This window comes from Halomarina ordinaria, from assembly GCF_030553305.1.
Lineage (GTDB): Archaea > Halobacteriota > Halobacteria > Halobacteriales > Haloarculaceae > Halomarina > Halomarina ordinaria.
This window is the reverse complement of sequence record NZ_JARRAH010000001.1, coordinates 2,188,040-2,408,073: the sequence shown is the minus strand read 5'-3', so window position 1 is coordinate 2,408,073 and position 220,034 is coordinate 2,188,040. Positions and strand designations below refer to the sequence as shown.

The 220,034-nt window shown below is 68.5% G+C and carries 234 protein-coding genes, 3 tRNA genes and 2 pseudogenes (2 of these 239 running past the window's edge); 113 read left to right on the top strand and 126 right to left on the bottom strand.

Going from position 1 to position 220,034, the window contains the following annotated elements; genetic code table 11:
• Positions 1–77: the beginning of a hypothetical protein gene (locus tag P1Y20_RS12970; RefSeq protein ID WP_304449084.1), read on the bottom strand. It extends 328 nt beyond the left edge of the window; 77 of the gene's 405 nt are visible here — the first part of the coding sequence; its start codon is at positions 75–77; its stop codon lies off the left edge, out of view.
• Positions 78–215: 138 nt separating this feature from the next.
• On the opposite strand from P1Y20_RS12970, the gene P1Y20_RS12965 reads away from it, so the two are divergent.
• Positions 216–1,739, top strand: coding sequence for a Na+/H+ antiporter NhaC family protein (locus P1Y20_RS12965; protein ID WP_304449083.1), 1,524 nt, complete (start codon positions 216–218; stop codon positions 1,737–1,739).
• 132 nt (positions 1,740–1,871) lie between these two features.
• Here P1Y20_RS12965 and P1Y20_RS12960 read toward each other — a convergent pair whose 3' ends face one another.
• Positions 1,872–5,339, bottom strand: a complete 3,468-nt coding sequence (locus P1Y20_RS12960) for a hypothetical protein (protein ID WP_304449082.1) — start codon at positions 5,337–5,339, stop codon at positions 1,872–1,874.
• A 693-nt stretch (positions 5,340–6,032) separates the two neighbouring features.
• Positions 6,033–6,107 (bottom strand) — tRNA-Arg (locus tag P1Y20_RS12955).
• A gap of 99 nt (positions 6,108–6,206) precedes the next feature.
• Between P1Y20_RS12955 and P1Y20_RS12950 the strand changes: the two genes are divergently transcribed.
• Genes P1Y20_RS12950 through P1Y20_RS12940 form a run of 3 tightly spaced genes read left to right on the top strand, consistent with a single transcriptional unit; the run spans position 6,207 to position 7,806 of the window.
• Entirely contained in the window at positions 6,207–6,755 is a 549-nt protein-coding gene (locus tag P1Y20_RS12950; protein ID WP_304449081.1) for an AAA family ATPase, read from the top strand.
• Complete coding sequence (locus P1Y20_RS12945; protein WP_304449080.1) at positions 6,752–7,186, top strand: RNA-binding domain-containing protein; 435 nt, start codon at positions 6,752–6,754, stop codon at positions 7,184–7,186. The genes P1Y20_RS12950 and P1Y20_RS12945 overlap by 4 nt, the downstream gene beginning before the upstream one ends.
• Positions 7,183–7,806 (top strand): HAD family hydrolase, encoded by a 624-nt coding sequence (locus P1Y20_RS12940; protein WP_304449079.1) that lies wholly within the window; start codon positions 7,183–7,185, stop codon positions 7,804–7,806. Before P1Y20_RS12945 ends, P1Y20_RS12940 begins: the two co-directional genes overlap by 4 nt.
• On the opposite strand, the gene P1Y20_RS12935 is transcribed toward P1Y20_RS12940, so the two are convergent.
• On the bottom strand, positions 7,803–8,846 hold the full coding sequence (locus P1Y20_RS12935) for a molybdopterin-dependent oxidoreductase (protein ID WP_304449078.1): 1,044 nt from the start codon (positions 8,844–8,846) through the stop codon (positions 7,803–7,805). The genes P1Y20_RS12940 and P1Y20_RS12935 overlap by 4 nt on opposite strands.
• Positions 8,847–8,954: 108 nt before the next feature.
• Here P1Y20_RS12935 and P1Y20_RS12930 point away from each other — a divergent pair, with 108 nt between their 5' ends.
• On the top strand, positions 8,955–9,878 hold the full coding sequence (locus P1Y20_RS12930; protein ID WP_304449077.1) for a CBS domain-containing protein: 924 nt from the start codon (positions 8,955–8,957) through the stop codon (positions 9,876–9,878).
• A 1-nt stretch (position 9,879) separates the two neighbouring features.
• On the opposite strand, the gene P1Y20_RS12925 is transcribed toward P1Y20_RS12930, so the two are convergent.
• Complete coding sequence (locus tag P1Y20_RS12925) at positions 9,880–10,113, bottom strand: hypothetical protein (protein ID WP_304449076.1); 234 nt, start codon at positions 10,111–10,113, stop codon at positions 9,880–9,882.
• Between the two features lie 165 nt (positions 10,114–10,278).
• Positions 10,279–11,262, bottom strand: a complete 984-nt coding sequence (locus P1Y20_RS12920; RefSeq protein ID WP_304449075.1) for a nucleoside recognition domain-containing protein — start codon at positions 11,260–11,262, stop codon at positions 10,279–10,281.
• Positions 11,263–11,378: 116 nt separating this feature from the next.
• Here P1Y20_RS12920 and P1Y20_RS12915 point away from each other — a divergent pair, with 116 nt between their 5' ends.
• Together P1Y20_RS12915 and P1Y20_RS12910 are read left to right on the top strand one after the other, a co-directional pair.
• A complete protein-coding gene (locus P1Y20_RS12915) occupies positions 11,379–11,987 on the top strand; it encodes a metal-dependent hydrolase (protein ID WP_304449074.1) in 609 nt (202 codons plus the stop codon).
• A gap of 36 nt (positions 11,988–12,023) precedes the next feature.
• Positions 12,024–12,866: a YihY/virulence factor BrkB family protein gene (locus P1Y20_RS12910; RefSeq protein ID WP_304449073.1), complete on the top strand. Its 843-nt coding sequence runs from the start codon at positions 12,024–12,026 to the stop codon at positions 12,864–12,866.
• Between the two features lies 1 nt (position 12,867).
• On the opposite strand, the gene P1Y20_RS12905 is transcribed toward P1Y20_RS12910, so the two are convergent.
• The 13 genes from P1Y20_RS12905 to thpR form a co-directional block, all read right to left on the bottom strand.
• On the bottom strand, positions 12,868–13,422 hold the full coding sequence (locus P1Y20_RS12905) for a magnesium transporter (protein WP_304449072.1): 555 nt from the start codon (positions 13,420–13,422) through the stop codon (positions 12,868–12,870).
• The gene (locus tag P1Y20_RS12900) at positions 13,419–13,994 is read right to left on the bottom strand and encodes a magnesium transporter (RefSeq protein WP_304449071.1); all 576 of its coding nucleotides are present in this window, start codon (positions 13,992–13,994) and stop codon (positions 13,419–13,421) included. The genes P1Y20_RS12905 and P1Y20_RS12900 overlap by 4 nt, the downstream gene beginning before the upstream one ends.
• Positions 13,995–14,048: 54 nt before the next feature.
• Entirely contained in the window at positions 14,049–15,440 is a 1,392-nt protein-coding gene (locus P1Y20_RS12895) for a signal recognition particle protein Srp54 (RefSeq protein WP_304449070.1), read from the bottom strand.
• Between the two features lie 59 nt (positions 15,441–15,499).
• Complete coding sequence (locus tag P1Y20_RS12890; protein WP_304449069.1) at positions 15,500–16,951, bottom strand: S8 family peptidase; 1,452 nt, start codon at positions 16,949–16,951, stop codon at positions 15,500–15,502.
• Positions 16,952–17,072: 121 nt separating this feature from the next.
• Complete coding sequence (locus P1Y20_RS12885; RefSeq protein ID WP_304449068.1) at positions 17,073–18,965, bottom strand: bacterio-opsin activator domain-containing protein; 1,893 nt, start codon at positions 18,963–18,965, stop codon at positions 17,073–17,075.
• An 84-nt stretch (positions 18,966–19,049) separates the two neighbouring features.
• Entirely contained in the window at positions 19,050–20,360 is a 1,311-nt protein-coding gene (gene ftsY, locus P1Y20_RS12880; protein WP_304449067.1) for a signal recognition particle-docking protein FtsY, read from the bottom strand.
• Between the two features lie 3 nt (positions 20,361–20,363).
• Complete coding sequence (pfdA, locus tag P1Y20_RS12875) at positions 20,364–20,834, bottom strand: prefoldin subunit alpha (protein ID WP_379737814.1); 471 nt, start codon at positions 20,832–20,834, stop codon at positions 20,364–20,366.
• Positions 20,835–20,836: 2 nt separating this feature from the next.
• Positions 20,837–21,010, bottom strand: coding sequence for a 50S ribosomal protein L18Ae (gene rpl18a / locus P1Y20_RS12870; protein ID WP_304449065.1), 174 nt, complete (start codon positions 21,008–21,010; stop codon positions 20,837–20,839).
• Positions 21,011–21,049: 39 nt separating this feature from the next.
• Complete coding sequence (locus P1Y20_RS12865) at positions 21,050–21,715, bottom strand: translation initiation factor IF-6 (RefSeq protein WP_304449064.1); 666 nt, start codon at positions 21,713–21,715, stop codon at positions 21,050–21,052.
• A gap of 2 nt (positions 21,716–21,717) precedes the next feature.
• Positions 21,718–21,993, bottom strand: a complete 276-nt coding sequence (locus P1Y20_RS12860; protein ID WP_304449063.1) for a 50S ribosomal protein L31e — start codon at positions 21,991–21,993, stop codon at positions 21,718–21,720.
• Positions 21,990–22,142 (bottom strand): 50S ribosomal protein L39e, encoded by a 153-nt coding sequence (locus P1Y20_RS12855; protein WP_304449062.1) that lies wholly within the window; start codon positions 22,140–22,142, stop codon positions 21,990–21,992. The genes P1Y20_RS12860 and P1Y20_RS12855 overlap by 4 nt, the downstream gene beginning before the upstream one ends.
• A 54-nt stretch (positions 22,143–22,196) precedes the next feature.
• On the bottom strand, positions 22,197–23,000 hold the full coding sequence (locus P1Y20_RS12850) for a ZIP family metal transporter (protein ID WP_304449061.1): 804 nt from the start codon (positions 22,998–23,000) through the stop codon (positions 22,197–22,199).
• Between the two features lie 78 nt (positions 23,001–23,078).
• Positions 23,079–23,636: an RNA 2',3'-cyclic phosphodiesterase gene (thpR, locus tag P1Y20_RS12845; protein ID WP_304449060.1), complete on the bottom strand. Its 558-nt coding sequence runs from the start codon at positions 23,634–23,636 to the stop codon at positions 23,079–23,081.
• A gap of 54 nt (positions 23,637–23,690) precedes the next feature.
• On the opposite strand from thpR, the gene P1Y20_RS12840 reads away from it, so the two are divergent.
• The 4 genes from P1Y20_RS12840 to sufU all read left to right on the top strand — a co-directional run bounded on the left by P1Y20_RS12840 (position 23,691) and on the right by sufU (position 26,554).
• Positions 23,691–24,419, top strand: a complete 729-nt coding sequence (locus P1Y20_RS12840) for a tetratricopeptide repeat protein (protein ID WP_304449059.1) — start codon at positions 23,691–23,693, stop codon at positions 24,417–24,419.
• A gap of 1 nt (position 24,420) precedes the next feature.
• Positions 24,421–24,711, top strand: a complete 291-nt coding sequence (locus tag P1Y20_RS12835) for a DUF424 domain-containing protein (protein ID WP_304449058.1) — start codon at positions 24,421–24,423, stop codon at positions 24,709–24,711.
• A 50-nt stretch (positions 24,712–24,761) separates the two neighbouring features.
• Complete coding sequence (locus P1Y20_RS12830; protein ID WP_304449057.1) at positions 24,762–26,039, top strand: aminotransferase class V-fold PLP-dependent enzyme; 1,278 nt, start codon at positions 24,762–24,764, stop codon at positions 26,037–26,039.
• Positions 26,040–26,137: 98 nt separating this feature from the next.
• Positions 26,138–26,554, top strand: coding sequence for a Fe-S cluster assembly sulfur transfer protein SufU (gene sufU, locus P1Y20_RS12825; RefSeq protein WP_304449056.1), 417 nt, complete (start codon positions 26,138–26,140; stop codon positions 26,552–26,554).
• A gap of 325 nt (positions 26,555–26,879) precedes the next feature.
• Here sufU and radA read toward each other — a convergent pair whose 3' ends face one another.
• The 4 genes from radA to htpX form a co-directional block, all read right to left on the bottom strand.
• On the bottom strand, positions 26,880–27,908 hold the full coding sequence (gene radA / locus P1Y20_RS12820) for a DNA repair and recombination protein RadA (protein WP_304449055.1): 1,029 nt from the start codon (positions 27,906–27,908) through the stop codon (positions 26,880–26,882).
• Positions 27,909–28,035: 127 nt separating this feature from the next.
• Positions 28,036–28,638, bottom strand: coding sequence for a PspA-associated protein PspAB (gene pspAB, locus P1Y20_RS12815; RefSeq protein WP_304449054.1), 603 nt, complete (start codon positions 28,636–28,638; stop codon positions 28,036–28,038).
• A gap of 24 nt (positions 28,639–28,662) precedes the next feature.
• A complete protein-coding gene (locus tag P1Y20_RS12810; RefSeq protein ID WP_304449053.1) occupies positions 28,663–29,562 on the bottom strand; it encodes a M48 family metalloprotease in 900 nt (299 codons plus the stop codon).
• A 92-nt stretch (positions 29,563–29,654) separates the two neighbouring features.
• A complete protein-coding gene (gene htpX, locus P1Y20_RS12805) occupies positions 29,655–30,524 on the bottom strand; it encodes a zinc metalloprotease HtpX (RefSeq protein WP_304449052.1) in 870 nt (289 codons plus the stop codon).
• Positions 30,525–30,984: 460 nt separating this feature from the next.
• Between htpX and P1Y20_RS12800 the strand changes: the two genes are divergently transcribed.
• The 3 genes from P1Y20_RS12800 to P1Y20_RS12790 are packed head-to-tail and all read left to right on the top strand — an operon-like array spanning position 30,985 to position 32,767.
• Positions 30,985–31,239 carry a hypothetical protein gene (locus P1Y20_RS12800; RefSeq protein WP_304449051.1) on the top strand — a complete coding sequence of 85 codons (255 nt, stop codon included), beginning with the start codon at positions 30,985–30,987 and terminating at the stop codon, positions 31,237–31,239.
• Positions 31,240–31,272: 33 nt separating this feature from the next.
• The gene (locus P1Y20_RS12795; protein WP_304449050.1) at positions 31,273–31,596 is read left to right on the top strand and encodes a hypothetical protein; all 324 of its coding nucleotides are present in this window, start codon (positions 31,273–31,275) and stop codon (positions 31,594–31,596) included.
• Positions 31,597–31,645: 49 nt separating this feature from the next.
• On the top strand, positions 31,646–32,767 hold the full coding sequence (locus P1Y20_RS12790) for a 60S ribosomal export protein NMD3 (protein ID WP_304449049.1): 1,122 nt from the start codon (positions 31,646–31,648) through the stop codon (positions 32,765–32,767).
• Between the two features lie 270 nt (positions 32,768–33,037).
• On the opposite strand, the gene P1Y20_RS12785 is transcribed toward P1Y20_RS12790, so the two are convergent.
• Positions 33,038–34,750, bottom strand: coding sequence for a helicase C-terminal domain-containing protein (locus tag P1Y20_RS12785; RefSeq protein WP_304449048.1), 1,713 nt, complete (start codon positions 34,748–34,750; stop codon positions 33,038–33,040).
• A gap of 30 nt (positions 34,751–34,780) precedes the next feature.
• A complete protein-coding gene (locus tag P1Y20_RS12780; RefSeq protein WP_304449047.1) occupies positions 34,781–34,987 on the bottom strand; it encodes a DUF7561 family protein in 207 nt (68 codons plus the stop codon).
• 75 nt (positions 34,988–35,062) lie between these two features.
• Here P1Y20_RS12780 and P1Y20_RS12775 point away from each other — a divergent pair, with 75 nt between their 5' ends.
• Both P1Y20_RS12775 and P1Y20_RS12770 read left to right on the top strand, forming a co-directional pair.
• Complete coding sequence (locus P1Y20_RS12775) at positions 35,063–36,058, top strand: NAD(P)H-binding protein (RefSeq protein ID WP_304449046.1); 996 nt, start codon at positions 35,063–35,065, stop codon at positions 36,056–36,058.
• Positions 36,059–36,796, top strand: coding sequence for a DUF7530 family protein (locus P1Y20_RS12770; protein WP_304449045.1), 738 nt, complete (start codon positions 36,059–36,061; stop codon positions 36,794–36,796).
• A 96-nt stretch (positions 36,797–36,892) separates the two neighbouring features.
• Here P1Y20_RS12770 and P1Y20_RS12765 read toward each other — a convergent pair whose 3' ends face one another.
• Positions 36,893–37,066, bottom strand: a complete 174-nt coding sequence (locus tag P1Y20_RS12765; RefSeq protein WP_304449044.1) for a DUF5786 family protein — start codon at positions 37,064–37,066, stop codon at positions 36,893–36,895.
• Positions 37,067–37,281: 215 nt separating this feature from the next.
• On the opposite strand from P1Y20_RS12765, the gene P1Y20_RS12760 reads away from it, so the two are divergent.
• The gene (locus tag P1Y20_RS12760) at positions 37,282–38,325 is read left to right on the top strand and encodes a DUF5784 family protein (protein ID WP_304449043.1); all 1,044 of its coding nucleotides are present in this window, start codon (positions 37,282–37,284) and stop codon (positions 38,323–38,325) included.
• A gap of 63 nt (positions 38,326–38,388) precedes the next feature.
• Here P1Y20_RS12760 and P1Y20_RS12755 read toward each other — a convergent pair whose 3' ends face one another.
• Entirely contained in the window at positions 38,389–38,676 is a 288-nt protein-coding gene (locus tag P1Y20_RS12755; RefSeq protein WP_304449042.1) for a DUF5789 family protein, read from the bottom strand.
• 96 nt (positions 38,677–38,772) lie between these two features.
• On the opposite strand from P1Y20_RS12755, the gene P1Y20_RS12750 reads away from it, so the two are divergent.
• Both P1Y20_RS12750 and P1Y20_RS12745 read left to right on the top strand, forming a co-directional pair.
• Positions 38,773–39,558 (top strand): PHP domain-containing protein, encoded by a 786-nt coding sequence (locus tag P1Y20_RS12750; protein ID WP_304449041.1) that lies wholly within the window; start codon positions 38,773–38,775, stop codon positions 39,556–39,558.
• Positions 39,559–39,589: 31 nt separating this feature from the next.
• Positions 39,590–39,766, top strand: a complete 177-nt coding sequence (locus P1Y20_RS12745) for a DUF6757 family protein (RefSeq protein ID WP_304449040.1) — start codon at positions 39,590–39,592, stop codon at positions 39,764–39,766.
• On the opposite strand, the gene P1Y20_RS12740 is transcribed toward P1Y20_RS12745, so the two are convergent.
• On the bottom strand, positions 39,767–40,105 hold the full coding sequence (locus P1Y20_RS12740; RefSeq protein ID WP_304449039.1) for a 4Fe-4S dicluster domain-containing protein: 339 nt from the start codon (positions 40,103–40,105) through the stop codon (positions 39,767–39,769). It abuts the gene before it with no gap.
• 90 nt (positions 40,106–40,195) lie between these two features.
• Between P1Y20_RS12740 and P1Y20_RS12735 the strand changes: the two genes are divergently transcribed.
• From P1Y20_RS12735 to P1Y20_RS12725, 3 genes are read left to right on the top strand one after another with little or no spacing between them, the layout of a single operon-like run.
• Complete coding sequence (locus P1Y20_RS12735; protein ID WP_304449038.1) at positions 40,196–40,741, top strand: cupin domain-containing protein; 546 nt, start codon at positions 40,196–40,198, stop codon at positions 40,739–40,741.
• A gap of 56 nt (positions 40,742–40,797) precedes the next feature.
• A complete protein-coding gene (locus tag P1Y20_RS12730) occupies positions 40,798–41,169 on the top strand; it encodes a DCC1-like thiol-disulfide oxidoreductase family protein (RefSeq protein ID WP_304449037.1) in 372 nt (123 codons plus the stop codon).
• A gap of 47 nt (positions 41,170–41,216) precedes the next feature.
• The gene (locus P1Y20_RS12725; protein ID WP_304449036.1) at positions 41,217–41,444 is read left to right on the top strand and encodes a YgaP family membrane protein; all 228 of its coding nucleotides are present in this window, start codon (positions 41,217–41,219) and stop codon (positions 41,442–41,444) included.
• Positions 41,445–41,612: 168 nt separating this feature from the next.
• On the opposite strand, the gene P1Y20_RS12720 is transcribed toward P1Y20_RS12725, so the two are convergent.
• Positions 41,613–42,776 (bottom strand): acyl-CoA dehydrogenase family protein, encoded by a 1,164-nt coding sequence (locus tag P1Y20_RS12720; protein ID WP_304449035.1) that lies wholly within the window; start codon positions 42,774–42,776, stop codon positions 41,613–41,615.
• Between the two features lie 86 nt (positions 42,777–42,862).
• On the opposite strand from P1Y20_RS12720, the gene P1Y20_RS12715 reads away from it, so the two are divergent.
• A complete protein-coding gene (locus P1Y20_RS12715; RefSeq protein ID WP_304449034.1) occupies positions 42,863–43,393 on the top strand; it encodes an HPP family protein in 531 nt (176 codons plus the stop codon).
• Positions 43,394–43,421: 28 nt separating this feature from the next.
• On the opposite strand, the gene P1Y20_RS12710 is transcribed toward P1Y20_RS12715, so the two are convergent.
• The 4 genes from P1Y20_RS12710 to alaS form a co-directional block, all read right to left on the bottom strand.
• The gene (locus P1Y20_RS12710) at positions 43,422–44,153 is read right to left on the bottom strand and encodes a type 1 glutamine amidotransferase (protein ID WP_304449033.1); all 732 of its coding nucleotides are present in this window, start codon (positions 44,151–44,153) and stop codon (positions 43,422–43,424) included.
• A 123-nt stretch (positions 44,154–44,276) separates the two neighbouring features.
• On the bottom strand, positions 44,277–46,499 hold the full coding sequence (locus P1Y20_RS12705; RefSeq protein WP_304449032.1) for a hypothetical protein: 2,223 nt from the start codon (positions 46,497–46,499) through the stop codon (positions 44,277–44,279).
• A gap of 285 nt (positions 46,500–46,784) precedes the next feature.
• Positions 46,785–47,546, bottom strand: a complete 762-nt coding sequence (locus tag P1Y20_RS12700; protein WP_304449031.1) for an alpha/beta fold hydrolase — start codon at positions 47,544–47,546, stop codon at positions 46,785–46,787.
• Positions 47,547–47,594: 48 nt separating this feature from the next.
• A complete protein-coding gene (alaS, locus tag P1Y20_RS12695) occupies positions 47,595–50,369 on the bottom strand; it encodes an alanine--tRNA ligase (protein ID WP_304449030.1) in 2,775 nt (924 codons plus the stop codon).
• 133 nt (positions 50,370–50,502) lie between these two features.
• Between alaS and P1Y20_RS12690 the strand changes: the two genes are divergently transcribed.
• The gene (locus tag P1Y20_RS12690) at positions 50,503–51,003 is read left to right on the top strand and encodes a TspO/MBR family protein (protein ID WP_304449029.1); all 501 of its coding nucleotides are present in this window, start codon (positions 50,503–50,505) and stop codon (positions 51,001–51,003) included.
• A gap of 22 nt (positions 51,004–51,025) precedes the next feature.
• Here the strand turns inward: P1Y20_RS12690 and P1Y20_RS12685 are convergent, their stop codons facing one another.
• Entirely contained in the window at positions 51,026–52,009 is a 984-nt protein-coding gene (locus tag P1Y20_RS12685) for a replication factor C small subunit (RefSeq protein ID WP_304449028.1), read from the bottom strand.
• Between the two features lie 107 nt (positions 52,010–52,116).
• On the opposite strand from P1Y20_RS12685, the gene P1Y20_RS12680 reads away from it, so the two are divergent.
• From P1Y20_RS12680 to P1Y20_RS12670, 3 genes are read left to right on the top strand one after another with little or no spacing between them, the layout of a single operon-like run.
• Complete coding sequence (locus P1Y20_RS12680; protein ID WP_304449027.1) at positions 52,117–53,157, top strand: bactofilin family protein; 1,041 nt, start codon at positions 52,117–52,119, stop codon at positions 53,155–53,157.
• Between the two features lie 47 nt (positions 53,158–53,204).
• Positions 53,205–53,402 (top strand): ubiquitin-like small modifier protein SAMP2, encoded by a 198-nt coding sequence (gene samp2, locus P1Y20_RS12675; protein ID WP_304449026.1) that lies wholly within the window; start codon positions 53,205–53,207, stop codon positions 53,400–53,402.
• A complete protein-coding gene (locus P1Y20_RS12670; protein ID WP_304449025.1) occupies positions 53,399–53,779 on the top strand; it encodes a GNAT family N-acetyltransferase in 381 nt (126 codons plus the stop codon). The genes samp2 and P1Y20_RS12670 overlap by 4 nt, the downstream gene beginning before the upstream one ends.
• 116 nt (positions 53,780–53,895) lie before the next feature.
• Here the strand turns inward: P1Y20_RS12670 and P1Y20_RS12665 are convergent, their stop codons facing one another.
• The 4 genes from P1Y20_RS12665 to larB form a co-directional block, all read right to left on the bottom strand.
• Complete coding sequence (locus P1Y20_RS12665; RefSeq protein ID WP_304449024.1) at positions 53,896–55,272, bottom strand: phosphoglucomutase/phosphomannomutase family protein; 1,377 nt, start codon at positions 55,270–55,272, stop codon at positions 53,896–53,898.
• 35 nt (positions 55,273–55,307) lie between these two features.
• On the bottom strand, positions 55,308–55,574 hold the full coding sequence (locus P1Y20_RS12660) for a GIY-YIG nuclease family protein (RefSeq protein ID WP_304449023.1): 267 nt from the start codon (positions 55,572–55,574) through the stop codon (positions 55,308–55,310).
• A 57-nt stretch (positions 55,575–55,631) separates the two neighbouring features.
• Positions 55,632–55,781, bottom strand: a complete 150-nt coding sequence (locus P1Y20_RS18855; RefSeq protein ID WP_438359932.1) for a DUF7563 family protein — start codon at positions 55,779–55,781, stop codon at positions 55,632–55,634.
• Between the two features lie 79 nt (positions 55,782–55,860).
• A complete protein-coding gene (gene larB, locus P1Y20_RS12655; protein WP_304449022.1) occupies positions 55,861–56,646 on the bottom strand; it encodes a nickel pincer cofactor biosynthesis protein LarB in 786 nt (261 codons plus the stop codon).
• 176 nt (positions 56,647–56,822) lie between these two features.
• Here larB and P1Y20_RS12650 point away from each other — a divergent pair, with 176 nt between their 5' ends.
• Positions 56,823–56,990 (top strand): DUF1931 domain-containing protein, encoded by a 168-nt coding sequence (locus P1Y20_RS12650; RefSeq protein ID WP_304449021.1) that lies wholly within the window; start codon positions 56,823–56,825, stop codon positions 56,988–56,990.
• A 67-nt stretch (positions 56,991–57,057) separates the two neighbouring features.
• Here P1Y20_RS12650 and rpiA read toward each other — a convergent pair whose 3' ends face one another.
• On the bottom strand, positions 57,058–57,744 hold the full coding sequence (rpiA, locus tag P1Y20_RS12645) for a ribose-5-phosphate isomerase RpiA (protein ID WP_304449020.1): 687 nt from the start codon (positions 57,742–57,744) through the stop codon (positions 57,058–57,060).
• Positions 57,745–57,912: 168 nt separating this feature from the next.
• Between rpiA and glmM (P1Y20_RS12640) the strand changes: the two genes are divergently transcribed.
• On the top strand, positions 57,913–59,205 hold the full coding sequence (gene glmM, locus P1Y20_RS12640; RefSeq protein WP_304449019.1) for a phosphoglucosamine mutase: 1,293 nt from the start codon (positions 57,913–57,915) through the stop codon (positions 59,203–59,205).
• Between the two features lie 9 nt (positions 59,206–59,214).
• Here glmM (P1Y20_RS12640) and P1Y20_RS18850 read toward each other — a convergent pair whose 3' ends face one another.
• Positions 59,215–59,373 (bottom strand): DUF7563 family protein, encoded by a 159-nt coding sequence (locus P1Y20_RS18850; protein ID WP_438359928.1) that lies wholly within the window; start codon positions 59,371–59,373, stop codon positions 59,215–59,217.
• Between the two features lie 195 nt (positions 59,374–59,568).
• Here P1Y20_RS18850 and P1Y20_RS12635 point away from each other — a divergent pair, with 195 nt between their 5' ends.
• Positions 59,569–60,456: a ketopantoate reductase family protein gene (locus P1Y20_RS12635; RefSeq protein WP_304449018.1), complete on the top strand. Its 888-nt coding sequence runs from the start codon at positions 59,569–59,571 to the stop codon at positions 60,454–60,456.
• A gap of 44 nt (positions 60,457–60,500) precedes the next feature.
• On the opposite strand, the gene P1Y20_RS12630 is transcribed toward P1Y20_RS12635, so the two are convergent.
• The 4 genes from P1Y20_RS12630 to P1Y20_RS12615 all read right to left on the bottom strand — a co-directional run bounded on the left by P1Y20_RS12630 (position 60,501) and on the right by P1Y20_RS12615 (position 62,990).
• Positions 60,501–60,860, bottom strand: a complete 360-nt coding sequence (locus tag P1Y20_RS12630; RefSeq protein WP_304449017.1) for a NifU family protein — start codon at positions 60,858–60,860, stop codon at positions 60,501–60,503.
• Positions 60,861–60,911: 51 nt separating this feature from the next.
• A complete protein-coding gene (locus P1Y20_RS12625) occupies positions 60,912–61,253 on the bottom strand; it encodes a DUF5783 family protein (RefSeq protein ID WP_304449016.1) in 342 nt (113 codons plus the stop codon).
• A 136-nt stretch (positions 61,254–61,389) separates the two neighbouring features.
• Entirely contained in the window at positions 61,390–62,043 is a 654-nt protein-coding gene (locus P1Y20_RS12620) for an alpha/beta hydrolase (protein ID WP_304449015.1), read from the bottom strand.
• On the bottom strand, positions 62,040–62,990 hold the full coding sequence (locus P1Y20_RS12615) for a ring-cleaving dioxygenase (RefSeq protein WP_304449014.1): 951 nt from the start codon (positions 62,988–62,990) through the stop codon (positions 62,040–62,042). Before P1Y20_RS12615 ends, P1Y20_RS12620 begins: the two co-directional genes overlap by 4 nt.
• 114 nt (positions 62,991–63,104) lie before the next feature.
• On the opposite strand from P1Y20_RS12615, the gene P1Y20_RS12610 reads away from it, so the two are divergent.
• Positions 63,105–63,455 carry a winged helix-turn-helix transcriptional regulator gene (locus P1Y20_RS12610; protein ID WP_304449013.1) on the top strand — a complete coding sequence of 117 codons (351 nt, stop codon included), beginning with the start codon at positions 63,105–63,107 and terminating at the stop codon, positions 63,453–63,455.
• 68 nt (positions 63,456–63,523) lie between these two features.
• On the opposite strand, the gene P1Y20_RS12605 is transcribed toward P1Y20_RS12610, so the two are convergent.
• The 7 genes from P1Y20_RS12605 to P1Y20_RS12575 form a co-directional block, all read right to left on the bottom strand.
• Positions 63,524–64,420, bottom strand: a complete 897-nt coding sequence (locus tag P1Y20_RS12605) for a universal stress protein (protein WP_304449012.1) — start codon at positions 64,418–64,420, stop codon at positions 63,524–63,526.
• A gap of 281 nt (positions 64,421–64,701) precedes the next feature.
• Positions 64,702–66,108 (bottom strand): RecJ family nuclease, encoded by a 1,407-nt coding sequence (gene recJ / locus P1Y20_RS12600; protein WP_304449011.1) that lies wholly within the window; start codon positions 66,106–66,108, stop codon positions 64,702–64,704.
• 26 nt (positions 66,109–66,134) lie between these two features.
• Positions 66,135–67,337 (bottom strand): MFS transporter, encoded by a 1,203-nt coding sequence (locus P1Y20_RS12595; protein ID WP_304449010.1) that lies wholly within the window; start codon positions 67,335–67,337, stop codon positions 66,135–66,137.
• 66 nt (positions 67,338–67,403) lie between these two features.
• Positions 67,404–68,132, bottom strand: coding sequence for a uroporphyrinogen-III synthase (locus P1Y20_RS12590; protein ID WP_304449009.1), 729 nt, complete (start codon positions 68,130–68,132; stop codon positions 67,404–67,406).
• Positions 68,129–68,920, bottom strand: a complete 792-nt coding sequence (gene cobA / locus P1Y20_RS12585; RefSeq protein ID WP_304449008.1) for a uroporphyrinogen-III C-methyltransferase — start codon at positions 68,918–68,920, stop codon at positions 68,129–68,131. Before cobA ends, P1Y20_RS12590 begins: the two co-directional genes overlap by 4 nt.
• A 1-nt stretch (position 68,921) precedes the next feature.
• Positions 68,922–70,034: a hydroxymethylbilane synthase gene (gene hemC / locus P1Y20_RS12580; protein ID WP_304449007.1), complete on the bottom strand. Its 1,113-nt coding sequence runs from the start codon at positions 70,032–70,034 to the stop codon at positions 68,922–68,924.
• Positions 70,035–70,114: 80 nt separating this feature from the next.
• Complete coding sequence (locus P1Y20_RS12575; protein WP_304449006.1) at positions 70,115–70,549, bottom strand: hypothetical protein; 435 nt, start codon at positions 70,547–70,549, stop codon at positions 70,115–70,117.
• Between the two features lie 218 nt (positions 70,550–70,767).
• Between P1Y20_RS12575 and P1Y20_RS12570 the strand changes: the two genes are divergently transcribed.
• The 3 genes from P1Y20_RS12570 to P1Y20_RS12560 are packed head-to-tail and all read left to right on the top strand — an operon-like array spanning position 70,768 to position 73,070.
• Positions 70,768–71,805 carry a DUF7972 family membrane protein gene (locus P1Y20_RS12570; RefSeq protein WP_304449005.1) on the top strand — a complete coding sequence of 346 codons (1,038 nt, stop codon included), beginning with the start codon at positions 70,768–70,770 and terminating at the stop codon, positions 71,803–71,805.
• On the top strand, positions 71,802–72,308 hold the full coding sequence (locus P1Y20_RS12565) for an FxLYD domain-containing protein (RefSeq protein ID WP_304449004.1): 507 nt from the start codon (positions 71,802–71,804) through the stop codon (positions 72,306–72,308). Before P1Y20_RS12570 ends, P1Y20_RS12565 begins: the two co-directional genes overlap by 4 nt.
• A 45-nt stretch (positions 72,309–72,353) precedes the next feature.
• A complete protein-coding gene (locus P1Y20_RS12560; protein WP_304449003.1) occupies positions 72,354–73,070 on the top strand; it encodes a helix-turn-helix domain-containing protein in 717 nt (238 codons plus the stop codon).
• Here P1Y20_RS12560 and hemL read toward each other — a convergent pair.
• From hemL to P1Y20_RS12525, 7 genes are all read right to left on the bottom strand, one after another.
• Positions 73,060–74,403, bottom strand: a complete 1,344-nt coding sequence (hemL, locus tag P1Y20_RS12555; RefSeq protein WP_304449002.1) for a glutamate-1-semialdehyde 2,1-aminomutase — start codon at positions 74,401–74,403, stop codon at positions 73,060–73,062. The genes P1Y20_RS12560 and hemL overlap by 11 nt on opposite strands.
• 268 nt (positions 74,404–74,671) lie before the next feature.
• Entirely contained in the window at positions 74,672–76,327 is a 1,656-nt protein-coding gene (locus P1Y20_RS12550; RefSeq protein ID WP_304449001.1) for an ammonium transporter, read from the bottom strand.
• A 302-nt stretch (positions 76,328–76,629) separates the two neighbouring features.
• Positions 76,630–77,664, bottom strand: a complete 1,035-nt coding sequence (gene hemB, locus P1Y20_RS12545) for a porphobilinogen synthase (protein ID WP_304449000.1) — start codon at positions 77,662–77,664, stop codon at positions 76,630–76,632.
• A gap of 84 nt (positions 77,665–77,748) precedes the next feature.
• Positions 77,749–79,926 carry a heterodisulfide reductase-related iron-sulfur binding cluster gene (locus P1Y20_RS12540; protein ID WP_304448999.1) on the bottom strand — a complete coding sequence of 726 codons (2,178 nt, stop codon included), beginning with the start codon at positions 79,924–79,926 and terminating at the stop codon, positions 77,749–77,751.
• 77 nt (positions 79,927–80,003) lie between these two features.
• On the bottom strand, positions 80,004–80,708 hold the full coding sequence (locus tag P1Y20_RS12535) for an energy-coupling factor transporter transmembrane component T family protein (protein WP_304448998.1): 705 nt from the start codon (positions 80,706–80,708) through the stop codon (positions 80,004–80,006).
• A gap of 3 nt (positions 80,709–80,711) precedes the next feature.
• Entirely contained in the window at positions 80,712–81,428 is a 717-nt protein-coding gene (locus tag P1Y20_RS12530; protein ID WP_304448997.1) for an energy-coupling factor ABC transporter ATP-binding protein, read from the bottom strand.
• Positions 81,425–82,006, bottom strand: a complete 582-nt coding sequence (locus P1Y20_RS12525) for a biotin transporter BioY (protein ID WP_304448996.1) — start codon at positions 82,004–82,006, stop codon at positions 81,425–81,427. The genes P1Y20_RS12530 and P1Y20_RS12525 overlap by 4 nt, the downstream gene beginning before the upstream one ends.
• A 101-nt stretch (positions 82,007–82,107) precedes the next feature.
• On the opposite strand from P1Y20_RS12525, the gene P1Y20_RS12520 reads away from it, so the two are divergent.
• A complete protein-coding gene (locus P1Y20_RS12520) occupies positions 82,108–82,704 on the top strand; it encodes a conditioned medium-induced protein 4 (RefSeq protein ID WP_304448995.1) in 597 nt (198 codons plus the stop codon).
• Positions 82,705–82,926: 222 nt separating this feature from the next.
• Positions 82,927–83,571 (top strand): CRISPR-associated protein Cas4, encoded by a 645-nt coding sequence (locus P1Y20_RS12515; protein ID WP_304448994.1) that lies wholly within the window; start codon positions 82,927–82,929, stop codon positions 83,569–83,571.
• A 16-nt stretch (positions 83,572–83,587) separates the two neighbouring features.
• Here P1Y20_RS12515 and P1Y20_RS12510 read toward each other — a convergent pair whose 3' ends face one another.
• Genes P1Y20_RS12510 through P1Y20_RS12500 form a run of 3 tightly spaced genes read right to left on the bottom strand, consistent with a single transcriptional unit; the run spans position 83,588 to position 85,017 of the window.
• A complete protein-coding gene (locus P1Y20_RS12510) occupies positions 83,588–84,190 on the bottom strand; it encodes an L-threonylcarbamoyladenylate synthase (RefSeq protein ID WP_304448993.1) in 603 nt (200 codons plus the stop codon).
• A gap of 54 nt (positions 84,191–84,244) precedes the next feature.
• Positions 84,245–84,757, bottom strand: coding sequence for a redoxin domain-containing protein (locus tag P1Y20_RS12505; RefSeq protein ID WP_304448992.1), 513 nt, complete (start codon positions 84,755–84,757; stop codon positions 84,245–84,247).
• The gene (locus P1Y20_RS12500; RefSeq protein ID WP_304449494.1) at positions 84,757–85,017 is read right to left on the bottom strand and encodes a glutathione S-transferase N-terminal domain-containing protein; all 261 of its coding nucleotides are present in this window, start codon (positions 85,015–85,017) and stop codon (positions 84,757–84,759) included. The genes P1Y20_RS12505 and P1Y20_RS12500 overlap by 1 nt, the downstream gene beginning before the upstream one ends.
• 163 nt (positions 85,018–85,180) lie before the next feature.
• Here P1Y20_RS12500 and P1Y20_RS12495 point away from each other — a divergent pair, with 163 nt between their 5' ends.
• Positions 85,181–86,473 (top strand): hemolysin family protein, encoded by a 1,293-nt coding sequence (locus tag P1Y20_RS12495; RefSeq protein ID WP_304449493.1) that lies wholly within the window; start codon positions 85,181–85,183, stop codon positions 86,471–86,473.
• A 6-nt stretch (positions 86,474–86,479) separates the two neighbouring features.
• Here the strand turns inward: P1Y20_RS12495 and P1Y20_RS12490 are convergent, their stop codons facing one another.
• The 3 genes from P1Y20_RS12490 to P1Y20_RS12480 form a co-directional block, all read right to left on the bottom strand.
• Positions 86,480–87,685 carry an inorganic phosphate transporter gene (locus P1Y20_RS12490; RefSeq protein ID WP_304448991.1) on the bottom strand — a complete coding sequence of 402 codons (1,206 nt, stop codon included), beginning with the start codon at positions 87,683–87,685 and terminating at the stop codon, positions 86,480–86,482.
• An 87-nt stretch (positions 87,686–87,772) separates the two neighbouring features.
• Entirely contained in the window at positions 87,773–88,462 is a 690-nt protein-coding gene (locus P1Y20_RS12485; RefSeq protein WP_304448990.1) for a DUF5828 family protein, read from the bottom strand.
• Positions 88,463–88,547: 85 nt separating this feature from the next.
• Positions 88,548–88,763: a DUF8007 family protein gene (locus P1Y20_RS12480; protein WP_304448989.1), complete on the bottom strand. Its 216-nt coding sequence runs from the start codon at positions 88,761–88,763 to the stop codon at positions 88,548–88,550.
• A 79-nt stretch (positions 88,764–88,842) separates the two neighbouring features.
• Between P1Y20_RS12480 and P1Y20_RS12475 the strand changes: the two genes are divergently transcribed.
• Together P1Y20_RS12475 and P1Y20_RS12470 are read left to right on the top strand one after the other, a co-directional pair.
• The gene (locus tag P1Y20_RS12475; RefSeq protein ID WP_304448988.1) at positions 88,843–89,241 is read left to right on the top strand and encodes a cupin domain-containing protein; all 399 of its coding nucleotides are present in this window, start codon (positions 88,843–88,845) and stop codon (positions 89,239–89,241) included.
• The gene (locus tag P1Y20_RS12470) at positions 89,238–89,879 is read left to right on the top strand and encodes a DUF8052 family protein (protein ID WP_304448987.1); all 642 of its coding nucleotides are present in this window, start codon (positions 89,238–89,240) and stop codon (positions 89,877–89,879) included. Before P1Y20_RS12475 ends, P1Y20_RS12470 begins: the two co-directional genes overlap by 4 nt.
• Before the next feature lie 99 nt (positions 89,880–89,978).
• Here P1Y20_RS12470 and P1Y20_RS12465 read toward each other — a convergent pair whose 3' ends face one another.
• The 3 genes from P1Y20_RS12465 to P1Y20_RS12455 all read right to left on the bottom strand — a co-directional run bounded on the left by P1Y20_RS12465 (position 89,979) and on the right by P1Y20_RS12455 (position 93,221).
• The gene (locus tag P1Y20_RS12465) at positions 89,979–91,802 is read right to left on the bottom strand and encodes a carbon starvation CstA family protein (protein ID WP_304448986.1); all 1,824 of its coding nucleotides are present in this window, start codon (positions 91,800–91,802) and stop codon (positions 89,979–89,981) included.
• Positions 91,803–91,938: 136 nt separating this feature from the next.
• Positions 91,939–92,925 carry an ArsA family ATPase gene (locus P1Y20_RS12460; protein ID WP_304448985.1) on the bottom strand — a complete coding sequence of 329 codons (987 nt, stop codon included), beginning with the start codon at positions 92,923–92,925 and terminating at the stop codon, positions 91,939–91,941.
• Positions 92,925–93,221 (bottom strand): DUF7990 family protein, encoded by a 297-nt coding sequence (locus P1Y20_RS12455; protein ID WP_304448984.1) that lies wholly within the window; start codon positions 93,219–93,221, stop codon positions 92,925–92,927. Before P1Y20_RS12455 ends, P1Y20_RS12460 begins: the two co-directional genes overlap by 1 nt.
• Before the next feature lie 110 nt (positions 93,222–93,331).
• On the opposite strand from P1Y20_RS12455, the gene P1Y20_RS12450 reads away from it, so the two are divergent.
• Positions 93,332–94,528 carry a CobW family GTP-binding protein gene (locus tag P1Y20_RS12450; RefSeq protein WP_304448983.1) on the top strand — a complete coding sequence of 399 codons (1,197 nt, stop codon included), beginning with the start codon at positions 93,332–93,334 and terminating at the stop codon, positions 94,526–94,528.
• A 10-nt stretch (positions 94,529–94,538) separates the two neighbouring features.
• Here P1Y20_RS12450 and P1Y20_RS12445 read toward each other — a convergent pair whose 3' ends face one another.
• Together P1Y20_RS12445 and P1Y20_RS12440 are read right to left on the bottom strand one after the other, a co-directional pair.
• Positions 94,539–94,943 carry an SRPBCC family protein gene (locus P1Y20_RS12445; protein ID WP_304448982.1) on the bottom strand — a complete coding sequence of 135 codons (405 nt, stop codon included), beginning with the start codon at positions 94,941–94,943 and terminating at the stop codon, positions 94,539–94,541.
• Between the two features lie 16 nt (positions 94,944–94,959).
• Positions 94,960–95,280: a hypothetical protein gene (locus P1Y20_RS12440; protein WP_304448981.1), complete on the bottom strand. Its 321-nt coding sequence runs from the start codon at positions 95,278–95,280 to the stop codon at positions 94,960–94,962.
• Between the two features lie 18 nt (positions 95,281–95,298).
• Between P1Y20_RS12440 and P1Y20_RS12435 the strand changes: the two genes are divergently transcribed.
• The 3 genes from P1Y20_RS12435 (at position 95,299) to P1Y20_RS12425 (ending at position 96,774) form a co-directional block, all read left to right on the top strand.
• Positions 95,299–95,514 (top strand): DUF8107 family protein, encoded by a 216-nt coding sequence (locus P1Y20_RS12435; RefSeq protein WP_368662152.1) that lies wholly within the window; start codon positions 95,299–95,301, stop codon positions 95,512–95,514.
• A 34-nt stretch (positions 95,515–95,548) separates the two neighbouring features.
• Positions 95,549–96,226 carry a uracil phosphoribosyltransferase gene (upp, locus tag P1Y20_RS12430; RefSeq protein WP_304448979.1) on the top strand — a complete coding sequence of 226 codons (678 nt, stop codon included), beginning with the start codon at positions 95,549–95,551 and terminating at the stop codon, positions 96,224–96,226.
• 314 nt (positions 96,227–96,540) lie between these two features.
• On the top strand, positions 96,541–96,774 hold the full coding sequence (locus tag P1Y20_RS12425) for a hypothetical protein (RefSeq protein WP_304448978.1): 234 nt from the start codon (positions 96,541–96,543) through the stop codon (positions 96,772–96,774).
• A 6-nt stretch (positions 96,775–96,780) separates the two neighbouring features.
• Here the strand turns inward: P1Y20_RS12425 and P1Y20_RS12420 are convergent, their stop codons facing one another.
• Positions 96,781–97,398 (bottom strand): IMPACT family protein, encoded by a 618-nt coding sequence (locus P1Y20_RS12420; protein WP_304448977.1) that lies wholly within the window; start codon positions 97,396–97,398, stop codon positions 96,781–96,783.
• A 108-nt stretch (positions 97,399–97,506) separates the two neighbouring features.
• Between P1Y20_RS12420 and P1Y20_RS12415 the strand changes: the two genes are divergently transcribed.
• Positions 97,507–97,707, top strand: coding sequence for a DUF8147 domain-containing protein (locus P1Y20_RS12415; protein ID WP_304448976.1), 201 nt, complete (start codon positions 97,507–97,509; stop codon positions 97,705–97,707).
• Between the two features lies 1 nt (position 97,708).
• Here the strand turns inward: P1Y20_RS12415 and trpY are convergent, their stop codons facing one another.
• Positions 97,709–98,212, bottom strand: coding sequence for a TrpY family transcription regulator (gene trpY / locus P1Y20_RS12410; protein ID WP_304448975.1), 504 nt, complete (start codon positions 98,210–98,212; stop codon positions 97,709–97,711).
• A 266-nt stretch (positions 98,213–98,478) separates the two neighbouring features.
• Between trpY and P1Y20_RS12405 the strand changes: the two genes are divergently transcribed.
• The gene (locus tag P1Y20_RS12405) at positions 98,479–99,327 is read left to right on the top strand and encodes an alpha/beta fold hydrolase (RefSeq protein WP_304448974.1); all 849 of its coding nucleotides are present in this window, start codon (positions 98,479–98,481) and stop codon (positions 99,325–99,327) included.
• Between the two features lie 21 nt (positions 99,328–99,348).
• Here the strand turns inward: P1Y20_RS12405 and hisB are convergent, their stop codons facing one another.
• The 3 genes from hisB to hisA all read right to left on the bottom strand — a co-directional run bounded on the left by hisB (position 99,349) and on the right by hisA (position 102,202).
• The gene (hisB, locus tag P1Y20_RS12400) at positions 99,349–99,939 is read right to left on the bottom strand and encodes an imidazoleglycerol-phosphate dehydratase HisB (protein ID WP_304448973.1); all 591 of its coding nucleotides are present in this window, start codon (positions 99,937–99,939) and stop codon (positions 99,349–99,351) included.
• A gap of 49 nt (positions 99,940–99,988) precedes the next feature.
• On the bottom strand, positions 99,989–101,362 hold the full coding sequence (locus P1Y20_RS12395; RefSeq protein WP_304448972.1) for a tryptophanase: 1,374 nt from the start codon (positions 101,360–101,362) through the stop codon (positions 99,989–99,991).
• Between the two features lie 108 nt (positions 101,363–101,470).
• Entirely contained in the window at positions 101,471–102,202 is a 732-nt protein-coding gene (hisA, locus tag P1Y20_RS12390) for a 1-(5-phosphoribosyl)-5-[(5-phosphoribosylamino)methylideneamino]imidazole-4-carboxamide isomerase (RefSeq protein WP_304448971.1), read from the bottom strand.
• A gap of 137 nt (positions 102,203–102,339) precedes the next feature.
• Between hisA and P1Y20_RS12385 the strand changes: the two genes are divergently transcribed.
• Together P1Y20_RS12385 and fer are read left to right on the top strand one after the other, a co-directional pair.
• Entirely contained in the window at positions 102,340–103,491 is a 1,152-nt protein-coding gene (locus tag P1Y20_RS12385) for an inorganic phosphate transporter (protein WP_304448970.1), read from the top strand.
• Positions 103,492–103,551: 60 nt separating this feature from the next.
• Positions 103,552–103,941: a ferredoxin Fer gene (fer, locus tag P1Y20_RS12380; RefSeq protein WP_304448969.1), complete on the top strand. Its 390-nt coding sequence runs from the start codon at positions 103,552–103,554 to the stop codon at positions 103,939–103,941.
• A gap of 117 nt (positions 103,942–104,058) precedes the next feature.
• On the opposite strand, the gene P1Y20_RS12375 is transcribed toward fer, so the two are convergent.
• The 4 genes from P1Y20_RS12375 to prf1 all read right to left on the bottom strand — a co-directional run bounded on the left by P1Y20_RS12375 (position 104,059) and on the right by prf1 (position 108,441).
• A complete protein-coding gene (locus P1Y20_RS12375; protein WP_304448968.1) occupies positions 104,059–105,306 on the bottom strand; it encodes a magnesium transporter in 1,248 nt (415 codons plus the stop codon).
• 43 nt (positions 105,307–105,349) lie between these two features.
• Positions 105,350–105,910 carry a DoxX family protein gene (locus P1Y20_RS12370; RefSeq protein WP_304448967.1) on the bottom strand — a complete coding sequence of 187 codons (561 nt, stop codon included), beginning with the start codon at positions 105,908–105,910 and terminating at the stop codon, positions 105,350–105,352.
• Between the two features lie 123 nt (positions 105,911–106,033).
• Positions 106,034–106,885 carry a formyltransferase family protein gene (locus P1Y20_RS12365; protein WP_304448966.1) on the bottom strand — a complete coding sequence of 284 codons (852 nt, stop codon included), beginning with the start codon at positions 106,883–106,885 and terminating at the stop codon, positions 106,034–106,036.
• Positions 106,886–107,187: 302 nt separating this feature from the next.
• Positions 107,188–108,441 carry a peptide chain release factor aRF-1 gene (gene prf1 / locus P1Y20_RS12360; RefSeq protein WP_304448965.1) on the bottom strand — a complete coding sequence of 418 codons (1,254 nt, stop codon included), beginning with the start codon at positions 108,439–108,441 and terminating at the stop codon, positions 107,188–107,190.
• A 173-nt stretch (positions 108,442–108,614) separates the two neighbouring features.
• Here prf1 and P1Y20_RS12355 point away from each other — a divergent pair, with 173 nt between their 5' ends.
• A complete protein-coding gene (locus tag P1Y20_RS12355; RefSeq protein WP_304448964.1) occupies positions 108,615–108,749 on the top strand; it encodes a hypothetical protein in 135 nt (44 codons plus the stop codon).
• On the opposite strand, the gene argS is transcribed toward P1Y20_RS12355, so the two are convergent.
• Complete coding sequence (argS, locus tag P1Y20_RS12350) at positions 108,741–110,498, bottom strand: arginine--tRNA ligase (protein ID WP_304448963.1); 1,758 nt, start codon at positions 110,496–110,498, stop codon at positions 108,741–108,743. The two genes, P1Y20_RS12355 and argS, sit on opposite strands and share 9 nt — an antisense overlap.
• A gap of 181 nt (positions 110,499–110,679) precedes the next feature.
• Here argS and P1Y20_RS12345 point away from each other — a divergent pair, with 181 nt between their 5' ends.
• From P1Y20_RS12345 to P1Y20_RS12335, 3 genes are all read left to right on the top strand, one after another.
• Entirely contained in the window at positions 110,680–111,399 is a 720-nt protein-coding gene (locus P1Y20_RS12345) for a DUF120 domain-containing protein (protein ID WP_304448962.1), read from the top strand.
• A 1-nt stretch (position 111,400) separates the two neighbouring features.
• Positions 111,401–112,054, top strand: a complete 654-nt coding sequence (gene ribB / locus P1Y20_RS12340; RefSeq protein WP_304448961.1) for a 3,4-dihydroxy-2-butanone-4-phosphate synthase — start codon at positions 111,401–111,403, stop codon at positions 112,052–112,054.
• Between the two features lie 117 nt (positions 112,055–112,171).
• Positions 112,172–113,107, top strand: coding sequence for a branched-chain amino acid transaminase (locus tag P1Y20_RS12335; RefSeq protein WP_304448960.1), 936 nt, complete (start codon positions 112,172–112,174; stop codon positions 113,105–113,107).
• A gap of 29 nt (positions 113,108–113,136) precedes the next feature.
• Here the strand turns inward: P1Y20_RS12335 and P1Y20_RS12330 are convergent, their stop codons facing one another.
• Both P1Y20_RS12330 and P1Y20_RS12325 read right to left on the bottom strand, forming a co-directional pair.
• Positions 113,137–114,234: a DUF373 family protein gene (locus tag P1Y20_RS12330; protein WP_304448959.1), complete on the bottom strand. Its 1,098-nt coding sequence runs from the start codon at positions 114,232–114,234 to the stop codon at positions 113,137–113,139.
• Between the two features lie 50 nt (positions 114,235–114,284).
• Complete coding sequence (locus P1Y20_RS12325) at positions 114,285–114,944, bottom strand: DUF6517 family protein (protein ID WP_304448958.1); 660 nt, start codon at positions 114,942–114,944, stop codon at positions 114,285–114,287.
• A gap of 89 nt (positions 114,945–115,033) precedes the next feature.
• Between P1Y20_RS12325 and P1Y20_RS12320 the strand changes: the two genes are divergently transcribed.
• From P1Y20_RS12320 to P1Y20_RS12300, 5 genes are all read left to right on the top strand, one after another.
• Positions 115,034–115,669, top strand: a complete 636-nt coding sequence (locus P1Y20_RS12320) for a YbhB/YbcL family Raf kinase inhibitor-like protein (RefSeq protein ID WP_304448957.1) — start codon at positions 115,034–115,036, stop codon at positions 115,667–115,669.
• 38 nt (positions 115,670–115,707) lie between these two features.
• The gene (locus P1Y20_RS12315; RefSeq protein ID WP_304448956.1) at positions 115,708–116,700 is read left to right on the top strand and encodes a radical SAM protein; all 993 of its coding nucleotides are present in this window, start codon (positions 115,708–115,710) and stop codon (positions 116,698–116,700) included.
• Between the two features lie 79 nt (positions 116,701–116,779).
• Positions 116,780–116,905, top strand: coding sequence for a DUF8061 domain-containing protein (locus P1Y20_RS12310; RefSeq protein WP_304448955.1), 126 nt, complete (start codon positions 116,780–116,782; stop codon positions 116,903–116,905).
• 141 nt (positions 116,906–117,046) lie between these two features.
• Positions 117,047–117,289, top strand: a complete 243-nt coding sequence (locus P1Y20_RS12305) for a DUF8593 domain-containing protein (RefSeq protein ID WP_304448954.1) — start codon at positions 117,047–117,049, stop codon at positions 117,287–117,289.
• Between the two features lie 5 nt (positions 117,290–117,294).
• The gene (locus tag P1Y20_RS12300; RefSeq protein WP_304448953.1) at positions 117,295–117,540 is read left to right on the top strand and encodes a hypothetical protein; all 246 of its coding nucleotides are present in this window, start codon (positions 117,295–117,297) and stop codon (positions 117,538–117,540) included.
• Positions 117,541–117,544: 4 nt separating this feature from the next.
• On the opposite strand, the gene P1Y20_RS12295 is transcribed toward P1Y20_RS12300, so the two are convergent.
• From P1Y20_RS12295 to P1Y20_RS12285, 3 genes are all read right to left on the bottom strand, one after another.
• Positions 117,545–119,575, bottom strand: coding sequence for a DEAD/DEAH box helicase (locus P1Y20_RS12295; RefSeq protein WP_304448952.1), 2,031 nt, complete (start codon positions 119,573–119,575; stop codon positions 117,545–117,547).
• 74 nt (positions 119,576–119,649) lie between these two features.
• On the bottom strand, positions 119,650–120,018 hold the full coding sequence (locus tag P1Y20_RS12290; RefSeq protein ID WP_304448951.1) for a cupin domain-containing protein: 369 nt from the start codon (positions 120,016–120,018) through the stop codon (positions 119,650–119,652).
• Between the two features lie 32 nt (positions 120,019–120,050).
• The gene (locus P1Y20_RS12285; RefSeq protein WP_304448950.1) at positions 120,051–120,299 is read right to left on the bottom strand and encodes a hypothetical protein; all 249 of its coding nucleotides are present in this window, start codon (positions 120,297–120,299) and stop codon (positions 120,051–120,053) included.
• Positions 120,300–120,432: 133 nt separating this feature from the next.
• Here P1Y20_RS12285 and P1Y20_RS12280 point away from each other — a divergent pair, with 133 nt between their 5' ends.
• Complete coding sequence (locus P1Y20_RS12280; RefSeq protein WP_304448949.1) at positions 120,433–121,662, top strand: site-2 protease family protein; 1,230 nt, start codon at positions 120,433–120,435, stop codon at positions 121,660–121,662.
• Positions 121,663–121,669: 7 nt separating this feature from the next.
• On the opposite strand, the gene P1Y20_RS12275 is transcribed toward P1Y20_RS12280, so the two are convergent.
• A complete protein-coding gene (locus P1Y20_RS12275; RefSeq protein ID WP_304448948.1) occupies positions 121,670–122,410 on the bottom strand; it encodes a competence/damage-inducible protein A in 741 nt (246 codons plus the stop codon).
• 40 nt (positions 122,411–122,450) lie between these two features.
• The gene (locus tag P1Y20_RS12270; RefSeq protein WP_304448947.1) at positions 122,451–122,591 is read right to left on the bottom strand and encodes a hypothetical protein; all 141 of its coding nucleotides are present in this window, start codon (positions 122,589–122,591) and stop codon (positions 122,451–122,453) included.
• Positions 122,592–122,709: 118 nt separating this feature from the next.
• Between P1Y20_RS12270 and P1Y20_RS12265 the strand changes: the two genes are divergently transcribed.
• The 3 genes from P1Y20_RS12265 (at position 122,710) to P1Y20_RS12255 (ending at position 125,650) form a co-directional block, all read left to right on the top strand.
• A complete protein-coding gene (locus P1Y20_RS12265; protein ID WP_304448946.1) occupies positions 122,710–123,594 on the top strand; it encodes a hypothetical protein in 885 nt (294 codons plus the stop codon).
• A gap of 120 nt (positions 123,595–123,714) precedes the next feature.
• A complete protein-coding gene (locus P1Y20_RS12260) occupies positions 123,715–124,458 on the top strand; it encodes a phosphocholine cytidylyltransferase family protein (protein WP_304448945.1) in 744 nt (247 codons plus the stop codon).
• Positions 124,448–125,650 (top strand): CDP-glycerol glycerophosphotransferase family protein, encoded by a 1,203-nt coding sequence (locus P1Y20_RS12255; protein ID WP_304448944.1) that lies wholly within the window; start codon positions 124,448–124,450, stop codon positions 125,648–125,650. Before P1Y20_RS12260 ends, P1Y20_RS12255 begins: the two co-directional genes overlap by 11 nt.
• Before the next feature lie 193 nt (positions 125,651–125,843).
• On the opposite strand, the gene P1Y20_RS12250 is transcribed toward P1Y20_RS12255, so the two are convergent.
• Both P1Y20_RS12250 and P1Y20_RS12245 read right to left on the bottom strand, forming a co-directional pair.
• Positions 125,844–125,916, bottom strand: a tRNA-His gene (locus tag P1Y20_RS12250).
• 53 nt (positions 125,917–125,969) lie between these two features.
• Entirely contained in the window at positions 125,970–129,071 is a 3,102-nt protein-coding gene (locus P1Y20_RS12245; RefSeq protein ID WP_304448943.1) for an FAD-binding and (Fe-S)-binding domain-containing protein, read from the bottom strand.
• Between the two features lie 355 nt (positions 129,072–129,426).
• Between P1Y20_RS12245 and P1Y20_RS12240 the strand changes: the two genes are divergently transcribed.
• From P1Y20_RS12240 to P1Y20_RS12225, 4 genes are all read left to right on the top strand, one after another.
• Complete coding sequence (locus tag P1Y20_RS12240) at positions 129,427–129,933, top strand: LUD domain-containing protein (protein ID WP_465261618.1); 507 nt, start codon at positions 129,427–129,429, stop codon at positions 129,931–129,933.
• Positions 129,926–132,151, top strand: coding sequence for an LUD domain-containing protein (locus P1Y20_RS12235; protein ID WP_304448941.1), 2,226 nt, complete (start codon positions 129,926–129,928; stop codon positions 132,149–132,151). The genes P1Y20_RS12240 and P1Y20_RS12235 overlap by 8 nt, the downstream gene beginning before the upstream one ends.
• Before the next feature lie 46 nt (positions 132,152–132,197).
• A complete protein-coding gene (locus P1Y20_RS12230) occupies positions 132,198–132,650 on the top strand; it encodes a DUF5814 domain-containing protein (RefSeq protein ID WP_304448940.1) in 453 nt (150 codons plus the stop codon).
• A 107-nt stretch (positions 132,651–132,757) separates the two neighbouring features.
• Positions 132,758–134,005, top strand: coding sequence for a glycosyltransferase (locus P1Y20_RS12225; RefSeq protein WP_304448939.1), 1,248 nt, complete (start codon positions 132,758–132,760; stop codon positions 134,003–134,005).
• Positions 134,006–134,092: 87 nt separating this feature from the next.
• Here the strand turns inward: P1Y20_RS12225 and P1Y20_RS12220 are convergent, their stop codons facing one another.
• Complete coding sequence (locus tag P1Y20_RS12220) at positions 134,093–134,497, bottom strand: DUF8146 domain-containing protein (RefSeq protein WP_304448938.1); 405 nt, start codon at positions 134,495–134,497, stop codon at positions 134,093–134,095.
• Between the two features lie 168 nt (positions 134,498–134,665).
• Between P1Y20_RS12220 and P1Y20_RS12215 the strand changes: the two genes are divergently transcribed.
• The gene (locus tag P1Y20_RS12215; RefSeq protein ID WP_304448937.1) at positions 134,666–135,364 is read left to right on the top strand and encodes an SPRY domain-containing protein; all 699 of its coding nucleotides are present in this window, start codon (positions 134,666–134,668) and stop codon (positions 135,362–135,364) included.
• A gap of 5 nt (positions 135,365–135,369) precedes the next feature.
• Here P1Y20_RS12215 and P1Y20_RS12210 read toward each other — a convergent pair whose 3' ends face one another.
• Positions 135,370–136,017, bottom strand: a complete 648-nt coding sequence (locus P1Y20_RS12210) for a helix-turn-helix domain-containing protein (RefSeq protein ID WP_304448936.1) — start codon at positions 136,015–136,017, stop codon at positions 135,370–135,372.
• An 85-nt stretch (positions 136,018–136,102) separates the two neighbouring features.
• On the opposite strand from P1Y20_RS12210, the gene hutU reads away from it, so the two are divergent.
• Genes hutU through hutH form a run of 4 tightly spaced genes read left to right on the top strand, consistent with a single transcriptional unit; the run spans position 136,103 to position 141,618 of the window.
• Positions 136,103–137,890: a urocanate hydratase gene (gene hutU / locus P1Y20_RS12205; protein ID WP_304448935.1), complete on the top strand. Its 1,788-nt coding sequence runs from the start codon at positions 136,103–136,105 to the stop codon at positions 137,888–137,890.
• The gene (hutG, locus tag P1Y20_RS12200; RefSeq protein WP_304448934.1) at positions 137,887–138,816 is read left to right on the top strand and encodes a formimidoylglutamase; all 930 of its coding nucleotides are present in this window, start codon (positions 137,887–137,889) and stop codon (positions 138,814–138,816) included. Before hutU ends, hutG begins: the two co-directional genes overlap by 4 nt.
• Positions 138,813–140,015, top strand: coding sequence for an imidazolonepropionase (gene hutI / locus P1Y20_RS12195; protein WP_304448933.1), 1,203 nt, complete (start codon positions 138,813–138,815; stop codon positions 140,013–140,015). The genes hutG and hutI overlap by 4 nt, the downstream gene beginning before the upstream one ends.
• Positions 140,005–141,618 (top strand): histidine ammonia-lyase, encoded by a 1,614-nt coding sequence (gene hutH / locus P1Y20_RS12190; protein ID WP_304448932.1) that lies wholly within the window; start codon positions 140,005–140,007, stop codon positions 141,616–141,618. The genes hutI and hutH overlap by 11 nt, the downstream gene beginning before the upstream one ends.
• Positions 141,619–141,629: 11 nt before the next feature.
• Here the strand turns inward: hutH and P1Y20_RS12185 are convergent, their stop codons facing one another.
• Both P1Y20_RS12185 and P1Y20_RS12180 read right to left on the bottom strand, forming a co-directional pair.
• Complete coding sequence (locus P1Y20_RS12185) at positions 141,630–142,244, bottom strand: RPA family protein (RefSeq protein WP_304448931.1); 615 nt, start codon at positions 142,242–142,244, stop codon at positions 141,630–141,632.
• A complete protein-coding gene (locus P1Y20_RS12180; RefSeq protein WP_304448930.1) occupies positions 142,245–143,174 on the bottom strand; it encodes a replication factor A in 930 nt (309 codons plus the stop codon). It abuts the gene before it with no gap.
• Positions 143,175–143,445: 271 nt separating this feature from the next.
• On the opposite strand from P1Y20_RS12180, the gene P1Y20_RS12175 reads away from it, so the two are divergent.
• Both P1Y20_RS12175 and P1Y20_RS12170 read left to right on the top strand, forming a co-directional pair.
• Positions 143,446–143,730, top strand: coding sequence for a DUF7091 family protein (locus P1Y20_RS12175; RefSeq protein ID WP_304448929.1), 285 nt, complete (start codon positions 143,446–143,448; stop codon positions 143,728–143,730).
• 57 nt (positions 143,731–143,787) lie between these two features.
• The gene (locus P1Y20_RS12170) at positions 143,788–144,777 is read left to right on the top strand and encodes a mannose-1-phosphate guanylyltransferase (RefSeq protein ID WP_304448928.1); all 990 of its coding nucleotides are present in this window, start codon (positions 143,788–143,790) and stop codon (positions 144,775–144,777) included.
• A gap of 16 nt (positions 144,778–144,793) precedes the next feature.
• Here P1Y20_RS12170 and P1Y20_RS12165 read toward each other — a convergent pair whose 3' ends face one another.
• Genes P1Y20_RS12165 through P1Y20_RS12155 form a run of 3 tightly spaced genes read right to left on the bottom strand, consistent with a single transcriptional unit; the run spans position 144,794 to position 146,583 of the window.
• Positions 144,794–145,576 (bottom strand): SDR family oxidoreductase, encoded by a 783-nt coding sequence (locus P1Y20_RS12165; protein WP_304448927.1) that lies wholly within the window; start codon positions 145,574–145,576, stop codon positions 144,794–144,796.
• 45 nt (positions 145,577–145,621) lie between these two features.
• The gene (locus P1Y20_RS12160) at positions 145,622–146,083 is read right to left on the bottom strand and encodes a Tfx family DNA-binding protein (protein WP_304448926.1); all 462 of its coding nucleotides are present in this window, start codon (positions 146,081–146,083) and stop codon (positions 145,622–145,624) included.
• Positions 146,080–146,583 (bottom strand): TRAM domain-containing protein, encoded by a 504-nt coding sequence (locus P1Y20_RS12155; protein WP_304448925.1) that lies wholly within the window; start codon positions 146,581–146,583, stop codon positions 146,080–146,082. The genes P1Y20_RS12160 and P1Y20_RS12155 overlap by 4 nt, the downstream gene beginning before the upstream one ends.
• Positions 146,584–146,687: 104 nt before the next feature.
• On the opposite strand from P1Y20_RS12155, the gene P1Y20_RS12150 reads away from it, so the two are divergent.
• The 5 genes from P1Y20_RS12150 (at position 146,688) to P1Y20_RS12130 (ending at position 151,115) form a co-directional block, all read left to right on the top strand.
• A complete protein-coding gene (locus P1Y20_RS12150) occupies positions 146,688–147,368 on the top strand; it encodes a hypothetical protein (RefSeq protein ID WP_304448924.1) in 681 nt (226 codons plus the stop codon).
• A 23-nt stretch (positions 147,369–147,391) separates the two neighbouring features.
• Positions 147,392–147,464, top strand: a tRNA-Pro gene (locus tag P1Y20_RS12145).
• Between the two features lie 280 nt (positions 147,465–147,744).
• Positions 147,745–148,557: a helix-turn-helix transcriptional regulator gene (locus tag P1Y20_RS12140; protein WP_304448923.1), complete on the top strand. Its 813-nt coding sequence runs from the start codon at positions 147,745–147,747 to the stop codon at positions 148,555–148,557.
• 157 nt (positions 148,558–148,714) lie between these two features.
• Positions 148,715–149,890, top strand: coding sequence for a flavin-containing monooxygenase (locus tag P1Y20_RS12135; protein WP_304448922.1), 1,176 nt, complete (start codon positions 148,715–148,717; stop codon positions 149,888–149,890).
• Position 149,891: 1 nt separating this feature from the next.
• Complete coding sequence (locus tag P1Y20_RS12130) at positions 149,892–151,115, top strand: FAD-dependent oxidoreductase (RefSeq protein ID WP_304448921.1); 1,224 nt, start codon at positions 149,892–149,894, stop codon at positions 151,113–151,115.
• A gap of 449 nt (positions 151,116–151,564) precedes the next feature.
• Here the strand turns inward: P1Y20_RS12130 and P1Y20_RS12125 are convergent, their stop codons facing one another.
• From P1Y20_RS12125 to P1Y20_RS12115, 3 genes are all read right to left on the bottom strand, one after another.
• Positions 151,565–152,263 carry a hypothetical protein gene (locus P1Y20_RS12125; RefSeq protein WP_304448920.1) on the bottom strand — a complete coding sequence of 233 codons (699 nt, stop codon included), beginning with the start codon at positions 152,261–152,263 and terminating at the stop codon, positions 151,565–151,567.
• 349 nt (positions 152,264–152,612) lie between these two features.
• Entirely contained in the window at positions 152,613–155,792 is a 3,180-nt protein-coding gene (locus P1Y20_RS12120) for a PAS domain S-box protein (RefSeq protein WP_304448919.1), read from the bottom strand.
• Between the two features lie 352 nt (positions 155,793–156,144).
• Positions 156,145–157,389, bottom strand: coding sequence for a S8 family peptidase (locus P1Y20_RS12115; protein ID WP_304448918.1), 1,245 nt, complete (start codon positions 157,387–157,389; stop codon positions 156,145–156,147).
• A 422-nt stretch (positions 157,390–157,811) separates the two neighbouring features.
• On the opposite strand from P1Y20_RS12115, the gene P1Y20_RS12110 reads away from it, so the two are divergent.
• Entirely contained in the window at positions 157,812–157,976 is a 165-nt protein-coding gene (locus P1Y20_RS12110) for a hypothetical protein (RefSeq protein WP_304448917.1), read from the top strand.
• Between the two features lie 70 nt (positions 157,977–158,046).
• Here P1Y20_RS12110 and P1Y20_RS12105 read toward each other — a convergent pair whose 3' ends face one another.
• On the bottom strand, positions 158,047–158,811 hold the full coding sequence (locus P1Y20_RS12105) for an Lrp/AsnC family transcriptional regulator (protein WP_304448916.1): 765 nt from the start codon (positions 158,809–158,811) through the stop codon (positions 158,047–158,049).
• A gap of 275 nt (positions 158,812–159,086) precedes the next feature.
• On the opposite strand from P1Y20_RS12105, the gene P1Y20_RS12100 reads away from it, so the two are divergent.
• A complete protein-coding gene (locus tag P1Y20_RS12100; RefSeq protein WP_304448915.1) occupies positions 159,087–159,533 on the top strand; it encodes a universal stress protein in 447 nt (148 codons plus the stop codon).
• A gap of 51 nt (positions 159,534–159,584) precedes the next feature.
• Positions 159,585–161,837, top strand: a complete 2,253-nt coding sequence (locus tag P1Y20_RS12095) for an amino acid permease (protein ID WP_304448914.1) — start codon at positions 159,585–159,587, stop codon at positions 161,835–161,837.
• Between the two features lie 54 nt (positions 161,838–161,891).
• Here the strand turns inward: P1Y20_RS12095 and P1Y20_RS12090 are convergent, their stop codons facing one another.
• The gene (locus tag P1Y20_RS12090) at positions 161,892–163,427 is read right to left on the bottom strand and encodes a TrkH family potassium uptake protein (RefSeq protein WP_304448913.1); all 1,536 of its coding nucleotides are present in this window, start codon (positions 163,425–163,427) and stop codon (positions 161,892–161,894) included.
• A gap of 146 nt (positions 163,428–163,573) precedes the next feature.
• On the opposite strand from P1Y20_RS12090, the gene P1Y20_RS12085 reads away from it, so the two are divergent.
• Entirely contained in the window at positions 163,574–164,020 is a 447-nt protein-coding gene (locus P1Y20_RS12085) for a hypothetical protein (RefSeq protein ID WP_304448912.1), read from the top strand.
• Between the two features lie 7 nt (positions 164,021–164,027).
• On the opposite strand, the gene P1Y20_RS12080 is transcribed toward P1Y20_RS12085, so the two are convergent.
• The gene (locus tag P1Y20_RS12080; RefSeq protein ID WP_304448911.1) at positions 164,028–164,813 is read right to left on the bottom strand and encodes a hypothetical protein; all 786 of its coding nucleotides are present in this window, start codon (positions 164,811–164,813) and stop codon (positions 164,028–164,030) included.
• 117 nt (positions 164,814–164,930) lie between these two features.
• On the opposite strand from P1Y20_RS12080, the gene P1Y20_RS12075 reads away from it, so the two are divergent.
• Positions 164,931–167,027 carry a minichromosome maintenance protein MCM gene (locus P1Y20_RS12075; protein WP_304448910.1) on the top strand — a complete coding sequence of 699 codons (2,097 nt, stop codon included), beginning with the start codon at positions 164,931–164,933 and terminating at the stop codon, positions 167,025–167,027.
• Here the strand turns inward: P1Y20_RS12075 and P1Y20_RS12070 are convergent.
• Positions 167,024–167,788 carry an SDR family oxidoreductase gene (locus P1Y20_RS12070; RefSeq protein WP_304448909.1) on the bottom strand — a complete coding sequence of 255 codons (765 nt, stop codon included), beginning with the start codon at positions 167,786–167,788 and terminating at the stop codon, positions 167,024–167,026. The two genes, P1Y20_RS12075 and P1Y20_RS12070, sit on opposite strands and share 4 nt — an antisense overlap.
• Positions 167,789–167,896: 108 nt before the next feature.
• Between P1Y20_RS12070 and P1Y20_RS12065 the strand changes: the two genes are divergently transcribed.
• Genes P1Y20_RS12065 through P1Y20_RS12040 form a run of 6 tightly spaced genes read left to right on the top strand, consistent with a single transcriptional unit; the run spans position 167,897 to position 171,187 of the window.
• Positions 167,897–168,205 (top strand): DUF7968 family protein, encoded by a 309-nt coding sequence (locus P1Y20_RS12065; protein WP_304448908.1) that lies wholly within the window; start codon positions 167,897–167,899, stop codon positions 168,203–168,205.
• 44 nt (positions 168,206–168,249) lie between these two features.
• Positions 168,250–168,522 carry a DUF7854 family protein gene (locus P1Y20_RS12060; protein ID WP_304448907.1) on the top strand — a complete coding sequence of 91 codons (273 nt, stop codon included), beginning with the start codon at positions 168,250–168,252 and terminating at the stop codon, positions 168,520–168,522.
• A gap of 47 nt (positions 168,523–168,569) precedes the next feature.
• Complete coding sequence (locus P1Y20_RS12055) at positions 168,570–168,908, top strand: DUF7855 family protein (RefSeq protein WP_304448906.1); 339 nt, start codon at positions 168,570–168,572, stop codon at positions 168,906–168,908.
• A 3-nt stretch (positions 168,909–168,911) separates the two neighbouring features.
• Positions 168,912–169,760, top strand: a complete 849-nt coding sequence (locus tag P1Y20_RS12050) for a DUF7856 family protein (protein ID WP_304448905.1) — start codon at positions 168,912–168,914, stop codon at positions 169,758–169,760.
• Positions 169,761–169,790: 30 nt separating this feature from the next.
• The gene (locus tag P1Y20_RS12045; protein ID WP_304448904.1) at positions 169,791–170,531 is read left to right on the top strand and encodes a DUF7857 domain-containing protein; all 741 of its coding nucleotides are present in this window, start codon (positions 169,791–169,793) and stop codon (positions 170,529–170,531) included.
• Positions 170,528–171,187 carry a nucleotide-binding protein gene (locus P1Y20_RS12040; protein ID WP_304448903.1) on the top strand — a complete coding sequence of 220 codons (660 nt, stop codon included), beginning with the start codon at positions 170,528–170,530 and terminating at the stop codon, positions 171,185–171,187. Before P1Y20_RS12045 ends, P1Y20_RS12040 begins: the two co-directional genes overlap by 4 nt.
• On the opposite strand, the pseudogene P1Y20_RS12035 reads toward P1Y20_RS12040, so the two are convergent.
• Positions 171,166–171,753, bottom strand: a pseudogene (locus tag P1Y20_RS12035) (transcription initiation factor IIB); the annotation flags it as partial. The gene P1Y20_RS12040 and the pseudogene P1Y20_RS12035 overlap by 22 nt on opposite strands.
• A gap of 83 nt (positions 171,754–171,836) precedes the next feature.
• On the opposite strand from P1Y20_RS12035, the gene P1Y20_RS12030 reads away from it, so the two are divergent.
• The gene (locus P1Y20_RS12030) at positions 171,837–172,100 is read left to right on the top strand and encodes a hypothetical protein (RefSeq protein ID WP_304448902.1); all 264 of its coding nucleotides are present in this window, start codon (positions 171,837–171,839) and stop codon (positions 172,098–172,100) included.
• Here P1Y20_RS12030 and P1Y20_RS12025 read toward each other — a convergent pair.
• Complete coding sequence (locus tag P1Y20_RS12025) at positions 172,097–173,308, bottom strand: hypothetical protein (RefSeq protein ID WP_304448901.1); 1,212 nt, start codon at positions 173,306–173,308, stop codon at positions 172,097–172,099. The genes P1Y20_RS12030 and P1Y20_RS12025 overlap by 4 nt on opposite strands.
• 224 nt (positions 173,309–173,532) lie before the next feature.
• Between P1Y20_RS12025 and P1Y20_RS12020 the strand changes: the two genes are divergently transcribed.
• The 4 genes from P1Y20_RS12020 (at position 173,533) to P1Y20_RS12005 (ending at position 178,580) form a co-directional block, all read left to right on the top strand.
• Complete coding sequence (locus tag P1Y20_RS12020; protein ID WP_304448900.1) at positions 173,533–173,739, top strand: hypothetical protein; 207 nt, start codon at positions 173,533–173,535, stop codon at positions 173,737–173,739.
• Positions 173,732–174,703, top strand: coding sequence for a hypothetical protein (locus tag P1Y20_RS12015; protein WP_304448899.1), 972 nt, complete (start codon positions 173,732–173,734; stop codon positions 174,701–174,703). Before P1Y20_RS12020 ends, P1Y20_RS12015 begins: the two co-directional genes overlap by 8 nt.
• A gap of 2 nt (positions 174,704–174,705) precedes the next feature.
• Complete coding sequence (locus P1Y20_RS12010; protein WP_304448898.1) at positions 174,706–176,409, top strand: UvrD-helicase domain-containing protein; 1,704 nt, start codon at positions 174,706–174,708, stop codon at positions 176,407–176,409.
• Positions 176,410–176,717: 308 nt separating this feature from the next.
• The gene (locus P1Y20_RS12005; protein ID WP_304448897.1) at positions 176,718–178,580 is read left to right on the top strand and encodes a hypothetical protein; all 1,863 of its coding nucleotides are present in this window, start codon (positions 176,718–176,720) and stop codon (positions 178,578–178,580) included.
• A gap of 1,183 nt (positions 178,581–179,763) precedes the next feature.
• Here the strand turns inward: P1Y20_RS12005 and P1Y20_RS18890 are convergent.
• A complete protein-coding gene (locus P1Y20_RS18890; RefSeq protein ID WP_465261617.1) occupies positions 179,764–179,991 on the bottom strand; it encodes a DUF8118 domain-containing protein in 228 nt (75 codons plus the stop codon).
• 225 nt (positions 179,992–180,216) lie between these two features.
• On the opposite strand from P1Y20_RS18890, the gene P1Y20_RS12000 reads away from it, so the two are divergent.
• The 4 genes from P1Y20_RS12000 (at position 180,217) to P1Y20_RS11985 (ending at position 182,476) form a co-directional block, all read left to right on the top strand.
• Positions 180,217–180,432: a hypothetical protein gene (locus tag P1Y20_RS12000; RefSeq protein ID WP_304448896.1), complete on the top strand. Its 216-nt coding sequence runs from the start codon at positions 180,217–180,219 to the stop codon at positions 180,430–180,432.
• Positions 180,422–180,886 carry a hypothetical protein gene (locus tag P1Y20_RS11995; protein ID WP_304448895.1) on the top strand — a complete coding sequence of 155 codons (465 nt, stop codon included), beginning with the start codon at positions 180,422–180,424 and terminating at the stop codon, positions 180,884–180,886. The genes P1Y20_RS12000 and P1Y20_RS11995 overlap by 11 nt, the downstream gene beginning before the upstream one ends.
• A 212-nt stretch (positions 180,887–181,098) precedes the next feature.
• The gene (locus P1Y20_RS11990) at positions 181,099–181,365 is read left to right on the top strand and encodes a hypothetical protein (protein WP_304448894.1); all 267 of its coding nucleotides are present in this window, start codon (positions 181,099–181,101) and stop codon (positions 181,363–181,365) included.
• Entirely contained in the window at positions 181,358–182,476 is a 1,119-nt protein-coding gene (locus tag P1Y20_RS11985; protein WP_304448893.1) for a tyrosine-type recombinase/integrase, read from the top strand. Before P1Y20_RS11990 ends, P1Y20_RS11985 begins: the two co-directional genes overlap by 8 nt.
• Positions 182,477–182,705: 229 nt before the next feature.
• On the opposite strand, the gene P1Y20_RS11980 is transcribed toward P1Y20_RS11985, so the two are convergent.
• The 3 genes from P1Y20_RS11980 to P1Y20_RS11970 are packed head-to-tail and all read right to left on the bottom strand — an operon-like array spanning position 182,706 to position 187,510.
• Positions 182,706–183,893 (bottom strand): restriction endonuclease subunit S, encoded by a 1,188-nt coding sequence (locus P1Y20_RS11980; protein WP_304448892.1) that lies wholly within the window; start codon positions 183,891–183,893, stop codon positions 182,706–182,708.
• Positions 183,894–185,291, bottom strand: a complete 1,398-nt coding sequence (locus P1Y20_RS11975; protein ID WP_304448891.1) for a type I restriction-modification system subunit M — start codon at positions 185,289–185,291, stop codon at positions 183,894–183,896.
• Entirely contained in the window at positions 185,288–187,510 is a 2,223-nt protein-coding gene (locus tag P1Y20_RS11970) for a type I restriction endonuclease subunit R (protein ID WP_304448890.1), read from the bottom strand. The genes P1Y20_RS11975 and P1Y20_RS11970 overlap by 4 nt, the downstream gene beginning before the upstream one ends.
• Positions 187,511–187,653: 143 nt before the next feature.
• Between P1Y20_RS11970 and P1Y20_RS11965 the strand changes: the two genes are divergently transcribed.
• From P1Y20_RS11965 to P1Y20_RS11950, 4 genes are all read left to right on the top strand, one after another.
• Complete coding sequence (locus P1Y20_RS11965) at positions 187,654–188,196, top strand: TATA-box-binding protein (RefSeq protein WP_304448889.1); 543 nt, start codon at positions 187,654–187,656, stop codon at positions 188,194–188,196.
• Positions 188,197–188,709: 513 nt separating this feature from the next.
• Positions 188,710–189,762, top strand: coding sequence for a nucleoid-associated protein (locus P1Y20_RS11960; RefSeq protein WP_304448888.1), 1,053 nt, complete (start codon positions 188,710–188,712; stop codon positions 189,760–189,762).
• Between the two features lie 10 nt (positions 189,763–189,772).
• Positions 189,773–191,521 carry a hypothetical protein gene (locus P1Y20_RS11955; RefSeq protein WP_304448887.1) on the top strand — a complete coding sequence of 583 codons (1,749 nt, stop codon included), beginning with the start codon at positions 189,773–189,775 and terminating at the stop codon, positions 191,519–191,521.
• Positions 191,522–191,663: 142 nt separating this feature from the next.
• Complete coding sequence (locus P1Y20_RS11950) at positions 191,664–191,810, top strand: hypothetical protein (RefSeq protein ID WP_304448886.1); 147 nt, start codon at positions 191,664–191,666, stop codon at positions 191,808–191,810.
• Positions 191,811–191,872: 62 nt separating this feature from the next.
• Here P1Y20_RS11950 and P1Y20_RS11945 read toward each other — a convergent pair.
• A pseudogene (locus P1Y20_RS11945) lies at positions 191,873–192,169 on the bottom strand (TFIIB-type zinc ribbon-containing protein); the annotation flags it as partial.
• Positions 192,170–192,339: 170 nt separating this feature from the next.
• On the opposite strand from P1Y20_RS11945, the gene P1Y20_RS11940 reads away from it, so the two are divergent.
• Positions 192,340–192,852 carry a DUF7858 family protein gene (locus tag P1Y20_RS11940; RefSeq protein ID WP_304448885.1) on the top strand — a complete coding sequence of 171 codons (513 nt, stop codon included), beginning with the start codon at positions 192,340–192,342 and terminating at the stop codon, positions 192,850–192,852.
• Here P1Y20_RS11940 and P1Y20_RS11935 read toward each other — a convergent pair whose 3' ends face one another.
• From P1Y20_RS11935 to P1Y20_RS11925, 3 genes are all read right to left on the bottom strand, one after another.
• Positions 192,853–193,593, bottom strand: a complete 741-nt coding sequence (locus tag P1Y20_RS11935; protein ID WP_304448884.1) for a ParA family protein — start codon at positions 193,591–193,593, stop codon at positions 192,853–192,855.
• Positions 193,594–193,764: 171 nt separating this feature from the next.
• Complete coding sequence (locus tag P1Y20_RS11930) at positions 193,765–194,835, bottom strand: hypothetical protein (RefSeq protein WP_304448883.1); 1,071 nt, start codon at positions 194,833–194,835, stop codon at positions 193,765–193,767.
• 62 nt (positions 194,836–194,897) lie between these two features.
• Positions 194,898–195,332 (bottom strand): HIT family protein, encoded by a 435-nt coding sequence (locus tag P1Y20_RS11925; RefSeq protein ID WP_304448882.1) that lies wholly within the window; start codon positions 195,330–195,332, stop codon positions 194,898–194,900.
• 91 nt (positions 195,333–195,423) lie between these two features.
• Here P1Y20_RS11925 and P1Y20_RS11920 point away from each other — a divergent pair, with 91 nt between their 5' ends.
• The 4 genes from P1Y20_RS11920 to P1Y20_RS11905 are packed head-to-tail and all read left to right on the top strand — an operon-like array spanning position 195,424 to position 199,009.
• Positions 195,424–196,422, top strand: a complete 999-nt coding sequence (locus P1Y20_RS11920; RefSeq protein ID WP_304448881.1) for a hypothetical protein — start codon at positions 195,424–195,426, stop codon at positions 196,420–196,422.
• The gene (locus tag P1Y20_RS11915; protein WP_304448880.1) at positions 196,422–196,814 is read left to right on the top strand and encodes a methylated-DNA--[protein]-cysteine S-methyltransferase; all 393 of its coding nucleotides are present in this window, start codon (positions 196,422–196,424) and stop codon (positions 196,812–196,814) included. Before P1Y20_RS11920 ends, P1Y20_RS11915 begins: the two co-directional genes overlap by 1 nt.
• Entirely contained in the window at positions 196,811–197,650 is an 840-nt protein-coding gene (locus tag P1Y20_RS11910; protein ID WP_304448879.1) for an amidohydrolase family protein, read from the top strand. Before P1Y20_RS11915 ends, P1Y20_RS11910 begins: the two co-directional genes overlap by 4 nt.
• A gap of 48 nt (positions 197,651–197,698) precedes the next feature.
• Positions 197,699–199,009, top strand: a complete 1,311-nt coding sequence (locus tag P1Y20_RS11905) for an MFS transporter (protein ID WP_304448878.1) — start codon at positions 197,699–197,701, stop codon at positions 199,007–199,009.
• A 1-nt stretch (position 199,010) separates the two neighbouring features.
• Here P1Y20_RS11905 and P1Y20_RS11900 read toward each other — a convergent pair whose 3' ends face one another.
• Positions 199,011–199,886: a halocarboxylic acid dehydrogenase DehI family protein gene (locus P1Y20_RS11900; protein WP_304448877.1), complete on the bottom strand. Its 876-nt coding sequence runs from the start codon at positions 199,884–199,886 to the stop codon at positions 199,011–199,013.
• Between the two features lie 79 nt (positions 199,887–199,965).
• Between P1Y20_RS11900 and P1Y20_RS11895 the strand changes: the two genes are divergently transcribed.
• Positions 199,966–200,511, top strand: coding sequence for a lamin tail domain-containing protein (locus P1Y20_RS11895; RefSeq protein WP_304448876.1), 546 nt, complete (start codon positions 199,966–199,968; stop codon positions 200,509–200,511).
• Here P1Y20_RS11895 and P1Y20_RS11890 read toward each other — a convergent pair whose 3' ends face one another.
• Both P1Y20_RS11890 and P1Y20_RS11885 read right to left on the bottom strand, forming a co-directional pair.
• Positions 200,512–200,946, bottom strand: a complete 435-nt coding sequence (locus P1Y20_RS11890) for a thioesterase, FlK family (protein WP_304448875.1) — start codon at positions 200,944–200,946, stop codon at positions 200,512–200,514.
• A 24-nt stretch (positions 200,947–200,970) separates the two neighbouring features.
• Positions 200,971–201,648, bottom strand: coding sequence for a uracil-DNA glycosylase (locus P1Y20_RS11885; protein ID WP_304448874.1), 678 nt, complete (start codon positions 201,646–201,648; stop codon positions 200,971–200,973).
• A 161-nt stretch (positions 201,649–201,809) separates the two neighbouring features.
• On the opposite strand from P1Y20_RS11885, the gene P1Y20_RS11880 reads away from it, so the two are divergent.
• From P1Y20_RS11880 to P1Y20_RS11860, 5 genes are all read left to right on the top strand, one after another.
• Entirely contained in the window at positions 201,810–202,418 is a 609-nt protein-coding gene (locus P1Y20_RS11880) for a hypothetical protein (protein WP_304448873.1), read from the top strand.
• On the top strand, positions 202,415–203,077 hold the full coding sequence (locus tag P1Y20_RS11875) for a DUF2238 domain-containing protein (RefSeq protein WP_304448872.1): 663 nt from the start codon (positions 202,415–202,417) through the stop codon (positions 203,075–203,077). Before P1Y20_RS11880 ends, P1Y20_RS11875 begins: the two co-directional genes overlap by 4 nt.
• A gap of 226 nt (positions 203,078–203,303) precedes the next feature.
• Positions 203,304–203,540, top strand: coding sequence for a DUF8151 family protein (locus tag P1Y20_RS11870; RefSeq protein ID WP_304448871.1), 237 nt, complete (start codon positions 203,304–203,306; stop codon positions 203,538–203,540).
• A gap of 90 nt (positions 203,541–203,630) precedes the next feature.
• On the top strand, positions 203,631–206,882 hold the full coding sequence (gene ileS, locus P1Y20_RS11865) for an isoleucine--tRNA ligase (protein ID WP_304448870.1): 3,252 nt from the start codon (positions 203,631–203,633) through the stop codon (positions 206,880–206,882).
• A gap of 43 nt (positions 206,883–206,925) precedes the next feature.
• A complete protein-coding gene (locus tag P1Y20_RS11860; RefSeq protein ID WP_304448869.1) occupies positions 206,926–207,153 on the top strand; it encodes a hypothetical protein in 228 nt (75 codons plus the stop codon).
• 175 nt (positions 207,154–207,328) lie between these two features.
• Here P1Y20_RS11860 and P1Y20_RS11855 read toward each other — a convergent pair whose 3' ends face one another.
• The 3 genes from P1Y20_RS11855 to P1Y20_RS11845 form a co-directional block, all read right to left on the bottom strand.
• Positions 207,329–207,505 (bottom strand): hypothetical protein, encoded by a 177-nt coding sequence (locus P1Y20_RS11855; protein ID WP_304448868.1) that lies wholly within the window; start codon positions 207,503–207,505, stop codon positions 207,329–207,331.
• Positions 207,506–207,653: 148 nt separating this feature from the next.
• Positions 207,654–208,499, bottom strand: coding sequence for a ribose-phosphate diphosphokinase (gene prs / locus P1Y20_RS11850; protein ID WP_304448867.1), 846 nt, complete (start codon positions 208,497–208,499; stop codon positions 207,654–207,656).
• A gap of 45 nt (positions 208,500–208,544) precedes the next feature.
• Complete coding sequence (locus P1Y20_RS11845; RefSeq protein WP_304448866.1) at positions 208,545–209,327, bottom strand: HVO_0234 family beta-propeller protein; 783 nt, start codon at positions 209,325–209,327, stop codon at positions 208,545–208,547.
• Between the two features lie 30 nt (positions 209,328–209,357).
• Here P1Y20_RS11845 and P1Y20_RS11840 point away from each other — a divergent pair, with 30 nt between their 5' ends.
• Entirely contained in the window at positions 209,358–210,506 is a 1,149-nt protein-coding gene (locus P1Y20_RS11840; RefSeq protein WP_304448865.1) for a pyridoxal phosphate-dependent aminotransferase, read from the top strand.
• 77 nt (positions 210,507–210,583) lie between these two features.
• A complete protein-coding gene (gene glmM, locus P1Y20_RS11835; protein ID WP_304448864.1) occupies positions 210,584–211,954 on the top strand; it encodes a phosphoglucosamine mutase in 1,371 nt (456 codons plus the stop codon).
• Between the two features lie 373 nt (positions 211,955–212,327).
• Here the strand turns inward: glmM (P1Y20_RS11835) and P1Y20_RS11830 are convergent, their stop codons facing one another.
• From P1Y20_RS11830 to P1Y20_RS11795, 8 genes are all read right to left on the bottom strand, one after another.
• On the bottom strand, positions 212,328–213,467 hold the full coding sequence (locus P1Y20_RS11830; RefSeq protein ID WP_304448863.1) for a DUF7118 family protein: 1,140 nt from the start codon (positions 213,465–213,467) through the stop codon (positions 212,328–212,330).
• Complete coding sequence (gene hisI / locus P1Y20_RS11825; RefSeq protein WP_304448862.1) at positions 213,460–213,825, bottom strand: phosphoribosyl-AMP cyclohydrolase; 366 nt, start codon at positions 213,823–213,825, stop codon at positions 213,460–213,462. The genes P1Y20_RS11830 and hisI overlap by 8 nt, the downstream gene beginning before the upstream one ends.
• A gap of 102 nt (positions 213,826–213,927) precedes the next feature.
• Positions 213,928–214,938, bottom strand: coding sequence for an A24 family peptidase (locus tag P1Y20_RS11820; protein WP_304448861.1), 1,011 nt, complete (start codon positions 214,936–214,938; stop codon positions 213,928–213,930).
• 54 nt (positions 214,939–214,992) lie between these two features.
• Positions 214,993–215,382 (bottom strand): DUF6276 family protein, encoded by a 390-nt coding sequence (locus P1Y20_RS11815; RefSeq protein ID WP_304448860.1) that lies wholly within the window; start codon positions 215,380–215,382, stop codon positions 214,993–214,995.
• An 80-nt stretch (positions 215,383–215,462) separates the two neighbouring features.
• The gene (locus P1Y20_RS11810) at positions 215,463–216,545 is read right to left on the bottom strand and encodes a phosphotransferase family protein (protein ID WP_304448859.1); all 1,083 of its coding nucleotides are present in this window, start codon (positions 216,543–216,545) and stop codon (positions 215,463–215,465) included.
• Between the two features lie 125 nt (positions 216,546–216,670).
• Positions 216,671–217,360 (bottom strand): V-type ATP synthase subunit D, encoded by a 690-nt coding sequence (locus P1Y20_RS11805; protein WP_304448858.1) that lies wholly within the window; start codon positions 217,358–217,360, stop codon positions 216,671–216,673.
• A gap of 315 nt (positions 217,361–217,675) precedes the next feature.
• Positions 217,676–219,094: an ATP synthase subunit B gene (locus P1Y20_RS11800; RefSeq protein ID WP_304448857.1), complete on the bottom strand. Its 1,419-nt coding sequence runs from the start codon at positions 219,092–219,094 to the stop codon at positions 217,676–217,678.
• Positions 219,094–220,034: the 3' portion of an ATP synthase subunit A gene (locus P1Y20_RS11795; RefSeq protein WP_304448856.1), read on the bottom strand. 823 nt of this gene lie beyond the right edge of the window; only the last 941 of its 1,764 coding nucleotides appear in the window; the start codon falls outside the window, past its right edge; its stop codon occupies positions 219,094–219,096. Before P1Y20_RS11795 ends, P1Y20_RS11800 begins: the two co-directional genes overlap by 1 nt.

Sequence of the window (220,034 nt, the reverse complement as noted above, 5' to 3'; positions counted from 1 at the left end):
GAGAAGGCGTCCACGAGCGGGACGAGCGCGACGGCGCTGACGACGGCTCCGACGGCAGCGTGTTCCGGTGACTGCATGGCGATGTGGAGTTCGCGAGCACACTTCCCTGTCGGTATTCGCCGTCGGGCGGACGACGGATTCGTGCAGGCGAGTTGAGATATGCGTGGTATTCATTGTGAGAGACATACAAATGTCTCGGGCGGATACGGCGGGTAATGGCTGACCTGTCGTTCGAGCCGCTCACCTACGACGACCTGGCGCCGGAGGAGCGTCCGTCGCTGGTGCAGGCGCTCGTCCCGCTGGTCGGGATGCTGACCTTCCTCGGGGTCGGGAAACTCGTCTTCGGTCTCGACCCGCAACTCCCCCTGCTGTGGGGTATCGCACTGACCGGCGCCGTCGGGCGCTACTGGCTCGGCATCCCGTGGCGCCGGTTGTACGAGGGCATCGTCGACGGTCTCGTGATGGGGATGCAGGCCATCCTCATCATCTTCGTCATCTACGCGCTCATCGCCACCTGGATGGGCGCGGGGACCATCCCGGCGCTCATCTACTACGGCCTCGACCTGCTCTCCCCACGGGTGTTCCTCCCGGCCGCCGCGCTGTTCGCGGCCGTGGTCGCCTTCGCCGTCGGCTCCTCGTGGACCACGGCCGGGACGCTCGGCGTCGCGTTCATCGGCATCGGGGTGGGCCTCGGCGTCCCCGAACCGATGACCGCCGGCGCGGTGCTCTCGGGGGCGTACACCGGCGACAAGATATCCCCCCTCTCGGACACGACGAACCTCGCCGCCGCCGTCACCAACACCGACCTGATGAGTCACGTCCGGACGATGCGCGTCGGGACGAGCATCGCCCTCGGTATCTCGGTGCTCGGCTACGCCGCCCTCGGCCTCGGGTTCGACGGCGCCGTCCCGCCGGGGCGCATCGAGGCCATCCAGGGGGCCATCGCGGGCAGTTTCACCGTCCACCCGCTCGTGTTCGTCCCCCTCCTCCTGACGTTCGGCCTCGCGCTCCGCGGCTACCCGGCGCTCCCCACGCTGGGGATGGGCGCCATCGTCGGCGCCCTCGTCCAGATTCTCGTCCAGGGCGGCCCGTTCGTCGGGACGTGGACGCTCGCGTCGCTCGCCCAGACGGTGACCGCGGAGTCGTTCACCGCCGCGTGGGAGGTGGCACAGAGCGGTACCGCCCCCGAGACGGGCGTCGAGCAGGTGAACAGCCTGCTCGCGACCGACGGCCTCGTCGGGTCGGCGTGGACCATCACCATCATCGTCGCGGCGCTCGCGCTCGGCGGACTGCTCGAACGCACGGGCATCCTCGCGGTGGTCGCCCACGCCATCGGCCGCGCCGTCTCGAGCGTCGCCGGCCTCACCGCGGGCACCGTCGCCGCCGCGTTCTCGATGAACGTGCTCTCGGCCGACCAGTACATGAGCATCGTCGTCCCCGGCATCAGCCTGCGGAACATCTACGACGAGTTCGACCTGGAGACGCGCAACCTCTCGCGGGCCGTCGAAGCCGGCGGGACGACGACGAGCGCGCTCGTCCCCTGGAACTCCGGGGGGGTCTACATGGCGACGGTCCTCGGCGTCCCGACGCTCGCGTACGCGCCGTACTACTTCTTCGGCTTCCTCTCGCCGCTGGTCGTCGTCGTGATGGGTCTCACCGGCTGGCGCATCGCCCGACGCGGCGAGGAGACCGAGGCGGGTATCGCGGCCGCCGCCCGCTCGCTGGCCGAGGACGACTGAGCCGGAGCCGCCACGCGGCGGAGCCGTCGCTCGCGGGCGGTGAAACCGGTCCGCGCGGCGTCGCGCCGGCACGGACGTGAGAGGGTGTGAGACGACAGCAGTCGTGGCGACGGCGCGTCGGTCGTCGCCTCGTTACTCGGTGAACGAGAGCTGTGCGGTGCCGTCCATCGCGAGTTCGGTGAGGTCGCCGCGGAAGTGGTAGGCGTCGACGCCGCCGTCGACGCGCCCGGAGACGCTCGTCCCCTCGACGACGTCCGTCGCGGCGTCGTCGCTCCCCCACGGGTGCTTGACCACGAGGCCGTCGACCGTCAGGTCGTACGAGCAGGGGTCGCTGTCCGTGCCGTCGACGACGAACGTGTGCGTCAGCGCGGCGCCGGCGAGCCCCTTCGTCGCGAGCAGGTCGGGGTCGACCTGCTGGCCGTCGACGTAGACCGCCGCCGGCCCGTCGAGCTGGAAGTCGGTGACGGAGCCGGAGAACAGGTAGGCGTCGGTGCCGACCGAGACGGCACCTTCGGCGCTGCTGCCGGAGACGTTGTCGCCCGCGTCGAACGTCCCGGTGTCCGTGTCGGGGGCGACGTCGCCGCCCACGGTGAACTCGTAGCTCGCGACGGTGTCGAGACCGACGATGGCGATGCTGTGCGGGTAGTCGTCGTCCGTGTCGGCGTCCGACTCGTCGTCGCCGCCCGACTCGGTCTCGTCGGTGACCGAGCGAACCACGTCCGGGGTGACGGTCGCTCCGTCGAGTTCGATGGTGGCGTCGCCCTCGACGTCGAACTCCGTCACCGACCCCGTGAAGTAGTAGGCGTCGGTGCCGCCGGCGAGCACGCCCCACGTGCTGTTGCCGTCGAGGTGGTCTTCGCTCCCCCACCGTGTGTCGAACCGCAGGTCGCCCGTCACCGTGAGGTCGTAGCGCGACTTCTCCGGCGAGTAGAGCTTCAGGTGGTGCTCGACCGGTTCCGAGTCCTCCGAACCGTCCGACTCGTCGTTCGAGTCCTCCGAGCCGTCGGACCCCGAGTCACCGTCGGAGCCGTCCGAGTCGTTCGAACCATCGTCGTCGCCCGATTCGGGTGCGTCCGGTTCCTCGGTCTCGTCGGTGATCGCACGCACGTCCTCGGCAGTGACGACCTTCCCGTCGAGTTCGATGGTGGCGTCGCCCTCGATGTCGAACTCCGTCACCGACCCCGTGAAGTAGTAGGCGTCGGTGCCGCCGGCGAGGACACCCCACGTGCTGTTGCCGTCGAGGTGGTCTTCGCTCCCCCACCGTGTGTCGAATCGCAGGTCGCCCGTCACCGTGAGGTCGTAGCGCGACTTCTCCGGCGAGTAGAGCTTCAGGTGGTGCTCGACCGGTTCCGAGTCCTCCGAACCGTCGGACCCCGAGTCGTCGTTCGAGTCCTCCGAACCGTCGGAGTCGCCCGAACTGCCATCGCCCGAGTCGTCCGAACCGGAGTCGTCGGACCCGTCGTCGTCCGCGTCACCGACGGAGGCGGGGTCGACCGGTCGCCCCTCGACGTACGCCGTCGCGTTGGCGTCGATGTCGATGGCCACGATGTCGCCGGTGAAGTCGAAGATGTCGCGGTAGCCGGCGACCGTCCCGCTGACGGTCGAGCCGTCGTCGGAGATGCTGTCCTCGGCGTTGAGCGTCTCGGGCGAGTCGAACGTCCCGTCGGCGGAGACCGTGTAGGAGGCCACGTCGTCGCCGCTCCCACCCTCGATGCGCAGGCGGCGGGTGGTGGCGTCGGGGCCGTCGTCGGTCGAGTCGTCGTCGGAGTCCGACCCGCCGGACCCCGACTCGCCCATCGAGCGCAGTTCCTCGGGCGTGACAGCCCCGCCGTCGAGTTCGATAGTCGCGTCGCCGTCGAGTTCGAAGTCGGTGACGACGCCGGTGAAGTAGTAGGCGTCGGTGCCCCCGACGAGGAAGCCGCGGGCGCTGTCGCCCTCGATGTAGTCCTCGGTCCCCCAGCGCGGGTCGAACTCGAGGTCGCCGCTCACCGTGAACCGGTACGGCGCCTTCTCCGTCGAGTGGAGCTTCAGGTGGTGGGTCGACCCGTCGTCGACCAGGTCGCCATCGTCGGCATCGCCGTCGTCAGTGCCCTCGGAGTCCGTCGGTTCGTCCTCGTCGGCGCGCCGCCAGGTCTCGCTCGGGACCGGACAGCTCTCGCCGTACTGGAGACCGCTCGTGTCCGCCGACGACCGGGTGTAGTCGATGGCCTTGCCGGGGACGTTGATGGTCGTGTTCTCGACGACGCAGTCCGGCGATTCGCGCAGGTGGATGCCGTCGTCGTTCTCCATCTGGATGCAGCAGTCGCGGATGACCGTCTCGGGCCGCGTGTCGAGGAAGACGGCGCCCTTCGTCGAGCGCCCCGATCCGGTGATGGAGACGTTCTCGAGGGTCAACCCCCAGTCGGACTCGGGAGGCGTGCCGTGCGAGGAGAAGCGCTCGCCGGGAGCCCACGCGTAGATGGCCGCCTGGCCGTCGACGTCGTTCTGGATGCGGGTGTCCTTGATGGTGACGTCGCCGTCGGAGGCGTTGATGAAGACGGACCCGAGGGCGTCGTTGTTCCCGTCCTGCTTGCGGGTGATGATGTCGCAGTTGTAGATGCCGCCGCCGGACTTGCCGAACTGGCCGCTGGAGAAGTAGAGGCCGTTGACGCCGCCGACGTCACCTGTGTTCTCCGGATGGGCGTCGTCCCAGTCGAGGACGATGGTGGAGTCGCGGATGTACGACCCGGCACCCATGCGCATCACACACATGTCGTTGTTCTTGAAGAAACAGTTCTCGAAGTTCGTCGACCCCTCGTGTTTCCCGGTGTAGAGGCCGCCGTCGCCGGCCGCGTTCTCGATGTGACAGTTCCGGTAGATGAGTTTCCCGTTGTGTCCCTCGAAGACGCCGCCCGCGCCGTCGTTGATGCCGTGGGGTTTGAAATCGGAGGGGCCGGTGTGGACGAAGCCCGTGATGAGGCCCTCGCCGTCGGGGTCCGTCAGTTTCGGGAGGAGCGCCCAGCGGTCCGCCGAGCCCGAGGAGTTGAACCCCGCGAACTCGATGTCGTGGACCTGCAGGTTGTCCTCGATGACGATGACGTTCCCGATGTCGCCGGCGTCCTTCCGGGCACGCTGTTGGAACGTGACGTTCTCGAGCAGGATGTCGCTCCCGCCGCGGACGAACAGGAAGTAACTGGACCGTCCCGGCGGGGTGATGAACTCGACGTCGTTACGGTGGGCGCCGAGTCCGCGGACGCCGAAGCGGCGGAGTCCGCGCTGGAGGGTGTAGTCCTCGAAGAGGTACTGCCCCGGGGGGAACTCGATGAGGGTGCCGTTCTCCATCGCGCCGTAGAGCGCGTCGTCGATCGGTTCGTTCCCGTCCGGGTCCATCCCGAGGTCCTCGACCGCGTTCAGTACCCGGTCGAAGTCGATGCCGTGACGGCCCGTCGTCGCCGCGCGGCCGGCCCGACTGCCGACCGCGACGACGCCCGCCGCCGCCGCTCCGAGTTTCAGGTACGCGCGGCGGTCGAGCATCGACCGCCCGGAGTCTCGCTCCCCCTCCATCGAGGAGCCGTGTTCTGCTGTCTGATCGCTCACGTTCTCACGTGCCAATTCGTCCATGCCAGTTTCATTCATCGATTACGATGTAATAAGTATTTTGTTGTAAATCAATATCTGATGAAAGTTACAAAATAAGATATGTTCGATTATGTATCTATGGAGTTTAGGCCACTATCTCATCCGAATTCCGCTATATTTGACACTCCAAGACGTTTAGGAGCGTTCACACGAACGGAGTACCTCGAGCCTTCGGGCCATCCTATAAGATAGAGTACCTATCATAAATAATATATTACCAAATAGAATATCATTGTGGAGAGGACTTCGTTACGCAGTAAGCCACAAGATTCAATACTGATAATCGAGGTCGGCCGGGAGTCGGTCGACGGAACGACCGAGAAATCGAGCGCAGGGGCCCTCGTATCGCCGATATAGGGGGAACGTATATAAACAGGTCGCGGAGAGCGAACCTGAGTGGCAGGACGTGAAATCGTTCGCCTCGCATCGGACCGACGACCATTCTATCGGCGACACGAGACGCCTACCGCCCCAGTGACGGTCGTCGGAACGTGATGCAGGGGAGGGATTCGCTCGCAGTCGCGGTCGTCGACGGAGAGTGAGCGCGGTAGGGATCGAAGGAGGGCACGACTCCTCGCAGACGAGTAGGGGGGTCGAACTCCGGTCGGACGAGTCCTCACTTCGCTCGAACTACGTGCTCCCTGCTTCGAATCCCTTCTCGGTTGTTCACCACGCCGAGCACGATGGGATTCGAACCCACGACCATCGGATTAGAAGTCCGACGCTCTATCCTGGCTGAGCTACGTGCCCTGGAGGGGGATTCACGCGTAGGCATCAAAAGGAGTCGGTTTCCTCGCCACCACGGCCGGAACACAGGCGTTAAGGGCGCATCGAACGGACTCCGTGGCGATGCGAGTCATCGGGACCGTCGGGTTGCCGGGAAGCGGCAAGGGCGAAGCCGCGACCGTCGCCCGGGAACTTGGCATACCCGTCGTCACCATGGGCGACGTCATCCGCGCGGAGTGCCGTCGCCGCGGCCTCGACCCGGCCGACCACCACGGCGAAATCGCACAGCGCCTCCGCGAGGAGGAGGGCGTCACGGCCATCGCCGAGCGTTCGCTCCCGCTCGTCGAGGAAGCCCTCAACGACGCCGGCACCGTCCTCGTCGACGGCATCCGCTCCGACGTCGAGGTCGAGCGCTTCGAGGAGCGCTTCGGCGAGGACTTCACCCTCGTCGCCGTCACCGCGCCGTTCGACCTCCGCGTCGAGCGGGTCGGCGTCCGCGGGCGCGACAACGTCGGCGACGGCGGCGAGGCGCTCGAGGCGCGCGACGAGCGCGAACTCGGCTTCGGGATGGGCGCGGCCATCGACCGCGCGGACGTGACCGTCGAGAACACCGGCACGCTGGCCGCCTTCCGCCGTCGCGTGCGGTCGATTCTGGAGGGCGAGCGAGCATGAGTACCGTCTACAGCGTCGACGTGACGATTCGCGCGCCGGTCGCCGCCACCGAGGTGACCGACCGGGTCGTAGACGCCGTCGAGCACGTCTTCCCCGGCGTCACCGTCGAGGAACACCCCGGCGAGGTGCGGGCGACGACCCACTCCCTCGAGTCCTTCTCCGAACGCCTCCACGAGGCCGAGATACTCGACAGCGCGCGGATGACGTTCCTCCAGACGCTCTCCGGCGACACGTTCACCTTCCGGCTGAACAAGCAGGCCGCGTACGCGGGCCGGCTCACCTTCGCCGTCGGCGACCCGGCCGAACTCGGCGACATCGAGGTGGAGGTGACGGTGCGCGACCCCGACCCCGAGACGTACGTCGACCACGTCGCACCGCCGACCGAGGACGGCGTCCCCATCGACCCCGCCGACCGACGGGACGAGCGGTGACCGACTCGACCGCGGTCCACTTCGACCTCGACGGGACACTCCTCACGTTCGACGACTACGCGGCCGTCGTCGAGGGCGCGTTCCGCGACCGACTCGACCGGGTCGAACCGGCGTGGTGCGAGCACTACAGCGACCGCTTCTTCGAGGGCTTCGAGGCGCTCCGTCCCGACCCCTACCGCCGCGCGATGGCCGACGTCTGCGAGGCGTTCGGCCTCGACGCCGACCCGACCGCTCTCGTCGACGCGCTGGTCGAGCGCGAGTGCGCCGAGAGCGCCGTCGTCCCCGGCGCACGCGACCTGCTCGCGACCCTCGACTGTCCGCTCGGCGTCCTCACGAACGGCGTCGGCCGCGTCCAGCGCGCGAAACTCGCCCACCACGGTCTGCTCGACGCGCTCGACGCCGTCGTCGTCTCCTACGACGTGGGCGCGCACAAGCCCGACGCGGCCGCCTTCGACGCGGCCCGCGAGGCGCTCCCGGCGGACCGCCACGTCCTCGTCGGCGACGACGAGCGCGCGGACGTCGCGGGCGGCCGGGCGGCGGGGTTCGAGACGGTCCACGTCCGCGGGGGCGACCCCGGCGTGACCGTCTCGGGACTCGACGACCTCGCACGAGTCCTCTAGTCGAGCCCGCTGACGAAGATAGCGAGCCACTGCCCCCAGTCGCGTTCCTCGCGCACCTCGACGGCCGTCACCCACTTCACCCACTGGAAGCCGCGCTTGCCCGGCGCGACGAGTCGGAGGGGGAAGCCGTGGCCGTGGGTCAGGCGCTCGCCGTCGACGTGTGTCGCGAGGAGCATCCCGCGCGCGACGTCGACGGGGAAGCCGAAGCGATAGCCCGTCACGGAGTGGAACGTCACCCACCGTGCCTCCCCGGTCACCCCGGCGTCGTCGAGCAGGTCCGCGACCGGCACCCCCCGCCAGTCGCGCTCGACGAACCAGCCGCTGGTGCAGTCGAGGAGCGCGCGCTCCTCGCGGCGGGCGTCGAGCGCGTCGTAGCCCAGTTCGAGGGGACGCTCGACCGCGCCGGCGACGTGCAGGCGCCACGTCTCCGGCGCTATCGGGTCCGGGTCGTCGAGTACCCAGCTCGTGACGGGAAAGCGATTCCCGCTCCCCTCGTGGGGTTTCGACCCGGTGAAGCGCCGGTCGGCGCCGGCCGTGTCGAGCACCGCGACGAGCGCCTGCTGGGCGCGCCAGGCGAGCGCGCCGAACAGCACCAGCGCGCCGTACTGGAGGACGGTCCGACGCCCCTCCCAGTCGGCGGTCGTCGGCGTCCGGAACCGCGCGGCGAGGTGGACGAGGAGGACGGGGACGACGACGAGGCCGAGACCGATGTGGAGGTTGAGCAGCGTCCACCCCCAGAGGTCGAGGTCGTAGCCGAGCACCCACGCGATGCCCGTCGCGAGCGCGCTCAGCGCGAGGAACGCCAGGAGGACGGAGAGCGCGACGGTCCGGTTCCACCGCCCGGTCACCCGCCGGCGGACGCGCCTGAGCTTCCAGAAAAGGAGGACGACGAGCACCAGCGCGCCCGCCCCGTGGAGGACGAACACCCAGCCGAACCGCGGCGTCCCGACGCCGAGGCTGACGACGCCCGTGACGAGCGCCAGCGCGACCGCGAGGAGGATGGTCCAGTCGACCAGCCGCGGACGGGGTTCGAATCGCACGGTCGCCCTAGGGGCGCGAGCGGTTTAGCCTGACGGGCGGGCGACGCGGCGGCACGGGACGGGACGGGACAACGGTGATATGGCGGGCGCGACAGGGGACAGACGACAATGCTCGTTCCGCTGCGCGTGCGCGACGTGATGACGGAGACGGTGGAGACGACGACCCCCGAGACGACGGTGACGACGGCGGCGACCCGGCTGACGGAGGCGGACATCGGGTCGCTGGTCGTCGTCGACGGCGGAACGCCGGTCGGTATCGTGACGCGGAGCGACCTCGTCGCGGTGCTTGCGGCGGACGGAGACCCGGAGGCGACCACGGTGGAGACCGTGATGTCGACGTCGCTGGAGACGGTGGCGGCGGACGCGGGCCTCGGCCGGGCGGCGGAGACGCTCCGCGACCACGGCATCACGCACCTCCCGGTGACGGCGGACGGCGAACTCGTCGGTATCCTCACGGCCACCGACCTCTCGTACTACCTCCCGAAGCTCTCGCCCGCGAGCGACTGGCACGAGCGCGGGGGGCGCGCGCGCCTCGGGAGCGACGAGGTGGCCTACGAGTCGGCCGAGTGGGAGTTCACCCACAGCCGCGAGAACGGCGCGCCGGTCGGCGTCGGCGACGTCGTCCGGTTCAGCAAGGACCTCTCGGACGACGACGTCCGCTCGTTCGCGGGGGCGAGCGGCGACACGAACCGCCTCCACCTCGACGACGGGTTCGCCGCGGACACCCGCTTCGGGCGGCGCATCGCCCACGGGACGCTCGTCGCGGGCGTCATCAGCGCGGCGCTCGCGCGCATCCCCGGTCTCACGGTCTACCTCTCGCAGGACCTGCGCTTCCTCGGCCCCGTGGGGGTCGGCGAGACGGTCACCGCCGTCTGCGAGGTGGCGGAGGAACTCGACGAGGGTCGCTACCGGTTACTGACCGCCGTCTACGACGAGGACGGCGAGCGCGTCGTCGAGGGCGAGGCGGTGGTCCTCGTCGACGAGTTACCCTACAGCGAGGAGGAGAAACTGGAACCGGTCGAGGACGACTGACTCAGTCGCGCCGGCCGACCATCGCCCCGTTGTCGGCGTCCATCAGGTTACGGAGGCGCTGGCTCCCGCCCGCGTCGAACGAGAGCTGTGCGCCCGCGCGGCGGGCGAACGAGAGCGTGTCCGAGGCGGGGGCGGGGGCCGTCGCGTCGGCCCACCTGCCGGCGGTCGTGGTGGGGGTGGTCGAAGTCGGTGTCGGTCGATACGTCGCGGAACTCGGTCGTGGATTCGTGCTCATGGAGCGGCAGGGTCGTGTCGTGGTCGGTGGGCGGGACTGGGTCGAACCGTCACCGAGCGCGTACGGGGAACATGACTGTACGACACCCGACGGCCGTATTCATCATAAACGTTCATGTATGACTCGTCGTTGCCGCGACTCGGCCGTGTTCACACGACACACCGCTCAGAACGGGACGTAGAGGAGCACGACGAGCGCGACGGCGATCCAGGCCACCTTCAGGGCGGTGTTGACGACGATGACCTTCGAGCCGAAGTCGGCCCCCCAGATGCCGTACTGGAAGGGGATGGAGCGCTTGAACGTCGAGACGGTGAACGAGACGATGCCGCCGACGAGCATCGTCGCCACCGCCGTCCGCGGGGTGAACACGCCCTCCTCGACCAGCGGCGAGAGCACGAGCGCCCCGTTCGTCGTATCGAGCGTGAACACCGCGACGACGGGCACCGCGGCCGCCGGCAGGCCGACGGTCCCCGCGAGCGGGTCGGCCGCCCCCGCCCCGGCGACGCGCGCGACGTCGTAGCGCGACGTGAGGAAGGCGACGGCGGTGTAGATGACCAGCAGGCGCGGGAGGATGTCGCGGGTCTTCGCGAGGCCGCTCTCGACGGCGTCGCGGACCACCGCGCCGGCCGACTGCCCCTCGGCCGCCCGTCCCCCGTCGGCCTCGACCGCGGGCGTCGCCGCCCGGTCGACGTTGTCCCCGTCGAGCAGGAGCGCCCCCGCGAGGACGCCCGTGGCGGTGATGGCGAGGGCGACGGCCGCGCGCGTGCCGACGTAGAGCAGGCCCACCTCCAGGCCGAGGATGGGAATCAACACGGGCGCGTAGAAGGTGAAGACGTGCTGGGCGAAGCCGAAGAACGTGTTGATGGTGACGGCGACGAGCGTCGCCCGGTCGTCGAGCGCGCCCGACTCGCGGAACTCCGCGAGCATCCCGTAGCCCGCCGTCGTGGAGGCGGTGGTGGTGAGGATGGCGGTACCGACCTCCTCGGGGAGGTTCGCGGGGCGCGTCAGGGGCCGCGAGAGGCGGGCGATGGCCCGCACCGCGCCGAACCCGACGAGCAGGTTCGCGAGCGCCACCCCGAACGCGATGAACAGGGCGATGTTCGCCACCCGCGGGAGCACCGTCGCGAGGAGGTCGAGCAGTTCCTGCACGCCTCCTCGTAGGGGGACGCGGGGCAAGTGCGCGTCGGTTCCACCGCCAGACACGGGGTCGCACGCTCGACTCCCACACGGAACGCGTTTATCCGACACGACCGTACGGGGGGTGAATGATGGCAGTGACGCACGTGCTCGTGGGGATGGCGCTCGCGAGCGCCGTCGTGTGGGTCGCCCCCGAGTTCGCCCCGCTGGCGGTCGTCGCCGGCGCCCTCGGGGGCGCGTTCCCCGACTTCGACCTCTACGTCGGCCACCGCAGAACGCTCCACTACCCCGTCTACGGGTCGGTCGCGGGGGTCGGCGCGCTCGCCGGGGCGCTCACCCGACCGAGCGCCCTCACCGTCGCCCTCGCCTGCTTCCTGCTCGCCGCGGGCGCCCACGCCGCGATGGACGCCCTCGGAGGGGGCCTCGAGCTGAAACCCTGGGAACGCACCTCGGAACGGGCCGTCTACAGCCACTTCCACGACACCTGGCTCCGCCCCCGGCGCTGGGTCCCCTACGACGGCGCGCCGGAGGACCTCGTGCTGTCGGCGGCCGTCGCCCTCCCGTTGCTCGCGCTCCACGGGCCGCTCCTCTCGCGCCCGGTCGTCGTCCTCCTGCTCGTCGGCGCCGGCTACACCCTCCTCCGTCGCCGCCTCGCCGACGTCTGGGCGGCGCTGGTCGCGGCCGCACCGCCCGCGCTGGTCGCATACCTCCCCGAGCGGTTCGTCGCGGCGCGCTGAGACCGTCTATTTGTACCCGGGGGGTGAACGGGAGGCGTGGGCACCACAGAACGCCTCCGCAGCGCGCTCGACTCCGAGCGCCTCCCAGAGACGGTCCGCGCCGTCGTCGGCCTCGCACACGAACGAAGGGTGACGACCGCCGCGGCGAGCCTCGGCTACCACGCGTTCAACACGCTCGTCCCGCTGGCGCTGTTCCTCGTCATCGGCCTCTCGCTGTTCGGCGAGGCCGAGACCCTCACCCGGCTCGTCTCGACCGCCCTCGGCGTCGGGTCTGCGAGCGCCGAGTCGGCCGTCAGGTCGCTCTCGGAGAACGCGAGCGGTCGGCGGCGGGCCGCCGTCCTCGCCTTCCTCATCCTCGCCTGGAGCGCCGTGCGCACCTTCCGGGCGACCAACGCCGCGTTCGTCTCCATCTACGGCGAGCGTGACGGCCTCTCCGTCGTCGAACGGGCGGTCGACGTCGGCCTCGCGACGGTCACCATCCCCCTCGCGCTGGCGCTGGTCGCCGGCCTCGGCGTCGCGTTCACCCTCGCCGTCGACGGCGTGTTCTGGCGACTCGCCAGTCCGTTCCTCCTGTTCGCCGCGCTCGCCGTCGCGTTCTTCCCCATGTACTACCTCTTCCCGACCGACCGCGTCACCGTCCGGGAGGTGGTCCCGGGGACGCTGCTCGCCGCGGGCGCGTGGACGCTCTCGGCGCTCCTCTTTCGCGTGTACGCGAGCGTCTCACAGACCGTCCACTTCTACGGCGTCGTCGGCGGCCTGTTGCTCCTGCTCACCTGGCTCTACCTCGGCGGCCTCGCCATCCTGCTCGGCGCGGTGGTGAACGCCGTCCTCGCCGGTCGGGCCGCGCCGAGCGACGAGTGGCTCCCCGAACTGCAGTGACTCAGACGAGCAGTTGCACGACGACGAACAGCACGACGACGCCGAGGACGTCACAGGTGTTCGTCACGACGGGGATGACCACGTCGTCCGGGTCGAGTTCGAACCGGTAGGCGGCGTACGTCGCCACCACCGTCACGACGACGGCGAGGACGGCGAGGACGCCGCCGCTGAGTGCCGCCACGACGACGACCGTGAGCGGCGGGAGTCGCGCCCCGCCGGTCAGCGTCGAGAGCGCCCACGCACCCACCCCCACCAGCGGGAAGACGGTGAGCGCGAGGGCGACCGTCGCCACGCCGTTGCCGAGGAGCGTCTCGTCGGCGCCGAACGAGAGCGTCCCCAGGTGGAAGGCCGTCGAGAGGCGCGCCGCGAGGATGCTCCCGAGGTTCCCCGCCGTCCCGATGGTGACGGGGACGAGCACCAGCAGCGACGGGTAGCGGAGCAGCGTCGCCTCGAACCCGCCGAGGACGAGGCCGCTCCCGATCTCGACGAGCGTGAGCACGAGCAGGACGGGGAGCATCGCCCTGGTGATGGCCCGGACGGTCCACTCGGTCGTCACCCGCCCACCTCCAGCACGAGGCGGACGGCGAGAAAGAGGAAGGTGACGCCGAAGACGTCGCCGGCGGTGGTCACGATGGGGCCCACGAGCGTGTCGGGGTTGTACCCCCGGCGGTAGCCGGCGAACACCACGGCCACGACGATGGCGGCGAGGACGGTCCCCGAGAGCAGGGAGGCGACCAGCGAGATGGCGACGAGCGTCGAGAGCGGCGCGGCGGGCATGGCGAGCAGTCGCAGGACGAGGAACGCCGCCGTCGCCGCGAAGACGCTCGCGACGATGCCGTTGCCGATGGCCGCCACCACCGCCGCCCGGAGGCGGTCGTCCGCCTCGCCGACGGACGGGGTGATGAGCCCCTGGTGGAGCGCGGTCGAGACGCGCGCGCCCAGCGCGCCGTAGACGTTGCCGCGCGTGGCGAGCAGCGCCGGGACGAGCACGAGGAGCCCCGGGACGGCCTCGAACTCCGCGCGCATCCCGCCGAGGACGACCCCCGCCAGCAGGCCGCCGACCGCACTCGCCGCGAGCGCGGACACCCCCTCCCGGTAGGCCTCACGGGCCACGTCGCGGACGGTCATTCGTCCGGGACATTGCGGTCGGTGACCAAAAAGCAGGCGGGCACGGGGACGAGGTCAGTCGCCGAACGGCCCCATGCCGCCCATCCCGCCGCCGCCGCCACCGCCGCGCTGTTCCATCTGCTTCATCATCCGCTGCATGTCGCCGTCGCCCATCCCCTGGAACTGCTTTATCATCCGCTCCATCATGCGGTGCTGTTCGAGCAGTTCGCCGACCCGTTCGGCGGGTTTGCCGGAGCCGCGGGCGATGCGCTCGGTGCGCTCGGCGCCGATGACGCGGGGGTTGCGCAGTTCCTCGTCGGTCATCGAGTCCATGATGACCTCGAAGTCGCGCAGGCGGTCCTGGGTGACGTCCATCGCGTCGTCGGGTAACTGGTCCATCAGCCCGCCCCCGAGCCCGGGAATCATGTCGAGGACCTGGTCGAGCGGCCCCATGTTGTTCATCGCCTGCATCTGCTTTCGCATGTCGTGCAGGGTGAACTGCCCCTTCATCATGTCCTCGGGGTCCCAGTCGTCGTCCTCGCCCGTCGACTGCATCGCCCGCTCGACGCGCTCGGCGAGCTGTTTCAGGTCGCCCATGCCGAGCAGCCGGGAGATGAAGCCGTTGGGCTCGAAGCGCTCGATGTCCTGGACCGTCTCGCCGGTCCCGAGGAAGGCGATAGTCGAGTCCGTCTCGTTGACCGCCGCGAGGGCGCCACCACCCTTCGCCGTCCCGTCGAGCTTCGTGATGACGACGCCGTCGATACCGACCGCGTCGCCGAACGCCTGGGCCTGGTCCTTCGCGCCCTGCCCGATGGCCGCGTCGAGCACCAGCAGGTTGGAGTCCGGCTGGACGAACGACTCGATGTCCTTCAGTTCCTCGATGAGTTCCTCGTTCAGCCCGGAGCGCCCCGAGGTGTCGACGATGCGGACGTCGGCGTCCTCGGCCTCTTCGAGGCCGTCGCGGGCGATGGCGACGGGGTCCTCCTCGTCGGGGTCGCCGTAGAACTGCACCTCCGCGCGTTCACACATCTGTCTGGACTGCTCGTACGCCCCCGGTCGGAACGTGTCGGTCTGGATGACCGCCGGGCGCAGTCCCTTCTTCGAGAACCACCACGCCATCTTCGCCGCGGTGGTCGTCTTCCCCGACCCCTGGAGGCCGGCGAGGAGGATGGTCTGGGGTTCGAGCGGGAGCTGCGTGCTGTCGCCGATGAGCGCGACGAGTTCCTCGTAGACGATGCGGAGGACGTGGTCGCGGGCGGAGGTGCCGGCCGGCGGGTCCTCCTCCAGCGCGCGGGTGCGGATGGACTCCGAGAGGTCCATCACGATGTCGATGTCGACGTCGGCCTGCAACAGCGACCGCTGGATCTCCTTGACCACCTCGTCGACGTCCTCCTTGCTCAGGCGGGTCTTCCCCTGGAGCTTGTCCAGGGTCCCGCGGAGAGAACTGCCGAGATTGTCGAGTACCATTGTGCCCGGATATGCGATGCAATCGGTAAAGGCTTCGCTCCCGGTTCGTGGCCGTCGGCCTACGGTTCGACGAGCCTCACGTCGTCGAAGTCGGCGAGCGACCCCGACGCCGCGCGTTCGACCGCCGCCAGCGCGTCGATGAACCCCGCGCCCGTGCTCGCGGGGGTGTACGACTCGTGGGCCTCGTACGCGGTCGCCTCCACCGTGTTCAGCACGTCGACGGGAGTCGGGTCGTCACCCGTCGCCGTCCGGTAGGCGTCGACGACGAGGGCGGCCGTCCCGCTGACGACCGGACAGGACATCGACGTCCCCGAGATGGTGGCGTAGTAGCGGTCGCCGTCGGGGCTGGTCGCATTGAGCACGTCGAGGGGCGACATCGTGCTCGTCACCGCGTTCCCCGGGGCCCCCACCCCATTACGGTAGAGGCCGACGGGGCCGTCGACCGTCCCGCCGTCGTAGTGCGCCCGGAGGTTTCCGAGCGCGGTCTCGCGGTCGTAGTTCGCACCGGCGTCGGCCGACCGCCCCCGCGAGGAGAAGTCGGTGACGGCCCGGTCGTCGTCGGTGGCCGCCACCGAGAGGACGTGCGGGGCCTTCGCGTAGTCGTTGAGCGTGTCGTGGTCGGGTCCGCTGTTACCCGCCGAGAACACCGGGAGCATCCCGGCGTCGAACGCCGCCCACGTCGCCGTCTGGAGTGCCCCGTCGGGGTTGTAGTCGTCGGCGCTGGCCGCCCCGTAGGAGTTCGAGACGACGCTCACCTCCCCGGCGTGATTCGCCAACAGGTGGTCGTAGGCGGCGGCCGCTTTCAGGATGGAGACGGCGGCTCCCGAGGAGTACGAGGTGAGCGAGGCCGCGGGAGCCATCCCCCGGTCCTCGCCGTTGCTCTCGGAGCCGTCGCCCGCGACGGTGCCCGAACAGTGCGTCCCGTGGCCGATGTCGTCCGAGTCGAGGTCGCCGACGGGAAGCCACAGCGTCGGGTCGTCGAGGGGGTTGCCCGCCCACTGGTAGTTGCGCTCGACGGCACCCGCGAGGTCGGGGTGGTCGCCGTCGATACCCGAGTCGACGACGGCGACGTGGACGCCCTCACCGTCGTAGCCGAGGTCCGACTGCACCTCGTCGACGTCGGTCACCGCACGGGCGTCGGCGTTGTGGTAGTCGAGGTCCCGGTTCGCCTCGACGTAGCGCACGCCCGCCCGGTCGGCGAGCGCCGCCGCTTGCGCCCCGGTCAGGAGCGTGTAGGCGACCGGCAGGACCTCGAACTCGAGGACCCCCTCCGCGAGGTCGAACTCCGAGAGCAGCGAAAACCGGTCGCGGGAGTCGAAGACGACGAGCGCCTCCTGGAGCGCGTCGTCCGTCGTATCGAGCGCGTCGTCCGTCGTATCGAGCGCGTCGTCGACGAGCGTCGAGGCGCCCGCGGGACGACTGAGCGGGACCAGCGATGCGACCCCGAGTGCCCCGGTCGTCTTCAGTACTGTTCGCCGCGAAACGGTGAGTGTCGAACGTTTCTCCGTCATTGACTCAATCCGACGCCGGACGGCAGACCCGTCGGTTCGCCCCGACGTCATTCGTTCCTTGCGTTGGTGTTAGAAAATAACGGCCCCTCATCAGTCAGGGGAGCAGGGTGGCGGCCGGCGATTACCCGACCTCGGGAGAGCCATCCGCGAACACCCGCTCGACGAGTTTCCGCTCCGCGACCCGGAGGTGCTCGTGGAACGTCGCCGTCGAGATACCGAGCGAGTCGGCGAGGTCGGCACCGGTGTTGGCCCGCGGCGAGTCGAAGTACCCCGAGAGGTAGGCCCGCCGGAGCACCTCTCGCTGGCGGTCGGTCAGCCCCGCGAGGAGGCCGTCGGCCGCCAGCGAGTCGCGCGTGCGCTCGCGACGGGCGGCGAGCGTCGCGGCCGGACACCACGCCTCGACGGCGGCGACCGCCGACCTGGCGTCGGTACCGGGCGGGAAGACGGTGACGGCACGGGCGTCGTCCCCCTCGGCGTGGAGGTCGTCGACGACGCCGCCGTGGTCGACCAGCGCGTCGGCGAGCGTGCGTCCGACCGTCACCCGGACGACACCCCCATCGCGGTCGGTGCGGGCGACGTGCGCGTCCAGACAGGTGTCGTCCGTCGCGGCGACGACGTGCTCCGGGGCGACGCCCTCGACGCGGTAGAACTGCACCGACGTGCCGTCCCCGTTCGGGACCGTCCCGACGAGGTCGACCGTCGCCCCCTCGCGGGCGGCGGCGACCGGGAACAGCGACCCGTCGGGCAGGTCGAACGCCAGTTCGAGGACGGTGTCGGCGATGAGCGCGCGCCGCCGGTCGAGCGCGCTCATCGCGTAGGCGACGGTCCGGCCCAGTTCCGCGAGCACGTCGCGTTCGGTCGCGTCGAAGGCGTCGGGGCGGTCGGCGTAGACGCAGAGGACGCCGTGAGTCACCCCCCGGTACCGGAGCGGGATGGCGGCGGCCGAGGCGAAGTCGGCGGCCAGCGCCGCCGGTCGCCACCGCTCGGTTCCGTCGCCGTCGGCGATGTGCTGGGCGACCACCACCTCGCCCGTCCGGGCGGCCGTCTCGGCGGTCCGGTCGCCGTCGTCGAACTCGAGGTCCCCACGGGCGTCGAGGTACGCGGTCCCCTCCCCGGCGTGGGCGACGGGCGTCACCCGGTCGCGGCCGGGGCTGTACTCGCCGAGCCACGCGAAGCGGTAGGGCTCCTCGTCGGCGAGGCGACCGCACACCGACTGGACGACCTCCTCGCGCGTCGACGCCCGGACCAGGTCGCCGTTGACGTTGCGGATGACCTCGTTGATGCGGTTGAGCGTCCGCAGACGGTCGGTCCGGCGTTCGAGCGTCCGCTCGCGCCGGCGCCGCTCGGTGATATCGCGCCCGATGCCACAGACGCCGACGACGTCGTCCCGGTCGTCGGTGAGCGCCGTCCCGGTGAACTCGTAGGGGACGTGTTCGCCGTCGCGCGTCACGAGGTGGCCCTCCTCGGTGGCGCGGCCGGTCCGGACCGCGCGCCGAATCGCGGCGGCGATGGCCGCCTCGTCCTCGTCGGCGACGAAGTCGGTCGGCTCCATCGTCACCACCTCGCTCGCGTCGTAGCCGGTGACCGTTATCAACCGACGGTTCCACGCGAGGAACCGCATGTCGGTGTCGAAGAGGAAGAACACGTCCGCGAGCGCGTCGACGGACTCGCGGACGAGCGTCTCGCGTCGGGACGGCGGGTCGCCGGTCAGCGCGGAACGGACGACGGCCGCCACCGTCGCGGCGTCGGCGCTCGCGTCGCCCGTCAGGTGGACGCAGCGGTCGGCGCCCGCGGCGAGCGCTCGCGGCGGCGTCTCCGGCGACTCGTAGAGGACGACGTGCGGGGAGACGGCCGCCCCCTCCACCACGGGACGGTCGCGGAGCGGTCCGGCGTCGAGCAGGCAGTCGGCGGTGGTCGGGGTGTCGGTCCGCCGAATCCGGTGGTCGCGCGCCAGACGGCGGCCGAGACGTTCACCCACCGGTCCGACGACCAGTGCGTGAATCGGTGCTGCCATCGGTGTACCTACGCCAGGACCGTCATGAACGTTACGCCGCGCGGCGGACCCGCGCGGGAAGGAAGAGAACCGGGGGAGAGCGCCTCACTCGGCGCCGAGGAGGCGGTCGACGATGCGCTCGGGGTCGAACCGTTCGAGGTCGGCGTACCCCTGGCCGGTCCCGAGGAAGAGGATGGGGCGACCCGTCACGTGGGCGATGGAGATGGCCGCGCCGCCCTGGGAGTCGGCGTCGGCCTTCGTGAGGACGGCGCCGTCGATGGCTGCCGCCTCGTTGAACTGCCGGGCGCGCTGGGTCGCGTCCTGACCGGCGACCGCCTCGTCGACGAACAGCGTCATGTCGGGGTCGACGACCCGGTCTATCTTCTCCAGCTGGGCCATCAGGTCGTTGCTCGTGTGGAGCCGACCCGCCGTGTCGCCGAGGACGACGTCGATGTCGTTGGCCTTCGCGTACTCGACGGCGTCGTAGATGACGGCCGCCGGGTCGCCGCCCTGCTCGTGGGCGATGAGCTTCCGGTCGAGCGCCGCCGCGTGCTCGCGCAACTGCTCGTTGGCCCCGGCGCGGTAGGTGTCGCCGTTGGCGAGCACCGACGAGATACCGCGTTCCTCGAGGTACCGCGAGAGCTTCGCGATGGAGGTGGTCTTGCCGACGCCGTTGACCCCGGTGAAGATGATGACCATCGGCTTCTCCGCCGCCGCGATGCGCTGCTCGAAGTCGAACTGGCCGACGCTGATGACGTCCACGAGCGCCTCGCGGAGCGCCATCTCGACGACCTGGCCGGTCGACTGGACCTGCGCGCGCGTCGTCCCCTCGACCTCCTCGCGGATGGTCCGGAGGATCTCCTGGGCGACGCTCATCTCGACGTCGCTCGACAGCAGGGCGAGTTCGAGGTCGTCGAGCGGCTCGTCGAGGTGTTCCGGGCGGATGACGACGCCGCCGGTGGCGAACGCCTTCGCCCGCGCGCCGAAGCTCGCCCTGAACTCCTCCTCGTCCTCGGCCTCGTCGCGCGAGAGACCGAGCCCGCCGGCGGGCTCCTCCTCACCCGCGCCCTCGAGGTCGCCGGCGGCGTCAGCGTCGACACCGGCGTCGTGGTCGGTCGTGGCGGACGGCTCCTCGACCTCGGCCTCCGCGTCGCGGTCGGCGGGCGGTGCGGCCGGCTCGGCGGGCGTCGGGTCGTCCGTCTCGACGGCGTCGGTATCGGAACCGGGGACCGCGTCGCCCGCGGACGCCTCGCTCTCGGTCGCGGGAGGGGCGTCGTCGGCCTCCGGTGCCGTCGCGGCCTCCGCCTCGGCGTCGGCATCGGCCCGGGCGTCGGCTTCCTCGGCCGCCGCCTCCTCCGCGGCCTCCTCGGCGTCCTCGCGGAACCGGCTGAGCTTCTCCTTCAGTCCGTCGAACATCGCTTACTCGTCGTCCTGGTCGCCCTGCTGCTGCTGCTGTTGCTGCATCTGCTGTTGCATCTGCTGCATCTGCTGCTGTTGCATCTGCTGGGCGCGCTGTTCGAGCTGGTCGCTCTCGTCTTCGAGGTCGGAGATGTCCTCGCGCACCTCGTCGATGCGGTCGTCGAGGAGCTCCTGCTTGCGTTCGAGGCTGGCCTTCGCGCCCTCCTCGTCGCGCTCGGCGGAGTAGCCGCCGCCGAGACCGACGACGATGCGGCTCATGTCCTGGACCTCCGCGCGGAGGTAGGCGCCGCCGCCGAGGGGCACCTGGACGGTGTCGCCGTCGTCGAGCGTCTCGATGGCCTCGACGGCGTCGTCGATCTCGGTCTGCTCGGTCTGGAACTCGTCGATTTCCTCGCGCAGCGCCTCGATCTCCTGGTCGATGAGCTGGAGCTGCTGCTGGAGTTCCTGCATCTGACCGCCGCCACCACCCAGACTCATGCTTCCACCCCGGAGACCTCGAGCTGCGTTCGCTTCAGGCCGTGTTTCGACCCGAACTCGGCGTAGGTGTGCTCGACCGCGACGTCCTCGTTGGGCGCCTCGACGGACTTCGAGAAGTCCTTCCATCCGTCACGGGCCTGGAACCGGCCGGTCACCGTGTACTGACTCATAGAACAGCGTCGGGCGGGAAGCGGGAAGAAAGTTCCCTTTTAGTCGATGAAGCCGAGCGCGTCCTCGATGCGCCCGAGCTCCGGTCCCGTGGTGTCGCGACCGGCGATGTAGCCGTAGTCGTTGGCGACCAGCCCGGAGCCGACGAGCGGCGCGCCGTAGTTGATGGTGCCGATGTCGGCGGGGACCGAGAGGAGGTCCTCGAGGAAATCGAGTTCGGCGTCGGTCGACTGGGGGTGACAGAGCACGCCGTCGTTCGTGGCGACCGCGGCCGTCCCGACCGTCCGGACGCCCGCGAGGTCGCCGCGCTCGACGGGCACCGAGAGCCCGTCCTCGACCGCCTCGACCGCCTCGTCGGAGAGGTCGGGGTGGACGTACGCCCCGCTGTCGTTGGCGAGGACGACGTTCCCGGCGGCGTTGATGCGCCCGGGGAGGCGCGTCACCGGGCGGTCGGTCGCCCCCTCGATGGCGTCGCGCTCGGCGTCGGTGAGGCGGCCGCTGGCGAGCAACCCGTGGCGGTTGCCGGCGACGAGCGCGCCGACGGTCGAGGAGCCGCCGATAGTCGTCGCGAGGGCGGACACCTCGAGTTCCTCGGCGAACTCCGCGACGAGGTCGTCGTCCGCGTCGGGTCGGATGAGCAGGCAGTCGTCGGTCGCCCGGGCGAAGACGCCAACGTAGGCGGAACCGGAGAGGGCCGCGCGAAGCACCCTTATGCGGTCTCGGCTTCGACGACGGCCTGGCCGTCCTCCTCGAACCGGGCGGCGCGGACGCGGAGCTTGCGCGGGGGCTGCTTGCGCCCGCGCGACCAGACGGCCTCGTTGATGGAGGGGTCGAGGCGGACGTCGTCCTCGTCGACCCGGAAGTGCTTCGCGAGGTGCGCCCGGACGGCGGTCATCGCCTTGCCGGCGCGCTTGTGCTTGGCCTCCGCGAGTACGTCACGGAGCGGGACGGTCACGACGCGCTCCTCGAAGTCGCTCGCACTCATTCGTCCGTGTCACCCCGCCGCCAGCTCCGTCGCTTCGGGTTCATCATCACGTCGCGGTCGGTCTTCATGATGACCCACGCCGGAACGCGGCGGTTCTGCCGCTGGAGCTTGCCCAGCCGCTTCTTCTTCGCCTTCGATTTCTTCCCCATAGTACGCCGGAGTACCGTCGCGGTCTTTAAATCGTTGTTCCTTTGGCCCACTCGTCAGACGAACGCCAGCGGGACCATCAGGAGCGCGCCCGCGAGCAACCCGACGGCGAGTTCGGGGAGGCCGCGACTCGGCAACGCCCCGCCCACGTCGATGGCCTCGGGGATGAACTCCGAGAGCACGAGATATATCATCGCGCCGGCGGCGAAGCCGAAGCCGACGGGGAGGAACGCCCGCGCGAGCGTGACGAAGTAGAACGCGAGCACCGCGCCGATGGGCTGGGGAAGGCTGGAGAACACCGCCCACCACACCATCCGCCAGGGCGGGACGTCCATCGCCCGCAGGGGGATGGAGACGGCGACGCCCTCGGGCACGTTGTGGATGGAGATGGCGACGGTCATGAACACCGCGAGCAGCGGGACGGTGTAGCCGAACAGCGCGATACCGGCGACGCCATCGAAGTTCAGGTCGGCGAAGGAGACGCCGATGGCGACCCCCTCCGGGAAGCTGTGGACCGTGAGGATACCGAGGATGAGCGCCAGTTTCCGCACGCTCGCCTCCTCGTAGCGCCGGGGGTGTATCTCCCGGCCCTCGATGACCTCGTGGGCGACGACGACGAGGCCGACGCCGGCCAGCAGGCCGACGCCCACCGGGAGGGGGCCGCCCGCGGCGAGCCCCTCGGAGACGAGGCCGAAGCCGGACGCCGAGAGCATGATGCCCGAGGCCAGCCCCCAGAGGACGACGTTCACGCGGTCGGACATCTCGTCGACGAGGAAGAAGGGGAGCGCGCCGAGGCCCGTCGCCAGCGCGGTGACGAGGCCGGCGAGGAAGACGAGCGCGAAGTCGGCGGGCGAGGCCATAGACGGTGTACCCCGCCCGACGGGATAAATATATCACTCATCCTATAGTTTTGGCGGGCCTAAATCGGTCGGGCCCGGCTACTCCCGGAGGTCGACGACCTCGACCGTCTCGTGGACCGGCCCCGAGGACGTGAGGCGGCTCTCGGTGAGACGGACGGCCTCGACGCGGAGGCGGCCGACGTCGGGGTCGCGCTCGCGGACGATCCGCTGGACGCGCGACTTGCCGCCGGCGTCGTCCATGCGGGCGACCGTGACGTGGGGGGTGAACTCGTGGTCTTCCGGGGCGAACCCGAGGTCCGCGAGCCGTGACTCGATGGCCTCGTGGAGGCGCGTGAGGCGCTCGTTGCCCTCGCGGACGCCGACCCAGACGACGCTGATGTACGCCGGCGAGGGGAAGACGCCGTAGCCGCCGAGGTGGACGTCGAAGGGACCGACGCCGGCGGCCGCGACGGCGTCGCGGAGCGCGGCGGCCACGGACGGGACGCGCGCCTCGGGGACCTCCCCGAGGAACGAGAGCGTGAGGTGGGCCTGCTCCGGGTCGGTGAGTCGGAGGTCGTCGGCGTCGGCCAGCGGTTGCTGCGCGTCGCGGAGCGCGTCGGCCAGCGGGTCGAGGTCGACACTGACGAAGAGTCGCATGGTTGTACAACCGAGGGCGTAGCCCTTAACCCTGCCAGTCGCCAACCCCGAGCCATGACAGACGAGAGGGACGACCACCGCTTCTCCGAGAGCCGGGGGTTCGGCGACCCCTACGAGGGGTTCGACCTCGACCCACCGGAACTCGAGGTGGACCCGTCGATGGTCGACCCGGTCGACTCGCGCGCGCTCGCCGACATGCTCGACCGGCGCCAGATACCGAAGGGCGCAATCGACGTCGAATCGCTCGTCGAAGTGGGCATCTCCTACATGCAGATCAACCGCTTCGAACAGGCGACCGATGCGCTCGAACGCGCCGCCCGCCTCGCCGACGACCCATCGCTCGAACAGGAAGCGTGGGTGAACAAGGGGGCCGCCCACGCCGAACTGGAGGAGTACGACGACGCCATCGGCGCCTACCGCGAGGCGCTGACGGTCGACGACGACTCCGAACACGCCGCCACCGCGGAGACGAACCTCGCGTACGCGCTCTGGGAGGACGGCCGGACCGAACAGGCGCTCGAACACGCCGAGCGGGCCGTCGAGATCGACCCGCGCTTCGGCCAGGCGTGGTACAACCGCGGGTTCTTCCTCGCCGAGCGAGGGCTGAACGAGGAGGCCGTCAACTGCTTCGACAACGCCATCCGCCTCGGCTTCCGCACGCCCGAACTGCTGGAGGAGAAGGGCGCCGCGCTCGAACACCTCGGCGAGGACGAGGAGGCCGAACGCCTGGCGGAGGAGGCCGACGAGATACGCCAGCGCGCCGAACAGCGCCTGGTCGAGTGAGATGCTGCTGACCGAACGTCGGACCGAGGAGGGCCTGCTCGTCTCCGTCTGCGACGCCGACATCCTCGGCGAGACGTTCGAGAACGGGGAGGTGTCGCTCACCGTCGAGACCGACTTCTACGACGGCGAGGAGGCCGACGAGGAGCGCGTCGTCGGCGCGCTCGCCCGGGCGACGGTCGCCAACATCGTCGGCACCCGGGCGGTGAGCGTCGCCGTCGAACACGGCTTCGTCGACGAGACGACCGTCCTCGACGTCGGTGAGACGCGCCACGCGCAGTTGCTCCGGCTCTGAGCGGCGGACGACCGAAGGAGTGTTTTGTCCGCGTCCCCTCTCTCCCGGCAATGAGTACGCAAACCACGGAGCCGCTCGACGTCGAGCGACTCCGCGAGGACTTCCCCATCCTGGGACGGAAGGTCGGCGGTGACGTCTCCGTCCCGGGGGAGGGTCCCGGCGACGACACGCCGCTCGTCTACCTCGACAACGCCGCGACGAGCCACACGCCCGAACAGGTCGTCGACGTCATCGCCGACTACTACCGCTCGTACAACTCGAACGTCCACCGCGGCATCCACAGCCTCAGCCAGGAGGCGAGCGTCGCCTACGAGGAGGCCCACGACCGCGTCGCCGAGTTCATCGGTGCCGACGGCCGCGAGGAGGTCGTCTTCACGAAGAACACCACCGAGGCGATGAACACCGTCGCGTACGCCTGGGGGCTCGCCGAACTCGGCCCCGGCGACGAGGTGGTCCTCACGCAGATGGAACACCACGCCTCGCTGGTCACCTGGCAGCAGATAGGCAAGAAGACCGGCGCCGACGTGAAGTACGTCCGCGTCACCGACGACGGCTACCTCGACATGGACCACGCCCGCGAACTCGTCGGCGACGACACGCGGATGGTGAGCGCCGTCCACGTCTCGAACACGCTCGGGACGGTCAACCCCATCGCCGACCTCGCCGACCTCGCGCACGACCACGGCGCGTACGTCTTCGTCGACGGCGCCCAGTCCGTCCCGAACCGCCCGGTCGACGTGACGGACCTCGACGCCGACTTCTTCGCCTTCTCCGGGCACAAGATGTGCGGCCCGACCGGCGTCGGCGTCCTCTACGGCAAGCGCCACCTCCTCGAGGAGATGCAGCCGTACCTCTACGGCGGCGAGATGATACGGAAGGTCACCTTCGAGGACGCGACCTGGGAGGACCTCCCCTGGAAGTTCGAGGCCGGCACGCCCGTCATCTGTCAGGGCATCGCGCTGGCGGCGGCCTGCGACTACCTCGACGACATCGGCCTCGAACGCATCCGCGCCCACGAGGAGGGGCTGGCCGAGTACGCCTACGACCGCCTCACCGAACACGACGACGTGACGGTGTACGGCCCGCCGGGCGACGACCGCGGCGGCCTCGTCGCGTTCAACCTCGACGGCGTCCACGCCCACGACCTCTCGTCCATCCTCAACGACCACGGCGTCGCCATCCGCGCGGGCGACCACTGCACCCAGCCGCTCCACCAGGAGATGGGCGTCGCCGCCTCCGCCCGGGCATCCTTCTACCTCTACAACACCGAGGCGGAGGTCGACGCGCTCGTCGAGGCGGTCGACAGCGCCCGCCAGCTGTTCGCGTAACGTCGCCGCCCCGGTCCTCTTTCGGTCGTTCCCTTCGTCGACGACCCGGGAACCCAGGGACAACCCTTTTCGTCGCCACTCGCATACGGGCGACAACAATGGGACTCGGCTCGGACATGTACCGACAGCAGATTCTGGACCACTACAAGAACCCCCGGAACCACGGCGAGGTGGCGGACCCAACGTTCTCGCACGAGGGGGAGAACCCGTCGTGTGGCGACACCATCCGGATGGACGTCGTGCTCGAGGACGACGGCGAGACCATCGAGTTCGTGGCGTTCAGCGGCGACGGCTGCGCCATCAGCCAGGCCAGCGCCTCGATGCTCACCCAGCGGCTGCCGGGCATGACCCTCGACGAACTCGACGCGATGGACCGCGACGACGTCGTCGAGATGCTCGGCGTCGACATCAGCCCGATGCGCATCAAGTGCGCCGTCCTCGCGGAGAAGGTGGCCCAGGACGGCGCAAGGATACACACCGGCGACATCGACGTCGAGACGACGAAGACCGAGTAAAAGCTCGACGAAAAGCACTCCTCCTTCACTTCACTCACGCCTTCGGCGTTCGTTCCGTTCAGTCGTCGGCCCGCTCCTTCGCTCGCGTCGCTCGCTCAGTCGCGGAGAGGTACGTGGGGGTGCGATGAAAAGCTCGCTCGGTGGCGATTGCTGCGTTCGGGTGGCGCCAGCGCGCTCACCGCGAGCGAACGCAGTGAGCGAGCGGACCAAGGAACCCCCGAGCGTAGCGAGGGGGTGACGTAGTGCTTTTACCCGAGCTTTTGTCAGGGAGCCATCAGCGACCGCGAAGCGGGTCGCTGATAGGCGACCGCAACAAAAGGTCGTTTTACTCGGGCTTCAGGCCCTCGTTCTCGACGCGCATGACGGCTTCGCCGTCGGGGAGGTTCGGCGCGTCGACGAGCTTCACGATGCGCTTGTTCCCCTTCGACTTGCGGAGGTACATCCGGAAGGTGGACTTGTGGCCGAGGATGTTCCCGCCGATGGGCTTGGTCGGGTCGCCGAAGAAGGCGTCGGGGTTCGACTGCACCTGGTTGGTGACGAGGACGGCGGCGTTGTAGAGGTTGCCGACCCGGTCGATGTCGTGGAGGTGCTTGTTGAGCTTCTGCTGTCGGGGGGCGAGCTGCCCGCGCCCGACGTACTCCGCGCGGAAGTGAGCGGTCAGCGAGTCGACGCAGAGCAGGCGGACGGGGAAGTCGGACTCCTGGTGTTCCTTCGCGATCTCGTTGGCCTTCTCGGCGAGGAGTATCTGGTGGTTGGAGTTGAACGCCTTCGCGACGTGTATCTTGTCGAGGAACGACTCGAGGAGCTGTTCGCGCGCCGCCTCGTCGTCGGGCGTCCCCTCGATCTCGCGGTCGTCGAGCGCCGCCTGGAGGATGTCGTCGTCGAGCCCGAAGAGCATCTCCTCGATGCGCTCGGGGCGGAAGGTGTCCTCGGAGTCGATGAAGATGGCGCTGCCGCCGAGGCCGCCGGCCTCCGGCGGGAGCTGGACGTTGACCGAGAGCTGGTGGGAGATCTGGGACTTGCCGGCGCCGAACTCGCCGTACACCTCGGTGATGGACTGGGTCTCGACGCCGCCGCCGAGCATCTCGTCTATCTCCGGGACGAGCATCTTCAGCTTCCCGATGCGCTCGCGGCGTTCGAGCACCTGCGACCCGGTCTCGAACCCACCGATGTCGGCACCCTCACGGGCGGCCTGGATGATGTCGTGGGCGGTGCTCTCGCCTACGTCCGCGGTGTTCGACAGTTCGCCGGGGGAGGCGACGGCGATGGACTGGTAGGAGTCGTAGCCGTTCTCGCGGAGCTTCTCTGCGGTGGCCGGACCCACGCCGGGGAGGTCCTCAAGGTCACTTGCCATGGAAGTGGCTTGCGCCCATCCGGGTATAAACCCTCGTTAACAGGTGAGTGAAAGTGAAACCGAAGTACGGGAGCGTGGTCGACCGTTCGGAGGAACGAAGGGTCAAGTACGGGAGGGAGTACGAGCGCTACTCCCAGGGGTGGCGGCCGCGGTCCGGCCAGAGGGGGAACCAGTAGTCCTTGTCCTGCTCGACCGTAAGTTCGCCGTCGAGGACGCTCTCCAGTTTGAACTCGACACCCGAGTCGCGCTCGTGCCCGGGGCGCGGCGCGAAGGGGTAGTACGTGCCGCGGCGGAAGGAGTAGACCCAGTAGACGGGCTGGCCGTCCTTCTCGAAGGCGAACAGCGCCGCGAGCAGGCGGTTGCCGAACCCCTCCTCGATGAAGGTGTCGGCGGCGAAGTGGATGCTCGTCACGAGGTCCTCGGGGTCCGTGTCCTCGAGGACGACCCACTGGTAACCGTGGGAGTCCGTCTCGAAGCGCGCCTGCGTCCCGGTCTCAATCTCGCCGGCTTCGAGGATGCGCTCGACCTCGCGCTCGGTCTCCGCGAAGGCGGTGCTGTCGACGCCGGAGAAACAGAGCGCCGCCGCGCCGCCCTGGTCGTACCCGAGGTCGGCCTCCATCGTCATGTACGCCGTGCTCATCCCGAAGAGGTCCTCGGGGCTGGCCTCGCGGGTGGCGTCCGTCTCGGCGCTCATCCCGAGGGCCTGCCGGAGGGAGTCGAAGATGCCCATGGCGCGGCTACGGACGCCGACGGTTTATGCCTGCTCGATTTCGCGGGCGAGGTCGCCGAGCCGACGGATGCGCTCGGCCGTCGGCGGGTGTGTCGAGGGGAGCCACGCCGGGAGGGAGGCCGTCGGGACGATACAGAAGGCGTTGAACGTCGCGACCCGTCTGAGGTCCGCGGTCGGCGGTCGCGGCGCGCCGTAGAGCGTGCCGAGCGCCTCCGCGAGACCCACCGGGTCGCCGGTGATGGCGACGGCGCCGCGGTCGGCGGCGAACTCGCGGTAGCGCGAGAGGACGAGCGTCCCCGGGAGGCTGGCGAGCAGCAGGGGTGCGCCGACCACCGCGACGAGTAGCGCGAGGCCGAGCGCCTGCCCGAAGAACCAGAACCGGAGGACGCTCCCGGTCGACGCGCGGGCGAGAGAGCCCGCCGAGGAGAGCAGGAACAGCGCGACGGCGGTGGGGAACGCGGCGACCGTGAGCACCGTCGAGTCGCCGTTCTTCAGGTGGGCGAGTTCGTGGGCGACGACGGCCTCCAGTTCCCGCTCGTCGAGCGCCTTCAGCAGACCGAGCGTCACGCAGACGACGGTCCGCTTCCCGGTGCCCGCGGCGAAGGCGTTTCGTTCCTCGGTCGGGACGACCGCCACCGCCGGCATCGGCATGTCCGCCCCCCGGGCGACGCGGCCGACGGTGTCGTACACCGGCGGGTACGTCTCGCGAGAGAGGGCGATGCCCCGCGTGAGCAGGTAGGCGATGCGGTCGGCCTCCCGCACCTGCACGACGAGCGCAAGCACCAGGAGCGCACCGGCGGGGAGGGCGAGCGACCGGGGGAGCAGCCAGTAGAGGCCGCCGAGGAGGGCCGCGTACCCGACGAGCGTCAGGGCGAGCGACCCGACCATCCGGCGCTGGAGGCGGCGGTCGGAGGACCAGTCCATACCTCGGAGTGGCCGAACGAGTAGATAACTGTTGGGTCGCCGTCAGCTCCGGGTGTGGGAAGAGGGTGGGACGTCGAGCGGCGACCGGCGACTCAGGCTTCGAGTTCGCGTTCCATCGCGCGCAGGCGTTCGACGCGCTTCTCGGTGCTCGGGTGGGTGCTGAACAGGCGCCCGACGACCCCGCTCTTGATGGGGATGATGAAGAACGCGTTCATCTCCGACTCCTCGCGGAGGTCGTTCTTCGGGACGTTGTCCATCTCCCCGGATATCTTCAGCAGGGCGCTGGCGAGGGCGCTCGGCCGGCCGGTGATGACCGCCCCGCCGCGGTCGGCGGCGAACTCGCGGTAGCGCGAGAGCGTCCGGATGAGCAGGAACGAGATGATCCAGACGACGAGCGACGCGAGGATGGCGACGACCACGCCGCCGCTGTTGCGGTCGCGCCCGCCGGTGAACAGCCACCCCCAGCGCACGACGAGGAACGCGAGCGTCGAGAGGAACGACGCGATGGTCATCACCATCACGTCGCGGTTCTTCACGTGCGCGAGTTCGTGGGCGAGGACGCCCTCCAGTTCGTCGCGGTCGAGCGTGCGCATGATGCCCGTCGTGACGCAGACGGCGGAGTTCTTCTGCGAGCGCCCGGTCGCGAAGGCGTTCGGGACACGCGAGTCCACCACCGCCACCTTCGGCTTCGGGAGGTCGGCCTGCTGGCTGAGTCGCCCGACCATCGCGTGCAGTTCGGGGTACTCGTCCTCGTCGACGACTGTCGCGCCCATGCTGTAGAGCGCGAGCTTGTCGCTGAAGAAGAACTGTCCGAGCGAGAACGCCCCCATGACGAGGACGATCGTCAGGAGGCCGACACCCGCCGCGGCGAGAACCCCGATGAACACGATGTAGAGGGCGAAGAGCAGGAACATCGTGAGCGCCATGCGCCCACGCAGTCCCCAGTCGGGTTTCCAGTCCATGGGTGGTCTAGACGGTGGACGGATTTAATATCTCTTCTCTCGGGAGGTCTCCGACCCGCCGGCCCTCCCGACAGGGTTCGACACGCGGTCGACACGCGATGGGCAGCCCCGAGACGGCAGCAGGACCGCTCGAACAGTCGTGCTTCGTGATAGTAGGCGTCGGAAGCGCTTCTCACCGCTCCTCGGACGACGTATCCCCCCGATTCCGGTTGCCTCACAGGTCGAGAGCGTGTTCCAGCGTCGCTCGACCGCGTCGATTTCACTTTCACTCTCGTGTTGGTGGGGCGGGAACGGTCGCCTCGGGCGGCCGGGAGCGCGAATCCGGGCGAATCGAGGCCCCCACGAGCGCCCGTGTTCGGAGTCGTATCCCGGCGCCGTCGGTCACTTTCGGGGTCCGGTCCAGTTTCACTCCGCCCGTGAATTCCGGTTAATATCCCGATGGCGGTACTCGAAGGTAACCATGCCCACACTGGGAGCGTTCGCGGACGGGAGCGGCGAGGGTGACGCCTACCACCGCGTCGTCGTCGACCGCGGCGACCCGCTGGTCCGCTGGCGGTTCGTCTGTCCGAACGGCCACGTCGACTGGGACCCCACGAACAACCACATCTGGTGCGCCGCCTGCGCACAGTTGCACGGCGTCGAACCGGAGTACTGGGAGCTGTTCGACAAGAAGACCGGCGAGACGGTCCCGTGGGCGGCCGTCGACCTCCGGTAGTCCGGCCTCGAACGCGTCCGCACCGCCACAGCCATGTCAGAGCCACAGCCACCGACCACGTCCGACGACGAACCGCCCCGGTCCGAGGGGACCGAACCACAGCCCGTCCGTACTGGCGGCGTTCGCGCGGTGCTCGCGGCGGCTGCGCTGCGCGCCGCCGCAGTGCTGTTCGAGAGCGCCGTCCCCCTGGCGACGCTCTCGCTGCTGGCGCTCGTCGAGGCGCTGGCGACGACGGTGCCCACCGTCGCCGTCGCCACCCCCGGCGGGTCGGTGGCGCTGCCGGTGACGGAGGCGCTCGCGGCGGCCGTCGTCCTCGAACTCGCGCGCCGCCTCGCCGCGCTGAACGCCGCGGGGTGAGGGCGCCGAACACGCGGAACTTAACCGCCCGAGGGGGGTACTCGGGGTAATGAGTACATCGCGCGAGTTCTGCCCGCGCTGTGGCGACCCCGTCGACCCGCGGGACGGACCGCGGGTGGGGGACCCCGCCGGCCGCCGGGCGCAACTGTGTGACGCCTGCTACTTCGAGGACTTCGAACTGGTGTCGGCACCCGAGGAGCTGACGGTCCGGGTCTGTCCGCGCTGTGGCGCCGTCCACCGGGGCAACCGGTGGGTCGACGTCGGTGCGGAGGACTACACCGACGTCGCCATCGAGGCGGTGACCGAGGAGCTGTCGGTCCACCTCGACGCCGACGAGTTCTCGTGGCTGGTCGACCCCGAACAGGTCGACCAGAACACGGTGTTGATGCACTGTCACTTCACGGGCGTCGTCCGCGAGACGCCCCTCGAGGCCGACCGCGACGTCCGCGTGCGCTTCAGCCGCGAGACCTGTACGCGCTGTTCGCGCATCGCCGGCGACTACTTCGCCGCCGTCGTCCAGGTACGCGCCGAGGGGCGCGACCCGAGCGACGCGGAGTGCGACGCCGCCGTCGACATCGCCGAGGAGTACGTCGCCGCCCGCGACGACAAGGGCGACCGCAACGCCTTCATCAGCGAGATAGACCACGGCCCCGAGGGCGTGACCATCAAGATATCGACCACACAGATGGGCCGGGCGGTCGCCCAGCGCATCCAGCGGCGCTTCGGCGGCGAGGTCACCGACTCGCGGACGCTCGTCACCGAGGACTCGGACGGCAACGAGGTGTACCGCGTCACCTACGCGGTCCGCCTGCCGCCCTATCCCGCTGGCACCGTCCTCGAACCCGAGGACGACGACCCCGTCCTCGTCCGGAGCGCCCACGGCAACCTGAAGGGCGACTACCTCACCACCGGTGAGCGCTACGAGGCCGACAGCGACGACGGCGTCTCGCCGCCCGCCCGACGCCTCGGCACCGTCGACGACGCCCGGGAGACCACGCTCGTCGCCGTCGAGGACGAACACGCGGTACAGGTGCTCGACCCGGAGACCTACGAGACGAAGACCATCGCCCGCCCGAGCTACCTCGACACGAGCGCGGAGACGGTCCACGTCATCAAGAGCCGCGCCGGCCTCCACGTCCTCCCCGAAGACGCCGTCGAGAACGCCGAGTGAGAACGGTCAGTCCGCTCGCTCGTCGCGCTCGAAGGGGGCCTCGCCCCGCCCGCGGAGGGTCGCGAGGCGCTCGTCGACCGCGCGGTCGAGCCTGTCTAGCGGCCCCGCGACACGAGAGACCACGGCACGGTACGAGACCGTTGCGACCAGAACGCCTATGCCGGGCGCTCCGCAGTGGGGAGGTATGACACGACAACAGTGGTTCGCGGTCGTGTTCACCCTCCTCATGGTCGGCTCGTCCGTCGTCTACGGGATGTCGGCGCTGCTCATCTAGCGCCAGACGTCGCCCAGCGGGTGGTCGTCGATGGAGCGCGGGCGCCGCCGTCGGGTCGATGTTCCCCCACCGCCGAGCGCCGCGTCCGGGTCGAACGCCGGGAGGTCGGGGGCGCTCATCCGGTCGACCTGTTCGGCGAACCAGTCGGGGACGTCGCTCCGCGCCCGCTCGAAGAGGTCGAGCAGGCTCGAATCGGCGAGGTAGGTCGCCCCGCGGTCGTCGGGCGCGCGGACCACCCGACCGCAGGCCTGGATGACCGTCCGGAGCGCGCTCCGGTAGTACCACGCCCACTGGCCGTCGGCCAGTCGGCTGGCGACCCGCGAGTCGCGCGTGTTCGGGTAGGGTGCCTTACACAGTACCTGCCAGCGACAGAGGTCGCCCGTCAGGTCGAGCGCCTCCTCCATCTTCACCGAGACGAAGACGTCCGCGCCGTCGCTCCGCTTCCAGGAGTCGAGCGCCGCGTCGCGCGTCGAGGCGTCGTGCGTCCGGACGCGGCTGTCGACGCCGAAGTCCGCGAGCAGGGCGGCGAGGCGCTCGGCGATGGCGTAGGAGTGGGCGTGAATCAGCCCCTTCTCCTCGGGGTGGCGCTGCATCAGGCGGACGACGAGGCGGGCGACCTTCGGGAGGGTCTCGTCCCGGTGCTCGTAGGTCATCTTCCCCTGGGTCACGTCGTACAGCGGGCGGTGCTCGACGGGGAAGGTGTGGTCGACGTCGACGAGCGCGACCCGCGAGGGGTCGAGGCCGGAGCTCCGGCAGAACGCCTCCTTGTTGAGGATGGTCGCCGAGAGGAGCGCGAAGCGCTGGCCGCGGTCCCAGAGGGTGTAGTGGAGGTAGCGCTCGGGGTCCATCGGCTTGACGACGACGCGCGACCCCGCGCCGTCGGGCTGGTCGACGACCCACGTCGTCGCGCTCTCGGGGTCGCGGGCGTCCTCGACGAACCAGCCCAGTTCCCGGACGAGTTCCGCGAGTCGGTCGCGCTCGGCGGCCTCCTCGGGCGTCAGCTCCTCCTTCCCGCGCAGTTCGGTCTGGCGGCGCGAACAGACCGTCGAGAGGCCGTCGGCGTAGCGGGCGGCGTCCTCGGTGTCCGTTACCTCGGGGGCGGGCTTGTCCTCCCACAGCGGCACCGTGTCGGGGCCGAGGTCGATGGTGGCGTACATCTCGGCCCACTCCGCGAGGCCGTGGGCCTCGTCGACGACGACGACGTCGCGCTGGCCGAATACGTCGGAGCCGGCCATCTGCATGAAGTACGCGAGCGTCATCGCGGCGATGGGCCGGTTGGCGGCGACGTCGCGGTCGGAGAAGTACGGACAGCGGTGCATCACCGGGCAGTCGAATCCGCGCTCGCGCGCGCAGGGGGCACGGTCGACGGGCGTCGTCGTCTCGCCGGGGAGCAGACAGGAGTAGTTGCGCTTCCCCCGGATGACCGAGAGGTCCGAGAGGAGGTCGTCGCCCGCCACGTCGTCCAGTTGCGAGACCTGCGGGGTGGTGTAGTACGCGCCGATGGGTTCGGTCGGGGCGGCCTCGCCGGGGCGGCGGGCGCAGCCGGCGATGGCTCGCGCGAGCAGCGACTTGCCGCTCCCCGTGGGCGCTCGTACCAGCACCACCTCGTTGCCGGCCTCGAAGGCCGCGCGGATGTCCCGGACCGCCTGCGCCTGGGCCCCGCGATAGGAGGGCGCGGGGAACTCCTCGTCGATGCGGGCGGGGTTCACAGTCGGGTCAACGACCCCGCGAGGGTAAACTCACCGGTCGTCGAGGGCGTGGACGTCGCCCGGCGTGGGGTCCTCGGGGAGCGCCCCGAGACAGTCGAAACAGAGGAAGTACTCGGTGCCGTTCGAGAGTTCGAGGGTCATCCCGCCGGTCGGTCCGCTGTCGGTGGTCAGGATGTCGCCGACGCCGCCCGCGATGCGGACACGCCGTCCGCACCCGTCGCAGGGTTCACTCGCCATGGGCGGGGTTGGCCAGTCACCGGTAAAGCCTTTCTCCGGGTTCGGACTTATACGCCCGCCGCGCGTTGGTCCGGTATGCGTGTTCTGGTGACCGGCGCGACCGGGTTCGTCGGCGGACGACTCGTCCCCGCACTGCTCGCGGCCGGCGAGGACGAAGACGACGGGGAGACGGCGGCCTCGGACACCGGGGGACCCCACGACGTGCGGGTGCTCGTGCGCGACCCCTCGGACTACGACGCGCCCGATGGCGTCGAGGTGTTCGAGGGGGACCTGCTCGACGCCGGGAGCTTCGACGACGCGCTCGCGGACGTCGACGCCGTCTACTACCTCGTCCACTCGATGCAGTCGGGCGACGAGTTCGAGGAACGCGACCGGCGCGCGGCGCGCAACTTCGTCCGCGCCGCGGACGCCGCCGGCGTCGAGCGCGTCGTCTACCTCGGCGGGCTGGGCGAGGAGCGCGACCAGCTCTCCGAGCACCTCCGCTCCCGGCGCGAGGTGGAGTACATCCTCGGCGAGGGCGAGTTCGACCTCACGACGCTCCGGGCGGCCATCGTCATCGGCGACGGGAGCACGAGCTTCGAGCTCATCGAACAGCTCGTCGACCGCCTCCCGGTGATGGTGACCCCCGAGTGGGTCCGGACGCGGTGTCAGCCCATCGGCATCGACGACGTCATCGCCTACCTCGTCGGCGTCCTCGACGTGCCCGAGACGGCCGACGAGACGTTCGAGATCGGCGGTCCGGACGTGCTCACCTATCAGGAGATACTCCAGCGGACCTCACAGCTCGACCGTGGCCGGGAGCTCTTCATCGTCCCCGTACCGGTGCTCTCGCCGGAGCTGTCGTCGTACTGGGTCGGGCTGGTCACCGACCTCCCGCGCAGCGTCGCGCGCCCCCTCATCGAGGGGCTCCGCAACCCGGTTGTCGTCGACGACGACCGCATCGAGGAACTCGTCCCCATCGAGCTGACGCCGTTCGACGAGGCGGTCCGGAGGGCCCTCGGCGTCGAGGACGCGGGGGACGACGGCGACGACGCGGACGCGGAGCGCAGCGCGCCGGAGGACGCCGCGTAGATGGCACGGGTCGAGTTCGGGGAGACCTGGGTCTACGAGAGCATCGTCAGCGCCCTGCCGGGCATCGACGTCTCGCGGCGCCTCGCCATCGCGATTCAGCTGGGAATCTTCGAGGTGGGCGTCCTCCTCTCGGCGTGGTACTACGACCTCTGGGGGGCGGCGCTCGCCGGGACGGCCGCCGTCTTCGTCGCCGCGCTGGGGAGCGTCGAGATGCTCCGCATCTCCTCGCTGGTCCGCTCGGAGTCGCTCCCCCACACCTACCGGCAGCTCCTGTTCGGTTCCAGCATCGAGGTGGTCCTCGGGGTGCTGGCGTACGTCGCGCTCATCACGCAGATATTCGTCTTCGCCCCCCAGCGCGGCGGCGACTCGCTGCTCGACACACTCATCGGGCCGGAGCCGCCCGTCGTCGTCGTCTACCTGATACTGCTCGTCCTCTGGGACGTCTGCTATCGCATCGGGACGGCGTGGTGGGCGAGCGTCGTCGCGCTGTGGCGCTCGGTACGCTACCGCTTCGACCCGCGGACCGCGCGCGCGCTCCGGCGCTCGGACCTCGAAATCGTCGCCTTCGCGACCGCACAGCTCGTCCTCTACCCGTTCGTCGCCGACCAGCCGGTCATCCAGACCGTCATCCTCGGGCACGTCGCGGCCGTCTGGGGCGTCTCGGGGCTGTCAGCGGTACTCGTGACGGTGCGCGCGCGCGACGAGGCGGAGAACCGCCGGGAGAGCGCCGCCCGCTGAGGGGAAGGGGACCGCCCGCAGCGAGGCCCCCGAGCCGTCGGCTCCCGGCGAAGCGGTCGCGAGAGAAGCACGGTCCGCGAGCGGGACCGTCCGCACTTACTGGGACTTGATGCGCTTGAACTGGTCGAGGAGCGCCTCCGCCGACTCCCCCGAGTCGAACGTCAACTTCCCGTGGTACTGCACGCGTTCGTCGTCGAAGTCCGTATCGACGGTGGTCGACTTGGCTTCGCGGCGTTCGTGCTCGTCGTCGTCATAGGCTCCCATTGACATGGTATACCGTCACTTGCAAATTATCGATTATCAATGTAACGGATAATCGCCTTTTTTCCAGACCTGTGTTAAACGAATCCAGATTCGTTCCGAACACGTCGGTTCGAAACGGTCGGAACGTCGAGCGACCGACGGCCGGTGACCGGTGGCCCACACCCCGCGACGGGGCCGTCGTCGGTCGCAACCGATAACCGCCTGCGCGCGAACTGACACCCGTGGCAGGTCCCCTCCGCTTTCGCCGGTCGAACGCACGCTGGAGCGAACAGCGCGTCCGGCAGTCGCTCCTCTCGTCGCTCGACGACGTCCACGGCGCGCGCATGAGCGCGGGCCGGTTCGACCCGCCCCGCGGATTCGACGCGCGCCGGTTCGACATGGACAACGGCGACGTGGCGCTGTTCCTGTGGCGCCAGGACCCCCAGCAGGGGTTCTGGCTCGGGAACACGACGACGCCGGAGACGCTGTGGCGCACCGAGAAGTTCGGCTTCGACGAGGTCCCCTACCCCGTCGCGCGCTGGACGCAGCGCGAACTGCTCGCGGACCTCACCGAACAGGACCCGTGGCTCCGCCCCTACCGCCACGTCACCTGGTTCTTCCTCCCGGTGTTCTTCTCGAAGGACGGCCGGTCGAGCACCCGCGAGTTCTTCCGCGAGCGCGCGGCGGGGTTCCCCGACGCCGACTCCGAGCGCGCGCTCGCGTTCTACGACGACTTCCTCCGGACCGGCGTGCTCGACCCCTACCGCGAGACGATGGCGGGCAAACTCGGCACCAGTTCCCACGTCGACCCCGTGCGCATGAACGCCGCGATGGGCGAGTTCAACGCCGCGAAACTCCTCTTCGACGCCGGCTACGAGTTCGTCCCCGAGGTCGCACTCGACAGCGGTCACGCCCTCGACTTCGCCGTCGGGAGCGGCGTCCGGTCGGTGCGCGCCGACGGCGGCGGCCACCGGACCTCCGACGTCCTGGTGGAGGTGACGCGTCCGCTCCCCCCGGCGCGCCGGAGTGCCGACACCCCCGTCGCGGCCGTGCGCGCCACCGCCAACGCCAAGACCGACGACCAGCTCGACGCCCACCCCGACGCCCTCCTGCTCGTCGACTGCTCGTCGTTCCGCGACGACGACTGGAACACCGTCCGCGCGGAGCAACCCGCCGTCAAGCACACCCCGGCGGTCGTCTACCGCACGCGTCCGAACGGCTCCGTCGAGGCGTACGCTCACGGGACGCCGCAACTGGACCTCAGCGGTGCGCTTCGCTGGGTGTAACGGAGAAGACGGCCGGCGGCGCCGGCCGCCATGAGCACGCGTCGGAGTAACTGAACTCGCGGGTTAGAACGACACCTGGTCCGGGCCGAACTCGCCGACCGCAGTCGGGTCGCGGTCCGAGTAGAACTTGCGCCCGATGGCCTTGCTCGACACCGTGCTGTAGAGCGCGTACCGGGCGTCCTGGGCGTCCGAGAACGTCTCGTTCGGCACGCACGAGAGCGCCTCGCCGACCGTCTCGCTCCCGTTGGGGAGGTCGAGTTCGACCTGCCCGTACGCGTCGATGAGGTCCTGCGTCGTCGCAGGGTAGTTGTGCGCGTCGAACTTCTCTTCAGCGTCGGTGAACAGACGCATACGAGAACGAAGCCCGCTATTCATCATAAACGTTCACTATAGATTCCTAGCCCGAATATAAGGAACTTACATGTCCTCCCAACGTAGGAGCGAGCGATGGTCGTCGCGGACCTGCACGTACACACGACGAACTCGGACGGGACACTGACCCTCGAGGAGATTCCGGCGGCGGCGCGCGCGGCGGACGTGCGCGTCGTCGCCGTCACCGACCACGACCGACTGCACCCCGACCTCCGGACGCCGGTGGCGCACGTCGACGGCGTCACGCTCGTCAGCGGGCTGGAGCTGCGCGTCGAGAGCGACGCCGGCCGGGTGGACCTCCTCGGCTACGGCGCGCGCCGGACCGACGCGCTGACGCGCGAACTCGACCGCCTCCAGGTGAACCGCGTCGAGCGCGCGCGCGCCATCGTCGAGCGCTGTGAGGGCGAGACGGGCGTCGCCCTCGACGTCGCGCTCGAACCCGGCGTCGGCCGCCCACACATCGCCCGCGCCGTCGACGAGAGCGACGCCCCCTACGACTACCAGGGCGCCTTCGACCACCTCATCGGGAACGGGGGACCGTGCTACGTCCCGCGCGACCTCCCGACGTTCGAGACGGGCGTCGACCTCCTCGCGGACGCCTGCGGGCTGGTCGGCCTCGCTCACCCCCTCCGGTACGACGACCCGGCGGCCGCGCTCGCGCTCACGTCGGAGCTGGGCGCCGTGGAGTACCACTACCCCTACGGGCACGAGGTCGACCACCGCCCCGTCGAGCGCGCCATCGACGCCCACGGACTGGTGGTGACGGGGGGGAGCGACGCCCACGACCGGACGCTCGGACGGGCGGGGCTCGACCGCGAGGAGTACCGACTGTTCCGCAACCGCGTCCGACTCCACCCGTAGGGTTCAGTACCGTCCAGCCCCGAGAGGGAGTATGCAGTGTCACTACTGCAGTGAGGACGCGGACATCGCCGTCGAGCGCGGCGGCGTGAAGGTCGGCCTCTGCCAGACGCACTTCCGCGAGCGACTCGACGAACTGCAGGAGGAAGGGTGGCTCGACGACCTCAAGAGCGAACTCGAGATGGACCGATTCGACGGGCCGACGGACTGACTACCGGCTACCGTCGACGTCGATGGCGTCGACCGGACAGATGTCCACACAGAGCATACAGTCGATACACTGCGCCTCGTTGACCGGCGCCGCCTTCTCCTCGCTGGCCGGGTGCCCGGGCGTGTCGACCCACTCGAACACGTCGACGGGACAGTTCTCCAGACACGGCCCTTCCCCGGTGCAGACGTCGAAGTCGACGGCGACGTGCGTCCCGTGGATACCGAGGCGGTCGGGTTCGTCGACGTCACCCCACACGTCGTAGTCGGCGTCGATGTCGAGGTCGGTCTCCGCGAGGGGCGTCCGCTCGCGGCTCTCGGCGAAGTTCGGGTCGATAGCCATGGGCGCGGTTGGTCGCTTTCGCACTTAAACCGCACGCGAGAGGCCGACCGAGAGGGTAGAGCTATCACCCCCCGCACCGACCGCCCGGCCATGCGACACGTGCGCGTGAGCGACCTCGATAGCTGGATGGGCCCCGCCGACGTGAAGCGACCGCTCGGGCGCGAACTCGGCACCGAGGGGCTAGCGCTGAACTACTACGAACTGGCACCGGGCGAGAGCTTCGCCTTCGGCTACCACCGCCACGCCGACCAGGAGGAGGTCTTCTACGTGCTGTCGGGAGCCGTGGCGTTCGAGACGAGCGCGAGCGCGGACCGAGAGTCCGCGTCCAGTGGAGCGAACGACCGCGAGCCGAGTGCGGAGGAGCCGAGCGAGACGGGGCGGGAGGAGGTCGTCGTGAGCGCGGGCGAGGCCGTCCGGTTCGAACCGGGCGAGTGGCAGCAGGGGTGGAACCGCGGCGACGAGCGGTGCGTCGCGCTGGCGCTGGGCGCTCCGAGCGACACCGGGGAGACCACCATCCTGCGCGAGTGCGCCGACTGCGGCGAGGCGACCCCCCAGCGCATCGAGGCGACCGACGACCGCGACGCGCTCGTCACGCTCTGCGAGGACTGCGGCGCCGAGACCGGGCGGTTCGACTGAACCGGACGGGACGCGACCCTCGCGCCTGTTTTGTGCCCAGAACCCCTAGCGCACGCATGACCGACCGTCCGACCCTCGTCTACGACGACGACTGCGGGTTCTGTACGTGGTGCGCGCGCGTCGCCGTCCGCCACTGCGACGTCGACGCCCTCGGGTTCTCCGACCTCGACGAACCGCTCCTCGCGCGCCTCCCGTCGGACTACGAGCGCGGGGCGCACCTCCTCGCCGACGGCGAGACGTACTCCTTCGGGGCGTCCATCGAGCGGACGCTGGCCCGCGCCCACCCCGCCCTCAGCGCCCTGTTCGCCGGCCTCCGGCGCGTGCCGGGCTACGCCGCCCTCCGCGAGCGTCTCTACCGCTGGGGCGCCGACCGCCGGGCCTGGTGGGGACGCATCGTCCGCTCGAAGTCCGTCTACGGGCCGGCGTAGGCGTCCGCGAAGTCGGCTTTTTGTCGTCCGCGCCCATAGGGACGGGTATGGAACTGAAACGCAACGTCGGCGGTGTCGACCGGACCGCACGCGGCGTCCTCGGTGCGCTACTGGCCGTCGTCGCGCTGGTCGCACTCCTGCGCGGCCAGCGCCGCGTCGCAGGTCTGACCGTCCTCGCGAGCGCGGGCCTGCTGTTCAACGCGGTGACGTGCTTCTGCGGGCTGAACGCCGCACTCGGCCTCGACACGACCGACGGTGAGGAGACCGAGGAATAGGACGAGAAACGAAAGCCGCTGCGCAGTACTCCAGAGGTGGCGTCCGCGCCGCTTCGCGGCGCGGTTCACCGGTTCCAAGCGCGGAGCGCGAGGAACCGGCCCTTTTTAGCGTAGCTTTGTGCGCCGAGCGGTGCGCCTCCGGCGCACCCGAGGCGTAAAAAGGTCCGACTACTGGAACGCCTGGATGCCCGTGAGGTCCGCCCCGAGGATGAGGGTGTGGATGTCGTGGGTGCCCTCGTAGGTGTAGACGGTCTCGAGGTTCGCCATGTGGCGCATCGGCGAGTAGTCGGCGGTGATGCCGTTGCCGCCGAGTATCTCGCGGGCGATGCGCGACTGGTCGCGCGCCATGCGGACGTTGTTGCGCTTGGCCATCGAGACGTGCTGGGGGCGCAGGTCGCCGCGCTCCTTCAGTTCGGCGAGACGGTGTGCGAGCAGTTGACTCGTGGTAATCTGGGTGGCCATCTCCGCGAGCTTCCGCTGTTGCAGCTGGAAGCGGGCGATGGGGCCGCCGAACTGCTCGCGGTCGAGCGCGTACTGGCGGGCGGTCTCGAAGGCGTCGCGGGCGGCGCCGACGGCGCCCCAGGCGATGCCGTAGCGCGCCTGCGTGAGACACGAGAGCGGCCCCTTCATCCCCTCGACGTTCGGGAGGACGTTCTCCTCGGGGACGTAGACGTCGTTGAGCGCTATCTCGCCCGTGATGGAGGCGCGAAGCGAGAGCTTCTCGTCGAGCTTGTTCGTCGTGACGCCGTCGCGGTCCGTCTCGACGAGGAACCCGCGAACGGGAGCGTCGTCGGCCGAGCGGTCGCGCGCCCAGACGACCGCGACGTCCGCGATGGGCGAGTTGGTGATCCACGTCTTGGCGCCGTTGAGCAGGTAGCCCCGGTCCTCGCGCTCGGCGCGCGTCTCCATGCTGGAGGGGTCCGAGCCGTGGTTGGGTTCGGTGAGACCGAAGCAGCCGACGGCCTCGCCGGTGCCGAGTCGCGGGAGCCACTCCTCCTTCTGTTCGTCGCTGCCGAAGGCGTGGATGGGGTACATGACGAGCGCGCCCTGCACGCTGGCCATCGAGCGCAGGCCCGAGTCGCCCGCCTCCAGTTCCTGCATCAGCAGGCCGTAGGCCGTCTCGCTGACGCCGGGCAGGCCGTACCCCTCCAGGTTCGGTGCGTAGAACCCCATCTCGCCCATCTCGCCGATGAGGTCGGTCGGGAACGTCCCCTCGATCCAGTGCTCGCCGATGTCGGGTTTGACGCGCTCCTCGACGAAGTCGCGGGCGGTGTCGCGGATCATCCGCTCTTCGGCGTCGAGGTCGGCACCCAGTTCCACGTAATCGAGCATGATACACCTCGGAAGGGGGGACGTAAAAACGCTCCTCCCGAGGCGAACCGGAGGTCGTTATGTGCGCGGCGGTCGCACGTCCGGCCGTGACCAGTCGACGCGTCGTCCAGTTCCGGGCCGGGGTGCGCGCGAGCGTCGTCGCAGCCGGTCTCCTGACGGTGCTCGGCGCGTTCGCGTGGGCGTCGGGACTGACCGGCCTGTTCCCGAGTCTCGGCCCCTCCGCGTACGTCCTCGCGGTCGAACCGGAGGCCGAGACCTCCGCGCCGAAACGCGTGGTCGGCAGCCACGCCGTCGGCGCCCTCGCGGGGTTCCTCGCCTACCACGCGGTCGCCGACGGGTTGACCGTCGTGCGCCCGCACGTCCCGTGGTCGGCGGCGTCGATGGCGCTCGCCGCGAGCGGCGTCCTCGCGCTCGCGATTACGGTGGTCGTGATGGAGGCGGCGGACCTCAGACACGCCCCGGCGTGCGCGACGACGCTCATCGTCGCGCTCGGCCTGCTCACGACCGCCACCCAGGCGGCCGTCATCGTCGTCGCCGTCGTGGTGCTGGTCGTCGCCCAGCGCCTCCTCTTTCGCGTCCAGTATCGCGCCGCGGCGTGGCTGTCGAGGGGCGACTGAACCCCACGGCGAGCGGCGACGCCGCCGGTCAGACCCGACCGTCCACGGTCGCGCTCGTCCCGTCGGCACGGACCGTGCGGACGTAGTCGGTGAAGTTCTCGAACAGTCGCTTCGCCTCGCACGCGCGGGCGTAGTTCTGGTCGGTGATGTCGTCGAGGACCCGTTCGATTCGCTCGTCGCCGAGGAAGGCCTTCCCGCGGGCCACCGCGCGGGCCATCTCCTGGTCGTACTCGGGGTGGAACTGTACCCCGAAGGCGTGACCGAGGCGGAAGGCGTGGATGCCGTAGTCGTTCTCCGCGAAGACCTCCGCGCCGGGCGGGAGCGTCGCCACGGTGTCACCGTGGGACGTGAAGACCGTGAACCGGTCCTCGAGACCGGCCAGCAGCGGTCCGTCGGCGGTCTGCGTGACCGTCCGGTAGCCGAGTTCGAAGTCGTCCATCGCCGCGACGTCACCGCCGAGCGCCCGGGCGAGGAGCTGGTGGCCGAAACAGACACCGAGAACCGGGAGACCGGCCGCGTGGGCGTCGTGGAGCCACGCGGCGGCGTCCGCTATCCACTGGTCGTCCCAGTACGCGGAGGCGCGCGACCCCGTGACGACGACGCCGTCGACGTCCTCGACGCCGACTGCGGGGGGGAGCTGTCCGTCGCTGACGACGTACTCGACGAGGTCGGCGTCGAGTTCGCGTCGGAAGTTTCGCGTCGTGCTGTCGCGTGTACCGTCGAGCGCCGCGTTGAGCAGCACGAGCCGCAACCGTGTCATGTCATCGGGGGTGCTAGGAGGGTCGTCGGTTTCTGCGTTGCGCTTGTGACAGTATGACGTACCGTTCGCCGGCGGCGCCGGTCGTCGAGTCCCGAAAAAAGGTCGCGTGGTTCGTCGACGGGGTCAGCCGTCGAGGTCGATCTCGAGCGTGGTGTGCTCGCCACCGTCGAGCGTGACCGTGTTGTGGTCCGCGAGCTCCTGCTCGTCGGCGCGGTCACGGTCGAACTCCTCGGTGCCGGCGGGCAGTTCGTAGCCCGCGAGCGTGAGGGTGACGTCCTCGCACTCCTCGTCGGCCACGACGTCCACCGTCAGGACGCCGCTGTCGGCGTCGTAGTGGTACGCGCCGTAGCTGACCGCGCACTCGCCGTGGTCGACGGTACGCGTGTCGTCACCGTGGGCGGTGCGGAACGTCCGGGTGAGGTCGCCGTCCTCGGTCATCGAGGCGGCCGAGATGAGCCGCCCCTGGGTGCCGTAGAACGCGTCGTCGGACTCGCCGAGGTCCTCGATGGCCTCACCGTAGGCGAGGTCGACCTGGTAGGCGTCCATCGGCTGTTCGGCACCGTCGTCGCCGTTGTTGGCGTCGTCGTCGGAGTCACCGTCGTCCGAGTCGTGGTCGTCGCCGTCACCGGCGTCACCGTCGTCGGAGTCGTGGTCGTCCGAGTCGTCCGAGTCGCCATCGTCGGAGTCGTGGTCGTCGCCGTCGTCCGAGTCACCGTCGTCGGCGTCACCGTCGTTCGGTTCGCCGAGGTCACAGTGGTCGGGGTTCGACGACTTCACGTCGACCTGTTCACCCTCGTAGTCGAGGGTTACGGTGGTCGGGCCGTCGTCGTTGGCCGGGACGGTGAAGAACTCCTGGGACTCACCGTCGACGGTCAGTTCGCCACCCTCGTCGGTCCCGTACAGCGAGTACGAGACGTCCACGGGTGCGGCGTTGTCGTTCGTGACACGGAACTGCGCGAGGCCGTCTTCACCGTCGGTGCAGATGGCCGTCAGCGTGATGTCCTCGGTGTCGACGTTCGGTTCACCGAGGTCACAGTCCTCCTCCGTGTTCGAGGCCTTCACGTCGACCTGTTCACCCTCGTACTCGAGGGTGACGGTCGCCGAGCCGTCGTCGCTCGTGTCGACCGTGAAGTACTCCTCCGAATCGGCGTCGACCGTCAGGTCGCCCGACTCGTCGCCGCCGTAGACGCTGTAGGAGACGTCGACGGCCGCGTCGTTCGCGTTGCTGACACGGAACTTCGCGAGGTCGTCCTCGCTGTCCGTGCAGATGGCGGTCAGTTCGATGTCCTCGGTGTCGACGTTCGGTTCACCGAGGTCACAGTCGTTCGGGTTCGATGCCTTCACGTCGATCTCCTCCCCCTCGTAGAGGAGTTTGACCGTCGTGGGACCGTCCTGGTTCTCCGGGACGGTGAAGTACGTCTGGTCGTTCGCGTCGGCCGTCAGCTCCGTCTTCTCGCTGGAGCCGGCGAGCTGGTACTCGACGTCGACCGCGACGTCGTTCGCGTTGTCCACGCGGAACTGCGCGAGGTCGTCCTCGCTATCGGTGCAGATAGCGACCAGGCCGAGGTCGTCGGCGTCGACGGCGTCGCCGTCGTCCGAGTCGTCGTCACAGTCGCCGGTGTTCGAGGCCTTCACGTCGACCTGCTCGCCGTCGACGAAGAGCCGAACCGTCACCGATTCACCGTCGGGAGCGTCCACCGTGAACGTCTCCTCCGAGTCGGCGTCGACCGTCAGGTCGCCCGCCTGGTCGCCACCGTAGACGTCGTAGGAGACGTTCACGGACTCGTCGTTCGGGTTGTCCACGCGGAACTCGGCCTCCCCGTCGTCGTTCGTACAGACCGGAACGAGGTTCGGAGCCTCGAGTTCGCCGTCGTCGCTGTCACCGTCGTCCGAGTCACACTCGTCGAGTTCACCGGGGACGATGTCGCCGACGGTGACGTCGAGCTGCGCGAGCAACTCGGCGCCGATGCTCGGGAGGTCGACGCCGGGCAGGGCGTACATCGTCACGTCCTCGCCCTCGGGGACGTCGACCGTCGCGTCGGAGTTCGCGTCGATCTCGACGGTCTCGACGTCGCCGTCACCGTCGACGTACGCGAGCGTCACGCCGAAGTCGTTCGTGTTCGTGACGGTGACCTCCGCGAGGTCGGCCTCCGCGTCGAGACACGCCACGACGTTCACGTTCGCGGCGACGTCCTCGAGCGACTCGCGCTCGTCGTCGTCGAGCACGTCGTCGAGGGCGCCGTTGCCGACAGCCTGCTGGTTCTGATTACCCAGCACGCCCGCCATCGCCACGGAGGACGAGAGGACGAGCATGAACGCGAACGCGACCGCGAGCACTCGCTTCACGCGAGCACCCCGCGTCGATACCGTACCGTGCCGCCGTCAAGCGGCTGGAGTCTACATACCATGCACCCCGACCCACACCGTATCGGATGTTAGTTATACATCACGTTAGAGACGTTCACGAGTTGCTACGAGAATTGCCGACGCGAGCCGTGAAAACCCACCGACGGAGCGTCATTATACGGAGACATTCAACGGTATAACACTGAGTTGAGCGGTGATACATCGAGTATAATCGACCCTTCAATCGCCTAAATCGTTCGTAGAGTCCGGACGAGAATTAGCAGCTCACCCCATCACGTCCTCGAAAAATCCCGCGAGCGCGTCGTTCGCGGGACGGGAGGCCTCGACGTGTGCGAGGTGCCGACCGGGGAGCGCGACGAACCGGGCGTCGGGGAGCGCGTCGGCGAGGCGCTCACCGGCGGCGGCGGGGACGACGGGGTCGGCCTCGCCGTGGAGGACGAGCGTCGGCACCCCCACCTCGTAGGGGGCGTCGCACGCGAAGGTCCGCATCGCGTCCGCCTGCGCCGCGCGCACGGGGGGCGGCGCGTCGTCCGTCTCGCGCCACGCCGCGATGCCCTCGACGACGTCCGACTGGGCGGCGCGGAACGCGTCGGTGAGACACGGCGCGAGCGCGTCCGGCCCGTCGCTGGTCATCGCGTCGAGGGCGTCGTCGTCGACGGCGTCTCCGGAGAGCGCCATCCCCAGGAGGGCGAGGGCGCGGACGCGGTCGTATCGACGCGCGTAGTCCAGTGCGACCATCCCGCCGAGTCCCGAGCCGACGAGCGCGACCCGCCGAGCGCCGTGGTCGCGCAGGACCGCCTCGAGGTCGTCCGCCAGCCGCTCGACGCGCACTGCGTCGGCCGTCCCGCCGGAACGACCCGTCCCCCGCGGGTCGGAGACGAGCGTCTCGAAGGGGCCGGCGAGGGCGGCGTGTTGCCACCCCCACTGCCACGCGCCGAAGCCGACGTCGTTCAGGAGCGCGACCGTCTCGCCGGCGCCCGCCGTCTCGTAGTGGAGGTCGACGCCGTCGCTGGTGGCGAAGGGCATGGGAGGACTCGTCCCGCGAAGGGGTTAGCTACTGCGGCGTCCCGGGCGTCAGGCGTTCAGTACCTGCCGGAGGACGTCGGGGGCGTCGTCCAGCGCGTCGTCCAGCGCGTCGACGTCGGGGCCGCCGCCCTGGGCGAAGTCCGCGGGGCCGCCGCCGCCGCCGCCGACGCGCCCGGCGAGTTCGCCGACCACCTCGCCGGCGTTGATGGGGACGCCGTCCGGGACGGCCACGACGAACTGGGCGCTGTCGCGGCCGCTGCCGATGACGGCCACCTTGCCCTCCTCGGCGATGGCGTTGGCGGTGGCGCGCAGTTCGCCCATGTCGGCGTCGAGGCGCTGGACGACGGCGGTCGTGTCGCCGACGTCGACCGCCTCGCCCTCGCTCGCCTCCGCGCGGACGACGGCGAGTTGCTCTTTGAGGTCCGCTATCTCCTTGCCGCGGGCCTTCCACTCCTCGAAGAAGCGCGCCGCCGTCTCGGGCACCTCCGTCGGCGAGACGTCGAGGACGGTCGCGGCCTCGGCGAGGGCGTCCTCGGTGCGCTGGGTGGCCTCGATGGCCGCGTCGCCCGCCGCGAAGACGATGCGCTCGACGCCGTCCTGGACGCGCTCGGTCGAGAGGACCTTGATGGCACCGACGTCACCCGTCCGCCCGACGTGCGTGCCGCCGCAGGCCTGCACGTCGGAGGCGACGTGGATGAGCCGGACGTTCGTTCCCGGCGGGATACCCCCCTGGTAGAGGTCGAAGCCGTACTTCTCCTCGGCCTCGTGACGGTCGGGCCACTCCTGCATGACGGGCGTGTTGTCCGTCACGATGGTGTTGGCGACCAGTTCTATCCGTCGTACCTGCTCGCGGGAGATGCGCTCGTAGTGCTGGACGTCGATGCGCGAACTGTCGACGCCCTTCTGGGCGCCCGCCTGCCGGATGTGCTCGCCGAGCACCTGCCGGGCGGCGTGGACGACGATGTGCGTCGCGGTGTGGTGCGCCATCAGGCGTCGCCGTCGGGTGGCGTCGATACGCCCGCGGACGAACTCGCCCTTCCCGAGCGGGGCGTCCGTCCGGTGGAGGATGACGCCGTCGCGGCGCTGGACGTCCTCCACCTCGGCCGTCTCGTCGTCGGTCGAGAGCGTCCCGTGGTCGGCCGGCTGACCCCCGCCCTCGGGGTAGAACATCGTCTGGTCGAGGACCACGTCGTAGGCGTCGCCGGCCTCGCGTTCGATGACGTCGAGGACGACTGCCTCGAAGTCGGTGCGGTCCTGGTCGTCGTAGTAGAGGCGCTCGGTCTCCGGCAGGTCGGCGACGCGTTCGTCGGCCTCGCTCGCGGCCGCGCCGCCGGCGTCCTCGCTCCCGTGGCGGGCGGCGACCTGCCCGTGGAAGTCCTCGGGGATGTCGACGGTCGCGCCGCGCTCGGCCGCTATCTCCTCGACCATGTCCGGCTGGATGCCGTGGGAGTCGTACAGTTCGACCACCTCGTCGAGCGGGATGGGGTCGTCGCGCTCGGCGTACTCGTCGGCCAGCTGGCGGACGCGGCGCCCCCCGCGGTCGAGCGTCTCGCGGTACTTCGCCACCTCGGTCCGGACGATGTCGCGGACGGTGTCGCGGTTGCGGTAGCCGAGGCGTTCGGCCTGCATGTCGACGAGTTCGTCGAGCGGCGCGTCGACGCCCACCTCGTCGACGAGGCGCTTCGTCCGCCGGAGGACCATCCGCACGAGGTAGCCCGAACCGACGCTGGAGGGGACGATGCCGTCGCCGAGCATGTACGCGAGCGTCCGGCAGTGGTCCGCGATGGCGTAGATGGTCTCCAGCGGCTCCATCAGCGCCGTCAGTTCCTCGGCATCGACGCCGAGTTCGTCGGCGATGCCCGCGCGGGCGCTCTCCATGTCCTCCGCCTCGTCGATGTCGAGGTTGCCCGCCAGTTTCGCGGCGTCGTGGACGAGGCGCTGTTCCTCCTCCGTGAGTTCGATGCCGGCGTTCTCCTTCAGGAACGAGATGGCGTCGGGGTAGACCGCCTCGTACACCGTCGGCGTCCCCTGGCTGACCCACGTCCAGCGTTCGAGGCCGTAGCCGGTGTCGACGATGTACGTGTCCATCTTCGAGTACCGGTTGCCGTCTTTCATCTCGTAGTCGCCGTCGGGGTCCTGCTCCATCGACATGAAGACGAGCGTCGCGAGTTCGACGCCGCGGTAGATGACCTCGATGGCCGGCCCGGCGTTCCCGCCGCCGACCCACGGGTCCTCGATGTAGGTGATGTCCTCGATGTCGGCGCCCATCGACTCGAAGAACTGGTCGCAGTAGCGCACCGTCTCGTCCTTCCAGTAGACCTCGCCGTGGTAGGCGTAGCCCTCGGCGTCCTCGCGGGTGTTGAACGCGTGGTGGGCCATCATCTCGAAGGCCATCGTGTGCCGGCCCGTCTTGCCGACGTTGTCGATGTCCTGCATCCGGATACACGGCTGGCTGATGCACAGCGGGTTGGCCGGCGGGGGGGTCTGCCCGCTGGTCACGAGCGGCTGGAAGTCGTAGATGGACGCCTGTGTCAGCAACACGTCGTCGCGCCAGCGGTTGGCCGCGACGGGGTAGGGGTCGATGCGCTCGTGGCCGTTCGCCTCGAAGAACGAGAGGAACGCCTCGCGCATCTCCTCGAGCGTGTACTCCTCGGCGAAGCCGGGCGCATCGATGAAGTCGTACTGCGCGCACGGCGGCTCGCCGCAGGTCTCGCGCTCGGGGTCGCGACTCCAGAAGTGGGCCCCGCAGGAGGAGCACTCGCCTCGCGTGAAGTCCTCCTCGTCGAAGTACGCAAGTTGGTACTCCTCGTCGAGTTCACTCATTGCACTCACGTTGGCCTACCACCGCCTAAAACCCTTCCGAACGAACGGATGAGCGACTCGAACCGCCGGGCGTGACGGTCGGTGCGTCGACGCCCGCCACACCGTTATGTCGCTCGCGCACGTTCCGGGAACCATGGAAGCCGTCTCCTCCCGTCGACTCCCCGACCTCCGGGCGCTCGCGGGGCTGGTCCTCGCCGTTCTCGCCTGCGAACTCGTCGGCATCACCGCCGCCGTGTTCACGCAGACGGGACTCAGCACGTGGTACGGAACGCTCACGCGTCCGGAACTCGCCCCGCCGAACTGGGTGTTCGGTCCCGTCTGGACGACGCTGTACGCGCTGATGGGCGTCGCCGTCTGGCTCGCCTGGCGCAACGGGACCGGGCGCGCTCGAACCGTCGCCGTCTCGCTGTTCGTCGTCCAGCTCGCGCTCAACTTCTCGTGGTCGTTCGTCTTCTTCGGCGCCCAGGAGATACTCGCCGCGCTCGCCGTCATCGTCGCCCTGCTCGTCGCCATCGTGGCGACCATGGCCGCGTTCTGGCGCGTCGACCGCCGTGCCGCGCCGCTGATGGTCCCCTACCTCGCGTGGGTCGCGTTCGCCACGTACCTGAACTACGGGTTCTGGACGCTGAACTGACCGCGCCCGGACCACCGAGCGCCTACGCCTCGTTCTCCAGCGCGATGCTCGCGAGCAGCGCCTCCAGCTGGACCTGCTCGTTCGCCCCGACGGTGATGCGGTAGTCGGCCTCGCCGATGCGGTCCATCACGCGCACCGCCTCGCGGTCCGAGAGGCCGAAGTCCCACACCGAGCGGTGGAGCTGGTCGATGACGTCGCCGCCGGCGATGCCCTCCTCGACGAGCAACGAGTCGAGTTGCGAACGGGCGGCGATGAAGTCGCCGTCGAGGGCCTTCCGGACCATCTCCTCGATGGCCTCCGGGCGGGCGGTCGAGGTGATGGCGAAGACCGCCTCCTCGTCGACGGTGTCGCCGACGACGCTCGCCGCCTGCAGGCCGTTGATGCCCTTGCGCATGTCGCCAGCGGCGGCGTACACCAGCGCGTCGAGGCCGTCGTCGGTCAGCTCGATGCCCTCCTCGTCGGCGATGGCGCGCAACTGGTCGGCGACGGCGTCGTCCGACAGCGGCGCGAACCGGAACACCGCACACCGCGACTGGATGGGGTCGATAATCTGACTGGAGTAGTTACACGAGAGGATGAAGCGCGTGTTGTTCGAGAACTGCTCCATCGTCCGGCGCAGCGCCGACTGGGCGTCGCTCGTCAGCGCGTCGGCCTCGTCGAGGAAGATGATGCGGTAGTCGTGCCCGCCGAACGACGAGCGTGCGAAGTTCTTGATGCGGTCGCGGACCACGTCGATGCCGCGCTCGTCGCTCGCGTTCAGCTCGAGGAAGTTCTCCCGCCAGTTCTCGCCGTAGAGTTCCTTCGCGATGGCCGTCGCGCTCGTCGTCTTCCCCACGCCCGCGGGGCCGGCGAACAGCAGGTGCGGCAGGTCGTCCTTCGCGATGTAGCTCTGCAGGCGACCGACGATGTCCTCCTGCCCGAACACCTCGTCGAGCGACTGGGGACGGTACTTCTCTATCCAGACCTCGCGCCCGCGCGCCCGCGGTTCGGCCTCGGCCTCGCTCATACCGAACACTGCTCCCCTCGTCACTTAACTACCGCGAGAGCGGCGGCTCACTCCATCGAGGATGGGTGACACATTCAATACCGTTGACACTCATAGGGCGACTCGTCATGGGTTCCAGCAGACAGGTTCGAACGGGGGCGGTGGTCGTCGCGCTCGTCGTACTCCTCGCGGCGCTCCCGGGGGTGGTCGCCGCCGAGACGCGAACCGGCGGGTCGGTCGTCGTCGGCGAGAACGAGGTGGTCGACGGCGACCTCGACGTCTTCGCCGGGTCGGTGGTGGTTCGCGGGACCGTCACGGGAGACGTCAACGCCTTCGGGGGGTCCGTCGACGTCGACGGCCGCGTGGACGGCGACGTGAACGCCTTCGGCGGGACGGTCGACGTCGGTCCCGAGGGGGTCGTCGGCGGGTCGCTGGAGGCCGCCGGCGGCGACGTCACCATCGCCGGACAGGTCGACGGCGACGCCACCGTCGGCGCCGAGACCGTCCGCCTGACCGACACCGCCGCCATCGGCGGCGACCTGGAGTACGACGGCACGCTCGAACGGAGCGAGGGAGCGACCGTCGACGGGACCGTCACGCAGAGCGATAGCGTGAGCGTCGAACCGGTGCCGGTCGACCCGCGCGTCGCCGACCTCGTCGGGACGGTGTACACGTTCCTCGCGTCGCTGCTGTTCGGCGCGCTCCTCCTGCTCGTCCTCCCGGGGTTCTCGCGACGGGTCGCGACGACGGCACTCGACGCGCCGCTACGCTCGGGGGGAGTCGGCCTCCTCGTCCTCTTCGCGGTGCCCCTCGTCCTCGTGCTGTTCGCCATCACCATCGTCGGCCTCCCCATCACGTTCCTCGGGGCGTTCCTGTTCGTCCTCGTCGCGTGGATGGGCAGCGTCTACGGGCGGGTCGCGGTCGGCGCGTGGCTGTTGCGGTTCGCCGACGTGCGCAACCGCTGGGCGGCGCTGGTCGTCGGCCTCCTCGTCGTCGGCGTCCTCACGCTCGTGCCGATACTCGGGGGGCTCGTCGAGTTCGTCGTCACGTTGCTGGGGCTCGGTGCGCTCGCGACGGTCCTCTATCGCGCTGCACGCGGGGGGAACGAGGGGCGCACGACCGCGACGGCCGCGAGCGACGAGGAGCCGGAACACCCGGGGACGGCCTGAGTGACGCCACTCGACAGGCTGAAACCGCCGCCGGCCGTCCTGCGGGCATGCGCGTGACCGTCGAGGTCGTCGGCGAGGCGACCCACACCGTCGAACTGGACGCGCCCACCTACGGCGACCTGCTCCGCGAGGTGGGACTGAACCACCACGAGGCGACGGCACTGGTCGACGGCCGGCCCGTCCCCGAGGACGCACCGGCCGACGCGGAGCGCGTGCGAGTCCTGCGGCTCATCAAGGGCGGGTGAGCGACGCGACAGTGGGCCGCGCCCGCCCGGACGAGGCGCTCGCGGTGCGTCGCGTCCTCGACGCGGCGCTCCTCGACGTCGACGACCTCGACGACGCCATCCGACGAGGGGCCGTGTTCGTCGCCCGACGCAAGGACCGCGTGGTCGGGGCGCTGGTGCTCGACGACGAGCACGTGACCGCCGTGGCGGTGCGGCGACGACGACGAGCGCGGGGCGTCGGGACGGCCCTGGTCGAGCGGGCGCTCTCGGAGCGCGGACGGCTCACCGCCGACTTCCGCGAGGCGGTCCGCCCCTTCTACGCGTCGCTCGGCTTCACCATCGAGGAACGCGAGGACGGACGGCTGTGGGGCCGACTGGACGAGTCGGCGAGGGATTGACAGGCGACACGGCCGGTGGAACACGGGCCGGCGTGTCGCGCTCCCGCGGACGGCCCGTGGCGGTGCTCAGCGCACGGGGTCGCTGGCCGCGTCCCGGTACAAGAAGGTTCGTCGCCTCAGACCCGCGGTTCGACGAGGTCGCTCCCCGCGGCGAGCAGTTCCTCGACGCGTTCTGCGGAGTCGGCCTCGGCGTACACTCGGAGTTTGGGTTCGGTCCCGCTGGGTCGGACGAGCAGCCACGTCCCGTCCTCGAGGAAGACCTTGAAGCCGTCGGCGGTGCCCACGTCGGCGACGGCGACGCCCGCGATGGTCTCCGGCAGGTCACCGTCGAGGGAGTCGAGGACGGCCGCCTTCCGGTCGTCGGGACAGGTGACGCTCACCCGTCCCTGGTGAATCTCGCCGAACTCGGCCTCGATGTCGTCGGCGCGCTCGTCGAGCGGGCGCTCGGCGTGGGCGGCCGCGAGCACGAGCGCCAGGAGGACGCCGTCCTTGTTACGGAGGTGGGCGGTGATGCCGAAGCCGCCGGACTCCTCGCCGCCGACGAGCGCGTCGTGCTCGCGCATCCCCTCCGCGACCCACTTGAAGCCGACGGGCACCTCGACGGCTCGCTCGCCGTGCGCCTCGGCGATGCGGTCGATGACGGACGTCGTCGAGACGGTGCGGACCGCCCCTCCGGTACCGGAGTCGAGCAGGTAGTCGTAGAGGACGGCGTAGAGGAGGTTCGGGTCGAGGGAGCCCCGTTCCGGCGTGATGACCCCGAGACGGTCGGCGTCGCCGTCGTTGGCGAACCCGAGGTCGGCGTCGCCCTCGGTCACGCGCGCGACGAGGTCGCCCAGGCGCTCGGCGGTCGGTTCGGGCGACTCGCCCCCGAAGGTCGGGTCGCGGTCGGTCCGCAGGCGCTCGACGCTCGCGCCCGCCGCCGCGAGCAGGTCGTCGGTGACGCCGCGGCCGCTGCCGTGCATGGCGTCGTAGGCGATGCGAAGCCCGTCGAGGTCGGGGTCGGCCGCGAAGTCGACCGCGTGCTGGCAGTAGGCGGCCGTGAACGTGTCCTCGCGCACCGTCCCGCGGTCGGCCTCGGGGAGCGCCGTCGGCTCCGCGAGCCGGTCTTCGAGGTCGTCGGTCACCTCCGGGAGGGCGGGAGCACCCCCGGGCGGGAGGAACTTCACGCCGTTGTACTCCGGCGGGTTGTGACTCGCCGTCACCATCAACCCGCCCGCGAGGCCGCGGTCCCGGACGGTCCACGCGAGCACCGGCGTCGGGCAGTCGCGCTCGCTGACGAGCACCTCGAAGCCGTTGTCCGCGAGCACCTCGGCGAGGGCGTCCGCGAACCCGCGGGAGGTGTCGCGGGCGTCGTAGCCGACGGCGACCGCGCCCGGGTCGCCCGCGGCGCGCAGGTGGTCGGCGACGGCCTGACCGACCATCCGGACGCGAGGTTCGGTGAAGGTGTCGAGCGTCGCCCGCCAGCCGTCGGTCCCGAACGAGATGTGCTCCATACGTTCCGGAGCGACGGCGGAGGGTAAAAAACCAGTTACCCCGTCGGTCGGTCGTCGTCGCAGAGGCGTTCCTTCCCCCGTCGCGAGAGCTGTTTCACCTCGTACTCGCGGGCCATCGCGGCCGACCGACTCCCGTAGGACTCGACGTGGACGACCGAGAGCGGCCCGCGACCGCGGGTGTACTTCGCGCCCGTTCCCGAGCGGTGCTCGCGCAGGCGGCGCTCGACGTCGGTGGTGTAGCCGGTGTAGAGCGTGTCGTCGCCGCAGCGCAGGACGTAGACGTAGTGAGTGTCAGTCGGCACGGGTCGGAAGTGGGCTTCGCGTGGTGGTTGACACCACGGTTCGATGGACGTTCGCCATCACGCGTTGTTTGCGCGATCTCGTGAGACTTCAGCTATACCGGCGTTCGCCGAACAACTCGGACAGGCGAGAAGCCGTCCGTACTCGTCGGCGAACACCCGCGCGAAGCGCTCCGAGACATGCGCGTCACAGTGGTCGCACTTGGCCATTACTGCCAGCATGTTACTGCCGGCGTTCCCCCTTACTCGGTAGACCGTCATATACCCTCGCTCTCCTCTCAGGGAATCGTCATACTCGGTCGCCCTCGTCGCCACGCCGCGCGCCGTCGAGCGCCCGCGCGACGAGCGTCGCCTGGACGCCCGCCGCGAACCCCGCGTCCACGTTGACGACGGTGACGGGGGCACACGACTGGAGCATCCCCGCGAGCGCCGCCTCGCCCGCCCCGCCGTGGCCGTAACCCGTCGAGACGGGGAGCCCGACGATGGGTACGTCGACGAGGCCGGCGAGTACCGTCGGCAGCGCCCCTTCCCGCCCCGCAGCCACTATCAGGAGGTCCTGTTCGCGCAGCGTCGCCAACTGGTCGAACAGGCGCACCAGCCCCGCGACGCCCACGTCGTCGACCCGGGTCACGCCGACGCCGGCCTCCCGGAGGACCGTCGCCGCCTCGCCCGCCGGGACGGCGTCGGAGGTACCGGCCGTGACGACGCCCACGCGCGCGTCGAGCGAGGGGCACTCGTAGTCGGCGGCGTGGACGACGACGGTCCCGACCCGCGTGTCGGCGTCGACGCTCGCGTCCGGTCGCGTCGCGTCGAAGTGGGTCCGAACCGCCTCGACGTCCCGCTCGTCGGCGCGGGTGACGAGCGCGTGACCGGTCGTCTCGACGGCCGTCGCGGCGAGGTCCGCGACCTCCTCCGGGGTCTTGCCCGGCGCCAGGATGCCCTCCGGGACGCCCGCCCGTCGCTCGCGGGCGGCGTCGAACCGCCCGGCCTCGCTGGTCGCGTACCCGGCGAGGCGCGCCTCCGCCGCCGCCGGCGAGAGGTCGCCGGCCGCCACCGCCTCCAGTAGTTCGCGCATACGGGCGTCTGCGCGCCCGAGCCTCACGTACCCATCGAAAGCCGGGGACTTACCTCACGTCACCCGGCTGACGGACTTTCTCTCATCAATCTATCGGCCTGAAAAGCCCGCAGACCGGGTCGAGAGGGCCCAATATTGAGAAAGTTTATAAAGTATCTCCGAGAACGGGCGCTTGCATGGCAGACCTAATCGTCAAAGCGGCTGTCAAGGACGCGCTCAACGACATGAACGTAGCGTCGGACTTCTACGACGCACTGGACTCGGAAGTCCAGGAACTGCTCGAGGACGCGGCCCGCCGCGCCTCCGAGAACGACCGCAAGACCGTCCAGCCCCGCGACCTGTAGAGCGGAGCTACCTCGCGTTCCTCGATTTTTCCCGACGGCGAGCGACGACCACGAGCCGTCGGCTCGCTCACCGGAACCGCTCGACGTCGACGCCCGTCGCCGTCCCGACGTGAACCTCGTCCGCGAGGCCGACGAACAGGCCGTGCTCGACGACGCCGGGGAGCGGCGAGAGGGTCGCCGCGAGCGTGGCCGGGTCCGCGACGGTCCCGAAGTCGCAGTCGAGGACGAGGTTGCCGTTGTCGGTGACGACGGGACCGTCCTTGTGGACGGCGGCCCGGAGCGTCGGGTCGCCCCCTTCCTCGCGCAGACGCGCCTCGACCGTCGGGACGGCGTCGGGGAGCACCTCGACGGGGACCGGGTGCGAGAGCGCGTCGGCGCGCTTGCTCTCGTCGGCGACGACGACGAACCGCTCGGCGCTCGAATCGACCACCTTCTCGCGGGCGTGGGCCGCCCCGCCGCCCTTCACGAGGTCACCGTCGGCGACCTGGTCGGCGCCGTCGATGGCGACGGTGGGCGTCGCGTCCTCGAGCGTCACCAGCGGGATGCCGACCTCTCGCGCGAGCGCGCGCGACTGGTAGGAGGTGGGTATCCCCCGTATCGAGAGCCCCTCCGCCACCCGGTCGCCGAGGGCGCGAATCGCGTACGCGGTCGTACTCCCCGTGCCGAGGCCGACCACCGTCCCGTCCTCGACGAGGGCGGCCGCCGACTCGCCGGCGCGGCGCTTCGCCCCGTCGTTCCCGGACGTCGACTTCATGCGCGGCGCTTCGCCGAGCGGGGACAAAAATCGGTCCATCGCGTCCCTCGCCCCGGTTCGGGACCGACGGACACCCGACTGGCCACCAACCGACACTCGATAGACACCCGACCACCGCCCCGTCCGTCGGTCGCAGTAGCTATGGTGTCGGTCGCTGTCTCGTGAGGTATGTTCGGCACCAGCGGTATCCGCGGACCGGTCGGTGACGTCGTGACGGCGGACCTCGCGCTCGCCGTGGGGCGGGCAGTGGGCGTCGACGCCGACCGCGTTGTCGTCGGGCGCGACCCGCGCGAGAGCGGTCGCCTGCTCGTCGACGCCCTCGCCGCCGGGGCCCGCGAGGTCGGCACCGACGTCGTCGACCTCGGCCCCGCGGCGACCCCCACCGTCGCCCGGGGCGTCGAGTGGTACGACGCCGACGCGGGCGTCTCCGTCACCGCGAGTCACAACCCGGCCGAGGACAACGGCATCAAACTCTGGCGTCCCGACGGCCGGGCGTTCGGCGAGCGCCGCCGGGCGACCGTCGAGGGACGGGTCCGCGAGGACGCGTTCGACCTGCGGGCGTGGGACGCCCAGGGGGACCGCGAGCGCGTCACCGACGCCGACGCGCGCCACGTCGAGGCGCTCGTCGAGGGGCGGTCGCTCCCGGACCCGCCCTCGGTCGTCGTCGACCTCGGGAACGGGGCGGGCCGGGTGAGCGTCGAGGCCCTGCTCGAACTCGGCTGTTCGGTCGAGACGCTCAACGCACAGCCCGACGGGCGCTTCCCCGGCCGGCCGAGCGAACCGAACGAGGAGACGCTCTCGTCGCTCTGCGCGCTCGTCGGCACGACCGACGCCGACCTCGGCATCGCCCACGACGGCGACGCCGACCGGATGATGGCCGTCGACGGGAGGGGGGAGTTCGTCCCGAAGGACGCCCTCCTCGCGCTGCTCGCCGCCGAGAGCGCCGCACCCGGCGAGCGCGTCGCCGTCCCCGTCGACACGAGCCTCGCCGTCGAGGACTACCTCGCCGAGCGCGACGTGGGCGTCGAGCGAACCCCGGTCGGCGACGTCTACGTCGCCGAGGCACTCGGCGGCGACGTCACCTTCGGCGGCGAACCGAGCGGGGCGTGGATCTGGCCCGACCAGACGCTCTGCCCGGACGGCCCGCAGGCGGCGGTCGAACTGGTCGCACTCGCCGCCGAGCGCCCGCTCGAAGCACGCGTCGGCGACATCCCGAACTACCCCATCCGGCGGACGAGCGTCGAGGTGGACGACAAGGAGCGGACGATGGCCGCGATTCGGGAGACGGTCGAGGCGCGCTACGACGACGTGACGACGCTCGACGGCGTCCGCGTCGACCTCGGGGACGCCTGGTTCCTCGTGCGCGCCAGCGGGACGCAGCCGCTGGTCCGCGTCACCGCCGAGGCCCGGGAGGAAGAACGAACGCGCGCCGCGTTCGAGGAAGCGACCGAGTTGTTGTAGTACGACGCCTCAGACCCGTCGAGTCGAGCGCGCCTCGCGTACGCCCGCGCCGTCGCGGATCTTGTCCTCACAGTTGGGGCAGACCCGCGGGCTCTCGACATCGTCCGGCGTGAAGACTCGTGCGTACGCTGTCGTCACGAAAGAACCGCAGTTCTGGCATTCCGGCATACGGAGCGGTGTACGCGGGCGACCACCATAACGATGGGTGTCCCAGCAACGACCAGCGCTCGAATCCGGTGAGTAGGGGCCCGAGCGCGCGATCGTGGTCTCACAGAAAGGTCGGGAGTGTCCAGAACGACCGTGAGAGACACGCTGCCCGGAATCGAGCGGTGGGCTGAAGTCGCCATCTCGGGTAGGAGAACCATGGACGTCGTCGTGTTCGGGGCCGGCAGTCTCGGGAGCCTCGTCGGTGGCCTGCTCGCGCGCGAACACGACGTCACGCTCGTCGGGCGCGCCGCACACGTCGAGCGCGTCCGGGCGTCGGGCCTGCGAATCGAGGGCGAGGTCGAGGCGACCGTCCACCCCGCCGCGCGGACGACGCTCCCGGCCCGCGCGGACCTCGCGCTCGTCACCGTGAAGTCGTTCGACACGGAGCGCGCCGCACGCGCGCTCGCTCGGTGCGACGTGCCGACGGTCCTCTCGCTCCAGAACGGCCTCGACAACGAGGCGACCCTCGCGGCCCACCTCGACGGGAGGACGGTGCTCGCGGGGACCTGCACCTACGGCGCGCGCCTGCTCGGCCCCGGCCGGGTCGCCTGTACGGGCGTCGGCGAGGTGGCGCTCGGCGCGCGCGAGGGCGGACCCTCGGTCGCCGCCGACCGGACGGGTCGGGCGTTCGAGCGGGCGGGGGTCGAGCACGTCGTCGCCGAGGACATGCCCCGGCGCGTGTGGGAAAAACTCGCCGTCAACGCCGGCGTCAATGCCGCGACGGCGCTCGCGCGCGTCCCGAACGGCGCGCTCTCCGACCCGCCCGGTCGCGACGTGGCGCACGCGGCCGCCCGAGAGGTCGCCCAGTCGGCCCGAGGCGAGGGCATCGACCTCACCGAGGCGCGGGCCGTCGCGAGCGTCGACCGTGTCGTCCGTGCGACGGCCTCGAACCGCTCCTCGATGCTTCAGGACGTCGAGCGAGGGACGCGAACGGAAATCGACGCCATCAACGGCCGAATCGCGGGACCCGACGCGCCGGTGAACGCGACGCTCGCGGCTCTCGTCCGGACCTGGGAGGACGCGGAAGGACTGCGGGAGTCGTAGCGTCGCCACTCGGTGGCGGGTCGAAAATCGGAGGAAGTGCGCGCTCAGAAGGGGGCCTGTGGGCCTTCGTCGTCGTCGCTGTCGAGGTCGCCGCCGCGGGTCTCGCCGGGGAACGACGGCGACATCCCGCCACCGCCGCCACCCATGCCGGTGTCGGCGTGGACCTGCGTGATCTCGGGTATCTCCTTGGTCATGCGGGTCTTGATGGCCTGGATGGTCATCGGCGAGATGCCACAGCCACTGCAGGCGCCGCCCAGCTGGAGCGAGACGGACCCCGACTCCACGTCGAGGTTCGTGATGGCCGCACTCCCGCCGTGCATCTGAATCTGCGGGAAGTTGCGCCGCAGGAAGTTCGTCACTTCCTCGCGCAGGTCGTCCTCGGTCTTGGCGGATTCCGTACTCATACTAACGTGTATCGTGCCGGTCGTCTTAGGGCTTTGGAACGCGCGGACCTGTCACCGCTCCTCGAACCCGAACACCCGGCGGTGCTGGGCGCGCAGTTCGTCGACGTACTCCTCCAGGATGGCGTCGAACCGCTCGCGCTCGACGACCACGCCGTCCAGTCGCTCGTAGGGGTTCGGCGGCAGGTCGATGCGGAACTCCCCGGCGAAGGGGCCCCCCTCCCCGCGCTCGTAGAACGGTTCGGACTCGTTGAGCACCTGCTGGTCGATGGCGTGAATCAGCGTCGAGTCGTAGCGCTCGTTCATCCGCTCGAACGCGTGCCTGTAGGCCTCCTGGAGCTCCGTGAAGTAGTGGACGTACTTGTCCTCGAACCGCTCGGGGTCGAACTCGCTCATATCGCCCCGTCCGCCCCGGAGGGTAAAAACCGGGCGGTCACGGGGTCGTGAACCGTATGCCGCGATAGGAAATCGACTGTCGGCCGAATCGACGGCCGTTTAATGGCGTCGGGAAGCGCCGGCCCCCACCGAACCGTCACTCGCTCGGCGCTACCGCCTCGACCAACTCGCGCACCGCGTCGAGTTCGTCCTCGTTGACGCCGTGGCCCATCCCGGGGTAGATGCGCTCGTCGACGTCGGCGTCCATGGCCTCGAACACTCGAACGGTCTCCTTCACCCGTTCGAGCGGGATGTGGGGGTCGGTGTCGCTACAGCCGAGGAAGACGGGCGTCCCGTCGAACGACCCCTCGTACTCCCTCGGGGTCCCCTCCGGACCGACGAGGCCGCCGCTCAGCGCCGCGAACCCGCCGTAGCGCCGTGCGTGACGTGCGAGGAACTCCGAGGAGAGACAGGCCCCCTGCGAGAAGCCGACGACGACGACTCGCTCGTGGGGGATGCCCGCCTCGACCGCCGTCTCGACGGCGTTCCCGACCGCCCGGAGGGCGGAGTCCAGTTTCGGCTGGTTCTGTTCGGTCGGCGCGAGGAAGGAGTAGGGATACCAGGTGTTGCCGGCGGCCTGCGGGGCGAGGTAGGCGACGCCGCGGGCGTGGAACTCACCGGCCATGTCGAGGATGCTCTCGGCGGTGGCACCCCGGCCGTGCACGAGGACGACGGCTGCCTCGGCGGCGGGGAGCGGCGCGCCCGAACTGGCGAGGCGCTGGCTACCGTGGGGGTCGTCGGGCGCGCTCACGCCGTCTCACCCGCCGGGAGCGGCGGGAGTTGCGACTCGATGGTCTCGCGGTCCTCCTCCAGCCACGGCGGGAGTTGCAGGTCGCTCCCGAGGGCCTCGACCGACTCGTCGCGGGTGAACCCCGGCCCGTCGGTGGCGATTTCGAACAGGACGCCGCCGGGTTCGCGGAAGTAGATGGAGCGGAAGTACTGGCGGTCCTTGACGGGGGTGACCGACATGCCGGCGTCGACGAGTCGGTCGCGCCACGCCTCCTGGGAGGCGTCGTCGTCGGTCCGGAAGGCGACGTGGTGGACCGTGCCGACGCCCTGCCGACCGCGCTCGCCGCCGCCCACGAGGTCGACGAACTCGGCGCGCTCGCCGGGTGCGACGTAACGGACGCGCTCACCCGCTCCGTCGCCCGCGTCCTCGCTCGCGAGGCGCTCGTAGCCCATCGTCTCGAGGACGGCGGCCGTCGCGTCGACGTCGAGCGAGTGGAGCGTCACGCCGTGGAAACCTCGAATCGCGTGCTCGGCCGGGACGGGACCGTCCGCCCACGGCTCGACGTCGGACTCGCCGGTGACGAGTTCGAACGGCTGGCCGTCGTGGTCGCGGAAGGGGACAACCGTCTCCTCGAAGCGCTCCGCGGGCGCGTCGCGGTCGACCCCCAGGTCGTCGAGTCGGTCGACCCAGTAGTCGACCGACTCCGGGGGGACGACGAACACCGTGGCGCTCGTCTGCCCGGCGCCGACGCGTCCCCCGACGGCCCCCGCGAACGGGAAGAACGTCAGGACGGTGCCCGGCGTGCCCGTCTCGTCGCCGTAGTAGAGGTGGTAGGTGAACTTGTCGTCGAAGTTGACGGTACGCTTGACGAGGCGCAGGCCGAGGACGTCGGTGTAGAAGTCGACGTTCGCCTGCGGGTCGCTCGCGATGGCCGTCACGTGGTGGAGTCCGGGGATGGTGTCTGTCATGGTGTGAGTGGTGAGTAGTGCGTCGGGTCGCCCCGACTGGTTTCACGACGTTACCAGATACGCATCCGAACCGCTATATGCGTTCGCGGACGTAGCCGTCACCAGGTGACACCAGTGCCATCTGACCCCGGCGAACGATACAGCGAGGAGGCGTGTTTCGTCATCGACTCGCTCCAGCAGATCGGTTCCCAGTGGCGACTCATCGTCCTCCACGACCTCCAGGACGGCGAGAAGCGGTTCAACGAACTGAAGCGCTCGACCGGCGCGAGTTCGCGCACCCTCTCGCGCGTGCTCGACGACCTCCAGGAACTGGGCTTCGTGAACCGCCGCATGGAGGAGGACGCCCCCGTGGCGACGTTCTACAGCCTCACCGAGAAGGGGAGTTCGCTCTGTCCGGTCTTCGACCAGATAGAGGCCTGGGCCGAGGAGTGGCTGGGCGAGTCCATCGTCGACGCCGAAGCGTAGGCGCGAGCGGTCGGGGAGCAGAGGCACCGAACGACGCGAGTTCGTGTGACCGTACGTCCGCGTGACCCCTACGACTCCCGTTTGACGACCAGGACCGGGACGTCGACCGTCCGCAGGACCGTCGAGGCGACGCTGCCGAGCAACTGACGCCCGAGATTCGACCGGCCGTGCGACCCCATCACCACCGCGTCGATCGCCTGGTCGGCGACGTACTCGCGAATCTCCGGAGCGACACCGTCGAACGACGTCGTCCGAACGACGGCAGTCTCGACGTCCAGCTCGGGGGCGGTCTCGCCGACGGCTCGTTCGACTCGCTGGACGGCGTCTCTCCCCCTCGACTCGAGTCGGTCGACGAACTCCTTCTCGAGACCACCCGCACTGAACAGCCCGCCGGCCGCCTGGATATCGACGACGTTCAGGACGTGGACGGCAGCCCCGTACTGCCGAGCGAGCGACGTCCCGTGCCGGGCGGCGGCGTCGGCGTTTTCGCTCCCGTCGGTCGGGAGGAGGAGACGGGTGTAGGTGCTCGACGTGACGGGTCCCTGGTCACCGTCGGGCACGACGAACACGGGGACGTCACTCCGGTGGAGGACCTGCTCGGTGACGCCGCCGAGGAGGCGTCTTCCGAGGCCGGTCGTCCCCTGTCGTCCCACGACGACGAGGTCGGCACCCCGCTCCGAGGCGAAGTCGCTCACCTCGGCTGCGGGCTTTCCCTCGCGGAGTTCCGTCTCCACGGGCTGGCCGAGGTCCGACGCGAGGTCCGCTATCTCGGTGAGGACGGCCCGGCCCCGTTCTCGAAGCCGGTCCCGCTCGTCGCCCGCCGTCGTCAACCGGAGTGCCTTCCGCTCGACGACGTGGAGAACGTCGACGGATGCCTCGAAGACACGCGCGAGTTCGAGACCACGCCTCGCCGCCTCCTTCGCCTCGTCGCTCCCGTCGACGGCGATTACGATTCGGGTGTACATCTCACAGCACCTGCCTTCGCTTCCCACGCTCTTCATCGTTTGCCGGTGCGCAGGGAGTAGCGGAAACACACGCGCGATTCGGCGTGCTCGTCACGGGCCGCAACGGGGTCCGCGGGAGCGGTCTCGCTACCGACCCCTCTCAAGTCGGCACGCTCTGGTCGTGTGCACTCCGGCAACGGCCCGTCGCAACTGATTTCGTATCGTCGGATAGGGTGTATCGCCATCGGCCCGGTGACGACCGTTCACGTCCGAGGAGCCGACAGAACCCGCCGATGGACGCCCTACTCCAGCTGTTCGCCGATAATCCGGTTCGCGCACTCGACGAACGCCCGCTCGCTCCCGGCGGGGATGGTCGCGCCGGCGGCGACGTCGTGGCCGCCGCCCTTTCCGCCGACGCTCGCGCTCGCCTCGCCCATCACCGTCGAGAGGTCGAGGCCACGTCGCACGAGTGCGTGCGTCCCGCGGGCGGAGACCTTCGTCTCCTCGTCGCTCTTCGAGGCGAAGGCGACGATGGGCGCGTCGCGGTCGATGCCCTCCGTGCCGACGGCCATCCCGGCGACGATGCCGACGATGGTCTCGCGGATGCGGGTCCCGGCGTCGAACCACTGGAGGTGCTCCTCGCGGGTGACGCCCTCGTTCTGCACCCAGCGCAGGCCCTCCGAGAGGTTGCGCCGGTGGTTGCGCAGCAGGTCGCGCGCGCGGTCGAGCGCCCCGTCCCGGTCGCCGAGACAGACCGCGAGGCCGACGTCGGCGCGCTCGTAGCGCGCGGTGGCGTTGAGGAGCGTCGAGTACTCGCTGGCGTCGCGCAGTTCGGTCCCTACCGTCTCGTCGAGCAGGGTGTAGGAGGTGCCGACGAGGTCGTCGATACGGTGGGCGGGGACGCCGCGCGTGACGGCGCGCCGGAGGAGCGCGCTGACGACCGTCCGTCGTTCGTCGTCGTCGAGGGCGGCCCAGGTCCGCCACTCGCCGTCGCGCTTGAGGTCGACGTCGAGTTCCGAGAGGAAGGCGACGCTCCCCGCCTCGTTGTTCGCGATGCCGGGGATGGGGACGTCGGCGTACTGGAGGAGCTTCGGGAGCGGGCGGGTCTGGCGGCCGTAGAGCGCGAGGTCCGTCGCCTCCCCGATGACGTCCGCCTCGACCCCCTCGCAGACGATGCCCTCGTTAGCGCCGTGGAGCGCGCCCTCCGAGGCCTGCATGTCGCCGACGGCGCCGACGACGGCGAGTGCGGCGAGGTCGCGGTTGTCGCCCTCGCCTTCGAGCGCCCGCGCGAGGACGTACGCCGCGCCCGCACCGGAGAGTTCGCTCGCGCCGTCGAGGCCGAACAGCAGCGGGTTGAGGTGGAACTCGGTCTCGGCGTCCGCCGGTCGGTGGTGGTCGGCGACGATGGGCGTGAAGTCGCCGGCCGCCTCGTGTCGGGCGATGTCGTCGAGCTGGCCGCTGCCGAAGTCGGTGAACAGCACCGTCTCGTGGTCGGTCGCGGCGATGGTGGCGACCTCGTGGGCGTCGAGTTGCTTCTTGAACACCGTCTCGAAGTCGATGCCGGCGCGCGCGAGGGCCGCGCTCGCGACGGCGGCGCTCGTGAGGCCGTCGGCGTCGATGTGGGAGGCGAGCAGGACGGAGTCGGCCTCGCGCAGTCGGTCGGCACAGGCGGCGGCGGCGTCGTCGAGGGCGGGAACGGGGCCGGTCACGGTGTGGCGTAGGTCCCTCCCGCGATTTAAACTCTCGTTCCGGGACCGCGGAGGTCGCGCCTGACCGCGACGAGCAACAGCGTCGCGGCGACCGAACAGCCCGCAAGCAGCCACCACCCGGCAGCGTACCCTACCCCGTCGGCGAGGAGGCCGAACAGCGGCGGGGCAGCGAGGCCGCCGACGTTGATGGCCGTCTGCCCGCCGGCGGTCGCCGCGCCGATGTCCTCCGCGCGCACGAGGTCGCTCAGGCAGGAGTAGAAGACGCCCGTCGACCCGAGGACGGAGACGCCGACGCCGGCGAACAGGAGCGACGCGACGGCGAGCGAGGCGGTGCCGCGCGCGAGCAGGACGAACAGGCCGGCGGCGACGCCCACCTGGACGAGCGCGACGGTGGCGGCGCCGCGCGCCCCGCCCAGTCGGTCGGCGAGGCCGCCCGCGGCGACGCGCCCGACGCTCCCGGTCACCTGCGCGAGCGCGAGGACGACCCCACCCGCGGCGACGCTCCCCCCGACCACGTCCTCGACGTAGAGGACGACGTAGCCGAGCGTGGTGAAGATGGTCGCGCCGACGAACAGCCCCGCGACGACCAGGAGGACGTAGGGACGGTTCGCACCGAGGCCGGAGAGGTCCGGCCACGCGAGTCGCCCGGACCCCTCGGTGCCGTCGTACAGCGCGACGAAGCCGAGGGCGTAGCCGCCGGCGAGCGCCGCGACCACCCAGAACCCGGCCTGCCAGGCGGCGACGGCCGCGACGCCCGTCACGACGAGCGACGCCGCGCCGCTCCCGGCGGTGACGCCGACCTGCTTCACCCCCATGGCGAGGTTCTCGCGGCCGGCCGGCGCGCTGGCGACGATCCCCCGGTTCGACCCCGGCATCGCCGTCGAGTAGGCCGACCCGAGGAGGGTGCCCGCGAGCAACAACAGGGCGTACGACGGGGCGACCGAGACGCAGAGGGCGGCGACGCTCAGCGCGACCAGCCCCGCGACCATCACGCGCTTCTCGCCGAGGGCGTCGACGGCCGCGCCGCTCGGGAAGAGCGCCACCGTGTACCCGAGGAGCGCCGCCGTGAGGAAGACGCCGACGAGCGTCGCCGAGAGGTCGAACGCCTCCCGGACGAACCCCGTCGCGGCGAAGATACTGTAGTAACAGAGGCTCGCGGCGGTCTGCCAGCCGGCGACCGCCGCGACCGACCGCCAACTCCCCGACGCGCCTCGCGAACGCCGACTCACGCGGACCGTCTCAACGCTGTCACCGAACCCCGATACCCCTGACGGGCCCGGCAATCGGGGTGGGACTCACGACCCGTCGAGGCGGGCGAGCGCCGCCCGCGCGAGCGCCTCGAACGTCGCCCGGTCGGGGACGACGTCGACCGCGATGCCCGCTCCCTCGGCCTGCACCCGCGTCGGTTCGCCGATGGCGCCGACGACGGCCCCGTTCAGCCCCTCCACGGCCGCTTCCCGAACGCCGCGTGCCTCGGCGGCCTCGAGGAAGTGCGCGACGGTGAGCGAGGAGGTGAACAGCGCCGCGTCGAGGTCGCCAGTCGCCGCGAAGTCCGCCGAGTCGCCCGCCTCGGGCGGACGGACGAGTTCGTACAGCACCGTCTCGTGGACGTACGCCCCCGCGTCGTTCAGTCCGTCGGTGAGCACGGGCGAGCCGTGGTCGCTACGGGCGACCTCGACGCGCGCCCCGTCGATCCGGTCGCGGAGCGTCGCCACCAGCCCCGACGAGGAGAACTCCGCCGGGACGACGTCCACACTGTAGCCGTGCTCGCGGAGGACGGCCGCCGTCCGGTCGCCGATGGCACAGACCGTCGTCCCGTCTGCCGGTTCCCACCCGCCCTCGCTCGCGAGTTCGACGCCCGTCTTGCTCGTGAGGACGGCGGCGTCGGCGTCGGTCCGGGGGGTCGCGCCGGTCGGTTCGACGGCCAGCATCGGGTCGGCGACGGGGGTGGCGCCCAGTTCCGAGAGGAGCGCTTCCGCACGGGTGCGGCGCTCGTCGTCGGGCCGGAAGAACGCGACCCTCACGCCCCGAACACCTCGTCGTCCGCGCCGCGTCCGTTCGCGAGGAAGTCGAGCAGGCGTTCGCGCGTCCCCGCCACCTCGCCGACGACGGTGATGGCCGGCGGCGAGATGCCCTCACGGTCCCGGACGTCGACGATGTCGGCCAGGGTGCCGACCGCGACGCGCTGGTCGGGCCACGTCGCACGCTCGACGAGCGCCACCGGGGTGTCGTCGCTCAGGCCCGCCTCGCGGAGTTCGCGGGTGTACTCGGGGAGTTTGCCGACCCCCATCAGCACGACGAGCGTCCCGCCGGTGGCGGCGAGCGCCCCCCAGTCGACCGCCGACTCGGGCTTCGTCGGGTCCTCGTGGCCCGTCACGAACGTCACCGAGGAGGCGTGGTCGCGGTGGGTCACCGGGATGCCGGCGACGGCCGGCCCGGCGACGGCGCTCGTCACGCCGGGGACCACCTCGAAGGGGACGCCGCTGGCCGCGAGGTGTTCGGCCTCCTCGCCGCCGCGGCCGAAGACGAACGGGTCGCCGCCCTTCAACCGGACGACGTGCTTTCCCTCGCGTGCGAGTTCGACCAGCCGGTCGTTCGTGTATTCCTGGGAGGTGCGCTCGCCGCCGGCGCGCTTACCCACGTCCTCGCGGCGGTCCTCTGGTATCAGGTCGAGTATCGCCGGACCGGGGAGTTTGTCGTGGAGGACGACGTCGGCGTCCTCCAGCAGTCGACGGGCCTTCACCGTCAGCAGGTCGGGGTCGCCGGGACCGCTCCCGACGAGGGAGACCCGACCCGGAGTGTCCTCGCTCATCTCACTCGCCCCCGTCCTCGCGGGCGGCCGTGTCGCGCTCGTCCGCGTCCGCCTCCTCGCGGGCCGCGTCGACGAGGTCGGCCGCCCCCCGTTCGCGGAGGTCCTCGGCGAACCGGCGGGCGGCGGTGTGGTGGTCCTCGACGGGGAGCGACCGGCTCTCGCGCACCTCCTCGGTTCCGTCCGTGCTGAGCACGCGGGCGACGACGTCGACCTGCTCGCCGCGCAGGCGGGCGTAGACGCCGATGGGGGCGATACAGCCGCCGCCGAGGTGTTTCAGCACCGTCCGCTCGACGGTGGTAGTGACGCGCGTCGGCGGGTGGTCGAGGTGCGAGCGAATCGTCGCCGCCCCCTCGCCCTCCAGCGCGGTGATGGCGAGCGCCCCCTGTCCCGGCGCGGGGACGAACGACGTCGGCGAGAACTGCGCGAACTCCAGCGACCCCGTGAGGCCGGAGCGGTGGAGGCCCGCCTCCGCGAGGACGATGGCGTCGAACTCGACGTCCACCTCGCGCCCGAGCGCGCGACGTTCGAGTTCCGAGAGGTCGTCGAACCACTCCTCGGGGCTGCGCTCGTAGGTCCCCTCGTCCTCCTCCTCGGCGTCGAAGCGTGCCTCGTGGCGGCGCTGGAGCGACGGCGCGAGCAGTTTCTCCGCGCGGGTATCGACGTTCCCCCGGAGCGGCCTGACGTCGAGGTCCGGGCGTTCGGCGAGCAACTGGGCCTTCCGCCGGAGGCTTCCCGTCCCGACCGTCGCCCCGGAGGGGAGGTCGGCGAGCGGGGCCCCGTCGGGCGTGACGAGGACGTCGCGGGCGCTCGCGCGGGCGGGGACGCCGGCGACGACGAGGTCCGGGGGGAACTCGGTCGGCATGTCCTTCATCGAGTGGACGGCCGCGTCCACCGACCCGTCGAGCACCTGTTCGTCGAGGCTCCGGACGAACGCGCCGGTCTTCCCGAGGCGGTGGATGAGTTCGTCCCGTATCTGGTCGCCCCGCGTCTCCACCTCGACGAGTTCCACGTCGCGTCGGCTGGATTCGAGGGCGGCCCGTACCTCTCCCGCCTGTCGGAGCGCGAGGTCGGACCCGCGCGTCGCGAGGCGGAGCGTCTGGCCGCGTGGAGTCATACCCGTCACTCGACCGTGCGGACGGAAAAGCGGTTCTATGGCCGCTTCACCGCGTCAGGGCGTCACGCCGTCGCACGGGGTCACGGCGTCCCGACGTGCCGTCGGCGCAGGTAGAGGTAGTAGACCGCCACCGCCGGCTGGACCGGGAGGCCCTGGGCGAACAGTCCCACGGCGGCCACCAGCGCGTACAGCACGGGGTCCGGCTCCCAGCCGACGCCCGCCTCGCCCACCGCCTCGGCGTCGAGGTAGAGCGCCACCGGCAACACGAGCGAGACGAGGAGGCCGAACAGCACGAGCGGGACGACGACGACGAACAGCAGGCCGAACGCCCCCGGCACGAACACCGTCGGGTCGAAGAACACCCCGCCGAGGAACGCCCCCACGCCGAGGACGAACCCCACGACGCCGAGGACGTACGCGAGGACCCAGAACGCCGCCGCGGCGGCTATCCAGTACCACCAGCGCGACTCGACGCGCCCGGGCGCGGGTCGAGCCGTCGGTCGAGCGGTCTCCATACGTCCACCTCGCCCGAGCGACCGGATAAGTCTTCGTGGGCGCGCCCCGACCCGGGCGTTCGCGTCGAGGCGCCTCGGCGGACACACGTCTACGCACCCGTGTGACGGGTCGTCAGGGACCTCGGGCAGGCCGGCAGGTCGACCTCCCGACCCGACCGGCCGTCCGTGTTTGCGCACGCCGGCAGGGGGTTTTCCGCGACGACCTCGGTACTGCGCGTATGAGTGAGTTCGAGCCGAGCGAGACGGTCTACGAGCGGCCCGACGGCGGGCGGGTGCGGAACTGGTTGTTGCTCACCGGGAACCGGAACGTCCTGGCGGGGGTGCTGACGGTCGGGCTGTTCCTCGTGCTGGTCGGCGGCGGCTGGGTCAACGTCGTCCCCCTCCGGACGGTCATCCAGACCGGGACGCACGTCGAGCGGCTGTTCCAGGCGTTCATCGGCTCGCTCATCACGGGCATCACGCTGGTCGTCACGCTCAACCAGCTCGTGCTCTCGCGGGAACTCGGCCCCCTCGGCGACCAGCGCGAACGGATGGCGGGGTCGCTGTCGTTCCGGGAGGAGATCGAGGACCTGAGCGGGTCGGTCGCGCCGCCGGACCCCGCGTCGTTCCTCGCGGTGTTCATGGCGCAGAGCAAGGAACGAGCGGACCGCCTCCGGGAGGCGACCGCGACCGACGCGGACGAGGCGCTCCGCGACCGCGCCGAGACGCTCGCCGACCGGATACACGCGCACGCCGACGAGGTCGAGAGCCGGCTGTCGGACGCCCGGTTCGGCCGGTTCGACGTCCTGCGGACGGTCCTCGACTACGACTACTCGTGGAACACGTACGCCTTGCGCCGGCTCCGCTCCGAGCACGACGACTCGCTGAGCGAGGCGGAGCGGGCCGCCTTCGACGACCTCGTCGAGGTGTTGCAGCTGTTCGGCCCCGCCCGCGAGCACTTCAAGACGCTGTACTTCCGCTGGGAACTGGTCAACTTCTCGCGGGGCATCCTCTACACCGGCATCCCGGCGCTCGCCGTCTCGATGCTCGGGCTGCTGTACATCGACCCGAACTCGTTCGCCGGGACGACGGCGGGCGTGGACACCATCGTCGTCGTGGTCAGCGCCGCCGCCGCCGTCGCCACGACGCCGTTCTTCCTGCTCGCGGCGTACATCGTCCGCCTGGGGACGGTCGCACAGCGGACGCTCGCCATCGGCCCGTTCGTCCTCCGCGAGGCGGAGCGGCCGGACGACGTCGACCTCGGGGGGTCCCGATGAGCCGGTCCACCCGGACGACGAGCAGACGGCGGGTCCTCGCCCTCCTCGGTGCGGGTGCGTCGACCGTCGTCGCCGGCTGCGGGGGTCGCGCCAGCCGCGAGGTCGAGTACGGGGAGCGCAGGGCCGTGGGGAACCTGTCGACGCCCGCGAACGGCTCGACCGCCGAGGCGGCGGCCGCCGCCGGCGTGCGGGCCGAGACGTCGGGCAACGAGTACGCGGCCGTCCTCGCCGCGCTGGCGCTCCGCGAGGACGACCTCGTGGTGAAGGACGACTACCGGGGCGCCGTCGTCGAGGGGGTCGTCGAGAACACCGGCCGGGAGCGCATCGAGCACGTCGAGGTCCGGACCCGCGTCTACGACGAGGGCGGCGCACACCTCGGTCGCTACCTCGACAGTACCGACGACCTCGCCGCCGGGACGACGTGGCGCTTCGGGGCCGTCGTCCTCGAGGACCCGGGAGACATCGGGGCGTACGACGTCGCCGTCCTCGGCGTGCTGGGGTGAGGGGACCGCCCGAACCTACTTGTAATCGCGCGAGTACCTTCGGCCATGCTCGGTGCCCTCCTCCGCACTGCCCGGGAACGCTACACGCTCCGTCACCTGGCGGGCTACGCCGCCGTCTTCGGCGGCTGTTACGTCGTGTTCGACCTCTCGACCGCCGGACTGCTGACGTTCCTGTACGCGTTCTGCATCGCCGAACTGTTCGTCCTCGTCCAGGAGACGGCCGACGCCCCGCCGTGGAAGGAGAAGGTCGGCATCGGCGTCGTGGTCCTCGTCGGGAGCGCCGTGATGGGCTACGGTATCGCCACCGGCGGGGAGGGCGCCCGCTGGTTCCCCGTCCTGACGGCGCTCGCCGGGTGCTGGCTGTTCCTCGACGCCGCGTACGACCGGCGACACGCGACGCCGGACGACGCCCGCGGGGTCGACGCCCTCGACGACGCCGACCTCGACGTCGACGACATGGACTACGGCGAGTTCATGCTCCACTCGACGCACTGGAATCTCGTGATGGAAGAGCTACGCGAGGAACCGAAGACGGTCGCGGAACTCGCGGCGGCGTGCGACCTCACCGAGACGCGCGTCCGCGAGGCGCTGGCGATGGCGAAGGCCGGCGACCTGGTCGAGCGCCGGGGCGAGCGCTACGCCGTCGACGAGTCGAAACTCGGAACCGGGGCGTTCGTCCGCGACACCGGCCGGGGACTGGTCGGACTCCCCGCGAAGGCGCTTCGCCGCCTCGCCCGGCCGTTCGGCCTCCTCAGCCCGTGAAGAACGCCTCGTAGGCGTCGAGCGTCTCCTCGATATCCGCCTCGGTGTGCGCGTAGCTGACGAACTGCGTCTCGAACTGGTTGGCGGGGAGGAGGACGCCCTGCTCGCGCATGAACGGTCGGAAGAGGCGCTCCCAGCGCTCCGTCTCGGCGTTGCCCACGTCGGCACCGGTCTTCGGGCAGGCCTCGAAGCGTGCGCAGTCGGGGCGCTGTGCACAGCCGGTCGAACAGGCGCCGTCCTGTGCGGGCGTGTTCGCCCGGGTGAACACCACCTTGAACGTGCTGTCGGTCCCGACGACCGTGTACTCGGGCGCGTGGTCCGCCAGCACGTCGACGAGCCCCGACCGGAGGCGCTCGCCGAGGGCGTCGACGTGGTCGTAGACGTCCTCGTCGGCGGCGAACCGGAGCGTCTCCAGGCCGGCGGCCATCGTGACGGGGTGGCCCGAGAAGGTGCCCGACTGGAAGACGTCGCCGCTCGGGGTGAACGCCTCGAGTATCTCGGCCCGACCGCCGATGGCACCGACGGGGAAGCCCCCGCCGACGATCTTCCCGAACGTGGTGAGGTCGGGCGTGACGCCGAACTTCCCCTGGGCGCACTGGAGGCCGCCGACGCGGAAGCCCGTGATGACCTCGTCGAATATCAGGAGCGAACCGTACTCGTCACAGAGGTCGCGCAGGGTGTCGTGGTAGCCGTCGACGGGCAGGACGATGCCGTTGTTGCCGAGCATCGGTTCGACGAGGACGCCCGCGATGTCGTCGCCGTGGCGCTCGAACACCTCGCGGACGGCCGCCTCGTCGTTGAACGGGACGGGAAGCGTCTCGCGGGCGAACGACTGGGGGATGCCGCTGGTGGACGGTCGGGGGTGTTCGGCGTCGCCCTCGACGAGCGTCGACTCCTGGGCGCCGTGGTAGCCCCCCTGCATGACGACGAGCTTGTTCCGCCCCGTGTGTCCGCGCGCGAGGCGGACCGCCGACACCGTCGCCTCGGTGCCGGAGTTGACGAAGCGGACCATCTCCACGCTCGGGACGTGCCGGACGACGAACTCCGCGAGGTCGACTTCGACCTCGGTGGGGGCGCCGTACATCGGCCCCTCGCTCGCGGCGCGCTGGACGGCCGACTGCACCTGCTGGGGGAGGTCGTGGCCGAGCAGGAGCGGGCCGTAGCCCATCACGTAGTCGAGGTAGCGGTTGCCGTCCACGTCGACGACGTGCGCGCCGTCGCCCCGGCGGACGAACGTCGGGTAGGGCTGGGTCGCCCGCACCGAGGAGTTGACGCCGCCGGGCAGGACGGAGAGCGCCCGGTCGTAGAGGTCACGAGACGTCTCGCGGTTCATGGCTGGAGGTTCACGCGGGGGCGAAAAGTAGCTACCGTCCGCGCTGCGCGGCCGCTGGTCGGTGCGAGCATGGACCGTCGTGGAGGACACGACGGTCGCGAGCAGGAAGTAGCGAACCATCGGCGGCGACTGTCGGGTCGGTCGACCCGACTCGTCTACGGTTCCCACCTACGACGCCGCCGGTGGGCGGCCCGACCGCGAGCACTGGGTTGAGCACGCACGCGCTCGCGGGTCGCGCCGGCGTATCGTCCGGAACCCACCCGTCGGCCTAGACCGCTTCCACCCCCACCTCGCCCGTGCGGATCTGGTAGGCGTTCTCCACGGGGAGGATGAACACCTTGCCGTCGCCGGGTTCGCCGGTCTTGGCCGCGTCGCGGACGGCCTCGGCGACCTCGGCGGCGGGCACCTCGGCGACGACGCACTCGACTTTCACCTTCTGGTGGAGGTCGACGACGTACTCCTCGCCGCGCCACTGGCTCTTCTTCGCGGGCTGGGAGCCGCGGCCGCTGACGTTCGTGACCGTGATGGAGGGGGCGCCGACCTCCGCGAGCGCGCGCTTCACGTCGGCGAGTTTGTCCGGGCGGATGTACGCCATGACGAGCTTGATGCCGCCCGTCTCGACGCCGCCGTCGGTCCGGACGATACCGCCGTCGGCGACGACGGGTTCGTCACCGAGGCTGAACTCGGGGTAGGTCTCGACGCCGTGTTCGGAGATGTCGAGGCCCTCGATCTCGTGTTCGCGGGTGACGCGCAGTTGCCCGGCCGCCTTGAACACGCCCAGGACGACCGCGGTGGCGAGGACGGTCCAGCCGGCGATGACGACGACGCCGACGAGTTGGCTCACGAAGCTCACGCCCGCGTCGGGGACGGTGAAGATGGGCACGCCGACCAGCAGCGCGCCGAGGATGCCGGCGCTCCCGTGGACCGGGAAGACCGCACAGACGTCGTCGATGTTGAGGCGCTTCTCGACGAACTCGAACACCAGCGGGAGTTGCGCGCCGGCGAGGCCGCCGATGACGAGCGCGCCGGCCCACGTGATGAGGTCGGTGTTGCTCGTGATGCCGACGAGGCCGGCGAGCATGCCGTTGGCGACGTACAGCGTGTCGACCTTGCGGTTCCTCGCCAGCGACATCGCGCTGGCACCCATGGCGCCCGCGGCCATGCCGAGAGTGGTCGTCAGCGCGACGCGGCCGACGTAGCTGAAGTCGGCCAGTTCGGTGGCGCCCTCGGCCAGCGGGGCCGCGGCGGTGCCGACGTTGAAGCCGTACCAGCCGAAACAGAGGATGAGCGTCCCCAGCACCGCGAAGGTGATGGAGTGGCCGGGGATGACGTTGACCGAGCCGTCGTCGTTGAACCGGCCGATGCGCGGGCCGACCATCGCGGCGGCGGTCAGCGCGGCGACGCCGCCCATCGCGTGGACGATCATGCCGCCCGCGAAGTCGGTGAAGCCGAGCGTGGAGAGCCAGCCGCCGGCCCACGTCAGGCCGGTGACGACGGGGTAGATGACCGCGGCGAGCACGACGGTGTAGCCCACGTACGCGCGGAGTTTCATCCGGCCCGCGACGGCGCCGGAGACGATGGTCGCGGCGGTCATGGCGAAGACGGCGCCGAACAGCCAGTCGACCCACGCGAGCGAGTCGGTGGCGCTCAGCAGCGCGAAGAAGCCGCCGTAGTCGGCGCCGCCGGTCACGGAGGCGACCAGCGCCTCGGTGCCCGCGCCGAGCAGGAAGAACACCGTCACGCCCACCGACCAGGTGAGCATGTTCTTCGTCAACTGGTTGGCGACGTTCTTGGCGCGGACCTGCCCCGCCTCCAGCATCGCGAACCCCGCGTGCATGAAGAAGATGAGGAAGGTCACCACCAGCACCCACACGTAGTTGACGGACTGGACGATGGCGGTCGGGTCGGCCTGGAGCAGCGCCATCAGCGGCTCACCCCAGGGCTATCGGATACACTTTCGTCCAACTTTCCCCCGAATTTCGGAAGACCGTGATTCCAAATCACGATAGAACCCCACGGAGTACCACTACATAAGCGCTTGCTTGAATATTACAAAATATTGCCCGCATTAAAACCGACTCGTCCAAAATACGGTACGATATTATCGATATAAGGTCGTCTACCGTCCAGAAACCCCACGTCTACACCGATTCTATCCGGACGTTCGTCCAGTGCAAATGTTGCCAGACAGTCAATTCGGCCTCGCGCGCGCCGGGGTATCGCGACTCAGGGGGTCGACAGGTCCTCGGCGAGACGTTCGGCGAAGTACGTCACCACCAGGTCGGCCCCGGCGCGCTTGATGGAGAGGACCGACTCGCGGGCGACGGCGTCGAGGTCGAGCCACCCCTTCTCGGCGGCGGCGTGGAGCATGGCGTACTCCCCGCTGACGTTGTAGGCGGCGACGGGGTGGTCGTACGTCTCGCGGACGGCCCGGACCACGTCGAGGTAGGGGAGCGCTGGTTTGACCATCAGCACGTCCGCGCCCTGTTCGACGTCGAGGCGCACCTCGCGCATCGCCTCGCGGGCGTTCGCGGGGTCCATCTGGTAGTGGCTCCGGTCGCCGAAGGCGGGCGCGCCGTCGGCGGCGTCGCGGAACGGGCCGTAGAACGCCGACTCGAACTTCGCGGCGTAGCTCATCACCGGGACGTCCTCGTGGCCCGCGTCGTCGAGCGCCGCCCGAATCGCGCCGACCATCCCGTCGGTCATGCTGGAGGGGGCGACCATGTCCGCGCCCGCGTCGGCCTGCGACACGGCCGTGCGCGCGAGCAGGTCGAGCGTCCGGTCGTTCTCGACGGTGAGCGACGAGTCGGTGACGTGCGCCGGGTCGTCGCCGCGGTGGAGGCGCTCCCACCGCCCGCGGGCCTCGTCGGTGAGCACGCCGCAGTGGCCGTGGCTCGTGTACTCACAGAGACAGACGTCGCCGACGACGTAGGCGTCGGTCTCCTCGCTCACGGCGCGCATCGCCCGCTGGACGACGCCGTCCTCGGCGTAGGCGCGCGACCCGACCTCGTCCTTCGACTCGGGGATGCCGAACAGCATGACGGCCTCGACGCCCGTCTCCAGCACCTCCTCGACGCGGTCGACGATGCCCGAGACGGGGACCCGGACGTGCCCGGGCATCGACCCGATGGGGACGCGCTCGTCGGTCGTCGCGTCGACGAAGACGGGGGCGATGAGGTCCGACGGCGACAGCGTCGTCTCGCGCACCAGCGGCCGAATCCCGTCGGTCCGGAGCCGGCGGGGGCGGTGAGTGAGGTCCATACCGGACCGTCGAGGGGGGCGGTGAAAGCCGTTGTCGATGCGCGCCGACGGGAGCGAGGCGGTCGATGGAGGAAGGGTCGACGCTCAGTCGTCGGCGGGGGCGGCCGACTCCGACGTCGAGGGCTGTGCGGCGGTTCCGCCGGCCTCGACGGCCTCGGCGAGCAGTTCCGAGAGGCCGACGATTTCGATGTGCTCCTCGAAGCCGCCGGTCTTGCGGCCGTCCTCGTACATCGTCAGGCACATCGGGCAGGCGACGACGAACTTCTCGACGCTCGCGCCCGCGTCGGTGTCCTCGAGCGCCTCGCGGAGGCGTTCCTCCGAGGGTTTGGTGTCCTCCTCCAGGTCCATCCAGAGGCCGCCGCCGCCGCCGCCACAGCAGAAGGAGTTGGCGCGGTTACGCGGCATCTCGTGGAGGGCACAGCCCGTCGCGCGCACGAGGTCGCGGGGCGCCTCGTACTCGTCGTTGTACCGCCCGAGGTGACAGGGGTCGTGGTAGGTGACGGTGTAGTCGAGTTCCGTCCCCGACAGCGGGAGGCGGCCCTCGGCGACGAGTTCCTGGACGACCTGCGTGTAGTGATACACCTCCACCTCCCCCTCGGCGTTCCAGAAGCCCTCGATGTCGAAGTCCATCATCGGGTCGTCGGCGAACTCCTCGAAGTCGACCTCCGGGTACTCGTTCTTGAACGTGTTGTAGGAGTGGGGGTCGGTGCAGACCAGCTTCTCGAAGTCGCAGGCCTCGAAGGACTCGATGAGCGTGCCGGCCTGTTCGAGGTAGAGGAACTCCTCGCCGACGCGCCGGATGTCGTTACCGTCGTACACCTCGTCGTCGTAGAGGATGCCGACGGAGGCGTCGGCGTGTTCGAACAGCGTGGCCAGCGAGCGGGCGACGCGCTTGTTGCGGTCGTCGAAGCTCGGGTAGTCGCCGACGTACCAGAGGTACTCGACCGTCTCCTCGCGGGCGTCGGTCACCTCGAAGTCGAGGTCGTCGGTCCAGTCGGCGCGCTTGCGTGCGGGGTCGCCGAACGTGTTGCCCTTCTGCATCACGTTCTGGAAGACCTCCTGCATGCTCGGCTTGATGGCCCCCTCGTCGGTCATCTGGCGGTTCATCCGCGTGAAGGAGTTGAGGTGCTCGATGTCGACCGGGCAGGCGTCCATGCAGGCCATGCAGGCCATACACGACTCCATCGTCTCCGTGTCAATGACGGAGCCGCCGTCGGCGACGATGGGTCGCTCCTCGCCGCCGGCGTCGAGCGACTCGCGGTACGCCTTCAGGTCGAGGATGACGTCGCGCGGGTCGAGCGGCCGGCCGGACGCCTTCGCCGGACAGACCGACGAACAGCGCCCGCACTTCGTACAGGCGTCCTGGTCGAGCAGTTCCTTCCAGGTGAAGTCGTCGATGGACTCGGCGTTGGTGTGTTCGAAGTCCGCCGGGATGCCGGGCAGGCGCTGGCCGGCCATCTCGTCGTGCGTGACGACGTTGGCGAAACTCGATATCATGTGGAACGGCTTCGCGTAGGGGACGGCCGCGATGAAGACGAACGCGAGCAGCGCGTGCGACCACCACGTGAGGGGGTAGACGGCCCGCGCCATCGCCTCGTCCATGCCGGCGACGCGGAGGACGTCGGCGACGAACCAGCCGACGAAGCTCACCGTCTCGAAGTCGGGAAAGCCCGTCCCGAGGATGCGAATCCCCTCGACGAGGTAGCCGCCGACGCCGAGGAAGAACAGCGTCCAGACGAGGAAGGCGTCCTCCCAGTCGGTGTGTTTCCCCCAGAGGCGCTCCTTGTTGACGACGTAGCGCCGGTAGAGCGCGACGCCGAGGCCGACGACGAACAGCAGCCCCATCGCGTCCATCACCAGCGAGTACGAGAGGTAGAAGTCACCGACGAAGAAGGAGGGCTGACCGAGCGCCTTCGTCCAGATGTCCATGTCGATGGCGAGGATGGTCGTCCCGATGAGCAGCGTCAGGAAGCCCCAGAGGATGAACGCGTGCATCACGCCGCCGACGAAGTCGCGGTCGAAGAGCTTCTCGTTCGACCCGACGGCCTTCGCGGAGCGGGCGATGCGGCCGGGCAGGTCACTCAGGCGGTCGAAGGGGTCGGCGCTCCCCCGCGCGTAGCGGGCGAAGCGGTCGTAGACCCCCCAGAGGAAGACGGCGATGGTGAGAACCGCGAGGTAGTAGAACACCAGCTCACCGACCGGACCGATGAGCCAGAACGTCTCGCGCGTCACCTCCGTCCCTCCCTGTAGCGGGTATGTCATACTCTATCAGCAACGAAGCAGGGGGTTAAGTCTTACCAACGGAATCCGCGTCGCGTCGGGTTGTTTTCGCTGGTAGCTCAGAGCAGCCCCCAGGTGAACAGGGTACACGCGAGCGCGAGCACCGGCACGTCCACGCGCGCGAGGGCGAGCGGCGGGAGCGTGGGGTTCCACGAGAGACAGCGCGCGCGCATGGCGAGCGAGAGCGTCTCGGTCCGTCCGAGCGCGCGCGCCAGCCCCGCCGTCGCCACGAGACGCATCCGGTCGACGAGCGGGCGTTCGTCCCCCAGTCGCGCCGCCGACGCCTCGCGGGCGCGCCGGAGGTCACCCCGGAACACCGCGAGGTTCCGGAAGACGAGCGCGACACCCGTCCCGAGGACCCGACCGGGCTTACCGGGGACGAGTCGCTGGACCGCCGCCCGTGACTCCCTGACGGGCGTCGTCCGGACGTACGCGACGCTCACGAGGACGACCAGCAGCGTCCGGTAGCTGGCGAGGGCGGGCGCGCGAGCGTCGGCGACCGAGAACCACGGCGGCCCCAGCGTGGCTCCCTCGACCACCGGCAGGAGGACGAGGAAGGGGAGCAACAGCCGGAGGTCCGCGAGCGCGCGCGCCGGGTGCGTCCGGGCGGCGAGGAGTATCGCTGCACAGACCCCGGTCAGGACCGCGAGTCCCGGGACGGTCGTGTGTGCCAGCGCGGCGACGGCGAAGCCCGCCTGGACGGCGAGTTTGCTCCGGGGGTCGAGGCGGTGGGCGAACGACTCGCCGGGGGTGTAGGTCGACACGACTCAGGGAGGGGCGTCGGCGGCGACCGGCCGGACGTCGTGCACTGCGAGGCGGGACGCGACCGACTCCGGCGGGCCGTCCTCGACGACCCGGCCCGCCGAGAGGACGACGAGCCGGTCGGCGACGTCGAGGACGTCCCGCAGGTCGTGGGTGACGACCACCACGCCGGTCCCCTCGTCGTTGAGGGCCACCAGTCGGTCGAGGACGGCCGTCCGGGCCGGCCAGTCCAGCCCGGCGAACGGTTCGTCGAGGACGAGGTGGGCGGGGCGCATCGCGAGCGCGCCGGCGATGGCGACGCGGGCCTGCTCGCCGCCCGAGAGGGCGTCGATGCGCTCGTCGCGCCGGCCGTCCATCCGGACGGCGGCGAGCGCCTCGCCGACGCGACGGTCGATTTCCTCGTGGGCGAGTCCGAGGTTCTCCGGGCCGAAGGCCACGTCGGCGCCGACCGTCGCGGCGACGAAGCAGTCCCGCGGGTCCTGGAAGACCATGCCGACGCTGGTGCGGGCGGCGACGACGTCCTCGTCGACGGGACGGCCGTCGACGGTGACCCGTCCCTCGTCGGGGGGCAGCAGGCCGTTGAAGTGCCGGACGAGCGTCGTCTTGCCCGAGCCGTTCGCCCCCGCGAGGAGGACGAACTCGCCGTCCGCGACCGACAGCGAGACGCCGTCGAGCGCCTGGGTCGCCCCGTAGCGGTGGACGAGGTCCTCGACGCGAATCATGCCGCCGCGATGGCGTCGCTCCGGACGATGCCGACGGCCGCGGCCGCCTTCAGCGCCTCCGCCGGGAGGAAGACGAGCGCCCCTCCGACGACCGCCGCCCGGACGCCGAGGTCGCCGAAGAACATCAGCCCGAGGGCGCCAAGCGCGTAGATGACGAGCGTCCCGAGCGTCAGCGCCGCGACGAGGCGGAACAGGCTCGCCGCGCTCGGGTCGCGCAGCGTCGCGCCGCCGTGGACGACGAGGCCGATGACGCCGGCCGCGAGCGGGTACGAGAGGAGGTACCCGCCGGTGGGGCCGAGCAACTGTCCGACTCCCGCCGCCCCCCCGAGGAACACCGGCGCGCCGAGCGACCCCGCCGCGAGGTAGAGCACCATCGAGACGGTCCCCCAGACCGGCCCGAGGAAGATACCCGCGAGGAACACCCCGAGGACCTGTAGCGTGATGTCCGTCGGCGACACCGGGTTCGGGAAGACCACGTAGGCGAACGCACCGGTCAGCGCCGCGAACAGCGCCGCCCGGGCGACGTTCTCGACCGTCTCGTCGCCCACGAGGTCCACCGTCTGCTCTGTCGTGTCCATGTCGTCTCGGCGGTCGTCGTCAACCACATTGAACCCGTCGGTTGACGGGAGGGGTAGGCAGTAGATTCAAGAGGGGGAGTCGCGTGACCTTACAGCCACTAATGAACAAGAAGACCGAGGAACTCCGCGACATCTTCATCGACGTCACGGAGGGCGAGACGGTGACGGAGAAGCAGGAGGCGGCGAGGGGGTCACTCAGCGAGGACCGGGGGCGAATCGAGGCGCGCATCGACGAACTCGTCGCGCGCATGCGCGAGCAGTTCGAGTTCCGGACGGACCTCGCTGACGACGACCTGCTGACGGTCATCTACGGGTTCTTCGACGGCGAGAGCGACGCCGCGCTCGCCGAGCGCCTCGACGCCGACCGCGAGACGGTCGTCCGGGCGCGTCACGACCTGCACCTGCTGCGCGAGCGCGAGACGGACGCACCCTTCGAACTCCAGCGCCTGCGCGAGTTGCTGAACGAGGACCGCCCGGTCACCGAGGTGGCCGCGGAACTCGACGTCGCCGAGTCCACTGTCCGCAAGTACCGCGCGGTCGTCGAGACTCAGACCCGTCGCCGGAGCGTCAACGACCGCTTCCACAGCGAGTTCGAGGAACTGCTCACGGACGCCGACCTCGCCGGCCACACCGAGGAGGTCCAGGAGGACGGCCTCGACGAGGCCACCGACGGGATGGAGACGGACGTTTCCTTCTAACCGACGTTTTACTGCGCTCGTTCGCGCGCCTCCGACGCGCTCACTCGCTGGTAAAACCTCGACCGAAACCGCGCCTCACCCCCTTCGGAGGTTCGACGCGTCCGCTCGCTCCCGGCGGTCGCTCGCGGTGCGGTTCAGTAGTGACTACTCGAAGGGAGCCACCGACCGACGGACAACGCGCCAGGCCGAACGTTCAAGTAGGGGAACGGGACCAGACCCGTCGTGCAGGCAATCACCGACGTCTCGCTCGCGGCCTACTGCGCGCGGAAGCTCTACTACCGCCGCCGGGACGACAGTCCGTACCCCGAGCGCGACGAACGTCACGAACTCGCCTTCCGGTACGACGAGTTGCGCGACCCGGCGACCGACCTGCGCGCGGAACCCATCGCCGTCTCGCCGACGGCCTACCGGGCGGCGCTCGGCCGCTCGGGGGCCCGAATCGACGCCTTCGACGCCCTCTGTAATCCGCCGAAGCGCGACGTCTTCCTCACCGGTCGACAGGTGCGCGGGGTCGCTCACAAGGTCGTCGAGGAGCCGCTCGCGCCGAGTCTCGTCTCGGCCGGCGTCCCCCCCGAAACGGGGGTCTGGGCGCCCCAGACCGTCCGGGCGGTGGCGATGGCGAAGGCGCTCGCGTGGACGCGCGAGACGCGCGTCGAGCGGGCGTACGTCGAGTACCCGACGCACGGCGTAGTGCGCGAGGTACCGCTCACCGCCCGGCGGACCGGCCAGTTCCGACGAGCGCTCCGGACGGCCGCGAGCGTGACCGGGCCGCCGGCGCGGACGCGCGACCGGGCGAAGTGCGAACCCTGCGAGTACCGGGACGAGTGTGGCGTCCGGACGCGGTCGCTCCGGTCGCTGCTGGGGTAGGCGAGGTCGGGTCAGGTCAGTAGTCGGCCAGCCAGTCCTCGACGGCGTCGGCGTTCGCCCCGCGCCGGTGAATCGACCCGGCGGAGACGTCGACGACGGTGCTCTCGGTGCCGGCGAGACCGCCGGCGTCGAGGACGGCCCCGACCCGGTCGCGGAGCGCGGGGTCGATGTCGTCGACGCGTCTGGCGCTGCCCGCGCCGCTCCGGTTGGCGCTCGTGGCCGTGACGGGCGTCGGCGCGACCCGCCGGAGGAGCGCGAGCGCGACGGGGTGGTCGGGGACGCGCACGCCGACGCGGTCACGCCCGGCGGTGAGGACGTCTGGGACGCCCGCGCGTCGTTCGACGACGACGGTCACCGGACCGGGAAGGAACCGTTCCATGAACGCCATCTCGCGGTCGGTCGGACGGGTGTGCACGCGGGCGGCCTCGACGCTCGGGACGGCGAGCGAGACGGGCTTCTCGCGCGAGCGGCCCTTCAGGTCGAACACCCGTTCGACGGCGGCGGCGGAGCGGGCGTCCGCGCCGAGTCCGTACACCGTCTCGGTCGGGTAGACCACGCACTCGCCGTCGCGGACGGCGGCCGCCGCCGTGGCGAGGTCGGAGTCGGAGACGTCGCTCATCGTCGGCGGTGGGCGCGCGGCGCGAAAAAGCGTAGCGGGTCGCCGGCGAGTCGGTTACGCGACGTGCTCGTCGATGGCGGCCTCGACCTCGTCGTAGTCGGGGAACTCGGGCCACTCGGCGGCGACCCACGCGTACTGAACCGTCCCCTCGGTGTCGACGAGGAAGACCGCGGGGCGGGGTTCGCTGACGCCGGTCATCCCGTCGAGGTCGTTCGCGATGCCGTACCGTTCGGCCACGCCGTTCGCCGGGTCCGAGAACAGCGTCGCGTCGACGCCGCGCTCCTCGATGAGCGTCTTGTGCTCGTACGGCGAGGAGACGGAGAGGCCGACCACGCGGAGCCGGTCGGTCCACCCCCGGTCCCGGACCTCGTTCCAGAGGTACGTCGAGGGAAACGCCCCGTCCATCGTGTGGAAGACGAGCAGCACGGGGCCCTCCTCGTAGAGGGCCGAGAACGAGGTGTCCTCCCAGTACTCGGCGTTGACGAGCGGCCGGGTGAAGTCCGGCGCCGACTCGCCGACGGCGGGGTGGTCGACGGGGCCGAGGTCGACGACGTCGAAGTCCACCATCAGGCCGCACCCCCGTCGCCGTACTCGGAGCGGAGGTAGTCGACGATGTTCGCGCTCTCGGACATGGTGACGCCGGTGTGCTCGTCGACGATGGCCGGGACGGTTCGCTTCCCACTGAGGCGCCTGACGACGTTCCGGTCGGAGTGCATCGGCTCGACGAACCGCGAGCGGTACGGCAGGTCGAGTTCGTCGAGGACGCGCACGACGCGTTCGCAGTAGGGACACGCCTGCAGTCGGTAGAGCGTGATCGTCTCCTCCATGCGTCGGAGGACGGGCGTGAGCGTCCTAAGCCCTTCGACGTCCATGACAACGCTTAATCTCGACGGGCCAGAAGAGCACCCGTCAATGGGCCATCGTCTCTCGGGAGTTCTCACTGCGACCACCCTCCAGCAGGTCGAGATCGGACCGCTGGCGCTGAGCCAGATGCAGTTCACGCTCATCGGCGTCAGCGTCATCTTCCTGCTCATCGTGCTGTCGGCGTTCTTCTCGTCGTCGGAGATCGCCATGTTCTCGCTCGCGTCCCACCGCGTCGACGCGCTCAACGAGGAGGGGCGACCGGGCGCGGCGACGGTCAAACGACTCAAGCAGGACCCCCACCGACTGCTCGTGACCATCCTCGTCGGGAACAACATCGTCAACATCGCGATGTCGTCCATCGCGACGGGGCTGTTGAGCTTCTACCTGAGCGGCGGGGCGGCCGTCGCCGTCGCGACGCTCGCCATCACCGCCGTCGTCCTCCTGTTCGGCGAGAGCGCCCCCAAGTCCTACGCCATCGAGAACACCGAGAACTGGGCGCTGCGCATCGCCCGTCCCCTGAAACTCGCCGAGTACGTCCTCCTCCCGCTGGTCGTCACGTTCGACTTCCTCACCCGACAGGTCAACCGGGTCACCGGCGGCCGGGCGGCCATCGAGACCTCCTACGTCACGCGCCAGGAGATAAGCGACATCATCGAGACCGGCGAGCGCGAGGGCGTCCTCGACGAGGACGAACGGCAGATGCTCCAGCGGACCCTCCGGTTCAACGACACCATCGCCAAGGAGGTGATGACCCCCCGCCTCGACATGACCGGCATCCCGCAGGACGCGACCATCGAGGAGGCCATCGAGACGTGCATCCACAGCGGCCACGCCCGGATGCCGGTCTACGAGGGGAGCCTCGACAACGTCGCCGGCATCGTCCACATCCGCGACCTCGTGCGCGACCTCAACTACGGCGAGCGCGGCGACCTCGAACTCGGCGACCTCATCGAACCGACGCTCCACGTCCCCGAGTCGAAGAACGTCGACGAACTCCTGCGCGAGATGCGCGAGAACCGGATGCACATGGTCATCGTCATCGACGAGTTCGGGACCACCGAGGGACTGCTGACGATGGAGGACATCACCGAGGAGATCGTCGGCGAGATACTCGAGGGCGAGGAGGACGAGCCCATCGAGTTCATCGACGAGGAGACGGCGCTGGTCCGCGGCGAGGTCAACATCGACGAGGTGAACGACGCCCTCGACATCGAACTCCCCGAGGGCGAGGAGTTCGAGACCATCGCAGGGTTCATCTTCAACCGTGCCGGCCGCCTCGTCGAGGAGGGCGAGGAACTCTCCTACGAGAACGTCGTCATCCGCGTCGAGCAGGTCGACAACACCCGCATCATGCGTGCACGTATCTCGAAGGACCGGACGTACGAGGAACCCGAACCGGAGAGCGTCTCGACCGAGTAATCGCCCTCAACCGACGAGGGCGGCGAGGGCCGTCGAGACGGCGAAGTACGCGCCGTAGCCGACTCCGATGGCGCCGGCGAGCGAGGCCAGCCACGCGAGGACGGTCTTCACCATCTTCTCCCGACTGACGCCCGCGCCGCCGGCGGCGTAGCCGCTCCCGATGATGGCGCTGACGATGATCTCGTTGAACGAGATGGGGACGCCGAGGAAGACGGCGACCTGCGCGATGACGAACGACGGGATGAGCGCCGCGATGGAGCGCCGCGGACCGAGCGAGGAGTAGTCCTGCGCGATGGCCTTTATCATCCGCGGCGCGCCCGTCCACGACCCGAGCAGGAGGCCGAACCCGCCCCCGAGGAGGACGACGGTGAGCGGGACGAAGACCCCGACGTCGTCGAGCAGCGGGAGGAGGGGGCCGACCGCGAGGCCGACCTGACTCCCGCCGGCGGAGAACGCGACCAGCCCGCCGAGGACGAGCAGGAAGTGCCGCTGGGCGCGCACCTCGTTCCGGGCGATGTCACGGGCGAGGACGAGCGCGAAGAGCACGGCCGCCAGCACCGAGACGGCCACGACGACCAGCGAACTCGAGAACGAGGGGAGTTCGAGCGCCGTCGCGCTCGCGATGGACGCCGACTCGCCGGCCGGGCCGAGCAGGGCGAACTCGACGTTTGCGAGGACGACGCCGACGACGGCACCGAGCACCGGGATGGCGACGCGTTCCGAGACCGACTCGTTGCGAAGCAGGCGGGCGGTGGCGTAGGCGAGGCCGCCGCCGACGAAGGGAGTGAGCGTCCAGACCGCCGCTATCTCCTGGTACTTCGCCCACGCCGGCGCGCCGCCGAGCGCGAGACCGACGCCGATGACCGCCCCCGTGACGGTGAACGCGGTAGCGATGGGGTAACCGGTGAACACCCCGATGGCGACGAGCACCGCCGCGAGCGTGAGCGCGACCACCGCCGCCAGCGGCGTGAGCGTCACGCCGCTGATGAGCTGTCGACCGACGGCCTCCGAGACGTTCGCCCCCTGGAGGACGGCGCCAAGCAGGCCGAGCAGGCCGACGACGAACCCCGCGCGCATCACCGAGATGGCGTTCGCCCCGACAGCCGGGGCGAAGGGGGTCGAACCGGACGACCCCGCACCGATGGCCCACGCCATGAACAGACTGGCGACGCTAGCGACGAGTAGAGTGACGACGACGAGCGCGGAGACCATCTGCACCACCTACTGCGTAAGCTGCAATGAAGGGCACGCTTGCGGTGGGATTTCGGGCGGGCCGGAGGCGGGTGTCGGCGGGTCGGGTCAGTTCACGGTCGGTCGGACGTCGTCCTGGCTCTCGGGGATGTCGACGCCGTCGCCGCCCTCGACGGCTTCGAGCGCCGCCGTCTCCTTCTCGGTGTCGACGTGCCAGCGGTCGACGGTGTCCTCGTAGTCGGCGAGGCACTCCGAGACCTCGTCCTTCAGGTCGTCGTCGTTGACGTTCACCTCGAAGGAGTAGACGCGCTCGCCGCCCCGGGACGACCGCTGGACGTTCGCGCTGACGAGGTCGTTGTCGAAGTAGTAGGGGGCGATCTGCGTCATCACGTTGCGGTAGACGGTCCCCTCGACCTTCCGGAGGGCGCGCCGGCCCGCGGAGTCGGCCGCGCGCGCGACGTAGTCGATGGACTCGCCCCACTTGCTCATCGCCTCGTCGGTGTCGTCGGCGAGGCGGTCGTAGGACTCCGAGAGCTTCTCGCCGGCCGTCTTCAGGTCCTCGTCCGGTTCCTTCCCCGCACGCTCGCCCTTCCCCTCGCCGACGCTCGCCTGTTCCGCCGTCTTCTCGTTGACGTCTTCGTCCAGTCGTTCGTGGCTCTTCGGCCGCCACTCGTCCCACTCCTCGAACTCGGGCCCGTCCGCGCCGACGTCGATGAGCGCGCGCGAGAGGCGCTCGCCGTGTTCGACGATGTCGCCCCACGACCCGCGGACGCTGAATCCCGAAATGCTCTCTTCCATTCTCGCGAGGGCCTACGTCGGGGACACTAAAAAGCTTCTCCCGCGAGTTCGTGTCGCGAGACGTGGTACCGCACGACGGTCGCCCTCAGTTCCCGTACGTGAGTCGGGTCGCGACCGCGTCGAGGCGGTCCTTCACGCCCGAGAGCCACGCGCCGGGCGAGACGCGTCGCGCCTCGTCGTCGTCGACCTCGATGCGCGCGTCCCCGTAGGGGTCGCGGGCGCGTCCCTCCTCGTCGAGCGTCGAGGAGACGACGGTGCTCATCGCGCACCGTCCGCACGCTTCGGTCTCTTTTCCTCCCATACCGACCTGTCGGGGTGCAGGCGAGTTAAGCGTTCCCGTGAAGCACGGGGTTTATACTGCCGCTCGGCCGCCTACGGGTATGAGCTATCGCGTCGTGGACGCGGACGACCTTGACCCCGAACCGGACCGGCCGTGCACGCTCCAGCGACTCTCGGCGCCCGCCGACCTCGACGGCGTCGCCCTCAACCGCTTCGAGGCGGCCCCCGGCGAGCAACTCCCGCTCGCCTACCACTACCACGACGAGCAGGAGGAGGCGTTCTACGTCCTCGAGGGGACGCTCAGTGTCGAGACGCCCGCGGGAACCTACACCGTCCCGGCCGGGTCGCTGTTCGCCTGCGACCCCGGCGACCCCCAGCGCGCGTACAACCCGGCCGACGCCGACGGGTCGGTGTCGGTGCTGGCCATCGGCGTCCCGCCGGCCGCGGACGACGTCCACCCCTACGACCCCGACGCGGAGGAGGAGGACGGGCCGCGATGAGCGAGGCGCCCGTCGACGCCGGCGAGGGCGACGCCGACGAGCGCGAGGGCGCAGACGCGGGCGTCCCCACCCGCGCCGACCTCGGCGTCCCCGACTGGGAGGACGAGTACCTCGACCGGGTCGCCGACCGCCTGTTGCACAACTACGACCTCGAGGACGACTACGCCCTCGGCGGCGAGCGTTTCGACCTCTACGGTGAGATGCGTATCGAGAGCCGGAAACACTTCCTGCACCCCTCCGTCACCTACGGGAACCACGGGTCGAGCGAGTACCTCTACGCCCGGACGTCCTCGTCGGTGACCACCGCCGACCTCGAGCGCCTCGTCGCGCTCGGCCACGACCTCGCCGAGGGCATCGACCCCGACGAGGAGCACTTCAGCACCGACTACACCTTCGCGCTCGTCGTCCCCGAGATACCCGAGGCGGTCCGGGCGTTCGTCGACGGCTTCGAGGACCGCACCCTGCTGCGGTACGGCTACTACGGCCACTACGAGGTGAACCTGCTCGTCGTCGCGCCCGACGAGGAGGACCTCGTCGCGAGCGCCAACGCGGACGTCGAGGGGGCCTTCCGGCTCTGGGAGGGTGACGAACCGCGCCGCGGACTGGTCGGGCGACTGGCGGGGCTGTTCGGTCGGTAGTCCGCCGTCTCTCCTCCGTCGCCACGCCCGCGAGCCGCGGCGTCACGTCACGAGCGCGTCACGGAGTCGAGAACGCGAGAAGGGGAGTGTCGCGACCGGTCAGTCGTCGCCCGGGTCACCGCCATCTGCGACCGCCCGTCCGGAGCGGTCGCGCGCTTTTCTGATGTTCCCGACGCCGATGTAGACGAGCGACAGCGCCAGGCCGACGAGGGTGAGCGCGATGGCGACCTGGACGAGCGCGGAGGCCTGTGCGAACACGGTGGGACCGGCTTCGCCCCACTCGCCCTGGACGAACTTCACGTAGAGGTTGTCGTGGAACGCGAGCCAGCCGAGGCCGATGACGGTGATGGTGGTCATCAGCGCCATCGGCAGGCCGGTGCTGATGAGCTGTTTGCTGCGGTCCCAGTTGGCGAGCCAGACCGTCGCCGTCAGGAGCGCGAGCGCCGCGAGCAGCTGGTTCGCGCCGCCGAACAGCTGCCAGAGGGTGACCCACGACCCGCTGGTGATGAGGATGTACGCCGGAATCGCCTGGACCGCGGCGTTGCCGAAGCGGTCGGTTGCAAACGACTGGGCCGTCGTCTCGGGCGTTCCGACGATTTCCTCCAGCATGTAGCGCCCGAGGCGGACGGCGGTGTCGGTCGAGGTGAGCAGGAAGCTCACGAGCACGAGCGCCATGAACGGCCCGCCGAAGGAGGCGGGGAGGCCCAGGCTGGTGAGCATGATGCCGCCGCCCTCCGCGAACGTCGGGAGTGCGAGGCCGATGCCGCTGCCGACGTCGGGCGAGACGATGGCGACCGACGCGAGCGCCACCGTCGCGAGCAGTCCCTCGCCGAGCATCCCGCCGTAGCCGATGAGGCGGGCGTCGGACTCCTTGTTGAGCTGTTTCGAGGTCGTCCCCGAGGAGACCAGCGAGTGGAACCCGCTGATGGTCCCGCAGGCGATGGTGATGAACAGCAGGGGGAACAGCGGTGCGCCGGAGCGACCGATGAACCCGTAGTACGGTTCGAGGTTGGTGACGAGCGGTTCCGAGGACGACCCGAGGACCGTGCCGACGATGATGGCGAGCAGCGCCCCGCCGACGCCGGTGTAGAGCAGGAACGACGAGAGGTAGTCACGCGGTTGCAGGAGCACCCACACCGGGAGCGCGCTGGCGATGGCACCGTAGACGAGAATGACCGGCACCCACGCGGCGGTGTTCGCGCCGAGCGCGCCGACGCCGGGGAGCCACGCCCCCTCGCCGGAGAACAGGACGAGCGTGTTGGCGGGCGCGCGGGCCGCGGGCTCGAACAGCGCGACCGGGAGCTGGATGCCCGCGTAGACGCCGACGAACATGGCGACGACGAACGCCACCGTCCCGGGGACGAACGGGAGGTTCAACTGGTAGAGGTAGGCGCCGAAGAACACCGCGAGGCCGATGTAGATGAGGCTCGCGGTCGCCGCCTCGGGGTAGGCGTTGAAGACGATGCCGACGACGAGGGCGAACACCGCCACCACGAGGATGATGGTGAGGAAGGCGAACCACAGGAGCATGTTCTTGCCCCGCTCGCCGACGTACTCGCCGATGATGTAGCCGATGGACTTCCCCTCGTGGCGGAGGCTCGCCGACAGCGCGGTGAAGTCGTGGACCGCGCCCATCAGCGGGTTGCCGATGGCGATCCAGAGCAGCGCCGGGACCCACCCCCAGATGACGCCGGCGGTGATGGGGCCGACGATGGGCGCGCCGCCCGCGATGCTCGAGTAGTGGTGTCCGAGGAGGACGGGTTTCTTCGCCGGTACGTACTCCTGTCCGTCTTCGTACTTGTGAGCCGGCGTCTCGCGCGTGTCGTCGAGGTCGACGAACTGAGAGAGGTACCGGGAGTAGCCGAGGTAGCCGACGCTGAACAGCGTGAGGACTATCGCGACTAGCCAGATTATCTGAACCATGGTATCGGATAGTATGGTCTTCTGGTAACACGCTTAAAACTTCCCAATTATTTGCCGAGGATGACAACGAATCCGAGTGACGGTGCCCGTCTACGGGCGGTATAACCGCGATATTTTTCGTTTTGCCTTTCGGAAATTAAGATCGAGGCCCTCCTGTTCGGGGGTCGGGGGCCGTCACGTCGATGTCGAGGTCGGCGGCGACGTCGGCGAGGAAGTCGCCTTTTACCTCCGCGACGCGCGTCTCGATGACGCCCGCGAGCGGCTGGTCGAACGTCTCGCGGACCGTCTCGAGGCGCTCGCGCTCGGTCGCGCAGCGATTACGGAGGAAGCGCGCGCCGCGTCCCTCCTCGTGGGGTTCCGGTTCGGGCGTGAGGCGGTTGGCGACGAGCCCCGAGACGGTGAGGCCGTACTCCTCCAGACTCCCGACGGCGCGGCGCGTCTCGCGGATGGAGAGTTCGTCGGGATTGACGACGAGGAAGAAGGCGGCGTCCTCCCGGAGGGTCTCGCCGGCGAACTCGAAGTTCGCCTTGCGCTCCTGGAGGCGGGCGACGATGGGGTCGCCGACCATCGACCGGCGGGGTTCGCGGTTGCCGATGGCCGCCTTCTCGAAGAGGTCGACGCTCTGGGCGCGCTTCTCGAGGAGGCGGTCGATCCACCCGCCGAGGTACTCCGGCAGCGAGAGCAGGCGGAGGGTGCCGCCGGTCGGCGAGGTGTCGAACACGACGCGGTCGTACTCGTCTGCATCGCGCATCACGTCGATGAAGCGGTCGAACAGCGCCGCCTCGTGGGCACCCGGCGTCTGGTGGGCGAGTTCTATCTGCCGGTCTATCTCGTTGACGATGCCGGGGCTGACCTGGTCGCCCATGGCGCGCTTGATGTCCATCAGGTGGCGGGTGACCTCCTCGTCGGGGTCTATCTCCATCGCCGAGAGCGAGTCGTACCCCTCGACGGGGCGCGGGTCGTCGCCGAACGCCTGGTCGAAGACGTCGGCCGTGCTGTGGGCGGGGTCGGTCGAGACGACGAGCGTCTCGAGGCCCGCCTCGGCGCAGCGGTGGGCGTAGGCGCTCGACACCGTGGTCTTGCCGACGCCGCCCTTCCCGCCGAAGAAGACGAACGTGCGCATCAGAAGTGGTACTGCTGGCCCTTGCGTTCGAGCAGCGACTGGCGGTCCCACATGCGCCGCTCCCACTGCTCGAACTCCGTCGAGAGGTAGGGGAGCAGTTCGGCGGTGTAGTACGACACCGGACTCGGGATGCCGAAGGCGTCGGGGAAGCACGCGAGCAGGAAGGCGTCCTCCGCGTCCTCGGCCTCGTTCTCTATCTTCTCGTAGGCCGGGTGGGTGACGAGACCGTGGTAGAGCCCCCGCAGCCACTCCTCGAGGGTGGCGCGGAACGCCGCGATGCGGTCGGACAGGTCCATGCAAGACGGTCACAGGTCGCGGGCAAAAGGGTGTCGTCAGCGCGCCGCCGTCGAGGACACCTCCGACCCGGTGTCGCCGGCGCTAAGTGGTCGACGCCCCACGTTAGGGTATGGCAGCACGCGGCTCGACACCGGTCACCCTCCTGAGCGGCGCGCTCGGGGCGGGCAAGACGACGACGCTCAACCACCTGCTCGAACACGCCGACCGCCGTCTCGCCGTCCTCGTCAACGACATGGGCGAGATAAACATCGACGCGGCGCTCGTGGAGTCGCGCGCCGACGGCGTCACCGAACTCTCGAACGGCTGTATCTGCTGTGACCTGCGCGGCGACCTCGACGTGGCCGTCTCGCGGCTCGCCCGCGAGCGGGACTTCGACCACCTCGTCGTCGAGTCCTCCGGCATCAGCGAACCCGCGCCGGTCGCGACGCTGTTCACGACGGGCGCCGCGAGCGCCGCCTACGACCTCGACACGCTCGCCACCGTCGTCGACGCCGCCACCTTCGCGGAGACGCTCGCGGAGGGCGAGGAGACCGCCCGGACCGACGACGGACCGCGGCCGCTCGCGGACCTGCTCGCCGCGCAGGTCGAGTGCGCGGACGTCCTCGTGCTCAACAAGTGCGACCTCGTCGAGGAGGCGGAACTGACCGCCACCGAGGACCTCCTCCGGTCGCTCAACCCCCGTGCCCGTCTCGTCCGGACCACCCACGGCACCCTCGACCCCGGCGACGTCGTCGGGACGGGTCGCTTCGACCTCGACACGGTGAGCGAGACCGACGGCTGGCGGCGCGCGCTCGACCACGCCGCGGGGCACCACCACGGCGACGACGACCCCCATGACGACCACGACCACGACGACCACCACCCGCTCGCGGCCTACGGCGTCGACTCCGTCGCCTACCGCAGGCGGCGTCCGTTCCACCCCGGACGCCTCGCGAGCGTCCTCCGCGACCTGCCGGGGAGCGTCCTGCGCTCGAAGGGGCTGCTGTGGGTCGCCGGCCGCGACGACGTCTCGCTGCACTACAGCCAGGCCGGCCGCTCCTCGCGCGTCGAGGTACAGGGGAACTGGATAGCGAGCCTGGCGGAGTCGAGACAGGAGATGCAGCGGCGGATGCATCCCGAGGTGGAGTGGGACGAGACCCACGGCGACCGACAGTCACAACTCGTCCTCATCGGGCGGGGGATGGACGAGGAGACGCTCGTGACGGCGCTCGACGACGCGCTCGTCACCGACGCGGAGTGGGAGAGCGACACCTACGGCGAGAACCCGTTCCCGCGGGCGGGCGAGGAGCCGGTCGTCCTCCGGTAACGAGGGGAACTCAGCAGTCCGCCGCCAGCGCCGAGAGCGCCCGCTTCAACTCGCCGCGGCGCTTCCACGCCGCGAGGCGCCCCGAGAACGGGAGCGGGAGGCCGAGGTCGACCGCCGAGCGCATGGTCACGCGCGAGCCCTCGTCCTTCGGTTCGACCGTCACCCACGTCTCCATCGCGTCGAAGGGGCCGGCCTCCCCCTCCTGGCGGTAGTACCAGCCGTCGGCGCGCTCCTCGAAGCGGAGCGCGAGTTCGAGGCCGCCCGCGCCCGCCGTGACGACCGTCGCGTCCCCGCGCTCGTCGACGGCGCGGACCGCGAAGCTCCCCTCGTAGGCGACGAGCGACGCGGGGGTGAGCAGCGGGCGGACGACCGACGGCGGGGCGCGGACGAACCGGGAGACGGTGACCTCGCGCATATGGTCCTGCGTCGGTTCACCGGAGTAAAAGCGGCACGGAGAGCGCGCCGAGGAGGAGGAAGAGGGCGACGACGCCGTAGCAGAGCCGCAGGAGGCGCGATTCGGCGGGCACCTCCGAGAGCAGCGACGGGCGGGTCGCCCAGACGAGGCGGTGGTAGGCGCCGGCCACCGCGACGCCGAAGAGCGCCGTCGGCAGGCCGAACGCGGCCGCGTCGCCCAGCCCGTACGCCCAGCAGTAACCGGGGCCGAGCGAGAAGCTCAGCATGAACGCGAACGCGCAGACGACGAGGAACGGGACGGGGTCGACGGGCGTCCCGCGGCGGTTGCGGAGCTTCACGACCCGCGTAGACGCTCGATGGTAAAGTATCAAGCCCGTGGCCCGACCACGAGGGCCATGGCATCCCGCGGAGACCCTCGCGTGCTGTTCGTCATGAACGCCCTCCTCTCGACGGCGTTCGGCGCCGTCGTCCTCTGGGGGCTCGCGTTCCTCGACATCGTCGCGTTCACGGCCGTCAACCTGGCGACGATGGCGCTCGTGCTCATGGCGCTCACGTACGTCGTAACGCGCTGATTTTTTACCCCCCGGCGACCCGCTTCGAGTAAGCATGACCATCGAGGAGCGCGGAAACGCCTCGCTCGTCACCCACGCGCTGGCCCGAGACACGCTCTCGCGCATCCGCGACGTGGAGACCCAGCAGGTGTCCTTCCGGAAGGGACTCGTGAAGCTCGGCCGCATCTGCGGCTACGAAATCATCGACGGCGCGATGGAGACGGAGTACGTCCCCGTCCGGACGCCGATGACGGAGATGACCGGCGAGCGCGTCACCGGCATCGACGACGTCGTCATCATCAACGTCCTGCGCGCGGCGACGCCGTTCGTCGAGGGACTCCTGAAGGCGTTCCCCCGGGCGCGCCAGGGCGTCATCAGCGCCGGGCGCGACGAGGAAGCGGGCATGAACGAGGAGGGGGAGTTCCCCATCAGCATCGACTACGTGAAACTGCCCGAGATACACCCCGAGGACACCGTCATCGTCGCCGACCCGATGCTCGCCACCGGGTCGACGATGTCCGTCGTCCTCGACCACGTCCTCTCGACGCAACCGGAGCCGGCGCGGCTGTTCGTCCTCTCGGCGGTGAGCGCGCCCGACGGTCTGCTGCGCGTCGCCGAGCAGTTCCCCGAGGCGGACCTGCTGACGGTGTCCATCGACGACCACCTCGACGAGAACGGCTACATCGTCCCCGGGCTCGGCGACGCGGGCGACCGGGCGTTCGGGACGGACTAGACGGGCCGTCGCGCCCACCCGTCGCGGTCGGACCCTCCCGTTTCGGGTGGAGACCCCCGGACAGCGCCCGGACTCGACCCGCCCGAGCCCGGTCGGAAACGACCCCCTTGTCGGCTCAATAGTCCACCGGAGCGCCGACGAGCCCTCCGTTCGCGGGCGGAATCGGCGTGAACGGGAGGACGCCGTGCGCCGAACCCCCCGCCTTCGCCTGGAAACCGCCGGACGGGTGGTCGGTCGACCCGCAGTCGACCCGTCGGAAGCGGAGGACCGGAACGGTCTGTACCGTTATGAACCGTGGGGACGTCTCCGGAGCCATGGAACGACGACGGTTCGTCCGTCTCGGCCTCACGAGCGTCGGGCTGACGACGGTACTGGCGGGCTGTGGTGTCCCGGGCGGCGAGGACGAGGAGGGAGGCGGCTACGGCGGCGGTGGGGGCGAGGATGAGAAGGAGGGCGAAGGGGAGGACGACGGGGGAGAGGACGGTGACAGCGAGGGGGAGGATAGTGACGGCGGGGGCGGGAGCGACGACGAAGGGGAAGACGACTGAAACCGCTCACGCCACGTCCGCGCGACCGCTCGTGGCGCTCCGGAGGCGGTCGGCGAGCGCGTCGGCCTCCGACAGCGGGACGCGCGCGTCGAAACTGACGTCGCTCTCGTAGGTCGCGTCGAACTCGACGCCGGCGCTCTCCAGTATCCCGCGGACGGTCCCCGAGTCGTCGTACGCCACGGTGACCGAGAGCCGGCGGTGGGGTACTTCCTCGACGGTCCCGGCGGCCGCGACGGCCACCTTCGTCGCCCGCGAGTAGGCGCGCACGAGGCCGCCGACGCCGAGGTTCGTCCCGCCGTAGTAGCGCGTGACGACGGCCGCGACGTTCTCCAGTTCCTGGCCCTGGAGGACGTTGAGCATCGGCTTGCCCGCCGACCCGGAGGGTTCACCGTCGTCGTTCTGGTACTCGCGGAGCATCGCCGACCCGAGGGTGGCGTCACCGACCCGGACGCGGTAGGCGGGCACGTTGTGCGTGGCGTCGGGGTGGCGCTCGCGGACGGCCGCGACGAACGCCTCTGCGCCCTCGACGTCCTCGACGGGCGCGACGTAGCCGACGAACTCGGAGCCCCGGACGGCGAACGACGCGTCGGCCGACCCCGCGAGGGTGCGATACGAATCGGACACGGACGGGCTTCGGCGGCGAGGGGCAAACGGCTTTCGCGCCGGGGCGAGCGTCACCGACGACCGAACGCGGGACGAACGGCCTATGTCCGGGCGCGCCGTACCGAGCGCATGAACTACAGGGTGGTGGGAACGAGCGTCGTCGCGGCACTGGTGGTCTCCCTCGCGGTGGCAGTCGTGGTGACGGGGCTGCTCGCGGCCCGGGTGTGGCCGTCGGCACTGGTCGGCCTCCCGGCGGGTGCCGTCGCCGGCGTCGTCACGTACACCGTCGTCCACGCGACCCTCCAGCGGCGGCTGGCGGCGGCGGTCTGAGTCACTCCAGTTCGAGCTTCCGGACGAACGGCAGCGCGCGAACGGCGGTGATGACGTCGCCCGTGAGGTCGTCGTCGGTGATGAGGGTGAGTGTCGGTTCGTCGGTGAACTCCGGGTCCTCGCTGACGGTCTGACGGATGCTGATGTCGGCGTCGGCGAGCAGCCCCGTCACCCGGGCGACGATGCCGGGGGCGTCGGCGTCGTCGACGTAGACGGTGAGCACCGAGAGGTCGAGCACCGGCGCGAGGTCCTTCAGGCTCGGGATGGCGGAGATGTTCTGGAAGATGCGCCGCAGTTCCTCGTCCGCGAGGATGGCGTCGGTGGTCGCGTCGACGACGCGGCGGTCGACGTCTATCTCGCGGGCGATACCCGTGTTCGGAATCTCGATGCGACCCGAGACGACCCGGCCCTCGTCGCTGACGGAGAACCCGCGTTCGAGCAGCAGGCGGATGACCGCCTGCTGGCTGGGGCTGTTCTCGAACTTCTCCATTATCTCGTCGAACATCGCTTTCGAGGGGGTTTCGGGGACCGGGGCTTAGTGGTTTCCTCTGGCGGGACCGACGGTCGGACGGGTGAACCGCCTCCCGTCGGGAACACACGGACCATCGAACCATCTCGGGTTCGAACGGCCGTCCGACTGTCGTCACTCGGCCGGGTGAGTCACGAACGGTCACTGACCCCTCTGCAGTCGGATATTGTGTCACCGAGACATCGTACCGTTCCGAGAGTGTGAAGAATAGTTATGTATTCTAGCGATGTACTACAGCTGTTATGTCTCACGTAGACACTACTGACGGTACCCGCCTGTACTACGAAGAACACGGAGAGGGTGAGACGATACTCCTCGTTCACGGCTGGACGATGAACTCGGAGTACTGGTGGCGGGAGAACACGGCGGCACTCGCCGAGGGGCACCACGTCGTGACTTACGACCACCGGGGACACGGCCGGTCGGAGAAGCCTGAGGGGGGACACACGCTCGAACGGTACGCGAGCGACCTTCGTGACCTCGTCGAGGCCCTCGGTCTCGACGACGTCACGCTGGTCGGGTGGTCGATGGGGGCGGCAGTCGCACTCACGTACCTCGACCGCTTCGGTTCCGACCGTGTCAGGTCGCTCGCCCTCGTCGACCAGAGTCCGATGTTCTTCTCGGAGGACGACTGGGACTACCCCCTGTTCGGCGAGTTCTCACCGGAGGCGCTCGACGGCGTCGTGGCGGGACTGGAGACCGACCGTGAGGGGACGGTCAAGCCGGTCCTCGCGACGTTCTTCGCGGAACCGCCGGGGTCGGAGACGATAGACGAGATGTACGCAGAGACGACGCGGACGCCGACCGGGACAGCGACGGCCGTTCTGGCCGACATGGCGACCACAGACCTCCGCGACGTCGTCGCCGCCGTCGACGTGCCGACGCTCCTCTGTTACGGCGAGCAGAGCGCAGTGTTCCCCGGTGACGTCGGCGGGTGGCTCGAGAGTCGGATGCCGGACGCCACCCTCGTCCGGTTCGAGGGGAGCGGCCACTGTCCGCACTGGGAGGAACCGGCGACGTTCAACGCCGAACTCGCGGCGTTCGTCGAACGGACCGGTGCCCGCGACCGACCCCTCGCGGGACCGAAGTAGCGTTCCCGAGCGGCGTCGGCGCTACAGCGCGCCCTTCGTGCTCGGGGTGTCGTCGGCCCGTCGCTCGTCGACCCGCGTCGCGTCGTCGAGCGTCCGGGCGAGGCACTTGAACAGCGCCTCGAGTTCGTGGTGGGCGTTCTCGCCCTCGACCGTCACGTGGAGGGTCAGGCCGGCGTTCGTCGCCAGCGAGCGCGCGAAGTGCTCGCCCATGTGGCTGGTGAACTCCCCGACGCGGGCCTGTGAGAACGCGCCGTCGAAGCGAACGAGGGGCCGGCCCGAGACGTCGACGACGCAGCCGGCGACGGCCTCGTCGAGCGGGACGCGGCGGTCGGCGAAGCGGACGATGCCGCGCCTGTCGCCGAGGGCCTCGTCGAACGCCGTCCCGAGGGCGATAGCCACGTCCTCGACGGTGTGGTGGTCGTCGATGTGGAGGTCGCCGTCGCACGCCACCGAGAGGTCGAACAGGCCGTGCTTGGCGAACGATTCGAGCATGTGGTCGAAGAAGCCGACGCCGGTCTCGACGGTCGCCTCGCCGCTCCCGTCGACGACGAGCGTGACCTCGATGTCCGTCTCGCTCGTCTCGCGGACGACGGTGGCGCTGCGCTCTGTCATATCCGAGCAAGTGGCGGGGTGAACAAACCCGTTGCGCTCGACGGAGCGCTCAGCGCGGACGCAGTTCGGCGGTGAAGTGGCGCAGTTCCTTCATCGGCGGCTCCGAGACGATCTCCAACCCGGTGTACGCCTCGCGCTGCTCGCGCACGGTCGCGGCCGTCTCGGCGACGTGTTCGAGGTGCTCGCGCCAGTAGGTACGCCGGGGGAGCGCGAGGCGGACGTACTCCGGTCGGTCGGCGCCCGGGAAGGCGAACGAGCCGAGTTCGACGCCCCTGACGCCCCCCTCGCGGTAGAGTTCGCAGACGAGACGCTGGCCCGGGAACGCCCCGGGCGGGACCTGCGGGAGGAGGTCGCCGGCGTCGACGTAGACGGCGTGTCCACCCGTCGGCGTCACGATGGGTATCCCGGCCTCGGAGAGGAGTTCCCCGAGCGTCGCCACCTGCTCGACGCGCTCGGCGACGTAGGGGGGGTCGACCGCCTCCCGGAGGCCGACGGCGAGGGCGTCCAGGTCGCGCCCGGCCATCCCGCCGTAGGTGGGGAAGCCCTCGTAGAGGATGGCGCGCTGTTTCGTCCGTTCGAGGAGGTCGGGGTCCCGGACGGCGGCGAACCCGCCGATGTTCACCAGTCCGTCTTTCTTCCCGCTCATGGTGAGCGCGTCGGCGTAGGAGAGCTGTTCGCGCGCGACGGCGGCCAGCGAGCGGTCGGCGAAGCCCGTCTCGCGCTCGCGGATGAAGTGGGCGTTCTCCGCGAACCGGCAGGCGTCGACGACGAACGTCGCGTCTATCTCGTCGGCGAACGCGGCGGTCTCCCGGATGTTCGCCATGCTGACGGGCTGGCCGGCCGCCGAGTTGTTGGTGACGGTGAGGACGACGACCGGGACGCGCTCGGCACCCACCTCGTCGACCACCTCGCGGGCGCGCTCGACCGAGAAGTTCCCGAGGAAGTCGCCCTCGACGGTTCGGTCCCAGGCGCCCTCGACGGGGCAGTCGACCGCCTCGGCCCCCTGGTTGGCGACGTGCGCCCGGGTCGTGTCGAAGTGCGTGTTGTTGAGCACGACGGGTCGTTCGCGCCCTGAACTGCCGCCGGCCACGTCGCCCTCACCCAGCAGCGCCCCGTAGAGGACGTTCTCCGCGCCGCGGCCCTGGTGGGTCGGGACGACGTGCTCGAAGCCCATCACGTCGCGGACGGCCTCGCGCAGGCGGTGGAAGCTCTCGCTGCCGGCGTAGGCCTCGTCGCCGCGGACGAGCGCCGCCCACTGCGCGTCGCTCATCGTCCCCGTCCCGGAGTCGGTCAGGAGGTCGACGTACACCGCCGCCGCATCGAGGTTGAAGACGTTGTACCCCGCCCGCTCCAGGTTCCGCGAGCGCTCCTCGCGCGAGGGGAGGCGGATGGGGGTGACCATCTTCGCTTTGTACGAGCGCATAGCCGACGCTGTGTCCGACCGAACATAACTACACGTTTATAAATCAGTACCCGAGTGCAGGTTTCGACGCACGAACGCCCAGTGCTGGGCGTCGACGCGCGCCGACGGTCACTCGCCGCCGCCGACGGCGGCGATGGCCTCCTCCAGGGTGAACCGGCCCTCGTAGAGCGCGCTCCCGACGACGACGGCGGCGGCCCCTGCCCCCTCCAGGGCGCGCACGTCGTCGAGCGTGGCCACCCCGCCGCTGGCGACGACGGGGATGGAGACGGCGTCCGCGAGGCGCTCGACCGGGTCGGTGCGGACGCCCTCCAGTCGTCCCTCGACGTCGACGTCGGTGAAGAGGATGGCGCCCGCGCCGAGGTCCTCGTAGCGGGCGGCGGCCTCGGCCGGGTCGAGGCCCGTCCCCTCGGTCCACCCGGAGACGACCACCTCGCCGTCGCGCGCGTCGAGGCTCACCATCACCGTCCCCGGGTGGTGGGCGCTGATGGAGGAGACGACGTCCGGCGTCTCGACGGCGGCCGTCCCGAGGATGACGCGGTCGACCCCCCGGTCGAGCAGGTCCGTCGCGTCCGCGGCGGTCCGGATGCCGCCGCCCAGCTGGACGTCGACGTCGACGGCCTCGACGATGCGCTCGACGGCCGTGGCGTTGGCGCGTTCGCCCTCGAAGGCCCCGTCGAGGTCGACGAGGTGGAGGGTCCGCGCGCCCGCCGTCACCCAGCGTTCGGCCGCGTCGACGGGGTCGCCGTAGGTGCGCTCGGTGCCGCGCTCGCCGCCGACCAGCTGGACGACCTGCCCGTCCTGTACGTCGACGGCCGGGATGACCTCGAACTCCGGGAACATACCCCGTCGTTCCGGGGCCGGGAGCGTAAGCGCGCCGATAGTCGGCGGGTGTCGGACCGTCGACCGCCGTTCGAATCGAAACACGTCGCCACGGTGCCAACGATATTCCTTAAGTCGTCCCGTCGCAAATCCCCGCTGTGTTCGAAGCGCTCCTACTCGTCGGCATCGTGGTCGCCGTCTTCGTGGGATTCAACATCGGCGGGTCGTCGACCGGCGTCGCCTTCGGTCCCGCGGTGGGGAGCGGGACGATATCGAAACTCGCCGCAGCGGGGCTGATGACGGGGTTCGCGCTCCTCGGCGGGTGGACGGTCGGCCGGAACGTCGTCGCGACGATGGGCGGCGACATCGTCCCGTCGAGCCAGTTCACCCTCGCGGCGAGCGTCGCCGTCCTCTTCTTCGTCGGCCTCGCGCTGCTCGTCTCGAACCTCTTCGGCGTCCCCGCCTCCACGTCGATGACGGCCGTCGGCGCCATCGCCGGCCTCGGCGTCGCCACCGGCACCATCGACTGGGGGGTGATGGGCCGCATCGTCTCGTGGTGGCTGGTCGCCCCCATTGTCGCCTTCTGGGTGTGTGCGGTCGTCGGCCGCTACCTCTACCCCTACCTCGACACCTTCCTGCGACTGGAGTCGCCCGGCGACGAGGTGACGCTCCGCGAACGCGTCGGGGCGGTACTCGTCGTCGTCATCGCCTGTTACATGGCGTTCTCCGCGGGCGCCTCGAACGTCGCCAACGCCGTCGCACCTCTCGTCGGCAGCGGCGCCATCGGCATCGAGGCGGGGGTGCTCGTCGCCGGCGGCGCAATCGGCCTCGGGGCGTTCACCATCGCCCGGCGCACCCTCGACACCGTCGGCAACGACCTGACGGACCTCCCGCTGACGGCGGCGCTCGTCGTCGAGGTCATCAGCGCGAGCCTCATCACCTTCCTCTCGTACATCGGCATCCCCGCCAGCCTCGCCGTCAGCGCCACGATGTGTATCGTCGGCCTCGGGTGGGGGCGGGCGACGCGCACGACGACCATCTCGCAGGCGGCGAGCGCGGCGGTCCGCGGCGACAGCGAACCGGGGGCCGGCCCCGGCCTCTCGTTCGACCCCGTCGTCACCGACGGCCGCGGCGGTGCACCTCGCATGCGCGACGTCCCCCGCATCGGCGAGGAGGACCCCGCGGCGCTCACCGCGGGCGACCTCTTCGACCCGCAGGCGACGGGGCGAGTGGTCCTGCTGTGGGTGCTCACCCCGACGATCTCCGCGGTCGCGGCGTACCTCGTCTTTCGCTTCCTCCCGGTGTTCTGACCCCGTACACGTCGTCAACAACAGCAAGGTCTAACATCCATGGGGTCGAACGCGGGAGTGATGCCCACTGTTGAATACCTCAACTACGAAGTGCTCGACGACCACGGTTGGGATATAAACGACGACGACCTGTTCGACACCGCCGCCGACGCCGGCCTCGACGCCGAGGACTACGGCACGCTCGACGTGAACGAAGGCGAGTACATCCTCGAAGCCGCCGAGGCGCAGGGCTACGACTGGCCGTTCTCGTGCCGCGCCGGCGCCTGCGCGAACTGCGCAGCCATCCTCAAAGAGGGTGAAATCGAGATGGACATGCAGCAGATCCTCTCGGACGAGGAGGTCGAGGACAAGGGTGTCCGCCTGACCTGCATCGGGTCGCCCGGCGCCGACACCGTCCGCATCGTCTACAACGCGAAGCACCTGGACTACCTCCAGAACCGCGTCATCTGAGCACGCGGGCCGCCCACAGCACCCGTTTTCTTTCCGTACGACCAGCGCGTCGTCACGTTTTCGCGCCAGCGAGCGGCCGCGCCGGGGTCCGGGACGAGGGCGCGCCCGGTCGACACCTCAGAGGACGGCCTGCGCCAGCCCGAGGAAGATGAAGAACCCGAGGACGTCCGTCGCCGTCGTGATGAAGATGGTCGCGGACGTCGCCGGGTCCTTGCCGATACGGTCGAGGGCCAGCGGGATGGTCGTCCCGAAGAACCCGGCGATGACGAGGTTCAACACCATCGACACCCCGAGGACGAGGCCCAGCAACGGACTCTGGTTGAACACCGAGGCGATGGCGGCGACGAGGACCCCCGTGATGAGGCCGTTGGCGGCGCCGGCGAGTACCTCGTTGACGACGGCCCGGTTGCCGGTCGAGAGCGATATCTGTCCGAGGGCGATGCCGCGGACCGTCACGGCCATCGACTGCGTTCCGGCGTTGCCGCCCATCCCGGCGACGACGGGCATGTACACCGCGAGCAGCGTGAACGCGGCGATGGTGTCCTCGAACACGCCGACCGCCGCGGCCGCGAGGAACGCCGTCCCGAGGTTGATGATGAGCCACTTGTAGCGGTAGCGGACCTTCGCGAGCGGTCCGTCGAGGATGCTCTCTTCTTCCTGGACGCCGGTGAACTCGTAGAGCGTCTCGGTCGCCTCCTCCTCGACGACCCGGAGGAGGTCCGCGGCGTCGATGACGCCCAGGATGGCGCCGTCGTCGTCGAGGACGGCCACCGTGCGTTCGGGGTTCTCCCGGAACACGTCGATGACGTCCGTGTCGAGCGCGTCGTAGGTGACCACGGGCGTCTCGTGGACGTGGTCGCGCAGGTCGACGGACTCGCGGTCCAGCATCGCGAGGACCTGTCCGGGGAGTTCGCCGACCAGGTCGTCGTCCTCGGTGACGAAGATGGTCGGCACCCGCCCGGTCTGGGCCTCGTAGCGCTCGACGCGGCGCGCCACCGCCTCGAGGCTCCGGTCGACGTCGACGGTGACGTAGTCGAGGTGCATCAGGCCGGCAGCGCTCTCGGGGCTGAACCCGAGCAGGTACTCGACTCGCTCCCGGCGGGCCTCGTCGAGTCGCCGGAGCACCGCCGTCCGCGTCTCCTCGTCGACCAGTTCCAGGACGTCGGCCGCCTCGTCGGCGTCGAGTCTGCGGACGAACGCCCGCAACCGGTCGCGGTCCATGTCGTCGACGACCGACTGCTGGACCGTCTGCGGGAGGAGGAAGAACACCTCCCGCTGTCGACTCCGCGACAGCGTCCCGAACGCCGCCGCGGGACTCGACGCCGTCGCGATGGACTGTTGAACGTCCGCTAACGTTCCCTCCATACGTCGACCTGTGTTACGGTCGGGTAAACGGTTGTGTTCGAGGTCACCCGAGGACGTAGTCGAGCGCGGGGTAACGCTCGAGGAGCGGTTCGCCGCCCACCTCGTAGCGTTCGAGGTAGGCGTCGAGGCCGAAGATGCGCCCCGCGCCGAAGGCGGCCACCGAGAGGAACACCAGCATGTAGGTGAAGTCGCTGTTGATGGGGCCGTGGGCCATGTCCCAGTTCCCGAAGTAAAAGAGGAGCATCATGAACGCGCCGAAGAACGCCGCGAGACGGGTGAACAGACCAACCACGATGCCGAGGCCGATAGCGACCTCGCCCCACGGGACGGCGACGTTCACGAAGTCGACGAACCACGGCGTCTGGCCCATCCAGAGGAACAGCCCCGCGAGCGGGTTGCCGTTGGTCGCCGCGACGCCGGTGAGGTAGCCCTGCGAGTCGAAGCCCGCGAGCACCTTCTCGACGCCCGAGTAGAGGAACGCGACGCCGATGACGAGGCGGAGCGCGAGGACGAACCACGCGCTGAGCGGGTGGGCGCGTCCCTCGGCGGTGACGCCGGCGACGGTCGAGCGGAACACGTTCTCGCCTGCAGAGGTTTCAGCCATAGTTGACCACCGACTACCCGTGACCGGTCGGTCCGGATAAGCGTACGTACGAACGTGTTCGGTCAGTTATGTCGTGCGTTCCGGTGAGTGACGGCGGGCCGTCCCCCCTCTACCCGCCGGCGGTCACCGCCAGCGCGCACACACGGTCCGTTCGAGGCGGACGAGGAAGTACCGGAGCATGACCCACACCGTCCGGTCCTCGAGGAGGTGGACCTCCCCGAGGTCCTCCCGCGGGAGTCGTGTCGGGGGGGTGTCGGTGTCGAGGAGGCGGTCGACCGCCTCCGCCAGCATCGGTTCGGCCGCCGCGTAGAGCCGTCTGCGCACCGCCGACCACGTCGTCGCGTCCTCGATGTCGACGTGGCGTTCGACCACGATTTCGCCGCCGTCGAGCGTCTCGGTGTACCGCTGGAGCGTCATCGTTATCGTCGGCTCGTCGCCGAGGAGCTGCCAGAGCCCGCCGTGGGAGCCGCGGTGTTCCCGGAGGTTCCCCGGGTGGAACCCGAGCACCCCGTACGTCGGCGCGGTGAGGACGTCGCCGGTCAGGATGCCCACCTGGTGGTGGAGGACGACGTCCGCGCGCGCCGCGACTTCGTCGACGACATCGCCCGGCAGCGCCACCCGATGGGCCGTGACGGGGACCGTCTCGCAGACGATGTACCCCTCGGGGTCGAGTGAGTCGAGCGTGCGGAGGGGACGCGTCGCGCTCGGTGGGTCGGGGTCGAGGACCCCCAGGCGGTCGAAGGCGAACCGGAGGGCCATCTCGACGAACTCGAGGGGCGGCCTGGTCCGGAGGTGCCGGAGCGACCGGCTCCACAGCGGGGACCGCTCGCTGTGCCCCCCGTCCGATAGCTCGGGCGGGTCACGGGCGCGGACGACGAGCGAGAGTTCGGCGCCGCCACCCTCGACCGCGCGGTCGAGGGCCGCGAGGAGCCACGTCGGGAGGTCGTCCGTGCCGGTCAGCAGGGCGAGACGCACCGGGCGGTCTGTCGAGTCCGTACGACGCGTTCGCCGCGTCACGGTCGAGTCCGGTAGTCGGAGGGCGAACACACGGCGCTACGCTCGCCCGGTCGTCTCGGTCGCGCGGGGGGCGACCACGGCCGGTCGGTGAAACAGTCCCAGTCGACGCATGGCTTCGTGGTTCGTCGTGTCATCGGTTAATCGTTTCTCCGGTTCGCGGACCGCGGGTCGAGGGGGCGAACCCGGAGGACGGCGACGTTCGCGGCCGCGAGCGCCGGCCGTCGCGAGAGGAGTGCCCGCGTCGCAGGAGGTCGGAGGGTTTAGATGCCGGTCTCGTAGCGCAGGATGCCGGCGACGCCGCCGAAGGCGGTGTAGAGCTGTTCGCCCTTCTCGAAGTCCGTGGAGATGAACTTCGTCTCCGTGCCGCGCTGGTCGGCGATGTCCATCAGGTGTTCGATGAGGTCCTCGCGCTCGCCCTCCTCGGCCGGGACGGCCTCGCCGCACTCCTCGCAGCTGTGGTCGGGGGTGTTCTTCCGGCGGTCGAGGACCTCGCGCTCCTCGTGGCCGTTCGGACAGGTGTAGGTGACGACGTCGCGGCGGACGTCCTCGCTGATGAGCAGGCGGTCGACCGACCCCATGACGAGGTTCCGCCGGGTGGGCTCGAAGCCGTAGGTGGCGAGGTCGCCGTCGTGGAGCTGTTTGAAGAACTCGTCCATCTCCCGCTTGTCCTTCATCACCTCCGTCTCGGCGAGGACCTCCTGTGCCGCGTCGACGAGGTCCGAGAGACCCGACTCGTCGGTGTAGGAGACGTCGAACTTGCCGAGGACGAGGTCCTGCAGTTCGTGGTGGAGGTACTCGCCGTCGAGGAACTCGTCCTTCGTCGGCGAGGGCCCGCCCACGAGGATGCCGTCCATCTCGTGGCGGTCGGGGACGAACAGGTCGTCGGCCATCCCGGCGACCTCCTGGTAGAAGTTGTCGATGGCCTCGAGGCGCAGGCGGTGGAACCGCTGTGCTGACTGGCCACCTTTCCGCTGCTTGCCGGGGACGAGCGAGGACGCCGACTTCACCGGCTCGATGCGCTTGCCCTTCAGCCAGCCGACGTTCGCCTCGCGGCGGTCGAGGACGACGAGCCCGTAGAGCCCCTTCTCGCCGAGCATCTCCTCCAGCGGCTCGGTGAGGAACTCCGAGTCGCAGTGGTAGACGAACGACTGGATGGGTTCCGGCGGCTCTTCGAGGACCTTCGTCACCATGTCGGTCTGGCCGCCGCCGGTGTTGATGGCCCCCGAGAACAGCACCATCCCCTTCTCGGGCGGCGTCTTGTAGTAGCGCAGGCGGTCCTTGATGCTGGTGAGCGCGTCCTGGACCGCGGTGCGCGTCTGCTTCGACTTGATGTTCGACGCCTCGCTGTGTTCCTGCGTGACGTGGGCCACCACGTCCGATATCTGGCGGTCCTCCGGGACGTAGATGGAGACGAGTTGCGTTCCTGACCCCTTGTACTCCCGAAGGTCCTCGATGACCTTCTTGAACTCGTACTTTCGGCGGTCGGAGTGCGACTCCTCCTGCTGCTGGCTCATTACCCCACCTAGACGAATCAGAGGTAAGTACCCTTTGCACCGCCACCTCCGGGGCAGGTCGCCCGCGATTCACCGCGAGCGAGCGTCTCGAACCGGTCGACGCCCTCCGGCGCGAGCGGCGTTCTCGGAGGGATGGCGATACCACTATGTGGGAGGGTACGGGAGCTAACGCCATGGCAGACGAAGTTGTCCCCCTCCGCTGGGTGCTCCTGTTCTTGCTCCTCGCGCTCGGGGCGGGCGCAGGGGCCGTCGTCCTCCTCGGCGGGCTGACCGGGGGGAGCGGCCTCCTCGTCCCCGGTCTACATTGAGGTGGGCGCCGCGACGCCCAGGGTGCCGAGGGCGCGAGCGACGGTGTTCCGGGCCGCGACGACGAGCGCGAGACGGGCCGCCGCCACCGCCTCGCTGTCCGCGTTGAGCACCGAGCACTCGCGGTAGAAGGCGTTGAACGTCTCGGCGAACTCGCGGGTGTAGGTCGCGATGCGGTGGGGTTCGAGGTCCGACGCGGCGCGGTCGACCGCCCCCGGGAAGCGCGCGACGACGCGCAGGAGGTCGCGCTCCTCCTCGGTGACGAGGTGGGCGGCGTCGAGCGCCGGGTCGACGCCCGCCGCGCGCGCCTCCTCGACGATGCCGCAGGCGCGGGCGTGGACGTACTGGACGTAGGGTGCCGACTGCGCCTCGAAGTCGAGCGCCCGGTCCCACTCGAAGGTGATGCCCTTCTGGGGCTGTTTGGAGATGATGTCGTAGCGGACGGCGCCGATGCCGACCTGGTGGGCGATGCGCTCGACGTCCGCCTCGGTGAGGTCGTCGTCGCGGATGCGGGTGTCGAGGCGGGACTCGACCTCGTCGCGGGCGCGGGCGATGGCCTCGTCGAGCAGGTCGTCGAGGTCGACGCCGGTCCCCTGCCGGGTGGACATGCTCTCGCCGCCGGGGAGGTTCACCCAGCCGAAGAACACCTGTGAGAGCGCATCGGTGTCGTTGCCGAGGACCTGGAGCGCCCGGTCGAGCTGTTCGGCCTGCAGACGGTGGTCCTCGCCGAGGACGGTGACCGCGCGGTCGTAGTTCTCGAACTTCCACTCGTGGTGCGCGAGGTCGCGGGTCGTGTAGAGGGAGGTCCCGTCGGACCGCAGGAAGACGAGGTCCTTCTCGAAGCCCCACGGCGAGAGGTCGAGTTGCCAGGCCCCCTCCTCCAGGTAGGCGTACTCGGTGTCTCGGAGGCGGTCGGCGACGTCCTGGGTCGCCCCGTCGAACATGAAGCGCGTCTCCTTGACGAACTCGTCGAACGCCGCGGGCAGGCGCGCCAGACACTCGCGCATCCCGGCGAGCACGTCGTCGACGACGGCCGAGACGCGCTCGTAGGTCGCCTCGTCGCCCTCCTCCAGCCCCTGCAGGATGGCCTGTATCTCCGCCTCCGCGGCCTCGACCTCATCGGGGTCGGCCGCGTCGAGGAACGCGTTGCCCTTGCGATAGTAGCGCACGAGGTCGTACTCGACGCGGTCGCGCTCGGGCGGCGGGAGGTCGCCCTCGTCGAACGTCTCGTAGGCCCAGGTGAACACCGCCACCTGCCGGCCGGCGTCGTTGACGTAGTAGTGGCGCTCGACGTCGTAGCCGGCGAGGTCGAGGACGTTGGCGACGGCGTCGCCGACGATGGGGTTGCGCGCCCGGCCGACGTGGACGGGGCCGGTCGGGTTCGCGGAGGTGTGTTCGACGACGACCGACTCGCCGCGGTCGGGGAGGTCGCCGAACGCCTCGTCCTGCGCGGCGGCGAGCGTGTCGGCGAAGTACGCCTCGCTCGGAAGGAAGTTGACGTACGGCCCCTGGGCGACGACGTTCCCGACGTACTCGGTGTCGGCGGTGTCGATGGCTTCGACCAGTTCGGCGGCCACCCGCGGTGGGGGGGCGCCGGCCTCGCTCGCGAGGCGGAAGGCGACGCTCGACGCCAGGACGGCGTCGACGTCCGTCGGTGGTTCCTCGATACCGAGGTCCGACGGCTCGTACCCCTGCGCGTCGAGCGCGTCGGTCAGGACGGCCCGGACCTCGTCACGGAAGGGAAGGAACATACCCCGGCTTGCCCGGGGGCCGGTAAACGGGTTTCGTTACTCCCTGCGCCGAGCCGGCAGGCTTACCCGCACGAGCCCCGACATCTCGACGACGGCAACTGCCGCTCTTCCCGTGCTGTTCCAGAATTGAGACGCGTACCGTATTCGGTACGCTTATGCGGCTCACGACCCGAGTGTGGGCATGGCAGAACCATCGCTCGCGGTCGGGGCGGACGCCCGCGAGACGCTGAAGGTCCTCGCGCTCCGGGGCGCGCTCGACGACCGCGCGCGCGTCACCTGCGCGGGGCTCGCCGAGCGCCTCGACGTGTCCACGCAGACGGCCTCCCGGCGCCTCCAGACCCTCGAGGACGCCGGTCTCGTCGAGCGCGAACTGTTCGCCGACGGACAGTTCGTCGCCGCCACCGACGCGGGGCGCCGGACGCTCGAACGCGAGTACGCCGACTACCGCCGCCTGTTCGAGGCCGACCGCTCGCTCACCCTCGCCGGGACGGTGACCAGCGGGATGGGCGAGGGGCGTCACTACATCTCGCTCTCGGGGTACAAGCGACAGTTCGAGGAGAAACTCGGCTACGAGCCGTTCCCGGGGACGCTCAACGTCGAACTCGACGAGGCGTCGACGCGCTCGCGGGCGGCGATGGACGCGCTCGACCCGGTCCGCATCGAGGGGTGGGAGGACGACGAGCGCACCTACGGCCCGGCGTTCTGCTGGCCCGTGGTCGTCGAGCGCGACGGGACGCGCTACGGCCCCGCCCACGCCATCGCCCCCGAGCGGACCCACCACGACGCCGACCAGCTCGAACTCATCGCGCCGGACCGCCTGCGCGACGAACTCGGCGTCGACGACGGCGAGCGCGTGACCGTCCACGTCGAGGGCGAGGGCGAGGGCGAGGGAGGTGCCTGAGATGCAGCGCGCCGACGCCGTCGACGACGTGGTGGCCGCGTTCCGGCGCGGCGACCCCGTCCTCGTCCACGACGCGGCGGACCGCGAGGGCGAGACGGACCTCGTCTACCCGGCCGAGGCGGTGACGCCGGCGGCCCTCGCCCGGCTGCGCAACGACGCCGGGGGGCTGGTCTGCGTCGCGCTCTCGGACGCGGTCTGTCGCGCCTTCGACCTCCCGTTCATCCAGGACGTCCTCGACCACCCCGCGAGCGACGACCACGACCTGCGCTACGACGAGCGCTCGTCGTTCTCGCTGACGGTGAACCACCGCGAGACGTTCACCGGCATCACCGACGAGGACCGCGCGCGCACCATCGTCGAACTCGGCCGGGCGGCCGCCGACCCCACGTCGGTCGCGTTCGCCGAGGAGTTCCGCGCGCCCGGCCACGTCCACCTCCTCCGGGCCGCGCCCGACCTGCTCGTCGACCGCGAGGGGCACACCGAACTCGGCATCGCGCTCGCCGCCGAGGCCGGTCGAGCGCCGGCGGTCGTGGTCTGCGAGATGCTCGACGACGAGACGGGCGCCGCCCTCCCGCCCGCCGACGCCCGTGCGTACGCCGCCCGTCACGGCCTGCAGTACGTCGAGGGCGCGGCGCTGCTCGACCGACTCGCGTAGGGACCGTGACTCGTGGGCGTCGTCCTCGCGAGATGGTGTGAATCGGCGCACTGCGGTCGTCTCCTCCGGTGCGCAATAATCGCCAACACTCAATAGTGCCGACGCGCAGTGAGGGATATGGCATTCGCCGACATGGACGTCGACACCATCTGGATGGATGGTGAGTTCGTCGACTGGGAGGACGCGCAGATTCACGTCTTGAGTCACGCCCTCCACTACGGGACGGGCGTCTTCGAGGGGGTGCGCTGTTACGACACCGAGCGCGGGCCGGCCATCTTCCGCTGGGAGGAACACCTCGACCGCCTGTTCGACTCGGGCAAGCCCTACGGCCTCGAGATCGACCACTCGCGCGAGGAACTGACCGAGGCGACGCTCGAACTCATCCGCCGACAGGACCTCGACTCGTGTTACATCCGCCCGCTGGCGTTCTACGGCTACAACAGCCTCGGCGTCTCGCCGGGCGACTGCCCGACGCGGACGATGATCGCCTGCTGGCCGTGGGGGGCGTACCTCGGCGACGAGGCGCTCGAGGAGGGCGTCGACGTGATGGTCTCCTCGTGGCGCAAGCACGCCTCCAGCCAGATTCCCACGAACGCGAAGGCGACGGGCCCGTACATCAACAGCCTGCTGGCGGGCGAGGAGGCCCGCTCGAACGGCTACGTCGAGGCCATCGTCCTCAACAAGGAGGGGAACGTCGCGGAGGGGCCCGGCGAGAACATCTTCGTGGTGAACGACGGCGTCATCTACACGCCCGGCCTCGCCGAGTCCATCCTCGACGGCATCACCCGCAAGACGGTCATCGAACTCGCCCGCGAGCGCGGCTACGCTGTCCACGACGAGGCGACCATCAGCCGCGGGGAACTGTACACCGCCGACGAACTGTTCTTCACCGGGACGGCCGCCGAAGTCACGCCCATCCGGACCGTCGACGACAACGTCATCGGCGAGGGGACGCGCGGCCCCGTCACCGAGGACCTCCAGTCGGCGTTCTTCGACCTCGTCGAGCGACGCACCGACGACCACGACGACTGGTTCCGCTACGTCGACGAGTAGCGTCGACGCCCCGATTCGGCCCGGCGAATTCAGACCGGCGCGTCCTCCCGGTCGCGGGGGAAGCGCGACTCCGCGATGGCGAACGCGAGCGTGCTCACCACGCCGAGGAGCGTGCCGACGGTGAGCGCGGCCGCGAGGTACGACGCCCCCTCGACGCCGAGTAAGTAGGCGCTCACGCCGTGGAGGACGGCCGCGATGGCGAGGACGTAGAACGGCGCGTTGCAGTAGCGCCACTCGAAGCCGCCGTGGAGGTACTCGTCGGTGATGCGCCCGAGGCTGGCGACGACGCCCGCCGCGGCGAACCAGTGGACCGCGCCGTGGACGACGGCGGCGACGGCGTTCGGGATGCCGAGCGTCCCCTCGACGGGGACGGACTGCCCGACGCGCGTGAGTTCCTCGACGCCGCCCGCTCCGCCGATGGCGATGAGCGCCGCCGCGACGACGTAGGTGATGAGCGTGACCCGGCCGGTGTAGAGGCCGGTGCGCGCGCGCTCGACCGTCCGGTCGATGGAGCGCTCGACGCCGAGGCCCCGAAACAGCAGGTAGAGGCCGAACAGCCCGCTGATGACGCCGAAGGTCGCCCCCGGGAGCGCGAGGCGGTCGGCGAGTTCGATGAGCGGGTAGATGAGCAGGAGGACGCCGAGCGGGACGAGGATGGTACCGCGGGTCTCCGGGTCGTTCAGCACCTGCTTGATGGTGTAGTACATCGACTCGAGGTCCTGGGCCTGGCGGACGACGACGCGGCGGACGCCGTCGATGGGGACCCGCGAGCGGATGACGGGGATGACCGACTCGTCCTGCGCGCCGTCGGTCACGACCAGCGCGCGGACGTCCTCGCCGGTCGAGAGGCGCGCGAGGACCGTGTCGACCTCCTCGCCGACCTTCCGGTTGGCGGCGACGTCGTTCCCGTTGGTCCCGGTGACGACCGCCACCTCGCACGCCACGTCGTCGATGGCGTCGTAGAGGTGGACCCCCTCGAAGAGGACGTTCACGTCGCTGTCTTCGGGGTCTGCGGTCGCGAGCGCGACGGCCGCCTCCTCGACCGCCTCGCGGCCGACGACCGGCGTCTCGAAGCCGGTCTTTCGCCCGAGGTCGTCGTCGAGGTCGACGCACAACACCAGCAGCATTCGAGCGTGAGTATGCCCTCCGTCGGTAATTTCTCTTTGGGGTCGGCCGGTTACGGTTCGTGCTCGGTCGCCTCGATGAACGTCGTCACCGTCTCCTGCTCGTCGAGGAACGTGGGGGAGCCGGCGAAACAGAGCACGAAGTCCTCGCCCGCGCCCACCGCCTCGGTGACGGTGAGGTGGACCTCGGCGGTGGCCGACTCCTCCGCGAGCGTCGCGTCGGCCCGGTAGCGGACGGCGTTCGTCTCCTCGCCGAGCAGGGACACGGTGCGCGAGTCGACGCGCTCGACGTTCTGGACGTTCTCGTAGCGTCGCTGGACCATCTCAACGAGTTCGTCCGTCGACATGTCCGCGACCGGGTTGAACGTCCGGCCGAGGACGTCGACCTTGGGGGTGCTGAGGACGGTGAAGACGGCCGCGCGCAGGCGCCCGATCATCGGGAGGTCGACGCCCTTGTCGTACTGCGCGAGGACGTTGTTCGCCTCCACCTCCCGGGTCTGTCCGGCGGCAGAGACCTCGCGGGTGACGGTCATCCGGGAGACGTCGTCCTCCTCGTAGCCCGTCCCCTCGCGCGCCGACTCCGGGAGGGTCGCGGGGCGCGCGTCGAAGGTGAGTGCCTCGCTGCCGGTGATGACGCCGAGACAGCCCGCGAGCGCAGCCAGCGCTGTGGTTCCCGTCGCCCCAGCCACGAAGCGACGACGTGACATCGTCATGGAGTCCACTCCGACGAAGGACGGTAAATACTTCGTGGCTGGCGGCGGGTCGGTGGGGTTGAAGTCCGGGCGGACCGTAGTGGAACCATATGGATAGACGGGGCTTTCTCGTCGGTGCCGCCGCGCTGTCAGGAGTGCTCGCCGGCTGTACGAGCAGTTCCGAGACCACCGGACCGGGGGAGAACGCGTCCGACGGGGGGGAGGGCGTCCCCCCGGACATCTCCTTCGAGGTGGCGGCGCTGCGCGAGGACAAGACCCTCCCGGCGCGCCACACCTGTGACGGGACCGACATCTCGCCCGAACTCATCATGACCTCTATCGCGCCGGCCGTCGACTCGCTCGCGGTCGTCTTCCTCGACACCTCCGTCCGACCCGAACCGTTCGTCCACTGGACGCTGTGGGACCTCCCGGCGACCATCTCGACGATACCGGCGGGTGTCGCGACCCGCGAGCGCGTGGAGTTCGAGACGGACGCCGGCGGCGTCGAGGAGACGGTCACCGTCTCGCAGGGGGTCAACAGTTCGGGGAGCGTCGGCTACGTCGGCCCCTGCCCCCCGGAAGGCGACGGGCGGCACGTCTACGGGATGCGCCTCTACGGACTCCCGGAGGCGCCGGACGTCGACCCGGGGGCGGAGTGGTCGGCGCTCGAACCCGCGCTGGAGGAGTCGTCGCTCGGACGGACGGTCGTCACGGTCTGGAAGGAGAACGAGGGGCCGTCGACGTAACGGACGATTTTTGCCTCTCGACGGCGAAGCACCGGTGAATGATCTCCAGGGGCTGTGAGCAGTGCGCGATGGGCGGCAAGATGGTGCTGTTCGTCTACGGCTACTGCGACCAGCGTGACTGCTTCTACTGCCCCCTCGGCGAGAACCGCAAGAACGTCACCGACGTCTACGCCAACGAGCGCCTCGTCGAGTCCGACGCGGACGTCGTAGAGGAGGCGAAACGCATGGACGCCCTCGGCACCTCCATCACCGGCGGCGAACCCCAGGAGGCGATGGAGAAGACCTGTCGGTACCTCTCGCTGCTCAAAGACGAGTTCGGCGAGGACCACCACACCCACCTCTACACGGGCATCACCGGCGGCCGGGAGAACATGCGCCGCCTCTCGGAGGCGGGCCTCGACGAGATTCGCTTCCACCCCCCCTACGAACTGTGGGGCGAGATGCACGGGACCGAGTGGGAGGACATCCTCTACGTCGCCCGCGAGGAGGGGCTGACGCCCGCCTTCGAGATTCCCGGCATCCGCGGCGAGCGGGAGTTCCTCGACTTCCTCGACGAGGGGGCCGCCGACTTCTGCAACGTCAACGAGTTCGAGATGAGCGACGGGAACTACCGCCGGATGCAGGAACAGGGCTTCGAACTCCGCGAGGGCCACATGAGCGCCGTCGAGGGGAGCCACGACGTCTTAGAGGAGATGGGCGACCACCCGAAGGTGTACTTCTGTACGAGCGTCTTCAAGGACGCCGCCCAGCACCGCAATCGCCTGAAGCGCATGGCGAAGAACGTCGGCCGCGAGTTCGACGAGGTGACCGACGACGGGACGCTCGTCTACGGCAAGACGTGGCTCACCGAGACTCAACTACAGGCCCTCGGCGTTCCCGAGGAGTTCTACGTCGTGAAGGACAGCCACGTCGAACTGGCGTGGTGGCTCCTGGAGGAGATGGTCGAGGAGGGCGACGCGGAGCAGGGTGAAATCGTCGAACAGTACCCGACTTACGACGGAACCGTCGTCGAACGCACGCCGCTGGCGTGACTGCCGTCGAGGGTGCGTTCCTCCGGAGACGAGCGGAAGCGAGGCTCCGGGATTTTTGGTGCAGATTTTTCGAGGAGTGGTGCGCGAGCCTGCGAGCGCACCCGACGACGAAAAAGGTGCGAGCGGCGACGCGGAGCAGGGTGAAATCGTCGAACAGTACCCGACTTACGACGGGACCGTCGTCGAACGCACGCCGCTGGCGTAAGTTCTCCCGGGTGGTCGGTCCGAACATAGTCTACGTTCGATGTATTCTCGTTCTCGGTGCGTGGTGTTCGAGGGGTCACATCAACCACCTGCGGACGCAGGCTCATCGGTGAAGCCGTTCGGCCGAGTGAGTGAGAGTGCGATGTCCGTACGAGATATCACCGAAGACGACGAGGGGAAGAAGGTCGTAGATGCACGCGGCGAGACGGTCGGTCGCGTCGTCGACGTCGAACACGGGACCGCACACGTCGACCCCGACCCCGGCGTCACCGACACGGTGATGTCGAAACTGGGCTGGGGCGACAGCGACGAGGACACCTACCCGCTGCAGGAGGCGTCCATCGCGGAGGTCACCGACGACGAGATTCGGCTCGACGACCTGTAAGCCGGATGGACGTCGGGACCGCCGCCATCACCTACGAGACGCCCGAGGAGGACGTCGTCACGGAGCGGGTCGACAACGAGCGCGTCGCCTACGTGGACGACCACTGGGTCCTCTGGGACGAGGCCGACGACGGCACCGGGACCGTCCGTCGCATCCCGCGCGAACGGGTCCACGAGGTCGAGCGGTCGGTCGACGAGGTCGAGCGGAAGGCGCGCGACCTGCTGGAGACGGCGACGTCGAAACTCGGCTGAACCGTCACTCTTCTTCGAGCAACTCCAGCGCGGCGACGATGTCGTACGGGTCGTCACCGGCGCGGATGCCCTCGAGCATGACGAACGCCCGCCTCGGCGAGAGGAAGTGCCGGGAGACGACGCGCCCGAGGCGGGTCGGCCGGGTACCCTCGATGAAGTCGTACTGGAGGAGCTTGCCGAGGGCGTGTTTCGTCGGCACCTCGCCGATCATGCGGTCGTTGAGGCGCTTGGCACCCCGACCGGCGACGACGATGTTGGCGAGCGTCTCCTCGACGGCCGCCCCCTCGTCGTAGGGGGTGGCGACGGGTTCCATCTCTCCCTTGAGCAGCGTGAAAGCCACCTCGTCCTCGGTGCGCTCCATGGAGTTGTGGTAGGAGCCGTCCGGTTCGACGAGGACGTAGACGGTCCCCGTGTCGTGGTAGTCGGGGCGGCCGGCGCGCCCGAGCATCTGGTGGAACTCCTGGACGGAGAGCCACTCGATGCCCATCGCCAGCGAGTCGAAGACCACCTGCGAGGCGGGGAAGTCGACGCCGGCGGCCAGCGCCGCGGTGGTGACGACGGCGGCGAGGTCCTGGTTCGCGAACATGCGCTCGACCTTCTTCCGGCGGCCGTAGTCGAGGCCGGCGTGGTAGGGCGCGGAGTCGTACTGCAGGCGTCGGGATATCTCGTGACAGCGCCGCCGGGAGTTGGTGAATATGATGGTCTGGCCGCGATACCCCTTCGAGGACTTCGCGTCGAACGCCCGCTTGACGAGTTTGTTCTCAATGTCCACCTTCTCGGGGCCGTCGGCGAACGTGACGTGCCGCTCGATGGGGACGGGGCGCTCCTCGAACTCGATGAGCGTCGCCTCCAGTCCCGCGGCGAGCTGACGGGGGTTGCCGACGGTCGCCGAGAGGTAGATCCACTGGGTGTCGCAGTCGTTGGTCTCGGCGTAGTGCTTGAGCCGCGAGATGAGGCCGTCGAGGCGGTGGCCACGCTCCTGCTCGCCGAGGGTGTGGACCTCGTCGATGACGACGGTGCCGACGTCGCCGAGGTCCCGACCGGTCCGCAGCGCGTGGTCGATGCCCTCGTAGGTCCCGACGACGACGTCGGCGTTCGGGTCGAACCGGGCGCCGTCGTCGCGGATGCGCGAGGCGCCGACCCGGATGGTCACGTCGACGAGGTGGCCGTACTTCTCCTCGAACTGCTCGTGTTTCTGGTTGGCGAGGGCGACCAGCGGGACGAGGAAGAGCAGTTTCCCCTCGCCCTTCAGCGCGCGGTCGATTCCGGCGAGTTCGCCGACGAGCGTCTTGCCGGTGGCCGTCGCGCTCACGACGAGCTGGTCGCGGCCGTCGAGCAGGTCGTTCTCGACGGCGAGGCTCTGGACGGGCAGCAGGGTGTCGAACTGCCCGGTGACGAGCGACTTCAGCTCCGGGTGGACGTCCAGCGAGTCGGTCGGGACGGGGTCGACCTCCTCGACGGTCGCGCTTATCTCGTCGAACTTCGTCAGTTCGGGGTCGAGGCGGCCCTGCAGCAGGTTGACGATGCGTTCGAGGTCGCCGACCTCGAGCAGGAGTTCTTCGAGGCGGTCGCGCGCGCCCGAGCGGAGGTTGCGGTAGTGGAGTTCCCGCTCCAGTTCGCGCTTCGCGCAGTCCGGACAGATGTACTCGTCGTCGGCTCTGATGGCCGTCCGACTCGTGAGCGGGGAGTACCGACCGGCGCCGGCGCAGTAGCGACACGTCCGGACGACCTTCGCCTCCAGCTGGAAGCCGTCGAGGAGTGCGCGCAGTTCCTCGCGCGCCTCGACGGAGGTCTGCTCGGAGATGCGGATGCGCTCGGCGCGGCGGGCCAGTTCGACGAACTGGTCGGGACTGCGGAGGTCCTCGGTCGAACCCTTCTGCACCCGGAAGCGGGCGGGGCGGGGGCCGGCGCTCGTCTCCTTCAGTTCGAGGACGGCGTGGAGCACGCGCTCCCCGTCGCGTTCGACGACGACGCTGTAGTGCTTGTGCCGTTCGTGGAGGAACAGCGTGTCCACCCGCGCGACCTGCTGTGACACGTTTCGAGACCGTACGCGGTCGCGGTATTTGGTTCGTCCGGAAGCGATGTTGACGGGCCACACGCCCGTAGCGGCTACTCCTCGACGACCTCGATGGTGTCGTCGCCCGTCGGGACGGCGCAGACGAACGCCCCCTCCGCCTCGCCGTCGTTGCGGTACCAGTGGACGGTCCCGGCGGGGATGAACAGCGAGTCGCCGGCGCGCACGGTGACCTCCTCGTCGTCGAGGCCGACGACGTACTCGCCCGCGAGGACGTACTGTTCGTGCTCTATCTCGTTGGTGTGTCTGGGGACCTCGGCACCGGGCGCGAGGGTGAAGCGCCGGATGGCGAGGTTCGGCGCGCCGTCGTCGCTCCCGACGAGGACGCCCTTCGAGAGGCCCTCGGCGGCGTCGACGGGGTCGTACTCCACCTCGGCCGCGCGACGGACGAACGGGTCTGTCATACCCGACGCTCGGTCCGTGGGGGGAAAAGCGCTCACCTCGGCGGGCGGGAGAGGGTGACGAGGGAGTACGTGAGGACGGCGACGACGAACGCCCCGAGGAGGAGCGTCGGGGGGACCGAGACGAGGTCGACGACGCTCGCCAGCGCCGCGAGGAGGGAGAGACAGACCAGCGCCCACCACGCCCGGTGTCGGCCCTCGAAGACGACGACGCCGATGGCGGCGACGACCGTCCCGAACCCGAGCGCGAGGAGGGTCGACGACGGCGAACCGGGGCCTTCCATCACCCTCGTCGAGGGGAGGTTCGGACATAACTGTTGGTCGTCTCGCCGGTAGGGGGACGGGAGGGAGGTGACGACGAGACGGGACGTGGCCCGGACGGCCGTGACTTAATAGCGTGCGGCGCCGATTACGGGTATGCGAAGCTTCCGTATCGGGAGCGCCTTCGGGATTCCCATCAAGCTCGACCTGACGTTCCTGCTCGTGTTGCCGCTGTTCGCCTACATCATCGGCACGCAGGTGGGACTCTGGGTCGACACGCTCAACGGCGTCCTCGGCGCCGACATCGCGCTCGACGGTCTGTCGCAGGGGTTGACGCCGTACGTGCTCGGCACGTTCGCGGCCGTCGGTCTGTTCGCGAGCGTCCTCCTGCACGAACTCGGCCACTCGCTGGTCGCGCGTCGGTTCGGCTTCCCCATCGCCTCCATCACGCTGTGGCTGTTCGGCGGTATCGCGCAGTTGAGCGAGATGCCCGAGGACTGGAAACAGGAGCTCTACATCGCCCTCGCCGGCCCCGCGGTGAGCGTCGCGCTCGGCGCGCTGTTCTACGCCGTCTTCGCCGTCCTGCCCGGCGGGGAACCGGTCCTCGGCGCGGTGCTGTTCGTCGTCGGCTACCTCGCCATCACGAACGTCGCGCTCGCGGCGTTCAACCTCCTGCCGGGGTTCCCCATGGACGGCGGGCGCGTCCTGCGGGCGCTGCTCGCGCGCACCCGGCCGTACGCCCGGGCGACCCAGATCGCGGCGGAGGTGGGGAAGGTGTTCGCCATCGTCCTCGGCCTGCTGGGGCTGTTCGGCGGGTTCAACATCTTCCTCGTCGGCGTCGCCTTCTTCATCTACATCGGGGCCGCCTCCGAGGCCCAGCAGACGGTGATGAAGGCCGCCTTCGAGGGGGTGACCGTCCGCGACATCATGACGCCGCGCGAGCGCCTCCACGTCATCGACGCGCGCGACAGCGTCGCCACCCTCCTCGACCGGATGTTCAGCGAGCGCCACACCGGGTACCCCGTCATGCGCGACGGACGGGTGGTGGGGCTCGTCACCCTTGAGGACGCGAAGGCGGTGAAGGAGGTCGAACGCGACGCCTACCGCGTCGAGGAGGTGATGTCGACGGACCTCGTCACCATCGGGCCCGACGCCGACGCGATGGAGGCGCTCTCGCGCATGCAACAGTCGAGCGTCGGTCGCCTGCCCGTCATGGACGGTGAGTCGCTCGTCGGCCTCGTCTCGCGGACGGACCTCATGACCGCCCTCACCATCATCCGCTCCAGCGGGTCGCTCGACGCGCGCCGACCGCGGAACGCGCGGGCGGCTGACGGCGGCCGGGGCGGGGACGGGGAGCGACCGGGGGTCCCGGACGACTCGCGCTGAGTCGCCCTCAGGCCTCGCGCTCTGCCTCCTCCTCGTCGTGTACCTCGATTCGTTCGCGGAGCCACGCCTCCGCCCGGTCGAGGTCCGCGGCCCGCTCGCCGGTTATCTTGACGCGGTTCGGGACGCCCCGTCTGCTCGGGTACGACCCGAGGACCACCTCCGGGAGGTCGTCGCGGGCGGCTTCGAGCGTCGGCGTCACCTCGGCCTCGGGGAGCGGCGTCAAGAGGGTGCGCGACTGCAGGTCGCCGCCGAACGCCTCGACGACGTCGGCGAACATCGCCTTCATCTCGCGGGGGATGCCGGGGAAGACGTAGACGTTCTCGACGACGCACCCCGGCGAGAGTCCCTCGCCGTTCAGCAGCGGGCGCGCGCCCTCGGGGAGCGAGGCGTGGCGCTCGACGTTCACGTCGATGTTCGGGTACTCGTCGGCGATGGCCGCGACGGTCCGTTCGATATCCTCGCGGGCCGCCTCGTCGACGACCAGGTCGCGGTCGAACGCCGCGGCCACCGACTCCATCGTCATGTCGTCGGGCGTGCCGCCGAGGCCGCCCGTACAGAGCACGACGTCGAACCGCTCGCTGTACCGTCGGACGTGCGACGCGACGACGTCGACGTCGTCGGGGACCGTCGTGATGCGTTCGAGCGCCACGCCGCGCGCCGCGAGCTGGCGGGCGAGCCACGTGGCGTTCGTGTTCTCGATGTCCCCCGCGAGCAACTCGTCACCGATAGTGAGCAGGGCCGCCTCCATACCCGTCGGAGGAGCGACCGGCGGTTAGCCGTTTCCCCCGCTAGCGCCGGCTACGGGTGGGGGAGCGAGCGCGGCCCCGAGTGCGTTCGTACCGCGGGACGACGGCGACCCGGTACGCCAGCGCGCCGTACCCGAGGATACAGCCCCAGGTGAGTGCCGTCGCGAGCGCGGACAGTTCCATGAGTCACGAGGAGTGGACTGTCTCATAAGCTTTTATTTAGTGTGACAAACGATATCATTGAACGGGATACCACCGGCGATAAACGTTATCCCCGGCCTTCGCGATTGGGAGAGCGAAGATGGGAACACTGGGGGAACTCACCGAGCGAACCGTCGGCACCGCCCTCGTCTACGGCTGTCCGGCGTTCGTCAACCGGGTCCGGAACGTCGGGACGCCGATATGGGAGCGCGACTGGGACGTGCTGCTCGTCCTCGACGCCTGCCGGACGGACCTCATGCGGGAGGTGGCCGACGAGTACGACTTCGTCGGCCGCGAGAACGTCGGGACGCTGTGGTCCGTCGGGAGCAAGTCCAACGAGTGGATGGAACGGACGTTCGCGCGCGAGCACGCGGCCGACGTCGAGCGCACGGCGTACGTCACGTCGAACCCGTTCACCTCGAAGGTCCGCTTCGGCGCCGAACCGGCCGTCCTCGACGAGGTGTGGAAGTACGCCTGGGACGACGACGTCTCGACGGTCCCGCCGCGGCCGGTGACCGACCGCGCCATCGACACCTGGCGCGAGGGGGACGCGGACCGGATGGTCGTCCACTACATGCAGCCACACGGTCCGTTCCTCTCGCGGCCCGACATGGGGACGTACGGCGACCCCGCCGACTTCGGCGTCGGGTTCAGTTCGCTCTGGGGGGAGGCCGGCCGGACGATTCCGATGGCGGAGGTGTGGAAGGCCTACCGCGACAACCTCCGTCTCGTCCTCGACGACGTCGCGCTCCTGCTCGCCAACCTCGACGCCGAACGGGTGGCTATCAGCGCCGACCACGGCAACGCCGTCGGCGAGTGGGGGGTCTACGGCCACCCCGGCGACGTGTTGCTCCCGTGTATCCGGCGCGTCCCGTGGGTGGAGACGACGGGGACCGACACCGGCGAGTACGACCCCGAGACGGCCCGCGAGGAGGAGAACGTAGAGGACCTGGAGGAACGCCTCCGCTCGCTCGGCTACAAGTAGACCGCCCGCCAGCAGGGAGCGCGTCGCCGAACCCGACGAGCCGCCGCACCCGACGGTTCGTCTCCGTGTGTTCGGGGAACGGTCAGAAACACTATGTACCTCTACGTAGCCGTATGTGGTGTGAACGAGCGCGACCATGCCGTCGTCCTCGCCGCGGGCCGCGGGCGACGACTGCGGCCCCTGACCGACGACACGCCGAAGACCCTGCTCGAGGTCGGGCGCCTGCCCATCCTCGGGCACATCCTCCGCGCCCTCGACGCGGACGGCTACCGGACGGTGACGATGGTCACCGGCTACCGGGACGAGGAGATACGGGCCTACTGCGAGGAGACGGCGGACGTCGACCTGGCGTTCGAGTACGTCCACAACGAGGACTTCGACACCACGAACAACATCTACTCGCTGTGGCTCGCGCGCGACCACCTCCGCGACGGCTTCACCCTCGTCAACTCCGACACGGTGTTCCCGTCGTCGTTCCTTCGGTCGCTCTCGACGGCCGACGGTTCGCGCCTCGTCGTCGACTGCGAGAAGGACCTGGGCGACGAGGAGATGTGCGTCGCCATCGAGGACGGCCGAATCACGGCCATCGGCAAGGACCTCGCGGACCCCGACGGGGAGTACATCGGGGTCTGCAAGTTCACGGCCGACTGCGCCGACCGCCTCGTCGACCACCTCGACGCGTTCATCGACGACGGCCGCGTCGACGAGTGGTACGAGGCCGTCTTCGCCCACCTGTTCGACGAACGGGAGGTGGGCTACGTGGAGGCGTCGAACCCGTGGATAGAGATCGACGACGCGGACGACCTGGAGACCGCCCGCGACCGATGGGAGGCGATGACGAACGCCGGGACGTATGCCGACTGACGCGGCCGCCGTCCGGGCCGCCCTCGACCGACTGCTCACGCTCGCCCTCTACGCCCTCTCGTTTCTCGTCCCGCGAGACGAGCGGCTGTGGGCCTTCGGCTGCAGCGGCGGGACCCGCTTCGCGGAGAACTCGAAGTACCTCTTCCTCCACCTCGCCAACGGCGATAGCGACGTCCGCCCGGTGTGGATGACCCGGCGGGACGACCTGCTCGCGGACCTCCGCGCGGCGGGCTACGAGGCGTACCACCGCGACAGCCTCCGGGGCCGGCTGACGACGCTCCGAGCCGGGCACGTCTTCTTCACCCACTCGCTCAACGACGTGGGGATGGAGGCCGCCCTCGGCTCCGAACCGGTCAACCTCTGGCACGGCGTCCCGCTGAAGCGCATCTCGCTCGACGACTCCTACTACCGCCACCGGATGGGCCTCGCGAACCTGATTCGCACGCTCCTCATCTACCGCACCTACCGGTACGTCGTCGTCACGAGCGCGGCGCTCCGCTCGCGGTTCGCCACGGCGTTCAACGTCGACGAGGAGCGTATCCTCCCCCTCGGCTACCCCCGCAACGACGCGCTGTTCGGGCCGGTCGAGGGCGAGACCATCGGGTTCGACGCCGACGCGCTCGCCGACGTCGAGGCGCTCGCCGCCGACCGCGACGTCGTCCTCTACGCCCCGACCTGGCGCGAGAGCGGCCGGGGCGTCGTGGAGCACCTCGACCTCGCACGGCTGGACGAGTGGGCGCGCGAGCACGACGCCACCGTCCTGCTCAAGCTCCACCCGAACGCGGCCGTCGAGGTGGGCGAGGAGTACGAGCACGTCGTCCACCTCCCCGCCGAACTCGACGTCCACCCCGCGATGCGTCACGCGGACGTCCTCGTCACCGACTACTCCTCGCTGTACTTCGACTTCCTCCTGCTCGACCGCCCGCTCGTGTTCTTCCCGTTCGACCTGGAACGGTACCTCGCGGAGGACCGCGAACTGTACTTCGACTACGACGACACCACCCCCGGCCCCAAGGCGACCGACACGGAGTCGTTGTGCGCCGAACTCACCGAAGCACTGGAGGACGACGGGTACGCCGAGGAGCGCGCACGGGTCCGCGAACGGTTCTTCGACCACGTCGACGGGGAATCCTCGCGGCGCGTCTCCGAGCGACTCCTCGCGGACGTGGAAGCGAAGGAAGCGGCTGAGTAGAGTAGACGCAGGACCTCGGCGTGGGTCGTACTCCGTTCGTTCGCGGTGCTCGCTGGCGCGAGCACCCACTCACCGGAGAGCGCTCGGAAGAAGGTCCAGGTGCGAGAATCGAACCCCGCTCGGAGCGAAGCTCCTCGCTACTTCGATTCTCGGGGGACTCGTCAGCGCTCACTGTCGTTCGCGTAGAAACGAGGTCCAGGTGCGAGAATCGAACCCGCGTCTCAGCCTCCACAAGGCTGAAGGATAGTCCACTACCCCAACCCGGACACATCACCATCTACCCCCGCGCGATTTGATATAGGTTACGACTCGGGGGCGCTCAGGCCAGCGCGGCGGCGAGTTTCTCGACGGGGTGGGGCGGTTCCTCGCCCGCGTGGTCGCCGAGTTGCGACCGGCAGGACGCGCCCGGTGCGGTGACCGCGTCACCCGGACTCGCGTCCACCTGGTCGTAGAGGATGCTCCCGATGGCCTTGCTCATCGAGTAGTGTTCGGCCTCGTAGCCGAAACTCCCCGCCATGCCACAGCACGTCGAGTCGAGCGGGTCGACGTCGTACCCGGCACGGCGCAGGACGCCCACCGCGTGGTGGTCCTTCAGCGTGGCCTTCTGGTGGCAGTGACCGTGATAGGTGAGCGACTCGCCCACCGCACCGAAGTCGAGCACCTCGTCGAGGCGGTAGGTGTCGAGGTACTCCATGACGCCGTAGGTGTGGTCGGCGACCGTCTCGACGTCGCTCCCCGAGAGGAGGTCGAGGTAGTCCGACTGGAACATGACGGCGTCGGACGGTTCGACCACGACGACCTCCCAGCCGTCGCGGATTTCGGGCGCGAGCGCCGCGACGTTCTGCTGGGCCTGCTCGCGGGACTTCCCGAGGAAGCCCTTCGAGTAGGGTGGTCGCCCGCTGCCGGTCGTCCCCTCGGGGATGCGGACGTAGACACCCGCCGCCTCCAGTACCCTGACAGCCGCCTTCCCCGCCTCGGGGTGGTTGTGGTTCGTGTACGTGTCGGGGAACAGCAGGACCGTCCGGTCCGCTTCCTTCCGTCGGACCGTCGTCCCGCCGCGGGCCTCGAACCAGTCGACGAACGTCTCGCGGTGGAACTCGGGGAGCGAGCGCTCGCGGGCGATGCCGAGCACCTTCTCCATGGCGACGCGCGCGCCGGGCACCTTGCTCGCCCAGTTCGAGACGGGCGCGAAGGCGCTGCCGAGCGCCGAGAGGCGGTCGATGTCGGCGAACACCCGGTCGCGGACGCTCGCGCCGTTGCGCTGCTTGTACTCGTAGGTGACCTCGGCTTTCATCTTCGCCATGTCGACCTCACTCGGGCAGTCCTTCGCACAGCCCTTGCAGCCGATGCAGAGGTCGAGCACCTCGTCCACGAACTCGTCGGTGAACGCCTCCTCGGGGTCGAGTTCGCCGCTCATCGCCGAGCGGAGCATGTTCGCTCGCCCGCGCGTGGATTGAATCTCCTCTTCGGCGGCGCGGAACGTCGGGCACATCACCCCGCCGGTGGTGGACTGCTCGCCGCGACAGCCAGCGCAGCCGTGACAGAGTTCGACCATGCCCTGGAAGCCGTTCTCGTTGGCCCACTCGAGCGCCGGGTCGAAGCCCGCCTCGAAGTCGTACTCGGGGTCGAACCGGAGGTTCCGGCTCATGTCGAAGTCGCCACAGACGTTGCCGGGGTTGAGCAGCCAGTCGGGGTCGAACGCCGACTTCAGGTCACGGAAGACGTGCCAGAGGCGGTCGCCGTACAGTTTGCGGTTCCACTGGGTCCGGGCGCGCCCGTCGCCGTGTTCGCCCGAGACCGACCCGCCGTACTTCACGACGAGGTCGGTCACCTCGTCGGCGATGGCCTCGAACGTCTCGACGCCCTCGGCGGTCTTCGTGTTGATGAGCGGGCGGATGTGGAGCACCCCTGGGCCGGCGTGAGCGTAGTAGGAGGCGAACGTGTCGTGCGCCTCGAGGACGGCCTGGAAGTCGGCGACGTACGCCGGGAGGTTCTCGGCGGGGATGGCGGTGTCCTCGATGTAGGCGATGTGCTTCGCGTCGGAGGTGCGCGAGAGGAGGATGGGGAGCCCCGACTTGCGCATCTTCCAGAACTTCGAGCGCGTCTCGGCGTCGTGCGCTTCGAGCGCCTGCCGGGCGGTGTGCGGGTCGTCGGTGACGCTCGCCGCCCCCTCGCTCGGGTCGACCTCGCTGACGCCGTCGGGGACGCGGTCGGCGATGAGGTCCGCGACCTTCTGCTTGCCGTCCGCGTCGCCCTCGGCGTAGAACTCCACGAGGAGCACCGAGTCGGTCCCCTCGGGGAGGAGGCCGACCACGTCGCGGAACTCCGCCGTCTCGCGCGCGAGGTCGAGCAACACGTCGTCCATCACCTCGACGGCCGCAGGGCCGTGTTCGAGGATGGGCGCGACGTCCTCCATCGCCTCGATGACCGAGTCGTAGGTCAGCAGGGCGACCGACTTCGTCTCCGGGATGGGTTCGAGCGCGACGGTCGCCTCGGTGACGACGGCGAGGGTCCCCTCGCTGCCCGCGAGCAGGCGCGCGAGGTTCACCCGGCCCGGTTCGCTCTCGGGGTCGACGCCCGAGTCGTCGGGCAGACGGCGTTCGCCCGCCGCCTCGTCGACGAGCATGTCGAGGTTGTACCCGGAGACGTTGCGCTTCAGGTCGGGGTAGCGCTCGCGCACCTCCTCTGCCTCCTCGTCGAGGACCCGGGTCGCCTGCTCGTAGATGCGCGGCAGGAGGTCGCTCTCGGGACCGTCGGGACCCCACGCCTCCGAGGAGGGGTCGGCCTTCTCGCGCAGTTCCTCGACCGACACCTCGCCGAAGCGCGTGACGGTGCCGTCGGCGAGGACGGCCTCGACCTCTTCGATGTAGTAGTCGGTCTTGCCGTACACGAGCGAGTGCGCGCCCGTCGAGTTGTTGCCGATGGCGCCGCCGAGGGCGCTCTTGTCGCCCCAGGCGGGGTCGGGCGCGAACTTCAGGTCGTGGGGCGCGAGGTGCTCGTTGAGGCTCCCGAGGTAGGTGCCGACCTGCGCGGTGGCGGTCCGTCCCTCGGGGTCGACGTCGAGGACGTCGTCCATGTACCGGGTGAAGTCGAGGACGACGGCCTCGTTGACCGTCTGCCCCGCGAGGCTCGTCCCGCCGCCGCGCGGGAGGACGGGTATCTCGCGGAGCGCGCAGTACGCCACGACGCTCGCGACGTCGGCCGTCGACGTCGGGCAGACGACGCCGACGGGGAGCGCGCGGTAGGCGCTCGCGTCCGTCGCGTACAGCTGTCTGGAGTAGTCGTCGAACCGAACGTCGCCGGCGACGCGCGCCTCGAGGTCCGAGACGAGGCCGGGCCGGGTGACGTCGTCGTTGACGTAGTCGTAGTCGCTCCGTACGTCGGCTGCGGGGTCCGGTGACGTCCCCGGGTCGGTCGCCATACCCTGTCTTCCCACCCCACGGGCATAAACGGGGGCGAATCGCGACGTCCCGGCGGTGTACGCGAGAACGGCCGAACGCCGAAGCCGGTACCCTGTCGACACTCATCGCCCGGGCGACTGACCGGCGAAACACGAACGCGACGGCGACGGTGATGCTGTCGGCTACCGCGAGAGCGTGGGGAAGCCAGTCGGCCCAACGCGTGCGACCGGTGACCGCTGGCGAGAGCGACCGTCTGTCGTTCCCGCTTCTTCGAACGGGTGGAGGGGTGTACGTGGTGACTCGGAATCCGCCCGGTTACCGGGACGTGTGGGGGCGATGTGGGTGATTGATAATCCCGGGACCGTAGGTGGAAGTATGAGTGCAGAGGCAGTCCGGACGTTCGAGGACTCGCTCGACCGTCTCGACGTCGAGTGGACGCACACGTCGCGCGAGGAGTTCGCCGCGACGCTGTCGGCGGTCGTTGAGGGGCCGACCGTCGGCGTCGACCTGCCCTTCGAGGGGGTCTCGCTTTCGGACACCGACGTGACGGTCGACCCCACGGCCGCGGCGCTGGAGGCCGCGACGACGGGCGTCACCGCCGCGCGGATGGGTATCGCCGACTACGGCAGCGTCGTCCTCGGATCGACGCCGGAGGGGGCCGAGGCGGTGAGTCTCTTCGTCGACCACCACGTCGTCGTCGTCCGGAGCGAGGACGTGGTCCCGGGGATGCGCGAGGCGTTCACCGAGTTCGGTCCGTGGCTCCGCGAGGGGGGTGACACCGCCATCATCGCCACCGGCCCGAGCGCCACGGCCGACATGGGTGAACTGGTGAAGGGCGCCCACGGCCCGAAGACGGTCCGGGTGGTGATTCTCGATGAGTGAGCGCGCCGCCAACGGGGCCGTCTCCCGGGAGGCGAAGGCCGCGAAGATACGCGAACTGATGGCGACGGAGGGCGACGCCGTCGAGCAGAACACCCGCGGATTCAACGCGGGACGGTACGCGTCGGTGGCGAAACTGGACGACTACGAGGAACTGAAGTCGGAGGCCCGCGCCATCAAGGAGGACGCCATCGAGCGCCTGCCGGACCTCATCGAGGAGTTGCGCGAGACCGTCGAGGAGAACGGCGGGACGCTCTACATCGCCGACGACGCCGAGGACGCCAACGACTACGTCAGGGAGGTGTGCGCCGAGAAGGAGGCGGAGCGCGTCGTGAAGTCGAAGTCGATGACGACCGAGGAGATAGAGGTCAACGACGCGCTCGAAGCCGACGGCCGGGAGGTCGTCGAGACGGACCTCGGCGAGTGGGTGTTGCAGGTGGCCGACGAGGCCCCCTCCCACATCGTCGCGCCCGCCATCCACAAGTCGCGGGCGGGCATCGCCGACCTGTTCAACGCCCACTTCGACCCCGAGGAACCCCTCGAGACCGCCGAGGAGTTGACGATGTTCGCCCGCGAGAAACTGGGCGCCCTCGTCCGCGAGGCGGACGTGGGGATGACCGGCGCGAACTTCATCACCGCCGACACGGGCACCCTCGCGCTGGTGACGAGCGAGGGGAACGCGCGAAAGAGCGCCTCGGTCCCCGACACGCACGTCGCCGTCGCGGGCGTCGAGAAGGTCGTTCCGAGCGTCGAGGACCTCGCGCCGTTCGTCGAACTCATCGGCCGCTCGGGGACGGGTCAGGACATCACGAGCTACGTCTCGCTGATGACGCCGCCGACGAAGACGCCGACGCTCGACTTCGACGACGACGAGACGCCACTGTCCGAGCGCGGTTCTGACAGGGAGTTCCACCTCGTGCTCATCGACAACGGCCGGCTGGCGATGCGCGAGGACCCCCAGTTGAAGGAGACGCTCTACTGCATCCGCTGTTCGGCCTGCTCGAACGTCTGTGCGAACTTCCAGAGCGTCGGCGGCCACGCCTTCGGCGGGGAGACGTACTCCGGCGGTATCGCCACCGGCTGGGAGGCCGGCATCGAGGGCCTCGACGTCGCCGCCGAGTTCAACGACCTCTGTACGGGCTGTTCGCGCTGCGTGCCGGCCTGTCCCGTGGAAATCGACATCCCGTGGATAAACACGGTCGTCCGCGACCGCATCAATCGGGAGGGCGAGGACGAGCGCTTCGACTTCCTCGTCGACGGACTGACGCCCGACGAGGAGGAGGGCGGCATGGACCGCCAGAAGCGGCTGTTCGGCAACTTCGAGACGCTGGCGAGGCTCGGGAGCGCCACCGCGCCCCTCTCGAACTGGGTGGCGAAGACCCGCCCGGCCCGGCAGGTGCTGGAGCAGGTCGTCGGCATCGACGCCCGGCGGACGCTCCCCGAGTTCCAGCGCGAGACGCTCGTCGAGTGGTTCGCGGCGCGCGACTCGCGCGTCGAAGGCGTCGAGGAGCCGACCCGCGAGGCGGTGCTCTACCCCGACGTCTACACGAACCACGTGCAGGTCGAGCGGGGGAAGGCCGCCGTCCGGGCGCTCGAACGTCTCGGCGTCCGCGTCCACGTCCCCGACGTGCGCTCCAGCGGGCGCGCACCCCTCTCGCAGGGAATGATAGCGACGGCGGAGGAACACGCCCACGACGTCTACGCCGACCTCGCCGAGCACCTGGACGCGGGCCGCGACGTCGTCGTCGTCGAGCCGAGCGACCTCGCCATGTTCGCCCGCGAGTACGAGAAGTTCCTCGAACCCGCCTCCCACGAGCGTCTCGCCGACAGCAGCTACGAGGTGATGGAGTACGTCTACGGCCTGCTCCACAACGGCGCCGACGCCGACGCCCTGAGCGCGGGGGCCGGCGAGCGCATCGCCTACCACAGCCACTGCCAGCAGCGCACCCTCGGCCTCGAATCGTACACCGAGACGGTGCTGTCGGACCTCGGCTTCGACGTCGTCACCTCCGACGTGGAGTGCTGCGGGATGGCCGGGAGCTTCGGCTACAAACAGCAGTACTACGAGTTGAGCATGGACGTGGGCGACCGCCTGCGAGAGCAGTTCACGACCGAGGAGGCGCGCGACCGACGGGTGGTCGCGAGCGGGACCTCCTGTCTCGAACAGCTGGACTCGCTGCTCTCGCGGCCGACGACTCACCCCGTCGAGTTGCTGGTGTAGGGTAGTCGAGGGAGTTTTACCCCGCGCTCCCCTCTCTCGGGCAAGCGTGGCCATCACGGACAAGATATACCTGAAGAACCACCGGCAGATAGCCTCGCAGCTGGAGACGAACATCCCGAAGGGGGCGTTCAAGGGGGCGACGCTCGACATCCTCTTCCAGGGCGAGGGGCTGGCCAACCTCGACGACGCGACCCAGGACCGGGTCCTCGAATTCGCGACGGACTTCCTCGACTGCGACTGCGAGTCGAACCCCCACTGCGGGCACCCCGAGGAGAAGTTCATCGCCTACCTGCTGGAACTGCGCGAGGGCGGCCTCGGCCCGGACGCCATCGTCGACGTGATGGGTGACGACTACATGCTCTACGCCTACCCCGGCGACGTCCTCTCGTTCCTCGACGACGCCGTGCGGACCCTCGAAGCGGTCGAGGAACTCGCCGAGGTCGAGGGCTACGGGTCGGCGGCGGGCGCCGCGCGCGACCGGAAACGACGACTCTCCTGAACGCTCCCGGGCGCTCACTCACCGAACGCGGGACCGATGCGTCGGAGCGGCGCGAACTACTGTGAGAGATACACTCACATGTATGGGGTCGAAAGGGGGACGTATCGATGCAGTTCGCTCCCACCGCAGACCGGACGTTCGCCTCGTACGCACCGCTCCTCGACGACCGGACGCAGCGTGCCATCCGCGAGCGGGCGGGGGCGGTCTCCGACCTGACGGTGTGTCACGTCAACACGACCGCGAGCGGCGGCGGGGTCGCGGAGATGCTCCGGTCGCTCGTGCCGCTCTCGACGGACCTCGGCGTCGAGGCCGACTGGCAGGTGATGACGGCGCCCGACGCGTTCTACGAGGTGACGAAGGCCATCCACAACGGCCTCCAGGGTGACGGGGCGTCGCTGACCGAGGCCATGGAGGCCACGTACCACGAGACCGTCGCCGAGAACGCCGCCGCCGTCGAGCGGCGGTACGACGTCGTCGTCCTCCACGACCCCCAGACGCTCGGGATGGTCGGCCACCTCGCGGAACGGTTCCCGGAGACGACGTTCGTCTGGCGCTGTCACATCGACCTCACCGACCCGGCGCCGGAGACGCTCGCGTTCTTCGAGTCCGACCTCGAACGGGTCGACCGCGTGGTCGTGAGCCGGCAGGAGTACGCCCGGCCCCTCGACACAGAGGCGACCGTCATCCACCCCGCTATCGACCCGCTGGCGCCGAAGAACCGCCCGCTCGCCGACCTCACGGGCGAGGCGGCCGCGGCCGCCGACCTGGACCGCTACCCCGTCGACCCCGACCGACCGTTGCTCGTGCAGGTGTCGCGCTTCGACCCGTGGAAGGACCCGCTCGGGGTCGTGGAGGCCTACCGACTCGTGGCCGAGGACGTCCCCGACGTGCAACTGGCGTTCGTCGGCGGGATGCCGGACGACGACCCCGAGGGCCAGGAGATATACGACGCGGTCGAGGGCGAGACCGCGGACGACGAGTCGGTCCACCTCCTGACGGACCTCCCCGACGCGGGCGTCAACGCCATGCAGCGCGCCGCGGACGTCGTCCTCCAGAAGTCGCTGCGCGAGGGGTTCGCCCTCACCGTCTCGGAGGCGCTCTGGAAGCGCCGGCCCGTCGTCGGGACGAACGTCGGCGGCATCCCCCTGCAGATCACCGACGGCGAGAACGGCTACCTCGTCGAACCGCGCGACATCGAGGCGACGGCCGAGCGCTGTCGTCGCCTGCTGGAGGACGAGGCGCTGGCCGAGCGCCTCGGCGAGGGGGGACGTGAGACCGTCCAGCGACGGTTCCTGCTCCCGCGACTGCTCGCCGACTACTGCGAACTGTTCGCGGACGTGACGCGGGCGGCGTGAGAGGTATAGCGGCCGTCTGCTGCCGGGAGTCGGGTAGCCGACGAGTGAGGGCGGTCGTGTGACGTCGTGTGCCGGCGCGTCGGGCGACTACCCGAGCTGGAACGGCTCGTCGCCGTCGTCGTCCAGGTCTTCGAGCTGGATGACCTCCTCGTCGTCGCCGTCGTCGAGCTGTTCGGAGAGCTGCGTGACGTAGCGCTTGTACTCGTCGAGCTGTTCGCGGAGGTGGTCGGTCTCCAGTTCGAGGCGCTCGTGTTCGCGGATGAAGCTCTTGGGTACCTCGACCTTCGGCGGGAAGCTCGACGCTCCGTCGTCGTCGGCGTCGTACTCGTGTTCGGGGACGACTCGCACCTGACCGTCGTGGGCAACGAGCTGGTCCACGTAGTCGCGAAACACCGCCGAGAGCGAGATGTCGCGTTCCTCGGCGATGTCGCGCAGCGTCTCGAAGACGTCCTCGTTCACACGAAACGAGATGGTCTTGTTCTTGTTGCCCATGCTCCCTCGGTAACTGTTCACTCTACTTAACAGTTCGTCAGACGCGGGGCCGGAGCGGCGTTACCGGACACCCACCCGGGGACGGCGAACGCGCCGGGTACCGGTCCGGTGACAGGAATCCGACCGTGAAAATATTTTTACCCTGACTTCTTCCAGTGTTACTCCTCGATGACCGTGTACGACCGAACCGAGGCCGCGGACTATCGCATCGTCGACTGGTGGGACGACGGGGTGGGGTGGCTCGCGCACCCCGAAGAGGACGGCCGGCGGACGAGTCACGCGGTGCGCGGCGACGACGGCGTGTGGGTGTTCGACCCCCTCGACGCCCCCGGCGTCGACGACCGCCTCGCCGACCTCGGGACGGTCGCCGGCGTCGTCGTCCTCTCGGACTACCACGTCCGGGACGCGAGTGCGCTCGCCCGACGACACAAGGTCGCGGTCCACGTCCCGGAGGGCCTCGACCGGGCCGCCGCGCGCGTCGACGCGCCGCTCGAACGGTGCTCGACCACGCTCGGCGAGTCGGGCTTCCGCCTGCTCCCCTACACCCCCTTCCGGGGGTGGAACGAGCGCCTCGCGTACCGGGAGGCCGACGGGACGCTCTACGCGCCCGACGCGCTCGGGACCGCCCCGCCGTACACCGTCGGCGAGGAGCGCGTCGGCGTCTCCCTGTTCTGTCGCCTCCGGCCGCCCCACGTGCTGGCCGGCCTCGACCCGGAGCGACTCCTCGTCGGCCACGGGACCGGCGTCTTCGAGGACGCGCCGGGGGCGCTCTCGGACGCGCTCTCGGGTGCGCGAGAGCGGTTCCCGACGGCGCTGCGCGAGAACGGCTGGGCGCAGGTCCGCGCGCTCGTCGAGGCGCTACGGTAGGCCGTTCAGAGGTACGGGACGAGCGCCGCGACGAGTTTGTTCTCCGCGCGACGCAGGTGCTCCTCGGCGGTGCGGCGGTCGACGCCCACGACGTCCGCGACGGCCGCGGTCGTCGTCCCGCGGGGTATCTCGTAGTAGCCGCGCGCGTAGGCCGTCGTGAAGACCTCGCGCTGGCGGGCCGTGAGCGTCGGGAGCACCTCGTCGAGCGTCAGCAGGGGGGCGTCGGGCGTCACCGACCCCACCTCGCGTTTCGCCTCGACGGAGACGTCGAACCCGTCGTCGACGAAGTCGCGGTAGCAGGCGGTGAGCGCCGCCGGGTCGAGCGCGAGCAGGCGACAGAGCTTCGCCCCGTCCGCGTAGCGCAGGGGCGGGACGAGCAGGCAGTCGTGCGCGCGGAGGTACCGCTCGACGTGCTGGGGGTCCCGCTCCTTGAGGCAGCGCTCGGTGACGACGACGAGTTCCCCCGACTCCCGGATTGCCTCCCTGACCCCGAGGGTCTCGCGGACCCGCGACAGCGTCTCCTCGGTCGCCCCGTCCGTGACGTGGAGCAGGTCGCAGTGGTCGTTGCACCACAGTTCGATGCGCGCGTCGGTCCCGGCCGTCGCCGCCGCGTACCCGCCCGCACCCGAGAGGCGGAAGGTGGCCTCGTACATCGTCGGAGGGTTCACGGGACCACATATAAATCCCCCACCGCACGCCGTGGACACGTATTCGCACGCGGGGGTCCTCTCCCCGGGTATGGAAGAGCGCACGCGAGAGCGGCGATTCGACGTCGGCGAACCGAGCGAGCGGTGGCGGTCCTCGCCGGGAGCGTCGACCGGGACGGACGTCGAGTGCGAGGGGTGGCGCCAGGAGGCGGCCCTGCGCATGCTGGAGAACAACCTCGACCCCGCCGTGGGCGAGGCGCCCGAACGGCTGGTCGTCTACGGCGGGACCGGGCGGGCCGCGCGGTCCTGGGCCGCCTACGACGCCATCGTCGAGGAACTGCGGACGCTGGGCGACGACGAGACGCTGCTCGTCCAGTCGGGCAAGCCCGTCGGGCGCTTTCGCACCCACGAGCGCGCCCCGCGGGTGCTCGTCGCCAACTCGAACCTCGTCGGGAAGTGGGACGACTGGGAGCACTTCCACGAACTCGAGGCGCGAGGACTGACCATGTACGGCCAGATGACCGCCGGGTCGTGGGCGTACATCGGGACGCAGGGCATCCTCCAGGGGACCTACGAGACGCTCGCGGCGTGCGCGCGCCAGCACTTCGGCGGCGACCTCGCGGGGCGACTCGTCGTCACGGGCGGCCTCGGCGGGATGGGTGGCGCCCAGCCACTTGCGGTGACGATGAACGGCGGCGTCTGTCTCGCGGCCGAGGTCGACGGGAACCGCATCGACCGCCGCATCGAGACGGGCTACTGCGAGGAGCGCGCGGACGACCTCGACGCGGCCATCGAGCGGGCGCAGGCGGCCGTCGAGGCGGGCGAACCGTACTCCGTCGGCGTCCGGGCGAACGCCGCCGACCTGCTGGAGGGGTTGCTCGACCGCGACGTCGTCCCCGACGTCGTCACCGACCAGACGAGCGCGCACGACGAACTGGAGGGGTACTACCCCTCGGGGTACACCGTCGAGGAGGCCGACGCGCTCCGCGAACGGGACCCGGAGGCGTACGTCGAGGCGAGCCTCGACACGATGGCGCGTCACGTCCGGGCCGTCCTCGACCTGCAGGAGCGGGGCGCGGTCGCCTTCGAGTACGGCAACAACATCCGCGGGCAGGTCGAGGACCACCGCGGGATGACCGAGGCGTTCGACTTCCCGGGGTTCGTCCCCGCCTACGTCCGCCCGCTGTTCTGCGAGGGGAAAGGGCCCTTCCGCTGGGTGGCGCTCTCGGGCGACCCGGCGGACATCCACCGGACCGACGAGGCGGTGCTCGACCTGTTCCCCGAGAAGGACGCGCTCCGGCGCTGGATAGCACTCGCCCGCGAGCACGTCCAGTTCCAGGGGCTGCCCGCCCGCGTGTGCTGGCTCGGGTACGCGACCGACGGCGGTGCGACGGAGGAGCACCGGGACGGGGGCGGCGGAACCGCCGACGGCGGGGGGCTCACCGAGCGCGCGCGCTTCGCGCTGCACATCAACGACCTGGTCCGCGAGGGCGAGATCACTGCACCGATCGTCGTCACGCGCGACCACCTCGACGCGGGGAGCGTCGCCAGCCCGCACCGCGAGACGGAGGCGATGCGCGACGGGTCGGACGCGGTCGCCGACTGGCCGCTGCTCAACGCGCTCCTGAACTGCGCGGCGGGTGCCGACATCGTGAGCGTCCACGACGGCGGCGGCGTCGGCATCGGCAACGCGCTCCACGCGAACAACCACGTCGTCCTCGACGGCTCCGACCTCGCGGCGGAGAAGGCCCGCGCCGTCTTCACCACCGACCCGGGGATGGGCGTCGTCCGCCACGCGGACGCGGGCTACGCGGACGCCGTCGACGAGGCCGACCGCTCGGGCGTCCACGTCCCGATGCGCCGGGAGGGAGGGTCGTGAGCCGCGTCGCCCCCGCCGAACCCTGGTCGCCCACCTCGACCGACCCGACCGACGAACAGTTCGCCCACGTCGTCGAGCCGACGACCGTCGCGCACGCGGACGAGTACGACGCCGTCCTGCTCGGCGAGCCCTACGACGGGGCCGTCGTCGGTCGTCCCGGCGCGCGCGAGGGACCCGCCGCCGTCCGGACGGCGCTGGCGGCCGTCAAGACCCATCGCCTCGGCGCGGGCGGGGTCGACCGCGTCGGCGACTGTGGCGACGTGGCCTTCGACGGCAAGAGCTCGGCGGTGGCACAGGAGACCGCCGCGCGCGTCGCGCGCTCGCTCCACCGACGCGACGTCCTCCCGGTGTTCCTCGGTGGCGACAACTCGCTCACCTACGCGAACGCCCGCCCCCTCCTCGAACGGGGGACGCTCGGCTGTCTGACCATCGACGCACACCTCGACGTGCGGGCGGTACGTGAGGGGCCGACCAGCGGGACGCCGTACCGCCAGCTGTTCGAGGCGGGCCTCGACGCCTACGCCTGCCTCGGCGCGCGCCACTTCGAGACCACGGGGGAGTACGCGAGGTACGTCGCGGAGCGCGGCGGCCGAATCGTGACCGCGGAGGCGGTCGGCGACGACCCCCTCGGGGCGGCCGACCGCGCGCTCGCCGCGCTGAGCGAGGTCGAACGGGTCTACGTCAGCGTCGACCTCGACGTACTGGACGCGACGGCCGCGCCGGGCGTCTCCGCGCCGACGCCGGGCGGCCTCACGACGCGTGAACTGTTCCGGATTCTCCGGTACGTGGTCGCCGACGAACGCGTCGCCGGCGTCGAGGTGGTCGAGTGCGCGCCGCCGCTCGACCGCGACGGTCGGACGGTCGACGCCGCGGCCCGCGCGCTCGCCCACGTGCTAAGTGTCGTCGCGTCGAGGGACGAGCCATGACTCGGACGGTGCTCTACGACGCGAGCGAGGTGTTCTGCGGCCCCGACGAGCGTATCGAGGACGGGGCGGTCGCGGTCGACGACGGTCGCATCGTCGCCGTCGGCCCGAGCGACGCGGTCACCCGCGAGCACCCGCCCGAGAACGCCGAGACGGCCATCGACGCGAGCGGCCGGGCGGTCCTCCCGGGGTTCGTCGACGCACATACCCACGCCCTGTTCGCGGGCGACCGTGCCGACGAGTTCGCGGCGAAACTGCGCGGAGAGAGCTACCAGGACATCCTCGTGGCGGGCGGCGGCATCCTCCGGACCGTCCGGGCCGTCCGCGAGGCGCGGAGCGAGGAACTGCTCGCGAACCTCCGTTCGCACCTCGACGTGATGCTCGCCCACGGGACGACGACCGTCGAGGTGAAGTCGGGCTACGGGCTCGACACGGAGACCGAACTCCGGATGCTCGACGTGGTCGCGCGCGCCGACGACGCCCACCCGGTCGACGTCGTCCCGACGTTCATGGGCGCGCACGCGGTCCCCGAGGGCCGCGAGGCGGGCGCGTACGCGACCGAGGTGGCGACCGAACAGGTCCCCGCGGTCGCCGAACAGGGGGTCGCGGAGTTCTGCGACGTCTTCTGCGAGGAGGGCGTCTTCACCGTCGAGCAGTCACGCGAGGTGCTCGAAGCGGGTCTCGACCACGGCCTCGCACCGAAGGTCCACGCCGAGGAACTCGCTCACGTCGGGGGTGCGCGACTGGCCGCCGAGGTGGGTGCGACGAGCGCCGACCACCTCCTGCACGCGACCCGCGAGGACGCGGCGGCGCTGGCCGACGCGGGCGTCACGCCCGTCTTCCTCCCCGGGACCGCCTTCGGCCTCGGCGCCGAGTACGCCGACCCCGACCCGTTCGTCGCGGCGGACGCGCCCGTCGCCGTGGCCACCGACTTCAACCCCAACTGCTACGCGCGCGGGATGGGGTTCGCCGTGACCCTCGCCTGCGTCGGGATGGGAATGACGCCGGCCGACGCGGTGGCGGCCGCGACGCGCGGCGGCGCACGGGCGCTCGGGCGCGACGACCGCGGGACGCTCGAACCGGGTGCGCGCGCCGACCTCGTCGTGGTGGAGGGCCCCTCGCACGTCCACGTCCCCTACACGTTCGGCACGAACGCCGTCGACGTCGTCGTCAAGGACGGGGAGGTGGTCCATGCCCGCTGAGTCGGTCGTCGAACTCGACGGCGCGTCGCTCACGCCGGAGGACGTCGTCGCCGTCGCGCGCGAGGACGCGCCGGTGCGACTCGCGGAGGAGGCACGGACTGCGGTCCGGGCGTCGCGCGAGCGCGTCGAGAGCGTCGTCGAGAGCGGCGAGGCCGTCTACGGCATCAACACGGGCTTCGGCGACCTCGTCGACACGCGCATCCCGCCCGAACGCGTCGACCGCCTCCAGACGAACCTCGTGCGCAGTCACGCCGCCGGCGCGGGCCGCGAACTCCGGCGCGAGGAGGTCCGCGCGCTGCTGCTCACCCGCGCCAACGCGCTCGCGAAGGGCTACTCCGGCGTCCGCGAGGTCGTCGTCGACCACCTCGTGACGCTGCTCGCGGAGGGGGTCCACCCCGTCGTCCACTCGCGGGGGAGCCTCGGTGCGAGCGGCGACCTCGCTCCCCTCGCGGAACTCTCGCTGGTGCTCATCGGGGAGGGGTCGGCGCGGGTCGAGGTGGAGGGGCGGGAGGGTGACGAGCAGGACGGGACCGAGGTCCTCTCCGGGGAGGCGGCGCTCGACCGCGCCGGTCTCGAACCGCTCACGCTCCGCGCGAAGGAGGGTCTCGCGCTCATCAACGGGACGCAGTTGACGGTGGGCCTCGCGGCGCTCCTCGTCCACGACGCCGAACGGCTCTGTCGCGCCGCGGACGCCGCGGGCGCGCTCACGACCGAGGTGACGATGGGGACGACGGCGGCCGCCGAGGCGGCCGTCCAGTCGGTCCGTCCGCACGCCGGGCAGGCGACGAGCGCGGCGAACGTCAAGCGCCTCTGTGCGGCCTCGGAGGTCGTCGAGTCGCACCGCAACTGCGACCGGGTGCAGGACGCCTACTCGCTGCGCTGTCTCCCGCAGGTCCACGGCGCCGTCCGCGACGCCGTCGCCCACCTCCGCGAGGCCGTCGAGGTGGAACTCAACAGCGCCACCGACAACCCGCTGGTCTTCCCCGCCGGCCGCGTCGACCGCCGCACCAGCGGCACCGACCGCGCGGACGTCGTCTCCGGTGGGAACTTCCACGGCGAACCGCTCGCACTGCGTCTCGACTACGCGACGAACGCGCTGACGGAACTCGCCGCCATCGCGGAGCGCCGCGTCGACCGCCTGCTCAACCCTCACCTCCAGGAGTCCCACCTCCCGCCGTTCCTCACGACCGAGAGCGGCCTGCGCTCGGGGTTGATGATAGCACAGTACACCGCAGCGTCGCTGGTCGCCGAGTGCCGGGCGAGCGGCCGCGCCTCGACCGACACCATCCCCGTCAGCGGGAACCAGGAGGACCACGTCAGCATGAGCGCGACGGCCGCGTTCGGCGCCCGGCGCGCACTGGATGCGGCGCGCACCGTCGTCGGCGTCGAACTGCTCTGCGCGGCGCAGGCCGCGGAGTTCGTCGACGACGACCTGAGCCACGGTGTCGGGACGGGCGCGACATACGAGGCCGTCAGGGACGTCGTCCCGCCGCTCGACGACGACCGGGTGCTCCACCCCGACATCGCGGCCTGCGACGCGCTCGTCGCCACCGGTGCGCTGGACGCGACGCTCGCGGCGGCGCTCGACGGCGGGATAGAATAGGGGGAGTTAGTTCAGACCGAGGCTTCGGGTTCGACCGACTCGTTCCCGTCCTCGTCCTCGAGGTCTTCGAGCGCGCTCAGCGCGGCCCGGCGGTAGCGCTCGACGTCGTACTCGCCCTCGTCGCCGTAGTGCTCGCGGGCCATGCGGGCGTACTCGCCGTCCTCCTCGAACGCCCCCAGGCGTTCGAGCGTCCGCGTCGCCGTCTCGACGACCCAGCGGTCGCGCGTGGCGGCGTCGACGGTGGTGATGGACTCCGGACGGATGGAGACGTTCACCTCGCCCTCGTCGGTCTCGTAGGTGCGGGGCTTGCCGACCACGGCGACGTACTCGGGCGGTTCGGCCTCGCGAAGGTGGCTCGCGGCGTCGGGCTGGTACTGCCCGGCGTACATGAAGAACGTGCCGGAGGGGTCGACGACGCGCCCCTGCCAGTACTCGCTGTCGCTGCCGACGTCCTCCGTCTCGGTGAGGGTGCCGACGAAGAACACGCGGTTGGCGCGCTCGCCGGTCGGGAGCAGCGCGTAGACGGGGGCGCGCTCCTCGTCGCTCTCCTTGAACGTGTACGTCGCGTCGTTGAACTCGCTCGCGAAGACCCGTCGGGCGACTTCGCGGGTGGGTGCTCCGGACATCTACATCGACCTCGCTTTGATGAGGGCCGCCTCGGGGTCGACCGGCCCCAGTCGTTCGAACTCGTTGGCGAGGACGTACCGGCCGAACGTCGGCCCGCGCACGCGGTAGTAGACGCCCAGTACGTCCGCCTTCATCTCGTCCGCGACGACGGACGTGTCGAGCGCGTCCATCGCCATCTGCTTCGCCTCCTCCAGGGTGACCCCGGTGAGTTCCTCGGTCATCTCCTGGTTGAAGATGACCTCGCGGACCTCGCGGCCGTCGTCGAGGACGCCCTTGATTCGGAGGTCGAACTCGCCGTCGACCTCGCCGTGTTCACTGCAGCGGCCGTTCTGCAGCACGCGGGTGCAGTTCTCCTCCGGGCAGCGCTTGATGAGCCCGCTGCCGCGCTGGACGTCGACGAGCGCGCCCTCGACCTCCGTCGAGTCGTCGCCCACCTCGATGTCCTCGTCCAGCTGTTGGATACTCGTGGTTCGGTTGAGCTTCACCGAGTAGCGCCCCTCGTACTCGTCGGTGACGACGTTCCCGAGGGAGTACGCCGCACCTTCCTCCAGTTCGGGGAGGTCGCTCGTGGTGAACGAGACGAACTTGATGGTGCCGGACTCGTCGCCCAGCAGGCCGACCTGCGAGATGGCGTCGCTGCGGGGGTCCCACAGTTCGACGACCTTCGCGCGCACGTCGACCCACTGTTCGTCCTCGTCGATGTCGGCGAACTGCACGAGGTCGTTGCCGCCGCCACCGCCGAGTTCCTCGCGGTCCATCCCCGCTTCGTCGAGGTAGCTGCTGACGATGGAGCGCCGCGCCTCCTCGGCGGGCACCTTGTAGTCGTTCACCAGCGTCTCGAGGCGGTCGAGGACCTCCTCGGTCGTCACGTCCAGTTGGTCGGAGAACTGCGCCTGTATCGCTTCGGCGTGTTGTCGAAGTTCCGTCATGGTTGCCGTCTCCGCGTGTTTTCAGTGGGAGACGTACGCCGCTTGGTTCCTGATGGTATAAAAGCCTTGGCTAGCGGGGTGAAAGTGAACAGGAGGGCCGCAGCGGCAGTCTGTCGCCGTCTCGACGTGTGTTCGAGGGTACACCGGCAGGGGGACGGGACCGGGAGTCACCACCAGAGCGCGTCGTGGCAGTCGGGTGAGAGCGGAGCCGGCGCGGCGGGCCGCGACCCCCGGCGACGGTGTTTTGTCACCCCCAGCCGAACGACCGCCCATGGGAAACAGGCGGCGACTGGAGTTCCTCCTGCGCTCGAAGTTCCGGACCGCCGGGCGGCAGTACGGCGAGGCGAAGGCGGCCTACCGGGCCGCGAAGGCCGCGAGCGAGGCCGACCTCCCCGTCGACGAGGAGGGCAACGTCCGCATCGTCTGTCGCCGCCACGCCGAGAAGCGGAGCGTCGAACTCGACAACGGCCTTCGCCCCGCGTGTTACGACGCCGACCACGTCGACTGCCGGGGCTGCGTCGAGGACATCCGCGACGGGCGCATCGAGACCTGGTGAGGGCGGGGGAGTCTGGCCGCCGACGCGCATTTGTGACGTCCGGGCGAAGCGCGTCTCATGAAGCGAATCGCTGTCGTCCTCGCGGGCGGCGTCGGCACGCGACTCTACCCGGCCAGTTCGCCCGAGCGACCGAAGCAGTTCCTCGCGCTCGACGGCGAGCGCTCCCTGCTCACTCGGACCGTCGAGCGAGTCGAGGGACTCGTCGACGCCACCTACGTCCTCACGCGTCCGGAGTACGCCGACCTCGTCCCGGCGCACGCGCCCGACGCGGCGGTGCTGGTCGAACCGGCGGGCCGGGACACGGGGCCGGCGCTCGCCTACGCCGCCCACGAGGTCCGCGAGCGCGAGGGCGAGTGCGTCCTGCTCAACCTGCCGAGTGACCACCACGTCGAGGGCGACTTCGCCGGCGTCGCCGAGCGCGCGCTCGGCGTCGCGGCCGAGACGGGGAAGCTCGTCACCCTCGGGGTCGAACCGACGCGCGCGGCGACCGGCTACGGCTACATCAAGCCCGGGACCGACCACGGCGACTACTTCGACGTCGCCGGCTTCTTCGAGAAACCCGACGCCGGCGCGGCGGAACGCTACCGCTACAACGGCTTCCTCTGGAACGCGGGTATCTTCGCGTGGACGCCCGACGCGTTCCTCGCGGCGGCGCGCGACTCCGAACTCGAACCGCTGGTCGACGGCCTCGACGCCGGCCAGCCGGAGCGGGGCTTTCGCCTCGTCGACTCGGTGAGCGTCGACTACGCCGTCCTGGAGGACGCCACGAACGCCGCCGTCGTCCCCGCCGACTTCGCGTGGGACGACCTCGGCGCGTGGGACGCGCTCACCCGCATCGGCGAGCGCGACGGGAACGGGAACGTCGTCGTGGGGAACGCCCTCGCGCTGGACGCGGAGAACTGCGTCGTCGCCACCGACGAGGACACCCACGTGAGCGTCGTCGGCTGCGAGGGTATCACCGTCGCCGCCTACGACGACCGCGTGCTCGTGGTGCCGACGCGCGACGCCCAGCGCGTGCGCGAGGTGGTCGACCGGCTGGAGGAGTGACACCGGGGGACGCGGGTCACGACCGCATCGACCCGCCGTCGACGGGGAGCGAGACGCCGTTGACGTAACTGGAGCGGTCGCTCGAGAGGTAGGCGACGGCCTCGCCGAGTTCGTGCGCGTCGCCGATGCGTCCGAGAGGGACGCCCGACCCCCACTCCGCCAGCCCCGCCTCGTAGGAGTCGTACTCGCCGCGCTCGACGCCCTGCTCGACGAGGTCGCTGATGCGCGCGGTCTCGTGGCTCCCGGGGAGGACGGCGTTGACGCGCACCTCCGGGGCGAACTCGCGCGACTGCGTCTTCATCAGGCCGACGACGGCCCGCCGGACCGCGTTCGAGAGCACGAGGCCGTCGATGACCTCCTTGACGCTCACGGAGGTGATGTTCACGATGGTCCCGCCGCCGTCGGCGAGGTGGGGGTGGGCGAAGCGGGTCGTCCAGACGGCGCTCATCACGAGCAGGTCGTAGGCGGCGTACCAGTCCTCGTCGTCGGTGTCGAGGAACGACCCGGAGGGCGGCCCGCCGGCGCTCGTCACGACGTGGTCGAGGCCGCCGAACGCCGCCACCGTGGCGTCGACGAACCCTTCTACCTGCTCGCGGTCGGTGATGTCCGCCTCCATCGCCAGCACGTCGCCCTCCCCGAGGTCGGCGAGTTCCGCTTCCGCCGCCGCGAGGTGGTCGGGCGTCGTCCCGCAGACCGCCACGTGCGCGCCCTCGCGGGCGAGGGCTTTCGCGCTGGCGAGGCCGAGGCCGCTGCTCCCCGCCGTCACGAGCGCGCTGTCACCGTCGAGTCCGAAGTCCATGCTCGACTCTGCCACGGGACGGAAAATAGCTCCTCCGGGTGGGCGTCAGGGCGTCCGGACCCGGACGGCCCCCTCGCTGGTGACGCCGATGAGGATGTCGCGGCGCACCTCCCGCCCCCGGACGGCGTCGCCGGCGGCGTCGGAGACGAGTTTCATCAGTTCGGGGGCGGCGTAGCTGACCTTCACGCCGGCCTCGTCGCAGGCGGAGTACACCCGCGAAGGGACGTCGTAGAGGTCGGTGCCGCCCTCGATGGAGACCTGCACGGGCGCGCGGAGCGCCTCGGCGAACGCCACCGTCTCGCGGGCCTTCGAGATGTTCTCGCGGGCGCTCGCCTCGACGCTCGAGACGTTCGCGCGAGAGGTGCCCAGCCACTCGGCGATGTCGGCCTGCGCGAACCCCTGCTCGCGGAGACAGAGGACCTCGGCCTGTCGGCGGGTGAGGATGCTCCGTTCGGAGCGGAAGCCGACGCGGTCGAGAACGTCCGCGGCGTCGGCGATGTCGCTCATCCGCCCCAGAAGTTGTCGCGACTGCCCAGTCGTTCGCGGCGCGAGCGACGCCGACCGCCCTTCCCCCCGGCCTCGGCCTCGTCCCCGTTCGTGCCACCGTTCTCGCCATCGTCCCCGTCCGCCCCGTCGCCCTCGGACTCGTCGTCGTCTTCGTCCTCGTCCTCGTCCATCGGGATGCGTTCGAGTTCGTCGGCGATGGCGTGGTTCGAGCGGACCTTCGTTATCTTCACCCGCGCCCGGGCGTCGGGGAGGACGCCGTCGACGAGGACGATGAACCCGTCGTCGGTGCGCCCGACGCCGGAACCGCTCCGGTGGATGTCCGTCACGTCGACGACGACCTCCTCGCCGGGCTTGACCGGTTGCTGTTTGAGTTCTCGTATCGGGAGGTTGTAGTGGTCACACCACTCGGCGCCCCCCCGGTCGCCGTAGTGTTGACACCCCATCCCGGCGATTCGCTCCGAGAAACTGGGGCACTGGTCCGCGAGTGGACAGTCGGGCATACGCGTGGAAACAGGGTGCGCGGTCTAAACGCTTGCGCCTCGCAGAATCGCGCGAAAACGCGCCGTATCGCAACGCTTTGGGGCGTTCGGTCCATCTCGCCACCGTGGACCAGTCGAGTCGACGCGTCCCCGAGGTGGCCATCGTCGTCGGCCTCGTGCTCGCGTTCCCCGCCGGCCTGTTCGTCGCGCTCTTCGAGGGCGACCCCCTCGCCGCGCTGGCGCTCGCGCTCGTCCTGTTCTACCCCTTCGTCGCCTACAGCGTCGCCGCCTCCCCCGACCCGACGACCGTCCTCGTCCCGCGGTACGTCCTCGCCGCCGGTGCCGGGGGCGCCGCGCTCACCGCGCTCGTCGGCCTCGCCCTCGGTCGGGTCGCGGCCGGCCTCGCGGTGGGACTGTTCGTCGCCGTCCCGGCCGTCGCCTACCACACCCGCTACGGCCCGCGGGTGAACCCCCTCCCCCCTCGCCGGACGCTCGCGCTCGGCGGTTCCGTCGCGGCGCTCGTCCTCCTCGCCGGCCTGGCGACGGACGCCGGCGTGGTCGGCGCCGTCGGCACCCTGCTCGCGCTCCTCGGGAGTGCGGACTACCACGGGCGACGGGGCGGGCGCTTCGACCGCCGGACCGAACGCCTCGTCGTCGGGGGGTGTCTCGGCGGGGCTATCCTCGCCATCGTCGGCGCGGTCGTGGCCGGACAGGCGACCGTCGGTGTCGTCGTCGGGTTCGGCCTCATCGCCGTCGGCGTCGTCCTCGCGCGACGCGGCGACGCCCGGAACGAAACCCTTTCGTGAGGCTCTCCCGTCTGTCCGCCTGCGGGACCGTGGGGTAGCTTGGTATCCTTCAGCGTTTGGGACGCTGTAACCGCGGTTCAAATCCGCGCGGTCCCACTCCTGTACGAGGAACGAACGTGACGAGTCGAGAGTGAACACCGTGCGGTTTGAACCGGACGAGAGCGAGCGAAATGAGGTCCCGACGAGGTTCAAATCCGCGCGGTCCCACTCTCGCTGCTTCGAACGAAGTGAGGAGCGCGAGGTGTACGAGTACGTGGATTCGAATCTAAAAAATAGACGAGGACACGCCACCTGACCCGCCAATCCCCTCGAACGTACCGTTGCCTGTCTCTCTCCCCGGTAGAAACGCTAACGTGCTCGCCCCCCTATCTCGCGTATGACTGGGGGTATCGACAACATCCAGTTCCTGGCCACGTCGGCTCACCGCGTCGGGGTCCTCGAGACGCTGCGGGACGGACCGACAGACCGTCGAGGGCTGTGTGAGGCCACCGGCGCCTCCTCGCCGACCGTCGGACGGGTGCTCGCCGACTTCGAAGAGCGTAGATGGCTCCGCAGAGACGGCTCCGCGTACGGGTTGACCCGCCTCGGCGAGTACGTCGCCGACCGGTTCCTGACGTTCCGCGACGCGATGGAGGTCGAGGAGAAGCTTCGCGACGTCTGGCAGTGGTTGCCGGTCGAGATGCCGGGGTTCGACGTCGACCTCTTTGCCGACGCGGTGGTCTCCTATCCCGGGCCAGGGTACCCCTACGAGCCCGTCGAGCGCCTCGGCCGGCTCATCGCGTCGACCTCGTCGTTACGCGGGTTCGACAACATCGTCTACAAGTCGAGCAATCTCGAGACGGCCTGCGGCGCGGTCCTCGAGGGAATGACGTTCGAATACGTGTTCACGCCCGAAGCCCTGGAGGGGATGTTCGCCTGGGACCCGGACCGAATCGTGGAAGTCGCCGCCTGTGAGAACGCGACTGTCCTCGTCCACGACCACCTCCCCGACGGCGACCGCTGCGGCCTCGGCATCGTGGACGACCGGGCCGGAATCTGCTGCCACGACGCCGAGACAGGGGCGCTCGTCGCTGTCATCGATACGGACGCCCCGGAGGCTCGCGACTGGGCCATCTCGGTCTTCGAGCGGGTTCGCGCGGAGGCGACGCCAGTAGACTCCGGCACCTTCGAGTCTCGCGCGCACTCGTAACGCCACTGGCGACGACCACCGCCGTCGAACTGACACACCGGTCAGTCGGGACACTGGATGTGGCGGGCACCTGGCCGACCGAGATTTCAGGGCGTGAAATCCTGCACGCGGCATCATCACGTCCCTCCGGTGCGTACGCTCGCCAGGGGACGAAGACATGACCGAACGACACGACACCGTCGTCATCGGCGGCGGCCAGGCCGGACTGGCGACCGGGTACTACCTGCAGCAGCACGACCGGGACTTCGTCATCCTCGATGCGAGCGAGCGCGTCGGCGACGCGTGGCGGGCCCGCTGGGACTCCCTCCGGGTGTTCACGCCCGCCCGCTACTCGAGCCTACCGGGGATGGACTACCCGGGCTCGCCGTACGCCTTCCCCACGAAGGACGACGTGGCCGACTACCTGGAGACCTACGCCCGGCGGTTCGACCTGCCCGTCGAACTCGGCGTCCGCGTGGTCGGGCTGGGACGGAGCGGCGACGGCTTCCTCGTCACCGCGGACGACCGGCGAATCGAGGCGGAGAACGTCGTGGTGGCGATGGCGAGCTACCAGGTCCCGAAGGTCCCGGAGTTCGCGGCGGAGCTCTCCGACGACGTCCTCCAGTTGCACACGAGCGACTACCGCAACCCCGGTCAGCTCCAGGACGGGGACGTGCTCGTCGTCGGAGCGGGCAACTCGGGTGCCGAAATCGCCCTCGACGTCGCCGACGAGCACGAAACGTGGCTGTCGGGACGGGACGTCGGCCACGTGCCGTTCCACATCGACTCGTGGGTCGGCCGTCACCTCGGGGTTCCGTTCGTGATGCGCGTGCTCTTCCACCGGGTTTTCACGACGGGGACACCGATTGGGCGCCGTATCCGCCCGAAGGTGCTCTCACAGGGCGGTCCGCTGGTACGCACGAAGCCGAGTGACCTGACCGCGGCCGGCGTCGAGCGGGTGCCTCGCACGACCGGCGTCCACGACGGTCGCCCCGTTGTCGGGGACGGCGGCGTCCTCGACGTCGAGAACGTCGTCTGGTGTACCGGCTTCCGCCCTGATTTTTCGTGGATCGACCTCCCGGTCTTCGACGGGAAGGAACAGCCCAAGGAACCCGTCCACGTGCGCGGCGTCGTCCCGGACGAGCCGGGGCTCTACTTCGTCGGCCTGTTCTTCCTGTACGCGATGACGTCGGGGCTGTTCACCGGCGTCGGCAGGGATGCGGAGTACGTCGTCGACCACCTGACGTCGACAGCGCGACAGCGGCAACCTCGTCCGAGCCATTCCGGGCTCGTCGGCGACCACCCACACAGTGCCTCGTCAGAGGACCCTTACGTGAGTCGTCCCAAACCGTGACATGACTCTCGAGACGGGCGTCCTCGTCGTCGGTGGCGGCGCGACGGGTGCCGGCGTCGCTCGTGACCTCGCGCTCCGCGGCGTGGACGTCGCGCTGGTCGAGCGCGGTGGACTGACCAGCGGCACCTCCGGTCGCTCTCACGGGCTGCTCCACAGCGGCGCCCGCTACGCCGAGGCCGACGCGCGCGGCGCCGAGGAGTGCCTCGAGGAGAACGAGATACTCCGAGACGTCGCCGGTGCCTGCATCCGCGACACCGGCGGTCTGTTCGTCCAACTCGCCGGAGACGACCCGGGCTACTTCGAGACGAAACGGAGCGCCTGCGCGGACGTCGGGATACCGACGGAGACGCTCGACGGCGACGAGGCGCGCGAAATCGTGCCGGACCTCGCGCCGGAGACCGAGCGCGTCCTGCGGGTGCCCGACGCGGTCGTCTACCCGTCGCGCCTCGTCGCCGCGAACGCCGGCGACGCACGCGACCACGGCGCGACGATACACACGCACGCGCCCGTCGAGGACGTGACGGTCGAACGCGGGCGGGTGACGGGCGTCCACGTCGGCGGCACGGTCGGCGACCGAATCGAGGCCGACTACGTCGTCAACGCGACGGGTGCCTGGGCGGGCGAGTTCGCCGCGATGGCCGGGCTCGACGTCGAGATGCGCCCCACCCGAGGCGTCATGCTCTCGGTCGAGTACGCCGGCCTCGGGCCGGTACTCAACCGCTGTCGGAACCCCGCCGACGGCGACATCGTCGTGCCCCACGGGACCGAGGTCGTCCTCGGCACGACGAGCGTCCCCGTCCGTGACCCGGACGACTACGGGACGGACCCCCGGGAGGTCGAGACCAGCGTCGAGGAGTGTGCCGCCATGCTCCCGCCGGTCGCGGACGCACCCGAGACGCGAACGTGGTGGGGCGTCCGGCCGCTGTACGCGCCCGACGAGGACGAGCGCGGCGGACGCGGCATCTCGCGTGGGTTCTTCCTCCTCGACCACGCCGCGGACGGCGTCGACGACGTGGCGAGCATCGTCGGCGGCAAGCTGACCACCTATCGCCGGATGGCGGAAGCGACGGCCGACCTCGTCTGTGAGAGACTCGATGTGGACGCCCCCTGCGACACCGCCGACCGACCCCTCCCGGCGGTCGACCGACCGGAGCGACTGGACGCCCTCGTCGCCGAGTTCGACGGGCAGGGACCGACGGACGAGGACGTCGTCGGCGCGGAGTGACCCCGGGGAGCGTCGAAACGCGGTCGACCGCCGTGTGGCCGCACACACTCACTGGCAGTCTCGTGCGTCCGACCGTCACCGGAGCGCGTCCGTCTCTGTCGTCAGGACGACAGTCAATCGGGTGGCCGACGAGCGACCGGGCACGTACGTCGTCCGATTGCTCCTCGGGGCCGTCGAACTGCTCTTCCCGCGTCGGTTGATGGACGTCGCGATGAGAGACGCGGTCGAGGAGGGGTGCGACGTGCCGTTCGCGAGTCGACTGGGTCGCTCAGAGGGACTCGTCATCGTCCAGTGGACGCTTCGCAGGCGCATACGCGCTGAGGCCGCGTCACGAACTGACGGGACGACGTGGACACTGGTGAGCAGTGCCATGGGTCGGTCGTGGGGACGTCCGGGACGCCGGACCGAAAAAGGGCCGCGAGGTGGTATCCGTCGAGTCAGGGTCGGAGTCAGTTGTACTCCACGTCCGCCTGCTCGCCGTCGCTCTCGACGTCGAAGCCGTTGTCGCCGCCGACTTCGAGGAAGTCGCCGTCCTGTTCGACGTCGTTGGTGCCGTCGTCGTACTCGACGTCGCCGTCACCGCTGTTCTCGAACTCGACGTCGTCGGTCTCGTACTCGAGTTCGCCGTCGGTCTCCTCGATGCTGCCGTCGGCGGTCTCGATCTCGAGCTCACCGGTCTCGCCGTCGAGTTCGATGTCGACGGGCCCGTCCACGCTCTCGAAGTCGAGGTCGCCGTCGGCGCTCTCGTAGTCGAGGTCGTCGTTCTCGATTTCGGCGCCGTCGGCGTCCTGCTCGAGTTCGAAGTCGTCGCTCTCGAGGTCGACGTCCTCGCCGTCGTTGGCGGTCTCGTACTCGAGGCCGTCGTCGTCGTTCTCTACTTCGACGTCGCCGTCACTATGGGTGATGGACTGGTCGTCGCTCTCGATGTCGAGGCCGTCGTCGACGCTCTCGACTTCGACCGCACCATCGCCGCCGTCGTTCGCGCTGTCTCTCGTCACGTTGTCGCTCTCGGCGTCCCCGTCCCCGTTCCCGTCTCCCTGGGAGTCACTCTGTGCGGCGAGTGCGCCCATGGAGCCGAGGACGACGGAGACGACCACGACGATGAAGAACGCGGACTTCAACGCCTGTCGCATGTCGATATCTGTCATTGGTATCACGTCGTTCGATGTGTTCGATGCCCCGGTCGGGGGGACGATTCGAGGTTGAACTGCCAACCACGAGAACTGTCGACCTAGCGCCGTCGGCCGCACGGAGTCGACGAGGTTAGGGTCCCGGGCGGCGCCAGCGCGCGGGGGACCTACGATAGATGGGTGACGGCCACAACCGGACCTACCGTCACGCGGCCATGAGTTGCCCGCCGCGGGGAGTGACCCGGCCGGTCGGCGGCCTCGGCGTCACGGACGCTCGTGACCCGAGCGGGCGCGAGAACGGGGCGAGAGCAGGACGAGAACGGGGCGAGGACGGGGCGCGTTCGTGCGCGTCGAGGAGGCTCGACGCTCAGTGGTCGTCGGTTCCGCTCATGAACGCGTCGAGGAGTTTCTGTTCGGCCTTCCGGAGGTGCTGGTGGAGCGTCGGCGACGAGACGCCGAGCGAGTCGGCGAGTTCGGCGGCGGTGTTCTCCCGCGGCCAGTCGTAGTAGCCCGACGCGTAGGCCGATTCGAGCGCCACGCGCTGTTTGTCCGTGAGGGCCTCCTCGACCTCCCCCCGGAACTCGGCGGCCGTCTTGACCGGGTGGTTGACGTCCCGCTTCGCGACCAGGTCGGAGTGGGGGTAGCGCCGCCTGAACGCCTCGACGACGTCGCGGATGTCGGCGGTCAGCGGGGCCTCCGCCACGAGGCGCCCGACGCCCTCCTCGGCGGTCATGGTGCGGACCGTCGCGCCGACCTCGATGAGCACGCTCGACGTGGACTCCGTCTTCGTGACCTCGAGGAGGACGTCGCCGTCGTGTTCCCCCACGACCCGGGACTCGGTGATGGACGGCATCGCCTCGGCGGCGGCGAGCGCCTCGTCCAGCGGAACGTCGAAGAGCCGGAGGTACGAGAGGAACGCCCCGCCCTGGAGGGCCGTCTCGTGTTCGAGGTGACAGCGGCACCCCAGGCGGTCGGACAGCGACACCACCGTACTTCGGTCGTCGTCGACCTCGAACTCGAGTTCGACGATGGTGTCCGAGAGGAGGAGTTTGCGGTTCAGCGCGGCGTTGATGGCGAACCCGACGACGTCGCCGAGCACCCCGAGGGCGGCCCGCGGCGTCTCGCCGAAGGCGTCCTCGCGCGAGGTGTCGATGACCAGGACGCCGTATATCTGGCTCCCGTACATGAGAGGGACGGCGGCGACCGCCTCCATCTCGTGCGGCGGGTCCGTCTCGGGGCCGACGAGCGCCGGTTCGCCCTCCGAGAGCTGGTACTGTCGCACGATCTGGACCTCCCCGGTCCGGATCGCCCGGACGACGACCCCGTTTCCGATCTCCGAGGTGGGCATCGTGTCGAGCGCGTCGAGGTAGTCGTCGTCGATGCCGGCGCCGACCGTCGGCGTGACGTCCTCGTCCGTCACGTCCGCGGCACCGATCCAGGCGCGCTCGTAGAAGCCGGAGGTCACGAGTCGGTCACAGACGGTCTGGTTGATCTCCTCGCGGGTCGTCGCGCTCGTCAGTCGCTGGATGAGTTCCTCGATGAGGGTCGCGATCTCGTTGAGCGTGCCGAGCTGGTCGCGCTGCTGGCGGAGTTCGCGTTCGTTCTCGCGGAGCATCCGGTCGCGCTCGCTGCGTTCGAGCGCGACCCTGACGCCCGCCGCCAGCAGTTCGGCGTAGTGGACGTCCGGGTCGTCGGTGTCGGCCGGCCGGACGAAGGCGGTCATCGTCCCGTGGTCGCCGAGCGGGAGGTGGACGCTCAGGCGGTTCGAGACGTCCTCGTCGCGTTCCGCGACGACCACCTCCTGGTGTCGGTAGGCGCGACCGGCGAGCGTCGCGTCGAGGTCGAACGCGAGGTGGCGGTCGAGGAGCGCCTGCGCCTCGTCGGTCGTCGCGGCGAGTTCGAGCGCGTTCGCGTCCTCGTCGAACAGCCTGATGCAGGCGATGTCGGACTCGAGGACCTCGCCGAGGGTCGCGAGCGTCCGCCGCGTGATGGCCTCGGTGTCCTCCGCGACCATCAACTCGTGGCTGACCTCGCTGAGCGCCTCGAGTTTCCGCTCGTGGGCCTTGTGCTCCGTGATGTCGCGCACGACGTACACCAGTTCGCCGTCGTCGAGTTCGGTGAGCGTCAGTTCCTGGGGGAACGTGCTCCCGTCTTTCCGCCGGCCGACGGCCTCCCCGCGCCAGCGGCCGTCGCGCCTGACGGCGTGCAGTATCTCCGTGTCGAGCCGTTCGACCTCGTCCTCGTCGTACAGTTGCGTCCACGTCCCGCCGACGAGGTCGATGGGGTCGTCGTAGCCGTAGATGGCGGCGTGGGCCTCGTTGACGTAGAGGTACTTGCCGTTGGCGTCGAGGATGGCCATGCCGTCGGTCGTCGTCTCCATGGCGGCCGAGCGCTGGCGGATCTCCTGTTCGGCCTTCCGTCGCTCGGAGACGTCGCGGACGAGCGCGAGCACGTGCGGACGGTCGTCTATCTCGATACGCGACGCCGATATCTCCGTCGGGAGGACCTCGTCGTCGACCGTGAAACAGCAGAGCTGGTCGGTCCAGCCCGACCCGTCGCGCACGACGGTCACGATGAACTCCTCGAACAGGTCCCACTCCGTGAGGTGGATGTCGGCCGGGGGCAGCGAGAGCAGTTCCTCGCGCGTGTACCCGAGGAGGTCACACGCCTGCGGGTTGCACTGCTCGTACCGGTTGCGTTCGGGGTCGAAGATGAGGATGGCGTCGTTGGCGTACTCGAAGACGGTCTCGAAGCGCTCTTTCGCCTCGCGGAGTTCCCGCTCTCGCTCGGTTCGCTCCGAGATGTCCGTGTAGATGGCGTAGGCGCCCGAGTTCCCGCTGGCCTCGAAGGGGAAGACGCGCAACAGGAACTCGCAGGGGCCGTCGGCCGTCCGGCGACGGACCTCCGCGCGGACCTGCTCGCCGTGGAGGAGGCGCCGCACGAGCGACCGGTGGTGGTCGTGTTCCTCGTCTGGGACGAGGACCGAGTCGAGCGGGCGGCCGACGACCGAGTCGGCGTCGTACCCGAAGACGCTCTCGAACGCGTCGTTGACCGCCCTGACGACGGGCTTGCCGTCGCGGAAGTCGCAGTCGACGATGGGGTCGCTCGACGTCTCGAACAGCGTCGCGCGACGGTGGCGCTCGGTGCTGAGCCAGTGGGTCGGGTCGGGGTACTCCGGCGCCTCCCGGAACGCCACGGTGTAGAACTGTCGCCCCTCGTACTCCGTCTCGCGGACGGAGAGGCGAACCGAGACCTCCCGTCCCTCGCGGTTCAGCATCGTGAACTCGCGTTCGAAACCGTCGCTGGGGTCGACCTCGAACGGCGTCCAGGCGCGGACGATCTCGAGCGTCGAGAGCTGTTCGTCCGGGAAGAGGCGACTCACGGGGGAGCCGGCGAGGGTGCCGGGGTCGTACCCGAGGAGTCGCTCGGCGACGCGGTTGGCGAACGCCACCACGTCGTTGTCGTCGAGGATGACGACGCCGTTCGTCGTCGTCTCCACTACGGTCTCGAGGAGCGTAGTGTCGACGTTCGAACGCGAACGTGTCATATTAGGTATGAAATCTGCGGTCGGGACGAAAATGTGTGGTACCTTATTACCGAGGTTGTTGCGGATATCAGTTATATTCATAGAAGTAATAATGTAATAATTCCTGTATGTGGTGCTTCGGCCGATACCGGACGTCGGATTCGAACGGGCGACGTGCGTCGGGAGACGCGGTCGAACCGTCCCGCACGTCAGCGTCCAGGTGGCGCGAGACGTTCGGGGCGGTTTCCCCGCGGCCGTCGGTTCCCCCCTTGGTACCGAGAGGAGTTCAAGAGAGTTCGTATCGGAGCGACACGTTCGGGGGTAATTCGAACGCGTGACGCTCACGCGAGGAAGCACCTCCCGGGGGCGTACGTCAGTCGAGGTCCAGCGCCGCCGCGACGTCGACGAGTCCGTTCCCCTGTTCGGACTCGTCGAGGCCGAGGTCCCGCGCGCTCTCGCGGAGGCGCCGGCGCGCCTCCTCGTTCGAGTACCCCTCGCCGAGCAGGAGTGCGGCCGCGCCGGTGACGTGCGGGGACGCCATCGACGTGCCGGAACTCTCGCCGTACGCCTCGTTCGGTGCGGTCGAGTAGACGTCCTCGCCGGGCGCGACCACCTCGACCTCGGGGCCGGTCAGCGAGAACTCCGCCATGTCGCCGGTGCCGGTCGTCGCCGCGACCGCGACGACCTCCTCGAAGACCGCCGGGTAGCGAATCCCGGAGTTGTCGTCGCCCTCGTCGGCGTTGCCCGCGGCCGCGACGAGCAACACGCCCCGCTCGTGGGCGTACGTGCAGGCGTCAGCGATGACCTGCGAAGGGGTCTCCTCGCCGATACTGAGGTTCGCGACGTCCATCCCCTCGTCGGCGACGAACTCGATGCCGGCGGCGACGTCGGCGGCGTCGATGCCGTCGGCGGTGCCTATCTTCACCGCCGAGAGGGTCGCCTCGGGGGCGACGCCGACGACCCCGCGTCCGTTGTCGGCGGCGGCCGCGATACCCGCGCAGTGCGTCCCGTGGCCGTGGGTGTCCTGCCACGCCGGGCCCGTCGCGTCCTCGCCGTCGCGAATCGTGATGCTCGTGCCGTCCTCGTCCTCGTCGACGACGACCTCCTCCTCGCGCTCGGCGAACGCCTTGCCCCCGCCGAGGTTCGACTCGAGGTCGGGGTGGCCGCTCGCGATACCCGTGTCGACGATGGCGACGGACGCGCCGCGACCCGTGACGCCGCTCTCGTGGAGGCGACCGGCACCGACGCGCTCGACACCCCCCGGGAGCGTCTGTTCGGCCGGCCGGTCCTCGCCCGACTCGTCGTCGAGGAGCCGCAACTGTCCGTTCCCCTCGACGTACCGCACGTCCGAGCGCGACGCGAGCCACCCCACGACGTCCGCCGGGAGACGGAGCGTCAGGGCGTCGAAGTCGAACTCCCGTACGACGTCGTCCGCCGCCGAGAGCGCGGCGTCGAGGCCGCTCTCCTCGGCGTAGCCGACGTTGACCTCGACGAACTCGTCGCGTGCGTCGACCAGCGCGCGGCCCCCGACGCCGAGCGCCGTCGCGCCGCCGAGCGCGCCGACCGTCTTCAGAAAGTTCCGCCGACCGAACCGCGTAGATGTGTCTCTGGATGTCATAGTGTGTCTCTCTGCCGTCCGTTTCGTGGCTGAGCGGTACGATTCCCGCCCTGTACGCCGTCGAATCACCCCGGGCAATTAAATCCCTCGAAACTCAGTCACTCGTTGTCTTTAGAGGTCAATTACACCAAGATACTCAGAAGTTCCGCCTCATATTCGACGAACTATCGAAAAAACGGAGGCGTCGGCGTCGGATAGATACTCACTCCCCGCGCGCGGTCAGTGACGGGTTCGAGGAGGTCCCGTCGCGAGTCGGTGTCCGACGGGTGGGCTAGGCGGACGCGACCCTAACCGGTTAGGCGAACGGCACACCCTGTCGGACCACCAACAGGAGGTCGGGCGTTCGTGGCGGACGATGTCGGGCGACGCGCGGGGCGTGCGCCGGGCGGTACGCCGCGCCGTCCACCGAGGAGTGATACCCCATGAACGTCCAGGGAGACGATACGCCGACGGGTCCGCCGCCGACCGAACAGACCGTGTACGTGATTCTGGACATCGGCGGCGACGGCTCGCTCCTGTACGACTGCGAGACGCCGGGGGCCTGGATATGGGCCACCCGCGTCGTCGCGGTCGACGACTGGCGGTGACGCCACCCGGCAGGCCGGCCGGTCGTCCGACGTCTCGCGCCCCGGGACCGACCCGGGGGTCACGGTCACGTCACCCTTCGTCCCGTAGCGCCTCCGTCGCGGCGAACGCCTCGAGCACGCGGTCGGTGTCGCCGCTCCTCGACAGCACGGTGACGATGTCGTCGGACTGGACGACGGTCGTCCCGTGGGGAGTCAACACCCGGTCGCCGCGCTCGATGGCGATGACGAGCCAGTCGTCGTCGAGGACGCCGTCCCGTGCCGCCTCCGCCAGAGTGAGGTCGACGATGGGCGCCTCGTCCGGCACGGTCACGTTGACGACGTTCGCCTCCCCGGTGAGGCTGACGAAGTCCGTCGCCTCGGTGGCGGGAACCGCCTCGTCCGGTCCGAACGAGGTGTAGGGGCTGTGCGTCTCGGCTTCGACCAGCGTCTCGTCCTCGAGTTCGATACCCAGCCGGGAGAGCGCCCGGGCGATTCGCCGCAGGTGTTCCGTGTCCTCGCCGACGGCGACGACGTGGAGGTTCCGGCGACCGGTCATCAGCTCCCGGACGTTGATGACGCCGGGAATCGCGCTCGCCTCCTGGGCGAGGACCTTCCGCTCGGAGACCGGCGCGTTACAGACGTAGAGGTTGGTCAGCTGGCCGTCGGCGCGTTCGAAGTCTATCTCGGCGGTGTACCCCGTGATGACGCCGTGTTCTTCGAGCTGGTTGATGCGGTTGCGAATCGTCCCCGGCGAGACGTTCACCGCCTCCGCGATGGTCGGCGCGGAGGTGTTCCGGGCGTCACGCATCAGTTCGTAGACGATACGGCGGTCGATCTCGTCGAGCCGATACTCCATACGCCCGTCTCTCGGCACGAGACGTTATACCCCTGTCCCGAACCACCGCATTGCTCAATCATTAATATTTGCCCGTGTAGATTACTGAACGAGTAATTATTTCGGAGCTATTATGCGTATTCCGTCCGTAGCGCCGGGCATGACCCCCATCGTTTCGGCACGGTCCGGACGGCAGAACGCGGTGTACACCGGGTGTCGACGTCGACACGCCACCACTCGCGCCGGGCGACGCACGGCCGACCCGCGGACGGCACGGCCGACGCACGTCGTCGGCCGTGAGCACTGAGTCGATGGTGTTACTCGACCACGTCCTCGTCCCCGTCGCGAGCGACGAGGACGCCCACGCGACGTGTGCCGCGCTGCGGCCGTACCTCGACGCCGTCGAGCGCGTCACCGCGCTGCACGTCATCGAGAAACGCCCGAACGCGGTCGACAAGGCGCCGGTCGAGAAGCGGCGCGAGGACGCCGCCGCGTTCCTGGGTATCGTCGAGGCGACCCTCGGGGACGTCGTCGGGGTCGACACCCGGACCGCGTTCGGCACGGACGTCGTCGAGACGGTCTTCGAGGAGGCGGTCGACGCCGACGCGACGGCGGTGGCGTTCCGTCCGCGAGGCGGCGGTCGCCTCGCGCGACTGCTGGCCGGCGACACGGCGACCCGTCTCGTGACCGCCCCGCCGCGTCCGGTCCTCGCGCTCCCCGAAGCGGAGACGGAGGTGGCCTGACGCGATGGTCGCTCGCACGACCCCGCTGGCGCACCCCGAGGTGGTCGCCACATGAGCGACGAGGAACTCGCGAAGGACCTCGGCCTCGTCTCGGCGATGACCATCGGCATCGGGACGATGATCGGCGCGGGCATCTTCGTCCTCCCCGGGGTCGCGGCCAGAGCCGCCGGTCCCGTCGTCGTCGTCTCCTTCGTCGTCGGGGGCGTCATCGCGATGGTCAACGCCCTCTCGGTCTCGGAACTCGGCACCGCGATGCCGAAGGCCGGCGGCGGCTACTACTACGTCAACCGGGCGCTCGGCCCCCTGTTCGGTTCCATCGCCGGTCTGGGCGACTGGATGGGCCTCGCGTTCGCGAGCGCCTTCTACAGCATCGGCTTCGGTCAGTACCTCACGACCCTCGCCCCGGTTCCCGGTATCGCCTTCCTCAGCGACATCCAGGTCGGGGCGCTCGTCGCCGGGAGCGCGTTCGTGTTCGTGAACTACGTCGGCGCGAAGGAGACCGGCGGCGTCCAGACGGTCATCGTGACGCTCCTGCTCGCCATCCTGGGGCTGTTCGCGCTCCAGGGGTGGCTGTCGTTCGACTACGCGACGCTGACGGGCGAGGGAGGGCTGGCGCCGCTCGGATACGGCGCGGTGTTACCCGGCACCGCGCTGGTGTTCGTCTCGTTCCTCGGGTACGCGAAGATAGCGACGGTCGCGGAGGAACTGAAGAACCCCGGTCGGAACCTCCCGATAGCCATCATCGGGAGCGTCGCCATCGTGACCGTCCTCTACGCGATACTGGTGAGCATCATGCTCGGCGTCGTCCCGTGGCCCGAGTTGAGCCAGAGCGCGCCGCTGACGCAGGCCACGCGGGCCGCCTTCCCCGGCGGCTTCGCCGGCGTCGCCGTCACCGTCGTCACCCTCGGCGCGCTCCTGGCGACCGCCTCCAGCGCGAACGCCTCCATCCTCGCCTCGGCGCGCATCAACTTCGCGATGGGCCGGGACAAGATCGTCACGAACTGGCTCAACGAGATTCACCCGAAGTTCGCCACGCCCTACCGTTCTATCGTCCTCACCGGGGGGCTCATCGTCGTCTTCATCGCGCTCCTCGGCCAGGACCTCGAAGTGCTGTCGAAGGCGGCGAGCGTGCTCCACCTCGTCGTGTACGCGCTGATGAACGCCGCGCTCATCGTCTTCCGCGAGGCCGACGCGCCGGAGTACGACCCGGACTTCCGGGTGCCGCTCTACCCCCTCACGCCGCTGCTCGGCATCGTCCTGTCGCTCGGCCTCCTCGGGTTCGTCGGGAGCCGGGAACTCGCGCTCTCGGCGGCGTTCGTCGTCGGCGCCGTCGTCTGGTACTTCGCGTACGCACGGCGCCACACCGACGGACAGGGGCTCCTCGGCGAGTACATCCGGACGCGAGGCGAGACGATGCCCGAGACGGTCGTCACCGCCGCGGAGACCGTCGCCCCGGAGAGCGCGGCGCGGGCCGACGGCGCGTCGACGGTCATGGTCGCGCTCTCGAACCCCCGGACCGAACGGGCGCTCATGACCCTCGGGGGAGCCATCGCGAAGCACGAGGGCGGACAGGTGCTCGCGACGCACGTCGTCCAGGTGCCGGACCAGACGTCGCTCGCGGCGGCGGCCGCCCAGCGGACCAACCTCTCGCGCGAATCGGAGCGGCTCCTGACCGACGCGCGGGCGGACGCCGAACGCTTCGACGTCCCCGTCGAGACGCAGACCATCCTCTCCCACCGGGGGGTCGAGGAGGTGTTCGAGGCGGCACGCACCCACGACGTCGACACCGTGGTGATGGGCTACGGCGGCGCGCGGTTGGCCGGCGGCCGCGTCGAGGGGACCCTCGACGAACTGACCCGGGACCTCCCCTGTGACTTCCTCGTGCTCAACGAGCGCGGGTTCGACCCCTCGAAGGTCCTCCTGCCGACGGCTGGGGGCTACTCGTCGGACCTCTCCGCGGGCGTCGCACGGGCGCTCAGGCACACCGTCGACGCGGACGTCTCCGTCCTCTACGTCGCCGACGAGGGCGAGACCGAGTCCGGTCGGGCGTTCCTCGCGGAGTGGGCCGCGGACCACGGCCTCGCGGACGCCGAACTGCTCGTCGAGACCGGGGACGTCGAGCGCGCCATCGAGGCGGCGGCGACCGACCGGACGCTGGTGGTCGTCGGCGCGACCGAGGAGGGACTGCTCTCGCGGGTGGTACGCGGGTCGCTCGCGCTGTCCGTGCTCGAGGACCTCGACACCTCGGTCCTGCTGGCGGAGCGACCCCACGCGCGCTCGGTTCGCGAGCGGCTGTTCGGGTAGCGCCGTCCCGGGGCGGGGACGACCCATGTCCCATGGTGCTGCGTTACCCGGTCGTCAACTGCGCCAGAACGTCGGCGTGAGGACGACCAGGACCGAGAGGACCTCGAGGCGGCCGATCCACATCAGGAACACCATGTAGAGCTTCGCCGGCACCGAGAACGGGAGGAAGTTGTTCATCGGGCCGGCGAGGCCGAACCCGGGGCCGACGTTGCCGAGCGTCGCGATGACGACGCTCGTCGCCTCCAGCGAGGTGATGTCCAGCCCGACGCGGAGCGCGTCGAGGTAGAGCAGGACCGTCGAACCGGTGAACAGGAGGAGAAAGAGGAAGACGAAGACGAAGATGTCCTGAACCGTCGACTCGTCGACGGTGCCCCGCGAGAGGCGAAGCGGGCGGACCGCCTCGGGGTGGACGGTCGTGAACAACTGGCGCTCGGTCGCCCGGTAGACGACGTACCACCGGATTATCTTGACCGAGCCGGCCGCCGAACCGGCGGAGCCGCCGAGGAACATGGCGAACAGGAGGGTCAGCTGCGCCACCTCCCCCCAGGTGTTGAAGTCCATGCTGGCGTACCCGGTGGTGGTGACGATGGCGACGGTCTGGAAGACGCCCTGTCGGAGGGCGTTCTCGACGTCACCGGGGATGACGCCGACGTTCGTCGGCGTCTCGGCCAGCCCCACACCGAGGAACAGCAACCCCGAGACGAGCAGGCCGACGACGGCGACGACGAACAGGTACGCCCGGAACTCGGAGTCGCCCGTCAGTCGGCTCGGTCGGCCCTGGAACGCGTACCAGAGGAGCGCGAAGTTCGTCCCGGCGACGAGCATGAAGGCCACCATCGCCCACTGAATCGCCGGCGAGAACGCCTCCGCGCTCCGCGCCTCGGGGGAGAAGCCGCCGGTCGGCATCGTCGTCAGCGCGTGGGCGACGGCGTTGTAGAGGTCCATGTTCGGCGCGAGGCCGAGGAGGTGCAGCGCGTAGAAGACCGCGGCCGCGGCGACCGTGAACAGGAGGTATATCTTCCACAGCGCGCGGGCGGTCTCCTGAATCCGCGGGGTCAGTTTCTCTATCGAGACGCCCGGCGACTCCTCGCGGATTATCTGCGCGCCGCCGACGGAGAGTTCCGAGAGGATGGCGACCATGAGGACGATGATACCCATCCCGCCGAGCCACTGGGTGAGCTGTCGCCACAGGAGGACGGAGCGCGAGTGTCGCTCGAAGGAGATTTCGCCGAGAACGGTCGCACCGGTCGTGGTGAACCCGCTCATGCTCTCGAAGAGGGCGTTGACGGGGTGGGCCACCGTCCCCTGCCCCGCCACGAGGTAGGGAATCGTCCCGAAGAGCGGGACGACCAGCCAGGTGACGCTCACCATCAGGAGTGCCTCGCGGCTGCCGAGGTGGCGGTCGGTCTCGGCCCGTTCGAGGCCCGCGCCGACGCCCGCCATCGCGGCCGTCGTGACGAGAAACGGGAGGAGCGCCTCGCCGTAGTACAGCGCGGCGAGCGCCGGGACGAGCGGCGCCAGCGAGAGGCTCTTCAGTATCGTCCCGAGGTAGCTGAGTGCGGAGCGGTAATCGACGGTCGTTCTCGACATGGGGACCAACAGTTACAGCGGACCGCTGTTCCCCTCACGCTACCAGCGACCGCCGCAAAAAGGTCACTGTTCGAGGAGAGTCGCGCCGCCGGGGAATCCGTGGTCGCCACGAAGACACATCAGGGTAGGGGGCGCTAGTGGGACCGATGAACGACGACGAACCGTCCCCGCGACCGCCGGAGGGTCTCCCGGACGACGTCGCAGCGAGGCTGCGGGCGTTGAACGGACACAGCCTCCGGATGGCGGTCATCTACGCGCAGGAACTCCTCTCGGCCGACCACGACCCGACCCCGCAGATACGGCCGCTGCCCGGGGAGGAGATCGTCCGCGTCGTCGACCACCCGGGATACGTCGAAGTCCACAAGCGCCAGCCCTGCGAGCACGGCTGTCCGGAGTGTCCCCACGGCCCCTACGTCTACCACGTCACGAACGAACGGCACGTCGACGGGGACGAGCGCCTCCACTGGCAGTTCGTCGGCATCTCGACGACCGACGAGGAGACGACCGACGAGGAGACGACCGACGAGGAGACGACCGACGAGAAGACGACCGACGAGAAGACGACCGACGAGAAGACGACCGACGAGGAGTGACTCCCGCTCACGCCGCCGGCCGGCCGTCGCCCTGGTCGGTCAGCGCGCGCGCGACGACCCCGTCCTCGTCGACGAGGACGGCCCAGTCGTCGGCGACGTCGCACCGGCCGTCGAGGACGTGTTCGGGGACGAGCGGCGCAGGGACCGGCGCGTAGCCGGCCTGCTTCATCGCACGGATGGTGGGGAAACTGGCGAGGCGGTGGCCCTCGCGGTCGGCGACGTGGATGCGCTTGTCGTCCGCCCGGGCGTAGGAGTAGGGGAAGGCGCGCGCCGGGGGACAGGAGAGCGAGGCGGTGGAGTCGAGGACCGCCACGACCTCGCCGTCGTCGTAGAGGACCAGGCGGGGCGCGCCCTCGCCGACGGGCACCTCCTCCCAGCGGAACTCGGGGAAGAAGCGTCGACAGAGGGCGAACCCGCGGTCCGCGAGGCGGATGCGGTCGGGCGCGGCGTAGAAGGTACGCATGCCGGCGCTCGTCTCTCGGACCACGAGCGGCGGGTCGGTGAGGACGTCGCGGATGGCCTCGGCGTCCGCTGCGGAGGCGACGAACGCGCAGAGGCGGTCGGCGGCGACGGCCCCGGCGACGCGTTCGACGACCGTCGTCGGGTCGACAGTCTCGAGGCGCTCGATAGCGACCGACCGCTCGTCGTCGGGGAGGTGGTCGAGGAGGGGACGCGCGGCGGGCGTCGGCGTCGCCAGCGCGTCCGGCTCACCTCGGTCGTCCGGGCGCGTCACGTCGTAGCCGCGCTCGCGCAGGAACCGGACGCCGGAGGCGAGGGTCGGTGAAACGGTCACATCGATGCGTAGGCACCCGAGCGACAAGAAGGACGCGGGGCGGGCGTGACCGCGTGTCGGGGTCACTTTCACTCCGCTGTGGGAAGGTTTTAATCCGAACGGGCGCAAGCCACGGTAATGGCGCTCGCGGAGGATACCGACATCATCGACTCGTTCGAGGAGTTCTACCGGACGTACTACCGCAACGAGATCGGTGAACTCGCCCGGAAGTATCCCAACGACCAGCGCTCGCTGTACATCTCCTGGACGGACCTCTATCGCTTCGACCCGGAACTCGCCGAGCAGTACCGCAACCAGCCGGGACAGCTCCAGGAGTACGCCGAGGAGGCCCTCAGACTGTACGACCTGCCGGTCGACGTGAGTCTCGGGCAGGCGCACGTCCGGGCGCGCGACCTCGACCGGACGACCGACATCCGGGCCATCCGGGCGCGCCACCGGGGACAACTGCTCAGCGTCCAGGGCATCGTCCGGAAGGCGACGGACGTCCGTCCGAAGGTCCAGCAGGCGGCCTTCGAGTGCCAGCGCTGTGGCACGCTGACGCGCATCCCCCAGACCGGCGGCGACTTCCAGGAACCGCACGAGTGTCAGGGCTGCGAGCGACAGGGGCCGTTCCGCATCAACTTCGACCAGTCGGAGTTCGTCGACGCCCAGAAGATACGCGTCCAGGAGTCACCCGAGGGGCTGCGCGGCGGCGAGACGCCCCAGAACATCGACGTCCACATCGAGGACGACATCACCGGGAAGGTGACCGCCGGGGACCACGTGAAAGTGGTCGGCGTCCTCCACCTCGACCAGCAGGAGTCCGGCCAGCAGAAGTCCGCCATGTTCGACATCTTCATGGAGGGCGTCTCGGTCGAGATCGAGGACGAGCAGTTCGAGGAGATGGACATCACCGAGGAGGAGAAGCGCGAGATCGTCGAACTCTCGAACGACCCGGACATCTACGAGAAGATGGTCGGCGCGATGGCCCCCTCCATCTGGGGCTACGAGAACGAGAAGCTCGCCATCATCCTCCAGTTGTTCTCCGGCGTCACGAAGCACCTCCCCGACGGCTCGCGCATCCGTGGCGACTTCCACATGCTCCTCATCGGGGACCCCGGGACCGGGAAGTCCCAACTGTTGCAGTACGTTCGTTCGATAGCTCCGCGGTCCGTCTACACCTCCGGGAAGGGGTCCTCGTCGGCGGGGCTCACCGCCGCCGCGGTGCGCGACGACTTCGGCGAGGGCCAGCAGTGGTCGCTGGAGGCGGGCGCGCTCGTCCTCGCCGACCAGGGCATCGCGGCGGTGGACGAACTGGACAAGATGCGTCCGGAGGACCGCAGCGCGATGCACGAGGCGCTCGAGCAACAGAGCATCAGCATAAGCAAGGCCGGAATCAACGCCACCCTCAAATCCCGCTGTTCGCTGCTCGGCGCGGCCAACCCGAAGTACGGCCGCTTCGACGAGTACGAATCCATCGGCGAGCAGATCGAACTCGAACCCGCGCTCATCTCGCGGTTCGACCTCATCTTCACCATCACGGACAAGCCCGACGCGAGCCGGGACCGCGACCTCGCGGCGCACATCATCCAGACGAACTACGCGGGGGAGTTGAACACCCACCGGACCGAGGTGAGCACGTCGAACGTCTCGCAGGACGAGGTGGACACGGTCACCGAGCAGGTCGATCCCACGATCGACGCGGAGGTGCTGCGCAAGTACATCGCGTTCGCCAAGCGCACCTGCTTCCCGGTCATGACCGAGGAGGCGCGCGACGAGATAGAGGAGTTCTACGTCGACCTCCGCTCGCAGGGGGCCGACGGCGACGCGCCGGTTCCCGTGACGGCCCGCAAACTCGAGGGGCTGGTCCGGCTGGCGGAGGCGTCGGCACGGGTGCGCCTCTCCGACGAGGTCGAACGCGAGGACGCGAAGCGCGTCATCGAAATCGTCCGGTCCTCGCTGGAGGACATCGGGATGGACCCCGAGACCGGCGAGTTCGACGCCGACATCGTCGAGACGGGCACCTCGAAGACCCAGCGCGACCGCATCCGCGACATCAAGGGCATCATCGGCGAGGTGGAAGCCGAGTACGACGAGGGCGCGCCCGTCGAGGAGGTGCTCGACCGCGCCGAGGCCGCCGGCATCGAGCGCTCGAAGGCCGAACACGAGATAGAGAAGCTCCGTCGGCAGGGGGACGTCTACGAACCCCAGACCGACCACCTCCGGACGGTCTAGAGTTCCTGTTCGGTCGGCCGGACCAGTATCTCGTTGATGGAGACGTGCTGTGGCTGAGTGACGGCGTACGTCATGGCGGCCGCGATGTCGGTCGGCGTGAGCGGGTCCAGCTCCTCGACCATCGCCTCGGTCTCCTCGCGTTCCTCGTCGTCGGGGATGTGTTCCTGGAGTTCGGTGTCGACGACGCCCGGTTCGACGAGCGTCGTCCGGATGCCCTCGCCGACGGTGTCCTGACGGAGCGACTCGGTGAAGCCGTTGACGCCGAACTTCGTCCCGTTGTAGGCGGCGTGACTCGGGAGGGACTTGCGCCCGGCGACCGACGAGAGCTGGACGACGTGGCCGTCGCCGTCGGTCTCGCGCATCGCCTCGACGGCGAAGCGCGTCGCCTTCATCAGGCCGAGGAGGTTCACCTCGACCATCGTCTCGTAGTGGTCCACCTCCGAGTCGAGGAACGGTTCGTTGAGCATCACGCCCGCGTTGTTGACGAGGACGTCGAGGCGGCCGTACTCCTCGACCGCGCCGTCGACCAGTGCCCGCACCTCCGACTCCTCGGCCACGTCCGTCGGGACGACGAGCGCCTCGCCCCCCGCCGTCTCGATGTCGTCTGCGAGGGCGGCGAGGCGCTCCTCGCGGCGGGCGGCGAGCACGACGCGTGCGCCCTCCTCCGCGAGCGCCTTCGCCGTCTCCTCGCCGATACCCGAGGAGGCACCGGTCACGATAGCGACTCGTCCGTCGAGGTCGGTCGGCGACACGTCGACCATGGCGGAAGGAGGACCGCCGGACTGAAAAGCCGCCGAGAGACGGGGCGACTTGCCGGAGGCGAAACCCGCCCCACCAGCCATATGCCGTCCGGCCGCCAACAGTCGGCCATGATAACGCGAGTCGTCCTCTCGCACCCCGAGGACCTGAGCGCCTGGGGTCGCCAGCAGATCGCCACGAAGCACTTCCGGGCGTGGCTGAAACGGACCCACGAGACGTTCGAGGAGGGCGAGCGCTTCGAGGAGTTCTGCGACGTGGGCTGTTGCGGCAGTTCACACGACATCGTGTTCGTCGTCGAGGGGGTGGAAGGGGAGGGAGAGGTGAGCCGGGAGACGACAATCGAGTACGCGGAGCGCGCCGAGTGCGACCTGTCGGGCGGGTGGCGCGCCCAGAGCCGGGCGGGACCGGCGCCGAACTGAGCGAACAGGAGACTTATACCCCGCGCTCGACACTCGGCAGTCGGATGGACCGGATATCCGCCCTGCGGAACATCGAAGACGCGCTGAGCGAGTTCGAGGCGGGCGAGGCCGACCTCGCCGCCACCGAGCGGCGCGTCCGGGGCGTCCTCCGCACCTACGCCACCTCCTTCGAGGAGCAGGACGCCTACCGCGCCAGCGGCGAGGGTACCGTCGACGGCCTCGTCGTACTGGCACCCTCCCCGAAGGCGGCCCGCGAGCGCCTCCGCGAACTCGTCTCCGACCCCGACCCGTTCGACGTCGAACGGGTCGACCGATAAGTACGAAATCCGAACGTTTTTGCGAGTGGAGGGGTCCACCTCGGGGCGTGTTGCTCGTCATCGCCCACTCGCGGGCCGCCCGCGGGAGCCTCAGGAACGTCCACCGGGCGCACGAGGAGTGCGTCGTACAGCGGTTCGGCCGCGTCGCGCTGTTCGAACCGACCGAACTCGCCGCGTTCCACGCGCTGCGCCTCCGCGAGAAACACCCCGGGAGCGTCGAACTCTCGTGGGTGGCGCCGTTCAACGAGTTCGACGCCGTCCCCGAGCGCGTCCGGCGGGCCGCCCGCGCCTACGAGGCCCGCGAGCGCCGGAGCCTCCCGTACGCCGCGTTCGCCGCCGGGAGCGACCACCCCGACCCGGAGGCGCTCGCCGGCCGGGACCTGTGACGGATGCCCGGTCGCGACGACGTGCGCGTCCACCTCCGAGGCGGGACGCGCGAGGGGCGGGCGCTCGACCTCCGGGACGTGGCGTTGTCGGTCGAGACGGTCGCGCGGGCCGTGCGCGCGCCCGGTTCGTTCGTCGAGTGTCCGCCACCGGGACCCCTCCACGACCACGTCGGCGTCGTCCGTCCGGGGACGACCCTCCGGGTTCGGACCGCGCTCGCGGCCGCCGCCCGGTCGCGGGGACTGGACGCCCCACAGGACGCCGAGCGCGACCGACTCGCGCGGCGAGCGGCGGCCGTCGAGCGCGAGGCCGTCGCCCCGGACCGAACCGACGCGACCGAGGTACGGCGACGGCTGGCGACGGCCAGCGAACGGGTCGAGCGGTTGCGCGAGCGCGTCGCTACCCGCCGCGGGGAGGTGCGAGCGCTCCGCGAGGCCGGCGACGAGGCGGCCGCCCGCGCCGCGGCCGACGACCTCACCGACGTCGCCAGACGGCTCTCCGAGCGCGAGACGGAACGCGAGGCCGCCCGCGAGGAGTGGCGTGCCCTCCGGGAGCGACGCCGGGAGCGATACGACGCGTGCGAGGAGCGACGGCGCCTCGCGGACCGGGTCGCCAACCTCGACCGGGCCGCCCGCAGACACCTCGTCGAGCGGGTCGAGGGCGAGTACCGCGCTGCCGTCGAGGCTCTCCCGGGAGCCGACCCCGAGGACCCCTTCGCGGTCGACGGCCCGACCGCCGCGCTCGCCGTGCTCCGGGTGGGCGAGGCGCGCGCACCCGTCGTCCTCGCCTGCGACCGCTTCGCGAGCGTCGAGGCGGCCGTCGCGTGGCTCGACGCGCCCGCCCTCCGGCTGTAGTTTATCCGGGAGAACGCGCCAAGTGCCGTCATGGACGTCGACTGCACGCAGCACCGCGACGGCGGGGTGACGTTCGTCTCGGTCGTCCTCCGGAGCGACCGTCCTCGACGAGTGGAACTGGACCCCGCGTACGACCGGGTGTGGCCGCCACGCCGCAACGGTGTCCCCGCGAAAGGGTGGGCGGACGGCCAGTTCACGGGGCGAGTCGAGGGGACGCGCGCCGTCGGGTTCGCCACGCCCGAACCGCCGGCCGAGGGGTGCGTCGAGGTGGCGTGGGCGCCCCCCGGGGAGACGGCCCCGGCGTTCGGGCGACCCGACTGGGCGCCCGAGGTGACGGCGACGCCGGACGGGGTCGTCCGCGCGCTCTCCGACCCCCGTCCGCCGCGGGGGGCCGTTCCGGAGCCGTCGAACGCACGGGGAGTCGAGCGCGACCCCGCGAGCGGCGAGTGCGCCGACCCCGTGGCCGACGACGCGCTCGCCGACGAGCGGTCGAGCGAGGGCGCCGTCCTCGACGTCGCCGGAGGTGACGCGCTCGCGGCTATCGAGGCGCGCGTCGCGGCCGCCGAGCGACTGGCCGGTGCCGACTCGCTGGCCGAGGCGACCGAGGCGCTGGAGCGCGTCGGCGGCCTCGCGGGGGCACGGGCACTCCGGGCGGCGCTCGCGGCGGACCGCGAGCGCCTCGCGGCCAGCGTGGCCGAGGAGCGAGCCGCGACCCTGCACGAGCGGGCGGGCGTCGAGGTGCCGGTCGACACGCTGGAGCGTCTCGCGTGAGGGTCGCCGTCACCGGCGGGAAGGGCGGCGTCGGCAAGAGCACGGTCGCGTACAACCTCGGGCGGGCACTCTCAGCGGTCGTCGTGGACGCCGACCTCGGGATGGCAGACCTGCCGACCGCGCGCGGCCCCGACCTCCACGACGTGCTGGCCGGCCGCGCCGACCCCGTCGAGGCCGTGCGTGAGGACGGCCCCGTCGCGCTCCTGCCGTGCGGTCGAACCCTTCGAGGCGCGCGGGCGGCCGACCCGCGACGGCTCGTCGAGACCGTCGAGGCGGTCGAGTCGGTGTACGGTCGCGTCGTCGTCGACTGCCCGGCGGGGCTGGGCAGCGACGTGGGGTTGGCGCTGCTCGCGGCCGAGTCGTGCGTAGTGGTCACGACGCCGTCGTCGGTCGCGCTGGCCGACGCGATTCGAGCGCGGGTGCTCGCCCGGGAACTGGACGCGGGGCTGGCGGGTGTCGCGCTCAACCGCGTCGGGGCGGACCCCCCCGTCTCGCGGGTGGAACGGCTCTTCGGCGCACCCGTGACGACGATACCGGCCTCCGAGACGGTCGCGACGGCGACGACGACCGGTGTTCCGGTCGCGTCGCTCTCGACCGAGTGTGCGGAACCGTTCGAAGAACTCGCGACTGCCGTCTACTCCTCGCGCAGGTCGTAGTACGTCGAGCGCAGCGTGACCGGCGTGACGTCGGCGACGTCGGCCACGCGGCACTGGGTGAGGTCGCAGTCGTTCTCGGTCGCCGCGGTGTAGAGGCAGGCGGCGGCGACGCCGGCGGGGTTGCGTCCGGAGACGAGCGCGCGGTCGTGGGCCACGTCGGCGAGTTCGCGCGCGCGGCGTTCGACCGCCCGGGGGAGGTCGAGGTCGCTCGCGAAGCGCGCGAGGTACTCGCGGGGGTCGATGGGGCCGGTCGGGAGGCCGAGGTCGCGGTTCAGCGCGTCGTAGGCCGTCTTCAGCTCCGCGTCGGTCGCCTTCGCACGCTCGACGACCTCCCCCAGCGTCCGCGAGACGGCGTCGACCCGGCAGGTGGCGTAGACGGCCGCCGCGGCGAACCCCTCGATGGAGCGCCCGCGCAGGAGGTCCGCGTCCTGGGCCGACTCGAAGAGGACGCACGCACGGTCGCGGATGTGGTCCGGCAACTGGAGCGCGCCCGTCAACCGGCGGATCTCGGTGAAGGCGTAGACGCGGTTGCGCTCGGCCTTGTTCTTGATTTTCGACCGTTTGTGAAGAAACGGGTTTCTACTAGTGTGTACCCCCAACGAACGATGGAATTATGAGACCTACTCGTCACAGTATATGTCGTTCAGAAATGTCAAACCAAGATATTACCGTCTTAGGGAAAGGAGCGACGGGCGAATACACCGTTCGAGTTGACACCTGGGATGGAACGAACCGACACTGGGTCTATTACTTCAAGAAAAACGAAAATGGTGATTTAGAGCCTAAATCATGGGCGATTTCGCCATACAATCCAACGAGCAAAGATTTCGAGGATCAGGGGTTAGACACTGCTGTTGAGGCTCTTCGCTCTTCCGAGGAAATACAGGAAGAGGTAGACATCTCGAATATCTAATCATCGTCTTCCTTCCCCTCAATGAGCTCTTCTAGAGCTAATTCGATGCTCACCTCGGGTAGATGCCAAAGTGGGTCAACGGTGATACCCGCCGAGTCGGAGTCAACTAGGTGATACGCGGCGAACAGCTTGCCATATGCGGTTAGCTTCCACCCCTCGTCCGATTTGTCGATAAGTGGCCGACTCCGCCACGGTTCTGTATTCGTTCGCCCCGAGAGCTCTTCGGCAACCGACGTTACACTCCCTGCTAGTCCGTGCGCCTTCGTTGGCTGGATTCTCTTCGCAATCTCTCTGGAGGACATCTCCTCGCTGGAGGGAGCCCCGTTCTGGGGCAACTCTGTTTCCTCAAACAGTACTGACAGGACTTCTTCTCCTGTGACACCCCGTATCCGTTTGTTCTGTAGCGGCTCTATATCTGCTCTCAGGCTTTCGACCAACCGATATCGTTCAGCGAGCCGATGTTCGACCACGACCTCACGAATCTGCTGTCTCTGCTCGTCCTCGTCTAAGGTTTCCCACACGCACTGCTGGTCATATGGACTTTCTCCCAGCGACTGCTCTACCAGATTCGTTGCCCGTCCGACCACCCAGGGTTCGGGTTCGACACCCCTTTCCCGCAATACCTGTTCTACGACCTCGGAGCGCTGTCTCCGTCGGTCAAATGAGTGACCGAACACTCGCTGCGTATCTCCTTGCGTCTGAGCGTAAATCGGTCGCTCTGCTTCAGCCCGTTGAGTGAATAGCCTCGCTGCATCGTGGATGCGTTCTGCGCGACGTTCCTCGTCGGGATGATTAAACACTCCTTCGAGCACTCCCCATGCGAACTCCGTTAATACGGATTCGCGGTCAAACGGTCCGTCTGACGGTACCAGCCGACTCATCATCCGCCCAAAACGACGTCCAGTACGGATGCCATTAGACGGTGATTCGATGACACCCCCAGTTGGTGAAGCTCGTGGGGCAGTATACCTGAACGCTACTTCGACGTCACCGCCGATACTGAACAACTTCCGCCAGCTTGTCCCCCATTGAGCTATCTCGAGTTTATTTCGCTGGTTGTAGAGTCGGATGTCTTCAAGCAGATATTCGAAGAACTCGGGAAGGTGGGCCGCTTTCTCTTCCACCCGTTTTTCTAGCTCTCCTGCCGTATATCGAACTTCTGCTGGGACTTCCCCCTCGCGAAGGAACGCTCGCTCAGTCTCGCTCAACAGGTATCCACACCGTTTCATATTTATCAGGGCTACAAATCTAGATTTGTCCTCTATTGAATGTACCCCAATGGTCATAAGGGGAGTATGGACGCGCCCCAACGTCCCGCCCCGAAGCGAACGACGACCACCATCCCCGGGATACCCGGTATCCAGGTCTCTGACGATCGAAGCTCATCGAGATTCATCGCGAGACCTCTCGACGACACGAAGGGGTGTATCCGATGAGCGAGACCACCCCTTCGCGGCGGACCGCCCGTATGAACCGCGACGCACAGGGACAACCTCTCGGCGTTGCGGTGTTTTTAACGGCGGACGACCTCCTTGCACTCGGGGTCTCCGTCGAGTCGACCGACCTTATTGTTTACACGGTCGTCGACGGAAGGTTTCGTGCGACTTCGGCAGCCCTGAAGGAGGTCCACAATGGTTGAGAAGGGCGAGCCTCTCCCTCTCGTTCCCGGCGTTGAGTTGACCCTCACGTCGACCGACGATGGCGTCTCGGTTCGTGTCACCGAGCCGGGTCCGGAGAACGAACGCCGTGTCATCTACAGTTCGACCCAGTCCCGGACGTTCTACACTTCGGACCTGAAGCGCGGGACCATCGCGAATAAGCTCCGTGACGGGGTAAGCGAGGGTATCGATGGCGATGCCGTTGCTGGCGCCTTCCACAAGGTCTGCTCGACACTCGACGCGAGGCACGACGAAGTCGCGAAGGCGCTTCAGGCCCCGGTCGTCACGCAGCTACTAGACGAGACTGACGAGGTCCACTTCTACCGAGCTGGCCGGAACGGACGAATCGTCATCAAGCTTACGAGGGAGGACCATCACGCGAAGATCGAGTTCACCCCCGGCGAATGGGTGCGTGGCGCGACAGCGAAGCTCGAAGAGCAGTACGTTGCCGCGTTCTTCCCCGCCGAAGTCGATGTCGAAGACGAACACTGGAACGAGCTCAAAGCGGTATGGCGCGAAGTGGCCTCCGTCATCGAGGGAGACGACTACGACAGCATCGATGCGATTTCGGATGACGTTCTTTCGCGATTACGCAACTGGGTTAGCGTCCCCTTCGATACGCGCGAGGCACTCGACCGAGCACCAACGAATGTCGTACACGAGGAGGACGTCTCGAACTTCGACGCGCTCGATACCACGGGGCCAGTGGTATGGGTGCAGGGAGAGGCCATCCGTGATTGCGTGAGCGACGTCGGTTCGCACAAGCTCTACCCGGAGATCATCTCGAGACTCCGCGAACGAGGGGACATCCTGGGTCCACAGAAGCGCATCGGCAATCATCGCGTGTACCCGTTCACCCCCACCCTCATCGAGTACGACCCGGAGAATCTCGCGACAATCGCCGAGACACGAGACGAACCGGAGCGGTTCATCGGGAGGCTATGAACATGACTGAAGTCGTGAAAATCGACGGCGCTCCGGGTGCGGGGAAGACGACCGCCCTCGTCGGGTATGTCTCGTCGCACGCCAAGAGCGGATACTCGCTCGACGACTGCTTGTATCTCACGTTCACTCGGGCGGCCCGGACGGAGGTCGCAGACCGACTCCACGAAGTTTTCCCCGAGGAGTCGATGGACACGGTCAAGAAGCACGCTCGTACCTTCCACGGCGCGGCACTCTCTTCGTGTCTCCGGGCTGGCGGTCTCGATAACCCCCGAGAGCAGGTCATCACTCCGGTCCACAATGGCGACATCTACGAGGGATTCTGCCGCGACTGGGGCTTCGAATATGCACCCGAGATGATGACGACCAGTCTTCGAGCTCGTGTGGAGGGTCGTCCAGAATCGGAACCAACCGGGAACAAGGTCTTTCGACTTGCGGAACATCTCGCGCTCACACGTCGAGATGCCGCTGCGCACGTCAACGCACCGATTTCCCTTCCACTCTCCAGCGAGGAGGTCCACGCTGCTCTAGAGGCGTGGAAGGCGTATAAAGCCGAGACGGCTCCCCGTCCGCTCTTCGAGCACCATGACTATGTCAACCTCGCCATCGACGAGAGCTACCACCCTCAGGGTCGGGTTCTTTTCATCGACGAGTTTCAGGATCTCTCTCCGCAGGAATATGCGCTCTTCCGTGAATGGCGTGACAGTGGAGGATTCGATGTTATCTATCTCGCAGGGGACGCGAACCAGAGCATCTACTCGTTCCGCGAGGCGACGCCGGCCCTCTTCGAGCGAATGCCTGTCGACCGTGTTGAAACGCTCAACGAGAGTTATCGTGTCCCCTCGGCGATTACAATCGCCGCCCGCAGCATCCTCAGGTCTCACCCCGCGAACGAGACAGCAGGACTCACGTCCGCACGAGAGGGCGGAACAGTACAACGAGTGGTTACGAGGGATGCTAGCCGCCTCGGTGCGTGTGTTCGACACGCTCTCGATACGCATACCCCACAGCAGGGCGTCGCAGTCTTCGTCCTTGGACGGACGAACCGCCATGTACGATCGCTCGCTGCGGCGCTCCGGCGCGAGGGGATTCCGTACACCACCCTCAACCAGCCCGATCTCTGGACGGAAGAACTCACACGTCTCTACGAGGCGATCTGTGCTCTGCGCGATGGGGCACCTGTCCCGACCGTGTGTGTGCGAGCGCTTCTGGAGGCCCTCCCACATGATGAGCGAGAATGGCGCGAGCAGGCCCTCTTCGGTGGGAAGGCCCTTCAGCAGACGCTTTCGGATCCGTCGAAGGTGTTCGAGTACGATGTGGTTCGCCGAGCATTCCCCGAACCGACGGCAGACCTCATTGGCAGGTTCGTCGAACTTGGTCCGAAGAGCCGAACCACCCTGCTGAACGCGAGTTCGTCTCCGACGACGCACGTACCGACGCACCTCCAACTCGGGACGATACATGCGGTGAAGGGGCTCGAAGCGCCGTGCGTACTTCTCTCCGACGCCTACACGAAGCGCCTGAAACGAACGTACGCCACCGACGAACGGTTCGCTGCAGAAGAACACCGGCTCTATTACGTCGGTTCGACACGTGCATCCGAGTCTCTCTACATCGTTTCCGGCTACGGGGGGGCCCCCATGTTCCCCGGCTTCCGTGGAGGGATTCCTACCTCGGTGGGGAGACCACGCTACAAGAGGGGGGTGTGAGAATGGACGCTTCTGAATCGCACCTCGGTTTATCCCCGGACCAGGAGGCAGCTGTCGGACGGTTCGTCACCGAACATCCGGACGCATCGATACCGCAAATACTCGGCCGATTCTTACTTCCGCCCGCCGCTGGAGTCCATGTCGCGACGGTCATCGCCGACAAAACGAGCACCGAGACCGTACCATTCGATTGTACAGGGAGTGGGCGCGTTCGAGAGGACGATGGAGCAGCGGCGACTCGCTGTCACTTCAACGGCGACGCTGGACACGAGACACTCTCCCCCACCGCTCACTATGCTCGCTCTGGTGTGCGTGAACTCTTTGAAGAGCTCGGAAGCTACGAGGCGAAGGGCGAATTGCTCCTCGCGGGGGCAGTTCCCGACCACCGTCACTGGTATCGTAAGAAGACATCTGATGAGGCTCTCCCGGCGGAACTCCAGACCTCGGATACCACATTCATCGGCCGGCCGATGTGCGCGACGGTCGACTGGCCGGAGTACAACGAGCGGTTGACTCGCTCGTACTACACTACTACGACGTACACCTCGGCGTCGTTCCTCCTTGACGCTTGGACCCCCGGTCGGTGGAACAATGAGACGGAACAGACCGAGTGGTTCGACGGGGCCTCTGAGACCTGGGGGACTAATAACCCGCTTCCAGGCTACGCCGACATCGAAGCGCTGTCGCTATTCGTCGATGTCGATCTCAACGACGAGGTCAAGGCGTCGCGCCACGACGACCAAGCGGTAACTACTGACTCGTTCGACCGCTCGACGGTCGAGACCGCGATTGAGTTCACGGTCGACCGGTTTACCACCCTCACAGACGAGCGTGGCTGTATCTTCTGTCTCGACTCTGGAGGTGGCTTCTATGTCATGCTTCCTCCTGCAGTGACACGCCCGTTCTTCGACGCTCTCGACTCGCTCGCGGTCCGTCCGGAGTCTCGCGGAGCGTTCGTAGACGATCTCGTGACCCGCTTCAACCAGTGGCTCGGTGAAGTAGAGGCCGGCTTCCTGGAGTCGACGCCCTCGGCCGTAGACATGCTGAAGTTCGACGCCGTGAACAACAAAAACCGTCAGTTCAAACCGCCATTGTCGGTGCACACGACCTACGACGTCGTCGTCCACCCTCTCAGCCCATCCTCTCCACGGTACGCGCGACTTCCACTTCAGGACGTGACCGCCGAACACATCGATGCCGCCCGGCGGTGGGCGGCGACGTTCACCGCAGATCGCGAGGAATTCCGTGCCGCCGCGCGTCGGTTGGCTGCATTATTGTTCCCCGAGGCGTACACGGTTAGAGGGGAGACCGTCCAGGGGACCGTACAGGCCTGGGTCAACGCACATGAAGAGGCGGTCACGGAGAAGCGACAAGCAACCGAGGAAGCCACTCTCCGTCGCCAAACGGATCCGAGGGTCTTCGACGAGACGGGCGATTCCCCGTCCGGGATACCGGGGTCGGTCACTCCCTATTTCCATGAAGTCGAGAAAGCAATCGATGACCTCGATACCGAGGCTGTCGCAGAGGCAACGATCGTCACGGCATGGAACGACAACAAGGGGGGAGGATCTGACAAGCGCCATTTCTACCCTGTGTGGGGGCCGGACAGCAACGGTTCGGCGACGTTCGTGAACCTTGCTGGTGGATTCGCGATTGATACCGGTGCCGGTAATGCCCTCATCGGGAAGCCCAAGATGGCGCTCATCGCTGTTGAAGGGGACTCGTACCATGGAGGCGCAGCCAGTGGTGCCGATTGGCGACGTGGAGTGCAGTATCTACGCGAAGTCTTCGGCTTTGACGTTCCAGCACATGTCCCCGAGCGGGGGACGAAGAAACCAGACGGGACTATCTACGAGCGCACCCCCCTCTGGGCGCTCTGTGACGCTGCGGTCACGTTCGGGACCTGTTCCCGGGACGACCTCATAGAGAAGACGAGCGAAGATGGAGCAACATACTGGGACCTCCCTGCTCCCTGGGTATACAACGCCACTCTCGAAGCGCTGGACGAGGTATCGATCGACCATAACCGCCAGCGACGGGGAACTGGAACGACAAAGCGGAGTCCGCGTCGAATTCTTGAACAGACCCGGTCTACTTCGGATTCCCCAGCTGGCGAAACTCCACCCGATGAATGGGTCGACGATGTACTCTTGGACCTCCTCGGTGGGTGATTCGCATACGATTGGCGCTCAATCTTCGGATATATCGTACTGTCAGTGGATACGATTTTGAGCGGGTGATAAGGGAATGTCGCAGTACTGTATACGCGCGTGAGAGTACATCTTTGAAGGGTCCTTCCATCCTCGAGATTCGTCTAGACTGACGCGTCCAGGAGATGGGATTCTTCTTCACAGCCTCACAGGGAGAATCAAGGGGGGTCCGATTTTTCCCACCCCCTCTGTTTCTCGACTCATGCGCGTGAGTAGAGCACGTTCGAATGGTGTGCTCGTCATTGGTGAAATACCTAGAACTCCCTCTCCCACGTACACTCACGGCAATCTCAGAAACAAACACAAAGTCAGAGAGTCCGGAGGTTACTTCCCATTTTTATAGATTTGATAGTATATTCTAAGAGTGATATTCATATCTAGCGAGTACATACACATCGTGAGTATGTCCCCTCGATGTGGTTCGTCCACCCCCTCTGGTCCCTGCCGTCGTCGACTCGCCCCTCACCGAACTGGCGAAACGTGTTTTATGCATACTCCTGATGGCGCACCGCCGGGACATGGGGCGCCCATCGGGAATCAAAACGCGGCCGGTAATCGTGGAGGTGGCGCTCCGCCGTTGAATACGAACGCGCTAATTCATGGAGGGTTCTGTGACCCGGTACTCTTGGATGAACGCCTGTCTGGGACTGCACAAGCGTGGGTTGATGAGCTTAGTACAGCCGTATATCGCCGGTCGCAGATTACAGCTCCTACGCTCGATGATGCTGACCGTTCGCGGCTAGCTCGCCGCTATGCTGTTATATTCTATCAACAAGCGCTCGCTCGTGCTGATCTCACCGACCACGCAGAGGCCCGTGGTCTTAGCATTGCTGACGAACAGACCATTGAATTGGCGAGTGACCAGCTCGCAGTATCTCGGTCCCGGTCCGTTATCAATCCCGTTTTAGATCGTGATATGGCGCTTGATAGGCAGCTACTCCGACTGGGAGAGCAACTCAATCTCTTTGCACCACTCCCGCTCTGGGCCAATGGATTCTGTGAGTCATAGCTCGTCTCTACCCCTGCGGGGGCAACTGGATTCTATGCTATCCTGCACTACCCCCGTACTCCTCCGAGATATTTTTCTACAATTTCTGAAACCCTATAGGCGTCTTTCGTTTTTCTGTCATTAAAAGCCAATCCCTCAGCAGTTGGAGCGAACTGGACAGTCGTCAGCGTGAACGAGCTGGTCTACTCCAAACGAGGTGATGAGTTCGCGTCCGCACCCCATACATCGTGCGTATCGAGCACCTCCCTGGGCCGCTGGTTCTACGTGGTATGTGTAGTTTGGTCCACTGTCCTTCTCGGCGATGTTTATTTCAGTGTAGTCGCCCCCTCGAAGGCCTCTTTGCGATTGTTCTGTGCTTGACATTATTTGATCCCCTCAGCAACGCCCGCTCGATCGTCTCTCCAGGTCGCTCACGAACCAATTGAGCCGGCGTCGCTAACTACTACTACGGACTCTGAGCGCTTAGCTATTACTTCATGCAGTATGTACTTCATACAGTGTATACTGAATAGAGTAAGTCTTATCGTGTTCGGCGTGCTATTACGCTATAGGGTAATCCCTATGCACGTCGAACGAACAGACCTGTTAATGACCGACGAAGGACGGGCACTCCTCACAGTTCGCGAGCGCGATATCCTCTCGGGCGAGGCTGATGTTTCGGATAATTACCGATACAAGGTCCAATCGATTGTCCGTACTCGAATCCGAAAGCACCTCGGCGAGGACATCGAATTCCTGCGCGAGTTCTTCCCAGAAGTATACGATATTGCTATCACGGAGGTGTGTGAGTCCGATGAGCCATAGCAGCGATACACAACCGGCGATGGCCTACCCGACGAAGACCCAATACGCCCGGTGGAAGGCACACGCTGCCGACTACGAGATGAGTGTCTCGGAGTTCATGCAGGCGATGATCGAGGCTGGGCTAAAGAAATTCGAGGTAGCGGTAACGCCTGATGAACCCGCTCATGAGTTGCGCGAGCAGCGGAACGACCTCAAGGCCGAACTTGACCACGCCCGCAAGCGTATCCAACGCCTGGAGGACCAAGTCCACGGCGGTGAACGGCGGACGATTCGCCGATATGTCGAGCAGAATCCTGGTGTATCCTATGAAGAGATCGTCCAACAGGTCATCGATACTGCCCCTAGTCGGGTGAGTCGGCACTTGGATGACCTCGAAGGAGAGGTACTTCAGGTTCGTACCGCTGATGGGACGTATCGCTCGCTCGATATCGATTCTCCAGAGGGTGGCCTATGAGCGTCACACCCAAATCTGCCGACCCGGTTCGACGGATGGGGGTTTTCAAGCGACTCTCCGATGTCCCCGCCCGGTATCGACTCAGTAATTACGCGACCGTGTATGACGGTCAGGATATTTGGGCAGGGTTTGTAGCGAGTCGCCCGGAGTCGTTCGATTCCAAGCACTATCGGGCGTCTCTATCGAAAGCAGAGCGGTCGTGGAAAGCACATATGGCTGCCCGCGACCGTCACCATGCACTCGCTACTCCAGCGGACGTGAATACGTGGTGCGAGGACCTCCTGGAGGGACGGAGCGCCAAGACCGTCTACAGAGAGTACTGGGTACGAGTCGAACACTTCTACTCGTGGCTCCAGTCGCACACAGACTACCCGCACGTTTACCATCCACCACTCATGGCCGTCGTCGAATGCGACGCATCTCGTCGGATTTGGGATGCGAAACTCTCCGGAAAAGCGGAGGCGAGGAAATATGACTGATGTCGTTCACCCGGACGTCGATGCACAACGGGCAGAAGTGGCTGCGGCGTTCGGTCGAGACCTCGACCCGTTAGCTGCGTATGCTACGACGTTCGAAGGGATGGCGGTCGACCCATTCGACCTCTTCGTTTCGGATGTCCTCGACAGTAAGGGGCTCGCGCCTAGCACGCACAAAGCCTATGATTGGGTTTTCGAGCAGTGGAGCGGGTATATGGCCCGGGAGGGTCGTCATCCAGCCTGTCCGAACGACAAGCACGTCGTGGGTTTCCTTCAGTACTGTCGAGACGATTGCGGCAATCAGCCAGATACAGTACGGACGAAGCTCCGTCGTTTGAACAAGGCCTATGAGTACTGGCAAGACGCGCCAGCGTTTCCTCACCCCCAGGACTACAACCCGTTCACGCTCGTCCTTTCGAAGGTGGATTTGAGCCGCCCACCGCTCAAGGAGCCGCCTCGTATTCCCATCGAGACACTCGGTGAGATTCTGCACGGAGTCACGAACGTCCGCGACCGTGCGGCCATTGTCCTCCAGTTCAAACTTGGGCTACGGGCGTCCGAACTATGTAATATCACGATTCGTGACATCAGTATACAGAATGCAGATCTCCAACAGCACTACCGCGAGTTGGGGTCGCATCCAGCACTCGATAGCCGTCCTAATGCTGTCTATATTCCCTCGCGCGATGAGCGCCAGGGTAACAAATCGCGATGCCCGCGTGTCCTCCCCCTTGACGACGAAGCGCGGCACGCGCTTCTACGCTACTTGCTCATCCGGCCCGACACTGAGGAAGGGTGGATCTTCCTCTCGAAGACGAGCCACAGTCAACTCGACCAGGAGTATCTCAACAGCTGCTGGATACGAACCTTCAGACCAGAGTATGCAGAAACCGAAGAGCACCGTGGAGTGACTAGTCACTTCGGCCGTCATCGCTTCACGACGTATTGGCGGGTGGAACGAGACCTCAACCGAGAGCTGATAAAGTACATGCGGGGGGATACGACTCAGAATAGCTCGCTTGATGACCGAGGAGCGATTGACGACTACATTCATACGTACTACGAAGATATCGAACCTCTCTACCGGGAGCAGATATTTAAATTCGGTATCTGAGTTCTGCTTGTTTTCAATTTGAGCGCGGACTATGAGTGCCAAGGCAGAACTTTTCCCGACCCTTCATTTCGCTCATTTATCGAAGAATGATAGGTTGCAGACAGTAACGCACAACGTGAGTTTTGAGGCTGAATATGAGCGCTGACACAGTTCGTTTAGTATAAATTCTGTGTGCGGCAAAAATCTCCTAATGCGGTTTGCGCCTGACTATCTGGGACATTTTCAATGTCTACAAGTTCCCACTGAATGCCTTGTTAAATACTGCTTTTGGAAGGATATCCAATATCTCTCCAATACGGTTTGAGGCATCACGTATTTCATTTGCTCGCTCTTCAACTAATTCAATACGTTCAATTATTTTACGTTGCCTTTGAATAGATGGGAGTGGGATTATCGTATTCCGAATTGTTGTCTGATTTATATTGTCCTGTCCACCTCCTCGACCTTGTGAAGCTAATTTGCTCTGTAGAGTTCGTAGGCAATACCAGAGATACTTGGGTTCACACAAGCTCTCATCAGCAGATAAGCCACATACAGCCTGATTAGTAGACATCTCCTTTTTGATGAAGCCAGTTTCTCCACGCGTCGCTCCATACATTGCGACCAATACAGTATCTGGTGAGAACATCTTAGCGCTGCTCTCTGACAGGCCTTTCTCTGTCATATATTCCTCAGAATCATATAAAATAGAATTTTTTAACTCGCCCGACTTCAGCCACGGGATATTACCCCCCCAATAGCTTTCGTTTGACCTCTTTGGTGTCCCCCCATTCTTGATTTTGTCACAAACGTCTTCTACCTTAACTTGTTCAGACGACTTGTATGCACTATCTATGAGACGTTTGATTGCAGAATTCAGGACTTTCCTTGCGATGTCTTCCGCGTGTGACTGTGTCTCGTTCGACTCATTTAGCTTTTCGAAGATTGAATTCAGCTTCTTAACGATAGCGCGTTGTTCAGAAATTGATGGAAGTGGTATCTCAATATTACTGAATTGAGTTTTGTTTACCTCAGGATAGGTAGTAGTCCTACCTAAGTTCTCTAACTCATCTGTTATTGAGGATAGGAAGTAAGCAACAAATTCGGAGTCTGCTTTCTGTGGATACACCGCCTTGAAACCTTGATTAGTGGTCACTTGCCTTTTCGCAATAGTGACTTCGCCAATCGTCGCCCTTGTTGAAACTATCACTGAACCTTCAGGGAGCAACTGGGCGCTACTATTTTCTAAACCTTCTTGTGTTATCTTTTCGTCTGAGGTAGAGACATAGAATTGCTTCGCATCTTTCAGTCTCAGCCACGGAATATCTCCTCCGAAGTAATTCGGATTGTCGCGGTCAGGAGTTCCTCCGGAATAGATTTCTCCAATTTCGCTCAGCTTTTTGCTCTCCCAGTGGTCTGGTACTTGCTCCCAATTCATCTACTCATCCTCCTCTAATTCTGCTAGTATTGATTCAGAATTGTCTTTGATTGTTTCTTGAAGCGAAAGTAGTTCTGTAATGAGTTCCTCTGGAGGCGGTGTCTCATCTCCGTCATCCTCGAAATCCCTGTATTTCTTATAATTGAGCGAGTAGTCATTACGTTCTACCTCTTCTAAAGAGATCTCGAAATACCTTCCATCGTCTTTTTCTAAACCAAAATTATCCAGGAAGTCCTCAAAGTGGTCCTTTGTGAGTGGATTACTCTTTTTAATCTTCTCTACGCTTGTACGTAAGTCATAGAAGCTAACATCTTCCGTGGTCCCGCCATTCTCAAAGAATACCACGTTTGTCGTGACGTTCGTATACGGATGAAATGCTCCAATCGGAAGGATAAGAATTGTATGTAGGTCAAAATTTCTTAGTAGGTTTTCACGCACACGCTCGGCTTGTCCCCCTTGAAATAGCACACCGTCAGGCACGACAATTCCACACTTTCCACCAGCGTTTAGAAGTGTCATACAATGCTGAAGAAAATTGAGCTCAGGTTTCTTCGTCTCAACCATAAAATCATCCCGAGTAGGTTCTTTCTGCTGGTTCCCCCCATAGGGTGGGTTGGTGAGAATGACGTCATATCTTTCCTCAGTATGGGGACCAGCAGCTAGCGAGTCACCGACTTCGAAATTTTCGGGCTGCAGGTCGTGGAGAGCGAGGTTCATAAGACCGAGTCGGCGAGTTTCCGGCACAAGTTCTCTTCCAGAGAGATTCTCTGTCATCAGTGCTTGACGCTCTTCGCGAGAGAGGTCTAAACCCTCGTTCGTTTTATCCAAGATATGCTCAAACGCGTGGATTAAGAAACCACCAGTCCCCGCAGCGGGGTCGTGGATTTTGTCGTCGTTGTCTGGGTCAACAGCTTCTACGACAGCTTTGATAGCTGCCCTCGGAGTGAAATACTGACCTGCACCTTTTGCCTCTTCGGCGTACTTCTCAAGAAGGGATTCGTAAGCTGCTCCCTTCACGTCAGTATCAATCTCAGACCAATTTATCTCGTCTATCTCGCGTACAGCTCGCCGGAGATTCACAGGAGTTCTGAATTGACTATTCACCCGTGCGAAAATTTCACCGATAATTCCGTCCTGCTCGCCGAGTTGAGGCAGTACCGTCGTGTTATAATGCGACAGGAGCTCTTCTCCGTCTTTCTGCTTTAGCGTCTCCCAGTTGCACTCATCTGGGATTTCTATTGGTTCTTCCCCAAACGTCTCCTTCTCCTCCATCATTTTCAGGAAGAGTAGAACTGTTACTTGCTCGACGTAGGTCCCGATGTGCATCCCATCGTCGCGCAGAATACCGCAAATGTCCCAAATCTTGTTCTTGACGTCCATCCGTCCGTTTTCGCTCATGCTAGAATCACTTCCTCGTTAAGTTCGTGAATCATGTCTTTTAGTTTCTCTTCGCCACCGAACGCTTTCGCAGCAGACCTCCAACCTCCGCGCCGGGAGAACGGAATACGGTTGAAGTCCTCCTTCTTGATGACCTTCTCCTGCACGAAGTGACGCTGAATCATGTTTAGCCACTCTCGCTCCTGTTCGGTGAAGTCCTTATCCTGTATCCAGGCGTTGAAGGCTTTCTCAACGCGGTCTTCCGTCGTGGGGAACTCGTCTTCGCCGAGGGCGTGTTTGATGAACCCGATGATGTCGATCATCTCCTGCCCGTAGGCCTTTTGCAGCTTCTCTTCGGAGAACTTCTCTGGCTCGTCCTGAAGTTTCCGATTGAGTTCCCGGAGGTGCTTACGTTTGAGGGCCTCCGGGGACTCCATTATTATCTTTATTGCTTCAATCTCGGACTGGTTCTGCCTCACGTACCGCTCGAAGTGGGTGACGTAGTCGTCCGGCCGTAGCTCTTGACCGTCCTTCGTCTCGAACATATACCCCGAGAATTCGAGGTGGTCCTGCACGTCGTCGGCGACGACAATTTCATCGTCTTCGTCGTCCTCTCGCTTCTTCTTCCCGGATTTTTCCTCGTCGACGGTCCCATCCGGTCGATACGTGTTGAACGGCGGCGTTTCGCTGAAGTAGTCGACGATGCCGATGCAGTCGTAGATGGTGAACTTCTCCTTACCAATCTCGTCGCAGGTTCGAGTCCCCCGGCCAATCATCTGATTGTAGAGGACGGCGGAACGAGTTGGCCGAACGAAGATGATGTTCTCGATGGGCTTGACGTCGACTCCCGTGCTGACCATATCGACAGTCACCGCGATTTTCGGGTACTTCTGGTTCCTGAACCGCTTAATCCAGCCGTTGGGGTCGTCGGTCGTGTAGGTGATTTTCTTGACGTAGCGGTCGTCCTTGTCCGAGTAGACCTCTCTGAATATCTTCTCTAACTCGGTAGCGTGGCGGTCATTCTTAGCGAATACCAGCGTCTTTTCGTCCTCGCCCGACTGCTTACGGAACTCTTCAGCTATGAGGCGGTTCGTAGAGGGGACTGTGATTTTGTTTTCGAGGTCTTCTGGATTGTACTCCTCATCCTCGTAGTAGAGGCCATCCATGGTAATGCCCGTCTGAATCCGGTACGTCTCGTAGGGGACGACGTGGCCGTCATCAACGGCCTGCCAGTAGCCGTATTGGTAGACCCAATTCTCGTTGAAGTAGCTGAGCGTGTGAGTCGCCGGGGTCGCTGTCAGACCGAGTTGGAGGGCGTCGAAGTGATTCAGAACGACGCGCCAGTCGCCGTAGATAGAGCGGTGGGACTCGTCGGAGATGATGAAGTCGAACGCGTCCTGCGGGATATCGAGTTCGTCGTGATTTTCGAGCATACTGTACATCCCCTGGAGAGTGGAGATGACGATATCCGCATTCTCGGGGTAGATGCCGTCCTCAACCTGCTCGATGATGTAGATGTCGCCCAGCTTCATCGCCGGCCCGACATCGTAGTTTTTGAACGCACTCTCTGCTTGATTCCCGAGGCTGTTCCGGTCAACGAGGAAGAGAACCCTATTGACGTAACGGGATTTCAGGAGACGGTAGGTCTGAGCGCAGGCCATACGAGTTTTCCCGGTTCCCGTCGCCATCTGAACGAGCATCCGGCGCTTGTTCCGGTGAATCGCCTCCTCGATGTTCTGAATGGCTTCGAACTGATTGTCCCAGAGGTCCGGGTCGGAGTCTCGAATGGGCGTGTCTTCTAACCATTCCTTTGCAGCCTTGTAATCGGTTTTGAGGAACTGTTCAACTCCCTCGGGCCGATGGAAGCCACGGAGTTTTCGTTCACGCGGAGCCTCTTTCCGAAGGTCCTGAAACCAAACCTCATCAGAGTTCGCGGTGAACACGAATGGAACGCCATACCGCCCGGAGTAGTTCTCCCCGGTACCAATATCCCGTGCGTATCGTTTGGACTGGGTAAGAGCAGCGTAGGCGTCTTTCCGGGCTTCCTTCGCTTCCACGACGGCGACGGGATTCCCTGAGATGAAGAGGGCGTAATCGACGGGACCAGAAGAGGTGGGATATTCCCGTTTGAATCCCGTGTCGCATCCGCGTTCCTCAAGGTCTACCCAGCCTGCTTCCTTTAGCTGGGTGTCGATGATCTCCCGAGCTTCTCTTTCGGGGTCGGTGTCTTTGTCAGCCATTACTCACTATATTTTACTCGGGGTATAATTGCTCTTCCGACAATCACTCTCAACAATACCTCACAAAGAGCGAAAAACAGCAAGTGTATAGACGAGGGGTGAGCAGAATTGAAACGAGACTTAACTGTGGTCCGGAGGATAGAATGGTAGAGATTGTAAATGTCGTCGCGTCGGGTGCTCTGAATGTTGAACTCGATTTGGAACGCCTCGCTGACGATATCGGTGAGCCGGTCGCTCGCCACGACCCGGACAAGTATCCGGGGATGTACCTTCGATTCGAGGAGGATGCACCGCTGATAACGGTCTACCGCACGGGTAAGTTCATCATCACCGGCGCAGATTCCGAGGACGAATCCTACTCGCTCCGAGAGCGATTTCTGAATCTGTTCTCCGATATGGATGTTATTGAGGAGCCTGAGGACGAGTGGTTCGCCGTTCAGAATTACGTCTGTACTGGAGAACTAGACCAGAACCTCAATCTAAATGCGCTCGCCATCGGGCTGGGTCTCGAGAAGACTGAGTACGAACCGGAACAGTTCCCTGGTCTAATTTATCGTCCTGAGGGCGCTGAAGGTGTGGTGCTGCTCTTCGCTACGGGTAAGGTCGTTATCACCGGATGTCGGAGCGTCGAATCAGTTGAGGAGATTTTCGCGAGCTTGACAGAGACGGTATCTGAAGTTCTCTAACCGGTGGGTCTCTGATAACTGTCTCTGTTGATCTCAGACGGTACGGAGCGTAACGGGACTCAGACGCTAATGCACTGCTCCCGTGTATGAATATCAGTCGTCCGCTGGACGGTGGATTCGGTCAACAGGCGAGAGACAGTACGCTGAGTAGCGGTGGCGATGTTAGCTCACGATAAGACATCGTGCAAAATTTGGCCGGATGTGATTTCTTTGACGGTGAGTGGAGCGATGCACATCCGGATACCAGGTGATGAAGGGCGCGGTTGTGGTATGATTCAGACCCGTTCAGCACCTCGTTTAGGAACTGTTCTATCTCTTAGCCTCGTGGTTTGCTCATCTCGGAGGATATATTGGAACCGCTCTGCACCCGTCGAACTATCGCTATAATCTCCTGCGATGTCGACGAGTACTTCGAACGTCAGTTCAACCATAGTACTCAATTTGGATTTCGGGTATATAACAGTCCATAGTCATTCAACAAAGTATATGTGTGTGAAATGAGCTGACTTGGGTATGCCAATCATCATCAACGCAATTGCATATTCTCCGGTAAAGCACGATATTGAAAGCGGAGATGATGAGGACTGGATAGAAAGCACCCGAACCGTGGATATCGATGAAGACGTCATTGATATTTTCCGGAAGTATTTGGTGAGAGTAATTAGCAAAGAAGACAATAGTAGGGTCGGTCTGGGGCACTTTCCTGATGAGAGTTCAGGAACCCAAGAGCGACTGAATCGAGTACTGGAGCTGGATTTAGCCCTCGACGGAGATAATGGAGATTACGATGCATTTGAATCGATAGCTGAGACGTTCAAAAAGAGACTCATTAATGAAATGGATGGAAGAACTTCATCCGGTGTTTTGTTTACGATTCACGCGAACAAGGACGGAACAGACGTAGTCGGAATTCTCAAATTAGATTTGGATGATGAAGAGAGGTCTCGCTTGGACCCAGACACTCGCCACCTTGCTTACGAAGAGCTTGAGGGTGTCTTACCGCCAGTCGAAAGCTTCCAGAAAGGATGTACTTATCCTCTGATTGGATCGGATGAATTCTACCTTGATGGCGATGTCAAGTTCCTACAAGAAGACTCTGACTCGGACTATTTTGAGGACTTCTTAGGATGCATTACGAGCAGTGCAAGTCTGGAGCAATCTCAGAACATCCTCACCGCCGTAGATGACCTAAAAAGAGAAAAAGAGGGGACTGGACTCTCTCCAGATGATATTCAGACATTCCGAACAAGTATACTCGGCACTGATGGCGGGATTGTGGAGAATACTGATGTCCATGAAGCCTCAAGAGCGGTACTTAATGATTCATATGATGAGGATGAAGTAGATGACGCTCTCTATGGGGCTGGGGAAAGTGAGGTTCAAATTGATGTCAACAACGCACCGAGTACCGTCGTCTACAAGATTGACGGTGGAGACATCAAGGTTGAGATTCCGATGTCTCTCGTAAACTCTGACCGTGTTGATGTGATTGAACCGTCCAATGATGATGGCGAGTGCGTCATTACGGTACGGGGTACTTCGCTACAGCGAGATTATCAGAAGTAGGTAACATAGTATGACAGAGGTTGGAACAGCCGTATCTAAATTTGTAGACGAGTGGCAGGAGGCCGGGACTGAAAATGTCAGGAATTATAAGTTTAAATCATCTCCCTCTACTCGGGAGGAAATTTCTGACCTTTTGTCAGATGTCCGGGCGCTGAGCAATTATTTCGATCCAAGTACTGTTATCTGCCATATCCAAGGCGAAGAGGACAAGTACCTAGTTCGGTACGAACCAGATGTAGATTTTATTCGCTCGGAACAGGAAGAGGGAGAGGAATATGAACATGATAGCCTTTATCCCTCGGACCCCAGCTTCGCGGACCAGGCTAAGAAACTCCGTGACAATCGGGTCAATGATTGTGAGCAGCTAGTAAACATCTTTGGTCGGGTAATCGAGCGGGATGACCTTGACCTGGAGCTTGAGTATGGACTGGAAAAGTCCCGGGTTGCTACCGGCTTAAGTGATGAGCTCAGTCTGGACGACACAACAATTGAATTTCATATATCTTGGGAGTACTTCATTACAAAATTGCATGAGGTTCCCCCTGAGAAATTCCGCGACCGTTTTCTAGAGAAAAGCAAGTTGCTGATTGTTGTTCTGGATTCGGATGAATACGTTTATGGTGATAATCTAGCTGTATCAGGAATTAATACTTTAAATGACTTTATTAGAGATTTTTCTAATCGAGATATCACATGGCAGCAGTCACAGCACGATATAGCGCCAAACTCACTAATTGATGATATCGATAGGAAATATCTTCCACCAGTTTTCTTCGAGTTCGATGAATTAGCCGGGGACAATGCAGAGTTTCACGCTAGCGTTCTAAGAGCGTTTAATCCATATGTCATTGTCTACTCCCTCTTGTCTTTCGGAAGTCGGGCTGAGCATATAGATGACTCAAAATGGCGTATCCGAATTAGTGGGAAGCAATTTATAGAAGGCGTTTTTTCATTATCTTCGGATAAGTCGACCCTTGATGTAGAGCTGGAAGAATCAACGGATACAATCAAGATTGACTCAGATCTGGCCGATTCTCTGTATTCCCTGCATAAGTGGGCTTACCACTCTGGGCAGGAAGTCGAAAATAGGACATCGGTATTACGGAACGTTGCGACGCTCTTTGCACGTAATCTAACAGACGTGATAACCAACGCAGGGGAAATCGAGAGTTCAGCGAGGTCAAATAGGCGATATTATCTAGAACAGAGTATCGATGAATTCTTTGAATTCCGGAGGGAAGTTATTGATAGTGCTTTTAGCACTCATGAAAAATTCTCTTCGCTTCGGTCTGAGTTGATGGATGACTTGTCGAGGGATATCTTCCGTACAGTCGCGTTTATTATCGCTATCGCTGCGAGTGTGTACTTCAAGCTTGGTGGGCAGTTCGGAACAGAGACCGTTGTGACTGTAATTCTGGCCTTTGTTTTGGGCTACGTTCTTATAACATTCCGACGAATCAGGGGAATACAAACACAATTTGGCAAGCTAATTGATGATCGAGATAACTCAATACAATTTTATGGGCGATTTTTTGATGACGAGGAGCTAACAGAATACGGATTAAATCCTAGTTCTGATAGTCCTCGGTGGGGTTCTCTGTTTGAGACTGTTGGTTGGATAGAGGACGGGTTTAGACTAGAATATGTCTTTCTCTTAGATGTCATCTTGTACTACCTATTGCTAGGGACAGTCAGCCTGATATCAATTATACTACTTATAGACATCTTCCTCTGGAATATTTTTCCTGGCCTGCCGTAGCATTTTGGAATACAACGTGACGTCTGTTGGAACGATATTCTAGAAGAAAGAATGAAATTTACTGTATTCTTATGCCGTCTCTCTGGACAGGTCCTACTATTGTTGTTCGTCCAACAGCGACGGCTTTGGTCGAGAGACTACGATGACTGATTCAGACAGCGACAAGCAAGGCGGATTGCGCGGTATGCAGACTGGTGGCATCCACATCGGTCCGATAGAGTACAGTTTTCTCAACCTCGTCGTCTACACCATGTTCGGAGATGTCGGTCTTCAAAGACCACATCAATGATTGTTAGTAATGTAACAAATGTCGGGGGAACTAATCTTTCTGAGACAATGTGATACTAGCAGAATCTCGCTCCACTTGTGATGGCGACGCATCCGGGCAACTCGTCGGCGCTTTCGCCCCTTCAGGCGCGTCGAGTAGCCGATCTCGGTCGAGAGCCCGCGGTCGTGGCGCGAGCGCGTCAGCGGAGCGCCCGTCCGTTTCGAGTTCGTCTCGTCGTCCGCGAACGACCGCCACTCCGGCCCGCGGTCGATGGCGTCCTCGCCGACGACGAGTCCACAGCGCCCACAGACGGTCTCGGTCCGCTCGCGGTGCAGTCGCCCCTCGCACTCCGGACAGCTTCGCGCCGATGTCGAACTCATACAGGTCGAACTTGTCCCGGAACCACCTTTAAAGAAATCAGATATTTCTCGAAATAGAGTGTATAGGAGCCAGCCTACCTACCGGTAACCAGTAGGTAACGGTATCGAGCGTCGGTGTCACCGACAACTGTCTCCAAAATTTTTAAGTGGATAATGTCGATAGGTCTCGTATGACGCTCTCCGACATCGCCGCCGGACTGGAGGTGACGACCGAACAGCGTTCGCGGGGGGTCGCGTCGGTCGACGCGACCGGCACATCGCTTCGAGAACGGCTCACCGCGTTCGCCGACGACCTCCCCTGTTCGGCGACCGACGCCGCCGCGGTCGTCGAGGCGTACGCGGGCGGGGCGAGTGTGGGTGCGAGCGCCGCCACTGCCGACCTCCCGCCGGTGACGGGCGCGACGGTCCTCCACCTGCTCGGCGAGCACGTCTCGCCGCTCGGCCCGACCGGCCGCGAGGTGGTGCGCGACTGGCTCGACGCCCGCCTCTCGCGGGCGGACGCGCTCGCGCTCTCGGGCGCGAGCGAGCGGGAGTTCGCCCTCGCTATCTACGTCGAGACGCACGACCCGCTCCCGGGTGCGCAGGAGGCGCTCGAGGGGGCGCTGTCGCTCGGCGGCGACGCCGCCGTCGAGAAGCGTGACCTGCTCGCCGAGACGATGGACGACGCCTTCGACCCGTTCTGACTACCCGAGCGAACGCAACCGCTCGCCCAGCCCCGGCGCTTCCGTCTCTATCTCGAGGTCCGCGTCGAACAGCGTCGCCGCCGCCTCGGCACACCTCGCGACGAACGTCCCCTCGCCGTCGAGCGTCACCGGCACCTCGGCGGGGTCCGTCACGCTCGACGCGGGGACGACGGCGTCCGCGTCCGGCGCCCCGTCGAGCGAGTCGGTCCGGTTGACGAGGACGTGTTCACCCTCCACGCCGAGGTCCGCGAGTCGGTCGCGCGTCCGGGCGAGGGCGTCGCGGCCGCGCTGCCCCGGGGGCGCGACGAGGACGCGCTCGTCCGTCGCCACGGCCGCCGCGACGCTCTGATTCGCGGCCACCGGCGGCGTGTCCACGAGGACGACGTCGAACGCCTCGCTCGCCGCCTCGATGCGCGCCTCCAGACGACGGGCGGCCTCGGGCGCCTTCGCCCGGGCGAGGCGCTCGAACGGCGCGCGGGCGGGACAGACCGCGAGGCGGCCCGGCGCGTCGGGAGCGAGGTCGACCAGCCCGGCGGAAAGCGGTATGTCACCGTCGAGCGCGAGCGTCGTCGCGTCCGGGTCGATGCGCCCGGAACAGTGGTCCGCGAGTCCCTGCGTCGCGTAGGACGCGTCGAGGACGGTCACCTCCCACCCGCCGCGAGCGAGGACGCCGCCGAGTTCGAGCGCGAGTCGGGTCGTGCCGGCGCCGCCGGCAGTGCCGACGAGACTGTAGCTACTCATATCGCTTTTCGAGTAATTCTCTCACAAAAACCTACGGGTCGTCACCGGTCGACCCGGTCGTTGATGTTTCCCCTCCATACCAGAAGGGTTGAATTATAAATAAATAAAATGAATCAGAATCGAATGTATTCGGGGACTATTTAATCAAAATAGTACATAATTAGGGTATAATCAATCAGAATCTCTCCAAGGGTAGAATTCAGGATATGTATTCCCGCGCTCATTTAGCAGGTTTTCAGCCCATCTGAGCCCATCTTCCATCTTTTCTAGAGGTGTTCTTGAAAATTCAAATGTCTTTATGTAATTCAAGTCAACTAGTTCGTCATCACCAATCATCCAAGTAGAACCATCTCCATCGGGGCGAAGGAAAACTAGAGGTTTTCGCTCGCTCTTGACAATTTCATACTCTTTGATATGACCAGACGCCTCTCGGTCAATCATAACACAAAATCGGGAGGCGTTGACCCACAATTTAACTTTTTGCTCAAGTGACGAACTCCCAGGTGCGGGCAGGTCTTTGATAAGGACAGCATCATATCCTAGCCGAATAAGATAATCTCTTATTTGAAGTAATTCGTCTTCATACGGGTCGTCGTAATTTCCGAGAATGATGACGGTGTCTTTTACACAAGACATAATTCCCTTCTCAGCCATCGGTTCTGAGCGATAACTTCCTGCAGGAGAATCATGAAGCGATGTCAAAGGTGCTACCAACTTTCCAGCACAACTATCCCAAAAGTACTGAAAATCGCCAATATATTTCGAAGGAACAAACAATGCGAATGGAATGTATCTAACCGCCTCAATTTGATTTTCAGGTTCGTACTGCACGATTACATGGTGAAAAGCGCGGGCAGAGTGCTCGCTCCGAGAACCAATGTCGGTGAAGCAGTGATTTGCAGAACTTATTGATAATGTCACACTAGCGATTGATGAAAGACCAGGGTCACCGTCATTTAGTTCGCCCAATGGGAACATGACAGTATCACACGAAGAGGTATACTGTGGAAATACAAACTCAACGTCCGAACTAACACTTCGGTACTGGATAACCTGGTCGCTCTCTTTCGCACTTCGTTCAAAAAATATAATCGTGCTGCCGTTTATTTCTGCAATTCGTATATTTGAAGCGCGAGTCCAGCGAGGGAAGCCCTCCGTATCATAATCAGAAACCTCAATTACTTTCCGAATTCCAACAAGAAGTGATTTCGCAAAGAGTTCTGCTTGCTCCTCGTGACTCATACTAAATATATCGTTATTGCTTACGGTGATTATTCTTTCTCCTCAACAAAACCTACGGGTCGTCACCGGTCGACCGACGCTCGCTCGCCGATGCTCGCGGCGACGTCCGCCAGTTCCTCGTCGCTCAGGTCCGGGCGAGTGCCCATCGCGGCGTGGATGGGGCCGCCGCCGTCGCCGTCGAACCGGGGGACGACGTGGGCGTGGACGTGGGGCACCTCCTGGCCGGCGGCCGTCCCGTTGTTGAATCCGACGGTCGTGGCGTCGGCGTCGACGGCCTCCTCGACGGCGGGGACGAGGGCGTGGACGGCGGCGAAGACGCGCGAGGCGCGGTCGGCGGGGAGGTCGTTCAGTCGCTCGTGGTGCGCCTTCGGGACGACGAGCGTGTGACCGGGGGCGAGGGGGTTCGCGTCGAGGAAGGCGAGCACCGCGTCGTCCTCGTAGACGGTGTGGCTCGGAATCTCGTCGTCGACGATGGCGCAGAAGACGCAGTCGGTCATGTGGGGTCACTCTCGGAGCGCGTCCAAAAGCCTCCCGGTGGTCGGGACGCGGTGAAGCTTTTTGCTCCGACGCGGGAAACCGTGTGTCACCATGCCAATCGAGTTCGCGAGCGACCTCCAGCGGGCGTCGTTCCACAGTCCCCTCGAGGACTTCGCCGCGGTGGACGTCGAGGTGGAGGTGCGCGAGGACCCCCTGACGGGCCGGCAGGCGCGCGTCGTCCCCGAGAGCTTCGTCCACCCCGAGGAGTTCGACATCGAGGCGGTAGTCGGGGACAGCGAGGGCTGTTTCTTCTGCCCGGGCACCGTCGAGGAGGCGACGCCGACGTACCCCGACTGGGTCGGGGAAGCGCGGGGGTCGGTCGGCGAGGCCACCTCCTTTCCCAACCTCAACCCCTACGGCGCGCACTCGAACGTCGTCGCGCTCACGGCGGACCACTACCGACCCATCGACGGGTTCGGTGCGGAGATATTCCGCGATGGCCTGCGCGCGGCGCTGGAGTACGTGAGCGCCGTCCGGGACCACGAGGACGCGCCCTACGCCAGCGTCAACATGAACTTCCTCCGCCCGGCGGGGAGCAGCATCGTCCACCCCCACCTCCAGACGCTCGTCGACGACCGGGGGACGAACCACCACCGGACGCTCCTCGACGCGAGCCGCGACTACCACGACGAGGACGGCGAGAGCTACTGGGCCGACCTCGTCGACGAGGAGCGCGACGGCGAGCGCTTCGTCGGGGAGACGGCGGGCGTGACGTGGCTCGCGCCGTACGCCCCGCGCCACCACCGCCACGTCGTCGGTGTCGCGGAGGAGACGGGCGTTCCGGGGGACGAGGCGGAGTGCGTCGACGGGTTCGCGGCGGGACTCGCGAACGTCCTCGCGGCCTACGGCGCGGCGGGGCTGAACAGCTTCAACTTCGCGCTCTACCTCGCCGACGACCCGGCGATGCCCCCGGTGATGGACGTGGTGGCGCGCTCGGTGTTCGACGCCTACTACTGGAGCGACTCGCCGTTCTTCACCGTCCTCCACGACGAGGGCGTGGTCGACGTGGCCCCCGAGGAGTACGCGACGGAGGCGCGCGCGCAGTTCTGATGCGCCTCAGCGTACTGGGGTCGACGCTCGACCTCGACGAGCGGTTCGTCGACGCCCCGCCCGAGACGGTCCGCGAGCAGGTGACGGAGTACGAGCGCGGCGAGCGCCGGGCGTTCGACCTCCCGCTCGCCTTCCCCGACGGTTTCACCGGCCGGGTGATGCGCGCGATGTGCGAGATACCGTACGGCGAGACGCGCACCTACGGCGACCTGGCGACTGCGCTCGGCACCGCGCCGGTGGCCGTCGGCGGGGCCTGCGGACGCAACCCCCTCCCGCTGGTGGTCCCGTGCCACCGCGTCGTGGCGAGCGACGGCGGCCTCGGGGGGTACTCCGCCGCCGACGGGGTGGCGTGCAAGCGTCGCCTGCTCGATTTCGAGGGGGCGCGCGCGTGACGGACCCGTTCTCCGACGTCACCGACGCGCACGTCCACCTGATGCCCGAACGCCTCATGGCCGCCATCCGGGGGGCGCTCACCGACGAGGCCGGGTGGACCTTCCCCGCGCCGGCCGCCCAGCGCGAGATGGAGCGGGCGCTCCGCGCGCAGGGCGTGACGCGCTACGTCGCGCTTCCCTACGCCCACAAACCGGGCATCGCCCGCGAGTTGAACGAGTGGCTGGTCGAGCGGTGTGCCGCCTCCGAGATGGCCGTCCCCTTCGCCACCGTCCACGGCGACGACGACGTGCGGGCGGTGGTCCGCGAGGCGTTCGAGGCGGGCGCGCGCGGGCTGAAGTTCCAGTGCCCGGTCCAGCGGTGCGCGCCGGACGACCCGCGCCTCGACCCGGCGTACGAACTCGCCGCCGAGTACGACCGGCCCGTCCTCTTCCACGCCGGGACGGCCCCGATGTTCGAGGACAGCCCGCACGTCGGCCTCGACCGGTTCGAGGCCTTCGTCGACTCCTACCCCGAGGTGCGCGCCTGCTGTGCGCACATGGGCACCTACGAGGCGTCGGGGTTCGTCGACCTGGCGCGCGAGGCCGAGTCGGTGTTCCTCGACACCTGCGTCGCCATGTCGGCCGCCGCGCCGGAGTACCTCGACTTCGACCCGGCGTCGGTGCCGGACGCCGTCTTCGAGGACCTCGCCGGACGCGTCATGTACGGTTCGGACTACCCGAACGTCCCCTACCCCTACGAGGACGAGCGCGCGCACCTGCTGTCGCGCGACCTGTCGCCCGAGGCCTTCGACGCGCTCTTTCGCGGGGCGGCGGCGAACTTCCTCGGCGAGGCGTGAGGTGCGGTCGCACGTAACTATTAGTCGCTCGGCCTGTACGACCCCGCGATGACACTCCGGTCGGACCCGAGACGCTGGCGCTGGGTGCTGTGGACCGTCCTCGCGGGCGGCTTCCTGCTCGTGAACTTCCACCGCGTCTCCTCGTCGGTGCTCGCCGACCAGCTCGCGCGGGCGTTCGACGCCAGCGCCGCCGAACTCGGCCTGCTCCACTCCTCGTTCTTCTACGTCTACGCCGCCCTCCAGTTGCCCGCCGGGGTGCTCGCCGACCGTGCGGGGTCGCGCCGGGTGGCCGCCGCCGGCCTCGTCGTGATGAGCGCGGGCGTCTTCGCCTTCGCGACGAGCGGGTCGTTCGCCGTCGGCTTCCTCGCGCGGGCGGCCATCGGCCTCGGTGGGAGCGTCGTCTACGTGGCGACGCTGCGCTTCTGCGCGAATTGGTTCCGCCCGACGGAGTTCGCCACCATGACGGGGCTGACCATCGCCGCCACGGGCATCGGGGGCGTCCTCGCGACGACGCCACTGGCGCTCGCAGTCGGGGCGTTCGGCTGGCGCGAGACGCTCGCCGGTGCCGGCTGTGCGAGCCTCGTCGCCGCCGTCGCCGTCCTCGCGCTGGTCCGGGACCGGCCGGAGCGCGCCGGCTTCGACCCCATCGAGGGCGTCACGCCCCCCGAGGGTCGGACCGACACCCGCGAGGTGCTCTCGAACACCCGGACGGTCCTCGGCGAGCGCGAGACGTGGCTGCTCGGCGGCATGCTCTTCTTCCTCATCGGCGTCAACTTCACCGTCCTCGGGCTCTGGGGCGTGCCGTACATCGTCCACGTCTACGACGTGTCGGTCGCGCGCGCCTCGGCGTACGTGCTCCTCGGGAACGTCGGCCTCGTGGTCGGCCCGCCCGTCTTCGGGTCGCTCTCGGACCGCCTCGGCCGGCGGACGGTGGTCGTCCTCGCGTCGACGGTCGGGTTCACCGCCGCCTACGGGGTCGTCTTCCTCACCGTCACGCCGCCGCTGCCGGTGCTCGGTCTCCTGTTCTTTCTCGCGACGTTCGTCAACGGCGGCGCCGCCCTCGCCTACACCGTCGCCAAGGAGCGCCACGGGGCGACCGCGAGCGGCACCGTCACCGGCACGGTCAACAGCATCGGCTACTTCGGCGCGGCCGTCTTCCCCGCACTGATGGGCGTCGTGCTCGACGCCTACTGGACCGGCGGGACGGTCGACGGCGCGCGCGTCTACACGACGGCCGGCTACCGCGTCGCGTTCGGCATCGCCGCGCTCTCGGGGGTGCTCGCGGTCTGCTGTGCCGCCCTCGTCCACCGGCGGGCGGACCGAACCGTGGACGACCGGGCGACGCCCGCGACCGACTGACTCACAGGAGCGCGCGCTCGCCGCCCGCGCCGACCGTCGCCGCGAAGACGGGGAGCGCGAGCAGTACCGTCCCGACCGACCGCCCGTTGAACTCGGCGAACAGCCCCCGTGCGGCCTCGATGCGGTCGTCCTCGAACCCGACGTCTCGGAGGTCCTCGGGGGTGAGGCGGGGGCGGTAGGGGACGCCCGAGACGTACTCGTCGACCAGGTCGCCGGCCCGGCCGTAGGCGCGCTCGAACGACTCGCTCTCGACGACGGGTTCGAGGTCGTCCCACACCTGCTCGAACGCGTCGGGCCACTGCGCGAGACAGCGGTAGACGCTCGGGAGGCCCTCGTCGAGGCCGTGGAACCCTCTGACGGCGTCGACCGTCCCCGACAGCGACTCGGGGACGTCGCTCGCGGCGACCATCGACACCGGTACCCCCCGGTCGCGGTCCAGCCACCCGGGAGCGGGGGCGGTCGTCGCCGGGTCGTCGGCGGGGTCGGTCCCCAGCGACTCGCCCGAGAGCGCCCGGTCGACCGTCGCGAAGAGGACGGCGAGTCGGGGCGCGACGATATCGAACGTCGCCAGTTGAGCGCGCAGTTCGGCGAACTCGGCGGGCGAGAGCGAGAGTGCGGCGGGGTCGTACGACGGCAGGTCGTCGAGGTCGACGAGCGCGGCGTCGCGGTAGGCGACCGAGGTGCGGGCGAACGCGCGCGTCCCGTACAGCGGCTTCACCTGTCCCCAGGCGTAGCGCGCGAACTCGGGGTCGTTCGCCGTCATGGTTCGGAAGATCCAGTTGACGACGGGTGCCCGGAAGGTGTGTTTGACGTCGTCGTAGAACCCGCGCTGCCACCCCGTCGCCTCGTGGTCGTGCACCTGCTTGCTCGTATCCATGCCACGTCGACGCACGCCGGGGGCGTAGTCGTTGCGGGACGGCACAAGGCACTTTACACGCGAACCCAACGACAGGAGAATGAGACGACGCGCCTACGTGTCGGGGGTCGCGGCGCTCCTCGCCGTCGGGGGTGCGGGCTGTCTCGAGTCGAGCGCTCCGGGGAACGCGTCCGCGAGGAGCGGTTCCGAACCGGGGGAGAACGGGACGCCACCGACGAATCGGACCGGGAACGGCACCGATGAGGACGTCGAAGGGTCAGGGGACCTCGTCGTCGAGGGAGTGTACCCGGAGGAGGTCGACCGGGAGTATATCGACTACGAGTACGTCGAGTTCGGGAATCAGGGGAGTGAGCCGCTCGACCTCGCCGGTTTCACCCTCCACTACGACGGCGACGAGACGTACGCGTTCGGCGACCTCGCGCTCGAACCGGGCGCGTCGGTCGCCGTCCTCAGCCGGAGCGGGGACGACGTCACGCTCACCAGCGACCCGCCGACCTACCTCCGGTACGCCGGGTTCGGCGAGTCGGACGACACCTCCGTCCTCCCCGACGACGGCGGGAGGGTCGTCGTGCGCGACGATGCCGGGGAACGGGTACTCGAACACGCCTACGGCGACGAAGCCTGATTACAACGAGGCCCGGAACCGCTCGCGGTCGACCACCCGGAAGACGAGCGTCGCGGTGCCGACGGTCCCCTCGTCGGTCGCGCGCGAGACGGTCGCCGTCAGTTCGACGCGCGTCCCGTCCACGTCGACGACGTCCGTCTCCACGACCACCGTCGTCCCGACGGTGGCCGCCCGGCGGTGGCGGACGTCGGCGCGCTCGCCGACCGTGCCGGTCCCCTCGGGGAGGTGCCCGCGCAGCGACTCCCGGCCGACGAACTCGCAGAACGAGAGGAGGAAGGGCGTCCCGAGGACCTCCACCACCTCGTCGGGGGAGGCGAGGGCGGCGGGGAGCGCGGGCGGGTCGGCCTGCTCGCCGAAGACGCTCGTCGCGTGGCGCGGTTCGACGGCGAACTCCCGGCGACCGGTCACGCCGGTGAGCGAGGAGAGGTCGTCCATGCTCGGCGCTCGGCACGGACCGGCTTAAACGCCGAGGCCGGCGAGCGCCTCTCCGACGGCGTCGCGGTAGGACTCGTAGGAGTGACCGAGGCGAGAAATCCAGACCTCCTGGTACGACGGGTGCAGGACCGGGAGGACGGGGACGCCGAGGGTCGGGCACTGCTGGACGGAGAGCACGAGGTCGAGGAACCCGTCGACGGTGCGCCCCTCGACGGCGAGCAGCGACCCCGTGGCGTGCTTCCCGGTCGCGAGGACGCAGGCCGGGGCGACGGCGTCGAGTTCCCGGAGCAGGTAGGGTCGACAGTTCGCGCGCTCCTCGGGGGTGGGTTCGCGGTGGCTCGTCTCGTGGGGCGGGCGGTCGAGACGGTCGGCCGCCTCGGGCGCGTCGGCGGGAATCGCCTCGCTCGGGAAGCACTTCACCGCGTTCGTGTAGTAGGCGTCGTCGTAGCCCAGTTCCTCGACCATCGACCGTATCTTCCACCCGGAGTTGCGCCCGGAGTAGGCCATCCCGGTCCAGTTGCCCCCCTGCCAGCGGTCGGCGGTCGGGTCGCCGGCGGCGGGCGCCTCCCCCACGACGACGAGGGGGGCGTCGCGGGGGCCGACCCCCCAGCAGATGCGGTTGCGGGCGGCGCAGAGCGCCGGACAGCGCCGGCAGCCGGGTTCGAGGGCGAGGCGGTCCTCGGGGTCGGGGAACGCGGGCACGACTCGGGAGACGGGCGGGGGCGACAAGTCTCCCGCGCCTCTCGACACCCGACTGTCAGCGAGCCGAGACGGTGCGAGGGTATATCTCCACCGACGGGAAGGGTGGTGTGAGGACGTGTACCACAGCCGCCGGGGAGCGGCGGGTCGTCCTCGGAGGGAGTATGTCACAGGTCAGAAACGAGTGGGTCGTCCGCGACACGCGGGTCAACGCCGGGCTCTCGTGGGGCCTCGTCGTCGCGCTCGCGGTACTGGCGGTCGTCGGGGCGACAGAGGGAGCGGTCGTGTGGGCGGGGTACGCGGCCCTGATGGTCGCGGTGGGGGTCGTCCCCTCGGCCGTCGCCGGGCGGTGGGAACAGACGCTCCCGTGGCCGGTGTTGCTCGTCGCGTCGCTCCCGTTGCTGTGGTCGCTCTACGGCCCGACGTTCGACGTCGACCTCGCGAGTTCGCTGTCGGTGGCGGTGCTCGCGCTGGTCGTCGTCGTGGAACTCCAGATGCTGACCTCGGTGCGGATGACGCCCGGCTTCGCCGTCTGGTTCACGCTCGTCGCGACGCTCGCGGCGACGTGTCTCTGGGCCATCGTCCGCTACGCGAGCCAGCAACTGTTCGGCACGCCGTTCGTCGCGAGCAACACCGCCCTGATGTACGAGTTCGGCGCGGCGGTGCTCGCGGGACTGGTCGCGGCGGCCGCGTTCCGGTGGTACTTCCACCGGCGACTGCGGAGCGACGACGGTACCGGGGAGGCAGCGCGCGAGGAGGAGGTGGTCGCGTGAAGGTCCGCGACCGCCTGGGCCTCTCGAAGCGCCGCCAGGGCCAGCTCGTCCGGGCGATGCAGGTGGGGATGGTGCTCGTCCTCGTCGCCGGCCTCCTCCAGGGGAAGTTCGGTATCGTGGTGAACTCGTCGGTGGGCCTCGCGGTGACGTTCGTCCCGGCGCTGCTCAGGCGCGACGCCCGCCTCACGATGGACGTCGGTCTCGTGCTGTGGATCACGACGGCGATGTTCCTGCACGCGCTGGGGGTGCTCACCCTCCCCGGGACGTCGAGCGCCTACCGGTCGGTCTGGTGGTGGGACCACGTCACCCACGCGCTCTCCTCGTCGCTCGTCGCCGCGGTGGGCTACGCGACGGCGCGGGCGCTCTCGACGGCCGACGACGACCTCGTCCTCCCGCCGCGGTTCATGTTCGTCTACCTCCTCGTGTTCGTGATGGCGTTCGGCGTCGTCTGGGAACTCGTCGAGTTCCTGACGAGCGTCCTCGCCCAGGTCGCCGGGTCACAGGACGTCCTCACGCAGTACGGGCTGGGCGACACGATGCTCGACCTCATGTACAACACGCTCGGCGGCCTCCTCGTGGCCGTCTGGGGGACGGCCTACCTCACCGACGTCTCGGGGCAGTTGGCCGACCGGCTCACGACGCGGCGGGCCGCCGAGTGACACCCCCGCACTCCGTCAACGGGAGCAGCACCCCGGAGACGAACAGTCCGAGGCCGAGCAGGAAGCCATCCCTCGTGAGTCTCGGGTCGTCGAGTCGCCCGGAGCGTCCCGTGGGACGGACTGCCCCGTCGTCGGTCGAAAGCCCTGTGTCCGGTCGTCGTGACCGTGACGTCCCCTCTCACGGTATCCCGAAACTGGTTTACCGGCGTGTTCGATATGACGCCTCGTGAAGGGCACACTCCTCGAACCGGCGCTGGAGGCGCTGTCGGTTCTCGTCTACGCCGTCGTCACGACCGCACTCACCGTCCTGGGACTCTTCGCCGAACAGGCCGGTGCGAACGCGCTGGCCACCGACCAGACCCTCGGGCTCTGGATGGTCGGGATGGGCGCCGTCGCGCTCGTCGGGGCGTACCTGGTCGCGACCGGGCGCCTCCTGCCGCGGGCGCGAGCGCTGCTGGCGTGAGGGCGGCGAACGCCGGATAGACCGCCCGAGCGCGACAGCCGCACCTGTCGGACCGATTCGCCTTTACGCACGGCGGTGCGTGTCTCATCCATGAGCGATAGCGCCGACAGCACCCCCGAATCGGGGGCGGAGTCGTCCGGACCGCGAGGCCGATTCGGCGAGGTGGAAGACCAGTACGACCCGGACGCCGTGGAGGCGCGCGTCCGCGAACACTGGCAGGCGGTGGACGCCTACGAGCAGACCAAGCGCAACCGGGAGGGCGCCGAGCGGTTCTTCTTCGTCGACGGCCCCCCCTACACGAGCGGCGCGGCCCACATGGGGACGACCTGGAACAAGTCACTGAAGGACACCTACATCCGCTACAAGCGGATGCGGGGGTACGACGTGACCGACCGGCCGGGCTACGACATGCACGGCCTCCCCATCGAGACGAAAGTCGAGGAGAAGTTGGGCTTCGACAACAAGAAGGACATCGAGGCGTTCGGGATGGAGAACTTCATCGAGGAGTGCAAGGAGTTCGCCGACGAGCAACTCGAGGGGCTCCAGGACGACTTCAAGTCCTTCGGCGTCTGGATGGACTGGGAGGACCCCTACCGGACGGTGTCGCCGGAGTACATGGAGGCGGCGTGGTGGGGGTTCGCGCAGGCCCACGAGCGCGGCCTCGTCGACCGGGGCAAGCGCTCCATCACGCAGTGTCCCCGCTGTGAGACCGCCATCGCGAAGAACGAGGTGGAGTACCACGAGATCGAGTCGCCGAGCATCTACGTCTCGTTCCCCCTCCGCGGGCGCGAGGGGTCGCTCGTCATCTGGACGACCACGCCGTGGACCATCCCCGCCAACACCTTCGTCGCCGTCGACGAGGACGCGGACTACGTGGGCGTCGACGCGACGAAGGGCGACGAGACGGACCGCCTCTACCTCGCCGAGGCGATGGTCGAGGACGTCCTCTCGCGCGGGCGCTACGAGGACTACGAGGTCGTCGAGGAACTGACGGGCGCCGACCTGCTGGGCTGGGAGTACGACCACCCCCTCCCCGAAGCGGTCCCCGACCACCCCTCCTTCGAGGGGGCGGGACGGGTGTACCACGCCGACTACGTCGAGGTCGACCGCACCGGTCTCGTCCACTCCGCGCCCGGCCACGGGCAGGAGGACTTCGAGCGCGGCCAGGAACTCGGCCTCGACATCTTCTGCCCGGTCGGCCCCGACGGCGTCTACACCGAACAGGGCGGGGCGTACGCGGGCCAGTTCGTCCGCGACGCGAACGAGGACATCATCGGAGACCTGGAGGCGAACGGCCACCTGCTGGCGCACGAGACGACCCGCCACGACTACGGCCAGTGCTGGCGCTGCGACACGGACATCGTCTTCCTCGCCACCGACCAGTGGTTCGTCACCGTCACCGACGTCCGCGAGGAGATGCTCGAGAACATCGAGGACTCCGAGTGGCACCCCCAGGAGGCACGCGACAACCGGTTCCGGAAGTTCATCGAGGGGTCGCCCGACTGGAACGTCTCCCGGCAGCGCTACTGGGGCATCCCCATCCCCATCTGGGTGCCGGAGGACTGGGAGGGGTCGATGGACGACGTCCTCGTCGTCGCCACGCGCGAGGAACTCGCCGAGCGCGTCGACCAGGACGTCGACCCCGAGTCGGTCGACCTCCACCGCCCGACGGTGGACGACCTCACCATCACCGAAGGGGGCGTCACCTACGAGCGCGTCCCGGACGTCTTCGACGTCTGGCTCGACTCCTCGGTCGCCTCGTGGGGGACGCTCGACTACCCCGGCGAGACGGCGGACTTCGAGGAGCTGTGGCCGGCCGACCTCATCATGGAGGCCCACGACCAGACCCGCGGCTGGTTCTGGTCCCAGCTGGGGATGGGCACCACCGCGATGGGCGAGATTCCCTACCGGGAGGTGCTGATGCACGGCTGGGCGCTCGCCGAGGACGGACGGAAGATGTCGAAGTCCATCGGGAACGTCGTCACGCCCCGGGAGGCCCTGGAGCGCCACGGTGCGGACCCGATGCGCCTGTTCCTGCTGTCGGTGAACCCGCAGGGCGAGGACATGCGCTTCTCGTGGGACGAGATGGCGACGATGCAGCGCAACCTCAACATCCTCTGGAACGTCTTCCGGTTCCCGCTGCCGTACATGCGGATGGACGGGTTCGACCCCGACGCGGTCACGTTGGCGGAGTGCGACCTCGAACTCGTCGACGAGTGGGTGCTCTCGCGCCTCCAGACGACGAAGGCCGAGATGACCGACCACTGGGAGGACTTCCGACAGGACCGGGCGCTCGACGCGCTGCTCGAGTTCGTCGTCGACGACGTCTCGCGGTTCTACATCCAGGTCGTCAGAGAGCGGATGTGGGCCGAGGAGGACTCCGCGAGCAAGCGTGCGGCCTACGCGACGCTCCACCGCGTCCTGCTCGAGACGGTGCAACTGCTCGCGCCGTACGCGCCCTACGTCGCGGACGACGTCTACGCGACGCTCACGGGCGAGGCGGGCCACGACACGGTCCACATGTGCGACTGGCCCGCCGTCGACGAGGCGTACCACCGCGAGGACCTCGAAGCCGACGTGGCGGTCCTCCGGGCCGTCGAGGAGGCGGGCGCGAACGCCCGCCAGCAGGCCGAGCGAAAGCTCCGCTGGCCGGTCCCGCGCGTCGTCGTCGCCGCGAACGACGGCGAGGCCGCCCGCGCCGTCCGCGAGCACGCCCCCCTCCTGCGCGAGCGCCTCAACGCCCGCGAGGTCGAGGTGGTGGCTCCCGACGAGTCGTGGGAGGAACTCGCCTACTCCGCGCAGGCGGACATGAGCGTCCTCGGCCCGGAGTTCGGTGCCCGCGCCCAGGAGGTCATGCGCGCGCTCAACGAGGCGCGCGTCCCCGAGGCGACGCTCGACGCACTGGAGGGGAGCGTCAACGACCGTCTCGACGACCCGGTGACGCTCACCGACGAGATGGTCGAGTTCGTCACGGAGACGCCCGGCAACGTCGCCGGGACGGCCTTCGCCGTCGACGGGACCGAACGGGGCGTCGTCTACGTCGACACCAGTCTCACCGAGGACATCGAGAGCGAGGGGTACGCCCGGGAGGTCATCCGCCGCGTCCAGGAGATGCGAAAGGACCTCGACCTGGACCTCGACGCGCGGGTCCGTGTCGACCTCGACGTCGCCGACGACCGGGTGGCCGACCTCGTCGCCGCCCACGAGGACCTCATCGCCCGCGAGGTGCGCGCCGCCGAGTTCGGCGACGTGAGCGACGGCCACCGCCGCGAGTGGGACGTCGAGGGGGTCGAGATGACCATCGCCGTCGAACCGCTGGCGACGCCGGAGCCCTCGGACTGAGCGACCCCTAGCGTTGTTCGTTCTTCTCGGTAGACAGGGAGTGATGCAGTACAGCAGACGGTGGCACCTCCTCGTCGGCGCCGCGTTCGGGGTGCAGGTCGTGGCGAACGCGTTCGGCGAGGTGCCGCTTCCCGCCTACTGGACCGTCTGCCTGCTCGTCCTCGTTGGCGTCCTCGTCCTCGGAATCGGTGCGCGCGACGCGACTCGGTTCGCCGGCCGCGCGTGGTGGGAACTGCAGGGCCTCGGGACAGTCGCGGTGGGTATCGCGTGAGTCGTCACGAGCGCGACCGAGGCGCGCGTCGGGGACACCGTCTCGGCGATACTCGGCCTCGGTGGTGGTCTCGGTCTCTGTTTCCTCGGCCTGCAGATGGCCCGCGGGCGCGAGGGCTACCTGCCGGGGGCCTCGGCGACGGTAACGGACGGGGAGAAAGGGGGCCGGACCGACGTTAGCGACGGACCTTGACGGGCACCTCACAGGTGATGAACGGTTCGTCCCGGCCGTCGGCCGAGAGGGTCAGTCGGCCGCGCTCGTCGCGGGCCTCGCGCCAGCGCGGCAGGGGCGGGATGTCGAAGTCCTCGGGACCGTAGTACAGCGAGGCGACGGTCCACTCACGCGCTCGCATCGCGCCCCCGGGTCTGGGTTCGCTCGCATGCCATCGAATGTTTAGGCCTACCTAAAACAGATAAGCCTGTCGGTTTTTAGGCCAGCCAAAACCCCTGGGCAGTGGTCGGGTTCCTCGTGGGTGGTCGACCGAAGGAGTCGGAGCCGCGTTACAGCGCGTCCGCGACGACGGGGGCGACGCTGACGGCGCTCTCGCCGCGTTCGATGGTGTCGGTGCCGTAGACGGCCTCGACGCCGGCGCGTGCGAGTTTCACGCGGGCGTTGGCCGCGAGCATCGGGTGGACGCAGGTGGCGTAGACCCGGGTCGCGCCGTCCCCCCGGAGGTGGTCGATGGCGCCCGCCATGGTCGACCCGGTGGCGATGATGTCGTCGACGACGACCACGTCGCGGTCGGCCGCGCTCGTCTCGCTGGGGGTGAGCGTCACCTCGCCGGTATCGTAGTCCCGTTCCTTCTCGAAGTAGTCGACCGTCCCCGAACGGTAGGCGTCGCGCACCGCCTCCGCGTGGGGCGTCGCGCTCTCGTCCGGGGCGAGGAAGAGCGGTTCGGAGAGCCCGTCGGGCAGGGGGTCCGCGAGCAGCGGCGTGGCGTCCACGGCCGTCGTGGGGACGTCGAAGAAGTCACACACTGCCGCCTCGTGGGGTGTCACCGTGACGACGCGGTCGGTGCCCGTCGAGATGGCCCGCGCCACCGCGCGCGCCGAGACGGGGTCGCCCTCGGAGAACGCGCGGTCCTGACGAGCGTAGCCGAAGTACGGGAGGACCGTCGTCACCCGCTCGAAGTGCTGGCTGGCGACGTCCTGTAGCTGGAGCAACTGGACGTGGGCGTCGCTGTCGACCGTCGAGGCGACGACGACGCAGTGCTCGCCGCTCGCCGGCGCGCGGACGATGAGTTCGCCGTCGGGGAACCGGTCGTACTCGACCGGCCCCACCTCCGCGTCGAGTTCGACGGCGAGCGACGCCGCGAGCGACTGCGACGCCGACCCGGGCAGTATCATGTGCGCCACTCGACGGCGCGTGGTAAAACCCGTTTTCGTTCGCCCTCAGAGCACCGCCAGCGCGCGCACGCCCGGCACCCCGAGCGACCGACTCCGCCACCCCTCCTCACCGCGCACGAGGAACGTCCCCGAGGCCGTGACGAGGTAGGTGGACTCGCCGTAGCCGACGGCGGCGACGGGGTCGTCCGTCGGGAGCGAGACCGCCTTCCACGCGTCCTCTCGACGCTCGTAGAGGGCCTCGCCGGCGGCGTGCGCGCGGGCGTCGGGTGCCGCCCCCTCGCACGCGACGACGCGGAACGCGCCGTCGAGGACGTCCATCCAGCCGTTGCCGAGGCGGTACAACCCCTCGTCGGTGGCGGCGAGCGGGACGCCCGCGGCCGCGACGTCCCGGACGTCCGCGAGGCCGACGTGCGCCCCGTCGAGGCGGAACACCCCGTCGCGGGCGGCGAGGAGGTCGCCGTCGACGGCGCGAACGTCCTCGACCGCCGCGAGCGTCGTCCAGCCGTCGGAAGCGAGGCGGGCGACCCGCCCCTCGCCGGCGGCGACGAGGTGGCCGTTGCGGTCGAAGCCGACGGCGTCGGCGGGGCCGAAGCCGGTGGGAGCGAACGCGTCGCCGACGAGGACGTCTTCCTCCCCGGCGACGGCGAGTGCACCGTCCCGGGTGGCGACGTCGGCGACGTCCCCGCGGTGGTCGAGACCGAACTCGCCGACGAGGTCGCCGGAGACGGAGACGCGTGCGAGGCCGGCGTCGGTGGCGACGAAGACGACGGTCCGGTCCCCCTTGGCGGCGTAGACGCGCTTCTCGTCGATATCGATGTCCTCGTCCATACCGGGCGAGGGCGGGCCAGCGCCGAAAGCGTGTCGCCACGGGCCGACCAGCAGGCACATGCCGACCCCGAACTGACGGCCACCGTGTTCGAGCCCATCGCCTACCTCGAATGGATCGCCGGCCGGCCCGAGGCGGCCGACCACGACCTCGGGTCGAGCGACCTCCGCCGCGCGGGCGACGGCAGGGTCGTCCCCCCCGCCCTCGCCGACCGCGAGGACCCCCCGCCGGGGACGACGCTCGAAAGCCAGGTGGCGACCGTCTACGACGCCGACCCGACGGACGTCCACGTGACGGCCGGTGCGAGCCACGCGAACCTCCTCGCGGCGATGGCGGCCTGCGCCGCGAGCGACGACCCGCACGTGCTGGTCGAATCACCGGGGTACGAACCGCAGGCCGCCACGCCAGCGGGTTTCGGCGCGAGCGTCGACCGGTTCAGCCGCGCGCCGGGCGGCCGCCTTGACCCCGGACGACTCCGGGACGCCCTCACCCCGGAGACGGACCTCGTCGTCTGCACGAACCGCCACAACCCGACCGGCGCGCTCGCCGACCGCGAGACGCTGGCGGCGGCCGCCGAGGCCGTCGGCGAGGTGGACGCGACGCTCCTCGTCGACGAGGTGTATGCCCCCTACGTGCTGGAGGCGCGCTCCGGGGACGGAAGCGCCTTCGGCGGCGTGACGGCCGCCGGCCTCCCGAACACGGTCGTCGCCTCGTCGCTCACGAAGTTCCACGGCCTCGGGGGCCTGCGCATCGGGTGGCTCGTCGGCGAGGGCGCGTTCGTCGAGCGACTGGACCGCGTCGCCTGGCACCTGCCGGTCGTCGCCGACCCGAGTCGCGCGCTGGCCCGGCGGACACTCCACCACGCCGACGCGCTCGCCGAGCGCTCCCGCGAACGACTGGCGGCCAACCACGAACTGCTGAGCGAGTTCCTCGCCGGACGGACCGACGTCGTCGGCGACGTCCCGGCGGGCTGTCCCTACGGACTGGTCTGGCACGCCGACGTCGACGGGGACGTGCTGAGCGCCGCCGCCTGGGAGGCGGGCGTCCTCGTCGTCCCCGGGCGGTTCTTCGGCGTGCGCGGGGCGGTCCGGGTGGCGGCGGGCCACGACGCCGAGACGACGGCGGCGGCGCTCGCCGCCTTCGGGCGGGTGCTCGACGGTGCGGAGACGGCCGGCGTCTGACCGGTGAGCGCGAACGGGTCGGGAACCCTGCCGGTCCTTCGCAACCCCTTTGAGAGTGCCCGGTCGAGAGACTGGTGATGAAGATATTTGGCTCCAGCGGCGTTCGCGGCGTCGCCAACGAGGAGCTGACGCCCGCGTTCGTCGGGCGGGTGGCGATGGCCGCCGGTTCGGTGTTCGGGGAGGGACGGGACGGTCGGACGCGCGTGGCGCTCGGGCGCGACACGCGCGCGACGGGCCGGATGTTCGCCGACGCCGCCGCCTCGGGGCTGGCGAGCGTCGGGTGCGACGTCGACCGCGTCGGCGTCCTCCCGACACCCGCGCTCCAGGCCTACGCCGAGCGCGAGGGGATAGCCGGGCTGATGGTGACGGCGAGTCACAACCCGCCGGAGTACAACGGCGTGAAACTCGTCGGACGCGACGGCGTCGAACTCGCCCGGGAGGGCCTCGAACGCGTCGAAGACCGCCTGCTGGCCGAGCGCTTCGCCACCGTCCCGTGGGACGAGACGGGGACCAGCCGACGCGTCGAGGGAGCCGACCGGACGTACATCGACGAGGTACTCGCGGCCGTCGACGGCGACCGCATCGCGAGCGCCGACCTGACGGTCGCGCTCGACCCCGGCCACGGCGCGGGCGCGCTCACCAGTCCGACGCTCTTTCGCGAACTCGGCTGTCGCGTCGTCACCGTCAACGGCCAGCCGGACGGTCACTTCCCCGGGCGCGACCCCGAACCCATCGAGCGGAACCTCGGCGACCTCCGCCGCCTCGTCCGCGCGACGGGCGCCGACCTCGGTATCGCCCACGACGGGGACGCCGACCGCGCCATCTTCGTCGACGAGTACGGCGACCACGTCGAGGGGGACGCGGCGCTCGCGGCGCTCGCCGCCGCCGAGTTGACCGCCGGCGATACCACCGTCTCCGCCGTCAACGTCTCCCAGCGTCTCGTCGACGTGGTGAACGCCGCCGGGGCCGACCTCGAACTCACCCCCATCGGGAGCACGAACATCATCACCCGCATCCGCGCGCTCCAGCGCGCCGGCGTCACCGTCCCCGTCGCCGGCGAGGGCAACGGCGGCGTCCTCTTCCCCGACTACCGCCTGGCGCGCGACGGTGCCTACACCGCCGCGCGGTTCTGCGAACTGCTCGCCGACCGGAGCGCGAGCGGCCTCGCCGCAGACCACAGCGGGTACCACAACGTCCGCGTGAACCTCGCCTACGACGACGACGCCGAGCGCGAGGCGCTCATCGCGGCCGCCGAGGCGACCGCCCGCGAGAGCGACGCCGGCCTCGACACGACCGACGGCCACCGCCTCGACTACGGCGACGCCTGGGTGCTCGTCCGTCCGAGCGGCACCGAACCCGTCGTCCGCGTCTACGCCGAGGCGCGAACCGAAGAGCGCGCACGGCGACTCGCGGACGAGATGCACGACGCGCTCCTCGCCGCGGCGTAACCGACGCTCCGTCTCACGACGAATCCACGGCGATGCGGGGAAGATACGAGCCGGACGCGATAAATACCATACCGCGATAGCAAAATTCGATGGACTGCGACGGTTTTCCCTCCCGTCGTTGGCACTAAGTACTTATACGCAAGTCCTTTTATCCGCGGCTTCGATTCGATGGATGTCGGCGGACGTGGCGCGTAACCGATAATCGACGCCACAGTCAGGACGTGAGCGCTCCCAGGTCCCCGCATGGTCTTCGGAGCAGTAGCGCGTCCACGGCGGAGCGGTCCCCGGTCATTGACTCCCCCGGGTAATCGTGTGCCATCGAACCACTCCGTCCGCCGGCGTCTTTTAGACCTCAAGCGGCGCGCTCCCCTGTTCACGCCGGCGACGCGACGTCGTCGAGCGGCGGGTGCGTCGCGAGCGCGTCGGCCAGGCGGTCGCGCTCGGCGCGTTCCTGCGCCAGGGCGTGTTCGACGTCGACGTCGGCCAGTCGCTCGCGGTCGGCGTCGGTGAGTTCCGACCGGGCGACGGCGCTCTCGCGGAGCGACCCGTAGTCCTCGCGCCGAGTGAGCGACCGGACCGCCCGCAGTCGGGCGACCACGTCGGCGTCGGCGAAGCGCGCGACGACCGGTACCAGTTCGCGCGTCCGCCAGCGGAGGGTCGCCGCCGATGGCGGTGGCCACCCGACGGTCAGCGGGGTTGCATCGAGGCGGTCGAGGTACGTCCGGTTGGTCGACACCGCCGCCTTCAGTTCCCGGGGGTCCGCGACGTAGTGGTCGAGTTTCGACGTCGAGTAGTCGGCGTACGCGAGCAGCGTATCGAGCGGCTCCTCGCCGACGGGCGCGTCCGCGACGAACGCGCGCAGTCGCTCGGGCGGCGGGTCGAACGGAACCAGTGGATACGCCCGCGTCCGCTCGACGAACGCGAGGACCGCCCGGGCGCTCGCCTCGTCGGTGAAGCGCTCGAACGCGGTACGGACGGCGTCGTCGTAGGCAGCGACCGGGTCATGCAGGACCTCGACGGGTGCGTCGGGGTCCGCCGCGGCCAGCCGTCGGAGGCGTTCGAGGTCCGCGACGCGGTCCTCGGCCGCCCGCTTCTCCCGGATGACCGCCCGTCGCGCGTCGCGATAGCGCTCGCGGGTCGCCGCCCACTCCTCGGCGAGGTCGGCGTACTCGGCCGCCGGGGCGAGGGCCGTGCGCGCGTGGTCGAAGTCGCTCGCCGAGAGCGTCCGCTTCTGGAGCGCCTCGTCGGCCGCGTCGAACGCGTCGCTCGCCGGGACGTCCTCGGGGAGGGCGTCGAGACGCTCGGCGAGCGCCTCCTGGAACTCGATGTACTTGCCGAACTCGCCGTAGCCGGTGGCGTCCTCCTCGTGGCGGTCGAGGAGCGCGAGCAGGTCGCCGTGGGCGTCCGCGACCGTCTCGAGGCGGTCCGTCCCGACCTCGGCGACCCGTTCGCGAGTCGCCGAGAGCGCCTCGGCGGCGGCCGTCAGGTCGGCGACGGGGTCGCGTTCACTCATACACCTCGTCCGGGTCGAAGACCCGCTCGCCGACCGCCTCGCCGTCGATGGTGCGGTAGAAACAGCTCTCGTGGCCGGTGTGACAGGCGCCGCCCTCCTGGTGGACGAGGTAGAGGAGGGCGTCGGCGTCGCAGTCGACGCGCACCTCCTCGACCGTCTGGACGTGCCCGCTGGTCGCCCCCTTCTCCCACAGTTCGTCGCGGCTCCGCGAGTAGTAGTGCGCCCGCCCCGTCTCGCGGGTGCGCGAGACGGCCTCGGGCGTGACGTACGCCAGCATCAACACCGTCCCCGTCTCGGCGTCCTGCGCGACGGCCGGCAGGAGGTCGTCCGGCCCGTCGAACGCGAGGTCCACGCTCATGGCCGAACCGAGGGACGACGGTCGAATAGGTCTTTTGTCGGCACGCCGACTAGCCGCGTCGGACGGGGGCGGTCGTCGAGGGGCCGGAGGTGCGTCGACCGGTCAGACGACGCCCGCCGCCCCGAGCGCGAGGAAGAGCAGGTCGCCGACGACGAGCGCGACGACGAGGCCGACGAACAGCGGGACGACGAACGGGAGACCGGGGGAGACCCACACCGAGTCCTCCTCGCAGAGCGCGTCGAGGCCCGCCCGGAGACGGTCGGGGGTCGTCCCGTAGGCGGTCCCCTCGATGCTCGCGAGGAAGGCCGCCGCCCCCCACGGGTCGTCAGTCCGTCCGGTCCCGCCGTCGGCCCGGGCGGGCAGGGGCGTCGACGGTGCGTCGAACGAGGCGAGCGACCCGTCGCCGGGGGTGTTCGGGGTGGCGGGGAGCGTCGCCGGGTCGCGGTAGGTCGTCGCGTCCGCCCGGAGCGTCGACAGGGAGGTCCCCCGCCACCGGAGGTACATCCGGAGGGCGTCGAGGTCGAGGCCGCCGCGGTCGTCGCCGGGCGACCCGAGCAGGCGGCCGTACTCGCGGTCCGCGCGCTCGCTGGGGACGGGACGCCCGACGAACAGCCACCGCGAGCGGTGGCCGTCGAGGAGGTTCCGCCCCGCGAGCGCGAGCGGGTAGGCGAGACCGACGAGGACGGCGTTCGTGAGCACCGAGAGCGAGAGGACCCCGAGCGCACCGGGGGCGAGCGGGAACACCAAGTCGCCGAGAGCGTACGCCGGCGCGCTCGGGAAGAGGAGCGCGAGCGTCATCAGCGCCTTCGCGTCCGCGCCGCCGAACCCGCCGAGTCGCCAGAAGAGGTAGCCGAGCGGGGCGACGAGGCCGAGGCTCACCGCGAGACGGACGACGAACACGCGACGGGCGAGACCGGGTGCGTCGAGGAGCGCGAGCGCGTCCAGCGCCAGCGCGAGGGCGCCGACCGCGACCAGGGGGAGCCACGTCGCGTTCGACACCCGGCGCGTACGGAGGTCGCGGTACGCCGCCCACGCGAAGACGGGGACGGCGAGCAGGCGGAGCAGGTCGGGGACGCCGCCGAACGGCGGCGCGACGGCGAGCGCGTGTACCACACGAACACTCACGCTCGATTGAAAGTAAACTTTCGGGAGGTATCGAGCGGCGGCTCACTCCATGAGCTGTTCGAGCTGGTGGCGCCGGCGGTCGAGGTCGATGGGTGTCTGGATGGAGCCCTGGCGCGCGAGACGGTCGACGACGAGCAGCGGGTCGTACCCGTTGGCCTCGACGAACGAGAACAGCGCCTCGATGTCCGTGCGGTGGAGCGCGAGCGAGTCGAGCAGGCCGACGCCGACCGCCATCGCCGCGCCCGCGTCACCCTCGGGAAACGCCTCGCTGACGCGGTCGAACTCGGGCGCACCCGTCGGGGGCGGCGACGCCACGAGCGCGAGACACCGACTACAGAGCGCGAGCGACGCCGACTCCTCCGGGACGTGCGCGGCGACGTCGTCGGGGACGGTGAACGCGACGAGCGGCGCGGCGCACTCGGGACAGGTCATACCCGCCGGTCGGGAGGGAGGGTACAAAAGCGCGGCTCTGTCGGCCGGTCGTTCTCGGGCGTGCGTTCCGGCCAGCCGAATCACGAATCGTGCTCGACGATGGACTCGGCGACCATCGCCATGTAGTCGACGTGCGGCGGCCAGTCCGACTCCGCCCCGGTTTCCAGTCGATGGCGGTGGAGGTCCTCCCACACGGTCGCGAGCATGAACGCCGCGTGCGCCCGGTAGAAGCGGTCGTCCGCCTCGTAGGTGAGACCGGTTTGGTCCTCGTAGCGGGCGATTAGCTCACCTCGGTCGGGGCTGCCGGGAGCCGCGGTGAACGGGGCGAGTCCCCGCTCGTTCGCCACCTGCACCTCCCGGAGTGCGTCGTCCGGATACGTCGCGTTGAGGTCGTCAAGCGGGAGCGCCGGGTCACCGTCGTCGCGCCACCGGAGCAGGAGGTAGCCGAGTTCGGTACGCGGGTCGCCGAACATCGCTGTCTCCCAGTCGAGTACGCCGGTGAGTTCGGGGCGGTCGTTTCCCGCGAACAGGACGTTACCCGGGCGGTAGTCGCCGTGGACGAGTGCTGTCTCCGGGCCCGCCGGGGCGTTTCGCCGGAGCCACTGACCGACGCGGCGAAGCCTCGGGAGGTTACGACCCGTTACGCTCGCCGCTGCGTCGAGGCGGGCGGTCGCGTGAGTAACCTGTTCTCGCGGCGTCGTCCGCCCGCAGACAGTCTCGAACGGTTCGGGGTCAAGCGAGTGGATGGCCGCGAGGACGTCGACGAGGTGGTGGGCGACGCGACGGCGCGCTCCGGGGGTCCGGAACCGTTCGGGCAGGTCGGTCCCCAGCGGAACGGTCTCCCCGTCGAGATACGTCGTGAGAAAGAACGCGTCGCCGAGGAGCGACTCGTCGTCGCAGAACAGGACCGGCGACGGAGCGGGTATCGCGGTCGGTCGGAGCCGTTCGAGCAGCCGGTACTCCCGTAACAGGTCGTTGAATAGTTCGGTGTGTCTGAGCTTGTTGGGCCGTCGCAGGACGTATCGCCCCTCGTCGGTCGAGACCGCCGCAACCAGATTGAGGCCGTCGTTGAGCACCTCGATTCCGGTGACGGCCGTTTCCAGCCGGTCGGAGAGATAGGAGTCGAGTTCGGGGGTACGCAGAGAGGGCGTAGAATCGGTCACGACTCGGCACAATCAGCCGAGTGTGATAAGGTATCGGTGCGAGGCGTCGTCTCCGTCGGCGTCAGGAAGAGTGAAAAGGCGGTAAACAGCGACGCGTGGCCGACGCGCGAGACGAGTCAGTCGCGTCAGTCGTCGGCGGGGACGGGGTCGCGCTGGAGTTCCTCGATGGCCTCGGCTTCGGCCTCCTCGCTCTCCTCTTTCTTCGCCTTGATCTTCTTCAGGCGGAAGATCTCCTCGCGCTCCTGCTCCTCGAGTTTCTGCTCGATGTAGTCCTGGCTCTCGTAGAGGTCGGGGAGGACCTTGAACTCGAGCGCGTTGACGCGGCGCTTCGTCGTCTCGATCTCCTCGAGCATCTTCTTCATCGCCGTCTCCACCTCGGCGGCGAGGATGATCTGTTCGAGCAGTTCCTCGTAGGCCTCGGCCGCCTCGTCGATGCGGGCGCTGGTACCGACGAGGCCGTAGCCGCGCTCGTCGAGGTTCTTCTTCACCTTCGAGGACTCGATCTGCGGGACGACGACCCCCATGATGTTCTTCGACTGGGTGGTTATCTCGGGGTGTTCCTTCAGCGCCGCGGCCGCGCCGCGGACCGCGATGTCGCCGTCCATCGCCCGCGCCATGTTGATGTTGCGCTGGGCGGTCTCGTACGCCTCGCCGAGCTCGGAGCGGACGTCCTGGGCCTGGTCGAGGATGTCCATGAACTCCATGATGAGCCCGTCTCGCTTCTTCTCCAGCGTGTCGTGACCGCGCTCGGAGAGCTCGATGCGGTCCTCTATCGCCATGAGGTTCTTGCGCGTCGGCTTGACGTCTGAGGCCATGGTCTTGTCGGCCCTTGCGCCCCGGTCCTGTTAACCCTTGTTAGTCTGGGTAGCCCCGTGCGGGCCGGGAGGAGTCCCTCGGTCGTGGATAGAGAGAGGAGAGCGGTGCGGTCGGCGTCGGAAGCAGCACCGCGAGCCGAAGGCGAGCGGACCGACGAACCCCTCGAAGGAGCGACGCGACTGAGGAGGTGAGGAGGGTTTTGGTCCTCTCAGAACCGCTTCGCGGTTCTGGGAACCTGTGAGACGTGTGGCGTCTCACAACGCAGACGTTGCGAGGGAGCGGTCGGAGGCCGCTCCCGCGACAAAAAGGGTGTTCTAGTCCGCCGTCGCTTCGACCGTCTCGGACTCGTCCTCGACGTAGTACTCCTCGATGAGGTCCTCGTCGATGCGGTTGAGTTCGGTCTTCGGCAGCATCGACAGCAGCTCCCAGCCGATGTCGAGCGTCTCGTCGATGGAGCGCTCGTTGTGGTAGCCCTGCTGGACGAACTCCTGCTCGAAGCGGTCCGCGAAGTCGAGGTAGCGGTTGTCGCGCTCCGAGAGCGCCTCGCGACCGACGATGTTCACGAGGTCGCGCAGGTCCTCACCCTCGGCGTACGCGGCGTAGAGCTGGTCGGAGACGTCGGCGTGGTCCTCGCGCGTGAGACCCTCGCCGATGCCGTCGTCCATCAGCCGCGAGAGGCTCGGCAGCGGGTTGATTGGCGGCTGGATGCCCTGGCTGTTGAGCGACCGGTCGATGTAGATCTGCCCCTCCGTGATGTACCCCGTCAGGTCGGGGATGGGGTGGGTGTCGTCGTCGCCCGGCATCGTGAGGATGGGAATCTGCGTCACCGACCCCTCACGGCCCTCGATGCGGCCCGCGCGCTCGTACAGCGTCGCCAGGTCGGTGTACATGTACCCGGGGTAGCCACGGCGACCGGGCACCTCCTCGCGGGCGGCACCGATCTCGCGCAGCGCCTCGCAGTAGTTGGTCATGTCCGTGAGGATGACCAGCACGTGGTAGCCCTTCTCGAAGGCCAGGTACTCGGCGGTGGTGAGCGCCATCCGCGGCGTGACCGTCCGCTCGACGGCGGGGTCGTCCGCGAGGTTCATGAAGACGACCGAACGCTCCAGCGCGCCCGTCCGCTCGAAGTCCTCCATGAACTCGTTGGCCTCCTCGGCCGTGATGCCCATGGCGCCGAAGACGACCGCGAACTCGCTCGCGTCTTCGCCTTCCTCGGCCGCCTCCTCGGGCACCGTCGCCTGCCGGGCGATCTGGAGCGCGAGGTCGTTGTGCGGCAGCCCCGACGCGGAGAAGATGGGCAGCTTCTGCCCGCGGACGAGGGTGTTCATCCCGTCGACCGCCGACACGCCCGTCTGGATGAACTCCTCGGGGTACTCCCGCGAGAAGGGATTGATAGCCGCCCCGACGATGTCGTGGCGCTCCTCCGGGACGATGTCCGGCCCGCCGTCGATGGGGCGTCCGGAGCCGTCGAGGACGCGACCGAGCAGGTCCTCCGTGACGGGCATCTTCAGCGTCTCGCCGAGGAACCGCACCGACGCGTTGCGGTCGATGCCCGAGGTCCCCTCGAACACCTGGACGGCGACGAAGTCGCTGGTCGCTTCGAGCACCTGGCCGCGGCGCACCTGGCCGTCGTCGGTCTCGATCTCGACGATCTCGTCGTAGCCGATGGGTTCGTCGGTCTCGACGAACACCAGCGGGCCGCTGATTTCGGTGATTGTCTGGTACTCTTTCATCAGTAGAGGTCCCTCAGTTGCTCGGTGATGTCTTCTTTGAGTTCGGCGATGAACTCCTCGTAGTTCGCGGCGGTCCCCATGCGGTTGAGTCGCGGGGCGGCGTCGATGTCGACGAGTTCCTCGACGGGGACGCCGGCGTCGAGTGCCTCGAACGCCTCGTCGTGATACGTCTTGATGGCCGTCAGCATGAGGTAGATCTTCTCGGGCTCGCAGTACGTGTCCACGTCGTGGAACGCGTTCTGCTGGAGCCACGCCTCGCGGAGGTAGCGCGCGACCTCGAGGGTCAGTTGCTGGTCCTCCGGCAGGGCGTCCTTCCCGACGAGCTGGACGATCTCCTGGAGTTCGTCCTCCTCGTCGAGCACGTCGATGGCCCACTGGCGCGTCTCCGGCCAGTCGGAGGCGACGTTGTCCTCGAACCAGGGGTCGAGCTGCTCGCGGTAGAGCGAGTACGACTCGTTCCAGTTGATGGCCGGGAAGTGCCGCCGTTCCGCGAGGTCGGCGTCGAGCGCCCAGAACGTCTTGACGATACGCAGGGTGTTCTGGGTGACCGGCTCGGAGAAGTCGCCACCCGGCGGCGAGACGGCCCCGATGGCCGAGATGGAGCCCTCGGTCCCGTTGATGTTCTCGAACTTGCCGGCGCGCTCGTAGAACTGCGAGAGGCGCGCGGCGAGGTAGGCGGGGTAGCCCTCCTCGCCGGGCATCTCCTCCAGGCGCGAACTGATCTCGCGCATGGCCTCCGCCCACCGCGAGGTGGAGTCGGCCATCAGCGCCACGTCGTAGCCCATGTCGCGGTAGTACTCGGCGATGGTGATGCCGGTGTAGACGCACGACTCGCGGGCCGCGACGGGCATGTTCGAGGTGTTCGCGATGAGGCACGTCCGGGCCATCAGCGGCTTGCCCGTCTTCGGGTCCTCCAGTTCGGGGAAGTCCTCGATGACCT

Bases quoted from the DNA above. Each gene is read 5' to 3' on its own strand.
- P1Y20_RS12965 (WP_304449083.1), top strand. From the start codon at position 216: ATGGCTGACCTGTCGTTCGAGCCGCTCACCTACGACGACCTGGCGCCG.
- P1Y20_RS12960 (WP_304449082.1), bottom strand. From the start codon at position 5,339: ATGGACGAATTGGCACGTGAGAACGTGAGCGATCAGACAGCAGAACAC.
- P1Y20_RS12950 (WP_304449081.1), top strand. From the start codon at position 6,207: ATGCGAGTCATCGGGACCGTCGGGTTGCCGGGAAGCGGCAAGGGCGAA.
- P1Y20_RS12945 (WP_304449080.1), top strand. From the start codon at position 6,752: ATGAGTACCGTCTACAGCGTCGACGTGACGATTCGCGCGCCGGTCGCC.
- P1Y20_RS12930 (WP_304449077.1), top strand. From the start codon at position 8,955: ATGCTCGTTCCGCTGCGCGTGCGCGACGTGATGACGGAGACGGTGGAG.
- P1Y20_RS12925 (WP_304449076.1), bottom strand. From the start codon at position 10,113: ATGAGCACGAATCCACGACCGAGTTCCGCGACGTATCGACCGACACCG.
- P1Y20_RS12915 (WP_304449074.1), top strand. From the start codon at position 11,379: ATGATGGCAGTGACGCACGTGCTCGTGGGGATGGCGCTCGCGAGCGCC.
- P1Y20_RS12900 (WP_304449071.1), bottom strand. From the start codon at position 13,994: ATGACCGTCCGCGACGTGGCCCGTGAGGCCTACCGGGAGGGGGTGTCC.
- P1Y20_RS12895 (WP_304449070.1), bottom strand. From the start codon at position 15,440: ATGGTACTCGACAATCTCGGCAGTTCTCTCCGCGGGACCCTGGACAAG.
- P1Y20_RS12890 (WP_304449069.1), bottom strand. From the start codon at position 16,951: ATGACGGAGAAACGTTCGACACTCACCGTTTCGCGGCGAACAGTACTG.
- P1Y20_RS12885 (WP_304449068.1), bottom strand. From the start codon at position 18,965: ATGGCAGCACCGATTCACGCACTGGTCGTCGGACCGGTGGGTGAACGT.
- ftsY (WP_304449067.1), bottom strand. From the start codon at position 20,360: ATGTTCGACGGACTGAAGGAGAAGCTCAGCCGGTTCCGCGAGGACGCC.
- rpl18a (WP_304449065.1), bottom strand. From the start codon at position 21,010: ATGAGTCAGTACACGGTGACCGGCCGGTTCCAGGCCCGTGACGGATGG.
- P1Y20_RS12860 (WP_304449063.1), bottom strand. From the start codon at position 21,993: ATGAGTGCGAGCGACTTCGAGGAGCGCGTCGTGACCGTCCCGCTCCGT.
- P1Y20_RS12855 (WP_304449062.1), bottom strand. From the start codon at position 22,142: ATGGGGAAGAAATCGAAGGCGAAGAAGAAGCGGCTGGGCAAGCTCCAG.
- P1Y20_RS12850 (WP_304449061.1), bottom strand. From the start codon at position 23,000: ATGGCCTCGCCCGCCGACTTCGCGCTCGTCTTCCTCGCCGGCCTCGTC.
- thpR (WP_304449060.1), bottom strand. From the start codon at position 23,636: ATGCGACTCTTCGTCAGTGTCGACCTCGACCCGCTGGCCGACGCGCTC.
- P1Y20_RS12840 (WP_304449059.1), top strand. From the start codon at position 23,691: ATGACAGACGAGAGGGACGACCACCGCTTCTCCGAGAGCCGGGGGTTC.
- P1Y20_RS12835 (WP_304449058.1), top strand. From the start codon at position 24,421: ATGCTGCTGACCGAACGTCGGACCGAGGAGGGCCTGCTCGTCTCCGTC.
- P1Y20_RS12830 (WP_304449057.1), top strand. From the start codon at position 24,762: ATGAGTACGCAAACCACGGAGCCGCTCGACGTCGAGCGACTCCGCGAG.
- sufU (WP_304449056.1), top strand. From the start codon at position 26,138: ATGGGACTCGGCTCGGACATGTACCGACAGCAGATTCTGGACCACTAC.
- radA (WP_304449055.1), bottom strand. From the start codon at position 27,908: ATGGCAAGTGACCTTGAGGACCTCCCCGGCGTGGGTCCGGCCACCGCA.
- pspAB (WP_304449054.1), bottom strand. From the start codon at position 28,638: ATGGGCATCTTCGACTCCCTCCGGCAGGCCCTCGGGATGAGCGCCGAG.
- P1Y20_RS12810 (WP_304449053.1), bottom strand. From the start codon at position 29,562: ATGGACTGGTCCTCCGACCGCCGCCTCCAGCGCCGGATGGTCGGGTCG.
- htpX (WP_304449052.1), bottom strand. From the start codon at position 30,524: ATGGACTGGAAACCCGACTGGGGACTGCGTGGGCGCATGGCGCTCACG.
- P1Y20_RS12800 (WP_304449051.1), top strand. From the start codon at position 30,985: ATGCCCACACTGGGAGCGTTCGCGGACGGGAGCGGCGAGGGTGACGCC.
- P1Y20_RS12795 (WP_304449050.1), top strand. From the start codon at position 31,273: ATGTCAGAGCCACAGCCACCGACCACGTCCGACGACGAACCGCCCCGG.
- P1Y20_RS12790 (WP_304449049.1), top strand. From the start codon at position 31,646: ATGAGTACATCGCGCGAGTTCTGCCCGCGCTGTGGCGACCCCGTCGAC.
- P1Y20_RS12780 (WP_304449047.1), bottom strand. From the start codon at position 34,987: ATGGCGAGTGAACCCTGCGACGGGTGCGGACGGCGTGTCCGCATCGCG.
- P1Y20_RS12775 (WP_304449046.1), top strand. From the start codon at position 35,063: ATGCGTGTTCTGGTGACCGGCGCGACCGGGTTCGTCGGCGGACGACTC.
- P1Y20_RS12770 (WP_304449045.1), top strand. From the start codon at position 36,059: ATGGCACGGGTCGAGTTCGGGGAGACCTGGGTCTACGAGAGCATCGTC.
- P1Y20_RS12765 (WP_304449044.1), bottom strand. From the start codon at position 37,066: ATGTCAATGGGAGCCTATGACGACGACGAGCACGAACGCCGCGAAGCC.
- P1Y20_RS12755 (WP_304449042.1), bottom strand. From the start codon at position 38,676: ATGCGTCTGTTCACCGACGCTGAAGAGAAGTTCGACGCGCACAACTAC.
- P1Y20_RS12750 (WP_304449041.1), top strand. From the start codon at position 38,773: ATGGTCGTCGCGGACCTGCACGTACACACGACGAACTCGGACGGGACA.
- P1Y20_RS12745 (WP_304449040.1), top strand. From the start codon at position 39,590: ATGCAGTGTCACTACTGCAGTGAGGACGCGGACATCGCCGTCGAGCGC.
- P1Y20_RS12740 (WP_304449039.1), bottom strand. From the start codon at position 40,105: ATGGCTATCGACCCGAACTTCGCCGAGAGCCGCGAGCGGACGCCCCTC.
- P1Y20_RS12735 (WP_304449038.1), top strand. From the start codon at position 40,196: ATGCGACACGTGCGCGTGAGCGACCTCGATAGCTGGATGGGCCCCGCC.
- P1Y20_RS12730 (WP_304449037.1), top strand. From the start codon at position 40,798: ATGACCGACCGTCCGACCCTCGTCTACGACGACGACTGCGGGTTCTGT.
- P1Y20_RS12725 (WP_304449036.1), top strand. From the start codon at position 41,217: ATGGAACTGAAACGCAACGTCGGCGGTGTCGACCGGACCGCACGCGGC.
- P1Y20_RS12720 (WP_304449035.1), bottom strand. From the start codon at position 42,776: ATGCTCGATTACGTGGAACTGGGTGCCGACCTCGACGCCGAAGAGCGG.
- P1Y20_RS12710 (WP_304449033.1), bottom strand. From the start codon at position 44,153: ATGACACGGTTGCGGCTCGTGCTGCTCAACGCGGCGCTCGACGGTACA.
- P1Y20_RS12700 (WP_304449031.1), bottom strand. From the start codon at position 47,546: ATGCCCTTCGCCACCAGCGACGGCGTCGACCTCCACTACGAGACGGCG.
- alaS (WP_304449030.1), bottom strand. From the start codon at position 50,369: ATGAGTGAACTCGACGAGGAGTACCAACTTGCGTACTTCGACGAGGAG.
- P1Y20_RS12690 (WP_304449029.1), top strand. From the start codon at position 50,503: ATGGAAGCCGTCTCCTCCCGTCGACTCCCCGACCTCCGGGCGCTCGCG.
- P1Y20_RS12685 (WP_304449028.1), bottom strand. From the start codon at position 52,009: ATGAGCGAGGCCGAGGCCGAACCGCGGGCGCGCGGGCGCGAGGTCTGG.
- P1Y20_RS12680 (WP_304449027.1), top strand. From the start codon at position 52,117: ATGGGTTCCAGCAGACAGGTTCGAACGGGGGCGGTGGTCGTCGCGCTC.
- samp2 (WP_304449026.1), top strand. From the start codon at position 53,205: ATGCGCGTGACCGTCGAGGTCGTCGGCGAGGCGACCCACACCGTCGAA.
- P1Y20_RS12665 (WP_304449024.1), bottom strand. From the start codon at position 55,272: ATGGAGCACATCTCGTTCGGGACCGACGGCTGGCGGGCGACGCTCGAC.
- P1Y20_RS18855 (WP_438359932.1), bottom strand. From the start codon at position 55,781: ATGGCCAAGTGCGACCACTGTGACGCGCATGTCTCGGAGCGCTTCGCG.
- larB (WP_304449022.1), bottom strand. From the start codon at position 56,646: ATGCGCGAACTACTGGAGGCGGTGGCGGCCGGCGACCTCTCGCCGGCG.
- P1Y20_RS12650 (WP_304449021.1), top strand. From the start codon at position 56,823: ATGGCAGACCTAATCGTCAAAGCGGCTGTCAAGGACGCGCTCAACGAC.
- rpiA (WP_304449020.1), bottom strand. From the start codon at position 57,744: ATGAAGTCGACGTCCGGGAACGACGGGGCGAAGCGCCGCGCCGGCGAG.
- glmM (WP_304449019.1), top strand. From the start codon at position 57,913: ATGTTCGGCACCAGCGGTATCCGCGGACCGGTCGGTGACGTCGTGACG.
- P1Y20_RS18850 (WP_438359928.1), bottom strand. From the start codon at position 59,373: ATGCCGGAATGCCAGAACTGCGGTTCTTTCGTGACGACAGCGTACGCA.
- P1Y20_RS12635 (WP_304449018.1), top strand. From the start codon at position 59,569: ATGGACGTCGTCGTGTTCGGGGCCGGCAGTCTCGGGAGCCTCGTCGGT.
- P1Y20_RS12630 (WP_304449017.1), bottom strand. From the start codon at position 60,860: ATGAGTACGGAATCCGCCAAGACCGAGGACGACCTGCGCGAGGAAGTG.
- P1Y20_RS12625 (WP_304449016.1), bottom strand. From the start codon at position 61,253: ATGAGCGAGTTCGACCCCGAGCGGTTCGAGGACAAGTACGTCCACTAC.
- P1Y20_RS12615 (WP_304449014.1), bottom strand. From the start codon at position 62,990: ATGACAGACACCATCCCCGGACTCCACCACGTGACGGCCATCGCGAGC.
- P1Y20_RS12605 (WP_304449012.1), bottom strand. From the start codon at position 64,420: ATGTACACCCGAATCGTAATCGCCGTCGACGGGAGCGACGAGGCGAAG.
- cobA (WP_304449008.1), bottom strand. From the start codon at position 68,920: ATGAGCGAGGACACTCCGGGTCGGGTCTCCCTCGTCGGGAGCGGTCCC.
- hemC (WP_304449007.1), bottom strand. From the start codon at position 70,034: ATGACTCCACGCGGCCAGACGCTCCGCCTCGCGACGCGCGGGTCCGAC.
- P1Y20_RS12575 (WP_304449006.1), bottom strand. From the start codon at position 70,549: ATGGAGACCGCTCGACCGACGGCTCGACCCGCGCCCGGGCGCGTCGAG.
- P1Y20_RS12570 (WP_304449005.1), top strand. From the start codon at position 70,768: ATGAGTGAGTTCGAGCCGAGCGAGACGGTCTACGAGCGGCCCGACGGC.
- P1Y20_RS12565 (WP_304449004.1), top strand. From the start codon at position 71,802: ATGAGCCGGTCCACCCGGACGACGAGCAGACGGCGGGTCCTCGCCCTC.
- P1Y20_RS12560 (WP_304449003.1), top strand. From the start codon at position 72,354: ATGCTCGGTGCCCTCCTCCGCACTGCCCGGGAACGCTACACGCTCCGT.
- hemL (WP_304449002.1), bottom strand. From the start codon at position 74,403: ATGAACCGCGAGACGTCTCGTGACCTCTACGACCGGGCGCTCTCCGTC.
- P1Y20_RS12550 (WP_304449001.1), bottom strand. From the start codon at position 76,327: ATGGCGCTGCTCCAGGCCGACCCGACCGCCATCGTCCAGTCCGTCAAC.
- hemB (WP_304449000.1), bottom strand. From the start codon at position 77,664: ATGGACCTCACTCACCGCCCCCGCCGGCTCCGGACCGACGGGATTCGG.
- P1Y20_RS12540 (WP_304448999.1), bottom strand. From the start codon at position 79,926: ATGACATACCCGCTACAGGGAGGGACGGAGGTGACGCGCGAGACGTTC.
- P1Y20_RS12530 (WP_304448997.1), bottom strand. From the start codon at position 81,428: ATGATTCGCGTCGAGGACCTCGTCCACCGCTACGGGGCGACCCAGGCG.
- P1Y20_RS12525 (WP_304448996.1), bottom strand. From the start codon at position 82,006: ATGGACACGACAGAGCAGACGGTGGACCTCGTGGGCGACGAGACGGTC.
- P1Y20_RS12520 (WP_304448995.1), top strand. From the start codon at position 82,108: ATGAACAAGAAGACCGAGGAACTCCGCGACATCTTCATCGACGTCACG.
- P1Y20_RS12510 (WP_304448993.1), bottom strand. From the start codon at position 84,190: ATGAGCGACGTCTCCGACTCCGACCTCGCCACGGCGGCGGCCGCCGTC.
- P1Y20_RS12505 (WP_304448992.1), bottom strand. From the start codon at position 84,757: ATGGTGGACTTCGACGTCGTCGACCTCGGCCCCGTCGACCACCCCGCC.
- P1Y20_RS12500 (WP_304449494.1), bottom strand. From the start codon at position 85,017: ATGGAGGAGACGATCACGCTCTACCGACTGCAGGCGTGTCCCTACTGC.
- P1Y20_RS12495 (WP_304449493.1), top strand. From the start codon at position 85,181: ATGCAGTTCACGCTCATCGGCGTCAGCGTCATCTTCCTGCTCATCGTG.
- P1Y20_RS12490 (WP_304448991.1), bottom strand. From the start codon at position 87,685: ATGGTCTCCGCGCTCGTCGTCGTCACTCTACTCGTCGCTAGCGTCGCC.
- P1Y20_RS12485 (WP_304448990.1), bottom strand. From the start codon at position 88,462: ATGGAAGAGAGCATTTCGGGATTCAGCGTCCGCGGGTCGTGGGGCGAC.
- P1Y20_RS12480 (WP_304448989.1), bottom strand. From the start codon at position 88,763: ATGGGAGGAAAAGAGACCGAAGCGTGCGGACGGTGCGCGATGAGCACC.
- P1Y20_RS12475 (WP_304448988.1), top strand. From the start codon at position 88,843: ATGAGCTATCGCGTCGTGGACGCGGACGACCTTGACCCCGAACCGGAC.
- P1Y20_RS12470 (WP_304448987.1), top strand. From the start codon at position 89,238: ATGAGCGAGGCGCCCGTCGACGCCGGCGAGGGCGACGCCGACGAGCGC.
- P1Y20_RS12465 (WP_304448986.1), bottom strand. From the start codon at position 91,802: ATGGTTCAGATAATCTGGCTAGTCGCGATAGTCCTCACGCTGTTCAGC.
- P1Y20_RS12460 (WP_304448985.1), bottom strand. From the start codon at position 92,925: ATGCGCACGTTCGTCTTCTTCGGCGGGAAGGGCGGCGTCGGCAAGACC.
- P1Y20_RS12455 (WP_304448984.1), bottom strand. From the start codon at position 93,221: ATGGACCTGTCCGACCGCATCGCGGCGTTCCGCGCCACCCTCGAGGAG.
- P1Y20_RS12450 (WP_304448983.1), top strand. From the start codon at position 93,332: ATGGCAGCACGCGGCTCGACACCGGTCACCCTCCTGAGCGGCGCGCTC.
- P1Y20_RS12445 (WP_304448982.1), bottom strand. From the start codon at position 94,943: ATGCGCGAGGTCACCGTCTCCCGGTTCGTCCGCGCCCCGCCGTCGGTC.
- P1Y20_RS12435 (WP_368662152.1), top strand. From the start codon at position 95,299: ATGGTAAAGTATCAAGCCCGTGGCCCGACCACGAGGGCCATGGCATCC.
- upp (WP_304448979.1), top strand. From the start codon at position 95,549: ATGACCATCGAGGAGCGCGGAAACGCCTCGCTCGTCACCCACGCGCTG.
- P1Y20_RS12425 (WP_304448978.1), top strand. From the start codon at position 96,541: ATGGAACGACGACGGTTCGTCCGTCTCGGCCTCACGAGCGTCGGGCTG.
- P1Y20_RS12415 (WP_304448976.1), top strand. From the start codon at position 97,507: ATGAACTACAGGGTGGTGGGAACGAGCGTCGTCGCGGCACTGGTGGTC.
- trpY (WP_304448975.1), bottom strand. From the start codon at position 98,212: ATGTTCGACGAGATAATGGAGAAGTTCGAGAACAGCCCCAGCCAGCAG.
- P1Y20_RS12405 (WP_304448974.1), top strand. From the start codon at position 98,479: ATGTCTCACGTAGACACTACTGACGGTACCCGCCTGTACTACGAAGAA.
- hisB (WP_304448973.1), bottom strand. From the start codon at position 99,939: ATGACAGAGCGCAGCGCCACCGTCGTCCGCGAGACGAGCGAGACGGAC.
- P1Y20_RS12395 (WP_304448972.1), bottom strand. From the start codon at position 101,362: ATGCGCTCGTACAAAGCGAAGATGGTCACCCCCATCCGCCTCCCCTCG.
- hisA (WP_304448971.1), bottom strand. From the start codon at position 102,202: ATGTTCCCGGAGTTCGAGGTCATCCCGGCCGTCGACGTACAGGACGGG.
- fer (WP_304448969.1), top strand. From the start codon at position 103,552: ATGCCCACTGTTGAATACCTCAACTACGAAGTGCTCGACGACCACGGT.
- P1Y20_RS12375 (WP_304448968.1), bottom strand. From the start codon at position 105,306: ATGGAGGGAACGTTAGCGGACGTTCAACAGTCCATCGCGACGGCGTCG.
- P1Y20_RS12370 (WP_304448967.1), bottom strand. From the start codon at position 105,910: ATGGCTGAAACCTCTGCAGGCGAGAACGTGTTCCGCTCGACCGTCGCC.
- prf1 (WP_304448965.1), bottom strand. From the start codon at position 108,441: ATGAGCCAGCAGCAGGAGGAGTCGCACTCCGACCGCCGAAAGTACGAG.
- P1Y20_RS12355 (WP_304448964.1), top strand. From the start codon at position 108,615: ATGGCAGACGAAGTTGTCCCCCTCCGCTGGGTGCTCCTGTTCTTGCTC.
- argS (WP_304448963.1), bottom strand. From the start codon at position 110,498: ATGTTCCTTCCCTTCCGTGACGAGGTCCGGGCCGTCCTGACCGACGCG.
- P1Y20_RS12345 (WP_304448962.1), top strand. From the start codon at position 110,680: ATGGCAGAACCATCGCTCGCGGTCGGGGCGGACGCCCGCGAGACGCTG.
- ribB (WP_304448961.1), top strand. From the start codon at position 111,401: ATGCAGCGCGCCGACGCCGTCGACGACGTGGTGGCCGCGTTCCGGCGC.
- P1Y20_RS12335 (WP_304448960.1), top strand. From the start codon at position 112,172: ATGGCATTCGCCGACATGGACGTCGACACCATCTGGATGGATGGTGAG.
- P1Y20_RS12330 (WP_304448959.1), bottom strand. From the start codon at position 114,234: ATGCTGCTGGTGTTGTGCGTCGACCTCGACGACGACCTCGGGCGAAAG.
- P1Y20_RS12325 (WP_304448958.1), bottom strand. From the start codon at position 114,944: ATGACGATGTCACGTCGTCGCTTCGTGGCTGGGGCGACGGGAACCACA.
- P1Y20_RS12320 (WP_304448957.1), top strand. From the start codon at position 115,034: ATGGATAGACGGGGCTTTCTCGTCGGTGCCGCCGCGCTGTCAGGAGTG.
- P1Y20_RS12315 (WP_304448956.1), top strand. From the start codon at position 115,708: ATGATCTCCAGGGGCTGTGAGCAGTGCGCGATGGGCGGCAAGATGGTG.
- P1Y20_RS12305 (WP_304448954.1), top strand. From the start codon at position 117,047: ATGTCCGTACGAGATATCACCGAAGACGACGAGGGGAAGAAGGTCGTA.
- P1Y20_RS12300 (WP_304448953.1), top strand. From the start codon at position 117,295: ATGGACGTCGGGACCGCCGCCATCACCTACGAGACGCCCGAGGAGGAC.
- P1Y20_RS12290 (WP_304448951.1), bottom strand. From the start codon at position 120,018: ATGACAGACCCGTTCGTCCGTCGCGCGGCCGAGGTGGAGTACGACCCC.
- P1Y20_RS12285 (WP_304448950.1), bottom strand. From the start codon at position 120,299: ATGGAAGGCCCCGGTTCGCCGTCGTCGACCCTCCTCGCGCTCGGGTTC.
- P1Y20_RS12280 (WP_304448949.1), top strand. From the start codon at position 120,433: ATGCGAAGCTTCCGTATCGGGAGCGCCTTCGGGATTCCCATCAAGCTC.
- P1Y20_RS12275 (WP_304448948.1), bottom strand. From the start codon at position 122,410: ATGGAGGCGGCCCTGCTCACTATCGGTGACGAGTTGCTCGCGGGGGAC.
- P1Y20_RS12270 (WP_304448947.1), bottom strand. From the start codon at position 122,591: ATGGAACTGTCCGCGCTCGCGACGGCACTCACCTGGGGCTGTATCCTC.
- P1Y20_RS12265 (WP_304448946.1), top strand. From the start codon at position 122,710: ATGGGAACACTGGGGGAACTCACCGAGCGAACCGTCGGCACCGCCCTC.
- P1Y20_RS12255 (WP_304448944.1), top strand. From the start codon at position 124,448: ATGCCGACTGACGCGGCCGCCGTCCGGGCCGCCCTCGACCGACTGCTC.
- P1Y20_RS12245 (WP_304448943.1), bottom strand. From the start codon at position 129,071: ATGGCGACCGACCCGGGGACGTCACCGGACCCCGCAGCCGACGTACGG.
- P1Y20_RS12240 (WP_465261618.1), top strand. From the start codon at position 129,427: ATGAGTGCAGAGGCAGTCCGGACGTTCGAGGACTCGCTCGACCGTCTC.
- P1Y20_RS12235 (WP_304448941.1), top strand. From the start codon at position 129,926: ATGAGTGAGCGCGCCGCCAACGGGGCCGTCTCCCGGGAGGCGAAGGCC.
- P1Y20_RS12225 (WP_304448939.1), top strand. From the start codon at position 132,758: ATGCAGTTCGCTCCCACCGCAGACCGGACGTTCGCCTCGTACGCACCG.
- P1Y20_RS12220 (WP_304448938.1), bottom strand. From the start codon at position 134,497: ATGGGCAACAAGAACAAGACCATCTCGTTTCGTGTGAACGAGGACGTC.
- P1Y20_RS12215 (WP_304448937.1), top strand. From the start codon at position 134,666: ATGACCGTGTACGACCGAACCGAGGCCGCGGACTATCGCATCGTCGAC.
- P1Y20_RS12210 (WP_304448936.1), bottom strand. From the start codon at position 136,017: ATGTACGAGGCCACCTTCCGCCTCTCGGGTGCGGGCGGGTACGCGGCG.
- hutU (WP_304448935.1), top strand. From the start codon at position 136,103: ATGGAAGAGCGCACGCGAGAGCGGCGATTCGACGTCGGCGAACCGAGC.
- hutI (WP_304448933.1), top strand. From the start codon at position 138,813: ATGACTCGGACGGTGCTCTACGACGCGAGCGAGGTGTTCTGCGGCCCC.
- hutH (WP_304448932.1), top strand. From the start codon at position 140,005: ATGCCCGCTGAGTCGGTCGTCGAACTCGACGGCGCGTCGCTCACGCCG.
- P1Y20_RS12185 (WP_304448931.1), bottom strand. From the start codon at position 142,244: ATGTCCGGAGCACCCACCCGCGAAGTCGCCCGACGGGTCTTCGCGAGC.
- P1Y20_RS12180 (WP_304448930.1), bottom strand. From the start codon at position 143,174: ATGACGGAACTTCGACAACACGCCGAAGCGATACAGGCGCAGTTCTCC.
- P1Y20_RS12175 (WP_304448929.1), top strand. From the start codon at position 143,446: ATGGGAAACAGGCGGCGACTGGAGTTCCTCCTGCGCTCGAAGTTCCGG.
- P1Y20_RS12170 (WP_304448928.1), top strand. From the start codon at position 143,788: ATGAAGCGAATCGCTGTCGTCCTCGCGGGCGGCGTCGGCACGCGACTC.
- P1Y20_RS12165 (WP_304448927.1), bottom strand. From the start codon at position 145,576: ATGGACTTCGGACTCGACGGTGACAGCGCGCTCGTGACGGCGGGGAGC.
- P1Y20_RS12160 (WP_304448926.1), bottom strand. From the start codon at position 146,083: ATGAGCGACATCGCCGACGCCGCGGACGTTCTCGACCGCGTCGGCTTC.
- P1Y20_RS12155 (WP_304448925.1), bottom strand. From the start codon at position 146,583: ATGCCCGACTGTCCACTCGCGGACCAGTGCCCCAGTTTCTCGGAGCGA.
- P1Y20_RS12140 (WP_304448923.1), top strand. From the start codon at position 147,745: ATGACTGGGGGTATCGACAACATCCAGTTCCTGGCCACGTCGGCTCAC.
- P1Y20_RS12135 (WP_304448922.1), top strand. From the start codon at position 148,715: ATGACCGAACGACACGACACCGTCGTCATCGGCGGCGGCCAGGCCGGA.
- P1Y20_RS12130 (WP_304448921.1), top strand. From the start codon at position 149,892: ATGACTCTCGAGACGGGCGTCCTCGTCGTCGGTGGCGGCGCGACGGGT.
- P1Y20_RS12125 (WP_304448920.1), bottom strand. From the start codon at position 152,263: ATGACAGATATCGACATGCGACAGGCGTTGAAGTCCGCGTTCTTCATC.
- P1Y20_RS12120 (WP_304448919.1), bottom strand. From the start codon at position 155,792: ATGACACGTTCGCGTTCGAACGTCGACACTACGCTCCTCGAGACCGTA.
- P1Y20_RS12115 (WP_304448918.1), bottom strand. From the start codon at position 157,389: ATGACATCCAGAGACACATCTACGCGGTTCGGTCGGCGGAACTTTCTG.
- P1Y20_RS12110 (WP_304448917.1), top strand. From the start codon at position 157,812: ATGAACGTCCAGGGAGACGATACGCCGACGGGTCCGCCGCCGACCGAA.
- P1Y20_RS12105 (WP_304448916.1), bottom strand. From the start codon at position 158,811: ATGGAGTATCGGCTCGACGAGATCGACCGCCGTATCGTCTACGAACTG.
- P1Y20_RS12095 (WP_304448914.1), top strand. From the start codon at position 159,585: ATGAGCGACGAGGAACTCGCGAAGGACCTCGGCCTCGTCTCGGCGATG.
- P1Y20_RS12090 (WP_304448913.1), bottom strand. From the start codon at position 163,427: ATGTCGAGAACGACCGTCGATTACCGCTCCGCACTCAGCTACCTCGGG.
- P1Y20_RS12085 (WP_304448912.1), top strand. From the start codon at position 163,574: ATGAACGACGACGAACCGTCCCCGCGACCGCCGGAGGGTCTCCCGGAC.
- P1Y20_RS12075 (WP_304448910.1), top strand. From the start codon at position 164,931: ATGGCGCTCGCGGAGGATACCGACATCATCGACTCGTTCGAGGAGTTC.
- P1Y20_RS12070 (WP_304448909.1), bottom strand. From the start codon at position 167,788: ATGGTCGACGTGTCGCCGACCGACCTCGACGGACGAGTCGCTATCGTG.
- P1Y20_RS12065 (WP_304448908.1), top strand. From the start codon at position 167,897: ATGATAACGCGAGTCGTCCTCTCGCACCCCGAGGACCTGAGCGCCTGG.
- P1Y20_RS12060 (WP_304448907.1), top strand. From the start codon at position 168,250: ATGGACCGGATATCCGCCCTGCGGAACATCGAAGACGCGCTGAGCGAG.
- P1Y20_RS12050 (WP_304448905.1), top strand. From the start codon at position 168,912: ATGCCCGGTCGCGACGACGTGCGCGTCCACCTCCGAGGCGGGACGCGC.
- P1Y20_RS12045 (WP_304448904.1), top strand. From the start codon at position 169,791: ATGGACGTCGACTGCACGCAGCACCGCGACGGCGGGGTGACGTTCGTC.
- P1Y20_RS12030 (WP_304448902.1), top strand. From the start codon at position 171,837: ATGTCAAACCAAGATATTACCGTCTTAGGGAAAGGAGCGACGGGCGAA.
- P1Y20_RS12020 (WP_304448900.1), top strand. From the start codon at position 173,533: ATGAGCGAGACCACCCCTTCGCGGCGGACCGCCCGTATGAACCGCGAC.
- P1Y20_RS12015 (WP_304448899.1), top strand. From the start codon at position 173,732: ATGGTTGAGAAGGGCGAGCCTCTCCCTCTCGTTCCCGGCGTTGAGTTG.
- P1Y20_RS12010 (WP_304448898.1), top strand. From the start codon at position 174,706: ATGACTGAAGTCGTGAAAATCGACGGCGCTCCGGGTGCGGGGAAGACG.
- P1Y20_RS18890 (WP_465261617.1), bottom strand. From the start codon at position 179,991: ATGTCAAGCACAGAACAATCGCAAAGAGGCCTTCGAGGGGGCGACTAC.
- P1Y20_RS12000 (WP_304448896.1), top strand. From the start codon at position 180,217: ATGACCGACGAAGGACGGGCACTCCTCACAGTTCGCGAGCGCGATATC.
- P1Y20_RS11995 (WP_304448895.1), top strand. From the start codon at position 180,422: ATGAGCCATAGCAGCGATACACAACCGGCGATGGCCTACCCGACGAAG.
- P1Y20_RS11990 (WP_304448894.1), top strand. From the start codon at position 181,099: ATGGCTGCCCGCGACCGTCACCATGCACTCGCTACTCCAGCGGACGTG.
- P1Y20_RS11985 (WP_304448893.1), top strand. From the start codon at position 181,358: ATGACTGATGTCGTTCACCCGGACGTCGATGCACAACGGGCAGAAGTG.
- P1Y20_RS11980 (WP_304448892.1), bottom strand. From the start codon at position 183,893: ATGAATTGGGAGCAAGTACCAGACCACTGGGAGAGCAAAAAGCTGAGC.
- P1Y20_RS11975 (WP_304448891.1), bottom strand. From the start codon at position 185,291: ATGAGCGAAAACGGACGGATGGACGTCAAGAACAAGATTTGGGACATT.
- P1Y20_RS11970 (WP_304448890.1), bottom strand. From the start codon at position 187,510: ATGGCTGACAAAGACACCGACCCCGAAAGAGAAGCTCGGGAGATCATC.
- P1Y20_RS11965 (WP_304448889.1), top strand. From the start codon at position 187,654: ATGGTAGAGATTGTAAATGTCGTCGCGTCGGGTGCTCTGAATGTTGAA.
- P1Y20_RS11960 (WP_304448888.1), top strand. From the start codon at position 188,710: ATGCCAATCATCATCAACGCAATTGCATATTCTCCGGTAAAGCACGAT.
- P1Y20_RS11955 (WP_304448887.1), top strand. From the start codon at position 189,773: ATGACAGAGGTTGGAACAGCCGTATCTAAATTTGTAGACGAGTGGCAG.
- P1Y20_RS11950 (WP_304448886.1), top strand. From the start codon at position 191,664: ATGACTGATTCAGACAGCGACAAGCAAGGCGGATTGCGCGGTATGCAG.
- P1Y20_RS11940 (WP_304448885.1), top strand. From the start codon at position 192,340: ATGACGCTCTCCGACATCGCCGCCGGACTGGAGGTGACGACCGAACAG.
- P1Y20_RS11935 (WP_304448884.1), bottom strand. From the start codon at position 193,593: ATGAGTAGCTACAGTCTCGTCGGCACTGCCGGCGGCGCCGGCACGACC.
- P1Y20_RS11930 (WP_304448883.1), bottom strand. From the start codon at position 194,835: ATGAGTCACGAGGAGCAAGCAGAACTCTTTGCGAAATCACTTCTTGTT.
- P1Y20_RS11925 (WP_304448882.1), bottom strand. From the start codon at position 195,332: ATGACCGACTGCGTCTTCTGCGCCATCGTCGACGACGAGATTCCGAGC.
- P1Y20_RS11920 (WP_304448881.1), top strand. From the start codon at position 195,424: ATGCCAATCGAGTTCGCGAGCGACCTCCAGCGGGCGTCGTTCCACAGT.
- P1Y20_RS11915 (WP_304448880.1), top strand. From the start codon at position 196,422: ATGCGCCTCAGCGTACTGGGGTCGACGCTCGACCTCGACGAGCGGTTC.
- P1Y20_RS11905 (WP_304448878.1), top strand. From the start codon at position 197,699: ATGACACTCCGGTCGGACCCGAGACGCTGGCGCTGGGTGCTGTGGACC.
- P1Y20_RS11900 (WP_304448877.1), bottom strand. From the start codon at position 199,886: ATGGATACGAGCAAGCAGGTGCACGACCACGAGGCGACGGGGTGGCAG.
- P1Y20_RS11895 (WP_304448876.1), top strand. From the start codon at position 199,966: ATGAGACGACGCGCCTACGTGTCGGGGGTCGCGGCGCTCCTCGCCGTC.
- P1Y20_RS11890 (WP_304448875.1), bottom strand. From the start codon at position 200,946: ATGGACGACCTCTCCTCGCTCACCGGCGTGACCGGTCGCCGGGAGTTC.
- P1Y20_RS11880 (WP_304448873.1), top strand. From the start codon at position 201,810: ATGTCACAGGTCAGAAACGAGTGGGTCGTCCGCGACACGCGGGTCAAC.
- ileS (WP_304448870.1), top strand. From the start codon at position 203,631: ATGAGCGATAGCGCCGACAGCACCCCCGAATCGGGGGCGGAGTCGTCC.
- P1Y20_RS11860 (WP_304448869.1), top strand. From the start codon at position 206,926: ATGCAGTACAGCAGACGGTGGCACCTCCTCGTCGGCGCCGCGTTCGGG.
- P1Y20_RS11855 (WP_304448868.1), bottom strand. From the start codon at position 207,505: ATGCGAGCGCGTGAGTGGACCGTCGCCTCGCTGTACTACGGTCCCGAG.
- prs (WP_304448867.1), bottom strand. From the start codon at position 208,499: ATGATACTGCCCGGGTCGGCGTCGCAGTCGCTCGCGGCGTCGCTCGCC.
- P1Y20_RS11845 (WP_304448866.1), bottom strand. From the start codon at position 209,327: ATGGACGAGGACATCGATATCGACGAGAAGCGCGTCTACGCCGCCAAG.
- glmM (WP_304448864.1), top strand. From the start codon at position 210,584: ATGAAGATATTTGGCTCCAGCGGCGTTCGCGGCGTCGCCAACGAGGAG.
- P1Y20_RS11830 (WP_304448863.1), bottom strand. From the start codon at position 213,467: ATGAGTGAACGCGACCCCGTCGCCGACCTGACGGCCGCCGCCGAGGCG.
- hisI (WP_304448862.1), bottom strand. From the start codon at position 213,825: ATGAGCGTGGACCTCGCGTTCGACGGGCCGGACGACCTCCTGCCGGCC.
- P1Y20_RS11815 (WP_304448860.1), bottom strand. From the start codon at position 215,382: ATGACCTGTCCCGAGTGCGCCGCGCCGCTCGTCGCGTTCACCGTCCCC.
- P1Y20_RS11805 (WP_304448858.1), bottom strand. From the start codon at position 217,360: ATGGCCTCAGACGTCAAGCCGACGCGCAAGAACCTCATGGCGATAGAG.
- P1Y20_RS11800 (WP_304448857.1), bottom strand. From the start codon at position 219,094: ATGAAAGAGTACCAGACAATCACCGAAATCAGCGGCCCGCTGGTGTTC.